The organism is Halomonas garicola (genome assembly GCF_055382465.1).
Genome location: NZ_AP043931.1, coordinates 1,523,505 through 1,751,599, shown reverse-complemented (window position 1 = coordinate 1,751,599; position 228,095 = coordinate 1,523,505). Strand labels below are relative to the sequence as shown.

General features: G+C 62.2%; 201 protein-coding genes, 7 tRNA genes and 6 pseudogenes (2 of these 214 cut by a window edge). 114 read left to right on the top strand and 100 right to left on the bottom strand.

All coding sequences use genetic code 11. From position 1 onward, the window contains the following. On the bottom strand, window positions 1–241 hold the beginning of the coding sequence (gene ppa, locus ACZ46Y_RS08520) for an inorganic diphosphatase (RefSeq protein ID WP_311956350.1). The gene continues 290 nt to the left of window position 1, outside the view; 241 of the gene's 531 nt are visible here — the first part of the coding sequence; the start codon lies at window positions 239–241; the stop codon falls past the left edge of the window. A gap of 284 nt (window positions 242–525) precedes the next feature. On the opposite strand from ppa, the gene ACZ46Y_RS08515 reads away from it, so the two are divergent. Next, on the top strand, window positions 526–2,241 hold the full coding sequence (locus ACZ46Y_RS08515; RefSeq protein ID WP_311956351.1) for a protein kinase domain-containing protein: 1,716 nt from the start codon (window positions 526–528) through the stop codon (window positions 2,239–2,241). 487 nt (window positions 2,242–2,728) lie between these two features. Here ACZ46Y_RS08515 and ACZ46Y_RS08510 read toward each other — a convergent pair whose 3' ends face one another. After that, on the bottom strand, window positions 2,729–3,988 hold the full coding sequence (locus tag ACZ46Y_RS08510) for a 6-phosphofructokinase (RefSeq protein WP_311956352.1): 1,260 nt from the start codon (window positions 3,986–3,988) through the stop codon (window positions 2,729–2,731). 126 nt (window positions 3,989–4,114) lie between these two features. Continuing rightward, window positions 4,115–4,789, bottom strand: a complete 675-nt coding sequence (gene rnt, locus ACZ46Y_RS08505) for a ribonuclease T (RefSeq protein WP_311956353.1) — start codon at window positions 4,787–4,789, stop codon at window positions 4,115–4,117. A gap of 246 nt (window positions 4,790–5,035) precedes the next feature. Here rnt and ACZ46Y_RS08500 point away from each other — a divergent pair, with 246 nt between their 5' ends. Both ACZ46Y_RS08500 and ACZ46Y_RS08495 read left to right on the top strand, forming a co-directional pair. Then, window positions 5,036–6,256, top strand: coding sequence for an argininosuccinate synthase (locus tag ACZ46Y_RS08500; RefSeq protein ID WP_311956354.1), 1,221 nt, complete (start codon window positions 5,036–5,038; stop codon window positions 6,254–6,256). Between the two features lie 69 nt (window positions 6,257–6,325). Continuing rightward, on the top strand, window positions 6,326–6,679 hold the full coding sequence (locus ACZ46Y_RS08495; protein WP_311956355.1) for an HlyU family transcriptional regulator: 354 nt from the start codon (window positions 6,326–6,328) through the stop codon (window positions 6,677–6,679). On the opposite strand, the gene ACZ46Y_RS08490 is transcribed toward ACZ46Y_RS08495, so the two are convergent. From ACZ46Y_RS08490 to ACZ46Y_RS08470, 5 genes are all read right to left on the bottom strand, one after another. Continuing rightward, window positions 6,673–9,426, bottom strand: coding sequence for a sensor histidine kinase (locus ACZ46Y_RS08490; RefSeq protein ID WP_311956356.1), 2,754 nt, complete (start codon window positions 9,424–9,426; stop codon window positions 6,673–6,675). The two genes, ACZ46Y_RS08495 and ACZ46Y_RS08490, sit on opposite strands and share 7 nt — an antisense overlap. 3 nt (window positions 9,427–9,429) lie before the next feature. Further along, window positions 9,430–9,657 (bottom strand): hypothetical protein, encoded by a 228-nt coding sequence (locus ACZ46Y_RS08485; RefSeq protein ID WP_311956357.1) that lies wholly within the window; start codon window positions 9,655–9,657, stop codon window positions 9,430–9,432. Next, the gene (locus ACZ46Y_RS08480; protein ID WP_311956358.1) at window positions 9,654–11,762 is read right to left on the bottom strand and encodes a 3'-5' exonuclease; all 2,109 of its coding nucleotides are present in this window, start codon (window positions 11,760–11,762) and stop codon (window positions 9,654–9,656) included. Before ACZ46Y_RS08480 ends, ACZ46Y_RS08485 begins: the two co-directional genes overlap by 4 nt. Further along, window positions 11,749–12,132 (bottom strand): response regulator transcription factor, encoded by a 384-nt coding sequence (locus tag ACZ46Y_RS08475; RefSeq protein ID WP_311956359.1) that lies wholly within the window; start codon window positions 12,130–12,132, stop codon window positions 11,749–11,751. Before ACZ46Y_RS08475 ends, ACZ46Y_RS08480 begins: the two co-directional genes overlap by 14 nt. 174 nt (window positions 12,133–12,306) lie before the next feature. Beyond that, the gene (locus ACZ46Y_RS08470; protein WP_311956360.1) at window positions 12,307–13,005 is read right to left on the bottom strand and encodes an SDR family NAD(P)-dependent oxidoreductase; all 699 of its coding nucleotides are present in this window, start codon (window positions 13,003–13,005) and stop codon (window positions 12,307–12,309) included. Window positions 13,006–13,183: 178 nt separating this feature from the next. Between ACZ46Y_RS08470 and ACZ46Y_RS08465 the strand changes: the two genes are divergently transcribed. Then, window positions 13,184–13,363 carry a hypothetical protein gene (locus ACZ46Y_RS08465; RefSeq protein ID WP_311956361.1) on the top strand — a complete coding sequence of 60 codons (180 nt, stop codon included), beginning with the start codon at window positions 13,184–13,186 and terminating at the stop codon, window positions 13,361–13,363. Between the two features lie 13 nt (window positions 13,364–13,376). Beyond that, window positions 13,377–14,879, top strand: coding sequence for a sodium:solute symporter family protein (locus ACZ46Y_RS08460; protein ID WP_311956362.1), 1,503 nt, complete (start codon window positions 13,377–13,379; stop codon window positions 14,877–14,879). Window positions 14,880–14,904: 25 nt separating this feature from the next. Here the strand turns inward: ACZ46Y_RS08460 and nth are convergent, their stop codons facing one another. From nth to ACZ46Y_RS08430, 6 genes are all read right to left on the bottom strand, one after another. Next, window positions 14,905–15,540: an endonuclease III gene (gene nth, locus ACZ46Y_RS08455; protein ID WP_311956363.1), complete on the bottom strand. Its 636-nt coding sequence runs from the start codon at window positions 15,538–15,540 to the stop codon at window positions 14,905–14,907. Next, window positions 15,537–16,391, bottom strand: a complete 855-nt coding sequence (locus tag ACZ46Y_RS08450) for an RnfABCDGE type electron transport complex subunit B (protein WP_311956364.1) — start codon at window positions 16,389–16,391, stop codon at window positions 15,537–15,539. The genes nth and ACZ46Y_RS08450 overlap by 4 nt, the downstream gene beginning before the upstream one ends. A gap of 11 nt (window positions 16,392–16,402) precedes the next feature. Continuing rightward, complete coding sequence (metG, locus tag ACZ46Y_RS08445; RefSeq protein ID WP_311956365.1) at window positions 16,403–18,439, bottom strand: methionine--tRNA ligase; 2,037 nt, start codon at window positions 18,437–18,439, stop codon at window positions 16,403–16,405. Window positions 18,440–18,518: 79 nt separating this feature from the next. Then, complete coding sequence (locus tag ACZ46Y_RS08440) at window positions 18,519–18,800, bottom strand: hypothetical protein (RefSeq protein ID WP_311956366.1); 282 nt, start codon at window positions 18,798–18,800, stop codon at window positions 18,519–18,521. A gap of 257 nt (window positions 18,801–19,057) precedes the next feature. Next, window positions 19,058–20,233 carry a 1-acyl-sn-glycerol-3-phosphate acyltransferase gene (locus tag ACZ46Y_RS08435; protein WP_311956367.1) on the bottom strand — a complete coding sequence of 392 codons (1,176 nt, stop codon included), beginning with the start codon at window positions 20,231–20,233 and terminating at the stop codon, window positions 19,058–19,060. Between the two features lie 49 nt (window positions 20,234–20,282). Then, window positions 20,283–21,209, bottom strand: coding sequence for a recombination-associated protein RdgC (locus tag ACZ46Y_RS08430; protein ID WP_311956368.1), 927 nt, complete (start codon window positions 21,207–21,209; stop codon window positions 20,283–20,285). Between the two features lie 466 nt (window positions 21,210–21,675). Here ACZ46Y_RS08430 and ACZ46Y_RS08425 point away from each other — a divergent pair, with 466 nt between their 5' ends. From ACZ46Y_RS08425 to ACZ46Y_RS08385, 9 genes are all read left to right on the top strand, one after another. Beyond that, window positions 21,676–22,122, top strand: a complete 447-nt coding sequence (locus ACZ46Y_RS08425) for an acyl-CoA thioesterase (protein ID WP_311956369.1) — start codon at window positions 21,676–21,678, stop codon at window positions 22,120–22,122. 142 nt (window positions 22,123–22,264) lie between these two features. After that, window positions 22,265–24,991, top strand: coding sequence for a DNA gyrase subunit A (gene gyrA, locus ACZ46Y_RS08420; RefSeq protein ID WP_311956370.1), 2,727 nt, complete (start codon window positions 22,265–22,267; stop codon window positions 24,989–24,991). After that, on the top strand, window positions 24,975–26,078 hold the full coding sequence (gene serC, locus ACZ46Y_RS08415) for a 3-phosphoserine/phosphohydroxythreonine transaminase (protein WP_311956371.1): 1,104 nt from the start codon (window positions 24,975–24,977) through the stop codon (window positions 26,076–26,078). Before gyrA ends, serC begins: the two co-directional genes overlap by 17 nt. 7 nt (window positions 26,079–26,085) lie before the next feature. Beyond that, a complete protein-coding gene (gene pheA, locus ACZ46Y_RS08410) occupies window positions 26,086–27,180 on the top strand; it encodes a prephenate dehydratase (protein WP_311956372.1) in 1,095 nt (364 codons plus the stop codon). Then, window positions 27,177–29,513, top strand: a complete 2,337-nt coding sequence (locus tag ACZ46Y_RS08405) for a bifunctional prephenate dehydrogenase/3-phosphoshikimate 1-carboxyvinyltransferase (protein ID WP_311956373.1) — start codon at window positions 27,177–27,179, stop codon at window positions 29,511–29,513. The genes pheA and ACZ46Y_RS08405 overlap by 4 nt, the downstream gene beginning before the upstream one ends. Then, complete coding sequence (gene cmk, locus ACZ46Y_RS08400; RefSeq protein WP_311956374.1) at window positions 29,503–30,201, top strand: (d)CMP kinase; 699 nt, start codon at window positions 29,503–29,505, stop codon at window positions 30,199–30,201. The genes ACZ46Y_RS08405 and cmk overlap by 11 nt, the downstream gene beginning before the upstream one ends. Before the next feature lie 184 nt (window positions 30,202–30,385). Next, the gene (gene rpsA / locus ACZ46Y_RS08395; RefSeq protein ID WP_311956375.1) at window positions 30,386–32,065 is read left to right on the top strand and encodes a 30S ribosomal protein S1; all 1,680 of its coding nucleotides are present in this window, start codon (window positions 30,386–30,388) and stop codon (window positions 32,063–32,065) included. Window positions 32,066–32,589: 524 nt separating this feature from the next. Next, a complete protein-coding gene (locus ACZ46Y_RS08390) occupies window positions 32,590–32,955 on the top strand; it encodes a histone-like nucleoid-structuring protein, MvaT/MvaU family (protein WP_311956376.1) in 366 nt (121 codons plus the stop codon). 610 nt (window positions 32,956–33,565) lie between these two features. Then, window positions 33,566–33,886, top strand: coding sequence for a hypothetical protein (locus ACZ46Y_RS08385; RefSeq protein WP_311956377.1), 321 nt, complete (start codon window positions 33,566–33,568; stop codon window positions 33,884–33,886). On the opposite strand, the gene ACZ46Y_RS08380 is transcribed toward ACZ46Y_RS08385, so the two are convergent. Genes ACZ46Y_RS08380 through pilB form a run of 6 tightly spaced genes read right to left on the bottom strand, consistent with a single transcriptional unit; the run spans window position 33,877 to window position 39,558 of the window. Beyond that, complete coding sequence (locus ACZ46Y_RS08380) at window positions 33,877–34,767, bottom strand: DNA replication terminus site-binding protein (RefSeq protein ID WP_311956378.1); 891 nt, start codon at window positions 34,765–34,767, stop codon at window positions 33,877–33,879. The genes ACZ46Y_RS08385 and ACZ46Y_RS08380 overlap by 10 nt on opposite strands. Before the next feature lie 36 nt (window positions 34,768–34,803). Beyond that, window positions 34,804–35,055 carry a DNA gyrase inhibitor YacG gene (gene yacG, locus ACZ46Y_RS08375; protein ID WP_311956379.1) on the bottom strand — a complete coding sequence of 84 codons (252 nt, stop codon included), beginning with the start codon at window positions 35,053–35,055 and terminating at the stop codon, window positions 34,804–34,806. 52 nt (window positions 35,056–35,107) lie between these two features. Further along, on the bottom strand, window positions 35,108–35,710 hold the full coding sequence (gene coaE, locus ACZ46Y_RS08370; protein WP_311956380.1) for a dephospho-CoA kinase: 603 nt from the start codon (window positions 35,708–35,710) through the stop codon (window positions 35,108–35,110). Then, window positions 35,707–36,540: a prepilin peptidase gene (locus ACZ46Y_RS08365; RefSeq protein WP_311956381.1), complete on the bottom strand. Its 834-nt coding sequence runs from the start codon at window positions 36,538–36,540 to the stop codon at window positions 35,707–35,709. The genes coaE and ACZ46Y_RS08365 overlap by 4 nt, the downstream gene beginning before the upstream one ends. Before the next feature lie 42 nt (window positions 36,541–36,582). Next, complete coding sequence (locus ACZ46Y_RS08360; protein WP_311956382.1) at window positions 36,583–37,809, bottom strand: type II secretion system F family protein; 1,227 nt, start codon at window positions 37,807–37,809, stop codon at window positions 36,583–36,585. Between the two features lie 6 nt (window positions 37,810–37,815). Next, the gene (gene pilB / locus ACZ46Y_RS08355; protein ID WP_311956383.1) at window positions 37,816–39,558 is read right to left on the bottom strand and encodes a type IV-A pilus assembly ATPase PilB; all 1,743 of its coding nucleotides are present in this window, start codon (window positions 39,556–39,558) and stop codon (window positions 37,816–37,818) included. Window positions 39,559–39,787: 229 nt separating this feature from the next. Between pilB and ACZ46Y_RS08350 the strand changes: the two genes are divergently transcribed. The 5 genes from ACZ46Y_RS08350 to ACZ46Y_RS08330 all read left to right on the top strand — a co-directional run bounded on the left by ACZ46Y_RS08350 (window position 39,788) and on the right by ACZ46Y_RS08330 (window position 45,212). Beyond that, window positions 39,788–40,276 (top strand): pilin, encoded by a 489-nt coding sequence (locus tag ACZ46Y_RS08350; protein WP_311956384.1) that lies wholly within the window; start codon window positions 39,788–39,790, stop codon window positions 40,274–40,276. Between the two features lie 187 nt (window positions 40,277–40,463). Further along, a tRNA-Pro gene (locus ACZ46Y_RS08345) sits at window positions 40,464–40,540 on the top strand. A gap of 1,669 nt (window positions 40,541–42,209) precedes the next feature. Further along, entirely contained in the window at window positions 42,210–42,737 is a 528-nt protein-coding gene (locus tag ACZ46Y_RS08340; protein ID WP_311957158.1) for a hypothetical protein, read from the top strand. 13 nt (window positions 42,738–42,750) lie between these two features. Next, window positions 42,751–44,268, top strand: coding sequence for a molybdopterin-dependent oxidoreductase (locus ACZ46Y_RS08335; protein ID WP_311957156.1), 1,518 nt, complete (start codon window positions 42,751–42,753; stop codon window positions 44,266–44,268). Window positions 44,269–44,300: 32 nt separating this feature from the next. Continuing rightward, entirely contained in the window at window positions 44,301–45,212 is a 912-nt protein-coding gene (locus ACZ46Y_RS08330) for a hypothetical protein (RefSeq protein ID WP_311957154.1), read from the top strand. A 59-nt stretch (window positions 45,213–45,271) separates the two neighbouring features. On the opposite strand, the gene ACZ46Y_RS08325 is transcribed toward ACZ46Y_RS08330, so the two are convergent. From ACZ46Y_RS08325 to frdA, 9 genes are all read right to left on the bottom strand, one after another. Continuing rightward, a complete protein-coding gene (locus ACZ46Y_RS08325) occupies window positions 45,272–46,225 on the bottom strand; it encodes a 1,4-dihydroxy-2-naphthoate polyprenyltransferase (protein WP_311957151.1) in 954 nt (317 codons plus the stop codon). 1 nt (window position 46,226) lies between these two features. Next, window positions 46,227–47,675 (bottom strand): efflux transporter outer membrane subunit, encoded by a 1,449-nt coding sequence (locus tag ACZ46Y_RS08320; RefSeq protein ID WP_311957147.1) that lies wholly within the window; start codon window positions 47,673–47,675, stop codon window positions 46,227–46,229. Beyond that, the gene (locus ACZ46Y_RS08315; RefSeq protein WP_311957145.1) at window positions 47,672–50,782 is read right to left on the bottom strand and encodes an efflux RND transporter permease subunit; all 3,111 of its coding nucleotides are present in this window, start codon (window positions 50,780–50,782) and stop codon (window positions 47,672–47,674) included. The genes ACZ46Y_RS08320 and ACZ46Y_RS08315 overlap by 4 nt, the downstream gene beginning before the upstream one ends. A gap of 3 nt (window positions 50,783–50,785) precedes the next feature. Continuing rightward, window positions 50,786–51,976, bottom strand: coding sequence for an efflux RND transporter periplasmic adaptor subunit (locus tag ACZ46Y_RS08310; protein ID WP_311957143.1), 1,191 nt, complete (start codon window positions 51,974–51,976; stop codon window positions 50,786–50,788). Window positions 51,977–52,241: 265 nt separating this feature from the next. Then, window positions 52,242–53,789 (bottom strand): BCCT family transporter, encoded by a 1,548-nt coding sequence (locus ACZ46Y_RS08305; protein WP_311957141.1) that lies wholly within the window; start codon window positions 53,787–53,789, stop codon window positions 52,242–52,244. A gap of 229 nt (window positions 53,790–54,018) precedes the next feature. Beyond that, window positions 54,019–54,396, bottom strand: a complete 378-nt coding sequence (gene frdD / locus ACZ46Y_RS08300; protein WP_311957138.1) for a fumarate reductase subunit FrdD — start codon at window positions 54,394–54,396, stop codon at window positions 54,019–54,021. Beyond that, window positions 54,396–54,794, bottom strand: coding sequence for a fumarate reductase subunit C (locus ACZ46Y_RS08295; RefSeq protein ID WP_311957136.1), 399 nt, complete (start codon window positions 54,792–54,794; stop codon window positions 54,396–54,398). Before ACZ46Y_RS08295 ends, frdD begins: the two co-directional genes overlap by 1 nt. A gap of 23 nt (window positions 54,795–54,817) precedes the next feature. Then, window positions 54,818–55,537, bottom strand: a complete 720-nt coding sequence (locus ACZ46Y_RS08290; RefSeq protein ID WP_311957133.1) for a succinate dehydrogenase/fumarate reductase iron-sulfur subunit — start codon at window positions 55,535–55,537, stop codon at window positions 54,818–54,820. A 2-nt stretch (window positions 55,538–55,539) separates the two neighbouring features. Further along, window positions 55,540–57,318: a fumarate reductase (quinol) flavoprotein subunit gene (frdA, locus tag ACZ46Y_RS08285; RefSeq protein WP_311957131.1), complete on the bottom strand. Its 1,779-nt coding sequence runs from the start codon at window positions 57,316–57,318 to the stop codon at window positions 55,540–55,542. A 241-nt stretch (window positions 57,319–57,559) separates the two neighbouring features. On the opposite strand from frdA, the gene ACZ46Y_RS08280 reads away from it, so the two are divergent. Both ACZ46Y_RS08280 and ACZ46Y_RS08275 read left to right on the top strand, forming a co-directional pair. Beyond that, entirely contained in the window at window positions 57,560–58,981 is a 1,422-nt protein-coding gene (locus tag ACZ46Y_RS08280; RefSeq protein ID WP_311957128.1) for an anaerobic C4-dicarboxylate transporter, read from the top strand. A 26-nt stretch (window positions 58,982–59,007) separates the two neighbouring features. Next, window positions 59,008–60,879: an aspartate ammonia-lyase gene (locus ACZ46Y_RS08275; RefSeq protein ID WP_446497138.1), complete on the top strand. Its 1,872-nt coding sequence runs from the start codon at window positions 59,008–59,010 to the stop codon at window positions 60,877–60,879. Window positions 60,880–60,938: 59 nt separating this feature from the next. Here ACZ46Y_RS08275 and ACZ46Y_RS08270 read toward each other — a convergent pair whose 3' ends face one another. From ACZ46Y_RS08270 to ACZ46Y_RS08245, 6 genes are all read right to left on the bottom strand, one after another. Further along, window positions 60,939–61,550: an ABC-type transport auxiliary lipoprotein family protein gene (locus ACZ46Y_RS08270; protein WP_311957125.1), complete on the bottom strand. Its 612-nt coding sequence runs from the start codon at window positions 61,548–61,550 to the stop codon at window positions 60,939–60,941. Continuing rightward, window positions 61,547–62,485, bottom strand: a complete 939-nt coding sequence (locus tag ACZ46Y_RS08265) for an MlaD family protein (RefSeq protein ID WP_311957123.1) — start codon at window positions 62,483–62,485, stop codon at window positions 61,547–61,549. Before ACZ46Y_RS08265 ends, ACZ46Y_RS08270 begins: the two co-directional genes overlap by 4 nt. Window positions 62,486–62,487: 2 nt before the next feature. Continuing rightward, window positions 62,488–63,297 (bottom strand): ABC transporter ATP-binding protein, encoded by an 810-nt coding sequence (locus ACZ46Y_RS08260; RefSeq protein WP_376717596.1) that lies wholly within the window; start codon window positions 63,295–63,297, stop codon window positions 62,488–62,490. Continuing rightward, a complete protein-coding gene (locus ACZ46Y_RS08255) occupies window positions 63,291–64,403 on the bottom strand; it encodes an ABC transporter permease (protein ID WP_311957119.1) in 1,113 nt (370 codons plus the stop codon). Before ACZ46Y_RS08255 ends, ACZ46Y_RS08260 begins: the two co-directional genes overlap by 7 nt. Window positions 64,404–64,828: 425 nt before the next feature. Further along, window positions 64,829–65,155 (bottom strand): antitoxin Xre/MbcA/ParS toxin-binding domain-containing protein, encoded by a 327-nt coding sequence (locus tag ACZ46Y_RS08250; RefSeq protein ID WP_376717595.1) that lies wholly within the window; start codon window positions 65,153–65,155, stop codon window positions 64,829–64,831. A gap of 24 nt (window positions 65,156–65,179) precedes the next feature. Beyond that, the gene (locus ACZ46Y_RS08245) at window positions 65,180–66,067 is read right to left on the bottom strand and encodes a 5'-methylthioadenosine/S-adenosylhomocysteine nucleosidase (RefSeq protein WP_311957117.1); all 888 of its coding nucleotides are present in this window, start codon (window positions 66,065–66,067) and stop codon (window positions 65,180–65,182) included. Between the two features lie 232 nt (window positions 66,068–66,299). Between ACZ46Y_RS08245 and ACZ46Y_RS08240 the strand changes: the two are divergent. From ACZ46Y_RS08240 to ACZ46Y_RS08230, 3 genes and pseudogenes are all read left to right on the top strand, one after another. Beyond that, window positions 66,300–67,049: pseudogene (locus ACZ46Y_RS08240) on the top strand (IS30 family transposase); the annotation flags it as partial. A 111-nt stretch (window positions 67,050–67,160) separates the two neighbouring features. After that, the gene (locus tag ACZ46Y_RS08235; RefSeq protein ID WP_311882096.1) at window positions 67,161–68,357 is read left to right on the top strand and encodes an IS4 family transposase; all 1,197 of its coding nucleotides are present in this window, start codon (window positions 67,161–67,163) and stop codon (window positions 68,355–68,357) included. Then, window positions 68,345–68,659: pseudogene (locus ACZ46Y_RS08230) on the top strand (IS30 family transposase); the annotation flags it as partial. The gene ACZ46Y_RS08235 and the pseudogene ACZ46Y_RS08230, both read left to right, overlap by 13 nt. 225 nt (window positions 68,660–68,884) lie before the next feature. On the opposite strand, the gene ACZ46Y_RS08225 reads toward ACZ46Y_RS08230, so the two are convergent. From ACZ46Y_RS08225 to ACZ46Y_RS08195, 7 genes are all read right to left on the bottom strand, one after another. Continuing rightward, window positions 68,885–69,838, bottom strand: coding sequence for a thioesterase family protein (locus ACZ46Y_RS08225; RefSeq protein ID WP_311957460.1), 954 nt, complete (start codon window positions 69,836–69,838; stop codon window positions 68,885–68,887). Further along, window positions 69,825–71,513, bottom strand: coding sequence for an AMP-binding protein (locus tag ACZ46Y_RS08220; protein ID WP_311957461.1), 1,689 nt, complete (start codon window positions 71,511–71,513; stop codon window positions 69,825–69,827). The genes ACZ46Y_RS08225 and ACZ46Y_RS08220 overlap by 14 nt, the downstream gene beginning before the upstream one ends. Window positions 71,514–71,545: 32 nt before the next feature. Then, window positions 71,546–72,475 (bottom strand): hydroxymethylglutaryl-CoA lyase, encoded by a 930-nt coding sequence (locus tag ACZ46Y_RS08215; protein WP_311957463.1) that lies wholly within the window; start codon window positions 72,473–72,475, stop codon window positions 71,546–71,548. Further along, on the bottom strand, window positions 72,475–74,478 hold the full coding sequence (locus ACZ46Y_RS08210) for an acetyl/propionyl/methylcrotonyl-CoA carboxylase subunit alpha (protein WP_311957466.1): 2,004 nt from the start codon (window positions 74,476–74,478) through the stop codon (window positions 72,475–72,477). Before ACZ46Y_RS08210 ends, ACZ46Y_RS08215 begins: the two co-directional genes overlap by 1 nt. Beyond that, window positions 74,478–75,302, bottom strand: coding sequence for an enoyl-CoA hydratase-related protein (locus ACZ46Y_RS08205; protein WP_311957469.1), 825 nt, complete (start codon window positions 75,300–75,302; stop codon window positions 74,478–74,480). The genes ACZ46Y_RS08210 and ACZ46Y_RS08205 overlap by 1 nt, the downstream gene beginning before the upstream one ends. A gap of 15 nt (window positions 75,303–75,317) precedes the next feature. Further along, window positions 75,318–76,925, bottom strand: coding sequence for a carboxyl transferase domain-containing protein (locus tag ACZ46Y_RS08200; RefSeq protein WP_311957471.1), 1,608 nt, complete (start codon window positions 76,923–76,925; stop codon window positions 75,318–75,320). Between the two features lie 161 nt (window positions 76,926–77,086). Beyond that, window positions 77,087–78,253, bottom strand: coding sequence for an isovaleryl-CoA dehydrogenase (locus tag ACZ46Y_RS08195; protein WP_311957472.1), 1,167 nt, complete (start codon window positions 78,251–78,253; stop codon window positions 77,087–77,089). Window positions 78,254–79,168: 915 nt separating this feature from the next. Between ACZ46Y_RS08195 and ACZ46Y_RS08190 the strand changes: the two genes are divergently transcribed. From ACZ46Y_RS08190 to ACZ46Y_RS08170, 5 genes are all read left to right on the top strand, one after another. Then, window positions 79,169–79,585, top strand: a complete 417-nt coding sequence (locus ACZ46Y_RS08190) for a PaaI family thioesterase (protein ID WP_311957473.1) — start codon at window positions 79,169–79,171, stop codon at window positions 79,583–79,585. A 370-nt stretch (window positions 79,586–79,955) separates the two neighbouring features. After that, window positions 79,956–80,708, top strand: a complete 753-nt coding sequence (locus tag ACZ46Y_RS08185; protein ID WP_311957475.1) for an electron transfer flavoprotein subunit beta/FixA family protein — start codon at window positions 79,956–79,958, stop codon at window positions 80,706–80,708. Continuing rightward, on the top strand, window positions 80,705–81,631 hold the full coding sequence (locus tag ACZ46Y_RS08180; protein ID WP_311957477.1) for an electron transfer flavoprotein subunit alpha/FixB family protein: 927 nt from the start codon (window positions 80,705–80,707) through the stop codon (window positions 81,629–81,631). Before ACZ46Y_RS08185 ends, ACZ46Y_RS08180 begins: the two co-directional genes overlap by 4 nt. Before the next feature lie 86 nt (window positions 81,632–81,717). Next, window positions 81,718–83,391: an electron transfer flavoprotein-ubiquinone oxidoreductase gene (locus ACZ46Y_RS08175; RefSeq protein WP_311957479.1), complete on the top strand. Its 1,674-nt coding sequence runs from the start codon at window positions 81,718–81,720 to the stop codon at window positions 83,389–83,391. Window positions 83,392–83,696: 305 nt separating this feature from the next. Further along, the gene (locus ACZ46Y_RS08170; protein WP_311957481.1) at window positions 83,697–84,107 is read left to right on the top strand and encodes a MerR family transcriptional regulator; all 411 of its coding nucleotides are present in this window, start codon (window positions 83,697–83,699) and stop codon (window positions 84,105–84,107) included. Window positions 84,108–84,517: 410 nt separating this feature from the next. Here ACZ46Y_RS08170 and ACZ46Y_RS08165 read toward each other — a convergent pair whose 3' ends face one another. The 9 genes and pseudogenes from ACZ46Y_RS08165 to ACZ46Y_RS08125 all read right to left on the bottom strand — a co-directional run bounded on the left by ACZ46Y_RS08165 (window position 84,518) and on the right by ACZ46Y_RS08125 (window position 91,344). After that, a complete protein-coding gene (locus ACZ46Y_RS08165) occupies window positions 84,518–84,856 on the bottom strand; it encodes an integrase core domain-containing protein (protein ID WP_464380091.1) in 339 nt (112 codons plus the stop codon). Between the two features lie 13 nt (window positions 84,857–84,869). Further along, the gene (locus tag ACZ46Y_RS08160; RefSeq protein ID WP_464380032.1) at window positions 84,870–85,748 is read right to left on the bottom strand and encodes a transposase; all 879 of its coding nucleotides are present in this window, start codon (window positions 85,746–85,748) and stop codon (window positions 84,870–84,872) included. Continuing rightward, on the bottom strand, window positions 85,715–85,948 hold the full coding sequence (locus ACZ46Y_RS08155) for a hypothetical protein (RefSeq protein WP_464380031.1): 234 nt from the start codon (window positions 85,946–85,948) through the stop codon (window positions 85,715–85,717). Before ACZ46Y_RS08155 ends, ACZ46Y_RS08160 begins: the two co-directional genes overlap by 34 nt. A gap of 238 nt (window positions 85,949–86,186) precedes the next feature. After that, window positions 86,187–86,507 (bottom strand): annotated as a pseudogene (locus tag ACZ46Y_RS08150) (transposase); the annotation flags it as partial. A gap of 401 nt (window positions 86,508–86,908) precedes the next feature. Continuing rightward, window positions 86,909–87,409 (bottom strand): transposase, encoded by a 501-nt coding sequence (locus ACZ46Y_RS08145; protein ID WP_040242112.1) that lies wholly within the window; start codon window positions 87,407–87,409, stop codon window positions 86,909–86,911. 148 nt (window positions 87,410–87,557) lie between these two features. After that, complete coding sequence (locus ACZ46Y_RS08140; protein WP_311957568.1) at window positions 87,558–88,304, bottom strand: metallophosphoesterase; 747 nt, start codon at window positions 88,302–88,304, stop codon at window positions 87,558–87,560. 431 nt (window positions 88,305–88,735) lie between these two features. Further along, window positions 88,736–89,674 (bottom strand): metal ABC transporter solute-binding protein, Zn/Mn family, encoded by a 939-nt coding sequence (locus tag ACZ46Y_RS08135; RefSeq protein ID WP_311957570.1) that lies wholly within the window; start codon window positions 89,672–89,674, stop codon window positions 88,736–88,738. Then, window positions 89,671–90,606 (bottom strand): metal ABC transporter permease, encoded by a 936-nt coding sequence (locus ACZ46Y_RS08130; RefSeq protein ID WP_311957573.1) that lies wholly within the window; start codon window positions 90,604–90,606, stop codon window positions 89,671–89,673. The genes ACZ46Y_RS08135 and ACZ46Y_RS08130 overlap by 4 nt, the downstream gene beginning before the upstream one ends. 15 nt (window positions 90,607–90,621) lie before the next feature. Then, window positions 90,622–91,344 carry a metal ABC transporter ATP-binding protein gene (locus ACZ46Y_RS08125; RefSeq protein ID WP_311957580.1) on the bottom strand — a complete coding sequence of 241 codons (723 nt, stop codon included), beginning with the start codon at window positions 91,342–91,344 and terminating at the stop codon, window positions 90,622–90,624. A 486-nt stretch (window positions 91,345–91,830) separates the two neighbouring features. Between ACZ46Y_RS08125 and ACZ46Y_RS08120 the strand changes: the two genes are divergently transcribed. The 7 genes and pseudogenes from ACZ46Y_RS08120 to ACZ46Y_RS08090 all read left to right on the top strand — a co-directional run. After that, complete coding sequence (locus ACZ46Y_RS08120) at window positions 91,831–93,210, top strand: sigma-54 interaction domain-containing protein (protein WP_311957585.1); 1,380 nt, start codon at window positions 91,831–91,833, stop codon at window positions 93,208–93,210. Window positions 93,211–93,479: 269 nt separating this feature from the next. Further along, entirely contained in the window at window positions 93,480–94,100 is a 621-nt protein-coding gene (locus tag ACZ46Y_RS08115; RefSeq protein WP_311957587.1) for a hemerythrin domain-containing protein, read from the top strand. Between the two features lie 62 nt (window positions 94,101–94,162). Beyond that, entirely contained in the window at window positions 94,163–96,988 is a 2,826-nt protein-coding gene (gene acnA / locus ACZ46Y_RS08110; protein WP_311957588.1) for an aconitate hydratase, read from the top strand. Further along, window positions 96,982–97,821, top strand: coding sequence for a succinate dehydrogenase iron-sulfur subunit (locus ACZ46Y_RS08105; RefSeq protein ID WP_311957589.1), 840 nt, complete (start codon window positions 96,982–96,984; stop codon window positions 97,819–97,821). The genes acnA and ACZ46Y_RS08105 overlap by 7 nt, the downstream gene beginning before the upstream one ends. Window positions 97,822–97,866: 45 nt before the next feature. Next, the gene (sdhC, locus tag ACZ46Y_RS08100) at window positions 97,867–98,256 is read left to right on the top strand and encodes a succinate dehydrogenase, cytochrome b556 subunit (protein WP_311957590.1); all 390 of its coding nucleotides are present in this window, start codon (window positions 97,867–97,869) and stop codon (window positions 98,254–98,256) included. 5 nt (window positions 98,257–98,261) lie between these two features. Further along, complete coding sequence (gene sdhD, locus ACZ46Y_RS08095; protein ID WP_311957591.1) at window positions 98,262–98,660, top strand: succinate dehydrogenase, hydrophobic membrane anchor protein; 399 nt, start codon at window positions 98,262–98,264, stop codon at window positions 98,658–98,660. 748 nt (window positions 98,661–99,408) lie between these two features. Continuing rightward, window positions 99,409–99,867: pseudogene (locus ACZ46Y_RS08090) on the top strand (IS5 family transposase); the annotation flags it as partial. A gap of 15 nt (window positions 99,868–99,882) precedes the next feature. Here ACZ46Y_RS08090 and ACZ46Y_RS08085 read toward each other — a convergent pair. Together ACZ46Y_RS08085 and ACZ46Y_RS08080 are read right to left on the bottom strand one after the other, a co-directional pair. Continuing rightward, window positions 99,883–100,995 carry an IS3 family transposase gene (locus ACZ46Y_RS08085; RefSeq protein WP_464380030.1) on the bottom strand — a complete coding sequence of 371 codons (1,113 nt, stop codon included), beginning with the start codon at window positions 100,993–100,995 and terminating at the stop codon, window positions 99,883–99,885. A 16-nt stretch (window positions 100,996–101,011) separates the two neighbouring features. Continuing rightward, window positions 101,012–101,395: a transposase gene (locus tag ACZ46Y_RS08080; protein ID WP_311953057.1), complete on the bottom strand. Its 384-nt coding sequence runs from the start codon at window positions 101,393–101,395 to the stop codon at window positions 101,012–101,014. 103 nt (window positions 101,396–101,498) lie between these two features. On the opposite strand from ACZ46Y_RS08080, the pseudogene ACZ46Y_RS08075 reads away from it, so the two are divergent. Continuing rightward, a pseudogene (locus ACZ46Y_RS08075) lies at window positions 101,499–101,765 on the top strand (transposase); the annotation flags it as partial. 102 nt (window positions 101,766–101,867) lie between these two features. Here ACZ46Y_RS08075 and ACZ46Y_RS08070 read toward each other — a convergent pair. Further along, complete coding sequence (locus ACZ46Y_RS08070; protein ID WP_110651700.1) at window positions 101,868–102,182, bottom strand: ArsR/SmtB family transcription factor; 315 nt, start codon at window positions 102,180–102,182, stop codon at window positions 101,868–101,870. 111 nt (window positions 102,183–102,293) lie between these two features. Here ACZ46Y_RS08070 and ACZ46Y_RS08065 point away from each other — a divergent pair, with 111 nt between their 5' ends. Further along, complete coding sequence (locus tag ACZ46Y_RS08065) at window positions 102,294–103,325, top strand: permease (RefSeq protein WP_311953054.1); 1,032 nt, start codon at window positions 102,294–102,296, stop codon at window positions 103,323–103,325. 12 nt (window positions 103,326–103,337) lie between these two features. After that, window positions 103,338–104,615, top strand: coding sequence for an ISL3 family transposase (locus ACZ46Y_RS08060; protein WP_311953051.1), 1,278 nt, complete (start codon window positions 103,338–103,340; stop codon window positions 104,613–104,615). 42 nt (window positions 104,616–104,657) lie between these two features. Here the strand turns inward: ACZ46Y_RS08060 and ACZ46Y_RS08055 are convergent, their stop codons facing one another. From ACZ46Y_RS08055 to dctP, 4 genes are read right to left on the bottom strand one after another with little or no spacing between them, the layout of a single operon-like run. Next, the gene (locus tag ACZ46Y_RS08055) at window positions 104,658–105,431 is read right to left on the bottom strand and encodes a M15 family metallopeptidase (protein ID WP_311953037.1); all 774 of its coding nucleotides are present in this window, start codon (window positions 105,429–105,431) and stop codon (window positions 104,658–104,660) included. 4 nt (window positions 105,432–105,435) lie between these two features. Continuing rightward, on the bottom strand, window positions 105,436–106,713 hold the full coding sequence (locus ACZ46Y_RS08050; protein WP_311953034.1) for a TRAP transporter large permease: 1,278 nt from the start codon (window positions 106,711–106,713) through the stop codon (window positions 105,436–105,438). Next, a complete protein-coding gene (locus ACZ46Y_RS08045; RefSeq protein WP_311953032.1) occupies window positions 106,710–107,234 on the bottom strand; it encodes a TRAP transporter small permease in 525 nt (174 codons plus the stop codon). Before ACZ46Y_RS08045 ends, ACZ46Y_RS08050 begins: the two co-directional genes overlap by 4 nt. Then, window positions 107,231–108,265: a TRAP transporter substrate-binding protein DctP gene (gene dctP, locus ACZ46Y_RS08040; RefSeq protein WP_376717568.1), complete on the bottom strand. Its 1,035-nt coding sequence runs from the start codon at window positions 108,263–108,265 to the stop codon at window positions 107,231–107,233. The genes ACZ46Y_RS08045 and dctP overlap by 4 nt, the downstream gene beginning before the upstream one ends. 356 nt (window positions 108,266–108,621) lie before the next feature. Between dctP and ACZ46Y_RS08035 the strand changes: the two genes are divergently transcribed. After that, window positions 108,622–110,052 carry a sodium/glutamate symporter gene (locus ACZ46Y_RS08035; RefSeq protein ID WP_311953029.1) on the top strand — a complete coding sequence of 477 codons (1,431 nt, stop codon included), beginning with the start codon at window positions 108,622–108,624 and terminating at the stop codon, window positions 110,050–110,052. Between the two features lie 19 nt (window positions 110,053–110,071). Here the strand turns inward: ACZ46Y_RS08035 and ppnN are convergent, their stop codons facing one another. Further along, entirely contained in the window at window positions 110,072–111,454 is a 1,383-nt protein-coding gene (gene ppnN / locus ACZ46Y_RS08030; RefSeq protein ID WP_311953026.1) for a nucleotide 5'-monophosphate nucleosidase PpnN, read from the bottom strand. A gap of 137 nt (window positions 111,455–111,591) precedes the next feature. Between ppnN and ACZ46Y_RS08025 the strand changes: the two genes are divergently transcribed. Then, window positions 111,592–112,470 (top strand): LysR family transcriptional regulator, encoded by an 879-nt coding sequence (locus ACZ46Y_RS08025; RefSeq protein ID WP_311953023.1) that lies wholly within the window; start codon window positions 111,592–111,594, stop codon window positions 112,468–112,470. Between the two features lie 49 nt (window positions 112,471–112,519). Here the strand turns inward: ACZ46Y_RS08025 and gcvP are convergent, their stop codons facing one another. Together gcvP and gcvH are read right to left on the bottom strand one after the other, a co-directional pair. Continuing rightward, a complete protein-coding gene (gene gcvP / locus ACZ46Y_RS08020; protein ID WP_311953021.1) occupies window positions 112,520–115,483 on the bottom strand; it encodes an aminomethyl-transferring glycine dehydrogenase in 2,964 nt (987 codons plus the stop codon). A gap of 139 nt (window positions 115,484–115,622) precedes the next feature. After that, window positions 115,623–116,009 (bottom strand): glycine cleavage system protein GcvH, encoded by a 387-nt coding sequence (gene gcvH, locus ACZ46Y_RS08015; RefSeq protein ID WP_311953018.1) that lies wholly within the window; start codon window positions 116,007–116,009, stop codon window positions 115,623–115,625. A 373-nt stretch (window positions 116,010–116,382) separates the two neighbouring features. Between gcvH and ACZ46Y_RS08010 the strand changes: the two genes are divergently transcribed. Both ACZ46Y_RS08010 and gcvT read left to right on the top strand, forming a co-directional pair. Further along, the gene (locus ACZ46Y_RS08010) at window positions 116,383–117,789 is read left to right on the top strand and encodes an alanine/glycine:cation symporter family protein (RefSeq protein WP_311953014.1); all 1,407 of its coding nucleotides are present in this window, start codon (window positions 116,383–116,385) and stop codon (window positions 117,787–117,789) included. A 255-nt stretch (window positions 117,790–118,044) separates the two neighbouring features. Next, a complete protein-coding gene (gene gcvT / locus ACZ46Y_RS08005) occupies window positions 118,045–119,157 on the top strand; it encodes a glycine cleavage system aminomethyltransferase GcvT (protein ID WP_311953009.1) in 1,113 nt (370 codons plus the stop codon). A gap of 10 nt (window positions 119,158–119,167) precedes the next feature. On the opposite strand, the gene ACZ46Y_RS08000 is transcribed toward gcvT, so the two are convergent. Genes ACZ46Y_RS08000 through ACZ46Y_RS07990 form a run of 3 tightly spaced genes read right to left on the bottom strand, consistent with a single transcriptional unit; the run spans window position 119,168 to window position 121,177 of the window. Then, window positions 119,168–120,085 (bottom strand): LysM peptidoglycan-binding domain-containing protein, encoded by a 918-nt coding sequence (locus tag ACZ46Y_RS08000; protein ID WP_311953005.1) that lies wholly within the window; start codon window positions 120,083–120,085, stop codon window positions 119,168–119,170. After that, on the bottom strand, window positions 120,022–120,900 hold the full coding sequence (locus tag ACZ46Y_RS07995; RefSeq protein WP_311953002.1) for an acyltransferase: 879 nt from the start codon (window positions 120,898–120,900) through the stop codon (window positions 120,022–120,024). The genes ACZ46Y_RS08000 and ACZ46Y_RS07995 overlap by 64 nt, the downstream gene beginning before the upstream one ends. A gap of 13 nt (window positions 120,901–120,913) precedes the next feature. Beyond that, a complete protein-coding gene (locus ACZ46Y_RS07990) occupies window positions 120,914–121,177 on the bottom strand; it encodes a GrxA family glutaredoxin (protein WP_311952999.1) in 264 nt (87 codons plus the stop codon). A gap of 210 nt (window positions 121,178–121,387) precedes the next feature. On the opposite strand from ACZ46Y_RS07990, the gene hybE reads away from it, so the two are divergent. After that, complete coding sequence (gene hybE / locus ACZ46Y_RS07985; RefSeq protein ID WP_311952996.1) at window positions 121,388–121,834, top strand: [NiFe]-hydrogenase assembly chaperone HybE; 447 nt, start codon at window positions 121,388–121,390, stop codon at window positions 121,832–121,834. On the opposite strand, the gene ACZ46Y_RS07980 is transcribed toward hybE, so the two are convergent. Genes ACZ46Y_RS07980 through ACZ46Y_RS07970 form a run of 3 tightly spaced genes read right to left on the bottom strand, consistent with a single transcriptional unit; the run spans window position 121,831 to window position 124,150 of the window. Next, a complete protein-coding gene (locus ACZ46Y_RS07980) occupies window positions 121,831–122,370 on the bottom strand; it encodes a response regulator transcription factor (protein WP_311952992.1) in 540 nt (179 codons plus the stop codon). The two genes, hybE and ACZ46Y_RS07980, sit on opposite strands and share 4 nt — an antisense overlap. A gap of 29 nt (window positions 122,371–122,399) precedes the next feature. After that, the gene (locus ACZ46Y_RS07975) at window positions 122,400–123,671 is read right to left on the bottom strand and encodes an ATP-binding protein (protein WP_311952980.1); all 1,272 of its coding nucleotides are present in this window, start codon (window positions 123,669–123,671) and stop codon (window positions 122,400–122,402) included. Window positions 123,672–123,676: 5 nt separating this feature from the next. Then, window positions 123,677–124,150: a hypothetical protein gene (locus tag ACZ46Y_RS07970; RefSeq protein ID WP_311952976.1), complete on the bottom strand. Its 474-nt coding sequence runs from the start codon at window positions 124,148–124,150 to the stop codon at window positions 123,677–123,679. A gap of 125 nt (window positions 124,151–124,275) precedes the next feature. Between ACZ46Y_RS07970 and pyrC the strand changes: the two genes are divergently transcribed. Next, window positions 124,276–125,316, top strand: coding sequence for a dihydroorotase (gene pyrC, locus ACZ46Y_RS07965; protein WP_311952974.1), 1,041 nt, complete (start codon window positions 124,276–124,278; stop codon window positions 125,314–125,316). A gap of 4 nt (window positions 125,317–125,320) precedes the next feature. On the opposite strand, the gene mtnN is transcribed toward pyrC, so the two are convergent. Both mtnN and folD read right to left on the bottom strand, forming a co-directional pair. Further along, the gene (mtnN, locus tag ACZ46Y_RS07960) at window positions 125,321–126,028 is read right to left on the bottom strand and encodes a 5'-methylthioadenosine/S-adenosylhomocysteine nucleosidase (RefSeq protein WP_311952972.1); all 708 of its coding nucleotides are present in this window, start codon (window positions 126,026–126,028) and stop codon (window positions 125,321–125,323) included. A 65-nt stretch (window positions 126,029–126,093) separates the two neighbouring features. Beyond that, a complete protein-coding gene (gene folD / locus ACZ46Y_RS07955) occupies window positions 126,094–126,960 on the bottom strand; it encodes a bifunctional methylenetetrahydrofolate dehydrogenase/methenyltetrahydrofolate cyclohydrolase FolD (protein WP_311952969.1) in 867 nt (288 codons plus the stop codon). Window positions 126,961–127,208: 248 nt separating this feature from the next. Here folD and ACZ46Y_RS07950 point away from each other — a divergent pair. From ACZ46Y_RS07950 to ACZ46Y_RS07915, 8 genes are all read left to right on the top strand, one after another. Then, window positions 127,209–127,285, top strand: a tRNA-Pro gene (locus tag ACZ46Y_RS07950). Window positions 127,286–127,417: 132 nt separating this feature from the next. After that, window positions 127,418–127,494, top strand: a tRNA-Arg gene (locus tag ACZ46Y_RS07945). 85 nt (window positions 127,495–127,579) lie between these two features. Next, window positions 127,580–127,654 (top strand) — tRNA-His (locus ACZ46Y_RS07940). A gap of 68 nt (window positions 127,655–127,722) precedes the next feature. After that, window positions 127,723–127,797: transfer RNA gene (locus tag ACZ46Y_RS07935), tRNA-His, on the top strand. Window positions 127,798–128,157: 360 nt separating this feature from the next. Continuing rightward, a complete protein-coding gene (locus tag ACZ46Y_RS07930) occupies window positions 128,158–129,399 on the top strand; it encodes an NAD(P)/FAD-dependent oxidoreductase (protein WP_311952966.1) in 1,242 nt (413 codons plus the stop codon). A gap of 202 nt (window positions 129,400–129,601) precedes the next feature. After that, a complete protein-coding gene (locus ACZ46Y_RS07925) occupies window positions 129,602–131,194 on the top strand; it encodes a peptide chain release factor 3 (protein WP_311952963.1) in 1,593 nt (530 codons plus the stop codon). 172 nt (window positions 131,195–131,366) lie between these two features. Further along, window positions 131,367–132,140 (top strand): TatD family hydrolase, encoded by a 774-nt coding sequence (locus ACZ46Y_RS07920; protein WP_311952960.1) that lies wholly within the window; start codon window positions 131,367–131,369, stop codon window positions 132,138–132,140. 36 nt (window positions 132,141–132,176) lie between these two features. Next, window positions 132,177–132,668: a hypothetical protein gene (locus tag ACZ46Y_RS07915; RefSeq protein WP_311952955.1), complete on the top strand. Its 492-nt coding sequence runs from the start codon at window positions 132,177–132,179 to the stop codon at window positions 132,666–132,668. Between the two features lie 3 nt (window positions 132,669–132,671). On the opposite strand, the gene ygfZ is transcribed toward ACZ46Y_RS07915, so the two are convergent. Next, the gene (gene ygfZ / locus ACZ46Y_RS07910) at window positions 132,672–133,691 is read right to left on the bottom strand and encodes a CAF17-like 4Fe-4S cluster assembly/insertion protein YgfZ (RefSeq protein ID WP_311952952.1); all 1,020 of its coding nucleotides are present in this window, start codon (window positions 133,689–133,691) and stop codon (window positions 132,672–132,674) included. Window positions 133,692–133,849: 158 nt separating this feature from the next. Here ygfZ and ACZ46Y_RS07905 point away from each other — a divergent pair, with 158 nt between their 5' ends. From ACZ46Y_RS07905 to ACZ46Y_RS07880, 6 genes are all read left to right on the top strand, one after another. Next, window positions 133,850–134,047 carry a hypothetical protein gene (locus ACZ46Y_RS07905; protein WP_311952949.1) on the top strand — a complete coding sequence of 66 codons (198 nt, stop codon included), beginning with the start codon at window positions 133,850–133,852 and terminating at the stop codon, window positions 134,045–134,047. 22 nt (window positions 134,048–134,069) lie between these two features. Beyond that, on the top strand, window positions 134,070–136,094 hold the full coding sequence (uvrB, locus tag ACZ46Y_RS07900) for an excinuclease ABC subunit UvrB (protein WP_311952947.1): 2,025 nt from the start codon (window positions 134,070–134,072) through the stop codon (window positions 136,092–136,094). 1 nt (window position 136,095) lies between these two features. After that, window positions 136,096–136,920 (top strand): endonuclease VIII, encoded by an 825-nt coding sequence (gene nei, locus ACZ46Y_RS07895; protein WP_311952944.1) that lies wholly within the window; start codon window positions 136,096–136,098, stop codon window positions 136,918–136,920. Between the two features lie 204 nt (window positions 136,921–137,124). Beyond that, window positions 137,125–138,633, top strand: coding sequence for a fumarate hydratase (locus ACZ46Y_RS07890; RefSeq protein WP_311943905.1), 1,509 nt, complete (start codon window positions 137,125–137,127; stop codon window positions 138,631–138,633). A 124-nt stretch (window positions 138,634–138,757) separates the two neighbouring features. Continuing rightward, window positions 138,758–140,176, top strand: coding sequence for a cardiolipin synthase (gene cls / locus ACZ46Y_RS07885; protein ID WP_311943903.1), 1,419 nt, complete (start codon window positions 138,758–138,760; stop codon window positions 140,174–140,176). Window positions 140,177–140,321: 145 nt separating this feature from the next. Beyond that, the gene (locus ACZ46Y_RS07880; RefSeq protein ID WP_311943900.1) at window positions 140,322–141,239 is read left to right on the top strand and encodes a LysR substrate-binding domain-containing protein; all 918 of its coding nucleotides are present in this window, start codon (window positions 140,322–140,324) and stop codon (window positions 141,237–141,239) included. Window positions 141,240–141,417: 178 nt separating this feature from the next. Here ACZ46Y_RS07880 and ACZ46Y_RS07875 read toward each other — a convergent pair whose 3' ends face one another. After that, window positions 141,418–142,512, bottom strand: coding sequence for a bifunctional nicotinamide-nucleotide adenylyltransferase/Nudix hydroxylase (locus ACZ46Y_RS07875; RefSeq protein ID WP_311943897.1), 1,095 nt, complete (start codon window positions 142,510–142,512; stop codon window positions 141,418–141,420). Window positions 142,513–142,701: 189 nt separating this feature from the next. Here ACZ46Y_RS07875 and ACZ46Y_RS07870 point away from each other — a divergent pair, with 189 nt between their 5' ends. Together ACZ46Y_RS07870 and ACZ46Y_RS07865 are read left to right on the top strand one after the other, a co-directional pair. After that, window positions 142,702–143,604 (top strand): YihY/virulence factor BrkB family protein, encoded by a 903-nt coding sequence (locus tag ACZ46Y_RS07870; protein ID WP_311943895.1) that lies wholly within the window; start codon window positions 142,702–142,704, stop codon window positions 143,602–143,604. A 34-nt stretch (window positions 143,605–143,638) separates the two neighbouring features. Continuing rightward, a complete protein-coding gene (locus ACZ46Y_RS07865) occupies window positions 143,639–143,920 on the top strand; it encodes an acylphosphatase (protein WP_311943893.1) in 282 nt (93 codons plus the stop codon). Between the two features lie 8 nt (window positions 143,921–143,928). Here the strand turns inward: ACZ46Y_RS07865 and ACZ46Y_RS07860 are convergent, their stop codons facing one another. Continuing rightward, window positions 143,929–144,870 carry a D-2-hydroxyacid dehydrogenase gene (locus ACZ46Y_RS07860; protein ID WP_311952940.1) on the bottom strand — a complete coding sequence of 314 codons (942 nt, stop codon included), beginning with the start codon at window positions 144,868–144,870 and terminating at the stop codon, window positions 143,929–143,931. 207 nt (window positions 144,871–145,077) lie between these two features. Here ACZ46Y_RS07860 and aspS point away from each other — a divergent pair, with 207 nt between their 5' ends. The 12 genes from aspS (at window position 145,078) to ACZ46Y_RS07800 (ending at window position 155,777) form a co-directional block, all read left to right on the top strand. Then, window positions 145,078–146,862 carry an aspartate--tRNA ligase gene (gene aspS / locus ACZ46Y_RS07855; protein ID WP_311943888.1) on the top strand — a complete coding sequence of 595 codons (1,785 nt, stop codon included), beginning with the start codon at window positions 145,078–145,080 and terminating at the stop codon, window positions 146,860–146,862. 78 nt (window positions 146,863–146,940) lie between these two features. Then, window positions 146,941–147,489, top strand: a complete 549-nt coding sequence (gene ruvC / locus ACZ46Y_RS07850; protein ID WP_376717154.1) for a crossover junction endodeoxyribonuclease RuvC — start codon at window positions 146,941–146,943, stop codon at window positions 147,487–147,489. Between the two features lie 131 nt (window positions 147,490–147,620). Further along, window positions 147,621–148,220 carry a Holliday junction branch migration protein RuvA gene (ruvA, locus tag ACZ46Y_RS07845; protein ID WP_311943884.1) on the top strand — a complete coding sequence of 200 codons (600 nt, stop codon included), beginning with the start codon at window positions 147,621–147,623 and terminating at the stop codon, window positions 148,218–148,220. A gap of 46 nt (window positions 148,221–148,266) precedes the next feature. Then, window positions 148,267–149,304 (top strand): Holliday junction branch migration DNA helicase RuvB, encoded by a 1,038-nt coding sequence (gene ruvB / locus ACZ46Y_RS07840; RefSeq protein ID WP_311952936.1) that lies wholly within the window; start codon window positions 148,267–148,269, stop codon window positions 149,302–149,304. After that, entirely contained in the window at window positions 149,301–149,720 is a 420-nt protein-coding gene (ybgC, locus tag ACZ46Y_RS07835) for a tol-pal system-associated acyl-CoA thioesterase (protein WP_311952932.1), read from the top strand. Before ruvB ends, ybgC begins: the two co-directional genes overlap by 4 nt. 133 nt (window positions 149,721–149,853) lie before the next feature. Further along, complete coding sequence (gene tolQ / locus ACZ46Y_RS07830; protein WP_311952930.1) at window positions 149,854–150,546, top strand: protein TolQ; 693 nt, start codon at window positions 149,854–149,856, stop codon at window positions 150,544–150,546. Window positions 150,547–150,573: 27 nt separating this feature from the next. After that, a complete protein-coding gene (tolR, locus tag ACZ46Y_RS07825; RefSeq protein ID WP_311952928.1) occupies window positions 150,574–151,011 on the top strand; it encodes a protein TolR in 438 nt (145 codons plus the stop codon). Then, window positions 151,004–152,131 (top strand): cell envelope integrity protein TolA, encoded by a 1,128-nt coding sequence (gene tolA, locus ACZ46Y_RS07820; protein ID WP_311952926.1) that lies wholly within the window; start codon window positions 151,004–151,006, stop codon window positions 152,129–152,131. Before tolR ends, tolA begins: the two co-directional genes overlap by 8 nt. After that, window positions 152,131–153,447, top strand: a complete 1,317-nt coding sequence (tolB, locus tag ACZ46Y_RS07815) for a Tol-Pal system beta propeller repeat protein TolB (protein ID WP_311952918.1) — start codon at window positions 152,131–152,133, stop codon at window positions 153,445–153,447. The genes tolA and tolB overlap by 1 nt, the downstream gene beginning before the upstream one ends. Window positions 153,448–153,476: 29 nt before the next feature. After that, window positions 153,477–154,058: a peptidoglycan-associated lipoprotein Pal gene (pal, locus tag ACZ46Y_RS07810; protein WP_311952916.1), complete on the top strand. Its 582-nt coding sequence runs from the start codon at window positions 153,477–153,479 to the stop codon at window positions 154,056–154,058. Window positions 154,059–154,100: 42 nt separating this feature from the next. Continuing rightward, a complete protein-coding gene (gene ybgF, locus ACZ46Y_RS07805; RefSeq protein WP_311952913.1) occupies window positions 154,101–154,988 on the top strand; it encodes a tol-pal system protein YbgF in 888 nt (295 codons plus the stop codon). Window positions 154,989–155,015: 27 nt separating this feature from the next. Further along, window positions 155,016–155,777, top strand: a complete 762-nt coding sequence (locus ACZ46Y_RS07800) for a YciK family oxidoreductase (RefSeq protein ID WP_311952911.1) — start codon at window positions 155,016–155,018, stop codon at window positions 155,775–155,777. On the opposite strand, the gene ACZ46Y_RS07795 is transcribed toward ACZ46Y_RS07800, so the two are convergent. Continuing rightward, window positions 155,737–156,453 (bottom strand): HAD-IA family hydrolase, encoded by a 717-nt coding sequence (locus tag ACZ46Y_RS07795; protein ID WP_311952909.1) that lies wholly within the window; start codon window positions 156,451–156,453, stop codon window positions 155,737–155,739. The genes ACZ46Y_RS07800 and ACZ46Y_RS07795 overlap by 41 nt on opposite strands. Next, the gene (ubiG, locus tag ACZ46Y_RS07790; protein ID WP_311952907.1) at window positions 156,450–157,184 is read right to left on the bottom strand and encodes a bifunctional 2-polyprenyl-6-hydroxyphenol methylase/3-demethylubiquinol 3-O-methyltransferase UbiG; all 735 of its coding nucleotides are present in this window, start codon (window positions 157,182–157,184) and stop codon (window positions 156,450–156,452) included. Before ubiG ends, ACZ46Y_RS07795 begins: the two co-directional genes overlap by 4 nt. Before the next feature lie 96 nt (window positions 157,185–157,280). On the opposite strand from ubiG, the gene galU reads away from it, so the two are divergent. The 6 genes from galU (at window position 157,281) to msrA (ending at window position 167,086) form a co-directional block, all read left to right on the top strand. Then, window positions 157,281–158,177, top strand: coding sequence for a UTP--glucose-1-phosphate uridylyltransferase GalU (galU, locus tag ACZ46Y_RS07785; protein ID WP_311952904.1), 897 nt, complete (start codon window positions 157,281–157,283; stop codon window positions 158,175–158,177). Between the two features lie 57 nt (window positions 158,178–158,234). Then, a complete protein-coding gene (locus ACZ46Y_RS07780; RefSeq protein ID WP_311952901.1) occupies window positions 158,235–159,557 on the top strand; it encodes a nucleotide sugar dehydrogenase in 1,323 nt (440 codons plus the stop codon). Window positions 159,558–159,591: 34 nt separating this feature from the next. Further along, entirely contained in the window at window positions 159,592–160,365 is a 774-nt protein-coding gene (locus tag ACZ46Y_RS07775) for a hypothetical protein (protein ID WP_311952898.1), read from the top strand. Between the two features lie 39 nt (window positions 160,366–160,404). After that, window positions 160,405–162,282, top strand: coding sequence for an autotransporter assembly complex protein TamA (tamA, locus tag ACZ46Y_RS07770; protein ID WP_311952896.1), 1,878 nt, complete (start codon window positions 160,405–160,407; stop codon window positions 162,280–162,282). A gap of 9 nt (window positions 162,283–162,291) precedes the next feature. Beyond that, window positions 162,292–166,410 carry an autotransporter assembly complex protein TamB gene (gene tamB / locus ACZ46Y_RS07765; RefSeq protein WP_311952894.1) on the top strand — a complete coding sequence of 1,373 codons (4,119 nt, stop codon included), beginning with the start codon at window positions 162,292–162,294 and terminating at the stop codon, window positions 166,408–166,410. Between the two features lie 64 nt (window positions 166,411–166,474). Then, window positions 166,475–167,086 (top strand): peptide-methionine (S)-S-oxide reductase MsrA, encoded by a 612-nt coding sequence (gene msrA / locus ACZ46Y_RS07760; RefSeq protein WP_311952891.1) that lies wholly within the window; start codon window positions 166,475–166,477, stop codon window positions 167,084–167,086. A 15-nt stretch (window positions 167,087–167,101) separates the two neighbouring features. Here msrA and can read toward each other — a convergent pair whose 3' ends face one another. Continuing rightward, complete coding sequence (gene can, locus ACZ46Y_RS07755) at window positions 167,102–167,749, bottom strand: carbonate dehydratase (protein ID WP_311952889.1); 648 nt, start codon at window positions 167,747–167,749, stop codon at window positions 167,102–167,104. 192 nt (window positions 167,750–167,941) lie between these two features. Between can and gorA the strand changes: the two genes are divergently transcribed. The 4 genes from gorA to ACZ46Y_RS07735 all read left to right on the top strand — a co-directional run bounded on the left by gorA (window position 167,942) and on the right by ACZ46Y_RS07735 (window position 172,003). Beyond that, window positions 167,942–169,324: a glutathione-disulfide reductase gene (gene gorA / locus ACZ46Y_RS07750; protein ID WP_311952887.1), complete on the top strand. Its 1,383-nt coding sequence runs from the start codon at window positions 167,942–167,944 to the stop codon at window positions 169,322–169,324. 136 nt (window positions 169,325–169,460) lie between these two features. Beyond that, window positions 169,461–170,045, top strand: a complete 585-nt coding sequence (ectA, locus tag ACZ46Y_RS07745) for a diaminobutyrate acetyltransferase (protein WP_311952885.1) — start codon at window positions 169,461–169,463, stop codon at window positions 170,043–170,045. Between the two features lie 164 nt (window positions 170,046–170,209). Then, window positions 170,210–171,478: a diaminobutyrate--2-oxoglutarate transaminase gene (gene ectB, locus ACZ46Y_RS07740; protein ID WP_311952883.1), complete on the top strand. Its 1,269-nt coding sequence runs from the start codon at window positions 170,210–170,212 to the stop codon at window positions 171,476–171,478. 132 nt (window positions 171,479–171,610) lie between these two features. Then, a complete protein-coding gene (locus ACZ46Y_RS07735; protein ID WP_311952880.1) occupies window positions 171,611–172,003 on the top strand; it encodes an ectoine synthase in 393 nt (130 codons plus the stop codon). Between the two features lie 234 nt (window positions 172,004–172,237). On the opposite strand, the gene ACZ46Y_RS07730 is transcribed toward ACZ46Y_RS07735, so the two are convergent. Beyond that, complete coding sequence (locus ACZ46Y_RS07730) at window positions 172,238–174,280, bottom strand: CocE/NonD family hydrolase (RefSeq protein WP_311952877.1); 2,043 nt, start codon at window positions 174,278–174,280, stop codon at window positions 172,238–172,240. A 46-nt stretch (window positions 174,281–174,326) separates the two neighbouring features. Beyond that, entirely contained in the window at window positions 174,327–175,652 is a 1,326-nt protein-coding gene (locus ACZ46Y_RS07725) for an ATP-grasp domain-containing protein (RefSeq protein WP_311952873.1), read from the bottom strand. 286 nt (window positions 175,653–175,938) lie between these two features. On the opposite strand from ACZ46Y_RS07725, the gene ACZ46Y_RS07720 reads away from it, so the two are divergent. Genes ACZ46Y_RS07720 through yidD form a run of 6 tightly spaced genes read left to right on the top strand, consistent with a single transcriptional unit; the run spans window position 175,939 to window position 180,522 of the window. Beyond that, window positions 175,939–176,688: an ATP-dependent zinc protease family protein gene (locus tag ACZ46Y_RS07720; RefSeq protein WP_446497133.1), complete on the top strand. Its 750-nt coding sequence runs from the start codon at window positions 175,939–175,941 to the stop codon at window positions 176,686–176,688. A gap of 50 nt (window positions 176,689–176,738) precedes the next feature. Further along, on the top strand, window positions 176,739–178,262 hold the full coding sequence (locus ACZ46Y_RS07715; protein ID WP_311952863.1) for a UUP1 family membrane protein: 1,524 nt from the start codon (window positions 176,739–176,741) through the stop codon (window positions 178,260–178,262). Beyond that, complete coding sequence (locus ACZ46Y_RS07710; protein WP_311952860.1) at window positions 178,259–179,251, top strand: alpha-L-glutamate ligase-like protein; 993 nt, start codon at window positions 178,259–178,261, stop codon at window positions 179,249–179,251. The genes ACZ46Y_RS07715 and ACZ46Y_RS07710 overlap by 4 nt, the downstream gene beginning before the upstream one ends. Window positions 179,252–179,274: 23 nt before the next feature. Beyond that, a complete protein-coding gene (locus ACZ46Y_RS07705) occupies window positions 179,275–179,742 on the top strand; it encodes a Fur family transcriptional regulator (protein ID WP_311952856.1) in 468 nt (155 codons plus the stop codon). Between the two features lie 7 nt (window positions 179,743–179,749). Further along, entirely contained in the window at window positions 179,750–180,217 is a 468-nt protein-coding gene (hisI, locus tag ACZ46Y_RS07700; protein ID WP_311952852.1) for a phosphoribosyl-AMP cyclohydrolase, read from the top strand. Then, complete coding sequence (yidD, locus tag ACZ46Y_RS07695; protein WP_311952848.1) at window positions 180,214–180,522, top strand: membrane protein insertion efficiency factor YidD; 309 nt, start codon at window positions 180,214–180,216, stop codon at window positions 180,520–180,522. The genes hisI and yidD overlap by 4 nt, the downstream gene beginning before the upstream one ends. Before the next feature lie 5 nt (window positions 180,523–180,527). Here the strand turns inward: yidD and ACZ46Y_RS07690 are convergent, their stop codons facing one another. Further along, on the bottom strand, window positions 180,528–181,166 hold the full coding sequence (locus tag ACZ46Y_RS07690; RefSeq protein ID WP_311952843.1) for a DUF938 domain-containing protein: 639 nt from the start codon (window positions 181,164–181,166) through the stop codon (window positions 180,528–180,530). Between the two features lie 101 nt (window positions 181,167–181,267). On the opposite strand from ACZ46Y_RS07690, the gene hutC reads away from it, so the two are divergent. After that, window positions 181,268–181,978: a histidine utilization repressor gene (hutC, locus tag ACZ46Y_RS07685; RefSeq protein ID WP_311952840.1), complete on the top strand. Its 711-nt coding sequence runs from the start codon at window positions 181,268–181,270 to the stop codon at window positions 181,976–181,978. Window positions 181,979–182,014: 36 nt separating this feature from the next. Here the strand turns inward: hutC and ACZ46Y_RS07680 are convergent, their stop codons facing one another. After that, a complete protein-coding gene (locus tag ACZ46Y_RS07680) occupies window positions 182,015–183,283 on the bottom strand; it encodes a YjiH family protein (RefSeq protein WP_311952838.1) in 1,269 nt (422 codons plus the stop codon). Between the two features lie 330 nt (window positions 183,284–183,613). On the opposite strand from ACZ46Y_RS07680, the gene hutI reads away from it, so the two are divergent. From hutI to ACZ46Y_RS07650, 6 genes and pseudogenes are all read left to right on the top strand, one after another. Then, a complete protein-coding gene (gene hutI, locus ACZ46Y_RS07675; protein WP_311952833.1) occupies window positions 183,614–184,843 on the top strand; it encodes an imidazolonepropionase in 1,230 nt (409 codons plus the stop codon). Continuing rightward, window positions 184,833–185,777 (top strand): formimidoylglutamase, encoded by a 945-nt coding sequence (hutG, locus tag ACZ46Y_RS07670; RefSeq protein ID WP_311952829.1) that lies wholly within the window; start codon window positions 184,833–184,835, stop codon window positions 185,775–185,777. The genes hutI and hutG overlap by 11 nt, the downstream gene beginning before the upstream one ends. A gap of 38 nt (window positions 185,778–185,815) precedes the next feature. Next, entirely contained in the window at window positions 185,816–187,507 is a 1,692-nt protein-coding gene (gene hutU, locus ACZ46Y_RS07665; RefSeq protein WP_311952826.1) for a urocanate hydratase, read from the top strand. Next, a complete protein-coding gene (hutH, locus tag ACZ46Y_RS07660) occupies window positions 187,507–189,039 on the top strand; it encodes a histidine ammonia-lyase (protein WP_311952821.1) in 1,533 nt (510 codons plus the stop codon). Before hutU ends, hutH begins: the two co-directional genes overlap by 1 nt. Before the next feature lie 226 nt (window positions 189,040–189,265). Further along, the gene (locus tag ACZ46Y_RS07655; protein ID WP_311952817.1) at window positions 189,266–190,726 is read left to right on the top strand and encodes a Na+/H+ antiporter family protein; all 1,461 of its coding nucleotides are present in this window, start codon (window positions 189,266–189,268) and stop codon (window positions 190,724–190,726) included. Between the two features lie 281 nt (window positions 190,727–191,007). Next, window positions 191,008–192,347 (top strand): annotated as a pseudogene (locus tag ACZ46Y_RS07650) (Na+/H+ antiporter family protein). 91 nt (window positions 192,348–192,438) lie between these two features. Here ACZ46Y_RS07650 and ACZ46Y_RS07645 read toward each other — a convergent pair. Together ACZ46Y_RS07645 and ACZ46Y_RS07640 are read right to left on the bottom strand one after the other, a co-directional pair. Continuing rightward, a complete protein-coding gene (locus tag ACZ46Y_RS07645; protein WP_311952812.1) occupies window positions 192,439–192,855 on the bottom strand; it encodes a SufE family protein in 417 nt (138 codons plus the stop codon). 45 nt (window positions 192,856–192,900) lie between these two features. Beyond that, the gene (locus ACZ46Y_RS07640; protein WP_311952808.1) at window positions 192,901–194,124 is read right to left on the bottom strand and encodes a tyrosine-type recombinase/integrase; all 1,224 of its coding nucleotides are present in this window, start codon (window positions 194,122–194,124) and stop codon (window positions 192,901–192,903) included. A 232-nt stretch (window positions 194,125–194,356) separates the two neighbouring features. Here ACZ46Y_RS07640 and ACZ46Y_RS07635 point away from each other — a divergent pair, with 232 nt between their 5' ends. Continuing rightward, complete coding sequence (locus ACZ46Y_RS07635; RefSeq protein WP_311952805.1) at window positions 194,357–195,403, top strand: DNA-binding protein; 1,047 nt, start codon at window positions 194,357–194,359, stop codon at window positions 195,401–195,403. 144 nt (window positions 195,404–195,547) lie between these two features. On the opposite strand, the gene nfuA is transcribed toward ACZ46Y_RS07635, so the two are convergent. Further along, window positions 195,548–196,192, bottom strand: a complete 645-nt coding sequence (nfuA, locus tag ACZ46Y_RS07630) for a Fe-S biogenesis protein NfuA (RefSeq protein WP_311952803.1) — start codon at window positions 196,190–196,192, stop codon at window positions 195,548–195,550. Between the two features lie 236 nt (window positions 196,193–196,428). Between nfuA and metH the strand changes: the two genes are divergently transcribed. Both metH and ACZ46Y_RS07620 read left to right on the top strand, forming a co-directional pair. Further along, window positions 196,429–200,124 (top strand): methionine synthase, encoded by a 3,696-nt coding sequence (gene metH / locus ACZ46Y_RS07625; protein ID WP_311952800.1) that lies wholly within the window; start codon window positions 196,429–196,431, stop codon window positions 200,122–200,124. 36 nt (window positions 200,125–200,160) lie between these two features. Then, window positions 200,161–201,462, top strand: a complete 1,302-nt coding sequence (locus ACZ46Y_RS07620; RefSeq protein ID WP_376717569.1) for an MATE family efflux transporter — start codon at window positions 200,161–200,163, stop codon at window positions 201,460–201,462. On the opposite strand, the gene smrA is transcribed toward ACZ46Y_RS07620, so the two are convergent. Next, window positions 201,459–202,049 (bottom strand): DNA endonuclease SmrA, encoded by a 591-nt coding sequence (gene smrA / locus ACZ46Y_RS07615; RefSeq protein ID WP_311952779.1) that lies wholly within the window; start codon window positions 202,047–202,049, stop codon window positions 201,459–201,461. The genes ACZ46Y_RS07620 and smrA overlap by 4 nt on opposite strands. Window positions 202,050–202,073: 24 nt before the next feature. Here smrA and ACZ46Y_RS07610 point away from each other — a divergent pair, with 24 nt between their 5' ends. The 4 genes from ACZ46Y_RS07610 to ACZ46Y_RS07595 all read left to right on the top strand — a co-directional run bounded on the left by ACZ46Y_RS07610 (window position 202,074) and on the right by ACZ46Y_RS07595 (window position 204,356). Further along, window positions 202,074–202,631 (top strand): gamma-glutamylcyclotransferase family protein, encoded by a 558-nt coding sequence (locus ACZ46Y_RS07610; protein ID WP_311952775.1) that lies wholly within the window; start codon window positions 202,074–202,076, stop codon window positions 202,629–202,631. Between the two features lie 21 nt (window positions 202,632–202,652). Then, the gene (gene wrbA / locus ACZ46Y_RS07605) at window positions 202,653–203,273 is read left to right on the top strand and encodes an NAD(P)H:quinone oxidoreductase (RefSeq protein ID WP_311952772.1); all 621 of its coding nucleotides are present in this window, start codon (window positions 202,653–202,655) and stop codon (window positions 203,271–203,273) included. Next, window positions 203,273–203,677, top strand: a complete 405-nt coding sequence (locus ACZ46Y_RS07600) for a DUF2069 domain-containing protein (RefSeq protein ID WP_311946983.1) — start codon at window positions 203,273–203,275, stop codon at window positions 203,675–203,677. Before wrbA ends, ACZ46Y_RS07600 begins: the two co-directional genes overlap by 1 nt. 208 nt (window positions 203,678–203,885) lie before the next feature. Beyond that, window positions 203,886–204,356 carry a c-type cytochrome gene (locus ACZ46Y_RS07595; RefSeq protein WP_311952769.1) on the top strand — a complete coding sequence of 157 codons (471 nt, stop codon included), beginning with the start codon at window positions 203,886–203,888 and terminating at the stop codon, window positions 204,354–204,356. A 101-nt stretch (window positions 204,357–204,457) separates the two neighbouring features. Here ACZ46Y_RS07595 and ACZ46Y_RS07590 read toward each other — a convergent pair whose 3' ends face one another. Continuing rightward, window positions 204,458–205,141, bottom strand: a complete 684-nt coding sequence (locus tag ACZ46Y_RS07590; RefSeq protein WP_311946979.1) for a cytochrome b/b6 domain-containing protein — start codon at window positions 205,139–205,141, stop codon at window positions 204,458–204,460. Between the two features lie 230 nt (window positions 205,142–205,371). Here ACZ46Y_RS07590 and ACZ46Y_RS07585 point away from each other — a divergent pair, with 230 nt between their 5' ends. Genes ACZ46Y_RS07585 through pdxH form a run of 3 tightly spaced genes read left to right on the top strand, consistent with a single transcriptional unit; the run spans window position 205,372 to window position 207,098 of the window. Further along, window positions 205,372–206,061: an AzlC family ABC transporter permease gene (locus tag ACZ46Y_RS07585; protein ID WP_311952765.1), complete on the top strand. Its 690-nt coding sequence runs from the start codon at window positions 205,372–205,374 to the stop codon at window positions 206,059–206,061. Continuing rightward, window positions 206,051–206,401, top strand: coding sequence for a branched-chain amino acid transporter permease (locus ACZ46Y_RS07580; protein WP_311952762.1), 351 nt, complete (start codon window positions 206,051–206,053; stop codon window positions 206,399–206,401). Before ACZ46Y_RS07585 ends, ACZ46Y_RS07580 begins: the two co-directional genes overlap by 11 nt. A gap of 52 nt (window positions 206,402–206,453) precedes the next feature. Next, window positions 206,454–207,098 (top strand): pyridoxamine 5'-phosphate oxidase, encoded by a 645-nt coding sequence (gene pdxH, locus ACZ46Y_RS07575; RefSeq protein WP_311952759.1) that lies wholly within the window; start codon window positions 206,454–206,456, stop codon window positions 207,096–207,098. A gap of 21 nt (window positions 207,099–207,119) precedes the next feature. Here the strand turns inward: pdxH and ACZ46Y_RS07570 are convergent, their stop codons facing one another. After that, window positions 207,120–209,864, bottom strand: coding sequence for a bifunctional acetate--CoA ligase family protein/GNAT family N-acetyltransferase (locus ACZ46Y_RS07570; protein ID WP_311952756.1), 2,745 nt, complete (start codon window positions 209,862–209,864; stop codon window positions 207,120–207,122). 101 nt (window positions 209,865–209,965) lie between these two features. Here ACZ46Y_RS07570 and ACZ46Y_RS07565 point away from each other — a divergent pair, with 101 nt between their 5' ends. Next, the gene (locus ACZ46Y_RS07565; RefSeq protein ID WP_311952754.1) at window positions 209,966–210,907 is read left to right on the top strand and encodes a histone deacetylase family protein; all 942 of its coding nucleotides are present in this window, start codon (window positions 209,966–209,968) and stop codon (window positions 210,905–210,907) included. A gap of 32 nt (window positions 210,908–210,939) precedes the next feature. Here ACZ46Y_RS07565 and ACZ46Y_RS07560 read toward each other — a convergent pair whose 3' ends face one another. The 8 genes from ACZ46Y_RS07560 to ACZ46Y_RS07525 form a co-directional block, all read right to left on the bottom strand. Next, window positions 210,940–211,293, bottom strand: a complete 354-nt coding sequence (locus ACZ46Y_RS07560; RefSeq protein WP_311952752.1) for a TusE/DsrC/DsvC family sulfur relay protein — start codon at window positions 211,291–211,293, stop codon at window positions 210,940–210,942. Between the two features lie 2 nt (window positions 211,294–211,295). Beyond that, window positions 211,296–211,592, bottom strand: coding sequence for a sulfurtransferase complex subunit TusB (tusB, locus tag ACZ46Y_RS07555; protein WP_311952750.1), 297 nt, complete (start codon window positions 211,590–211,592; stop codon window positions 211,296–211,298). 39 nt (window positions 211,593–211,631) lie between these two features. Then, window positions 211,632–211,991, bottom strand: coding sequence for a sulfurtransferase complex subunit TusC (gene tusC / locus ACZ46Y_RS07550; protein WP_311952747.1), 360 nt, complete (start codon window positions 211,989–211,991; stop codon window positions 211,632–211,634). Window positions 211,992–212,040: 49 nt separating this feature from the next. Next, window positions 212,041–212,433, bottom strand: a complete 393-nt coding sequence (gene tusD / locus ACZ46Y_RS07545) for a sulfurtransferase complex subunit TusD (RefSeq protein WP_311952744.1) — start codon at window positions 212,431–212,433, stop codon at window positions 212,041–212,043. A 90-nt stretch (window positions 212,434–212,523) separates the two neighbouring features. After that, window positions 212,524–213,204: a Bax inhibitor-1/YccA family protein gene (locus ACZ46Y_RS07540; protein ID WP_311952741.1), complete on the bottom strand. Its 681-nt coding sequence runs from the start codon at window positions 213,202–213,204 to the stop codon at window positions 212,524–212,526. 262 nt (window positions 213,205–213,466) lie between these two features. Beyond that, window positions 213,467–213,557: transfer RNA gene (locus ACZ46Y_RS07535), tRNA-Ser, on the bottom strand. 147 nt (window positions 213,558–213,704) lie between these two features. Continuing rightward, window positions 213,705–213,795 (bottom strand) — tRNA-Ser (locus ACZ46Y_RS07530). A gap of 46 nt (window positions 213,796–213,841) precedes the next feature. After that, window positions 213,842–215,548 (bottom strand): potassium/proton antiporter, encoded by a 1,707-nt coding sequence (locus ACZ46Y_RS07525; RefSeq protein WP_311952738.1) that lies wholly within the window; start codon window positions 215,546–215,548, stop codon window positions 213,842–213,844. A 131-nt stretch (window positions 215,549–215,679) separates the two neighbouring features. On the opposite strand from ACZ46Y_RS07525, the gene ACZ46Y_RS07520 reads away from it, so the two are divergent. Then, window positions 215,680–216,807 carry an ABC transporter substrate-binding protein gene (locus ACZ46Y_RS07520; protein WP_311952735.1) on the top strand — a complete coding sequence of 376 codons (1,128 nt, stop codon included), beginning with the start codon at window positions 215,680–215,682 and terminating at the stop codon, window positions 216,805–216,807. A 64-nt stretch (window positions 216,808–216,871) separates the two neighbouring features. Here ACZ46Y_RS07520 and ACZ46Y_RS07515 read toward each other — a convergent pair whose 3' ends face one another. Both ACZ46Y_RS07515 and ACZ46Y_RS07510 read right to left on the bottom strand, forming a co-directional pair. Next, window positions 216,872–217,687, bottom strand: a complete 816-nt coding sequence (locus ACZ46Y_RS07515) for an alpha/beta fold hydrolase (RefSeq protein ID WP_311952732.1) — start codon at window positions 217,685–217,687, stop codon at window positions 216,872–216,874. Window positions 217,688–217,736: 49 nt separating this feature from the next. Then, window positions 217,737–218,405, bottom strand: coding sequence for a 7-cyano-7-deazaguanine/7-aminomethyl-7-deazaguanine transporter (locus ACZ46Y_RS07510; RefSeq protein ID WP_311952729.1), 669 nt, complete (start codon window positions 218,403–218,405; stop codon window positions 217,737–217,739). 237 nt (window positions 218,406–218,642) lie between these two features. Here ACZ46Y_RS07510 and ACZ46Y_RS07505 point away from each other — a divergent pair, with 237 nt between their 5' ends. Then, window positions 218,643–218,960, top strand: coding sequence for an ArsR/SmtB family transcription factor (locus ACZ46Y_RS07505; RefSeq protein ID WP_311952725.1), 318 nt, complete (start codon window positions 218,643–218,645; stop codon window positions 218,958–218,960). Between the two features lie 10 nt (window positions 218,961–218,970). On the opposite strand, the gene sohB is transcribed toward ACZ46Y_RS07505, so the two are convergent. Then, window positions 218,971–220,047, bottom strand: a complete 1,077-nt coding sequence (gene sohB, locus ACZ46Y_RS07500; protein WP_311952722.1) for a protease SohB — start codon at window positions 220,045–220,047, stop codon at window positions 218,971–218,973. A 137-nt stretch (window positions 220,048–220,184) separates the two neighbouring features. Between sohB and ACZ46Y_RS07495 the strand changes: the two genes are divergently transcribed. Continuing rightward, window positions 220,185–220,499 carry an SCP2 sterol-binding domain-containing protein gene (locus ACZ46Y_RS07495; protein WP_311952720.1) on the top strand — a complete coding sequence of 105 codons (315 nt, stop codon included), beginning with the start codon at window positions 220,185–220,187 and terminating at the stop codon, window positions 220,497–220,499. 24 nt (window positions 220,500–220,523) lie between these two features. Here the strand turns inward: ACZ46Y_RS07495 and nudC are convergent, their stop codons facing one another. The 4 genes from nudC to ACZ46Y_RS07475 are packed head-to-tail and all read right to left on the bottom strand — an operon-like array spanning window position 220,524 to window position 223,401. Continuing rightward, on the bottom strand, window positions 220,524–221,312 hold the full coding sequence (gene nudC / locus ACZ46Y_RS07490; RefSeq protein WP_311952717.1) for an NAD(+) diphosphatase: 789 nt from the start codon (window positions 221,310–221,312) through the stop codon (window positions 220,524–220,526). Beyond that, window positions 221,299–222,045: a DNA polymerase III subunit epsilon gene (gene dnaQ, locus ACZ46Y_RS07485; RefSeq protein WP_311952714.1), complete on the bottom strand. Its 747-nt coding sequence runs from the start codon at window positions 222,043–222,045 to the stop codon at window positions 221,299–221,301. Before dnaQ ends, nudC begins: the two co-directional genes overlap by 14 nt. 49 nt (window positions 222,046–222,094) lie before the next feature. Further along, window positions 222,095–222,553: a ribonuclease HI gene (gene rnhA / locus ACZ46Y_RS07480; protein WP_311952711.1), complete on the bottom strand. Its 459-nt coding sequence runs from the start codon at window positions 222,551–222,553 to the stop codon at window positions 222,095–222,097. Beyond that, the gene (locus ACZ46Y_RS07475; RefSeq protein WP_311952708.1) at window positions 222,550–223,401 is read right to left on the bottom strand and encodes a methyltransferase domain-containing protein; all 852 of its coding nucleotides are present in this window, start codon (window positions 223,399–223,401) and stop codon (window positions 222,550–222,552) included. Before ACZ46Y_RS07475 ends, rnhA begins: the two co-directional genes overlap by 4 nt. A 64-nt stretch (window positions 223,402–223,465) precedes the next feature. Here ACZ46Y_RS07475 and gloB point away from each other — a divergent pair, with 64 nt between their 5' ends. The 4 genes from gloB to ACZ46Y_RS07455 all read left to right on the top strand — a co-directional run. Next, the gene (gene gloB / locus ACZ46Y_RS07470; RefSeq protein WP_311952705.1) at window positions 223,466–224,233 is read left to right on the top strand and encodes a hydroxyacylglutathione hydrolase; all 768 of its coding nucleotides are present in this window, start codon (window positions 223,466–223,468) and stop codon (window positions 224,231–224,233) included. Window positions 224,234–224,291: 58 nt separating this feature from the next. Further along, window positions 224,292–225,500 (top strand): transglycosylase SLT domain-containing protein, encoded by a 1,209-nt coding sequence (locus tag ACZ46Y_RS07465; RefSeq protein WP_311952700.1) that lies wholly within the window; start codon window positions 224,292–224,294, stop codon window positions 225,498–225,500. Between the two features lie 67 nt (window positions 225,501–225,567). Further along, on the top strand, window positions 225,568–227,436 hold the full coding sequence (locus tag ACZ46Y_RS07460) for an extracellular solute-binding protein (RefSeq protein WP_311952698.1): 1,869 nt from the start codon (window positions 225,568–225,570) through the stop codon (window positions 227,434–227,436). 171 nt (window positions 227,437–227,607) lie between these two features. Continuing rightward, on the top strand, window positions 227,608–228,095 hold the beginning of the coding sequence (locus ACZ46Y_RS07455; protein WP_311952695.1) for a microcin C ABC transporter permease YejB. The gene runs 586 nt beyond the window's last position; only the first 488 of its 1,074 coding nucleotides appear in the window; its start codon is at window positions 227,608–227,610; its stop codon lies off the right edge, out of view.

Genomic DNA, 228,095 nt, shown 5'->3' with positions numbered 1-228,095 from the left:
CCACCGGGTGCGGCGTGACCACCAGGGCATCGAGGGCGTCGCCGTCGTCGGCCAGGGTACGCGGGACGTAACCGTAGTTGGCCGGGTAGAACATCGGCGTGGCCAGGAAGCGGTCAACCATCAGCGCGCCCATGTCTTCGTCGATCTCGTATTTGACCGGCGTGTGATTGGCCGGGACCTCAATGGCCACGTAGATGTCGTTGGGCAGCGCCTTGCCGGCGGGAATGTTGTCAAAGTTCATCGTGGGCTCCTTGGGGCATGTACGTGTTGCAAATCGTCAGGGCAGGGTAGGGCAGGACAGCACAGCTGATGCCGGACATGCTGGAGCCGGATTATACGAACAAGGCGAAAGGATTACCAATGCGATAAAAAACGCCCTGGGCCGACTTGGCAAGCGCCCGCCGTATGCAATAAGTCGCATGGTGGGGCGCGGCGTGCGGCGTGTATGATTTCCGCCTGTTTACGCTTACCGCACAGGGCTTTGCCGGCCACAGCGGAGTCGGGAAGACAAAGCCGGGAGGAAACGTGGCACACGCACAGTTGCTTATCAGTTACGGCCAGGCGCTGGTGGCGCCCGCCCCGCGTCACCCGCGCAGCTCGATGGCGGTATATCTGCCGGAAAGGCCGCTGATGCACGCCAAGGGCGGCTGTGCGGTGATCGGCGACTCGGTATCGTCCGGCGCTCATGCAAGCCAGGCGGCAGACCTTGGCGTGCGGGCCTTCGTCGCGGATTACTTTTCCACGCCCGACCACTGGACCGTCAAAACCTCGGCCACTCGGGTGCTCCACGCGCTGAACGGCTGGTGCCACGGCCAGAGCCGCCAGTCGGAGGCCGAAAGCTTCGTCGCCTCCCTGTCGGCGCTGGTGTTCCGACGGCAAAGTGCCCACCTGTTTCACATTGGCGATACCCTGGTGTTTCGCCTGCGCGGCGCGGAGTTCGAGCAGCTCAGCGCCGAGCATGTGACCGCCCTGGGCGGCTATCGCTATCCGTCCCGGGCGCTGGGCATGGATAACAGCGTAGACATCGACTACGCCCGGTTTCCGCTCAAGCAGGGCGATATTTTCCTCTTCACCACCCGGGCGGCGGTGGGGACGCTGCTGCCCTCTGACTACGTGCGGCTGATACGCAAGGATGCAAGCGACCTTAACGCCGCCTGCGACCGTCTGGTGGCCGAGGCCACTGCCCGGGCCCGGGAGCGCGGCTACGCCGTGGCCCCGTTCTGCTTTCAGCTGGCGCGCATCGACGAGCTGCCCGAAGGGCAAAGCGACGACCCCGGCCAGCTGTACGGCGACCTGCCGATCCCGCCGGAGCTTTCGCCGGGGGATCGGCTGGACGGGCTGGAAGTCACCGAGGTACTGGCGCGCACCGCCCAGTCCCGGGTGTATCGCGTGCAGGACGTGCACACCGGGGCCGAGATCGTGATGAAGGCGCCAAGCCCCGAGCTTTCCCTGCGCAACGCCTACCTGGAGCACTTTCTGCTGCAGCAGTGGGTGGTAGAGCGGGTGTCGTCGCCGTTTGTGGTGCGGGTGGTTGAGCCCTCGCGGCCGCGCCACTATCTGTACTATCTGCTGTCGAGCATACGCGGCGAGACCCTGCGCGAGTGGGCCGAGTGCCACCCCCAGGCAACGCTTGCCCAGCGGCTGGAAATGGCCGGCCAGCTGGGCCATGCGATACAGGCGCTCCACCACCGCGGAGTGCTGCACCAGCAGATCAACCCGGACAACGTGCTGGTCGACGAGCACGGCAAGGTGGTGCTCACCGACTTCAGCGCCTGCCACTTGCGCGATACCGATGGCCACCGCCAGTCCGGCGAAATCCTCCGGCCCATCGGCTTTACCCCGCACACCGCGCCGGAATATGCCCTGGGCGATACCGTCGGTCAGCGCAGCGACCAGTACGGCTACGCCTCTACGGTCTACTGGCTGCTGTGCGGCCAGCTGCCGTATCGGCTGACGCCGGACCGGCTGTGTAACCATACTGATCTGGAAGCGCTCAGCTACCGCAGCGCGCGCAGCGCCAATCCCGAGATCACCCCGGCGCTGGACGATACCCTGCGCCGGGCTCTGGATCCCCAGCGCGCGCTGCGTTTTCGCCGCCTCTCGGAGCTGGTGCACGCGCTACAAATACGCCGCCACCTGTCCCCCCCGGACGCCGCCCAGCGCGCCGACGCCCGGCGCTTCTGGCAGGGCGTAGCGGGTATTCTGCTGTTGCTGCTGGTGCTGTCCTGGATACTGCGGTAGGGGCTGCCGCGATGATGGGGGAAGACTTCTATTCCTCTACCGTCATCGCGAGGAGCGCAGCGACGTGGCGATCTCGTATGTGCGGTGGCGCTTTTCCCCTCTCCTGTCATCGCGAGGAGCGCAGCGACGTGGCGATCTCGTATGTGCGGTGGCGCTTTTCCCCTCTCCTGTCATCGCGAGGAGCGCAGCGACGTGGCGATCTCGTATGTGCGGTGGCGCTTTTTCCCTCTCCTGTCATCGCGAGGAGCGCAGCGACGTGGCGATCTCCTGCCGTGCCGGTAGCAACAAACCCCGAGATTGCTTCGCTGCACTCGCAACGACATAGAGGGAATGTGCGGGAAGCGTGGCACTGACTCTCGCTACTCGTCACCGCGAGCGAAGCGTGGCGGTCTCCTTACTGCGCCGTTAGCAAGTAAACCCGAGATTGCTTCGCTGCGTTTACACTCGCCCTTTGGGTGCTCGCAACGACGTAAGAAGTGAAGCGTTCTTACAGCGTAAACTCCGGCAAACGCTTTTCCACTTTCGCAAGCTTGGGCTTGGCGACCACGGGCAGGCCGTTGTCAAACGGGGGGAAGTCCTCGCCCTGGATCAGCGGCGAGAGATACTCCCGGCAGGCCTGGGTGATGCCAAAGCCGTTCTCGCTGATGAAGTCCCGGGGCATGAAGGTTTCCCGGTTGGCCACCTCGGAGAGCGGTGCGAAAATCACGTCCCACTGGTAGGGCGCCTGGGCGGTGCGGCGGATCGCCGGCATCATCGCGTTCTTGCCCGCCAGCGCCAGCGTGACCGCCTCGCGGCCCACGGCGTAGGCCTGCTCGACGTCGGTTTTGGACGCCAGGTGGCGGGCGGCGCGCTGGAGGTAGTCGGCCACGGCCCAGTGGTACTTGTAGCCCAGGTCCTGCTTGACCATGCCCGCTACCGTCGGCGCCACGCCGCCGAGCTGGCGATGGCCGAAGGCGTCGGTGTTGCCGGCATCGGCAAGGAAGGTGCCGTCTGCGTAGCGTGCGCCTTCGGAAACCACCATCACGCAGTAGCCGTATTCCTTGACGCAGTCGTCGATCCTGGCCATCACCGCTTCGCGGTCAAAGGCGATCTCGGGGAAGATGATCACGTGGGGCGGCTCGCCTTCGCCCTGGCCGGCAAGCCCGCCGGCGGCGGCGATCCAGCCGGCGTGGCGGCCCATGACCTCGAGCACGAACACCTTGGTCGAGGTGGCGCACATTGAGGCAATATCCAGCGACGCTTCAAGGGTCGAGGTGGCGATGTACTTGGCCACGCTGCCAAAGCCCGGCGAGCAGTCGGTGATCGGCAGGTCGTTGTCCACGGTCTTGGGCACGTGGATGGCGGTGAGCGGGTAGCCCATCTTCTCGGAGAGCTGGGACATCTTGAGGCAGGTATCGGCGCTGTCGCCGCCGCCGTTATAGAAGAAGTAGCGGATGTCGTGGGCCTTGAACACCTCGATCAGCCGCTCGTACTGGGCGCGGTGGGTGTCGATGTCCTTGAGCTTGTAGCGGCAGGAGCCAAACGCGCCGCCCGGGGTGTGGCGCAGCGCGGCAATGGTCGCGTCGCTTTCCTGGCTGACGTCGATCAGGTCTTCGGTCAGCGCGCCGATGATGCCGTTACGTCCGGCGTAGACCTTGCCGATGTGCTCCGGCGCTTCGCGGCAGGCTTCGATCACGCCGCAGGCGCTGGCGTTGATGACGGCGGTGACGCCTCCGGACTGGGCATAAAAAGCGTTGTGCTGGGCCATGGAAACGATGTGACTCCTGAAGCGGGACGAAAAAACGCCGGGGGCGGCAAGGCGCCCCGGGGATAGCGACATTAACGGGGGCGGATTTTAGCGCAAAGCGCCGGTGGCTGCATCCGCCCGGCGGGCTCAGTCGGCGCTGTCTTTGTCCATCGCCTGTTCCTGCTGGGCCAGCCGCCAGCCGCCCAGGTCCTTGTAGCGGTTGACCATGGCGCAGAATAGCTCAGCGGTGCGCTCGGTGTCGTAGCGCGCCGAGTGCGCGGCCTTGCTGTCAAATTCGATGCCCGCCGCGCGGCAGGCCCGGGCGAGCACCGTCTGGCCGTAGACCAGCCCGGCAAGCGAGGCGGTATCAAAGCTCGAAAAGGGGTGGAAGGGGTTGCGCTTGATGCCGCAGCGGTTGACCGCGGCGTTCAAAAAGCCGTGGTCGAAGGCAGCGTTGTGGCCCACCAGAATCGCCCGAGTGCAGCCGTGCGACTTGATCGACTTGCGGATCGGGCGAAAAATCTCGCCCAGCGCCTCGCTCTCTTCCATGGCCACCTGCTGGCGCAGCGGGTCGTCGAGCCGGATGCCGGTAAAGTCCAGCGCCGCCTGCTCCACGTTGGCCCCGGTAAAGGGGCGAATGTGATGGGCGTAGGTGGCATCGGGCAAAAGGTTGCCGTCCGCATCCATGGTGAGCGTTACCGCCGCGATTTCCAGCAGCGCATCGCCAGCGGCGTCAAAGCCGCCGGTTTCCAGGTCGACCACGACCGGCAAATAACTGCGAAAACGCCGGGACATCAAATCGCGAGCAATGGCCTCGCTCATGCAGCACTCCTGATTGGCAGATGGGTAGCGGTTGAATAGAAGGGGTGAGTAGCAAATGACACGGGCCGCAAACCGGTGGCGGTGGCGGATCGAAACAGGCCGATTCTAGCAGCTTTTACCCGGCGCTTTATACGCAGCGCCTTATGCGGTATTCGTTGGCGGCCCGGGGCGCTATACTTGGCGTTTGTTTTCATCCGCCGCCGGTGCCCCCGGGCGTCGGCGGGACCTTTCAACGAGGAGCAGAGTATGTCCGATGTCAACAAGGTAGTGCTGGCCTATTCCGGCGGCCTGGACACGTCCGTTATCGTCAAATGGCTGCAGGAAACCTACGGCTGCGAGGTGGTCACCTTTACCGCTGATATCGGCCAGGGCGAAGAAGTTGAGCCGGCCCGGGAAAAGGCCAAAGCGCTTGGGATCAAGGAAATCTACATCGAAGACCTGCGCGAAGAGTTCGTTCGCGACTACGTCTACCCCATGTTTCGCGCCAACACCGTCTACGAAGGCGAGTATCTGCTCGGCACCTCCATCGCCCGCCCGCTGATCGCCAAGCGGCTGGTCGAGATCGCCAACGAGACCGGCGCCGACGCCATTTCCCACGGCGCCACGGGCAAGGGCAACGATCAGGTGCGCTTTGAGCTTGGCGCCTACGCCCTGAAGCCCGGCGTTCAGGTCATCGCCCCCTGGCGCGAGTGGGATCTGAACTCTCGCGAGAAGCTCATGGCCTACTGCGAAGAGCATCAAATTCCGGTGGATTTCTCCGGCCAGAAGAAAAAGTCGCCGTACTCCATGGACGCCAACCTTTTGCACATCTCCTACGAGGGCGGCATTCTTGAAGACCCCTGGGCCGAGGCCGAGGAAGACATGTGGCGCTGGAGCGTGTCCCCCGAGGCGGCGCCGGACACCCCGACCTACATCGAGCTGACCTATGATCAGGGTGACATCGTCGCTATCGACGGCGAGTCGCTGCGTCCCCACGAAGTGCTGTCCAGGCTCAACAAGCTCGGCGGCGACAACGGCATCGGCCGGCTCGATATCGTCGAGAACCGCTACGTGGGCATGAAGTCCCGGGGCTGCTACGAAACTCCCGGCGGCACCATCATGCTAAGCGCCCACCGCGCCATGGAGTCGCTGACCCTGGACCGCGAAGAGGCGCACATGAAAGACCAGCTGATGCCCAAGTACGCCGAAGTGGTCTACAACGGCTACTGGTGGAGCCCGGAGCGCCGCATGCTTCAGGCGGCCATCGACGAAACCCAGGGCAACGTCTCCGGCGTGGTGCGCATGAAGCTCTACAAGGGCAGCGCCACCGTGGTGGGCCGCAAGTCCGACGACTCGCTGTTCGACGAGTCCATTGCTACCTTTGAAGACGACGCTGGCGCCTACGACCAGAAAGACGCCGAAGGCTTTATCAAGCTCAACGCCCTGCGCCTGCGCATCGCCGCCGGCAAGGGCCGCAAGCAGGACTAAGCCGCGCCCGCCGGAACCCGGCGATGCCATGACGAGCGCTGCCTGAAGCTGAGCAGGCGGGAGAAAACCATGCTGAAAAAACTGTTTTCCGGCCTGTTCGGAAGCGCCGGGCACGCCGAGCAGGATCGCGGCCCGGCGCCCGCCGCGCCGGTGGAGTACCGGGGCTACCGCATTATTTCCCGGCCCGGGGTCGAGGACGGCCGCTTTCGCGTCAGCGGCGTGATCCAGCTGCCCCGGGAGGAGGGCGAGGTGCTCGAGCACCGCTTCGAGCGCTCCGACGTGCTGCCCGACCGCGAGGCCTGCGATGCCATGATGGTGAGCAAGGCGCAGCGCTTTATCGACGAAACCGGCGAGGCCATGTTCGGCACCGACCCTCGCCGTGACCCTCGCCACGACGCCGGCGACGACGCCGACGATCAGTGAGCGTCGGGCGCCTCGGGTAGCGCCTCGTCGGCGGCGCCGGGCAGCTCCAGGGTCAGGCAGGCGCCGCCCAGCTGCCGGCTTTCGTTGGCCCACAGCCGGCCGCCCAGATGGGCAATGATCCCCCGACTGATGGCGAGCCCCAGCCCGCTGCCCCGGGGCCGGCCAAGCTCGCCGCCGTCGCGCTCAAGCTGGTGGAACTTGTCGAACACCCGCTCGCGCTCCCCGAGGCTGATGCCCGGGCCGTTGTCTTCCACGCTCAGGCGGAAGCGGTCCTTGTGCGGCGCCAGGCGGATCAGCACCCGAGGAGCGCTGCCGTCGGCAAACTTGCCGGCGTTATCCAACAGGTTGATGATCACCTGCTCCAGCCGGTCGGCATCCCCGGTAACCATGGCCGGGCCGCCGTCCAGCTCCACCGTCAGCGCGATGCCCTGTTCGCGGTGCAGATGGGCGACGGCGTCCACGCTGCGCCGGGCGAGCAGGGCGAGGTCGAGCCGTTCGGGGTTCAGCGTCAGCCGCCCGCTTTCCAGCCGGGCAAGATCGAGGATTTCTTCTATCAGGCGCGACAGCCGCTGGCTTTCGTGGACGATAACGCCGAGAAAGTGGCGGCGCTTGTCGGCGTCCATGGCGTCCCCGTCGTTGAGGATTTCGGCGAAGGCGCGGATCGAGGTCAGCGGGGTGCGCAGCTCGTGGCTGACCATGGCGATGAACTCGTCCTTCAGTCGGTCGAGCTCGCGCAGGCGGGCGTTGGCCCGGCGCAGAGCGGCGCTGGCGCGTTCGAGCTCGGCGGACTTCTGCTCCAGCCGGCGGTTGTACTCCAGCGCCTGGGAGGTGGTGTCGAGAATGCTGAGAATGGACGCCATATCCAGCGCTTCGCCGCGCACCACGGAGTTGATCAGCACCCGGGCCGAGGCGTTGCCAAGCGAGCCGGCCAGCGCCTGCTCGGCGCGGGTGATCAGCCGGTGCGAGGCTTCCCGGTCGTCGCCGGCGTGGCCGTCGCTTTCGTCGGCAAACACCCGGCGGATGGCGGCTTCGCCCAGGTAGCGACGCAGCAGCCCGCCAAGCTCGCCCTGGGTGGTTTGCCCCTGCCACAGCGAGGCGCTCGGCAGGTTGGGGTGCAGCGCCTCGGTAAACAGCGCCGCCTGGGTCTGCTCAAGCGCCGTGGGCCGGGTAAAGAGCGATACGCCGACGTAGAGCCCGACGTTGGCCAGCAGGCTCCAGAGTAGCCCGTGGCTGTAAATGTCCCAGCCGTCCAGGCCAAAGAGCGCGTAGGGGTTGAGCCAGCCAAGGCCCCAGGGACCCTGTTCGATCAGCGCGATGTCGATCCAGCCGGACTGGGCAAAGCCCGGCAGCAGCAGGGTATAGCCCCAGAGAAAAAAGCCGGCCACCAGCCCCCAAAGCGCCCCCGCCCGGGTGGCGCCGCGCCAATAAAGGCCGATCAGCAGCGCGGGGGCGAACTGCGCCGCCCCCACAAAGGAGACGAGCCCAATGGTCACCAGGGTGTAGGCGTCGCCGATCAGCGCGTGATAGACGTAGCCCAGCAGCAAAATCAGCACGATCGCCACCCGGCGAATGCCCAGCAGCCAGGCGGCAAGCCGGCCCGTGCCGCTCAGGTGCAGCCGGCCAAAGCGCAGCAGCAAAGGCATGATCAGCTGGTTGCTGACCATGGTCGACAGCGCAATGGTCTCGACGATCATCATCCCCGTGGCCGCGGAAAGCCCGCCGATGAACACCAGCAGCGGCAGCGCCTCGGCGCCCGTCGACAGCGGCAGAGTGAGCACGAAGCTGTCCGGGTCGGCGCCGTCGCCGCCCAGCAGCAGCCCCGCGAGGGCGATGGGCACCACGAACAGGTTGATCAGCAAAAGGTACAGCGGAAACACCCAGCTGGCGCGGTCGATGTGGGTTTCGTCGACGTTTTCCACCACCAGCACCTGAAACTGCCGCGGCAGGGTGAGAAACGCCAGCACCGCAAGGATCAGCACGCCCACCCAGCCGGTGGCGCCCCCGGGCACCTGCTCAAGCCCCAGCACTCGGGAGAGATCCGGCGTATCGGCCACCTGGCCGAGCAGGTCCATCGGGCCGTTGAACATCACAAACACCACGAAGATGCCCACGGCGAGAAACGCCACCAGTTTGACCAGCGACTCCAGCGCGATGGCCGCGACCATGCCTTCGTGGCGCTCGCTGGCGTCCAGGTGGCGGGTGCCGAAAAGGATGATGAATACCGCCAGCACCAGCGCCACCCAGAAGGACTTGTCGGCCCAGAAGTGCGCCTCCTCCACGGCCAGGTCCGCAGACCCGGGGTAGTTGATCAGCACCGCGTGGCTGACGGTAATGGCCTTGAGCTGCAGAGCGATGTAGGGGGTGCTGCTGATCAGCGCCATCAGCGCGACCACGGCCCCGAGCCTGGCGCTCTTGCCGTAGCGGGCGCTGATGAAGTCGGCAATCGAGGTGATCCGCTGGCGGGCGGCGATGCGCACCATCTTGCGGATGACAAAGGGCGCGGCGAGCATGGCAAGCGTCGGCCCCAGGTAAATCAGCAAAAAGTGCGGCCCCTGGGCCGAAGCGCGGCCGACGCTGCCGTAAAACGTCCAGGCGGTGCAGTACACCGCGATGGATAGCGCATACACCGTGGGCGAGCCGATGGCCGAGCGGCCGGTCTCGGCGCGCCGGTCGCCCCAGGCGGCCACCACAAACAGCACCGCCAGGTAGCCGAAGGCCACGGCGAGGATGAGAATGTCGTTGCGCACGGCCTAGCGCCGGCCTTTGGCGGGCGCCCTGCGGCTTTCCTGCAGCCAGGCGGCGAGGCCGATCACAAACGCCCAGGCGACAAACAGGTAGAGGAGCAGCCAGATGCCGGTGGCCGAGGGCAGTCGGTCGATGACCAGCAGCAGCGGCGGGCAGAACAGCACCGCGGCGGTCACGATCAGCGCAGTCAGGCGCTCGCTGCGGCGCGAACGATGGCGTAGCGGGGTGGTCATGGCGCGGTGGCATCCTCCGTGTCGATGGCGTTGGCCTGCAGGACCAGAAGCGCTTCCAGGGTGTCGATGCCGCGGGCTTCCAGGCGCGGCAGCAGAGAAAGCCACAGCGCCGCGGTGACCCGGGCATCGCCCAGCGCGGTGTGGCGAGTGCCGGGGGGAAAGGCGATGGCGTAGCGCGCGGCCAGGCTGTCCAGGTCGTGGCCGTCCAGGGCCTCGTCCAGCGCCCTTGAGATCAGCAGGGTATCCAGCACCGGCATGGTGAACTCGACGCCCCGGTGGCTGATGGCGAGCATGTCGAAAGAGGCGTTGTGCGCCAGCAGCACGGCGTCGCCGAGGTAGTCGCGAAAGCCGGTGAGCACTTCATCCAGGGGTGGGGCGTCGCTGACGTCGGCGTCGGTGATGCCGTGGATGGCGGTGCTTTCCGGAGAAATCGGCCGGCCGGGGTTGACCCGCTGGGCGAAGGTTTCGTCGGCCAGCACCCGGGCGTTGACGATGCGGCACGCCCCCAGGCTGACCACGGTATCGCCCTGGCGCAGGGCCAGGCCGGTGGTTTCGGTATCGAAGGCGACGATTTCCAGGCTGCGCAGGGCAAGGCCGGCCCGAGGCTCGTCCGGCGAGGGCAGCCCGGCAATGCCGAAGTCGTGAAACTCCGGGCGCGGCGGCACCGCTCGGGGCGGCGGGCCGACTCGGGCGACGGCGGGCAGCGGCAGGCGCAGGCGGGCGCGCTTGCCGTCGTCGTCGGCCAGGCTCCAGACCTCGCTGGCGTGCTGGCGCAGCACTTCGGCGGCGGTGGGCGCCAGCGGCAGGGAGTCCAGCGGCAGGCGCTGCCAGCGGGCAAGTTCACCGTCGGGGATGGCCCGGCCGTACCAGGTCAGGTCGAGATACACCTGCTTGTTGCCCAGGGTGATTTCGCCTTCGAAGCGCTCGCCGTCAAGGCCGCCGGTTTCCGGGCCGCCGGCAGGTTGGCGAGATGCAAGATGCCGGTGGGTTTCAAGATAGTGCAGCAGCGAGTCGATCAGCGCGATCAGCGCCGGGGCGTCGCCCTTGAACCAGGATGGCATGCCCAGCGGCGTGATCAGCCGGCGCTCAGGGTCGAGGCGCTCGTCCAGCGCCTGCCAGAAGTCGTTGGACCAGATGGGCGAGAGCTGCTCCCCTTCGCGTTGCATGTCATCGACGAGATGGCCCAGCCGGGCGATGCTTTCGCCCAGCGCCGGGCCGTCTTCGTCGATGGCCCCGGCCAGCCGCTGGCGCAGGGGGCTTTCGGCGGTGCCCAGGGCCTTGAGCGCGTCGGCGGCGCCGGTAAGGCTTGCCGCCCGGCGGCGCAGGTCGCCAAGCCCGGCGGCAAGCTCGGCGCGCACGCCCATTTCGGTGCGCCAGGCGTGGGTGGCGTCCTGCAGGGTGACCAGACTTTCGCCGTCGCTTTGCACCACCCGGCGCAGGGCGGCCTTGAGCCAGCGCTCGCCGCAGGGGATCAGCAGCTCCCTTGGCGTGCCGTCGTCGGGCAGCCGGTCGAGGGTGCTTTGCAGGCTCGCCGCCGGCAGCAGCGCGTCCAGCCGCTTGCCAAGCCCCGGCGCCGGGTCGCCGTCGAAAAAGCGCTCGGCGGCGGCGTTGAACAGCAGAATACGACGGTGGCGGTCGCACAGCAGCAGCGGCGTGTGCAGGGTTTGCAGCAGCGCTTCCAGCCGCTGGCGGGTGCCCGCGGCCTCCCGAGCGCCTTCGTCCCGGGCGCCGGCCAGGCGCGCGCGATCGGCGCGCCAGCCTTCCCGCACCCGGGCAAGGTCCGGCCCCAGCCCGGTCAGCCAGCCTTCGGGCGGGCGCTCGTCGTGGGCGTCGGGGCTTGCCACCAGCCGCGCCAGCTGGGCCTGGAGGTGGCGCAGCGGGGTGAACAGCATGCGCTCGAGCGCGAGCCCCAGCAGCAGGATGGTCGCCCCGCCGGAGAAACACCCCAGCCACAGCGCGGCGCGCTCCCAGCCGCCCACGCCCAGCCGGCTGTCCAGCCAGGCGGCGAACAGCGTGCCGCCGGCGAGGCTGACGCCGCTGAGCAGAAGCCACAGGCCCACCAGCCGCTGGCGCTTGGGCAGCCCGCGGCGCTTACGGCGCGTCATGGTTGGCCTCGGCCAGCAGCGCGGTGACCTTATCGACCAGCGCCCGGGTGGAAAACGGCTTGGTAACGTAGTCGTCGGCGCCCAGCGCCATGCCCTTTTCGCGCTCGACCTCGCGGCCGTGGGCGGTGAGCATGATGATCGGAAGCTTGCGGGTGGCGTCGTCGGCGCGCAGCCTTTCGAGCACGTCAAACCCGCTGATGCCGGGCAGGCTGATATCGAGCAGCAAAAGGTCCGGCGGGCCAGCGTCGATGTGGGCAAGCGCGCCTTCGCCGTCCTCGGCGGTGAGTACCTCAAAGCCCGCCTGCTGCATTAAAAACTCGAGCGAAAGCACGATGTTGGGTTCGTCGTCCACCACCAGTACCCGAGACATGGCGTTCTCCTGCGGCGTTCTTGTGTTGTTGTAAGGCCAGCGTGGCTGTAAGGCCAGTGTGGCTTAAGTTCCCGTGCTTACCGCAGTCTAGGCACCCGGGGCGCTAGCGGCCAAGGCGACCTTGGCCGAATACCGGGGAGGAAAAAATGAAGAGGGTGTTTACCAATATCAGGCTTACCAGGCCTCGCCAAAGGGCCGCAGATCGAGCTCGAAGGTCCAGGCGGAGCGCTGCTGCCGGGTAAGGAACCAGACACTATCGGCGATGGCATCCGCATTGAGAAAGAAGGTGTCGGGCTTGTCCGGCATCGCTTCCCGGGTGCGCGGCAGATCGATCACCCCGTCGATCACCACATAGGCGACGTGGATATTCTCGGGGCCGAGCTGGCGCGCCAGAGACTGCGTCAGGCTGCGCTGGGCCGCCTTGGCCGAGGCGAAGGGCGCGGTGCCGGCGCGCCCGCGCAGCGCAGCCGAGGCGCCGGTGACGACCAGACTCGCCTGATCGTGCTCGCGCAGCTGATCCAGTACCGCCTGGGTGGCCGCCAGCAGCCCATAGCAGTTGACCCGCCAGGTCGTCTCGAACTCATCCAGCGTCGTTTCGTCGGCGCGCTTGAATACGCCGGCGCCAGCGTTGTAGAGCAGTACCGAGACAGGGCCGAGCTCCTCGCGAATGCGGGCGAAGACCTCACTTGCTCGAACGCCATCGGTGGCGTCGTATTGGTAGGCATGGGTACCGGCGATGTCCTTCTCCCACTCCTTGAGCCTGTCGATATCCCGGGACAGCATGGCGACCTGGTAACCTTCCCGGGCGAAACGGCGTGTCAGTGCCAGGCCGTTGCCCGGACCGATACCGATAATGGCGCAGACTTGATTCATGGCCTTTCTCCCTTGACAAGACGTAGGGCAATCTGCACTGAGTGTAGGTGGCGCTCGGGCCGGGGGTCGAGGGGCTTGATTTCCGCCCGGCGCTGCAGCGCGATGGCAACCTCGTCATGGATGGCCTCTCGTCATGATACTCTCGCAGCAGAGTAAAAGGGACGACAGGAGAGCGCGAATGCCGAGAAGCAAATGGATATGGGGAGTGTGGAGCCTGGTGCTTTTAAGCTACCTGATTCCCTATACTCTGCTGACCCGGGTCCAGGCCTGGTACGGAAGCTTTCTCTTCTGGACCCTCGTCGGCCTGGCGGTGATCGCCCTCAACGTCGTTATCACCAAAGACTTCAAAGGAAAATAACAAGAGGTAATGGATGACCGCATCCCTTATCTGGTGGTCGGTGGCGATCTATCTGATTATCGCCACCCTGATCGCCTGGCTGTCTCGGCAGAAGAAGCCTGCGGCGCGGATGTCGGGGTATTTTCTGGGCAATCGTCAGATGAGCGGCCTGGTGTCCGCGCTCAGCTACAGCGCCACCACCTACAGCGCCTTCATGATGGTCGGTCTGGCGGGGCTTACCTACGCCGGCGGTGTCGGCGCCCTGGGCTTCGAGATCATCTATTTCGCCGGGGTGTCGCTGGTGGCGGTTTTCGGGCCCCGATTCTGGGCCCTGGGCAAACGCTTCGGCTTCGTCACCCCCGGCGAAATGCTCGGTTACCGCTATGCCAACAGGCGCGTCGCCATGGTCATCGCCGTCTCGAACTGTATCTTCCTGATCCCCTACGCCGCGGTACAGCTCACCGGCGTCGGCTATCTGCTGCAGGGCACCACGGATGGCGCCATTTCCTATAACGTCGGCATACTCCTGGCCACGGCCATCGCCATCCTGTTTTCCTATATCGCGGGAATTCGCTCGGTGATGTGGACCGATTCCCTGCAGGCCATCATGATGATGCTGGCCTCAACCCTGGTGGTCTTCCTGGTGGTTCAGGGGCTTGGCGGCTTCCCGGCGCTGTTCGACAGGCTGGCCGCGGAACAGCCGCAAGCCCTGACGGTGCCCGGGAGCGGCCTGTTCAGCCTGACCACCTTTCTGGGGCTGACCCTTCCCTGGTTCTTCTTCAGCCTCTCCAACCCCCAGGTCAGCCAGCGGCTGTTCATGCCCGCCTCTCTCGGGGCGATGCGGCGCATGCTGCTGGGATTTCTGATTTTCGGCTTTATCTATACGCTTGTCTCGGTGCTCTGGGGCTTCTCGGCACTGGTCGCCTTTCCCGGGCTCGAGAATGCGGACCTGGCCGCGCCGAGGCTGCTTGGCTCCGACTACGTGCCGCACTGGCTTGGCGTGATCGTGCTGATCGCCATTATGGCCGCCGCTGTCTCAACCATCGATTCGATCATGCTGACCCTGTCTTCCATGCTTTCCCGGGATCTGTATGCCAATCTCAAGCCGGGCGTCAGCGAACGCCGGCAGCTGCGGGTGGGCAAGATCGTGGTTCCGCTGATTGCCCTGCTGGCGCTGGGCTTTGCGCAGCTGCAGCTGGATCTCATCGCGGTGCTCTCCGTGGCCGCCTCCTCCGGCCTGGTTGCCGTGGTTCCGGCGATGATCGGCGCTTTTTACTGGAAAGGCGGCACCGGCGCCGGCGCCCTGGCCAGCGTGATCGGTACGACGCTGTTCGTGCTGGCGCTCTATGCCACCGGCAACGCCCTGCTGGGGCTGCCCGCCGGCATCTGGGGAATTATCGTGGCAAGCGTGCTGTTTGTGGGCATTAGCCTGATGACGAAAGCGCCGGGGGAAAGGGCGGAAGAATGTCAGGCAGCCATGGACGAGGTGCTTGAAAAGCCGGTAGGTCGCGCCGCGCGGAGCGACGAAGACGGTTGATGTCCTCTTCCCGAAGGTCGGCGCGTTACGGCTCGGTTTTATCGGGGAAGTCGCAGAGGTCTTCGATGAGACAGCTGCCGCAGCGGGGCTTGCGCGCGATGCAGGTATAGCGGCCGTGCAAAATCAGCCAGTGGTGGGCGTCGCGCTTGAACTCGCGCGGCACGTGGCGCAAAAGCTTCTGCTCGACCTCCACCACGTTCTTGCCCGGGGCAATCCCGGTGCGGTTGGAGACGCGGAAGATGTGCGTGTCCACAGCGATGGTAGGCATGCCGAACGCCGTGTTGAGGATGACGTTGGCGGTCTTGCGCCCGACGCCGGGCAGCGCTTCCAGCGCCTGGCGGGTGCGGGGTACCTCGCCTGCGTGCTTGTCCACCAGCAGACGGCAGGTTTTCATCAGGTTCTCGGCCTTGGTGTTGTAAAGACCGATGGTCCTGATGTGCGCCTTCAGGCCGTCGATGCCCAGCGCGATGATCGCTTCCGGCGTATTGGCCGCCGGAAACAGCCGCGCGGTGGCCTTGTTGACGCCCACGTCGGTGGCTTGGGCGGACAGCAGCACCGCGGTTAAAAGCTCGAACGGCGTGGCCCAGTTGAGCTCGGTTTGCGGATGCGGGTTTTCCGCCCGCAGCCGGGCAAAGATCTCGTAGCGCTTCTGCGCGTTCATGGCTTGTTCCCTTCTTCTGGCACCGTCCTTTCTTTTGGCACTGTCCTTTCTTTTGGCTTAATCCCTTCTTCGCCGGCGGCGTTTTCCAGCGCTGCCTGCGCCTCGGCAAGCAGGCGCTGGGCCTCGGGCAGCTGTTCCCGGGCGGTGGCTTCGGCCTCTAAGTCCCGGCGGCGCAGCGCGCTTTCCAGCTGCTGCTCCACGCGCCTGAGCGCCTGTTCGGCGGCCCGGGCGGCGAGCTTTTTCTGGCGCAGCGCCGCAGCTTGAGACGCTTGGCCATCGGCAGCCGGGGCCTGACGCTTTTGCAGCCGCCGCCGGCGCCGCTCCTGACGTTTTTGCCGGGCGTCGCGCTCAAGACGCGCCTGGCGCGCCCGGTGGCGGTCGCGGCCAAGGGCGGCGCGGCGCTCGAGGTAGGCGTTTTGCTCCGCTTCGCTCTCCGCGGCCTGCCAGGCCGGGTGGGCGATCATGTCGATGCAGTCCACCGGGCAGGGGGCGACGCACAGCTCGCAGCCGGTGCATTCGTCGGTAATCACCGTGTGCATGCGCTTGGCCGCGCCGAGAATGGCGTCCACCGGGCAGGCGTCGATGCATTTGGTGCAGCCAATGCACTCGTCTTCGCGGATCACCGCGGCAAGCGGCGGCTGGGCCGGTTCGGCAAGCGTTTGCGGCGGCTGGCCGGTAAGCTCGACCAGCTGCTCAAGGGTCGCCTCGCCGCCCGGCGGGCAGCGGTTGACCGGCTCGCCCTCGGCGATGGCTTCGGCGTAGGGCAAGCAGCCGTCAAAGCCGCACTTGCCGCACTGGGTCTGCGGCAGCAGCGCATCGACGGCTTTGATCAGCGAGGCGTTGCGACTCATGGAGCGGCCGCTCAGGTAACGCGCTGGCCGGGCTCGGCGCCGTCGTCCGGCGAGAGCAGATAGATGCCCGCGTCGTTGGCCGACGCCAGCACCATGCCTTCGGACACCCCGAAGCGCATCTTGCGCGGCGCGAGGTTGGCGACCATGATCGTCAGCCGGCCCTCCAGCGCCTCCGGGGCGTAGGACGAGCGGATGCCGGAGAAGACGTTGCGGGTCTCGCCGCCGAGATCCAGGGTCAGCTGCAGGAGCTTATCGGCGCCCTTGACGTAGTTGGCGCTGGCAATCCGGGCAATGCGTAAATCGACTTTGCTGAAGTCGTCAAAGCTGATTTCCTCGGCGATGGGGTCGTCCACCAGCGGGCCTTTGGGGGCGTCCTTGAGCTTTTGCTCCGCGGCGAGGTCTTCCTTTGACGCTTCGAGCATGGCATCGATGCTTGAGCGCTCGATGCGCGTCATCAGCGGCTTGAATTTGTTGATATCGTGGTTGGCCAGCACCTCGTGGCGGCTCGCCCAGTCCAGGGTGTCGAGGTTGAGGAAGACGCGCGCCTCGCCGGCCATGGCCGGCACCACCGGGGCGAGATAGACCATTAGCTGGCGGAAGAGGTTGATACCCACCGAGCAGATGTCGAGTACTTCCTGGTCGCGGCCGTGCTGCTTGGCCAGCACCCAGGGCTCGGCCTCGGCGATGTAGGTGTTGGCTTCATCAGCAAGCTCCATGATCCGGCGCATGGCGCGGCCGAACTCGCGGTTTTCATAGTGCTCGGCGATGTCGTCGCCGGCGGCGATAAAGCGCGACACCATGGCAGGCTCGGCGCAGTGCGACGACAGCGTGGCGCCGCCGATCTTCTTGACGAAGCCCGCGCAGCGGCTGGCAATGTTGACTACCTTGCCGACGAGGTCGGAATTCACCCGGGCGGCGAAGTCGTCCAGGTTCAAGTCGAGATCGTCGATGCCCGAGGTCAGCTTGGCGGCGAAGTAGTAGCGCAGGTATTCCGGGTTGAGATGGTCGGCATAGGTCGCCGCCTTGACGAAGGTGCCCCGGGACTTGGACATCTTGGCGCCGTCCACGGTGACAAAGCCGTGGCAGTTCACCGCCGTGGGCGTGCGCAAGCCCGCGCCGTGGAGCATCGCCGGCCAGAACAGCGCGTGGAAGTAGACGATATCCTTGCCGATGAAGTGGTAGACCTCGGCGTCGGAATCCGGCTGCCAGTAGGCGTCGAAGTCCAGCCCCTTGCGGTCGCAGAGGTTCTTGAAGCTCGCCAGGTAGCCGATGGGCGCGTCCAGCCAGACGTAGAAATACTTGCCCGGGGCGTCGGGAATCTCGAAGCCGAAGTAGGGCGCGTCCCGGGAGATGTCCCACTCGTTGAAGCCGTCCTCGAACCACTCCATCAGCTTGTTGCGGATCTGCGGCTGGACGCGGTCGTCGTTGATCCAGCGCTGCATGAAATCGGCAAAGTCCGGCAGTTTGAAGAAGTAGTGGGTGGAGGTTCTGACCTCCGGCGTGGCGCCGGAGACCGCCGATACCGGATCGATCAGCTCCGCCGGGGTATAGGTCGCGCCGCAGGCCTCGCAGTTGTCGCCGTACTGGCCATCGGTCCTGCACTTGGGGCAGGTGCCCTTGATGAAGCGGTCGGCGAGAAACAGCCCGCGCTCGGGGTCATACATCTGCTCGATGTCCCGGGTGGCGATGTGGCCGGCGTCGCGCAGGCGGGTATAGATCAGCTCGCTGAAGTGGCGGTTTTCTGCCGAGTGGGTGGTGTAGTAGTTGTCGAACGCCACGCCGAACCGGGCAAAGTCTTCCTGGTGCTCCCGGGAGACGCGCTCGATAAGCGCCTCCGGGGTAATGCCTTCCTGCTCGGCGCGCAGCATGATGGCGGTGCCGTGGGCGTCGTCGGCGCAGACGTAGTGGCACTGCTGGCCGCGGCTTTTCTGGAAGCGCACCCAGATGTCGGTCTGGATGTACTCGAGCAGATGGCCCAGATGAATGGCGCCGTTGGCATAGGGGAGCGCGCTGGTGACCAGGATCTTGCGCGTGGCGGTGTTAGGCATGGTGGATGAGACTTCCGTTAACGTCGGGCTTGGGGTAAGCGGGCTTGGGGGAAAATAAGGGGCGCGTGCCGAGGCCGGCTCAGTAGAGCGCCTGTTCCTCGAGGATCACTTCGCGCAGCAGCGCGAGAAACAGCTTGTCGGCCTCGGAGTGCTCGTCGGGATCTTCCGGAATATGGATGCTCGTGGTGTCGGTGATCTCGTTGGCGATACGCACCATGCTGTCGGCGTTGCCGCCGTTATCGAGTTCCTGGCGCGCCACGGTCAGCGACTGCTCGAGAATCTTGGGATCCTGCAGCAGCTTGCGGATAAACCCCTGCAGCTCGTTGATAATGCGCGTTTTCTGAATTTCTGAAGCAGACATGAGAACTCTCCTCGATACGCCTTGCCGGGAAACGCCCGGGCGCCCGCCCGGTAACGCGATGACGATAGCATTTTTTCCCCCGCTACGCAGTGCGCAGCGGCAGGATAGAACTATCCCCGGTGGCTATGTCCAGAGGAGCCGGGAACAGGTCGCGAGGGGGTTCTACGCCAGGGATGGCGTAGGTAGCGTCCTGGGAGGGATTCATCGCGCCCTCGCCGACCTGTTGCCGGCTCCACCCGGGTGATTGAGGTCAGGGCCTACGTCGCCAGCCGGCCGGCCTTGTGCTTGACCGGATTGGCGTACTGGGCAAGCCAGTAGGGGCGCAGGGCCTCGGGTACCGCGGCCAGGCGCTTGTCAAAGCGCTCGCGGTCCCTGGCGGTGATCGCCCTGCGCGGCACCAGCTCAGGCGCGTCACCCAGCGCCTCGAGGGCCAGGTAGTGGGTGGGGAACAGCCGATAGCCGCCGATCACCTGGCGGTCGATCTCGGCGGCGACCTCCTCGGCGCTGCCGGCGTCGGCGCCCAGTGGCGTGCCGAAGTGCAGCTGTACCCGGCCCTTGTTGCCGGTAATGCCGGCGACGATGGACTGGATATCCTCAAACTCGGTCTTGTCGTAGCCGCCCCGAGTGTCCAGATCAAAAAGCTCCTGGGCTTTCTGTACGTCGCAGGGGTCGAGCTCGTAGCTGATCGACACCGGCACAATGCGCAGCTCGCGGATCGCCTCGCCGGTGCCGGCCTGCTTGTCGGCGCCGCGCCTGGCCATGGTCAGCATCTTGATGATCGCCGGGCCGGTAAGGTCGATGCCGTTTTTCGCCCGGCCTTCGCGCTGGGCCATCCAGATCGAATGATTGTCCTCGGTGATGGAGTGGCGGATGTATGCCGAAAGGTTCTGGTAGCCGGCGAGCATGGCGCGCTTGCCCCGGGCGCTGCGCGGCACGATGAAGCTCTTGTTAAGCCGCATCAGGTCGGTGACGTAGGGCTTTTTCAGCAGGTTATCGCCGATGGCGATGCGCACCGTATCGCGCCCGGCCTGATAGAGCGCGTAGTTGACGAACGCCGGGTCCAGCGAAATATCCCGGTGGTTGCCAATGAACAGGTAGGCCGTCTCCGGGTCGAGTCGGTCAAGCCCCGAGACCTCGAAGGCGTCGGTGCTCTGGCGGATCATGCGATCCATGTAGCCGGCGATGCGCTGCTGAAAGGCGCGCACTCCCCGCACTCCCCGTACCTCGCGCTTGATCGCCCGGCGTGCCAGCAGCCGCGCCAGCGGCGGGGCAAGCCGGGCCAGGCGCGGCAGGCGAAACTGCGTCAGCGCGTTGAGCAGCTCGTTGTCGTGCGCCAGGCGCCTGAGCACGGCTTCTACCTCGGCGTCGGTATAGGGGCGAATGCCCGCCCAGGGGTCGGAAGCGGCGGGGGGGCTTGCGTTGTCGTGTGTCATGGGGTCCGTTCCGTCGGCAGTGCAAATGGGGCAGCCATGGATTGGCGTGTCAGACAGCGTCGCCGGTCCGAGCTTCGCCGCCCAGCCATTCCAGCAGGCGTTCCGCGTCCTCGGCAAGCGCCTGAGCCATGAGGATGAAATCGGTTTCCAGCCGGGCCAGGGCGTCGTCGCCGTCGTCGGCGTGGTCGGCCTCCTCGATCAGGGCGTCGCCAAAGCGCAGCGACTTCAGCGCCAGCTCGTCGGTGAGCACGAACTGCAGCCGGCCGTCGATGCCCAGCGCCAGCTTGCTGGCCTGGCGGCCGCTTTCCAGCAGCTGCTGGATGTCGTCGCCGTCAAGATCGACCTGGCGGGCGCGCAGCACGCCGTCGTCGCCCTTGGCCTTGAGCTCCACCTGGTCGCCCAGCACCATGTCCGCCGGGCGGCTGCCCGGGTCGCCAAGCCACTCGGTCATGGCGCGGATGGGCAGCGTCTGCGCGGTGAGCGGGGTGACTTTCAGGCTGCCCAGCGTTTCGCGCAGCAGGTCGAGAATCTCGTCGGCCCGGGCCCGGGAAGCGGCGTTGATGCCTAAAAGCCCCCGGCGGGTGTCCCACCAGAGGTCGATCTTCTGCCGGCGGATAAAGGCCTGGGGCAGCAGCGCCTCGGTGACCTCTTCCTTGAGCGCGGTCTTTTCCTTGCGCGTAACCTTGCGGCCTTCGGCCTGTTCGATGTCGGCCACGCGCTCGTCGACGTCCTCGCGAACCACCGCCGCCGGCAGCAGGCGCTCCTGGCGCAGCGCCGAGAGCAGCCGGTGGCCCTGGGTTTCGTGAACGTACTGGCCGCCACCGGCGCGGCCGGCCGGCGGTGTCCAGCCTAGCCGCCGGGCGTCGGCGCTGCCAAGCGCCACGGCGGCGTGGTCGGCCAGGACGTTGTCAAAAGTGGCGTGATCAATCTCGGGGGCGCCGTGCAGGCGGTAGAGCAGCAGGTTTTTAAACCACATGTCGCCCGTCCTTGTGAGAACTGCGGAAGAGAAAAGGCGCACATTATGGCGAAAGCGTCTGCTTCCTGCCAGCATGTCCGGACATGCGCGACTCGCGAGGATACAGTAGAGGGATGTGCACCTACCCCTGTGTCATGGCGAATATTCCCCTGTGTCATAGCGAGCGAAGCGAAGCTATCTCGGGTTTTCTCGCTGCTGGCACAGCAGGAGATTGCCACGTCGCTACGCTCCTCGCGATGACGGTAGCGGGAGGCGCGCCTTTTCCCCTGTGTCATAGCGAATGTTCCCCTGTGTCATAGCGAGCGAAGCGAAGCTATCTCGGATTTTCTCGCTGCTGGCACAGCAGGAGATCGCCACGTCGCTACGCTCCTCGCGATGACAGTAAGCCTGTCAGCCATAGCCCTGGGGCACTGGACCGCCGCCGGCGCTACGCCGGCATGCCTTAATTCAACAAGGAGGCTCCCTCATGAGCGATTTATTATCGCGTACCTGCCTGCGGGTACGCGGGTATCATCTGGACGGCTACGGCCACGTCAACAACGCCCGTTATCTGGAGTTCATGGAAGAGGGCCGCTGGGCGTTCTTTGATCTCCACCCCGAGCTGATTGCCGGGCTGCACGAAAACGGCCTGGGCTTTGCCGTGGTCAACCTCAATATCGACTACCGCGCCGCGGCGGTGCTGGGTGACGATCTCGACGTGCTCACCGGCATCGTCAGCGTGGGCGAGCGCAGCGCCAAGTGCCATCACCGCATTGTGCGCCGGGGCGACGGCGCCCTGGTGGCCCGGGCGGACCTGACCTTTGTGCTGCTGGATCTGGCCGCCGGCCAGGCCGCCGCCATCGACGGCGCAGTGCGCGACACGCTCAATGTCCTGGTCGTACCGCCGGAGGCGTTTGTCGTCGATATGCAGTAGCCGCCGCTGCGGCAGGAGGGCGCAAGCGGCTGCCCATGAGGCGCCGGCAATGGTATGATAGCGCGATATTTGCGCGCCGTTGTCCGGTGTTCGCGCTTACCACTCTACGCAGTGCCAATGCAGTGCAAAGGATCTGACTTTCATGGGTGACACCGCCAGAGATATTCTGCCCGTTAACATTGAAGACGAGCTCAAGCAGTCGTACCTCGACTATGCCATGAGCGTCATTATCGGCCGCGCGTTGCCCGACGTGCGCGACGGACTCAAGCCCGTGCATCGCCGCGTGCTGTTCGCCATGCACGAGCTGGGTAACGACTGGAATAAAGCGTACAAGAAATCGGCGCGCGTGGTCGGCGACGTTATCGGTAAGTACCATCCCCACGGCGACAGCGCGGTGTACGACACCATCGTGCGCATGGCCCAGGATTTCTCCATGCGCCACGTGCTGGTGGACGGCCAGGGCAACTTCGGCTCCATCGACGGCGACAACGCCGCCGCCATGCGCTACACCGAGGTACGCATGGCGAGACTCTCCCACGAGCTTCTGGCCGATCTGGAAAAGGACACCGTCGACTGGGTCGACAACTACGACGGCACCGAACGCATCCCCGACGTGCTGCCGACCCGAGTGCCCAACCTGCTGATCAACGGCTCCTCGGGCATCGCCGTGGGCATGGCGACCAACATCCCGCCGCACAACATGAACGAAGTCATCGACGCCTGCCTGGCGCTGATCGACGACTACACCCTGTCCATCGACGAGCTGATGGACTACGTGCCGGGGCCGGACTTCCCCACCGGCGGCATCATCAACGGCCGCGCGGGCATTCTCGACGCCTACCGCACCGGCCGCGGGCGGGTTTACGTGCGCGCGCGCCACACTATCGAGCACGACGACAAGACCGGCCGCGACCACATCATCGTTACCGAGCTCCCTTACCAGGTGAACAAGGCCCGGCTGATCGAGAAAATCGCCGAGCTGGTCAAGGACAAGCGCATCGAGGGCATTGCCGAGCTTCGCGACGAGTCCGACAAGGACGGCCTGCGGGTGGTGATCGAGGTCAAGCGCGGCGAGTCCGGCGAGGTGCTGGTCAACAACCTCTTCGCCCAGACCCAGCTGCAAAACGTCTTCGGCATCAACATGGTGGCGCTGGAAAACGGCCAGCCCTACACGCTCAACCTGAAAGAGCTGCTGGAAGCCTTCGTCCGCCACCGTCGGGAAGTGGTCACCCGGCGCACGCTGTTCGAGCTGAAAAAGGCCCGGGAGCGTGGCCACATTCTCGAAGGCCTGACCGTCGCCATTTCCAACATCGACGACGTCATCGAGCTGATCAAGGCCTCGCCCAACGCCGCCACCGCCCGGGAAAAGCTGCTCGACGCTACCTGGCAGCCGGGGCAGGTCACCGACATGCTGGAGCGCGCCGGGGCCACCTCGTGCAAGCCCGAGGACTTCGACGAGGGCTACGGCTTAAACCCCTCGGCCACGGCCTACCGGCTCGCGCCGGCCCAGGCCCAGGCGATTCTCGAGCTGCGCCTGCACCGCCTGACCGGCCTTGAGACCGAAAAGCTGCTCAACGAATACCTGACGATTCTTGAGCGCATCGCCGAGCTTTCCGAAATTCTCGCCTCGCCGGACCGGCTCATGGAAGTCATCCGCGAAGAGCTCGTCGCCGTGCGCGACCAGTACGGCAACCCCCGCCGCACCGATATCCAGGCAAGCCACCTGGACCTGTCCATCGAGGATCTGATCGCCGAGGAAGACATGGTGGTCACGGTGTCGCGCTCGGGTTACGCCAAGACCCAGCCGCTTTCCGACTACCATGCCCAGCGCCGCGGCGGCCGGGGCAAGTCCGCCACGGCGATGAAGGACGAAGACGTCATCGAGCATCTGCTGGTGGCCTCGACCCACGACACCGTGCTGCTGTTCTCCAACCGCGGCAAGGTCTACTGGCTCAAGGTCTACGAAATGCCCAACGCCAGCCGCGGCTCCCGGGGCAAGCCGCTGGTCAACATGCTGCCGCTGGACGAGGGCGAGTCGATCAACGCCATCATGCCGGTGCGCGACTACGACCCCGACCACTACATCTTCTTCGCCACCGCCAGGGGTACGGTCAAGCGCACCAGTCTCGAGCAGTTCTCCCGGCCGAGAAGCGTCGGCCTGATCGCCATCGAGCTTGAGGAAGACGACCGCCTGGTGGGCGCCAAGATTACCTCGGGCTCCGATCACGCCATGCTGCTGTCGTCCAACGGCAAAGCCATCCGCTTTGAAGAAAGCGACGTCCGCGCCATGGGCCGCACCGCCCGGGGCGTGCGCGGCATGCGCCTGCAGGGCGGCGCCGAGGTCATTAGCCTGATTATTCCCCAGCACCAGCAGATCGACGCCGAAGACGAGGGCGCCGCCGCCGCAGGCGAAGAGGCGCCGTCGCCGATCTACATCCTCACCGCCAGCGAAAACGGCTACGGCAAGCGCACCCTGCTGGGCGAGTTCCCCCTGCGCGGGCGCGGCGGCCAGGGCGTGATCGCCATGCAGACCAGCGAGCGCAACGGCGCGCTGGTGGCCGGCATGCAGGTCTACGACAGCGACGAAATGATGCTGATCACCGACCGCGGCACCCTGGTGCGCACCCACGTCGACGAGGTCTCCACCACCTCGCGCAACACCCAGGGCGTGATGCTCATCCGCCTGGGCAAGCAAGAGCACCTGGTGAAGACCGTGCGCGTGGACGAGCCCGACGAGGATGAAGAAAACGAGGAAGCCGATAGCGCAGAAACCGCGGAGAGCGACGCGGATCAGGCGACAGATGAGGTGACAGACAGCACGACGCAACAGGGATCAGAGGAGGAAGGTAGCGATGACCCGTCAGTATAACTTTTGTGCGGGGCCAGCGGCGCTGCCCACGCCGGTGCTAGAGCGCGCCCGGGACGAAATGCTTGACTACCGCGGGCTTGGCCTTTCCGTCATGGAGATGAGCCACAGAAGCGCTGACTTCGTTGCCATCGCCGAGCGCGCCGAGGCCGATCTGCGCGAGCTATTGAAGGTGCCGGATAACTACCGGGTGCTGTTCTTCCAGGGCGGGGCGACGCTGCAGGCTTCCATGCTGCCCATGAACCTGCTGGGCAACGGCAGGCGCGCCAACTTCATCCAGACCGGTATCTGGAGCACCAAGGCGCTGGCGGAAGCGCAGAATCTGGGCGTGGCCTGGCACGTGGCGGCCAACACCGAGGTCGAGGGCAACGTCGCCGTGCCGCGCCCGGAGTCGCTGGATCTCAGCGACGACGCCGCCTACCTGCACTACGCCGCCAACGAAACCATCGGCGGGCTGGCGTTCGACTACGTGCCCCGGGGGCGCCGGCCCGACGGCGCCGAGGTGCCGGTGGTCTGCGACATGTCGTCGAGCATCCTTTCAGGGCCCCTTGACGTCTCCCAGTTCGGCATCGTCTACGCCGGCGCGCAGAAAAACATCGGCCCGGCGGGGCTGACGCTGGTGATCGTGCGCGACGACCTGCTCGACCAGGCCCAGGCGGCGATGCCGGGGCTCTTTAGCTACAGCGCCATGGCCAAGGCCGGCTCGATGATCAACACGCCGCCCACCTACGCCTGGTACCTGGCCGGACTGGTGTTCGAGTGGCTCAAAGACGACGTCGGCGGCCTCGAGGCGATGAGCGCGATCAACCAGCGCAAGGCCAACAAGCTCTACGCCGCCATCGACCAAAGCGAGTTTTACGCCAACCCCATCGCGCCGCTCAACCGTTCGCGGATGAACGTGCCCTTTACCCTGGCGGACGCCCGGCTGGACGGCGAATTTCTCAAGGAAGCCGACGCCGCCGGGCTTTTGAACCTCAAGGGCCACCGCAGCGTGGGCGGCATGCGCGCCAGCCTCTACAACGCGGTGCCCGAAACCGCCGTGGATGCGCTCACCGCGTTCATGGCCGATTTTGAACAACGAAAAGGCTAATACCACCATGTCTTCTGATGCGGCAGCCACCCTGGACGCGTTGCGCGAGCGCATCGACCAGCTGGACAACGATATCCTCCACCTGATCAGCGAGCGCGCCCGCTGCGCCCAGGAAGTCGCCGAGGTCAAGCTCGACGAAGACCCCGGCACGCTGTTCTACCGCCCCGAGCGCGAGGCCCAGGTGCTGCGCCGGATCATGGCCATGAACAAGGGCCCGCTGTCCGACGAGGAAATGGCGCGGCTGTTCCGCGAAGTGATGTCCGCCTGCCTGGCGCTGGAGCAGCCGGTGAAGGTCGCCTACCTCGGGCCCGAGGGCACCTTTACCCAGCAGGCGGCGCTCAAGCACTTCGGCGAAAGCGCGGTCAGCCTGCCCATGGCCGCCATCGACGAGGTTTTCCGCGAGGTGGAAGCCGGCGCGGTGAACTACGGCGTGGTGCCGGTGGAAAACTCTACCGAAGGCGTGGTCAACCACACCCTGGATACCTTCCTTGAGTCCTCGATCCGCATCAGCGGCGAGGTGGTGCTGCGCATTCACCACCACCTGCTGGTGGGCGAGAACACCCGGCGCGACAAGATCTCGCGGATCTACTCGCACCCGCAGTCGTTCGCCCAGTGCCGCAAGTGGCTCGACGCCCACTATCCCCACGCCGAGCGCGTGGCCGTGGCCTCCAACGCCGAGGCCTCAAGGCTGGTCAAGACCGAGTGGCACAGCGCGGCCATCGCCGGCGACATGGCCGGCAAGCTCTACGGCCTCGAGGTCATCGCCGACAAGGTCGAGGACCGCCCGGACAACTCCACGCGCTTTTTGATTATCGGCAGCCGCGACGCGCCGTTTTCCGGCAGCGACAAGACCTCGCTGGTGGTCGCCATGCGCAACCAGCCCGGCGCGCTCCACGACCTGCTGGAGCCGTTCCACCGCCACCGCATCGACATGACCCGGCTGGAAACCCGGCCCTCGCGCAGCGGCGTGTGGAACTACGTCTTCTTCATCGACTTCGTCGGCCACCACGACGAGCCCCACATCGCCGCGATGCTCGACGAAGTCCGCCTGCGCGCCGCCGACCTCAAGGTGCTCGGCTCCTACCCCCAGGGCGTGCTGTGACCGAGGGCGCGACGACAGAACGTGCGACAGGGCGCGCGGCCGCCGAGCCCGCCCTGCTGATTGTCGGGCTGGGGCTGATCGGCGGCTCCCTGGCCGCCGGGCTACGGGCGTCGGGCTTTGCCGGGCGCATCACCGCCTGCGACCCCGACGCCGGAGAAATACAGCGCGGCATCGCGATGGGCCTGATCGACGCCGGCGGCACAAGCCTTGACGAGCTGGCGCCGGCGGCGGACGTCATCGTGCTCGCCGTGCCGGTGCTCGCTATGGAGGGCGTGCTGGGCGAGCTTGCCGCGCTTAGCCCTGGGCTGGAAGGGCAGACGGTGACCGATGTGGGCAGCACCAAGGCTACCGTGCGCGACGCCGCCCGCCGGGTGTTCGGCGGAATGCCGCCGACCCTGGTGCTGGGCCACCCCATCGCCGGCTCGGAAAAAAGCGGCGTGGCCGCGGCGACGCCTGAGCTATACGCCGGGCACAACGTCATCCTCACCCCCGAGGCCCACACCGACGCCGGGGCGCTGGCCGTAGTGCGCGGGCTGTGGCAGGCCTGCGGCGCCAACGTGCTGGAAATGGACGTCGAGCGCCACGACGCCGTGCTCGCGCAAACCAGCCATCTGCCGCACCTGCTGGCGTTTTCGCTGGTGGACACGCTCGCCCGCCAGGACGCCCGGCTGGATATCTTTCGCTACGCCGCCGGCGGCTTTCGCGACTTTACCCGCATCGCCGGCAGCGACCCGGTGATGTGGCGGGATATTTTTGTCGCCAACCGCGACGCCGTGCTCGCCTCGCTGGACGACTTCGAGGCCGGGCTTGGCCGCCTGCGCGCCGCGGTAGAGGCCGGCGACGGCGACGCCATGCTCGCCGCCTTCGGTCGCGCCAGCCACGCGCGCCACTATTTTGAATCCCTGCTGAACAAAACCAGCTATCAGACGGAATATGCCATGCAATCACAGAGTCAGGTGACGTACCGGGTGCGTCCGGGCGGCGGCGCCCGGGGGCGCGTGCGCGTGCCCGGCGACAAGTCGATTTCCCACCGCTCGATCATGCTCGGCGCCCTTGCCGACGGCGCGACCACCGTGAGCGGTTTTCTCGAAGGCGAAGACAGCCTCGCCACGCTGCAGGCGTTTCGCGAGATGGGCGTGGCCATCGAAGGCCCCAATCAGGGCCGGGTGGTCATCCACGGCGTGGGCATTAACGGCCTCAAGGCGCCCTCGGGGCCCATCTACGTGGGCAACTCGGGCACCGCCATGCGCCTCTTTGCCGGGCTTCTCGCCGGGCAATCGTTCTCAAGCGAGCTTGCCGGCGACGACTCGCTGGCCAAGCGCCCGATGAACCGTGTGGCCGACCCGCTGCGCGACATGGGAGCGACCATCGACACCGCCGAGGGCGGCCGCCCGCCGCTGAAGATTCACGGCGGCCAGGCGCTTACCGGCATGTATTACGACATGCCGGTGGCGAGCGCCCAGGTCAAGTCCTGCCTGCTGCTCGCCGGCCTCTACGCCGAGGGCGAAACCCGGGTGCGCGAGCCCGCCCCCACTCGGGATCACACCGAGCGCATGCTCGGCGGCTTTGGCTACCCGGTCGAGCGCGACGGCGACACCTGCTGGCTCGAGGGCGGCAAGCGTCTGACCGCAAGCCCCATCGACGTACCCGCGGACATTTCCTCGGCGGCGTTTTTCATGGTCGCCGCGGCGATTACCCCGGGGAGCGACCTCACCCTTGAGCACGTGGGAACGAACCCCACCCGCACCGGGGTGATCAACGTCCTCAAGCTGATGGGCGCGGACCTTGAGCTTGCCAACCAGCGCGAAGTGGGCGGCGAGCCAGTGGCCGACGTGCGCGTGCGCTACGCCCCGCTCAAGGGCATCGACATCCCGGTCGAGCAGGTGCCGCTGGCCATCGACGAGTTCCCCGCGCTGTTCATCGCCGCCGCCAACGCCGCCGGCACCACCCGGCTGCGCGATGCTGCCGAGCTGCGGGTGAAGGAGTCCGACCGCCTTGCCGCCATGGCCGAAGGCCTTGCAACGATTGGCGTGGACCATACGCTGTATGAGGACGGCATCGACATTGTCGGCAACGGAAACGTGGATAACGGCGGGGCGGAGGCCCCGAGCTACGGCGGCGGGCGCATCGACAGCCTCGGCGATCACCGCATCGCCATGGCCTTCGCCGTGGCCGCGCTGCGCTCAGGCAGTGAGATCGTCATCGACAACTGCGCCAACGTCGCCACCTCCTTTCCCGACTTCACCGAGCTTGCCAACCGCATTGGCCTGGTCATTGAAATCATGACTCAGGAAACCACAGGCCCGGAAACGGAGAGCAACAATGAGCGCTGACGACATCATGACTCCGGTGCTGACCATCGACGGCCCCGGCGGCGCCGGCAAGGGCACGGTCAGCAGCCTGGTCGCCGAGCGCCAGGGCTGGCACCTGCTGGACAGCGGCGCGCTGTACCGCCTGACCGCGTACGCCGCCGGCAAGCACGGCGTTGCCCTTGACGACGAAGCCGGCCTGGCCCGGGTGGCCGAAACCCTCGACGTCGCCTTCCCGGTAGAGGGCGGCACGGTGCAGACGCTGCTCGAAGGCGAGGACGTCAGCCGCGCCATCCGCACCGAGCAGGCCGGCGAGCGCGCCTCCCGGGTGGCGGCGGTGCCCGCGGTACGCGAAGCGCTGCTCAAGCGCCAGCGCGACTTCGGCAAGCCCCCGGGGCTGGTGGCCGACGGCCGCGACATGGGCACGGTGGTGTTTCCCGACGCCGGGCTCAAGATATTTCTCACCGCCTCGGCTTCCGAACGCGCCCGGCGACGCTACGCACAGTTGCAGCAAGCCGGCGTGGATGCTAATCTTTCGAGTCTTTTGCAGGAGATTCAGGCACGCGATGCACGCGACACGCAGCGCAGCGTGGCTCCGCTCAAGCCGGCAGACGATGCCGTAACCCTTGACACCACGCGCCTGAGTATACCGGAAGTGGTTGAACAGCTGACCGAACTGCTGGCCCAGCGGGGCATGGCGTCCGGCGCTTGATTCTCCCTTGCGGCGCTTTTGCTGCGGCGTCACGGCATGATCGGGCGATCTTTCACACTGCCAGCCCGGTGATGTCTAACCAGCGTTAACGTCCGCAAAAGCAGAGTGACATTAGGCCCGTACTTGCTGGTGGTACGGAGAAGGCACATCGTGCCTCAAACAACGTTGATCACGTAGGAACACCATGAGCGAAAGCTTTGCTGAACTGTTTGAACAGTCTCTTAACGACATCAATATGGAGCCCGGCGCCATCGTCGCGGCTCAGGTTGTCGATATTGACGGTGACTGGGTTACCGTCAACGCCGGCCTGAAATCCGAAGGCCAGATCCCCGCGTCGCAATTCCTCGACGAAAACGGCGAGCTCGCCATTGCCGTCGGTGATGACGTGCACGTCGCCCTGGAAGCCGTGGAAGACGGTTTCGGCGCTACCCGCCTGTCCCGCGAGAAGGCCAAGCGCGCCGAAGCGTGGAAGGTGCTGGAAGCCGCCTTCGAGAAAGACGAAATCGTCAAGGGCGTGATCAACGGCAAGGTCAAGGGCGGTTTCACCGTCGACGTCGACACCATCCGTGCCTTCCTGCCCGGCTCGCTGGTTGACGTACGCCCGGTGCGCGACACCACGCACCTGGAAAACAAAGAGCTTGACTTCAAGGTCATCAAGCTCGACCCCAAGCGCAACAACGTCGTGGTCTCGCGCCGCGCGGTGCTTGAGGCTGAAAACAGCGCCGAGCGCGAAGCGCTGCTCGCCACGCTCCAGGAAGGCCAGCAGATCAAGGGTATCGTCAAGAACCTGACCGACTACGGCGCCTTCGTCGACCTCGGCGGCGTCGACGGCCTGCTGCACATCACCGACATGGCCTGGAAGCGCATCAAGCATCCGTCCGAAATCGTCAACGTGGGCGACGAGATCAACGTCAAGGTGCTCAAGTTTGACCGCGAGCGCAATCGCGTTTCGCTGGGTCTCAAGCAGCTGGGCGAAGATCCGTGGGTCAACATCAAGGATCGTTACCCGGAAGGCACCAAGGTGCACGCCACCGTCACCAACCTCACCGACTACGGCTGCTTTGCCGAGCTGGAAGAGGGCGTCGAAGGGCTGGTTCACGTCTCCGAAATGGACTGGACCAACAAGAACATCCACCCCTCCAAGGTCGTGCAGGTGGGTGACGACGTCGACGTCATGGTGCTCGATATCGACGAAGAGCGTCGTCGTATCTCCCTGGGTATCAAGCAGTGCACGGCCAACCCCTGGGAAACCTTCAACGCCGAGCACAACAAGGGCGACCGCGTTGCCGGTACCATCAAGTCGATCACCGACTTCGGTATCTTCATCGGCCTGGAAGGCGGCATCGACGGCCTGGTACACCTGTCCGACATTTCCTGGACCGAACCCGGCGAAGAAGCCGTGCGCCAGTTCAAGAAAGGCGACGAAGCCGAAGCCGTTATCCTCTCCATCGATCCCGAGCGCGAGCGCATTTCGCTTGGCATCAAGCAGATGGATACCGACCCGGTTGCCGAGTTCCTATCGGTCAACGACAAGGGCACCGTGGTCACCGGCCGCGTGGTCGAGGTTGACGCCAAGGAAGCCCAGGTTGAGCTGGCTACCGACGTCGTCGCCGTGCTCAAGGCCTCTGAAATCAGCGCCGACCGCGTGGAAGACGCGCGCAACGTGCTGAATGAAGGCGACAGCGTCGATGCGCGCATCGTCAGCGTCGATCGCAAGAGCCGCCAGATCAACCTCTCGATCAAGGCCAAGGATCAGGACGACACGCGCCAGAACATGAAGAAGCTGCGCGACGATCAGGAAGGCGGTAGCGGCGGTGCCACTACCATCGGCGAGCTGATCAAGCAGCAGATGGGTCAGGACTAAGCCTCCGCCCCTTCTTGTTCAGGACGCTGGTTCTAGAGGTCACTGATATCTGCCAACGCCGCCCTTCGGGGCGGCGTTTTTTGTACTTTTCTGCCTTTTCTCTTTTGCCTTTTTCTATCCTTTTCCTTCTTGTCTCTTTGTTACGCCTTTCTTGTCTCTCTTTTGCCTGAGCTATCTAGCCCGGGCGAACTCATCGCACGCAGGCGTTATGCAATAGCGTTATTCCGTATGCCGTCTGGGTACGATTGCAGGGTTTGTTGCTTGAATTCAGGGGTTCAAAGCTTGCCCAGCGGTATGCTTTCACCAAGTTAACTCGATATATTGGCCCGATAGGCCAGACTGTCTTTATTTATGCTTGCGAGTTTGCTCTGTTGCAGTAATAATATGCGGCACCGGTAAAAGTCCGCTGCCGCCCCGGTACTTGTTGTCGAGGTTTTTTGGGGCAGGTAACCCGAGAGACATTATCGGGAGCATATATTCGGGAAGCGGTAAGCGCTACTTCCACATTGGCTAATGGAATCAAGATGTCACTACTCAATCAATACGTTCAGAAAGAACAGCAGCTCAAGCAGCTTCAGGAAGAGATGGAACGCCTGGAAGGCGATCAGCGTCTGCAAAGCGAGCTTGAGTTCAAGGCCAAGCTCGAAAGCCTGATGGAGGAGTTCTCCAAACGCCCGGCAGACGTCATCGCGCTGCTGAGCCCCGAGCAGGCCAGCAAGCCGGCGACTACCACCACCGGCCGCCGCAAGCGCCGTCTGAAGGTCTATGAAAACCCCCACACCGGCGGCGTGATCAAGACCCGCGGCGGCAACCACAAGGAGCTGCGCGCCTGGAAAAGCGAGTACGGCGACAAGACCGTCGAGTCCTGGGTTGTACGCACCGAAGACTAAGGTATTCCGGACAGACATAATCAGGGCCATCGCGCTGGATATGTCCGAGAAAGCCGGAAACAGGTCGAAGAAGGGTTCTACGCCATGGATGGCGTAGGGTAGCGTCCAGGGATGGATTCATAGCGCCCTTCGCAGACCTGTTGCCGGCTCAGTATTATCTACGATAGCCGGCCAGACATGGTAAACACGCTTACCTGTGTCCGGGCATCACACGCCCTTGCCGGCATTCAACGCCGGCCTTTCACGAAGCTATGTTCAAGTGCTACGGCAACGTTCAAGCGCTCATTGATGGCTAGACGATTGCTCTCGCTGCGACGCTGAATAAACCGCGCGTTGACGCTGGCGATGCGTATAGTCTTCAGCTCTGTCTTTAGATCTGCCTTTAGCGCTATCTTCAGCCCCGCCTTCAATGCCGTTTTTCGAGTCGATGTTGGCAGGCGGCGTGCCAATAGGCTTTTCAGAAGACTTTCAATACGGTTTTCATAAGCGGCTTTTAGAAACGACTTGCAAAACGTTTTTCCATTCAGACGGTCATATCGATACTCTACGACGGCTTAACCCTGGCCGGTCTTTCACACAGGGCGCAACACAAGGTGAAAATGGAACGATAATGAAACATCGCAACGCGGCTAAGCCATACAACGGACGGGAAAAGCTCAAGCAGTTCAAGGAGCTTGACGATGCGTTCGCCAGGGCGCTGCAGGAGCTGGATGACCCGAATTCCCGGCTGGACATACCCACCGGCCCGCCGGTGCGCTCCGCCGAGACGCTAGCGCAGGAAGAAGACGCCCAGGCCCGGGAGCAGGCGTTCGGCCAGCGCCTGGAGGCGCTGATGAAGGAGTACGGCATGAACCACGCCGTACTTGCCGAGCTGATCGGCACGCTGCTCAAGTGCGGCGTCTGGGCCGACAGGCCCAAGGCTCAGCGGTAGCGGTAGACCCGCAGGCTGGGCAAAAACGGCTCGTGTTCGAGCTTTTCATCCCGGCGCCGGGCCCGGGTGCGCTTTTCCGGCGGGGCGGCGGGCGGCTGGTTCGTGTGCGGCAGCCGCCCCTCGGGGGCGGGTATAAAGATCGGCATGGCGACGTTCAGCGCCCGCCGGGTGTGGCCGTCGGGTGCTGTCCGGGTAAAGACGGGCTCGGTAAAAAACAGATTGGCGCGCATCAGCGGCGCCTGGGGCTGCACCTGGGCGAGCGGCTCGGCGGAGGGAATACCCGCCAGCCGGCGCAGCTGAATGCGCACGTGGGCGGCGTCGCTGTCCAGGGCCAAGAGCTTTTGCTCCGCCTCCTGCACGCTCAGCCGCTTGATCGAGCGCCCGCTGCTGTACCAGGCAAAGCGCACCCGGGACACCGGCGCCTCGGCCACCGGCAGGTGGCGCCAGCACTGCTTCAGGTGCAGCCGCGCCAGGCCATTGCGCTCGAGCACCTCTTCCACCCGGGGGTGGCGCCGGGGCAGGCGCTCCCGGCCCTCGCTCAAAAGCCCCGGCGCCTGCTGCTTGATCGCCTGCAGGCACTCGCTGAAGGCGCTTTTGGCGGCGTTGGCCCGGGTCACCGCCGCGATCAGCGCCTCGTCGGCGGCGATCAGCCCCACATAGTTACGCGTCTGCCGGCCGTCCTGGCCCGGCGTATGCCACATGTCAAACAGTGCCTCTTCCAGCCAGCCGGCGTCCGCGGCGGGGGCGTTCAGCGCCCAGATCCCCGGGGCGCTTTGCTGCACCTGCTGTTTGACCGCCTCCAGCGCGGCCAGCACGTCGTCAAAGGCGCTGTCCAGCCGGTGCAGCAGCTGGTAATCCACCGGAGGTGATGAGCCGGGCATGGCGTGTCCTCTCAAGAAACGGGCGGCAGGTGAGCGTCAGGACAGCGGCGCGTCGCGGTCGGCGTCGCGCAGCAGCGCGTCGATATCGGCTTCGTCCATGGCGTCTTCGCCGCCGATGCGGTGGGTCTCGTCGGCCCAGGCGCCCAGGTCCAGAAGCTGGCAGCGGCGGCTGCAAAAGGGCCGGTAGGCGCTCTCCGGCGCCCAGACCACGCGCTTGCCGCACTGGGGGCAGGGTAGCTCGACGGCGGAGGCGCCGGCGGATGACGAAGGGGGCGTGTTGCCAGACATAGAAGACTCCTGAATTAGCCGTACGTAGGGGAGCGGGCCGCGCCCAAGCGCCTCAGGCCCGGGCCAGCAGGCGATAGCAAGCGTCCAGCGCGCCGGCCTGGGCGCGCATGAAGGCTCTGTCGCCGCCATTATCGACCACATCGCAGCCCCGGGAAAGCCGCTGCCGGCGCGAAAGCTGCGCGGCCATGATCGCCTCGACCTGCTCGGGGCTGACGCCGTCCCGGGCCAGGGTGCGCGCCCGCTGGGTGGCCTCGGGCACATCGACCACCAGGCAGCGCTCGATCAGCGCGTCCTGGCCGGACTCGAACAATAGCGGCGAGACCAGCAAAACGTAGGGCGCGGGGCCGGCTTCCAGGCGCTTTAGGTGCTCGACCAGGCGTTCGCGCACCCGGGGGTGGGTTTCTTCCTCGAGCCACTTGCGCTCGGCGGGGTCGGCAAATATCCGCTCGCGAAGCGCGGCGCGGTCGAGGCTGCCGTCGGCTTTCAGCACGCCGCGCCCGTGGCGCTCGGCAATGGCGGCAAGGGCCGGCTCCCCCGGGGCGACGATTTCCCGGGCGACGTCGTCGGCGTCTACCCAGGCCGCGCCGAGCTCGGCAAACGCCAGGGCCACGGTCGACTTCCCCGAGCCGATGCCCCCGGTCAGCCCGATGATCATATGACTAGCCTCAGGTAGGTGGCCATCAGCTCGTTACCCGCGAGCAGGCCGGCCCAGCCCGCCATGGCGAGAAAGGGGCCGAAGGGCATGGGCATGCCCCGGCGTTTGGGGCTCGCCTGCAGTGCCAGGCCCACCAGCGCGCCAAACCCGGCGGAGAGCACCAGAATCAGCGGCAGAAAGCTCCACCCCAGCCAGGCGCCCAGGGCGGCGAGCAGCTTGAAGTCGCCGTAGCCCATGCCTTCCTTGCCGGTGGCGAGCTTGAACAGCCAGTAAAAGCTCCACAGCGCCAGATACCCGGCCATGGCGCCGATCACCGCCGGGGCCAGCATGGCCGGCTGAAACGCCAGCTGGTACAAAAGCCCGGCCCATAAAAGCGGCAGCGTCAGCGCGTCGGGCAAAAGCTGGGTGCGCAGGTCAATCACCGCCATGGCGAGAAGCAAAAGGCAGGCGGCGAGGATAAAGCCCGCCTGCCAGCTAACGCCGAAAAGGGCGGCCACGGCGACGGTCAGCACCCCGCCGGCGAGCTCCACCAGCGGGTACTGCACGCTGATGCGCGCCTCGCAGGCCGCACAGCGCCCGCGCCGCTTGAGCCAGCCCGCCAGCGGAATATTGTCGTGCCAGCGGATGGGCGCCTCGCAGGCCGGGCACACCGAGCCCGGTGTCGCCAGGTTGAAGCGCGGCGGAGTTTCCTCGGGCAGCTCGAGCGCCGCCCGGGCTTCGGCCCGCCAGCCGCGCATCAGCATCACCGGCAGCCGGGCGATGACCACGTTGAGAAAGCTGCCCAGGCACAGGCCGAGCAGGGCGGCCAGCAGTAAAACGGGAATTGCCATGCGGATCCTTGAAAGCGTTCTTTGAAAGCGTTCTTTGAAAGGCTAAAGCGCCGAGCCCAGCGTAATAATGGGCATGTACATGGCGATGACCACGCCGCCGACCAGCACCCCCAGCACGACGATGATAAACGGCTCCATGAGCGAGGTCAGCGCCTCCACCCGGTTGCTCACCTGCTCTTCGTAGTGGTCCGCCACGCGGTTGAGCATGGCGTCCAGCGCGCCGGACTCCTCGCCGATGCTGACCATCTGCACCACCTGGGTGGGGAACATGTTGGTCATGCGGATGGCAAAGTTGAGCGGCCGGCCGGTGGTGACGTCGTCCCGGGCCCGGAGCACGGCCGCCTCGTAAACGCGGTTGCCCGTGGCCCCGGCGGAGATGGCAAGCCCCTCGGTGAGCGGAATGCCCGAGGTAAAGGTGGTGGCCAGGGTGCGCGAGAAGCGCGCCACCGCCGACATGTTGAGGATGCCGCCGATCACCGGCAGCCGTAAAAGCCAGGCGTCCGTGCGGTAGGCAAGCGACTCCGAGCGCTTGTGCAGGTAGCGAAACGCCACCGCCGCCAGCGCCAGCACCCCCAGCGCGCGCAGCCAGTACTGCTGCACCAGCGCCGAGAGGTGCATGGTCACCTGGGTGATGGCGGGAAGCTCGGCGTCAAAGCTCTGGAACATGCTCTCGAACTGCGGCACCACCTTGACCAGCAGCATGATGGTCACCCCGATGCCCACCAGCAATACCGCCGCCGGGTACCACATGGCCTTTTTCACCCGGCCCTTGAGCGACTCCACCTGCTCCTTGTGCGCGGCGATGCGCGACAGCACCTCGTCCATGGCGCCGGACTGCTCGCCGACGTGGACCAGATTGACGAACAATCGGTCGAAGTGCTCCGGGTGGCGGGCCAGGGTGTCCGAAAAGCTCGCCCCCGCCGTTACCTCAGCGGTGATCTGGCGCACCAGTTTTACCGTGGCCGGCTTCTCGGTGCTCTCGCGGACCACCTGCAGGGCCTGGAGCAGCGGAATGCCGGCGCGGATCATGGTCGCCATCTGGCGGGCGAACAGGGTGATGTCCGAAGGCTTCACCCGGCCCGGGCCGCCGAACTTCTTCTTGATCCGCTTGGCGCTGATCTCCTGGCGGCGCAGCTCGGCGCTGACCTCGGGCCGGCTGGCGCTCACCGTGTGGCCGCGCACCCGGCGCCCGGAGGCATCAATGCCCGTCCACTTCCAGCGGTACAGGGTGTCGGCCTCCGCGGGGCGCCGGCGGGGGGCGTATGCCATGGTCGCTTACTCCTTGGTGACCCGGTTGAGTTCCTCGAGGCTGGTGATACCTTCCAGCACTTTGTCGACGCCGCTGTGGTAGAGGCTTGAGTAGCCTTCCTCCCGGGCGAGGGCGTCGATCTCCATGGCGTTGGCGTTGCGCATGATCAGCCCGCGCATGGTTTCGGTGACCGGGACGACCTCGTAGACGCCGACCCGGCCCTTGTACCCCTGGGTGCATTTCTTGCAGCCCACCGCGCGGTAGAGCGTGGCGCCTGCCGTGTCGGCCTCGGCAAGGCCCATGGACGCCCGCGCCTCCGGGGGCACGTCCGCGGGCATTTTACAGGCCGGGCACAGCTTGCGCACCAGCCGCTGGGCGATGATCAGGCTTACGGCACTTGCAATGTTGAACGCCGAGACCCCGATGTTTGACAGCCGCGTGAGGGTTTCCGCCGCCGAGTTGGTGTGCAGGGTCGAGAGCACCAGGTGGCCGGTCTGCGAGGCCTTCACGGCGATTTCCGCGGTTTCCAGGTCGCGGATCTCGCCCACCATCACCACGTCCGGGTCCTGGCGCAGAAACGCCCGCAGGGCGCTGGCAAAGTCCAGCCCGATGCGCGGCTTGACGTTGACCTGATTGACCCCGGACAGGCGGATTTCCACCGGGTCTTCGGCGGTGCAGATGTTGCGCTGGACCTGGTTGAGAATGTTGAGCCCGGTGTAAAGCGTCACCGTTTTGCCGCTGCCCGTGGGGCCGGTAACAAGGATCATGCCCTGGGGCTTGGCCAGCGCCTTTTCGTACTGGCGGCGCTGCGCCGCGCTTACGCCCAGCTCGTCGATGCCCATCTGCGCGGCGGCCGAGTCGAGCAGGCGCAGCACCAGTTTCTCGCCGTAGATGGTGGGCAGCGAGTTGACGCGAAAGTCCAGCGAGCGGGTGCGCGACAGCCGCAGGCGGATGTTGCCGTCCTGGGGCAGGCGGCGCTCGGAGACGTCGAGGCGCGCCATGACCTTCAGCCGCGCGGCGATACGGTCGCGCATGGAAAACGGCGGCCGCGCCACTTCAGAGAGCATGCCGTCCACCCGGAAGCGCACCCGGTACAGGTGCTCGTAGGGCTCGAAGTGGATGTCCGAGGCGTCGGAGTTCACCGCGTCGAGGAGTATCTTGTTGACGAACTTGATGATCGGCGCGTCGTCGGCGTCGTCGCTGAAGTCTGGCTGGTACTCGTTGTCCGCGGTTTCCAGCGACGAAATGGCGTCGTCGATCTGGCCCATGCTTTCGAGCATGCTGCGCTCGTTCTGGGCGATGTAGCGCTGCAGCGTGGGCGCCAGCTGGTCCACCGGTGCCAGCACCCCCTCGACCCGCAGCCCGGTGGCAAACTGCAGCTCGTCGAGCTGGGTGAGCGTGGCGGGGTAGGGGATGGCCACGGTGAGGATCTGGCCGCGCCGGACCAGCGGCAGTACCTGCAGCTCGCGGAGTATTCGCGCCGGGTATTCCTGGGCCGGGGGCAGGGCCTCGGGGTTGACGGCGTCAAGGTCGAGCACCGGTAGCCCGTATTCCCGGCCGGCCACCACCGCGGCCTGGGCCGGCGCCACCAGGCCCGCTTCGACCACGTAGCGCAGAAGCTCGGTTTGCTGCTCCACGGCTTCGGTTTCGGCCAGCGCCGTGCGGGTTTCGCTCAAAAGCCCGTGGCGCACCAGCCGCTCGGCAATGCCGCGCAGCCCGCCCCGGGAGGCGGCGTGGCTCAGCATGGACTCGTAATAGGGTTGGCTCATGCGTGACTCGGCTGGTTGCTGGATGGGTGGCGGGTCGCGGTGCGCCTACTTGTACCACACTCGGCCCGCCGCCGGCATCCGCGCGCGCCGGCAGCAAGCGGAGAAAAATAGCGGGAAGAAAGGTATAAAAAAGTTGCGCCTTCGCCGAGCGTAATATAGTGTAACGAAGTGTACAGAGAAGAAACGAAACGCCTGCGCCGCGGGCACCCCAGGAGCCAAGGAGTTTCCCATGCAAAACCTTCCCACTTCGCAAGCCCGCAACCTCAAGCAGGGCGGTTTTACCCTGATCGAGCTGATGATCGTGGTCGCCATCATCGGCGTGCTGGCGGCGATTGCAATTCCGCAGTACCAGAACTACGTCGCCCGCTCCCAGGCCAGCGAAGCGCTGACGATTACTTCCGGCGTGCGTGCCGATATTGCCGAATACTATGCGCTTAATGGCAAAATGCCGGACAGTGCTTCTAAACTTAAAGCTGCTGCTGGTGAAGCTGCGAGCAATAATGACTTGGACATCTCCGGCCGCTATGTAGAGAAAGTGCGCTACAGCGATAAAAAAATTAAAGCAACGTTTGCAGATGAAAGTGCCCTCAAGGGCGCCATAATGTATGTTGCGCCTGCAGCTGACAATCTCGCCAATGGCTGGGAATGCTCTTGGGCTTCGGGCGGTTCGTTTACGGATGGTAAAGACAGCTGGCTGCCTTCCGGCTGCAAAGAATAAAAGGTAACGCGGCCTGCAGCCGCTGATGGATAACAGGGGCCTTCGGGCCCTTTTTTCGTTCCGGCCGTTACGGCGCATGCCCGGCCAGGCGCCTGAAACGAAAGCGCAAAAAGGGCTTTTCATCGCCGGCCAAACGCGCTAGTATACGCCTCGTCCTGAGGCCAAGGCCCGGGCGAGCATAAAGTGCCGGAGCGTGGCGCAGCTTGGTAGCGCGTTGCAATGGGGTTGCAAAGGTCGCAGGTTCGAATCCTGTCGCTCCGACCAGAAATATCAATAAAAACCGCCGCTTGGGAACATCCCCCGAGCGGCGGTTTTTTGTTGGGCCGGCTGTGGCATGGCAAGCTCATTACGTCGTTGCGAGCGCTTCCCCCTGGGTCATGGCGAGCACTTCACTTCCTGCGTCGTTGCGAGCGCAGCGAAGCAATCTCGGTTTTTCTCGCCAACGGCACAGCACGAGATCGCCACGTCGCTACGCTCCTCGCGACGACGGTAGTGGGAATAATGCACGCGCTTTCTTGGGTCATGGCGAGCACTTCACTTCCTGCGTCGTTGCGAGCGCAGCGAAGCAATCTCGGTTTTTCTCGCCAACGGCACAGCACGAGATCGCCACGTCGCTACGCTCCTCGCGACGACGGTAGTGGGAATAATGCACGCGCTTTCTTGGGTCATGGCGAGCACTTCACTTCCTGCGTCGTTGCGAGCGCAGCGAAGCAATCTCGGTTTTTCTCGCCAACGGCACAGCACGAGATCGCCACGTCGCTACGCTCCTCGCGACGACGGTAGTGGGAATAATGCACGCGCTTTCTTGGGTCATGGCGAGCACTTCACTTCCTGCGTCGTTGCGAGCGCAGCGAAGCAATCTCGGTTTTTCTCGCCAACGGCACGGCACGAGATCGCCACGTCGCTCCGCTCCTCGCGATGACGGTAGTGGGAGCAGCGCCACCGCCCGTACGAGATCGCCACGTCGCTTACGCTCCTCGCGACGACGGTAGTGGGAAAGTGCACACGCTCCCTTGGGCCAAGGCGAGCACTTCACTTCCTGCGTCGTTGCGAGCGCAGCGAAGCAATCTCGGTTTTTCTCGCCAACGGCACAGCACGAGATCGCCACGTCGCTCCGCTCCTCGCGATGATGATAGTGGGAAAGTGCACACGCTCCCTTGGGCTAAGGCGAGCACTTCACTTCCTGCGTCGTTGCGAGCGCAGCGAAGCAATCTCGGTTTTTCTCGCCAACGGCACGGCACGAGATCGCCACGTCGCTCCGCTCCTCGCGACGACGGTAGTGGGAAAGTGCACACGCTCCCTTGGGCCAAGGCGAGCACTTCACTTCCTGCGTCGTTGCGAGCGCAGCGAAGCAATCTCGGTTTTTCTCGCCAACGGCACAGCACGAGATCGCCACGTCGCTCCGCTCCTCGCGACGACAGTAGTGGGAAAGTGCACACGCTCCCTTGGGCCAAGGCGAGCACTTCACCTTCCTGCGTCGTTGCGAGCGCAGCGAAGCAATCTCGGTTTTTCTCGCCAACGGCACGGCACGAGATCGCCACGTCGCTTACGCTCCTCGCGACGACGGTAGTGGGAGCAGCGCCAACGGCACGGCACGAGATCGCCACGTCGCTTACGCTCCTCGCGACGACAGTAGTGGGGAAGTGCACGCGCTCCCTTGGGCCAAGGCGAGCACCCAAAGGGCGGGTGTAAAGGCAGCTCGCGCTGCGCGACGGTATCCCCATCTCACTGGCCATGGGTACCTGGAGTCAAACTCCGGCAGGTTATGGGCCTCTTGCAAGCCTTTCAGCCGTACCTGCGTTACTATTTGATGGATGAAGGTCGCTATATATAGCGATGAAGAGCTGGCCGGGCGCAATAGCGTCAATAGATATCTGACGGTGCCGAACAGCGGCCGGCGATTAATCATCTTCGATGGAGGCAGTACATCGTAATGGAAGACGAAAACTCTCCGGCTCTGCGTGCCGGTGTGGATTTTCGCGGCAGCAAAAACGCGACTCAGCGAGTCTTGAAGCACGCCAAGCCGGGTAAGAATCGCGCTCCGCTGTTGCGCTACGTTCGTATCAATCTCCCGCGGACCACCCGGCTGCTGTTGATTGCCATGGTGGCCGTCATCGGCGGTGCGTCGGCGGCTTCCGCGCTATTGAGCCACGAGCCGTTTTTCTTCGCGACGCCAATTCTGTGGGCTGTTGTCGGGGCGTCAGCCGTGTTCGTCGCCGTGGGTTTGCTGACCTCTGCCCGCCTCTGGAACCGGGGGCTTGCGATCGCGCTGGCTTCCCTGCTGGTCTATCTTGGCGGTCTTTTGGGCAGTGCGCCGTATGTCTGGAACGGGGCCAGCGTCGCTGCCGCCGCGATCTGGAATCTGACGCTTTTTGCCTCTACAGGCTACATCGTGCTTTTTGCGGCGCTGCGCTACGGAATGATCGTCGCCGCTCCCGACAATCAACGTTTCATGGACTGACAAGGGCTTCGCAATGGATCTCGGATTTCCGTGGTGGCTTCGGGTAGAGCACTTCCTCAATATCATTTTTATTTCATTTCTGGTGCGTTCGGGCCTCGAGATTCTGGGTTCCTACCCCAAGCTTTATCGCTCGCAGCACAGCGTGCCCGGCTCATCCTGGGCTCAGTTTACGATTCGGGAGGAGTCTAAGCACAAGTACTACACGGTGGGCGAAGAGTACAACGACTATTCCCCGCGCATTTCTCTCCCCGGGCGTGGCCTGCTGGGGCTGGGGCGGTATTGGCACTTCATCACGGTGACGGGGTTTGTTAGCTGCTGGTTCACCTATTTCGTGCTGCTGCTGGCGACAGGCCAGTGGCGGCGCTACGTTCCCACCAGCTGGGACACTTTTGCCCAAGCGGGTCAGGATATGCTGGCCTATCTCGCCTTTACCATGCCCCACGCCGTCGACGGGGCGGTGTTCAATGCCCTGCAGCAGCTGTCCTACGGGTTCGTGATACTGATACTGACGCCGCTGGTCATTCTGACCGGTGCCTTTCAGTCGCCGGCCATCGCCAACTCTTTCTCTGTTATCACCCGTGCGCTGGGCGGCCGCCAGGTGATTCGTAGCGTCCACTTTTTCTGCCTTGTGGGGTATCTGGCATTCTTCGCCATACACGTGCCGCTGGTCTTTCTTCACGGCTACCTGCACGAGACGTCCAAGATGGTGCTGGGGCACTCCAACGATCCTGTGTTGGGCGGCGCTATTTTTACCCTCGGCCTCGCCCTTGTGGTCACCCTGCACGTGGTCGCCACGCGGTGGTCGTTGGCGGACGGCCGCGCCGTTGAGAGGTTGCACAACGTGATTGTGCGGCCGTGGTCGAACCTGCTGTATAAGCTGCCCGCGCGCATGCACTACGATCGCTCGAATATCACCGGCAGGGACGTGGGGCTTGCTAACGCCACCCATCACTTCCGTGGCAGCGGGCGCCCGCCGGAAACCGAAGAATACCTGGCGCTGATGGCCAACGGCTACGAGGACGACTATGTGCTCGAAATCGGTGGCTACGTTGAGCGCCCGCTGACGCTGACGATTGCCGAGCTGCGCGAGCTTGCTGCGGGCCACTCTCAGACGACGCTTCACCACTGCGTGCAGGGCTTCACTTCGATTGGGCGCTGGCGCGGCATTGCCATGGCGGACCTGCTGGATATGGTAGGGCCCTTGCCCGGCGCGACTGACGTCGTGTACATCAGCTTCCAGAACATGGGCCGCGATGACGCCCTGTACGAGGGGGGCACCTACTACGAGTCCACGCCGATGGTGGAGGCGCGGATGCCCCAGACGATGGTTGCCTTTGAGCTCAACGAGGAAGGCGAGATTCCGGCCAAGAACGGCGCCCCGGTGCGGCTGCGCCTGGAAACCTCGACCGGGTTTCGCAGCCTCAAGTGGCTGGAACGTATTGAGGTGGTCAACCGCTACGGTATTATCCTTGAGGGCCGCGGTGGCTACTTCGAGGACACGGACTTCTTCGACCGCAACCAGCTAATCTGACCGTTCGCGAGAGAAGAAAAGGAAGTCGCACTATGGTTCTGAAAAACAGTACGGTTCTGAAAAAAACACGCCCATGCACCCAGGCCGAGCTCGATGCTTATATGGCCGCGCGGCCCAGGCCGGTGCGCAACACCTTTGAAGGTATGTACCCGCTACACGAGGACCTTGAACTGTCGGACGAGCAGGTTCAGATCGTGCTGGACTACCTGCAGGAGGTGAATTTCCATCTGCCCGGCGCCGCGGCGCATGAGTTTCTGGTGGTCCGCTGGGCGCGCTACAGCGGGTTTCAGTTCATGCAGGAACCCCTGGAAGCCTATGCCGTCGGGCTGCGCTGCACGCATCCCGGCATGGAAGACCAGCACACCTTCATTCGTATGTCCTGGGGCCAGCTGATGGGGGACCCCGAGGCCGTCCGTCTGCCGGTCAACGAACCGGTGCTGGCGAGCGATACGATGACGCTGGCCCGCTATCGCGATACGCGTACCGGGCCTTCGCGAACGGGCGTTGACGCCTATGGCGCCGGGTCCGGTGGCTCTGTAGCTGAGCCGGTGCCGGGCGCCGACTTCGACCTGAAGCTGCTGAACGGAGCGCTCAACGACGTGCTGGAGCAGCAGCGTACCGGCAAGGGGCGCGAGATAAACTCATGGTGGAACCCGGCGCTTGATTGGGGCGTTGCGCTGGCCGGGCGCTACCCGCGGCTGAAGTACTTCGAATCCAGGGGACGCCTCGATGAGAACACCCTGGCGGCGTTGCACGCCTTCGAGGCGCGGGCAGCCCGGGCGGAGGCAGCGTTACAGGAACTCGGCCTGGCCACTCCTGCGTCCGTGGCCGCGTCTGCGCTTAGGCAGGCGGATAAAGCGGAGAGTGGCACATTTTTCCGCCGTCATCGTATCCGCGACCCGCAGTCGCTCACCGAATCAGAGCTCGACGACCCCGAAGGCTGAAACGCCGAGATGAAACGCCGAGATGAAACGCCGAGATGAAAAGGCGCGTACGCCCAGCTTTATAAAAATGCCGGCAGTGCCAGGCCGAGCGCGAACAAAAAAGAGTGCGCTGCGAGCAGCTTTGCGACCTGGGCAAGCGCGGGATCAAGCGCCGCGCCGTCGGTCCTTTGCAGGATCGTGCGGATAATGGGGAAGGCGTAAGGCAGGGTGAGTAGCGGCGCGAGAACGAATGGGCCGTAGCCCAGGTACCAGAACAGGACCGGGATGGTGTAGGCAATCCCCGTCATGACTAAAAACTCGATCCGACTCCACCGATAGCCAATCAAGACCGCAAGCGAGTATTTGCCTGCCGCCCGGTCGGTTTCGCGATCGCGCATGTTATTGACGACGAGAATATTGGTCGCAAGCGCGGCGGCGGGAAGGCTTGCCAGAATGGCGGTGACCGGCAGCGTGTCAGAGGGCAGCCAGAGCGGGAAAGCGGGCACAAAAGAGGCCGCCTGTACGTAGTAGGTGCCGGTGACGGCGACGATGCCGAAGAAAATGAAGACGAAAAGGTCGCCGAGGCCATAGGAACCGAAGGGGTATGGGCCGCCCGCATAGAGTACCCCGGAGGCGATGCTTACTACTCCGATGACGATAATAGGGACGCCGCCTATCGCGACCAGGTAGCTACCGACCAGCACGGCCAGGGTGAACGTAGCGACCATGGCGCTCCGGACATCGGCCGGCTTGATGAGGCCGGACTGGGTCACTCGCGTAAAACCCTGGCGGTTTTCCGTGTCGACGCCGGACCGGGCGTCGTAGTAGTCGTTAGCGAAGTTTGTGCCGATCTGAATGAGCAGCGCGCCGAGTAGTGCGACAAGCGCCGGCAGCATGGCAAACACGTTCATGTAGACAGCCAGCCCCGTTCCCACGAATACCGGCGCGGCGGCCGCCGGCAGCGTATGGGGGCGCGCGGCAATCAGCCAGGCGCTTCGACGGGGTAGTTGCGGTTGTCCCTGGCCTGAAGACAACTCAGGAATCCGTCAAGGTCGCCGACGGCGACTCTTCGGCCAGCGATTGCCAGCCACCGCCCAGCGCTTTGTAGAGCCGGATCAGATTAGTGGTGATCTCGGCGTTGCTGGCGGCCAGCGCATCCTGGGCGGCCAGCTGCTCACGGTCGGCATCGAGCACTTCGATAAAGTCAGCGACACCGGCGTCATAGCGCGAGCGAGCAAGCGTCGCGGCGCGCGTTGCGGATTTCGCCGCGCTCTGCAGCGAGGCGTAGCGAATCTGCTCGTTGGCGTAAGCAGTGACCGCGTTATCGACATCCTCAAGCGCACCTAGTACGGCCGACTTCCAGCTAATGTAGGCCTGCTCCTGGACCTCGGACTGGGCCTCGATGCGGTTGCGTACCTGGCCACCGGAGAACAGCGGCCAGCTGACGACGGAACCAATGCCGAAGGTGCGGCTGGCTGACTCGAACAGGCTGCCGCCACTCAGCGCTTCCAGCCCTACCGAGCCATTCAAGCGAAGCTTAGGATAGAGCTCAGCAGTAGCCACACCCACCCGGGCTGTTTCGGCGGCTAGCATTCGCTCGGCGCGGCGGATATCGGGACGACGACGCAGTAGATCGGCGGGTACGCCGATGGCGACTTCTAACTGCGGGTTCGGGACTGACTTGGCTTGTGTGAAGACATCATCGAGCGCGCCCGGTTTTTCACCCAGTAGCATGGCCAGGCGATTGCGTGCGCGCTCGAGACGGGTTGCCAGCTGTGGAATGCTGCTGCGCGTCGTCTCCACGTTGCTGCGCGCACGCTCCAGGTCGATATCTTGTACCAGACCCGCGGCGTGGCGCGATTCGATCAAGTCGAAGGTCTCGCTCTGGCTTTCCAGGTTATCGCGAGCGATACGTAGGCGCTCCTGGAAGCTGCGCGCCTCGACGTAGTTTAACGCCACCTCGGCGAGCACGGACACTAAAATGTCACGCCGCGACTCGGCCGCTGCGTCAACGTCGGCCTCGGCCGCTTCCACTGAGCGGGCAACGCGGCCGAACAGGTCCAGCTCCCACCCGGCATCGAAGCCGGCGGAGTAAAGCTCGGTGGTCAAATCGTCGCTGCCGGAGACGTTCTCGCTGGAACGCGAGCGTTGAGCCCCGCCGCTGGCGTCCAGGGTGGGGAACCGGTCGCCTTCGGCAACGTTACGCAGGGCGCGGACCTGACGCAGCCGTGAGGCGGCGGCGCGCAGATCCAGATTGCTTGTTACCGCCTGGTCGATCAGCTGGTTCAGAGCCGGATCGTCCAGCGTCGTCCACCAGCGCGAAAGCTCAGTGGGCTGACCCGCCGTCAGCCCGGCGTCGCGGCGCAGCTGGTTGAATTCGGCATCAGTCTCGGCCTGTGGGGCCTTATAATCGGGACCGACCGCGCAGCCAGTGAGCACGACTGCACAGGGAACCAGCGCAAGGATCAAACGGCGAACCATCATGAAGCCTCCGAATGGCGGCCGCGCTCGCGCCCGCGTTGGATCAGGGTATAAAAGCCCGGTACTAGCAGAGTGCCAATCACCGTAGCTGCCGCCATGCCAAAGAATACGACGACGCCCACCGAGTGCCTGGCGCCGGCGCCAGCGCCGGTGGCAACGAGCAGCGGGAAGATGCCGAGCATGAACGACAGCGCCGTCATCATCACTGCCCGGAAGCGCAGCCGTGCCGCGGTAGCGGCAGCAGCGACGATCGACAGGCCTTCTTCCTCGCGCTGGGTGCGCGCAAACTCCACAATCAGTATCGCCTGCTTGGTCGATAGGCCGGCAAGCATGATGAGTCCGATCTGTGCATACAGCCCGAGACTGGTACCGGCCAGCAGGATGCCCGATAGCGCCCCGACCAGGGTAATTGGCACGATCAATAGTACCGCGACCGGGATAGCCCAGCTTTCATACTGGGCCACCAGGAACAGGAACACGAACAGTAGTGACAAGGCCAGAATCGGCGCCACGCTGCCGCTGGTTTTTTCCTGGTAGGACGCACCAGACCATTCGAAGCCATAGCCTTCCGGCAAAAATTCTGCAGCCAGCTCCTCCATTGCCTCCAGCGCCTGACCGGTACTGTAGCCCGGGGCCGGCGAGCCGTTGAGAGTCGCCGATAGGAACTGGTTGTAGCGATCCAGGCTTTCTGGGCCGAGCTCGGCCTCGACGTCGCCAAGCGCCGCTACCGGAACCATGTCGCCGCCGCGGCTGCGCACATACAGCTGGCTAATGTTATCGGGTTCGGCGCGACTGGTCGCCTCTGCCTGCATGACCACTTTATATAGCTGGCCGCTGAGGTTGAAGTCGTTGATGATCTGCGAACCGAGCTGAGCCTGAAGGGTGGTGAAAATCTCATTGATTGGCACGTCGAGCAGGTGCGCCTGATCACGATTGACGTTCAGGCGTATCTGCGGCACGTCCGGTGAGTAGGACGTGAATACGCGCGCCAGACGCGGATCCTGATTGGCCCGTTGGACCAGGCCTCTCGCCGTCTGTGCCAGCGCTGTCGGGCCGTGGCCGGCGTAATCCTGAAGCGTGAATTCGAATCCGCCACCCACGCCCAACCCCGGAATGGCCGGGGGCGCGAACACCGTGACGGTGGCTCCGGCGATATCGGCCAGGCGCTGCGAAACGCGCTCGGTCAGCGCTGCCGCCGACAGGCTCGCATCGCCGCGCTCATCCCAGGGATTGAGCTGCACAATGGCCATGGCGACGTTGGGGCCGTCGCTGCCGAGCAGCGAGGCGCCGCGGATAGAGATGATATCAGCCACGCCCTCCATCTCGCTGACCCGCGAGTCCACCTCGCGCATGATGCGGTCGGTGCGCTCAAGCGACGCCGCATCGGGCAGCTGGATCTGCACAAACAGTGCCCCCTGGTCTTCGTCAGGTAGAAAGCCCGTGGGCGCGCTTACAAACAGCACGGCCACCAGTCCGCCGGTAGCGGCCAGCACGCCCAGCGTGGCCCAGCCGTAGCGCGCAAAGAAGCCGGCAGCGTGGACATAGCCGCGGGTCAGCCGCTCAAACCCTGCGTTGAACCAGCGGAACCCTCGGCTCGGAGTCGCCTCTGTCCTGGGTTGGAGCAGCACCGCGCATAGTGCAGGGCTAAGCGTTAGCGCGACCACCGAGGAGATCGCCACTGAAATAGAGATAGTTAGGGCGAACTGCTGGTAGAGCTGACCGGCGATTCCCGGCATGAAAGTCACCGGCACGAACACCGCCAGCAGCACCAGCGTGGAGGCCACTACCGCGCCGGTCACTTCGCGCATGGTGGTGAGTGCCGCCTTCTGTGGCAACATGCCATCATCCATATGGCGCTGGACGTTTTCCAGCACGAGAATGGCGTCGTCCACCACCACCCCGATCGCCAGTATCAGCGCGAACAGGGTAATGGTATTGATCGAGAAGCCAATCAGCAGCAGCACCGCAAAGCTGCCGATCAGCGATACCGGAATCGCCAGCGCCGGTATCAACGTTGCCCGCAGGTTCTGCAGGAACACAAAGACGACGGCGATCACCAGCACAAGAGCAATCACCAGCGTGACGATCAGCTCCTGAAGGCTGACCGTAATAAAGTCTGTGGTGTCGAACGCCAGCTCATAGTCCATCCCCTCGGGGAAGCGCTTGGCGACCTCGGCCATTTCCTCTTCGGCGCCTTGTCCCACGTCCAGGGCATTGGCCTCGGGCTGTTGGAAGACGGCCATCAGAATCGCCGGCTGGCCGGAAAAGCGGCCGAAAGAGCTGTAGGACTGGGCGCCGAGCTCTACATCGGCCACGTCGCTGATACGCAGAATGCCGCCATCGGTGGTCGTGCGCAGGGCAATATTGCCAAACCCTTCGGGGTCATCAAGGCGACCCTGGGCGCGCACCGTGTACTGGTACTGCTGGCTGTCTGCCGCCGGTGGCGCCCCGACCTGGCCAGCCGCTGCCTGAACGTTCTGACTGCGAATGGCCCCGGCAATATCATTGGGCACTACCCCCAGGTCGGCCATGCGATCCGGCTGCATCCAGATGCGCATGCCGTAATCCTGGGCGCCGAAGATAAAGACGTCGCCGACCCCCGGCACCCGCGATAAACTATCCACCACGTTGGTGCTGGCGTAGTTGGAGAGAAACAGCGCGTCATGGGATTCGTCCGGCGAGTACAGCGCATAGATCTGCAGGATGGAGACCGATGCCTTGAACACCGACAGGCCCTGATCGGCCACGGCCTGGGGAAGCTGGGCCTGAACCAGCGAAACACGGTTTTGGACATCAACCGCGGCGATATCCGGATCCGTGCCCAGCTCGAAGGTGATGTTGAGCTCGTAGCGGCCGTTGCTGCTGGTCGACGACATATAGCTCATGCCGTCAACACCGTTGACCACGTCTTCGATCACCGTGGCTACGGTGGATTCCACCACGTCTGCGCTGGCACCGGGGTAGGTGGCCATGACTCGAACCCCGGGCGGTGTGATCTGCGGATACTGCTTGACGGGCAAACCGGTGAGCGCCAGTAGTCCGGCCAGCACAATCACCAGGGAGACGACAATCGCGAAACGCGGCCGATGAATGAAGAAACGACTGAACACGGCCTAATCTCCCGACTCATCGGTCAGGCCGGCACGGGGATTCCCCGGTTCGGCGGTGACAGTCATTCCGGGACGCACCTTCTGTAGCCCCTGGAAAATCACATTTTCCCCGGCACGCAGCCCCGATTCCACAACCCAATCGACCTTGCGGCGGTCGCCAAGCTTGACTTGACGACGCTCGACCTCGCCATCACCGTCGACCACCAAGACCTGGTAGCCTTCTTTATCCTGCTGAACCGCGGCCTGGGGGATGACCAGACGTTTTTGCGGCTCGCTATCGGATATCAGCGCCGTCACGAATTGCCCGGGGCGCAGCACGCCCTCCGGATTATCCACTACCGCGCGCATGGCTAGCGTGCCGGTTGATCGGTCGACTTCGCTTGCTACATAGTCCAGCCGGCCTCCCTGCTCGTACAGGCTGCCGTCCGACAGGCGCATGCGAAGGCGATAGTCATCAATATCTGCCTGGTCGTCATCCGCCTCGCGCCGCCGCTGGATAAAGCGTGTGGTTTCGCGCTCGCTGACGGTAAAGTCGACGTAGATGGGGTCCAGCTGCACGATCGTGACGAGCACACCGCTGTCTGGTCCAATCAGGTTGCCAACATCGACTTGGGCCTCGCTGATACGGCCGGCGATGGGCGCATGGATCTCGGTATAACCCAATTGCAGCTCGGCCGAATGCTGTCGGGCGCGGGCCTGCTCCAGCCGGGCTTTGGCGGTCTGCACGTCGTTGCGCGCCGTTTCCATATCCGAGGCTGCCACGCCACCGCTGGCCACCGACTTCAGACGATTGAGGTACTGATTGGCCTTGTCATGACTGGCCTTGGCTTCGGCCGCGCTAGCGGCCGCTGCGGCCGCTTCGGCCTCGTATTGATCCGGCTCAATCTCGAATAATAGCTGACCCTCTTCGACGTGTTCTCCTGCTGTGAAATTACGCGTCACCAGCGGGCCGGAAACGCGCGCACGCAGCTCCACCCGATGTACGGCACGGGTACGTGCCACCTTGGACTCGCCAGCGCTTATCGAACGCTCGACCACCGGCGCTACCAGCACGGCAGGCGGCGACGCCTCGGTGTCGTCAGAGGTTTGTTCGGCATCTGAGCAGGCAGCAAGCACGAAGCCCATCAGCATCAGGCTGGCAAGATTGAGCAGCTTGGTGAAAGACGTAAATACAGGTCTGGCAGAGGTTCGCATCGTGACTTGGCCCCCAAGGCGCGGTGTATGGCTGGGTTCTTCGCATTCCGCGCTTTGGCGGCAGTGGTAGCCCTAGCGAGGAGAAGGAGTATAGTGCAGCCGCCTACTTACATACAAGAATGTATGCCCGGCTACTGCTGCGAATGCTCAGTCGCTTATCAGCTGGGGCATGCCCAGGATGGCACCGACGATCTATCCGGACTTTGACTTTCATGAAGTGGCTCCGGTGTGGCGGAGCCACCAGTCGGTGTGCAGGCAAATAGCATTATTCAGCCTCTTGGGCAGAAGGCCCGGACTGCACGTCGGCGTTCGCTTCCGTACCGGCATCCTGGGGGCGTACGTAAGGGCGACGCAGGGCGATGCTCAGCGCCGGGATGAACGTCAGCAGCAGCAGGCCGAACGGCAGGCCGCTGGCAATGGCCGCCGACTGGAGGGTGTCCAACCCGCCGGCGCGCAGCAGAAAGGCGGTGACCAGCCCAACCGCCGCGACCCAAAAGAAGCGCTGTCGCCAGCTGGGGGCGTTGCCGTTTGACGTTAGCGTTGACACCACCAGGGCGCCGGAGTCGGCTGAGGTGACGAAAAATATCAGCACGACCAGTACGGCCACCCCCGTGGTGAAGGTGCTCAGCGGCAGGTAGTCGAGCAAGCGATAGAGGCTTTCGTCAGGGGCAACGGTAACGGTATTGGCAAACCCGGCATTCTCGAACAGCTCCAGAAACAGCGCGTTGCTGCCAAACACCGTCATCCACAGAAAGTTGAAAAGGGTCGGGACAAAGAGGACGCCAAGCAGGTATTCACGGATGGTCCGGCCCCGAGAGACCTGGGCGATGAACATGCCGACAAAGGGAGACCAGGAGATCCACCAGCTCCAGTAGAAAATGGTCCATTGCGACTGCCAGTGGGTACCGCTATAGGTCTCGTTCCAGGTGGATAGCTTGGGCAAGTCGTTGATATAGCCGCCCAGATGCTCACCCAGCGCCTTGAAAATAAACAGCGGCTCGCCGGCAAATAACACAAACAGCATCAGGCTGGCCGCGACGACCAGGTTCAGTTTGCTGAGTAGACGGACGCCGTTGCCCAGCCCGCTGAGCACGCTGACCATGGCCAGCGTACACACCACGCCGATAACGCCAAGGTTGAGCCCCAGGCTGGCGTCCAACCCGGTTAGCTCGGCGATGCCGGCACTGGCCTGGCTGGCGCCAAGCCCCAATGAGGTGGTAATACCAAAAATAGTGCCAATCACGGCTGCCATATTCGCCACCCAGCCCAGGCGGCGTGCCCAGGCAGCGGGCAGGAGTTCGCGTAGCGGCGCCTCAAAGCTGAGCTTGTGACCGGCGTTATAATGGAAGAAGGCCAGCGTCAGCCCTACGAGGGCGTAGATGCCCCAAGGGTGCAGCCCCCAGTGAAGAAACGTCATCTCCATGGAAAACTGGGCGGTAGTGGCATCGCTGCTTAAATAAGGACGGAACGAGGCGTAATGCTGCAACGGTTCGGAAACGCTGTAGAACAAAAGCCCGATGCCCATGCCCGCGGCAAACAGCATGCCAAACCAGTCAAGGCGGCTGAACTCGGGGCGTGCGTCGGGCCCGCCCAGGCGAATCCGGGCCAGCGGCGTAAACAATAGGTACAAGGCAAACAGCAGCACGGCGTTTATGATGAAAATAAGAAGCCAGCCGGTAGAGCCCGCCATGATGCCCTGTAGGCGTGAGAACAGCGTGGCTGCCGTGTCCCCCTGCCAGCCAACAAAGATCAGCAGCAGGGCAATGATGGTGGCCGAGACGATAAATAGGCTCATTTTCTTGAGCGATGGCATGGTGTCGGGCTTCCGTAACGTCATCGTGTTGTGCGCAAGGGTCGGCTGTTTTTAGAGAATGGAAATCCTGGCGCGGCAGAAGTGGCGTATTATATCAGAGAATTAGTATGTATTGTTACGTTTGGTGCTTAACGTTAGATGTATGTCCCAAAAAAGATGAAGCCAGAAAGGGGGGCGGGATAACCCAAGGCCTTCCGCCCGCAGCGCATAGCACTGCGGGCGGAAAGTGTTAGATATTGCTGGAAAGTATTCCCAGCAGCACCAGTAAAAGCGCAAGCAAGCTGAACAAGGTCGCAATGCTATAGGCGATGGTCTTGTTCGTTTTGTCACTGCCCAGCTTCAGATCATGCAGACCGTGACGAATACGGTGCATCGCATGATACAGCGGGAGGCAGATGACAGCGCCAACGAACATCAGGCCGAAAAAGCTGAACAGCATCGCGCGGCTGCGCTCGAAATCAAACGTTTCTGTTGGCAACACTCCCAGGGGAAATAGCAGGGCAATAAACAGAATGGCGGCTGGAACGAATACCGCAAAACAGACACCACCGGCGCTGAATAAGGCCCACCAGACAGGCTCGGCACTTTTCTTGATGCGATGTTCCATTACATGCTCCTTCCGATGAATACCCAGGCAAATAATACCGTTACCAGCAGTACGGCAAGCCACTGCCCCAGGACGATCCATTTCGCTGGCAATAATCGTTCCTTTACGCGAAGCGGCATAACTCGTGGGAAAAGCGTGAAAAATGTGGCGGCGTGGAAAAGGCTGGCAATGAAAGCCAGTAGATTAATCGCGATGACAACGGGATTTTGCATGAACTGTTGCCATCCTTGCCAGCTATCAGCCCCTTGCAAGAGGCAGTATATCCCGGCGAGTAAGCAAGCAATGAAAAAAACCAGCGGCAGGACCGTAGCTTCGCGGGCCATATAGGTCATGAAGTAACGGTGCTTTAACCACCAGGTGCGTTTAAGTTCGGGAAAATGTCCTGTTGATTTGTCCATGAAAGCCTCCTGCAGTTGAATAGCTAGCCTTTGAATAAATTGATCAAGAGATCTTTGGCCGATTCGACTTTGCCCTGGTTTATGGCCGCCGCTGGGTCAACATTTTTCGGACACACTTCTGAACAGTAACCGACGAAAGTGCAGGACCAAACGCCTTCGTCACGATTCATTTGTGTCAGGCGTTGCTTTTTACCCTGGTCGCGGTTATCCAGGTTATAACGCTGTGCCAGCGTCAGCGCTGCCGGCCCCAGGAAGCCGGGGTTAAGGCCAAACTGCGGGCACGCAGAGTAGCAAAGCCCACAGTTGATACAGTCGGAAAACTGCGCGTATTTGGCCATTTGCTCCGGGGTTTGATTATGGGGCTCTGCGCTTTCTTCCGACTCATTGATCAAATAAGGCTGAACGGCGGTCAGGTGCTCAAGAAACAGATCCATATCGATAATGAGGTCTTTCATTATGGGGAAGTGCGCCAAGGGTTCTATCTTGACGGTTTCCGGATATTCCCTCAAAAAGCTTTTGCAGCCCAGCTTTGGCACCCCGTTAACCATTACGCCACAAGAGCCGCAAATAGCCATGCGACATGACCAGCGATAGCTCAAGCTGGCATCTTGCTCGTCCTTGATATAGTTCAAGGCCTCAAGGATAGAGGTGCTGTCGTCATAGGGAACGTCGAAGTCCTGCCAGAATGGCGCCTCGCTCTGCTCGGGGAGATAACGTTGAATACTAAGCCGTTTGGTCGTCATTGCTATGCTCCTTTGCCCGCATCGCCATAAGCGCGCACCGCTGGCGCCGAGAAGCGAGTATCTACCTCTTGCCAGCGCAGCTCTGCAGGGGCGTCGGTTTTGAAGAACACCAGGCTGTGCTGCAAAAAGTTGATGTCGTCACGCTGTTGAAGGCCTTCGTCGAGGCGCTGATGGGCGCCGCGGGATTCCCGACGGTGTAAGGCGGCCAGACAGGTCGCCTCCGCAATATCCAACCCAAAGCCCAACTCGATGCACAGCAGCAATTCGGTGTTGTAAGCTTTGCTTCGGTCATTCAGCTGAATATCGTGATACCGTGACTTGAGCTCACGGATAGTGTTCAAGGCACCTTGCATGCGCTCCTCATCACGATAAACGCCGCAGCCATCCTCCATGGCCTGAACCATTTCGCGCTTCAGTTCAACCCGGTCTTCCGTGCCGCTGGCCTCACGTAGCCGGTCGATGTGTTGCCGCTTGGCTTGAAACTGCCGTTGAAGCGACTCGAGGTCGGCGAAGTGGGTAGTGGCTGCCCGCTGGCTTGCCTGTTCGCCTGCCAGGCGGCCAAAGACCAGCAGCTCCGTCAGTGAGTTCGATCCCAGCCGGTTAGCACCGTGCAGCCCCACGGAGGCGCACTCCCCGGCGGCATACAGCCCCTTCAGACGAGACTCACAGTTGGCATCTGTCTCAATGCCACCCATGGTGTAATGTACCGCCGGGCGAATCGGAATGGGCTCGTTGACCGGGTCAATATTGATATAGGACTTGGCCAGATCACAAATGAAGGGAAGGCGCTCATATAGGTAATCCTTACCCAGATGGCGCAGGTCGAGATAGACCACGTCGCTGTCAGCGAAGCGTCCGGTACGTCCTGCCTTTTGCTCCTGCCAGAACGCTTGGGACAGCTTATCGCGTGGCCCGAGCTCCATGTATTTGTTCTTCGGCTCCCCCAGCGGCGTTTCCGGTCCCAGCCCGTAATCTTGCAGATAACGGTAGCCGTCCTTATTCAAGAGTAGGCCACCCTCTCCGCGGCACGCTTCGGTAATCAGAATGCCCGTACCCGGAAGACCGGTAGGATGGTACTGTACGAACTCCATATCGCGTAGGGCCACACCGCTACGGTAGGCCATGGCCATGCCGTCCCCGGTCACGATGCCGGCGTTGGTATTGAACTGAAACAGGCGCCCGGCGCCACCGGTTGCCATGATCACCGATTTCGCGCGCAGCAAAATCAATTCGCCCGTGGCGACCTGTAGGGCAATAACGCCGGCAACAGCGCCGTCGACTGTTGCGACGTCAAGTACGAAATATTCGTCAAGACGTTCAATTTCGGGATATTTCAACGACGTCTGAAACAGGGTGTGCAAGATGTGAAAGCCGGTTTTGTCCGTTGCAAACCAGGTACGAGCCGTTTTCATGCCGCCAAAGCGACGCACCTGCACGGTACCATCCGCTTTACGGCTCCAGGGGCATCCCCAGCGTTCCAGCTGCACTAATTCCTGGTGGGCGTGACGGACGAAGTAATCGACAACCCCCTGTTCAGCAAGCCAGTCGCTTCCCGAGACAGTGTCTTCAAAGTGAGCTTCTAACGTATCTTCATCGCTGGTAACGGCAGCGGCGCCACCTTCCGCCGCGACCGTATGAGAACGCATGGGATATACCTTTGACAGCATCACGATGCGCTGCCGTTCCCCCTTGTTTCTGCCACTTTCTGCAGCGGCAATCGCGGCGCGTAATCCTGCACCGCCGCCTCCTACGATCACGATATCAACGTCTTGATGTTGCATAGCGGCTCTCGTCGGTTATTCGGTGATTCAGTCAGGCATGCGAACACTCTCATACCCGTCTATTAGAAATATTTGCATATAAAATAATTTCTTTCATTCCAAATAGAAATAAACTGGATAAATATTGATCTGGATCAATTTAAACTAATTAAATAGTGGATACGGTAGCAATAGGTAAAATATTTGAGCAAAAAATGTAGACCGGTTAATCGACAACCCATGGAGGCGTGACGATTACACTATGGACTGGATATTTCTCCTTGAACTTCTCACTGTGCTGGCCGTTATTGCACTGGGCGCCCGCAAGGGAGGCATCGCTCTTGGTATGTGGGGTGGCGTGGGCCTGCTTATCCTGACGGTGGTGTTCCGCGAGCAGCCTGCCGCACCACCAATTAACGTAATGCTGATTATCCTGGCGGTGATCAGTGCGGCAGCGGTAATGGAAGCCGCCGGCGGAATCAACTGGCTGGTAAACGTTGCCGAACGAATCATTCGCCGATACCCCAAGCACATCACCATCGTGGCACCGCTGGTTTCCTATTTGTTCACCTTCGGTGCCGGTACCGGTCATATTTTCTATCCGTTGCTTCCGGTCATCCATGACGTCGCTCACGGTAGCGGGATCCGGCCCGAGCGCCCGATTGCGGTCTCGACCATTGCTTCACAGCAGGCGATCACCGCCAGCCCGGTTTCCGCAGCGATGGCGGCCATCATCGTGATACTGGAATCCGAGGGCATGACGCTGGCGACGATTATGGCGATTTCTGTGCCCGCCACAGTGATGGGGATCGTATTGGCGGCGCTGATTTCCTACCGCCGCGGGAAGGAACTGTCAGAGGATCCGGTGTTTCAGCAGCGAGTCAGCGAGGGACTGGTAGAACCGATTCCCGAAGGACCCAGCGATACACAGGCTTCACAGGTTGCCGGATCTGAGAAGAGCCTTGTGACAGCCAATACCGCTACCTCGGACACTGCGGTGACTGATAAAGAGCCTGCCGAGTCTGTTCGGCCGTGGAAAGGCCGTGTTAGTGCGTTGATTTTCCTGCTGGGCGTAGCCTCCATCGTTGTACTGGGCTTCTTTGAGGGCCTGAGGCCAGCCTTTCCCGATACCAGCGGTGAACTGGTGCCGCTATCCATGTCTTTGACAATCCAGATCACGATGCTGGCCGTGGCAGCGATCATCCTGATGATCTGTCGGGTAGACGTTGAGGCTGTCCCGCGGGCTGCCACCGCTCGGTCCGGTCTGGTGGCACTTGTGGGTATTTTTGGGCTTGCCTGGCTCGGTCAGACGCTTATCGATGCCAATCAGGAAACCGTGGTGGGCGGACTTGGCAACATGGTAACTGCTGCCCCCTGGACCTTCGCCATCGGCTTGTTTTTTGCCTCGGTGCTGTTATTCAGCCAGGCCGCTACTACTCGGGCCTTACTGCCCCTGGGGCTGGCGCTAGGTATCGGTGGTCCCCAGCTGGTTGCCATGTGGCCGGCCGTTAACGGTTACTTTTTCCTCCCTACCTACGGAACGATCCTTGCTGCCATCAGTTTTGATCGCAGTGGTACTACCGGGATCGGCAAGTTCGTGCTTAACCACTCCTTCATGCTCCCCGGGCTGGTCGCCACTATTGGCACCGTCATTATCGGGTTGCTCATTTCCCAGGTCTTTTGACCATCGCGATTATTAGGAGAAGCGAGATGAACGTTAATGAAGTGTCCACTCAGGATCTTACTTCAGGGACTCAAATCGGTGATGCTGATCAACATATCGTTGATATGTTGCGCGAATATGGTGATGTCCAAACATTCTCCAGTGGTGACTGGATCAGCCAGGAGGGAGTGCCCCGGGAATGGTTCGGGGTCCTGCTTCAGGGCGAGTTGGAATTGCTGCACGGTCGCTATGCCGACATACGGCGTGTAGGGCTGCTGGGGCCAGGGGCCATGGTCTTTGAAGGCTTTCTCATGGGCGACCCCAACCCGCATCGGCTCTCTACTCGGGCGATGGCCGCTGGCCAGCTTTTGGTGCTGGATGCCGCCGCCAAGGAACGCCTACAGCAAGGGCAACCGGATTTTTGGCATGAGCTTATTCTACGCGTGGCAACACGCCTGCGTGCGCGGCTACGTGGCACCACGACCCGAATGGTCGAACATCGTGAGCCCGAATTTGCGATTGGCACGACCCGGGTAGAACACGACTCCCTGGGAGAGCGAGAGATTCCCGCCGATGCCTATTACGGCGTTCAGACGCTGCGAGCCATGGAGAACTTTCCCATCTCCGGGCATCACCTGGATGACTACGGTAATCTTTGTATCGGCCTGGCCATGGTTAAAAAGGCGGCCGCGCAAACCAACCAGGAGCTGGGTGTACTCGAGGCCGATAAGGCGAAGGCCATCGCGACGGCGTGTGATGAGATTATCGGGGGAAAACTGCGGCGACACTTTGTGCTGGATATGATTCAAGGTGGTGCCGGCACCTCAACGAACATGAACGCCAACGAGGTTATTGCCAATCGCGCCCTTGAGTTATTGGGCCATCAGCGTGGTGACTATACCCACTTGCACCCGCTGGACCACGTTAACCTGTCTCAGTCCACCAACGACGCTTATCCCACGTCGGTAAAAGTTGCCGTACTGCTCACCGTTCAGCAGACGCTGAACTCATTGGATGAGCTATCCAGCGCCTTGCGGATAAAGGCCGACGAGTTTGCCGACGTGCTGAAGATGGGGCGTACAGAAAACCAGGACGCCATCCCGATGACGTTAGGCCAGGAGTTTGGGGCGTACGCCGGGATGGTGGCATCTGCTCGCCGCGCGCTTTCGCATGCAACCCTGGAGATGCACGAGATCAACTTGGGCGCTACGGCCATCGGCACCGGACTGAACAGCCCGGCCGGATACGCGCCGCTGGTGGCCGAGAAACTCGCCGTTATCTCCGAGTTGCCCTTGACGCTTGCAAACGATCTTGTAGAGGCTACTCAGGACTCGGGAGCGTTTGCCTGCCTATCCGGCGCCATGAAGCGGGTAGCGGTGCAAGTCTCCAAAATCTGCAATGACCTCCGGTGGCTGTCCAGTGGTCCTCGGGCCGGGCTCAATGAGATTAATCTCCCACCTATGCAGCCGGGCTCTTCCATCATGCCGGGTAAGGTCAATCCCGTGGTACCGGAGATGGTCAACCAGGTTTGCTACCAGGTGATCGGTTTTGATGCGACGATCGGTATCGCCGCGGAAGCCAGCGAGCTTGAGTTAAACATGGCTGAGCCGGTCATGGCCTATGATCTGCTGCAAGGGTTAACTATTCTGAATAACGCCATGATCGTACTTAACAATCGGTGCGTGAAGGACATTACCGCCAATCGGGAAGTCTGCCAGAACTATGTGCAGCGCTCGATCGGCCTTGTCACTGCGCTGAATCCCGTACTTGGGTATGAACGCTCATCGCAAGTGGCCAAGGAAGCGTTGGACACCGGTGGCAGTGTCTATGATCTGGTCCTCGAAAAGGGGTGGCTGAGCCAGACCCAGCTCGATGAGCTTCTAGAGCCAGAGCATATGACCAGTCCCATGCAACCCTGAGTTTAATAAGCCACTGTCAGTTGGCCTCTTGGCCGCAGCTTCGATAGAGCGGGCAGCAGTCAATCATCTGTGTTGGCAAGGGTCCAGTCGACCAGCTGGATTGCAAGCTCGTCAGCGGCCAAGCCGAAAGCGTCGACTACCGACTCAAGTTGAGGAGAATCGCTTTGCTGACGGACGTCGAAACGCCGACTGGCGACCACGTTGCGGTTGCTTTCGTCGAGCAGCTGCACGTCTAGGCGGATGACTGCCTGCGGAGCCTGGTCACCGTTGTACTCGCTTTGGAAGGCGCCGAGATCGCTGCTTAGAGTGAGGTCGCTCTGGACTCGACTGCCTTCTCCTACCACTGTTGCCAGGCGCCCGTCCTGGCGAAAGGCCTCGATGAGACGATCGCGCAACAGCACCGGCGCATCGTCATTCCACCGTGTTCCGGCGTAGACGCTTATTTCCTGGCGATTGGGACGTACCAGAATGCGTGGGCTGGCGAGTAATCGGGCGGCGCGAGGCGTTTCCAGGCGCAGTGTCATGTCAAGCGAAGGCTCAGAAGAGGCAGGTTGCGTTGTGGCGGGTAGCAAGAAGGTACGCTGTGGCGTTTGATCGGGTAGTAGGCTGCAGGCCGACGAGGTTATTAATACGGCAAGGAGTAGAATGCCGAGGCGTACGCGCAAGATCATGGTGTGAACTCCTGGATCGGGTCGCGGCCAAGTAGGAAATCAGCCGGGCTTTCTTCGAGGCGACGTGTAATGCGGTTCAGCTGGCTCAGCGTACTACGTAGCTCGAACATGGCGGGAGCAAGTTCGCCAATGCCTTGCAGGCCCTGGGATAGCGATTCTTCATGTGTGGCGGTGAGCGTTGATAGACGCTCGGTGGTAGTGGCCAGGTCGCGCATGGCTTGGTGTGCAGCTTGCATGATGGGCTGTCCCTGCTCTTCCAGTAATCCGTGGGTAGATTCGCTTAGACGTGCGAAACTCGCCAGGCTCTTTTCAGCCTGTACGCTGGCACGGTGGACTTGGGTCAGCGTCTTGTCGATGGTGCCGCGTTCGTCGACTAGTGACTGCGAAGCGATATCAACGTTGCTCAAAATACGCGTCACGTGTTCGGCATTTTCTTCGGACAGTAGACGGTTCGCCTTTTCCAACAGAGTGTCTACCTGGGTGAAGAGCTCTTCGCTATTAGAGAGCAGCGAGTTTAGCGGGGAAGGTTTGGCCTCGATTAGCGGTGGATGCTCACGGTCGCCTTTTAGGCGGGGACTTTGCGGGGTCCCGCCACGTAATTGTATATTCATGCTACCGGTAATGTTGGCTAGAGCAAGGCTCGCATTGGTGTCTTGCTTGATGGGAATGTCGCTGTAGATACGTACCAACGCGCGTACATGTCGTGGGTCCTCGGGGTCGAGGCTTAATCTGACAACATCGCCGACCTCGATTCCGCTATATTGGACTTTGTTGCCTTCAGAAAGCCCGCTGACGGCCCGGCTGAAACCAACCTCGTAATAGGAGTAATCGTGTTCGACGCTGGTCTTGCCAAGCCACAGGGCAAACAGTAGAGCGCCACCGAGGGTGATTATCGTGAATAGTCCGATCAGCACGTGGTGAGCGCGGGGTTCCATGGTCAGCTTTCCTCGGTAGTGGGGGGAATATGGCGGGCAGCACGTCCCCGTGAGCCCTGAAAGTAGTCGCGAATCCAGTCGTCATCGAGCGTCGAGACTACGTCGAGCCGGCCGGCGGCCAAGACCTTACGGCGTGCCAGCACAGCGACCCGGTCGCAAGTCGCATAAAGGGTATCCAGGTCGTGGGTGACCAAAAAAACGCTGAGCCCAAGGGCGTCGCGAAGGGTCAGAATTAGACGGTCGAAGGCCTCTGCACCGATGGGATCAAGACCGGCGGTGGGTTCGTCGAGAAATAAAACCTCGGGATCCAACGCCAGAGCGCGAGCCAGGGCGGCACGCTTGACCATTCCGCCGGAGAGCTCGGCGGGATAGTTGGCGGCCGCCTGAGCGGGGAGGCCAGCCAGTGCCAGTTTAACCTGCGCTAGCATCTCTGCATCGTCCCGGGCAAGGCCGGCATGTTCGATCAGCGGCAGAGCCACGTTCTCTGCGAGTGTTAGAGAGGTAAAAAGTGCGCCTCGCTGAAAGAGCACCCCGAAACGCCTCTCCACTCGCGAGCGGTCCTGTGAAGTAAGCTGTTGTAGGTCCTTGCCAAACACCGTGATGGCACCAGCGTTAGGGCGCAATAGGCCAATGATACTACGCATTAACACCGATTTGCCGCTGCCCGAGCCGCCTACTACTCCGAGTATTTCGCCTTGCCGCAAGTCTAGGTCAAGGTCTTCGTGGACGACGTGGCTACCAAAGCGGTTTTCCAATCCGCGTACCCGAATCAGCGGTGATTTTATCTGAGCTTCTGTGGCCTGATTCACCAGCCCATCTCCATAAAGAAAAGCGCGGCGGCGGCATCAAGCAGAATAACCATGAAGATCGACTGTACCACGCTGGATGTGGTGTGCTCGCCTACCGACTGAGCGCTGCCGCTGACTTTAAAGCCTTCTTGGCAGCCGATTAAGGCGACCACAAAGGCGAATAATGGGGCTTTGCTTAAGCCAATCACAAAGTGTTTAAGCGGGATGTCACGTTGCAAAATAGCGAGAAACTGGGTCAGTGAGATATCCAGGGCCAGGAGGCAGACCAAGGCACCACCGATCAGCCCGCATAGCATGCCGACAAAGGTGAGTATTGGCATAGTGACCATTGTTGCCAACACCCGGGGGAGCACCAGCAATTCCATCGGGTTAAGCCCTTGGACGCGGATAGCATCGAGTTCTTCGTGAGCTTTCATGGCGCCGAGCTGGGCGGTGAAGGCGCTGGCGGTGCGGCCAGCAACCAGTATGGCGGCCAGTAACACACCAAATTCGCGCAGAAAAGCAAAGGCGACCAGGTTCACTGTATAGATTGTGGCGCCGAAGTCGCGCAGCACAGTGGCGCCCAAAAAAGCCATGACGGCGCCTACCAGGAAAGTCAGCAGGGCGACGATGGGCAGGGCATTGAGACCCGTTTGATGGATCTGTGCCACTAAAGACGTCAGGCGCCAACGGCGCGGCCGCCAGATACCGGTAGCAAGCGTTGCCAGAGCCTGGCCCATGAAGCCCATAAGCTGGCATTGCTGGTGCCAAAATTTTTCGACACGTCGGCCGGTTTCGGCCAGGAAGTCTTTCACGGGCCGGGTAGGGCGGGGCTGAGGAGGGGGGCTTTGTGCCATGGCATCGGCCACGGTATGCAGTAGAGCCCGGCGTTCAGCTGGCAGCGCGGGGGCCCAGTCATCAATGGCCGCGAGCCGCTCGGGGCTAATGAGTTTTGCCAGCAAAGCGGCGCCGGCCGTGTCAAGAGCCCCAAGCTGCGAAAGGTCCAGCGACGGAGGAATTTTCGTCTGTTGCTCAACCTCGCGCCTCAGTCGGGAAAAATGTGCCAGCGTCCAGTCGCCAACAAGGTGTAGGCAGCCATCTGACGGCAAAAGTTGCCCGGGTTGTGTCATACTTCCTCCTTGCCAAGCCATGTGGTCTCTGCTGGCGGAGACCACATGGCTGTTTGAAGATTTGAACGGCGGGAATCCGAAGCCGGGTACGGATTGGTCTATTAAAGCAGTGGACCAGACCGTGATCCCAAGCTAGGAAGAAGCTGGAGCTCGGGCGCCCGGTGGACGAGGCTAAAGGAGGCGGCTGACATAAAAGTTATCGGTTCCTAGCCTTGCGTCATCGTAAACGTTTCGCAATAAACAATCGCTGGTGACATGCCTGTAGCTTCCGTGGTGTGGGTCGTCCCCGAAATACTGGGCCCCAAATCTTGAGCGAATGGAGTCATGAGTGATCTTACCCAGCATTGGTGAACTGGCCGCCGATTGATGACCGTGGCCGGCATTTTCTGCCGCGCGCGGCGGTTGGGCGGAAAGCCGTCGGATTGTTAAAAGCCATGCCTACCGGTTCCTCTGCACATCCAGATAAGCCCGCACCATGTCATGTACAGCCCCACCATACCCCGCTCGTCGATGATCTGCACGGGAGTCGCCCCGTTAAAGGCTCTATTCGGTTGGGTCATCCACCCGTACACCAGCTCGCGGTTGTGAGGGAACAGCAAGCGAAGGGACTTGTGTATGTCCAGGAGTACGCTCGCCCGCTTCAACTTATCCCTTTCATGGGTGAGAGTCTTTTGCTTGTCTTTGGCAAGACCCAGCAGGCTGAGCTGTTCATCAGTAGTGATTTGCCAGTAGGCAAATAGGTTTATCAACATTTCATGGGTTAAGGAAATAAAAGCTCACTTGTTATTTAGTGTTGAAATGTATTCTCGAACTACTTTGTAAACATATTTCTGATTCGCAATTGCTGTATCTGCATTATAAGCGCCTTGGTTTGTTTTATTGTTCGATAAAATGCGAATCGCCAGGAATGGCACTTCGTATGCTTTTGCAATCATTGCAGCCGATGCCGATTCCATTTCCTCGACTGATGTGCCGTAATTTTCATGGAGCCAATTGATGCGATCTATTTCATTATTCCATAGATCAGCTGAACCAATTGTTCCTTTAACTACTTTCCCTTTTTTGTGGTTATTTTTTTCTTGGTTAGCTATGGCCAAAAGCTCTGGGTCTGCTTCATAATAGCGAGCCTTTTCAGCATTTGGGTCTTCACCGGCACTCCCTTCAGAAGCCATAATGTCCATAGGCTTCCAGTTTTTCGCTTCAATACCTTCTCCCTCCGCACGGTCCCCTGTTTTCATGGAACCGATATTAACCGTTCGCTCACCTAAGACAATGTCAAAAACATTGAGAGCCGGGTCATGTCCGCCAGATGTGCCTTGGTTGATAATGGCAGAAGGTTTATATTTATTTATCGCAACGGCAGTTGCTGCTGCCGTATTCTCCATGCCTTTTCCTGTTTTTGAAACAATGACCGGATAATCATCTACTGTGCCTATATAAAATATAAAGGTTGATCCTGATTTTTCTACTTTAACATTCTCCAAGCGACCAGCGAATTCTTTGGCCTCAATTGGCATGGGGGCCTGGACCAATATTGGATGCTTCATTTCGTCTTTTTTCTCGAACTCATCTGCCGAAATTTCTTCTGCCAATGCTACCAAAGATGCTATAGAAATTATGGGTGCCAAAACGCTATTGATAATAGTTATTTTGATTTTTTTCATTTTATTTATCCCTTAGATATATGCTGCATTCGCGATGTTTGATCACAGCGAAAGATTTAAGATAAGCGTAGTGAGCTAACGTTCGGCTCTGTTGAGCCAGAATATACATGCCGACTGTAATTGCCAAGTAAAGTCTGACGGTTCCCCACGAATTTGTGCCATTCGCCGCATATGCCTTCTTATCTGCAGATACTGAGAGTAACACCCGCCTATGTTGCTATGGTGTTGCCCCATGTCATACGTCGAACTCAGCATTGAAGAACGCGCCACCATCCAGGTTAGCCGTGCCCAGGGCATGAGCCAGAGGCACATTGCCTGGATTCTTGAGCGCGCTCCTTCTACTATTTCTCGTGAAGTGCGCCGCAACCTGACTGGCCAGCGTGCGTACTGTGCCCGGCAGGCTCAGCAGCAACGCCAAAGACGGCGTGCGCCATGTCGTCCAAAGCGCAAGCTGATACCCGGCACCGAGCGCTTTGAACTGGTGGCCCATATGCTCCGTCGACGGTTGTCTCCCGAGCAGATTAGCGGCAAGCTCAAGGCCATGGACATACCCGACCTGCGCGATGCTTACGTCTGCCGCGAAACGATCTACAACGCCATTTATGCCTTGCCCGTTGGCCAGCTTCGCAAGGAGCTGATCCACTGCCTGCGGCAGGGTAAATCCACGCGCAAGCCTCGCCGTGGCGAAGTGGATCGGCGGGGCCAGATCTCTGACATGGTCAGTATTCACCTGCGTCCTCCCGAGGTCGACACGCGTGAAATGCCCGGCCACTGGGAAGGTGACCTGATCAAGGGCAAAAACAACGGCTCCGCCGTTGGCACGCTGGTTGAACTGAGCAGCGGCTATCTACTGCTGGCGAAAATGCGTGACGCATCGGCTACGTCAGCGGTTGAAGGCTTCAGTGCGGCGCTAAACCAGATGCCTCTGGCGGCCCGCAAGACGATGACATACGACCAGGGCCGGGAAATGGCGCGTCATGCCTGAGGAATCCCCATGAAATGGGTAATAAAATCAGCATGATAGGATTGAAAAAGCCTGCATGAGTCATGCATGTTGTGAGTTACGACACACAACAACATGCGAAGGAGACCCATGCAGGCCCCTCGATTCTTGCATAACTTGCTGACGTCTTCACTCTCCGTGATCCATGCCAAGCGGCTACAGACCGTCCTCGATACCGTTGGCGCTCTGCTGGGCGAGCGACGTCTGGGATTAACGGCCATTGGCCGTGCGTTGCCGAGCTCGACGGATGCCAAGCACGCCATCAAACGAGTCGATCGACTATTAGGCAACCCTCACCTTCATCAGGAACGACCGCTGTTCTATTGGCTCATGGCCTCGCTGCTGATCGGCCATACAACGCGCCCACTGATTCTGGTGGACTGGTCGCCGATTGATGACCGCGGCAGGCATTTCCTGCTGCGTGCGGCGGTGCCCTTCGCCGGGCGATCGCTGCCCATCTTCGAGAAGGTTCATCACAAGGAAGGATGCCCATACTGTGAAGCCTATCTGCTGGATGCGCTGGCAAGGATCCTGCCCGACAAGGCCACGCCGATCCTGGTGACCGATGCCGGCTTTCGTAACCCGTGGTTTCGGGCCGTTGAAGCGCGCGGCTGGTATATCGTTGGACGGGTCCGTCAGCCCGCCCGTTACCAGGCGTCAGGCGAAGCATGGCAACCCGTGAAGACCCTGTTTCAACACGCGACATCGGAACCGCAGGCGTGGGGCTCCGTCCGGATCGCCGAAAACCATCCGTTCCGCGCTCAGATGGTGCTCTATTATCGACCGCCACGGGGACGTAAGCATCGCAATAAACAAGGCCGGATCTCTCGGGACGGCGGCAGCCGGACGATCGCCCGGCGTCAGCAGGAGCCCTGGGTGCTGGTCAGCAATCTGCCGGACCGCTCAACGCTGGCGAATAAAGTGGTAACGATCTACCGACAGCGCATGCAGATTGAGGAAGGGTTCCGCGATGTCAAAAGTCCCTTGTTCGGGCTGGGCTTCGGCATGCATCAGTCTCGCCAGGGCAAGCGCATCGAGGTCCTGCTGCTGATCGCCATGTTGGCGAACGTGGCCATGATGGTGGCCGGCCTGGATGTCCGAGCCCGGGGGCAACAGCGGCGCTATCAGAGCAACAGTATCCGGCACCGGAGCGTGCTTTCCGTGTGGCGCCTGGGCTTGGAATGTCTTCGTCGTCATCAACCCGACGCCGTGCCTTGGCCTGCTTGGACAACCCTCCGAGCACGACTTCGCGAGGAAGTCAGGGAGCAGAGCCTATGCGGCGAGTAGCAACATATTCGTGGGGATTCGTCAGGCGTCATGCCGAGATCACGCAGCGCTCCGGCGTCGCGATTTACTTCTGTGACCCGCATAGTCCCTGGCAGCGAGGAGCCAATGAAAATATCAATGGCTTGATCCGGCAGTACCTACCGAAGGGAACGGATCTGTCGGTATACAGCCAGGAAGAGCTCGACGCCATTGCCTTCGAGCTAAACATGCGTCCGCGAAAACGTTTTGATTTTAAATGTCCGATTGAAGTGATGAGCGAGGTGATGGCCAAACATCACGAGCGTTCATCAACTACTCAATGAAGGTGTTGCGTTCAGAATCTGCATCCACCCTGTAACATAGATTCACGCGCTATATTCGGACGTATAATTAGTCTATCTCACAGAAGGCTTTACACTATCAAGAGCTGCTAGCGGCGATGAAGGAAGGGCAGGAGCAGCGGCCTGAGTTATTTACGAAACGGATAGTCAATGCATATTGCATCCGGCATATACACTAGAGTTTGGCTTAAGTCGAATAAGTTGAGTTTATATATATTTATTAATTCTACGTATGGTCAGCGTCTGCTCACTTCGGCCAAACATGCCGAACTCATCGTACAATATCGAGCTGGTCAAGCCAATACCATCAACTCCATATTCCTGGGTGGCATTAATCCCTAGCCAGCGGCCCTGAGGTAGTCGTAATAAATTAATATTCAAGTCAACATTCGGAAATATCCAATCGTCGGCTGTAATTCGGTTAGCCACCCCATTAGCCGTATCGACCATTCCCATTATATGCACAAAGGAAGAAGTTTCCTTTCCTTCAATCATATTCAAATCGTTTTTCAACCAAATAATTTCTTGATCTTCTTGCTTATCGATTTTAAATATTATGCTCTCAATAAATCCGCCACCCCATTGCTGCATTCCGTTCCAGCCTTGCATTTTATCAGGGTGAGCAGTGACCGTATTTACCGAGCTGGATATTTCTTGGGTATTACTGATCTTCATGCGCCAACATGTCGCTATGATGCAGGTCCTACCCTCGGCCTCCATGCGGGACTCAATCAATTCTATAGTTCGGCCCGGCCGTATAATTCGAGTTTGAATGGTAAATGGAGAAAACCAGATGACCCCCCATATATCGAGATGAATGCGTCCAATTCGTAAATCACTACGAGGTAGAAATTTCTCTATCTCGGCACATATCACACCGGTGGCAGGGGCCATGTGCTGCTCATGTGCGTTCCATGCACCTTGTGCAGCATGGTTAGGCGCATAGTGGGCGGTAACTACATTCTCAGCGTCCATAGTGTTATCGATGAGACGATAATAAGCTGACATGTATTTTCCTTTATTCAGTGTGAGTTTACGATAATTAAGAGATGGCCCGATAAAAGGCAAGAAAGAAAAGACAGTAGTTAATGATGGTGCCGTGCCCCAGAATTTTGAGGCACGGCTGTTTAGATAAAGAAATTGATGGCTATTTTGAATCATCCATTTCTTCAATGGAAACTTGGCGCATCTTGAACTTCTGTATTTTTCCGGTTGCGGTCATCGGAAACTCGTCCACGAATTTGTAGTGCCGGGGAATCTTGAAGTGAGAAATTTGGCCTTGGCAGAATGCTATCAGGTCGTCGGCATCCACCGGATCAGCATCGGAACGCAGCTGAACCCACGCGACCAGCTCTTCACCGTAAGTTGTGTCGGGAATGCCGGTCACTTGAACTTCGTTGATAGAAGGGTGGGTATAAAGGAATTCTTCCACCTCTTTCGGGTAGATGTTTTCACCGCCCCGAATAACCATATCCTTGATGCGCCCAACCACTTGAATGTAGCCTTCGTCATCCATGATGGCCAGATCCCCTGTGTGCATCCAACCGGCGGAATCGATGGCTTCGCGTGTTTTTTCTTCGTTATTCCAATATTTGAGCATCACGCTGTAGCCGCGTGTACACAGCTCGCCGGTTTCCCCCCGGGGAAGTACATTGCCAGTCAGCACATCGACCACCATGCTTTCTAGGTGCGGCTGGGTGCGACCTACCGTAGTGACCTGTTTGTCAAAAGGATCAAGAGAGCTGGTTTGCGTCGAGACCGGGCTGGTTTCGGTCATGCCGTAGGCGATTTGCACGTCTTTTATATTCATCTGCTCGTTGACTTTCTTCATGACTTCGGCAGGGCAGATGGAGCCGGCCATGATGCCCGTGCGCAGGCTGGACAAGTCGCAGTCGTGAATGGCTGGGTCGGCCAACTCGGCAATGAACATGGTGGGTACCCCGTACAGGACAGTAGCTTTTTCCTGATGCACGGCGTCCAGCACTGCCTTGGGGTCAAACCCCTCTTCTGGATAAATCATGGTAGAGCCATGAGTAATACATCCCAGATTGCCCATGACCATGCCGAAGCAATGATATAGTGGAACTGGAATAACCATTCGGTCTTTTTCGTTCAACCGCTGGCTTTCACCGACAAAAAATCCGTTATTGAGAATATTGTGGTGGGACAACGTAGCCCCTTTGGGATTGCCGGTAGTGCCGGATGTAAACTGAATATTGATGGGGTCATCGAACTGGAGCTGGCTTTGTACTTTGTCCAGTTCTTCCTGAGAAGTGTCCCGGGAAAAGCCGATAAATTGATCCCAGCTCCACATGCCGGCGTGTTGTTCTGTGTCCATATTGATGACGGCACGCAAGTCAGCAAGTCGCTGTGACTTAACCCTACCCGGCGTGCCGGTATGCAACTCAGGAGTAACTTCATAGAGCGTCTGGCGGTAGTTGTTGGATTTAAACTTGTCGGCCGTTACCAGCACGCTGATGCCCGCCAGGTTCATGGCATATTCCAGCTCATGTGCGCCGTAGGCTGGATTAATGTTGACTAGAATAGCGCCAATTTTGGCTGTGGCAAACTGCGTCAGCGTCCATTCATAGCGGTTGGGTGACCAGATACCAACGCGGTCACCGTGCTGGACGCCAATAGCTAAAAAAGCCCTGGCGGCTTCATTGACTTTGGTTACGAACTCTTTGTAAGTCCAGCGAATACCTTGGTGCAGGCATATCAGGGCTTCGTTATCAGGGAACTGACTTGCGGTGCGATCAAGCATTTCACCGATGGTCATGCCCAGTAATGGAGTGGTAGACGTGCCGCTGGTATAGCTTGGGAGAGCCTGATTCATTGTCTTGCCTCCGATTGTTGTTGTCGGTGTAACTATACTTCTTGACCAGTGGCGGCCCCTGATGGAACAGTAAGCGCTTGACCGACTTTCGAACCGTTGGGGCGTTCAAGCTGCTGGCTGATCCATTCACCGGTGGCGATTAGGGGCTCCAAGTTGACGCCGGTACGAATGCCCAGACCTTCAAGAAGGTAGAGTACGTCTTCGGTAGCGACGTTACCCGATGCACCCCGGGCATACGGGCAGCCACCCAGACCGGCGACTGAGGCATCAATCACGCCGATACCTTCTTCCAGTACAGCAAAGAGGTTAGCGAGTGCCTGGCCATAAGTATCGTGAAAATGTGCCGCGAGGCGCTCTGTAGGCACCTGTGTGGTGACGGCTTCTAGCATGCGCTTGGCTTTTAGCGGTGTTCCTGTGCCAATGGTGTCGCCCAAGGAAATTTCATGGCAGCCCATGTTGGCGAGTTCGCCGGCGACATACGCTACCTGCTGCGGGGCAATATCACCCTCGTAGGGGCAGCCCAGTACGGTGGAAACATAGCCGCGCACCGGGATGTTGTGTTCCTGGGCAGCCTCCATGACCGGCTGGAAGCGCCTCAAGCTATCGGCGATAGAGCAGTTGATGTTTTTCAAGCTGAAGGATTCAGATGCAGCTGCAAATACTGCCACTTCGTCCACACCCGCTGCCAGCGCATTCTCGAAACCTTTCATGTTGGGCGTTAGCGCTGCATAACGCACACCAGGCTGACGTTGGATGCTTGCCATCACATCGGCGGCGTCTGCCATTTGTGGCACCCATTTGGGCGAGACAAAACTGGCGGATTCAATGTGGCTGAGGCCGCAATGGGCCAGGCGATTGATCAATTCGGTTTTGATATCTGTGGCAACCAAAGAGCCAGGCTCATTTTGTAGGCCATCCCGGGGGCTCATTTCCACCAGCCTTACCTGTTTCGGCAGTGCCATTAGCTTGCCTCCTCGGAGTTTTGTTCAGAGGCCTCAACGACAATCAGTTCCGCGCTTTCAGCCACCTGTTCTCCTTCGACGCAGAAAATCTCGCTGACCACACCGTCTGCCGGCGCCTTGATGGTATGCTCCATTTTCATGGCTTCCATGACGATCAGCGTCTGGCCTGCGCAGACCGCATCGCCCACATCGGCTTGCACCGTCACAATGGTGCCGTTCATGGGGGCATTGAGGCCGCCTTCGGGGGCTAAGTCGTCAAGGACATAGTTTTCTCGATAGCGGGTGCAATGGAAGCTTTCACCGCCGTGGAACAGCACCAGGTGATCGTGATGCAGGTTGCCGTAGACGTTGATCCGATGGTCATTAATGGTGGCCTGAAGGTAGTCGTCTACCAGGTTGGCGTATAGATCATAAACCGCGTCACCCACGGACACCTGGTAATGGTTGGCACGTACCCGCACCGTCAGGTCGTATAGGGTGTCGTTGGCTTCGAGCTGTAACGGTCGGGCATGTTCGGTGTTCATGCGCCAGCTATCAGAGCGGTTGAAGGGTGACCAGGGGTCAGGGCCGTTGCCATTGCCGGCCTTAGGCGTCTCCATGATGAAACCGGTAGCCAGCACCAAAGCTGTGTGTGTGCCGAACTCTGATTCGGCAAAAAGCTTGTCGCGATGAGCGTCAATAAAACCGGTTGTCAGATCAGCATCGCGAAAGGGTTGGCTATCGGTCAGCGCGTGGATAAAGCGGATATTGGTGGCTACCCCAGCGATGCGGTAATGCTCCAGCGCCTGGACCATGCGGTTAATGGCTCGATTGCGACTTTTGTCCCAAACAATCAACTTGGCAATCATTGGGTCGTAGTGAATACTGATGTCATCACCTTCGACAACCCCGGTATCGACTCGCACATGGGCACTTTCATTGGGCGTGCGTAGATAGCGCAGGTTGCCGGTGGCAGGTAGGAAGTCGTGGTCGGGGTCTTCAGCATAGATGCGGGCTTCCAGAGCATGGCCGTGAATTTTTATCTGCGGCTGATCCAGCGGTAAGGGATCACCCCAGGCCACTTGCAGCTGCCACTCCACCAGGTCCTCACCGGTCACCATTTCGGTAACCGGATGCTCTACTTGCAGGCGCGTGTTCATTTCCATAAAGAAGAAGGAGCCGTCGACATCGTAAAGAAACTCTACAGTGCCCGCGCCCACATAGTTAATCGCCTGCGCCGCTTTCACCGCTGCTTCACCCATGGCTCTGTGGGTTTCTTCGCTCAGCCCCGGCGCAGGGGCTTCTTCCAGAACTTTCTGATGGCGACGCTGAACCGAGCAATCGCGCTCAGCCAAATACACGCCACGGCCGCTCTGATCACAGAACACCTGGATTTCAATGTGACGAGGCTGAGTTAGGTAGCGCTCGATCAACATATCTGAGTTGCTGAACGCATTCGTTGCTTCGCGTTTGGCAGCGTCGAGCGCTGAATCAAACTCGTCTATGTCTTCCACCACGCGCATGCCTTTGCCGCCACCGCCGGCCACCGCTTTCAGCAGCAATGGAAAACCGCATTTTTCGGCTTCTGAGCGTAGGGTGCCTGGCGTTTGATCGTCGCCGTGGTAACCGGGTACTAGAGGCACACCGGCTTTTTCCATAATGACCTTGGCGGCGGATTTGGAGCCCATCGACGCAATAGCAGAAGAGGGCGGCCCGATGAATACGAGGTTGTTAGCCTCACATGCCGCGGCGAATTCAGCATTTTCGGAAACAAAACCATAGCCTGGATGGATGGCCTCGGCGCCGCTTCGCTCAGCGATTTCGATGAGCTTATCCGTACGCAGATAGCTGTCGGCCGCCGGTGCAGGACCAATATGGAAGGCTTCATCGGCCAGATTGACGTGGTGGGCGTTGACATCGGCATCAGAGTAGACCGCTACGCAGCGGATCCCCATACGGCGAGCTGTCCGGATAATGCGGCAGGCAATTTCGCCCCGGTTGGCAATCAGGATCTTATGAAACATTAGGAGGTCTCCGGCATCCAGTAGGCATGGCGTTTATCAAGAAAAGCGCTGAGCCCTTCCTGACCTTCTACGCCGACGCGGATATCAGCGATGCGCTGGGCAGTATCTTCGAGAACGGCGTCATCGATAGGCTTGTGACTAACGGCTAGCACAAGATCCTTGGCAGCCTGCATGGCACCCGGGCCATTTTGAGCCAGCTGTTGCAGCATTGTTTCGCAGCAGCTATCCATGGCGTCGATATCGTCACAGACGATGTGTACTAACCCCAGTTTTTCTGCTTCCCGGGCGTTAATGACTTCCGCCGACAAGGCGTAGCGCCGAGCCTGACGCTCGCCAATAGCGCGTACTACATAAGGGCTGATAACTGCGGGAATCAGGCCGAGTTTGACTTCACTCAGGCAAAAGCGGGTCTTTTCGTTGGCGATGACAATATCGCAGCAGGCGGCGATACCGACGGCACCGCCGTAGGCGGCGCCCTGAACCAGGCCGATAACCGGCTGACGAATTTGGTTCAGTGTCTGCATTAGGCGGGCAAGCTGACGCGCGTCATCGAGGTTTTCCTGGTGACTGTTGTCGGCCATGCGCCGCATCCAGTCAAGATCGGCACCTGCCGAGAAGTGCTTGCCGGCTGAGCGTATGATGACTACCGAAGTGTTGCTGTCGGCATCAACGTCAGCCAGGACATCGAGCAGTTGGCCAATAATCACATCGTCAAAGGCGTTGCGCTTTTCCGGCCGGTTGAGCACGATTTCGCTGACACCGTGAGCGTGGCGCCGAAGTGCCACCGCTGTTTGCGCTGCGGGTGCTGTGTGGTTCTCTGTCATGGTGATTCTCCGCGATTACATCCGGAATACGCCAAAGCGGGTGGAGTTGGCCGGCCGATTAAGGGTGGTAGAAAGGCTAAGTGCGAGTACTTCACGGGTCTGGGCAGGGTCGATAACGCCATCATCCCAAAGGCGGGCACTGGCGTAATAAGGATGGCCTTGATGCTCATACTTGTCGGCAATTGGCTTCTTGAATGCGGCTTCGTCGGCGTCACTCCATTCCTGTCCCTTCTGCTCCATTCTGTCACGGCGAACCTGAGCCAGTACGCCGGCCGCCTGCTCGCCGCCCATGACCGAGATGCGGGCATTGGGCCACATCCACAGAAAGTCGGGGCTGTAAGCGCGACCGCACATACCGTAGTTACCGGCGCCGTAGCTGCCACCTATCAACACGGTAATTTTGGGAACGTTGGCGCAGGCAACCGCCATCACCATTTTCGCCCCGTGTTTGGCAATACCTTCAGCTTCGTATTTTTGGCCTACCATGAAGCCGGTGATGTTCTGTAAAAACACCAGTGGAATATTGCGCTGGCAGCAAAGCTCGATAAAATGTGCGCCTTTTTGCGCTGACTCACTGAACAGGATGCCGTTATTGGCGATGATGCCCACCGGATAGCCGTGTATGTGAGCGAAGCCGGTCACCAGGGTCTGGCCGTAATAGCGTTTGAATTCATCAAACGCTGAGTCGTCTACTGTGCGTGCAATCACATCGCGGACGTCGAACTGTTTGCGCAGATCGGTACCCACGATGCCATAGACTTCTTCAGGGTCGTAACGGGGTGCCAGGGGCTGGCGAACTTCGACGTCAACGGGTTTGCGGCGGTTAAGGTGAGAAATGCAACGCCGGGCCGTTTCCAGAGCATGGCTATCGTTTTCAGCGTAATGGTCGGCAACGCCGGAGGTTTTGCAGTGCACATCGGCACCGCCCAGCTCTTCGGCTGTGACCTCTTCACCGGTGGCTGCTTTGACCAGTGGGGGGCCGGCCAGAAAGATAGTGCCCTGATTGCGGACGATAATAGACTCGTCGGCCATCGCCGGCACGTAGGCGCCTCCAGCGGTGCAAAGACCCATGACGACGGCGATTTGAGGGATGTCATTGGCAGACATCCGAGCTTGGTTGTAGAAAATACGTCCGAAGTGATCTCGGTCGGCGAAGACTCCATCTTGATGGGGCAAGTTAGCGCCGCCGGAGTCTACGAGATAGATGCAGGGTAAGTGGTTGGCCAGCGCAATTTCTTGTGCGCGCAGATGTTTTTTGACGGTCAATGGATAGTAAGTGCCGCCTTTTACCGTTGCGTCGTTGGCAATAATCATGCATTCACTGCCGGAGACTTGCCCCACACCGGCGATGATACCGGCTGCCGGTACGTCTTCGTCGTAGACGTTGTAGGCCGTCAGCTGACCTATTTCGAGAAACGCTGAGCCTTCGTCGAGCAGGCGGTTGATGCGCTCACGCGGCAAGAGTTTGCCGCGGTCTGTATGGCGTTTTTGATAGGCTGGGCCACCTCCTTGATGAATGCTGGACACTTTGTCCTGCAGGTCTGCCACGGCCTCTGCCATCGCCGCCTGCCGAGTCTGGAAGTCTTCCGACCTCGGATTTATTCTGCTTTGAAGTATCGTCATGGCCTACCCGTCCGTGCATTGAGGCTGGGGCGGCGTATGTAGGAAACGCCAGACGCCCAAATCCCCATTTTTCTTGGTGTGTTTACCCGCCTCTGGCTAACCAGGGTTACCCAGGCTTGCCGTGCAAAAAAGTTGGCTGTTAAGCACTGGTGTTTCAGGAATCAATTGTTCTTAAACAACTCCCGGCCGATCAGCATACGGCGGATTTCGGATGTGCCGGCACCGATTTCATACAGTTTGGCATCACGTAGTAGACGACCGGCGGGAAACTCGTTGGTATAGCCGTTTCCGCCCAGTAGCTGGATGGCATCCAGCGCCAGTTTGGTGGCCATTTCAGCCGAATAGAGGATGGCACCGGCGGCGTCCTTACGGGTGGTTTCACCGCGGTCAGCAGACTGAGACACCATATATACATAGGATTTGGCGGTATTCATGTAGGTGTACATGTCTGCCACTTTTCCTTGAACTAGCTCGAACTCGCCGATGGCCTGACCAAACTGTTGGCGTTCGCGAATGTAGGGCACAACAAGATCCATGGCGGCCTGCATGATCCCTAGTGGCCCTCCCGAGAGAACCAAGCGCTCATAGTCAAGGCCGCTCATGAGCACCCGGGCACCGTTGCCGACACCGCCCAGCACATTTTCCTTGGGTACCTTGCAGTCCTGAAATATTAGCTCGCAGGTGTTAGAGCCACGCATGCCCAGCTTGTCGAGTTTTTGGTTCCGACTGAAGCCGGCGTAGTCTCGCTCGACGATAAAGGCAGTGATGCCTTTTGACCCGGCATCTTTATCGGTTTTGGCATAGATGACGTAGACGTTAGCTTCGGGGCCATTAGTGATCCACATCTTGTTGCCATTGAGCACGTAATGATCACCGGCGTCTTTGGCGCTGAGCTTCATGGAGACAACGTCGGAGCCGGCGTTGGGCTCGGACATAGCTAAAGCGCCAACATGCTCGCCGCTGACGAGCTTGGGTAGATAGGCCTGCTTTTGCTCTTCGGTGCCGTTGCGGTGAATTTGGTTAACGCAGAGGTTTGAGTGGGCGCCATAGGAAAGCCCGACGGAGGCAGAGGCGCGGCTGATCTCCTCAACGGCGACAACGTGTTCCATATAGCCCATACCCGAGCCACCGTAGGCTTCATCCACAGTAATGCCCAGCAGGCCCATGTCGCCGAGTTTTTCCCACAGGTCGGCGGGAAATTCGTTGGTGCGGTCGATTTCCTCGGCGCGCGGGGCGATCTCGGTGGCGGCAAACTTATTAACCTGCTCACGCAGTATGTCAAGTGTCTCGCCAAGGCCGAAATTAAGCTCCGAATACGGTGTTTTCATGTTTTCTCACTTTTTGGTTTAGCGGGGGAAGGTCATGGCCGCGGCAAAGCCATTTGCCAAGCGCACCACCAGCTGTTATTTGCTAGGCCTTTTCTGTGCGTTATCAAGTGCTTCCAGGCAGTAGGTCTATGTTGGTTCGCGTTCCAGCTTAAGCCAACACATTTGATGGCCTTCCCTGTGGTGTACGTTGACGTAAACGTAATAATGTTGCCAGCGGTTTTCAACCCAATCATCGACTAACGTATTACAGAGGCCCTGTGGTGAGAGCATCAATGCTTCTTTACCAGGCTGGTATGCCCTGAGCTTGTTCTACCTTGGTCTTGCTACCATGCCATTACCTTCACGTAAAGGTAATGGCATGATACAAAATATCATATCCATTCAGTGGTAGGGATATCGGGAATACACCATGGGCCTACCTCAGAATGCCGGGATACATCACGGCTTTAGCTCTGCCGCCCGAAAGGTGGCTAGCCTCGACGGAAAGCTAGGGGGCGAACGTAATGCCTTTCATCATCTGACCGGTGATATGGCGATCCGCCACGGCGATGGCAATGTGATCGTCCCGACGACCTCATCGCCAAGAACGGCTATCAGGTTAGCCTGGCCGATGTGGGGAAACCCATTGCTGAAGCGTGTTGTGTTGCCGAGTCCAGCATGTTGGTCAAGCCCGACAGAAGGCATGGTAATGCTATCAAGCCACGGTGGGGGCAAATCGGGCCAGCAGCCGGCAAATAGGCCGAATCTGCAGGGTGAGCTACATTCAACGCGGTGACGGCTATGGTTATCACCTGACACCATCCAACAATCTGAAAGGAGGAGCGGGGCAGGCGATGGCGTGATCCAGGTCGCCCGGTGGGGCGACGCGCTATCTCTCCCGGCACTAGACTTACCGGGTATCCCGCGCAAAACCTGATGAAAGTTACATTTGCAGAACTTGATCAATTTCTTCAGGAGCAATTTCCCCAGGGAGCGGCGTTTGGCCAGTTACAAGCGCTGGGCGATGGCTGGGCCGAGATGGGCCTGGAGGTTGAAGATAGGCACCTTCGTCCTGGCGGAACCGTTTCCGGCCCAGTAACAATGGGGTTGGTGGATGTTACGCTCTACGCGGCTCTGCTAAGTCAGATTGGCCTGGTTCCAATGGCAGTGACTACCAACCTTAACGTCAATTTTCTTCGCAAGCCGGTAGCCCATGCGCCAATCTCGGCGCGAGGCACTATGCTCAAAGTTGGGCGCACGATGGCGGTGGGGGAGGTGTTTGTCTATTCCAAAGGAGTAGAAGAGCCTATGGCGCATTCAACGGTGACCTACTCAATTCCGTCAAAAATTTAAAAACTAGATTGACGTGAACGTAAGGGTGAACTTACTCTATGGATGTCCATATGGTTAACGATAACAAAGGTAGTTTAGCCCATGAGTGTCTCGCCTATAGTCAAAATTCGATGCCTTGTGCAAATGGTCATCAATTTTATTGCGGTTCACAGCGTGAGCCTTAAGGCTCATAAAGAGCACTCACTGAGTTCAGCGTCGATTGCCCTAAAACGAATGGTTAGCTATTTACTTTGTTTCTCAGGAAGACGGATCAGCTATTATGCCATTCAGCCGCTTAGTGGCCGGTAAGAATTTAATGTGGAGTAATAATTTCTATTCTATCTAGTGGCCTTTAATCGCTACTATTAAATTATAAAACTAGGATGCCTCTATGAAAATACTCGTCGCGATCAAACGCGTCATTGACTATAACGTCAAGATTCGCGTTAAGCCGGACCAGTCAGACGTTGACCTTACTAACGTCAAGATGGCCATGAATCCTTTCTGCGAGATTGCCGTGGAAGAGGCCGTGCGTCTCAAGGAAAAAGGCATTGCCAGTGAGGTGGTGGCGGTGACCGTGGGGCCTAAAGCGGCTCAGGAACAGCTGCGGACCTCATTGGCGCTGGGTGCCGATCGGGGCATCCACGTCCAAGCCGATGAGCGCGTGGAATCACTGGGAGCTGCCAAGGCATTGGCCAAGGTCGTCGAAGAAGAGCAGCCGGAGCTGATACTTCTTGGGAAGCAGGCCATCGATACCGACAACAACCAGACGGGACAAATGCTGGCGGCGCTGACCGGACGCCCTCAGGGCACCTTTGCGTCCGAGATTACCGTGGAAGACGGCAAGCTGCAGGTGACCCGCGAAATTGACGGCGGCCTGCAGACGCTTGAGCTGACGCTGCCCGCGGTGGTGACCGCCGACCTGCGGTTGAACGAGCCGCGCTACGCCAAGCTGCCGGATGTGATGAAAGCCAAGAAGAAACCGCTCGACGTCAAAACCCCGGAGGAGCTGGGCATCGACGTGGCCAGCAAGCTGGCACTGATCAAGGTTGAACCACCGGCCGAACGTAAAGGTGGCATCAGGGTGAGCTCAGTTGATGAGCTTGTGGACAAACTCCAGAACGAAGCCAAGGTGATTTCATGAGTATTCTGGTTTTGGCCGACCATCAGGACGGTGAGCTGGACGGTGTGACCGCCCACGTCGTCGCCGCCGCCCAGGCGATCGGCGGCGATATTGAGCTACTGGTGGCCGGCGATAACGTCGACGCCGTGGCAGAGGCGGCCGCCAAACTCGACGGTGTGAGCAAGGTGCGCGTGGCCGATAGCCGTGTGTTTGCCCACCAGCTGGCCGAGCCGCTGAGCGAACTGCTGGCCATGCTGGCCGATGACTATAGCCACGTATTGGCGGCGGCTTCGACGAACGGCAAAAACGCGCTGCCGCGGGTTGCCGCCTTGAAAGACGTGGCACAGATATCTGATATCATTGCCGTGGAATCCGCCGACACCTTCAAGCGTCCGATCTATGCGGGTAACGCCATCGCGACCGTGCAGAGCAGCGATGCCCTGAAGATTATCACGGTGCGTGCTACCGGCTTTGAGCCGGTGGCCGAAGGCGGCAGCGCCAGCATTGAGGTAGTCGAACAGAGTATCGACAACAGTATATCGGCCTTCGTCAAAGAGTCGCTGGCGGAAAGCGATCGTCCCGAACTGGGTGCTGCACGAGCGGTCGTTTCCGGCGGGCGCGGCATGGGCAGTGCTGATAACTTCAAGCTGCTTGACGGCATCGCCGACAAGCTCGGCGCGGCGATCGGTGCTTCCCGAGCCGCGGTAGATTCCGGCTTTGTGCCCAACGACATGCAGGTGGGGCAAACCGGCAAGATCGTTGCGCCCGATCTGTACGTCGCGGTAGGGATTTCCGGCGCCATTCAGCACCTGGCGGGGATGAAAGACGCCAAGGTAATCGTGGCGATCAACAAGGATGAGGACGCGCCGATTTTTCAGGTAGCGGATTACGGCCTGGTGGCAGATCTGTTTGAGGCCGTGCCGGAGCTTGAGCAAAAGCTTTAATCGCCCCTCGCCTTTTAACTTTTCAGAGTGCCGGCAGTTGGGTGTCGTATATCCTCACTGTCGGCCATTTTCCTTGTGGGTGCTCTATGACAGCGGAAACCGAACGCGACTCCATGGATTTTGATGTGGTCATCGTTGGCGCCGGCGCCTCGGGGCTGGCGGCGGCCTGCCGATTAATGCAGCAGGCCAACAGCGCGGAGCGCGAACTCAGCGTGTGCGTGGTGGAAAAAGGCTCTGAGGTAGGGGCGCATATTCTCTCCGGCGCGGTGTTCGAAACGCGCGCGCTGGACGAGCTGTTTCCCGACTGGAAAGCGCGCGGCGCGCCGCTGACGACGCCTGCTACGCGCGATGAGCTATACCTGCTGAAAGACGCCGACAAGGCCCAGAAGCTGCCCAATGCCCTGGTGCCCAGGGCCATGCACAACACCGGCGGCGACCAGACCCGCTACGTCACCAGCGCCGGCAATCTGTGCCGCTGGCTCGGCGAGCAGGCCGAAGCGCTGGGCGTTGATATCTTCCCCGGCTTTGCCGCCCAGGACATCATTGAGGATGAGCAAGGTGCCGTACGCGGCATTATCACCGGCGATATGGGCGTCGACGCCGACGGCGAGCCCAAGGATGGCTACATGCCGGGGATGGAGCTGCGCGCCCGGTACACGCTGTTTGCCGAAGGCTCGCACGGTCACCTGGGCAAGCGTCTGATCCAGCGCTTTGCCCTGGACGAAGGGCGAGACCCGCAGCATTACGGCCTTGGCCTCAAGGAGCTGTGGGACATTCCGGCAGACAAGCACGAACCCGGCCTGATACTGCACGGCTCGGGCTGGCCGCTGGACAAGCACGCCCACGGCGGCTGGTTCCTTTACCACGGCGAGGATAATCAGGTCATGGTAGGGCTGATCATGGACCTGTCCTATCAAAACCCCTGGCTGTCGCCGTTTGACGAGTTCCAGCGCATGAAGCACCACCCGGTGCTGGCCAAGCACCTGGAAGGCGGCAAGCGCGTCGCCTACGGCGCACGCTCCATCACCAAGGGCGGTTTCAACTGCCTGCCCAAGATGACCTTCCCCGGCGGTCTGCTGATCGGCTGCGATGCCGGCACGCTGAACTTTGCCAAGATCAAGGGCCTGCACACGGCGATGAAATCCGGCATGGTCGCCGCTGAAACCGTATTCGACGCCCTTGCCAACGAAAGCGAAGGCGGGGAAGAACTGTCCGCTTTCACGGAGAAGTGGGAGCAGAGCTGGGCCTACGCCGAGCTCAAGGAAAGCGCAAGCTTCGGCCCCGCCCTCCACAAGTACGGCACCCTGGTCGGCGGCGCCTACAACTTTGTCGACCAGCTGCTCGGCGGCGGCAAGCTGCCCAACCTCCACGATACAACGCCGGACCATGCCGCGCTCAAGCCGGCGGCCGAGTGCGAAAAAATCGAGTATCCCAGGCCCGACGGCAAACTCTCCTTTGACAAGCTCTCCTCGGTCTACCTGTCCAACACCAACCACGAAGAGAACCAGCCCTGCCACCTCAAGCTCTCGGACCCGGCAATACCCATCCGCGACAACCTGCCCAAATACGCCGAGCCGGCAGTCCGCTACTGTCCCGCCGGGGTCTACGAAGTGGTCGAAGACGATGACGGCCAGCCGCAGTTTCGGATCAATTTCCAGAACTGCGTGCACTGCAAGACCTGCGACATCAAGGACCCGGCGCAGAACATTACCTGGGTGACCCCGGAAGGCGGGGGTGGGCCGAACTATCCTAATATGTGATTAACCTAAGGTAGAGTGAGTGTAGCTTTCTTTACTCCCTATGTCCGTATATTGTAATAATTCAGCAATATTTTAGCTAAGCTAAGAGGGTTTCTCTATTTTTAAAAAATGAAGTGTAGGAGTCGCTATTAAAGTTGGTGTTAATAAAATTGAATAGTTAGTGGCTTAAGTTCTTGCGTAAGAAAGAGAGTGACCAGGCGATGTCCAATAATTAAACATTATAAATATTCCGTTACTCTGAGTAGATAGTGTTTATATTTTGTGTCAATGTGGTCTTTATTCAGGTGGGGTGAGAGGAGTTATTAATGGCGACAAAAAAAACATACAGCATTGGTGATTTGGCTCAGGAGTTTGATGTAACGACACGTAGCGTACGCTTTTACGAAAATCAAGGACTTCTTTATCCCACTCGCCGGGGCCAGACAAGAATTTTCAGTTCCAAGGACCGCGTGCGACTAAAACTAATTTTGCGTGGAAAGCGTATGGGCCTATCTTTGGCAGAAACCAAAGAGCTATTTGACCTGTGGGACGAAACCACAAGCGGCAGTGAAAAACAGTTATTATTGATGTTGAAAACTATCAAACGTCGTCGTGCGGTTCTTGAGCAGCAGAAAGAAGATATAGCTATGATGGAAATGGAGTTGAACACCGCGGAGAACCGTTGTCTGGAAGCACTTAAAAAAGTTTCTTCAACGCTTCGTTCGGATTTGACTTAAATCTTGAGAAGCCTTCGGTAAATAAGCAATGAAATGATAGCCTATGATTATAAGGTCTTGCATAAGTTGGCATGTTGTAAGTTGCCAAAAATAAAATATGCCAAAGGCGACCCACGCAGGCCTTTGATTTGTGCACAATACGTTCTGCGCATCACTCCACCGTGGTCCATGTCAAGCGCTTGGCAGGCACTGATTGGCGTGGTGAGGGAATCGTGCTGAGGAGGGGTGCCGCCTGGGATGACTGCCTTCGGGCGTGTTCTGTCGGGCCAGCGGCGCTCAAACACACCAATAATCGGCCCAATTGGCTGCTGAGTTCATCTGCATCAAAAGCGAACGTTGTTCTATTGGCTTGTTGTCACTCGGTTGCGGAGTCTGTCAACATAGTTGCCATATAAAATGACTTCGGCTCTTTAAAATCCTGCGGCCTGTGGTACTGGGTCCCGTTCGGGATTCAGGTGCACTACATCCGGCAGGCTGAGTTTCCGGATCTCACCTGACCACCGCTCCGGGTGGCGCTGCTTCGCGGCTTCAAAAACCTCTCGGCGCTGCGTCAGAATGCCTTTGGCCTCGCCGTTGTGACGCTGGCTCGGCGTGACGTAGCGCAGGGCGCTGTGCCGGTGCTCATGGTTGTACCACTCGGTGAATTGCTGGACCCAGTCTTGTGCCTCGGCCAGCGTGGCGAAGCCGTCGGCGGGGAATCCCGGCCGGTACTTCAGTGTCTTGAAGGCCGACTCGGCGAAGGCGTTGATGCTCCTATATCTGTCAAGTCGCGTATTCAGCTACTTTGGGGCCATACCGTAGGAGACGATAAACCTCACGAATGATGTAACGCTTGAGGCACCTGACAATGTCACGTTTCGTCTTGCCTTCTGCGGTCCTTCGCGCAACGTACACCTTAGTTGGCTCGTGGCCTCGCATTCGCACAATCGCCGCGCGATAGATGGCAGCATTGAGCTGTCTGTGTCCACCCCTGTTGATTCTATATCGGCCTGATGTCATGCCTGATGAGGCGGGAATAGGGCTAATGCCGGCCAGCTTTGCCAATGCCGCCTCGGATTTGATCCTTTCAGGATTATCTCCCACAACAATCAGTATTTCTGCTGCCGTGTGAGTGCTGATGCCATACGACTCGACCAGCTGCGGTACGGCTTCTTGGACAAGGTCATAGATCATTTTATTCAATGCACCGGCTTCCTCATCCAGAGAAATCCAGCGCCGAGACAGGGAACGAAGCGTATGTTTAATGCTATCTGTCGTATTCTCCAACAAGCTGGGACGTAGCCTGGAAAATTTGTGTGCAAGCGCCAATGGCGTTTTCGCTTCAGCGCTAGCCCGGACATCGTCTGGTGCATGAACCAGCATGGCCTTCAGGGTCACCATGGCCGCTGTACGGGCTTTGACGGCCGTATCATAAGCCACCTTCAGCTGCCGAACCATTTCAGCAGTGCCATCGGTCACCTTGGGTATAGCGGTTGCCGTTCTGGACAGAACAGCACGGGCGGCATTCTCGGCGTCTAGGGTATCGGATTTTCCATTCAGCCGCCTGAGACGGCGATTGGGGCGACTCACCTCGATGACCAACGTGTCATGCCGGCGAATGAAGGAAGTCAGAGCGGCGCCGTAGGAACCGGTGCCTTCCACACCAAAGGCCAGGATTCGACCAAAAGAGCGTGCCAGGCCAGCAGCTTTTCAAAGCCGTCACGGTCCGCCGTAACTGAAAGCGTTGATCGTAGGCCAGCGGTTGTATCTACAACGGCAGCAACATGGATATGCTTATGCGTATCCACCCCAACGACGATATGGCCGGAAGGTGCGATATCAGGTAACTGTAAAGCCGTCATGTCAGCCTCTGAGTATGTCGAGTTATGGTCTCCAGAATCGGCCAAGTGGACAGGACTGTCATGAGAGTATATGCCTTCAGGCTCCTATTAAGTCACAGCTTCGCCATACTGGATCAGGTGCCCGGTCCGGAGCTGACAGATCAACGCCAAGGCATGCAACGGCCAATCATTGCAAGAGTCAAGCCACCAAGACCAGGTCTTCCGGATCGATTATGAATCCGACGTATAAAGACTGACAGTCGTTGCTAACCCTTGGCCGGCTGTACGACGGGGTGATGCCCAGATCGTAGAGCTTCTCCAGGAAGGTCGCCGCCTTCATCGGACTGCCGTTATCGGAATGCAAAATCAAGGGTTTATGAGGGTCTGTCAGATGCTCTCGCCAGCAGGCTTTCTGGATCAGTTCGGCGGCCAGTTCGCCGGTTTCCGTTTCGTAGACCTCGTGCCCGACGATCTTGCGGCTGAAGATGTCCATGATCAGGTACAGGTACCACCAAGTACCGCGTGCAGGGCCCGGTAACCAGCTGATATCCCAGCACCAAAGCCGGTTTGGCGCCGTGGCCTGGTGCGTGGTCGGCGGTCGCTTGCGCTGTGGGGCCTGCTGTCGGCCCCGATGGTGTTGCTGGTCATATTCATGAAGCACTCGGTACATCGTCGACTCAGAGGCCAGGTAGCGGCCCTTGTCCGCCTGATCGGCCACGATGAAGGCGGGAGGGCGGCTCCGATACTCCGGGGCGTTGCACAGCGCCACAACAGCCTCTCGTTCCTCGGGCGACAGCTTGTTGGCCGGCTCCGGGCGGTCGGCGTCGGGGCGGCGATCCGCCGTCACTTCGCCTTCCGCAACCCAGCGGTAATAGGTTCGCACATTGATGCCCATCACCTGACAGGCCTTGGCCAGCCGAGCACCGTCACGCTGGGCGTCTTGCACCAGAGTCACGATACGCTGGCGATCCGGGAGGCTGGTCAGTCGTCCTCGTCGTTGGTCGTGCCCCAGATCGCCTCGGCTTTTTTTGACAGGGCCAATAGCGCCGCCGTCTCGGCCAGGGCCTTGTCCTTGCGGTGCAGCTCGCGCTCCAGCTTACGGAGTCGCTTCTGCTCCGCCTTACGCGCCTGTCGAAGCTGCTTGGCCTGCGCTGCCGCATCATCGTTGGCGTTCATGCAGGCATCCCGCCAGGCCTCCACCTGCTCGGGGTAGAGCCCGCGCTCGCGGCAGTAGGCGCTGACTTCCGCCTCGTTCATCGGAGCTGTCTCCAGGACGATCTGGAACTTCTCCTGGCTGGTCCACTGATCGGGTTGGGTGGAACGTGATGGCAAAACCTGTCCTCGTGCTCTGGCCTGTTTCCGCCAATTGTAGAGGGTTGTCGCGGTGATGCCTTCCTGCTCGGCTAATTCCGGGATGGTCATGCTCATGGGCGGTGCCATCTTCTTGAGGATGGCTTCCTTACGCTCTGCTGGGTAACGCATGTTGATCACCTCTCAATCCGTTTGGGTGACAACTACGCTGGCAGATAGGGGTTGAGTGGCCACATCACGCGCTCGCTGATCCTGGTGGACTGGTCGCCGATGGTGAGCTATGTCTTCTCAGCGGACGGGGAGTATCAGACTTCGATAACTAAATCGGGTATAAATAGGGGGGATCAAATTCGTTAGGGTAACCACCGGGATTCGCGATTATCCGGGTGCCTGCTATGTTCATATCCACTGGTTCATGAACATGACCGTGAATCCATAGTGCCATCTTTCCCATTAGTGTGGGTAGATTAGAAGCAAAAGCAGGCGATAAAGTGTCGCCCCTATAGCATGGTGGAATACACTGTGATAAGGGTGCATGATGGCTAATCACTACCCGTGGGCCACTGAATGGATGAGCCAGTTCTTGCTCCAGCCAAGCAAGAGATTCTTTATGCAGTTGCCGACTTTTCAAGGGAGTGAGTGTGCTATCTACTGGATGCTCAATAATGTTAAAATCTGGTAATAAGGATAGGGCTTTTTCTTCGATCAGCAGTGGATAATTATCAGGCAAGCCTGCATATAAATCAAAATCAGTCCAAAATGTAGTGCCATAAAAGCGTACACCATTAAGTGTTATTGCTTGATCATCAAGGAAGTATATGCCCAATCGCTGTGCTTCTATGGCCAGGTCTTGGCGTAGTGTTGGCATGCAGCTGTGATAGAATTCGTGGTTACCAGGTACATAGATAACCGGTATTTCAGTAAAACGCTCAGCGGCCCAATTGAGCCCCTCAGTTTTGCGTGAAATATCGCCGGCGAGGATCACCGCATCGCAGGCCACATCTGGTAGCTCCGGCCTTTCGTCAAAGCATTCAAGATGAAGATCCGATAGTATCCTAAGTCGCATGTTTACCTCTTGCTTGTCAAGTTTCCTATGATTGATCATACTTTTGGTAAATATCTCAGGCTATGGCTCTTTGACATTTTATGTGGATTTGGCCTGATCGGACAGCCGCCCCACGGGACTGCCGATTAGAGAAGGCATCGCGATGAAATTGATCTTGTTCCGGTAGCCACGATCACGTAATCGAGCTACTTGGAACAAACCGTTCATGCCTGCCAGGCGAGCGTTGGTCGGGCTAGGTGTATGGTCCCAGGAAGTAGTGGACGAGATCATACACCTTGGTCATGGCGAGCTCTTCACTTCCTGCGTCGTTGCGAGCGCAGCGAAGCAATCTTGGTTTTCTCGCCAACGGCACAGCACGAGTTCGCCACGTCGTTTACCCCCGTTTTCTGGGTATTTTGCTCCTCGCGATGGCGATGGCGGGCTGCACGGCGCTATTCGCCGGAAGAAAGACCGTCGACGATGGTTACCAGGTTGTACTCCAGATACTCCACATAGCTATCGGCCTCGCCGATATCATCGGAGATCAGCGTTCCTGACACCTCGACGCCGGTGGCATCGGCCACGGTGTTCATCGGCCGCTTGTCCACGTTGTATTCATAGAACAGGGACGGCGGGTTATGCGTTTCCACGAACTTGATAGCCCGCTTGATCTGGGCCGGCGTACCTTCCTCGTTGCCGTCTATCTCCCAGATGAAACCATCCTTTAGGTCATAGTCCTCGGCCACGTACTGGAAGGATCTCTCGCCGGTGAACAGCACACGGTTTTCTTCCGGCAGCGCCTGGATCTCGCTCTGGTAGGCCTGATCAAGCGATTTCAGCTCGTCCAGCAGGGCGTCGGCGTTCGCCTTGTAGTCTTCCGCGTGATCCGGATCGACCTTGATCAGGGCGTCGCGGACGTTCTGCGTCATGATGAGGCCGGCCTTGGGGCTGGTGAAGGCCTGGGGGCTGACCAGGCCCTTGTTTTTCTCAACCTTTCCGAGCTTCTTTTGCTCGATCCCGTCCGAGATCGTGAATACGGTATCCGGATCCTTGTCGACCGAGCGCAGCAGTTTCTTGACCCAGTTATACCGGGCCGTGTCACCCTGAATACCCTCCAGGTTCCAGCCGAAATAGAAAACGGCATCGGCATCGGCCGTCTTCTTGGTATCCATGGGCGAGGGGTCCCATTCGTGCGGATCATTACCGGACTTGATGATGTTATAGGCATCTACGCGCTCCCCTCCGACCTGTTCCACGATATCGGAGACGATGGTGAAGCTGCCGACAGCCTGAACCTTGCCATCATCGGCGCTGGCATGGCCCACGAACGCAGTAAGCGTGAGAGACAGCAGACTCATGTGGAAATAGCGTATGGGTTGGCGAAAACTCACGGTGATTGATCTCCATGATTGATGAGTTTGGCGGCGGCATGTTGCGTCGATGGCCGAGTCTGCGATGCCCGCGTCTGTGACGACCGCATCAGCTTTCCGACAGCCAGCCACAGGACGCCTCTGCCGGGCGCAAGGAAAAAGACAAGAACAAAGAGGGTGAAGGCGGCAAGCACGATGACGGCACCGGACTGGAGGTCGTAAGAGAAGCTGTAATACAGCCCCACCAGGGTGGAGATGACGCCGAACGTCGCTGATAACAGCATCATGATGCTGAGCCGGTTGGTCAGCAGATAGGCCGTTGAAGCCGGCATGATCAGCAGCGAGACAACCAGAATAACGCCAACCGTCTGCATTGAGGCCACGGTCACCAGGGTCAGCAGCACCATGAGGGCATAATGGATAAGCCCGGTCGGCAGGCCGTAGGCAGCCGCCATGATGGGATCAAAGGTCGATACCACCAGCTCCTTGTAGAACAAAAGCAGGGTCAACAGCACCACAGTCCCGATGCCCAGCGTCAGCCACATGTCGCTGCTCTGAACGGAGGTGAGGCTGCCGAACATCAGGTTGTCGAGTTTGAGGCCGCTCTTGGCGTGGCGGATAAGGAGTACCCCAAGCGCCAGAAAAGCTGTGAAGACAATGCCGATGGAGGAGTCCAGCTTGATACGACTGTTTTGCTTGACGTAGCCGATCCCCAGGGCAGCCAGGGTGCCGGCGGCCACGGCGCCATAGAAGATGTTGATCGACAGGATGAAGGAAATGGCAACGCCGGGGACGATGGCATGCGATACGGCATCGCCCATGAGCGCTAATCCCCGGAGTACGATGAAGCAGCCGAGCACGCCACAGATCACCCCGACCATGATCGAGGCGAACAGGCCCTTGCGCACGAAATCGTATTGGATGATGTCGTTGATGAATTCCAGAACGGTCATTCGGGCGCTCCTGTATCAGCTGGCATTGAGGAAGGGTAGCTGGCTTTCGTAAGCCTGGAACAGCTGATCCGGCTCGATAACTTCTTCGGCCGTGCCGTAGGCAAGCAGCTTCTTGTTGAGCAGAATCAAATCATCGAAGTACTCGGCAGCCCGGGACAGGTCGTGATGCACAATCAGCACCGTCTTGCCTTCATCGCGGAGTCTTTTCAGCACCTCAATGATGGTGGCCTCGCTACCCACGTCGATGCCGACAAAGGGCTCATCCAGCAGGAAGAGGTCGGCCTGCTGGGCCAGCGCCCGCGCCAGAAAGACCCGCTGCTGCTGCCCCCCGGACAGGGCACCGATCTGCCTTTTCGCGTATGGCTTTAAGCCAACCTCCTCCAGGCAGGCGGCGGCCAGGGCCTTCTCCTTGCGGCCGGGCCAGCGGAAATAGCCCAGCCTGGGATAGGTGCCGAGCAGGACGGTATTGACCACGTTGATGGGAAAATCCCAGTCGACGCCCGTGTGCTGGGGGACATAGGCGATCCGCTTTCTGACCTTCCTCACCGGTTTATCAAATATGCGGATATGGCCTTGATCACGCGGGATAAGCCCCATAATCGACTTGATGAAGGTGGACTTGCCGGACCCGTTGGGGCCAATGACGCCGACCAGGCGCCCCTTGCCGGTACTCAGCGTTATGCCATCCAGCGCCTTGTAATTGCCGTATGAGACCGTGAGGTCTTGTATGGATATCATGTGTCAAACCTTTCCGTTCCGGCCTTCTGTTGCCGGGCAAGACAGCGCTTTCACCAGGCTCCGGACTGTCGCCAGAGCGTTCCGCACTCAAAGCACGCATGGCGACAGTGAGCAAGCAGCTTGATGTAAGATAGTTAGCTAAGGCTAAATTTTATGTGCTGAGACAAGTACCCGTCAAGGCGAGCCCAGCGTGGCCATCTCGGGTTTCGCCAGCATAGGCCAGCCTCGCTCCACGACGGTTGTTCCGTCCCCGTGCCTTGGCGAAAACACTTCGTCTTTCAGGTTGTTGCCCGCCCCGTCTAAACGAAGGGCGCGCGAACCATGCCATCTCTGCCAATATCATGGTAAGGCCCGAACAACAGGCGTGAGCCACATACCCGGCAGCAGCAACTGACGCCGGCGATATGGCACGGAGAGCGATCCGGCGACAGTTCCAGCCAGGGCCTTGCTGAACCGCCGCCGATAATAAAGGTGAGGTGAGTCGCAATGGAACTGAAGCAGCGTTGCTGGCTGGTGGCCGAGGCGCCGGAGAAGGTCGGGCCGCTGGTGACCCGGCTCGAGGCGCTCGGCTGGACGGTGAACCGGCCGCAGGCGCCGTTCACCGGCCGTTGCCTTGAGGATGACGAGGCGTGCCTTGTCGGCCTGGTCCAACTCGACGGCATGACGGGGGACCGGCTGTGCCAGCTGGAGTCGCTGATCCTGCACAGCCGCTGTCTGTGGTTTGCCATCCTGCCGGACGATGCCCTGGAGGATGCCGACAGGCGCAGCCTGGTGGCGACGCTCTGCCACGGCTTCATCGAGCCGGCCGTCGACGGCGCGGAGCTCGGCTACCTGATGAGGCGCGCGGCGGCGCTGGCACGGCTTCAGCGGCAGGACCTGGCGTTTCATCGCCGCGCGGCCGCCCTGTCGGCCGACATCGCGGAATACGAGATGGTCGGCACGGCGCCGGCCATGCGGACGCTGTTCCAGACGATCCGCAAGGTGGCGGCGGTGGAGGCCCCGGTGCTGATCAGCGGTGAGTCGGGCACGGGCAAGGAGCTGACCGCCGTGGCGATCCACGAGCGCTCGCCTCGCGCGTCCGGCGTTTTCCATGCCATCAACTGCGGCGCGCTACCGGATCAGCTGATTCAATCGGAGCTCTTCGGCCATGAGAAGGGCTCCTTTACCGGCGCCGCTCAGCGCAAGATCGGCCGTATCGAGGCGGCCGACGCCGGGACGCTGTTTCTCGACGAGATAGGCGACCTGCCGCTGGAGCAGCAGGTCAACCTGCTGCGCTTTCTCGAGACCCGCCGGATCCAGCGGGTGGGAGGGCTGAGCGAGATCGCCGTCGATGTGCGCATCCTGGCGGCGACCCACGTCAACCTCGAGGAGGCAGTCCGGGAGGGGCGGTTCCGTGAGGATCTTTACCACCGTCTGAACGTGCTGCAGGTCAAGGTGCCGGCTCTGCGGGATCATCCGGAGGATATCGAGATCCTCGCCCGCTATTTCTTCGAGCGTTTCATCCGCGAAAAGCCCGACCGCCTGAAGGGGTTTTCTCGCGACGCCCTGCAGGCCATGCGCGACTACCCCTGGCCGGGGAATATCCGGGAGCTGATCAACCGCGTGCGTCGGGCAATGGTCATGTGCGACGACCGCCTCATTCAGCCCGAGGATCTGGGCATCGAGCGGCGCCAGGGCCCGGCCTCCGGCCTGTTCCTCTGCCAGGCCCGGGGCGAGGCGGAGCGGGACGCGCTGATCGCCGCGCTGGAGCGCAACGCGCACAGGGTTCAGGCGGCGGCCCGGGAGCTGGGCGTTTCGCGGGTCACGATCTATCGTCTGATGGAAAAACACGGCCTGGCCCGCCCCATGAACGAGGCGCCGGCGTGATGGGGCTCTTGACCTACCCTTGAGGGCTCGCGGTGAGGTCTGGCGGGAAACGCGCACATGCCCACTATGTTGTTGCGAGCGCAGCGAAGCCGGCTCGTTTTTTCCGTGCCACAGCACGTACGACACCGCCCGTATTCACTCCGGCGTTGGACAGCTCAGAGTAACGGCGTCTAGGCTTGACACAAGGCCAGCTGAATGTTGAGCAGTAGACCTTGAGGCTTTCAAGGTCTCCCACGCGAGCTGACCCTTGATATTTCAAGGAGGTTGCCATGAGTACGGCCCTTTTCGAGCGGCTGTATGCTGACCACGAGCGCTATGAAGCGCTGCTGTGTATTCTCGATCGCCAGCTTCACGTCGCCGCCTGCCAGGAAGTGCCCGACTACCGGCTTCTGGAACGTATCTTTCGCTACTTGAATCGCCAGCCCGAGGAGTGGCATCACAGGGCGGAAGATCAGCTGTTCCAGTGGCTCGCCGAGCAGCAGCCCGAAAGCCAGGACCTTTTTTCGGTGCTGACCGAAGAACACCGTCGGTTCGAGGTCTACGGACGCGAGCTTGAGACCAAGACGCAGCGCCTCGCCGATAATGGCCCCGGTGCAGAAATGGATAACAATACGTTCAACCTGGCCCGCGCCTTTAGCGAACTCTATCACCACCATATATACACGGAAGACCATCGCATCTTTCCCCGGATTGAAGCGGCCTTTCACACCGAGTCGCTCAAGGAGCGGGTGCCGCTTCCGCCTGCGACAAACGCTGAGGACAGCCCCGAGTTCCAGCAGCTTTTTCACCAGATCGCCGACGAACGAAAAGGCCTGGAGCTTGGCCATGGCCGGCAGGCCATTTACTGCCCGCTATGCGGTGCCGAGCCCGTCGATGAGGCATCCCGCTGAAACAACCACGCCTCTAGTCGAATAACGCGGCGTAGAGCTGGACGCCGCTTGGGGAGTTTTCCATGACGCTTGATAGCTTCAATAGCCGCGACCATCTTACCGTCGATGATCAAACGTACATCGTTTATCGGCTCGACCGGATAGCCGGCGCAAAGCGGCTACCTTATAGCCTCAAAGTTCTGCTGGAGAATCTGCTGCGCAACGAGGACGGCGAAAGCGTGACCGCCGACCAGATCCGCGCGCTGGCCGAATGGCAGCCGCAGAGCGTGCAGCCACAGGAAATTCAGTACACGCCGGCGCGGGTATTGATGCAGGATTTTACCGGCGTGCCCTGTATCGTCGACCTGGTCGGCATGCGCGATGCCATTGACGAGCTGGGCGGCGATGCCCGCCGCATCAACCCGCTGATTCCCACGGACCTGGTCATCGACCACTCGGTAATCGTCGACGTTTTCGGGCGGCCCGATGCGTTTCTGACCAACTCCGCAAACGAGTTCGAGCGTAACGCCGAGCGCTACCAGCTGCTGCGCTGGGGGGCTCAGGCGTTTCGCGACTTCAAGGTGGTGCCGCCGGATACCGGCATCTGCCACCAGGTCAACCTGGAGTATCTGGCGCGTGCGGTCTTTACCCGCGAGACCGATGACGGCGTGCTGGCCTATCCCGATACGCTCGTCGGCACCGACTCGCATACGCCCATGATCAACGGCCTGGGCGTGCTTGGCTGGGGCGTGGGCGGCATCGAGGCCGAGGCGGCGATGCTCGGCCAGCCGATCAGCCTGCTGATGCCGGAAGTGGTGGGTTTCAAGCTTACCGGCGAGCTGCCGCCCGGCACGACGGCCACCGATTTGGTGCTGACCGTCGCCGAACTGCTGCGCGCGACCGGCGTGGTCGGCAAGTTCGTCGAGTTTTACGGCCCCGGCGTGGCCAACGTGCCGCTGGCCAACCGCGCGACCATCGGCAACATGAGCCCGGAATACGGCTCGACCTGCGCGATTTTCCCCATCGACGACGAAACCCTGGCCTATCTGCGCCTGACCGGGCGCGACGAGCACCAGATTCGGCTGGTCGAGACCTATGCCAAAGAGCAGGGGCTATGGCACGACCCGGACCATGAGCCCGAGTTTTCGCAGACCGTCGAACTCGATCTGGGGACGGTCGAGCCCTCCATCGCCGGTCCCAAACGGCCGCAGGACCGCGTGCCGCTGCGTCTGGCGCCCCAGGCCGTCGGCGCTCTGCTCGCCGGGCATTCGCAAGCCGAGGCGTTGCAGGTCGGTCTGGATGCGGCCTCGGCGGACTCGTTTCCAGCAAGCGACCCTATAGCGATTGAACGCAGCGATCCGTCCGACGCGCCGCGGCCCATGGCTGACGAAGGCGGCACCTGCGACTGGCCACGCGAGCCGGTCTCGATCACCCTGGATGACGGCAGTGAATGCGAAATCGACAACGGCGCGGTGGTCATCGCCGCGATAACGTCCTGCACCAACACGTCAAACCCGTCGGTGATGATCGGCGCCGCTCTGTTGGCCAGGAACGCGGTCGAGAAGGGGCTGGTGAGCAAACCCTGGGTCAAGACCTCGCTGGCCCCCGGCTCTCGAGTGGTCACCGACTATCTCGAACGCGCGGGGCTGACGCCGTACCTTGAGGCGCTGGGTTTTCATCTGGTCGGCTACGGCTGCACCACCTGTATCGGCAACTCAGGGCCGCTCATCCCCGAAGTCAGCCGGGCGGTCAACGACAACAACCTTACGGTCTGCTCGATGCTGTCGGGAAACCGCAACTTCGAGGGCCGTATCCACCCCGAGTGCAAGATGAACTTTCTGGCTTCGCCGCCGCTGGTGGTCGCCTACGCCCTGGCCGGCAGCCTACACATCAACCTCACGCGCGAGCCGCTGGGTAATGGCGCCGACGGCCAGCCGGTTTACCTGAGCGATATCTGGCCGGAGCCTCGGGAAGTCGAGCACACCATCACCGAGAACCTGCACGCCGACATGTTCACCAAGGGCTATTCCGACGTTTACGCTGGCGACGAGCGCTGGCAGAACATGGCCATTGCCGAAGGCGATACGTTTGAATGGCAGCCGGCATCCACCTATGTGCGCAAGCCGCCGTTTTTCGACGGCATGAATCATGCGCCCGAACCGCTGGCCGATATCAGCGGGGCGCGGGTGCTGGCCAAACTCGGCGACTCGGTGACCACCGACCATATCAGCCCGGCGGGCGCCATTTCGCCGGACTCGCCGGCCGGCCGCTATCTGGCCGAGCACGGCGTCGAGCGCAAGGACTTCAACTCCTACGGCGCGCGCCGCGGCAACCACGAAGTGATGATTCGCGGCACTTTTGCCAATATCCGCCTGCGCAACCTGCTGGCGCCCGGCACCGAAGGCGGCGTCACCCGCGACTTCACCCGGGACGCCGCGCCGGTGACCAGCATCTACGCGGCCGCCGAAAACTACGCCGCCGCCGGTACGCCGCTGGTCATCCTCGCCGGCAAGGAGTACGGCTCGGGCTCCTCCCGGGACTGGGCGGCCAAGGGCACGGCGCTGCTCGGCGTGCGTGCGGTCATCGCCAGCTCCTACGAGCGTATCCACCGCTCCAACCTGATCGGCATGGGGGTGCTGCCGCTGCAGTTCCCCGACGGTGAGAGCGCCGAGTCGCTGGGCCTTACCGGCGAGGAAACCTTTGCCGTTGAAGGCCTTGCCGGCGCCGAAGAGCCGGCCCGTGAGCTGCGCGTGACGGCGACCCACCCCGAAGACCAGACGCAAACCTTTGATGCCACGGTGCGCATCGACACCCCGGCCGAGGCCGGCTACTACCGGCACGGCGGCATTCTGCCGTACGTACTGCGCCAGCTGCTTGATGCCGAACAGGACAGGAGGCCGTCATGCTGATTGCATCGTCCGACGAGCAGCCCCGCCGTAAGCTGCTCAAGCGTTTTCCCGTCCCTTATAACGCCCAGGTGCCCAAGGAATTCCGCATTCAGCCGGGCAAGTCCTGGCCGGTGCCCGACGGGGCCAAGCGTATCAAGCGGCTGAATATCTACCGCTATAACCCGGAGACCGGGGAGCCTCCGCGTATCGATACCTTCGCCATCGACCGGGACAAATGCGGTCCGATGCTGCTGGATGCCCTGATCAAGATCAAGGACGAGATCGATCCCACGCTGACGTTTCGCCGCTCCTGCCGGGAAGGGGTGTGCGGCTCCTGCGCGATGAACATCGACGGCACCAACTGGCTGGCCTGTATTCGCGATCTCGACGAGATTGACGACCCGGCCACTGTCTACCCGCTGAACAACCTGGATATCGTACGCGATCTGGTCGGCGACCAGACCCATGCCTTTGCCCAGTACGCCGCGGTGCAGCCGTGGCTTGAAGCCGAGCCGCCGGCGGACGGCAAGGAGCATTTGCAAACCCCCGAGCAGCGCCGGGAGCTGGACGGCTACTACGAATGTATTTTGTGCTTTTGCTGCACGTCCGGATGCCCGAGCCACTGGTGGAACGGCGACCGTTTTCTCGGCCCGGCGGTGCTGCTGCAGGCGTGGCGCTTTATCGCCGACAGCCGTGACGAGGCCACCGGTAAACGTCTAGACGAGCTTGAAGACCCGTTCCGTCTTTACCGTTGCCACACCATTCTCAACTGTACGCGTACCTGCCCCAAGGGTCTCAACCCGGGCAAGGCGATTGCCGAAATTAAGCACAAGATGATTACCCGGCAAAGCTGAAGAAAAACGTCGAATGGCAAGGTTGGCCATTTAGGGAGGCGAGTCATGGATAACGCACCGCGGCCGCGGTCACCGCACGTTCAGGTCTACCGCCCGCAGCTCACTTCGGTGCTGTCGTTTGGCCACCGGCTGAGCGGGATCTTTCTCAGCCTGGGGGCCGTGCTGCTGGTGGCGTGGCTGCTGGCGGCCGTTACCGGCTCGGCCAGCTTTGGCTATCTCAATGCCGGGCTGGGATCGCTTCCGGGCCTGGCGCTGCTGTTTGTCTGGACGCTGGCGCTGTTTTTCCATCTGTGCAACGGCATCCGCCACCTGTTCTGGGATGCGGTGATCGGCTTTGAGCTGAGAACGATTTACCTGACGGGGTGGATCGTGGTGTTCGCCAGTATCGGACTGACGCTGGTGACCTGGGCTCTGGCCCTCTGGCAAATGGGGTAATCAGGATGGCAAACGACGAAAACCATATAGCCGTGCAGCGGGCCCGCGGGCTGGGGTCGGCCAGAGCCGGCGTCAGCGCCTGGCGCTGGCAGCGAGTCACGGCGGTGGCCCTGGTGCCGCTGGTGATATGGAGCCTGGCTTCGCTGATCGCGGTGGCCGGGGGTGGGCGCGAAGCCGTTGTCGGCTGGCTGGCGCAGCCGGCCGCAGCGATTCCCGCGATCCTGCTGCTCATCGCGCTGTTCTGGCATACGGCGCTGGGCCTGACGGTGGTGGCCGAGGACTATCTGCATCACGGCGGCGTCAGGATGATAGCGGTAGCGCTGATACAGCTTGGCTGCCTGGTACTTGCCGTTGCCGGTGTCGCCGCGGTGATTATGGCCATCGCGACCGGCGCCTCGGGATAGGCTGAGGATAGGCCGGCAAGATAGCTCGGTGCGGTAAAGGCCCCCAGTGGCATGGCGAACGCCCCCTCGGTCATGGCGACGACGGTAGCGGGGAAAGCGCACGCGCTCCCTTGGGTCATGACGAGCACTTCACTTCCCGCGTCGTTGCGAGCGCAGCGAAGCAATCTCGGTTTTTCTTTACCGAGCCACCGCACATACGAGATCGCCACGTCGCTGCGCTCCTCGCGATGACAGCGCTGGGTCATGGCGAGCGAAGCGTGGCCATCTCGGGGTTTCCTGTTAGCGGCACAGTAAAGAGATCGCCACGTCGCTGCGCTCCTCGCGATGACAGCGCTGGGTCATGGCGAGCGAAGCGTGGCCATCTCGGGGTTTCCTGTTAGCGGCACAGTAAAGAGATCGCCACGTCGCTTGCGCTCCTCGCGACGACCGTAGAGGGAAAAGCGCTACCGCACGTACGAGGTTGCCACATCGGTTACATTCGTTTTTTGGGTGCTAGGCTCCTCGCACTGACAGTATCGAAAGTCGGTATTTTATTTTATTTTCAATGGCTTAAGCTATTTTTATAGGGTATCCGGAATTTCTGGTTGATAAAATGCCAAAGATGTAAGGAAGAAAATCTTTCTCAGCGGACTATCTGATTGATCCTCTTCAGCCTAGGGTCTGTTGACGTTTCATGGCAGGGGTATTGGCAGGATAGGGGCAAGCTCGCAGAATAAAGGTTCCTACGCCAACAAACTGCAAGCCTGCCATGCCCCGACAAATGCTCACGGATGAACACTGGTCGAAGCTGAAACTTATCCTGCTTCAACAAGGTATTTATGACAAGGCCGACTTGCGTACCACGGTGGAAGGCATCCTTTATCGGATGCGCACTGGCTGCCCGTGGCGAGACCTACCAGAGGTGTTTGGCCTTTGGAACACGGTCTACAAGCGTTTCAACGCCTGGTCAGCGAGTGGAAAGCTGATGAGGATTTTCAGCTCTCTGGTGGAAGATCCTGATGTTGAGTGGCTGTTCATTGATGGCTCCTACGTCAAGGCTCACCAAGACAGCACTGGAGCTGCCACGGAAGACGCAGAAGCCATTGGCAAAAGTCGTGCAGGCAATACCAGCAAGATCCACTTGGCCGTGGATGCTTATGGGTTGCCGATCGCCTTCAGAATAACCGGGGGTGAAGTGCACGACAGCACGGAAGCCCAGGCATTGATTGACGGTCGGAACCTGTCAACCTGATTCGGACAGATCGTTAAAAATTAACGTCGATTTTGCAGCGGTATGGCTCGCCGCCGACAGTGTCGGGAAGTTCACTACGCTGTACGGCGCTGGGTCGTCATCATCGGGCTGCACCGGATTGATCGAGACACTGGCCGGCGGCATCGCCACCGTCGGGCGTCCTTGGCTAAATCGCTCGGGGTGCGCCTCAAAGCGCTCATCCAGGGCACGCTGGCGTACCTGCGCAATGGTTTGATAACGCCCAGTGAAGACCTGTTCTGGCGTGAAGCCGGCCAGCCCGCTGTGATGGTGCTGCAGGTTGTACCAATCGACATAGGCGCTGTACCACTGCCGGGCGTGCGCGATGCTCTCGAATCGTCCCGGGTAGTCCGGCTGGTACTTGCTGGTCTTGAACTGGCTTTCGCTGAAGGGGTTGTCATTACTGACCCGTGGCCGGCTATGGCTGCACGTCACCCCCAACTCTCCCATGAGGTCCAGGTAGCTGTGCGCGATCATCGGCGAACCCCGGTCCTGGTGGAGCGTCAGCGCTCCATGCGGAATGCCGTAGCGGTCGACCGCTTCCTGAAAGAGCTGCTGGGCCAATGCGGCATTCTCCTTGTGAGAGACCATCCAGGCCACGATGAGGCGGCTGTACAGGTCCAGTACGACGTAGAGGTTGAGATAGACACCACGGCGCTGGGTCGGCAATTTGCTCACATCCCACGTCCAGGCCTCGTTGGCGGCGCATGCCGTGATTCGCGGTATGGCATGGTGCTGAGGCGCACGTTGCGGGCGACGGTCACCGCTCTCCTTGGCTTCACGCAGTTGCCGGTACCAGGTGCTGAGCGAGCCGAGATAGATCCCTTGCTGCAGCAGGTCGTGGTAGATCTCATAGACCGGCTGATCCCGGTAGGCCTCACTATGCGCGATCTCGAGCATTTTTGCTCGCTCCTCGGCCGATAGGGCTCTGGGCTGCGGACAATGCCGACGCGACGTAGATGCCTCTGTGGCGGGCTCGTGGCGCCGTTTTCGCCAGGCATACACCGTGCTGCGGTTGATGCCCAGTGCTCGGCAAGCCATGGCCAACGGGAGATGCGCCGGGCGTTCTTCGAGCACCGTGATCATGGTTCGCTCCCATTGTTCATGCGATCGAGCATCGATAACGCTTTTTTTGGAGCGAGAGGCAGTCTTCGGCGGTCGAGAGCTTCTGCTGAAGACGGGCGTTTTCACGCTCCAGTGCCTCGATACGCTTCTGCTCCGGGGTCTTGCTCGGGGGCGGCCCCGGGGCGGTCTTGTGAAGCTTCTCCACGCCGTTCTCGGCGAGTTCCTTGCGCCATGCGGTCAACTGGCTGCTGTACAGCTTTTCTCGGCGCAACAGTTCTCCGAGCTCGCCATGCCGGCAGGCATCAGCTTCCGCCAGGATGCGCAGCTTGTACTCCGTCGAGAACTGGCGACGTGTGCGCTTCTCCAGCTTGGGATTCGGCGTGACCTGGTGATCGGGCAGCTCGGTTGGCGGTTTAGGCATGATATGGGCTCCTGAACCTCGGGCTCTGAAATCGAGTTTAACTCACTGAGCCGGTGTATGGATTCAGGTTGACACACAGGGCGGTTTGCCGGCAGGTGACGCGCTGGTGGCTGACAAAGGCTATGACAGTGAACGTATCCGTGAGCAGGTCGAAGCCAAAGGAATGGCTGCCGTCATTCCACGCAGGCGTAACTCGAAAAAAGGAAATGCCAATCTGGACAGAGGGTTATATCGCTACCGGCATCTGGTTGAGAATGCCTTTGCTCGATTGAAACCGTATCGCGCCATTGCGACGCGCTACGATAAGCTCAAACGAAATTACGAAAGCATGGTGGCCTTGGCATGCGGCTTTTTATGGCTACCAATGTGAAACGTCAACAGGCCCTACTCTGCTGCCAATTTTCTGTTTCCACCTTCGCCTGAATCTTCATAGCGATGCTGACTAGGGAGGGCAGCGAGAGCTGGGCAAGCGTCAAAGCGGTTCTGGATCATGCGCAATCCGGACACCTGCACAACATTCCTCTTGTAAGAAACCGATCAAATTCTCTAGGTGCCCATACTCGGGTATACAGACAATCGTGCGGCTGTGTTTCTCCTGCCGGATCAGCCCTACCTTGGCCATGCGCGCAAGGTGATGTGATAGCGTCGAAGCAGGAATACCCAGCCCCTTCTGGATATCTCCGACCGAAGCCCCATCATGGCCAGCTTTGACCAGAAAGCGGAACACGGACAGTCGGTGACTATTCCCTAGCTCAGCTAAGCTGGCTGCAACCTTTTCGTGATCCATAGCACACTCCAATAATTCGATATTTCTAGAATTGTAGTTTACAGGTCGAGTAAACGCAATTAGACTGTGTGCATCATTTCGATAAAACTAGAAATATAGGAGTAATATTGAATGTCACCTCAACTGCAAGACGCTCTAAGCATGTTCGCCTTTCTCGCTATCGAGCTATCGGTTTTATTCATTGGCATTAGCTTGCTGGTCGGAGTTCTTCAACGTCACATCCCACCATCCAAGGTGGAAACGTTACTGACTTCCAGTGGGAAGCGAGGCTATTTTCTTGCTGCTGGTTTAGGAGCTATAACGCCCTTCTGTAGTTGCTCGACAATCCCCATGTTGAAAGGGTTGATTCGGGCACGGGCCGGGTTTGGGCCGATGATGGTGTTTCTTTTCTCATCTCCGCTGCTGAATCCTATCGTCGTCGGCCTGCTGGTTGCCACGTTTGGATGGACACTTACTGCTATTTATGTGCTCGCCGCTTTGGTAGTCGCTGTAGGTGCCGGATGGCTGCTTCACACGCTTGGCTTCGAGCGTTATGTGCGCCGGACTGCAACACAAGAGAACGGTGAATGTAGTTCATCAGCAAGTCCGTGCGGTGCTACACCGACCGCATCGAATTGCGGTACTAACAGCTGCGACACCACTCCGAAGACGGCTTCTTGCGGCGCTGATGAGAAGACAGTCTCTACGTCCAGCGGATGCTGTGACATTCAATCTCCTGTCACGGTTAAGAAAAAAGGGAAGTACAGTGGTGTGTGGTGGGAAGCCTGGTCGGACTTTGTCGATGTTTTGCCTTACCTGCTTATCGGTATTGCGATTGGCAGCGTGATCTATGGCTTCATGCCCACTGATTTATTGGAGCAGTATGCAGGCCCACATAACCCCTTCGCCATTCCGGTTGCCGCTGTCATCGGCGTGCCGTTGTATATTCGCGCTGAAGCCGTCATACCACTGGCAGCGGCTCTGATGGCCAAAGGCGTGGGTGCCGGGGCGGTGCTAGCGTTGATCATCGGCAGTGCCGGAGCCAGCCTGACTGAGCTCATTCTGTTGCGCTCTTTGTTCACGCTGAAGCTTTTAGCGGCGTTTTTAGCAGTCATCTTTGCTATGGCGATGATTGCCGGTTACGCCACCTACCTGTTTTTTTGATTAAGGCGGGAGATGATTAATTCGTTAAGCCTTCCTGGGTACCAGTTGGTGGATTCTAAGGAGCAGAATGACGACATACATTTTCGGCTTGAGGCACCTACACCAATAGCCTGCGAGGGGTGCGGCGTGCAGGGTGAATTCGTACGGTTCGGCAAGCGTGATGTTCCCTATCGTGACCTGCCCATCCACGGCAAGCGGATCACCCTCTGGGTAGTTCGTCGCCGGTACACCTGCCGGGCCTGCAAGACCACCTTCAGGCCCCAGCTACCGGAGATGGTGGATGGCTTCCGCATGACGCTGCGGTTGCATGAGTACGTGGAGAAGGAAGCCTTCAATCACCCCTACGCCTACGTGGCTGATACCACGGGCCTGGACGAGAAGACGGTACGTGACATTTTCAACGCCCGCGCCGAATTCCTGGGGCGCTGGCACAGCTTCGAGACGCCTCGCATTCTCGGCATTGACGAGTTGTACCTTAACAAGCGCTACCGCTGTATCCTGACCAACATTGAGGAGAGAACCCTGCTAGACCTGCTGGCCAGTCGCCGTCAGGACGTGGTGACCAACTACTTGATGAAGCTGAAAGACCGGCAGAAGGTCGAGATCGTCAGCATGGACATGTGGAACCCCTACCGGACTGCGGTCAAGACGGTGCTGCCACAGACCCGCATCGTGGTCGATAAGTTCCATGTGGTGCGCATGGCCAATGATGCCTTGGAGAAGGTACGCAAGGGTCTCAGAAAGGAGCTGAAACCTTCCCAGAGCCGAACCCTCAAGGGAGACCGGAAAATCCTGCTGAAACGCGCTCACGAAGTCTCAGACCGAGAGCGACTGATCATGGAGACCTGGACAGGCTCATTTCCGAAACTGCTGGCCGCCTACGAGCATAAGGAACGCTTCTACGGCATCTGGAACGCCACCACACGGCCCCAGGCAGAAGCCGCTCTGGACGAGTGGATAGCCATCATTCCGAAGGGCCAGAAGGAAGTCTGGAGCGATCTGGTCAGGGCTGTGGGCAACTGGCGCGAAGAGATCATGACCTACTTCGAGACGGACATGCCCGTCACCAACGCTTACACGGAGTCCATCAACCGACTGGCCAAGGATAAGAACCGTGAAGGGCGTGGTTACTCCTTTGAGGTGATGCGGGCACGAATGCTCTACACCACGAAGCACAAGAAGAAGGCCCCGACAGCAAAGGTCTCTCCGTTCTACAAGAAAACCATCGGTTACGGACTGCCGGACTTCGCAGAGGAACTCAACTACGGAGTCGATCTATCAACCATCTGAGGGTGGTATCAAGTTGGTGGGATGTATGTGCCCCATCAACCATTAAATCCGTATACCCTTTTTATACTGCTCTTGCCGCAGCGATTGTCGCCAGCGGCTTTCGATGTTTTCAAGCTCTGCCGGGCCGTATACGGCTCGATTCTCACCGCGGTAGTGGGCCCATAGCTGGTCGCCGTAGTCAAAATGCCACCATTCGCTGGGCAGGTTAGTGAAGCCCCGGGCGCGCATGGCGTGGTACAGCAAACGGCGGTTATCCCGAGCCTGGGAGGGCGGCTGGCTTTCCAGCGCTGCGGCGTGGGAGGCGGGCACGGCTTCGTCAAAACGCGTGCCCATGTCCAGCGGCAGGCCGTCAGCGTCGCACAGGGTAACGTCCACCGCGCCGCCGGTCAGGTGGGGGCTTGGCGCCTCAGGCGAGGTGCTGGGCAGCGAGACGAATTCCCGGGTGCGCTTGACCAGCTCCTGTTCGTCGATGCTCGGGTAGGCGTCGCGAATGGCTTCGGACAGCGTTTCGAACAGGTATTGCTGCACTCGCCAGGGCCGCCAGCCATCGAACACCAGCAGCGTCAGCTCTTTGGGCAACGAACGGGCTACGGCCAGCAGGCGACGATACACGCCTTCGCGCAGGTAGCACTCGTTGACCGCCCCGGGAACGCCCATCCGCGCGTAGGCGGGGAATACCCGGACCGGCGGTGGCGCCAGGCTGACGGGCACCAGCCGCTCGGAAGAGCCGGTGATCGGGATCTGGGTCAGCGTCGCCCAGTCGGGCTCGCTCATCGAGGGAATAGGCGTTGTTTGCCAGGTGGCGGGTTCGGTCATGACGTTATCCAAGATGGGCGGGCAGCCACAGGGCCAGCGAGGGGAGCAGGATCAGCGCTATCAGCACGACAACGGCGGTGGCGACAAAGGGCCAGATGGTACGAAAAAGCGCGGTGATCTCAAGCTTGCTCACGGCGGCCGCGACAAACACACAGGCTCCCATGGGCGGGGTTATTAGCGCGATGGTGATGTTCAGGGTAATGATAATCCCCAGATGAACCATATCGATACCGGCGAGCTCGGCAATGGGAACGAAGATCGGCGTGAGCAGCATCAGCGCGGAGACTTCTTCCATGAACATGCCGGTAATGAAGGTGATCAGGCTCAGCAGTAGCAGAATGATCACCGGGCTATCGCTATAGGGCGTGAGCAGCTCGACGAGCTGGCTGGGTACCTGGGCGTAGGACAGCAGCCAGCTAACCGTGCTGGAGGCGGCCATGATGACAAAGATGGCCGCGGTCAGCTTGGTGGTGTCGACTATCGCCTTCCATAGCCCTGCAGGGCTCAGATTACCGGCAACCACGCCGAAAAGCGCTACGTAAAGCGCGGTGAGGGCGCCGGATTCCGTCGGCGTGACCAAGCCCATGACGATGCCGGTCACAATGATAAAGGGCGCAATCAGCGCCGGCAGCGCCCTCAGAAATGCGCCCGTCAGCTCGCCTCGGCTGGGCCAGCTGACGCGCTTGGGCAGCCGGATACGCCAGGCATAGCCGGCGTTCATGGCCATGAACGCAACGCCCAGCAGCAGGCCGGGAATCACGCCGGCAAGAAAAAGATCCCCCACCGACGTATTGGTCAGCGAGGCGTAGAGGATCATGAAGATGCTGGGCGGAATGATGGGGCCGATCAGCGAGCTGCCGGCAGTCAGCCCGGCAGCAAAGGCGGTGGAGTAGCCTTCCTTGCGCATTGCCGGCACCAGCAGCGAGCCCAGCGCCGAGGTGTCGGCCACCGCCGAGCCGTTGACGCCGGCAAAGAACACGCTGGAGACCACGTTGACGTGGCCGATGCCGCCGCGCAAATGGCCGACGAGCAGCCGCGCCAGGGCCATTAACCGGTCGGTCAGTTGGCTTGCGTTCATCAGGTTGCCGGCGAGGATAAAAAGCGGAATGGCCATCAGCGAGAAGGCGTTGATACCGCCGAAAAACTGCTGCGGCATCATCCGCGGAATCATGCTCGGGTCAACAAAGAGAAAGCCGACCCCGGCAGTGGCCAGAAGCGACACGAACAGCGGCAGCCCGAGCAGCACGTGGACCAGGAACACTGCCAGCATGGTCAGCGTCATGGCGCATTCTCCGGGCCGGGGCTGTCCGCGGTGTTGTGCTCCTCGTGGGGAGTTGGCAGCGGCCTGGGGCCGTGGCTGGCGGTGAGGAGAGCCAGCAGGGCAAAGCCCACGGGCAGCGCCATGGCCGGTACGGTGCGGCTGATGCCGAGCCCCTGGCTGGTGAACATCGCTACCGACAGGGCGTAGCGATAGCCGAGCCAGGCGCCGGCCAGGGCGATGGCCAGAGTCAGCAGCCACTGGTACCAGGACAGCAGCCGGCCCAGTCTGCGCGGCAACAGCCGCTCGATGAGCGCCACGCGCATGTGGGTACCTTCAATCCATACCGCTCCCATGGCCAGCATGACCGTGCCAATAATCAGGTAGCGGCCCAGCTCGTCGGTCCAGATCGGCGCGCCGCCGGCGACGTAGCGCGTGAATACGCCGTACAGAATGGCCGCCAGGTTGACGGCCAGCATGCTGCTGGCAAGCCATAGGGAATATTGTCGAATCAGCGCGGCCGGCCTGCGCAGCAAACGAGTCATTGGGTGTTGCTGTCGTCGCCATCGTCAAAGCCTGCATCCTGCAGTGCCATGTCGATGTAGGAGGGCTCAATGTCCTGCTTTTTAAGCCAGTCAAGATAGGCGGGCTGGCCGAGCTCGCGGAAGGCAGCCAGCTGTTCGTCGTCGGGGCGGATCACCTCCATGCCGTTGTCGGCGAGATAGGCAATGCGTTCCTCTACCTTGCTTTCGTTGTAGTCGCGGGCTTTGTCCTTGGCTTCCTCTACGGCTTCCAGGAAGCTATGGCGCAGCGCTTCGTCCCAGCAATCGATCATGGCGGCGTTACCCACCAGGAATTGGTCGGAGTACTGGATGTTGGCGAGCGTCAGGTAGTCCTGCACCTCGTTGAGGCTGCCGAGGATGATGTACATCGGCGGGTTCATCTGGCCATCAGCGACGCCGGTCTTCAGCCCCATGTAGGTATCTGTCCAGGGAATCGGCGTGCCGGAAGCGCCAAAAGCCTCATAGAGCGCCACCTGGCTTGGGTCCATGGCGCGAAAGCGCAGACCCTCGAAGTCGTCCGGCGAGGCGATCGGACGTTTGTTGTTGGTAAACGCCAAAAAGCCGCCTTCTTCGACCACCGCGAGCAGTTCCAGTCCGGTACGCTCGCGCAGGTCCTCTTCTACCTGCTGCCAGTACTCCCCTTCGTCGAAAAAGGTGCGCGCGTCCTCGAAGTCATCGAACAGGAACGGAATGGCGCTGACAAAAATTTCCGGCACCACCGGCGACATGCCGGCAAAGGAGGCAACGTTCAGCGAGGGGCTATTCATCGTCTGCTCCATGCGCTCCTGCTCCTCACCCAGCATGCTGTTGGGGTAGAGCTTCAGCTCGATTTCGCCGTCGGTCTTTTCCTTGACCAGGGTCTGCAGGTTAGCAGCAAACGCATGCACGGCGTTCTTGTCCGGGTCGGGCGCCCCGTTATAGCTCAGGTTGACGGTAGTCGCGGCCTGGGCGGTGGTCAGTAGCGGGCTCAGCAGCATGGCTGCCACCAGGGGCTTGAGGCAAGACGCTTTCATGGGGTAACTCCTGAGGCCGTTATCGTTATTGGATCAGGCAAAGCGGTGAGCGGGACTCTCTTTACTGTAGGCAACCACTGCATCGCGTATATGAGACGTTCGTTGCATATAGGTGGTGCGGCTATGGCGAAAGGGGACGGCGACAGCCGAGCCACAGCGCGCCATTATTAGGCTGCAAGAGGCTGAAAGCGTTGCCATCTTCAATTATCCGGGGCGAAGGACACCGTCAGCGTGGTATTGTGCCCTCCGCTCGGCTTGATAGGAAAAGCGAGCCGTGATTCTGCTAAAGTCGCGATTACCATAGCGCCGGCATCAGCGCGCCACGGCCGGCGGTTTCCAACGTGGAGGGAGAGACGATGAGCGCCGAACAGGTTGGTTTTTCTCTGCTCATGCTGGCGGTGCTGCTGTACGTCGGCAAATGGGTACGCATGCACTGGCGGCCGGCGCAGCAGCTGTTTCTGCCGGCCTCTATACTGGCCGGCGTTGTGGGTCTGCTGCTCGGCCCCGACGTGCTCGGCGCGCTGGCGCGTCTGATCGGCGGTGAGGGGGCGCCGCTTGCCCAGGGCGTGATTCCGGAAACCATGCTCGACACCTGGAGCAAGCTGCCGGGCCTTCTGATCAACGTGGTGTTTGCCACGCTGCTGCTCGGCGTACCGCTGCCCCGCTGGAAGCGGGTATGGAACCTGGCGGGCCCGCAGCTGGCGTTTGGCGTCACCCTGGGCGCCGGCCAGTACGTGATCGGCATCCTGATCACGGCGCTGATCCTGGCGCCGTTCTTTGGCGTGCCGCTGATGGCCGGCGCGCTGATCGAGATCGGCTTTGAAGGCGGCCACGGCACCGCCGCCGGCCTGCAGGAGACCTTCGGCGAGCTGGGCTTTGCCGACGGCGCCGACCTGGCCGTGGGTATGGCCACGGTCGGGGTGATTTCCGGCATCGTGTTTGGCATCGTTCTCATCAACTGGGGCGTACGCCGGGGCAAGAGTGCGGTGCTCGACCAGAGCGTGGGCAGCATCCCTCACGATCAGCGCCGCGGCCTGGTCGCCCATGAAAACCGCCCGGTGTCGGCGGGGAGCATGACCGTGCGCGCCGAGTCCATCGAGCCGCTGACGCTGCATTTCGCCTTTATCGCCATGGCGATCCTTGTCGGCCTGGGTATCCTTGAGGCCATGGCATGGGTTGAAAGCGTGACCTGGGGCGCCGGCGACGACGGCGTCCAATTGCTGGGCGCGGTGCCGCTGTTCCCGCTGGCGATGATCGGCGGGCTTATCGTCCAGCAGCTCCTCACCCGCTTTGACAAGAATAACCTGCTCGACCGCGATCTCATGCTGCGTATCCAGGGCTTTGCGCTGGATATACTCATCGCTGCGGCGATCGCCAGCCTGTCGCTGACCGTGATCGCCGATAATTTCGTGGCCTTCCTGCTGCTGGGCGTGGCCGGTGTTGCCTGGAACATCAGCTTGTTTCTGTGGCTGGCGCCGCGCGTCATCCCCAAATACTGGTTCGAGCGCGGCATCGGCGATATCGGCCAGTCCATGGGCGTGACCGCGACCGGCCTGATCCTGATGAAGATCGCCGACCCGGATAACAGAACGCCGGCCTACGAGGCCTTCGGCTATAAGCAGATGGTATTCGAGCCGTTCTTCGGCGGCGGCTTGATCACCGGTCTTGCGCTGCCCATCATCTACAACTTCGGCCCCTGGCCGCTGTTCGCCGCCATGCTCGCGCTGGTGGTGCTGGGCCTTGCCTCCGGCCTGTTCTACTTCGGGCGGCTGAAGCACGACGACTAGATCACATTACTGACTCAGCCTACTTCAGCACGTAGCAGGGCGTGTAGGGCTGGCCGTCGAGCTTCATGCGGCCCTGGGCGACAAAGGAGGTGAGTAGGGCGTCGAGCTTTTCCATGAGTTCGGGCTCGGCGGAAAGCTCGAAAGGGCCGTGGGCGGCAATGGCGCGGATGCCCTCTTCTTTGACGTTGCCCGCGACGATGCCGGAAAACGCCCGGCGTAAACTGGCGGCAAGCTCGTGGGTGGGCTGCTGGCGGTGAAGCGCCAGGTCTTTCATGGCGGCGTGGGTGGGCTCGAAAGGGGCCTGGAAGTTGCGCGCCACTTTCAGCCGCCAGTTGTAGTGAAAAGCGTCCTGATGGTGGCGGCGGAACTCGGTGATATCGTCGATTCCCTGACGCATCTGCCGGGCGACGTCGGCCGGGCTGCCGGTGAAGATGTGGTAGTGGCGACGCACGTCTTCGCCCAGGGTGTACACCAGAAACTCGTCGATGGTGTTGAAGTAGTCCGCCGAGCTTGCCGGCCCGGTGAGAATCAGCGGGTAGGGGGTATCGGCGTTGTCCGGGTGGAGCAGAATGCCCAGCAGGTAGAGGATCTCCTCGGCGGTACCCACCCCGCCGGGGAAGACGATAATGCCGTGGCCCAGGCGCACAAAGGCTTCCAGGCGCTTTTCGATATCCGGCATTACCACCAGCTCGTTGACGATGGGGTTGGGCGCCTCGGCGGCGATGATGCCGGGCTCGGAAATGCCCAGGTAGCGGCTGTCGCTGCGGCGCTGCTTGGCGTGGGCGAGGTTGGCGCCTTTCATCGGACCTTTCATGGCGCCGGGGCCGCAGCCGGTGCAGATGTCCAGGTCGCGCAGGCCCAGCTGGTAGCCGACGTCCTTGGTGTAATCGTATTCTTCCCGGGAGATGGAATGCCCGCCCCAGCAGACCACCAGACTAGGGTCGCGGTTGGGCTGGAAGGCGCCGGCCTTGCGCAGGATGTGGAAGACGGCGTTGGTGGTGCCTTCGGCGGTGGAAAGGTCGAAGCGGTTGTGCTGCTGTATCTCGTTGTAGACGTAGACGATATCGCGGATCACCGCCGATAGATGCTCGCGGATGCCGCGGATCATGCGGCCGTCAACGAAGGCCTCGGCCGGGGCGTGGGTGAGCTTCAGGCGGATGCCGCGGTCCTGCTGCATCACCTCGATGTCGAAGTCCTTGTAGGCTTCGAGCAGGGCGATGCTGTCGTCGGTGGGCATGCCGCTGTTGAGCACGGCCAGCGAACAGCGGCGCAAGAGGTCGTGCAGCCCGGTTTTCGAGGTGCGCTTCAGCCGGTTGACTTCGTGTTGGGAAAGCACCTCAAGGCTGCCTTCCGGCGAGATGATGCTGGTGATCGTCGGGCGTTGGCTGGGGGCGTGGGTCATCGTGGGAGGCTGTCCGTGCTGACGTAAATGAATGCGCCATAATAGCATGCTGACCCCGCCGTTACAGGGCGGCGTGCCGGCGTGCGCTCGGGATGTGCTGTGCTAAGATGGGCGCTATTTGGGCAAGCCGGACCGTTATGTTCAACGCGCATTATTTCCGCACCTACATCACGCTGGTGGAGACCGGGAGCTTCACGCGGACGGCCAAGCGGCTGGAAATGACCCAGCCCGGGGTCAGCCAGCACATTCGCAAGCTGGAAGACTACCTGAAAAAGCCCCTGCTCGAGCGCCACGGCCGGCGCTTTATCCTCACCGAGCAGGGGCGGCGCACCTACGACTACGCGCTGAAGCTGTTTGCCGAGCACGAGCAGTTTCGCCACGGCCTGGACGACGACTCTCTGGACAGCGGCGAGTGCCGCCTTGCCTCGCCGGGAAGCGTGGGGCTGATGCTTTATCCCTATATTCTCGGCCAGCAGCAGATGCACTCCAACCTGACGGTGAACTACAGCTTTGCCTTTAACCACGAGATCGTCGCCGATCTGATCAGCGGCCGCCACGACGTAGGCATCGTCACCGAGGCGGTGAAGAGCCCCGACCTTGAGTGCACCCTGTGGCACCGGGAGCCGCTGTGCCTGGTAGTGCCGGCGGACTTTGCCGGCAGCACGCTGTCCGATCTCATGGGCATCGGCTTTATCAACTACTACGACGGCATCAACCAGGCAACGGCGCTTTTGCGCAAGAACTACCCCGAGGCGTTTCGCTCGATGACGCACTTTCGCCACCAGGGTTTTACCAACGAGGTGAGCATGGTGCTCGACGCCGTGGCCCGGGGGCTTGGGTTTACCGTGGTGTCGCGGCTGGTGCTGGAAACCTCGCCCTGGCAGCGCCAGGTAAAGGAGCTCGGCCTCGAGCACTCGGTCGACGAGCTATTGTATCGGGTGCATCGCCGCGACGCTGCGCTGCCCCGGCGCTATACCAAGCTGCTCGACGGCTTCAGAGAGCAGCGGCTGGGATAAGCCGGAAAAAAAACGCCCCGCCAGCATCTAGCCGGCGGGGCGTTTTGGGTCAGTCGCGATACTCGTCGATGGGCGGGCAGGAGCAGATCAGCTGGCGGTCGCCCAGCACGTTGTCCACCCGGTTGACGGCGGGCCAGTACTTGGCCGCCTTGACCGCTTCGGTGGGGAAGGCGGCCAGCGCCCGGGAGTAGGGGTGATCCCAGCCGTCATCGGCGAGGTCGGCCATGGTGTGCGGGGCGTGTACCAGGGGGTTGTTGTCCAGCGGCCATTCGCCGCTTTCGACCCGTCCGATTTCTTCGCGGATGGCGATCATGGCGTCGCAGAAGCGGTCGATCTCGTAGCGCGACTCGGACTCCGTGGGTTCGATCATCAGCGTGCCGGGCACCGGGAAGGACATGGTTGGGGCGTGGAAGCCGTAGTCCATCAGGCGCTTGGCCACGTCCTCCTCGCTGATGCCGGAGGCGGCTTTCAGCGGGCGCACGTCAACGATGCACTCGTGGGCCACGGTGCCGTTCTCGCCGCGGTAGAGGACCGGGAAGTGGTCTTCCAGCCGCTTGGCGATGTAGTTGGCGTTGAGGATGGCAAGCTCGGTGGCTTCGCGCAGCCCGCGCGCGCCCATCATCTTGATGTAGGCCCAGGAGATCGGCAGGATCGAGGCGCTGCCGAACGCCGCGGCGGCCACGGCGGTGCTTGCCGGGTCCACGCCGTCAATGGGCGTGACGCAGTGGTTGGCGACATAGGGCGCCAGGTGCGACTTGACGCCGATGGGCCCCATGCCCGGGCCGCCGCCGCCGTGGGGAATGCAGAACGTCTTGTGCAGGTTTAAGTGCGAGACGTCGCCGCCGAAGTCGCCGGGGCGGGAAATGCCGACCTGGGCGTTCATGTTGGCGCCGTCGACGTACACCTGGCCGCCGTTCATGTGGACGACGTCGCACACCGCGCGGACGTGGGTTTCAAACACGCCATGGGTCGACGGATAGGTGAGCATCACCGCGGACAGGCGTTCGCTGTGCTCTTCGGCCTTGGCGGTAAGGTCGTCAAGATCGACGTTGCCTTCGGCGTCGCACTCGGTGACCACCACCTTCATGCCGAGCATCGCCGCCGAGGCGGGGTTGGTGCCGTGGGCGGAGCTGGGGATCAGGCAGACGTCGCGGTGCGCCTGGCCCTGGGCGGCCTGGTAGCGGCGGATGGCCAGCAGTCCGGCGTATTCGCCCTGGGCGCCGGAGTTGGGCTGCATGGAGATGTGATCGTAGCCGGTGATCTCTTCGAGAAACGCCGCCAGCTCGTCGATCATCTGCTGGTAGCCGGTGACCTGCTCCCGGGGGGCGAAGGGGTGCAGGTGGGCAAACGCCGGCCAGGAGATGGGCAGCATCTCGCTGGTGGCGTTGAGCTTCATGGTGCACGAGCCCAGCGGAATCATTGCGTGGGTGAGCGACAGATCCTTGTTTTCCAGCCGCTTGAGGTAGCGCAGCATTTCGGTTTCGCTGCGGTAGCGGCGGAAGGTCGGATGGGTGAGGAAATCGCTTTCGCGCCGGCAGGCGGCGGGAATGGCGCCCTTGCCGGCCTCGATATCGGCGGCGACGGCCTCGTCCAGGGCGCTGATCGAAAGGTCGTGATCGTCACCCAGGATGACGTCCCACAGCAGGGCGACGTCCCGGGCGGTGGAGGTTTCGTCCAGGCTGACGCCGATATCGCCGCCGCCGTTTCCTCCAGCACTGTCCTTGGCAAAGTAGCGCAGGTTGACCCCGGCGCTCAGCGCCCGGCCGTGAACGCTTCCGGCATCCACGCCGGTGAGGCGCAGGGTGTCGAAAAAGCTGTCGTGGGCAAGCGTCACGCCCGCCTGCTTAAGGCCCCGGGCGAGAATCGACGTCAGCCGGTGGACGCGGCCGGCGATTTTCTCAAGGCCTTCGGCGCCGTGATAGACGGCGTAGAAGCCGGCAATGTTGGCAAGCAGCGCCTGGGCGGTGCAGATGTTGGAGGTCGCTTTCTCCCGGCGGATGTGCTGCTCCCGAGTCTGCATGGCCATGCGCAGGGCGGTTTCGCCGCGGCTGTCCTTCGAGACGCCGATGATGCGTCCGGGAATGGAGCGCTTGAGCTTGTCGGTGGTGGCAAAAAACGCCGCGTGGGGGCCGCCAAAGCCCATGGGCACGCCGAAGCGCTGGGCGCTGCCGAGCACGATGTCCGCGCCCAGCGCGCCGGGCTCCTTGAGCAGCACCAGGCTTAGCAGATCGGCGGCCACGCAGGTCATGGTACCGCGCGCGGCGGCGGCCTCGAGCAGCGGGGCGATGTCGCGGACTTCGCCGCCGTTGCCGGGGTACTGCAGCAGAGCGCCGAAGACGTCGTGGTCGGCGACGGTGTCCGCCGGGGCGACGATCAGCTCGAAGCCGAAGCAGTCGGCCCGGGTCCTGAGCACGTCAAGAGTCTGCGGGAAGACGTCATCGGCGACGAAAAAGGCGTTGGACTTGTTCTTCTTGTTGGCGCGTTTGCACAGCGCCATGCCTTCGGCGGCGGCGGTGGCCTCATCCAGCAGCGACGCGTTGGCAAGCGCCATGCCGGTAAGGTCCATGACCGTCTGCTGAAAGTTCAGCAGGCCTTCGAGCCGGCCCTGGGAAATTTCCGGCTGGTAGGGAGTGTAGGCAGTGTACCAGCCGGGGTTTTCCAGCACGTTGCGCTGGATAACCGCGGGCAGGTGGGTGCCGTAGTACCCCTGGCCGATGAAGTTGCGCGCTACGCGGTTCTGGTCGGCGAGCCCGGCGAGGTAGTCCAGGGCCTCGACTTCGCTGCGCGGGTCTTCCATGTCCAGCTCGCGGCCCAGGCGAATGTCGCTTGGCACCGTCTTGTCGATCAGCGCGGCCATGTTGGGCAGGCCAAGGGCGTCGAGCATGGCGCTGGCGTCCTCGGCATCGGGGCCGTTGTGCCGCTGGATAAAGGCGTCGTGGTCGGCCAGTTGCGCCAGGCGGGGGGCCGCCTGGGAGCGCTGTGAATCAGGCCGCGATGCAGAAAACTCGGACATAGGGCATGTTTCCAGAGAAGAGTTCCAGAGAAGGATTCCAGACAAAAAAGAAAAGCCAGACAGGAAGGCGTGCCCGCGCGGTGGCAGGCACGTAGGTACGGGCTGGGCAAGCGTAAAGGCTTTGCCGGTCGTACGGACGCTAGGCGTCGGCTTCGATGCTTGCCTGATAGGCGTCGGCGTCCATCAGGCCTTCGATATCGCCGTCGAGACGGACCTTCATGATCCAGCCGTCCTCGTAGGGCGACTCGTTGACGCTTTCCGGGGCGTCTTCGAGGTCTTCGTTGACCTCGACCACCTCGCCGCTGATCGGCGCGTAAAGGTCGGAGGCGGCCTTGACCGACTCGATCACGCCGAACTCGTCGCCCTTGGCCAGGGTCTGGCCGACTTCGGGCAGCTCGACGAAGACGACGTCGCCAAGGGATTCCTGGGCGTGGTCGGAAATGCCCACGGTGACGGTACCGTCGCCGTTGTCCTGCACCCATTCGTGGCTTTCGGCGTAGTGGATATTAGCGGGAACCTGGCTCATCTGATTTCCTGTTTTTCGTCGTGGGAGTGGTGGTGAGAGTCGTCGTTGGAAACGTCGCGCAGCGTGCGGCTAACAGTGACGCCCATGTTACCGCGTTTGCCGGTGGAAACAAATTGCCGGCAGCCCCTGTAAAAAGGGGAGGTGCTAGCTCGGAATTAGCGGCAATTCCGGCCCATGCGACATAGGTCGAATAGGCGGTAATTCAAGCCGTTATCGTGCATAACAGGACGTGACAACGCCGGCGTAGACACTCAGAATAAGCGCGCGTCGGCGGCGCTTGCCGCCCGTATTTCAACGCCAAATGCTCGTCAATAAAGCCAAAGCCGCCCGGGGCGACCCGGGCGGCGTGCCATCGGGCACTAAGGAGAACAAAATGGAAACGTTGAACAGCCTGTTCCAGGCGATAAACGGGGTCGTATGGGGGCCCTTGATGCTGCTTTTGCTGCTGGGGGTGGGGCTTTACCTCCAGGCGGGGCTCAAGCTGATGCCCATCCGCAAGCTGGGAACCGGCCTTAAGCTGTTGTGGCAGGGGCGGGACGCAAAGTCCACGCCCGGTGGCCGCCAGAAGTCCGAAGACGACGGCGAGATTTCGCCGTTCAACGCGCTGATGACGTCGCTCTCGGCGACCATCGGCACGGGTAACATCGCCGGGGTGGCCACGGCCATCGCGTTGGGCGGCCCCGGGGCGGTGTTCTGGATGTGGATTACCGCGCTGGTGGGCATGGCAACCAAGTTTGCCGAGGCGGTGCTGGCGGTGCGTTTTCGCGAAACCGACAGCACCGGCTACCACGTCGGCGGGCCGATGTTCTACATCAAGAACGGCCTGGGGCGGAAATGGCTATGGCTGGGCGGCGCCTTTGCCTTCTTCGGCGCGGTGGCGGCGTTCGGCATCGGTAACACCGTTCAGTCCAACTCCGTGGCCGACGCCATGAACTCTACCTTTGGCATTCCCGCCTGGCTCACCGGCCTTGTGATCATGGGGCTTTCCGGGGCGGTGATCCTCGGCGGCATCAAGCGGATCGCCAAGGTGGCGGGCAAGCTGGTGCCGATCATGGGGATTGCCTACATCGTCGGCGGTATCGTGGTGCTGGTGATCAACGCCGACCAGCTGCTGGGCACTCTGGGCATGATTTTCTACTACGCCTTCAACCCTCACGCGGCGGTGGGCGGCTTTGCCGGCGCGGCGGTGACCATGGCGATCCGTTTCGGCGTCGCTCGGGGCGTGTTCTCCAACGAGGCGGGGCTGGGTAGCGCACCCATTGCCCACGCCGCGGCCAAGACCAAAAACCCCGTGCGCCAGGGCCTGATCGCGATGCTCGGCACCTTCATCGACACCATCGTAGTGTGCACCATCACCGCGCTGGTGATCCTCACCGCCTCGGTGTGGGAGACCGGCGAAGAGGGCGCCTCGCTCACCGCGATGTCGTTCGATGCCGCTCTGCCGGGCATGGGCAACGAGATCGTTTCCATTGTGCTGGCGGTATTTGCCTTTACCACGATTCTGGGCTGGGCGTTTTACGGCGAGAAGTGCTGCCAGTTCCTGTTCGGCGCGCGCTCGATCCCACTGTACCGGGTGGTCTTTGTGCTGGCCATTCCGCTGGGAGCGGTAGCCAACCTGGGCCTTATCTGGCTGATGGCGGATACCTTCAACGCCATGATGGCGATTCCCAACCTGATCGCGCTGGCGCTGTTGTCGCCGGTGGTGTTCAAGCTGGCGAAAGCCTACTTCAGCGGGGAAGACATAAAGCCCGGTGAAGAGCTGGATCACGACCGCTCGTAATGCCGCGCTATGTCCAGCGGAGCCGGGGACAGGTCGAAGAGGGGGTTCTACGCCACGGATGGCGTAGGGTAGCGTCCAGGGACGGATTTATAGCGCCCCTCGGAGACCTGTTGACGGCTCAACCTGGGTTGGTACGTCAACCAAGGCGCGTGGCAATGTTATGCTGGACGCAGCCTGACGCCGGGGAGCCATCCGAGGGTGGCTCCCCGGCTTTTTTATGCATTACGTTTAACCCCTGCCAGATGAGGAAGCCGCATGAATAATCCCAAACACACGCCGCTGTATGACCTGCACTGCGAGCTGGGGGCGAAAATGGTGCCCTTTGCCGGCTATGAAATGCCGGTGCAGTACCCGCTGGGCGTCAAAAAGGAGCACGAGCACACCCGGGCCCGCTGCGGCCTGTTCGACGTGTCGCACATGGGCCAGTTTACCGTGGCCGGCGACGACGTTGCCGAGGCGCTGGAAACCCTGATGCCGGCGAACCTGGTCGACCTTAAGCCCGGCGCCCAGCGCTACGGCATTTTTACCGGCACCGAGGGCGGCATTCTCGACGATCTGATGCTGGTCAACGCCCGCGATCATTTCTATCTGGTGGTCAACGCCGCGTGCAAGGACCAGGATCTGGCCCACCTGCGCGCCACCCTGGGCGAGACCCACACCATCGAAAGTCTCGACCGCGGCCTGCTGGCGCTCCAGGGCCCCGACGCCAACGCCGTCATGGCGCGGCTGTGCCCGGCGGCCTGCGAGCTGGTGTTCATGCAGCACGCGCGCTTTGATATCGACGGCGAAGACGTGTGGATCAGCCGCTGCGGCTACACCGGCGAAGACGGCTTTGAGCTTTCCATGCGCGCAGAGGCCACCGAGGCCATTGCCCGGCGCCTGCTGGCGGAGCCCGAAGTCGAGGCCATCGGCCTTGGCGCCCGGGATTCGCTGCGTCTGGAAGCCGGCCTGTGCCTCTACGGCCACGATATGACCGCGGAGACCACGCCGGTAGAGGCCGGCCTGATCTGGGCGGTGAGCAAGCCCCGCCGCCACGGCGGCGAGCGCCCGGCCGGCTTTCCCGGGGCGGACGTGATTCTGCATCAGGTGGACGCCAAGGATCACGAACGCAAGCGCGTGGGCCTGGTCGCCGAGGGCAAGGCCCCGGTGCGCGAGGGCGCGGTGCTGGTCGACGACGATGAACGGGAAATCGGCGTGGTGACCTCCGGCGGCTTCGGTCCCAGCGTGGGCAAGCCGGTAGCCATGGGCTACGTCAAGCGCGACTTTGAGGCGCCGGATACCCGGGTGTTTGCCCTGGTGCGCGGCAAAAAGCGCGCCATGACCGTCACCAAAATGCCGTTCGTGGCGCCGGGGCACTATCGTGGCTAACGGTTAACGGCTATTTCAGCAGGCGGCCGGGGTCCATGGGCTTGCCGTTGCGGCGCATGTCGAACAGCAGCACCGGGCCCTGGCCGTCGTCGCCGTCGGCCAGGCGACACAGCGCATCGCCGGCCTTGACCGAGTCGCCGGTATTGACGCTTGGCGTATCGCACAGCGCATAGACGCTCTGCAGATTGTTGGCGTGATGGACGATAACCACCTGATCGAGCTGGCGCATGGTGTCGGCAAAGCTGACCTCGCCTTCGGCCACGGCCTTGGCCGTCTTGCCCTGGCGGGCGGCGAGCAGCATGGGCTGCAGCCGGCCGCGGTCATCCTTGCCGTAGGGGCGCATGACGCGGTAGTCGTCGAGCGGCCAGGGCCAGGTACCGGCGGAGGCGGGCAGGTCCGGCGTGCTGGCGGCCGGCTTGGCCGACGCCGTGGCACTCGAAGCCGGGCGGGCCGGGGCACCGCCGCCGCTGAGCGGCACCTGGATCAGCTGGCCCACGCGCAGCGCGCTGGCCGAGGCGTCGGCGTTGGCCGCCTGGATACGGCCCGCCCGAGTGCCAAAGTGCTGAGCAATGCCGCTGTAGGTGTCGCCCTTGCGGATGCGGTAGCGGTAGGGGCCACCGGAGGGCGCGCGCTCTTGGCGGCCGGGCACCAGAATACGCTGGCCAACCGCCAGGTGGCGGGCGCGCACGCCGGGGTTGAAGCGCTTCAGGCGCACCAGCGGTACCTCGGCACGCCGGGCAAGCTTACCCAGGGTGTCGCCGCGCTGGATGCTCACCCACTCGCCGCCGCTGCCGGCGTCGCCGCCATCCGTTGGGCTTCCGGCGCAGCCGGCCAGCAGCCAGAGCAGCAGCGCAAGCGTGATGATCAGGCCCGGCGTTCGGCGGCGTCCAGCCAGCGGTCCTTGTCTTGCCAGAGTGCGTTGATCCATGAGTGGAAGCGTTCCTTTTGCTGCGGGTCGGCGTGGTAGGGCACGCGGTGCATCCATGCCGGTATGTCGAGCCGGCGGGCGGACAGCGTAATGGGCCCTTCCCGGCCGCACAAGAAGCGCCAGAAGCTCGGGTCGGGATCGGCGTAGTGGATGGTGACGTCTACCATGCCGTCCAGGCGGTCGCCGAGCAGGCTTAGCACCTGGGCGACGCCGCCGGCCTTGGGCTTGAGCAGGTGGCGATACGGACTGCCCCGGGCGTCGCGCTTGGCCGGGGTGAAGCGGGTGCCTTCGACAAAGTTGAAGATGGTGATGGGGCGGTGGCGGGCGCGCCGGCACATGCGCTCGGTGGCGCGGCGGTCAATGTCGGCAAGCCGCGGGTTTTGCGCCATCTGCTCCCGGGTGTAGCGGCGCATGAAGGGAAACTCCAGCGCCCAGAACGCCAGCCCCACCACGGGGATCCAGATCAGCTGGGCCTTGAGGAAAAAACGCGGCATGGGCACCCGGCGGTGAAGCACCGCGAGCAGCATGAAGATGTCGGTCCAGCTGCGGTGGTTGGAGATCACCAGCCACCACCTGTCCGGGCTTAGACCCTCGGGCACTCGGGTATCAAGGGTCGGCCTGAGCCAGCGGCGCATCCACCAGAGGTTGAAGCCGATCCAGTTGAGCGCGATGGCGTTGAGGCCGTTGAGCACCGCCGGCTGCCACCGTCGGGGTGACACTACTTTGACAAGCGTCAGCGCCGTTAGCGGCAGCGTCCAGAACAGCGTGTTGCCGGCCAGCAGCAGGACGCTGACCAGCCCGGTGATCGTCGGCATTGGCGCTGGTCTCTCAGGCGCTGAGCGCGGGGTGGCGGCTGACGAACGCCTGAAACTCGCTGAAGCCGCCGATGTGCTCCTGGTCGACGAAGACCTGCGGCACCGTGTGCACCGGCTTGCCGGCGGTCTTGGCGATGTCTTCCTTGGTCACGCCCTCAGAGGGCATATCGACGTAGCGCACGCCGTCGATGCGCCCGCTTTCTTCCAGGCGTTCGGCGAGCATTCTGGCCTGTACGCAGAAGGGGCAGGACATGCGGCCGTAAATCACTACGAACATAAAAGGTCTCCTCTTGGATAAACGATAAACAGAGTGTTTCGCCACCGCCCATTGTGGCGCGCCGGCGGCCGGTATGGCCAATAGCGCGCCGCTACGCGGCCCATCAAGTCGCGTTATGATGGCAGCCGTTTTCCTCAACCGTTGTCCTCAACCGTTGTCTTCAACCATTACCTTCAACCGTTGTTTTTCAGCCTCGCAGGGAGCAAAGCTATGCAGACCGCAACGCCGAGCGGCGACGACTACGCCATGCTGGCCGCCGTGGCCCGTGAATACCGCGACGTACACCTGGTGGCGCTCAAAAAGCTTGCGCACTACAACCCGCACCTGGGCGTGGACGCGCTGTGCTTTCAGCGCTTGACCTCTGACGAAGGCGAGGCGCTGTTGGTGGGCGCGCTGATTACCCCCTGCTCGCTGTGGCTGGTGGCGCTATGGCCCGACGAACACGCCGACGCCGCGGCGGATGAATACCTGCTGGCGCTGCCTTCCGGCAGCTATCGGCTGCACCGCCACGCCTTTGGCATCCGGACCTGGTACCAGCGGCGCATTCTCGACGACTTAAGCGAGCTTGGCAGCATGCAGGAGGCCGCAAGGCTCGCCCAGCAGCTCATGACCCGACTGTTCGAGCCGCCCGCGCCGCCGTCAGACGATGAGGCCTAGCGGCGCACCGGGCGCTTTTGCAGCTTGCGCTGCAGCGTGCGCCGGTGCATGCCCAGGGCGCGAGCGGTGGCGGAGATGTTGCCATCGTGTTCCTGGAGCACCTTCTGGATGTGTTCCCAGGTAATGCGGTTGACCGAAGGCGGGTTGTCGGCCACTTCGGTGTCCGGGTCGCCCTGCTGCTGTTCGAAGGCGCTGAGCACGTCGTCGGCGTCGGCGGGCTTGCACAGGTAGTTGACCGCACCAAGCTTGATGGCCTCCACTGCCGTTGCAATGCTCGAATAGCCGGTGAGTACGACGACGCGGCACTGGGGGATCGTTGCCAGCAGGTCGGGCAGCAGCTTGAGCCCGGAGCTTTGCTCGAGCTTGAGATCCAGCGTCGCCATGGTCGGCTTGTGCTCCACGGCGAGCGCCAGCGCTTCGTCGGCGTCGTGGGCGACGCTGACCTCGAAGCCGCGCCGGCCCAGCGCCCGGCTGAGCACGTGGCAGAACATTTCGTCATCGTCGATGATGAGCAGGCGTTGTGCAGACGTTGGCATAAAGTCCTCGACAGATGTTTTTACCGGCGTCAGGCCGCGGGCGGCTTGCTGCGGGGCAGCGTCACCTCGGTCAGCGTGCCGCCGTCGGGATGATTATACAGGCTGACGCCGCCGCCGAAGCGGTTGATGGTGGCGTGGGTCAAAAACAGCCCGATGCCCATGCCCTTGCTCTTGGTGGAAACAAAGGTCTCGCCCAGCTGGTCGGCAATGGCCAGCTCCACGCCGGGGCCGTGGTCGCGAATGTCGATCACTACGCTGTCGTCCTGCCAGTCCAGGCTGATGGTGACGGCCTCGGGGTTGGCGTCGGCGGCGTTGTTGAGCAGGTTGGTCAGCGCCTGATCCAGGGTGGCATCCACCGCAAGCCAGGGGCGCCCCCGACGCTCGGCAACGTTAAGCCGGTGGCTGACGTCCGGGCGCAGCACCAGCCAGCGCTGCACCACGCCGTCAAGCCATTGGGCGGCGTCGCACACCTCGGGCTCGGCCATGCGCCGGCGATCGGCGCTTTCTACCAGGTGCTGCAGGCGCGACTTGCACAGGCCGACCTGCTGGCGCAGCAGAGCGATGTCTTCGCGCAGCGGCGTCCCGGCCTCGGCGTCGGCTTCCATTTCGTTGAGCAGAATTGCCATGGTGGAAAGCGGCGTGCCCAGCTCGTGGGCGGTGCCGGCGGCCTGGGTGGCCACGGCCAGCACCTGCTCATTGCGCAGGGCGGCCTCCCGGGTGCGCGACAGCGCGCGGTCCCGGCGGCGCAGGGCGTGGGCCATCTTGTAGATGAAAAACGTCACCAGCCCCGCCGACAGCCCGAAGTTCAGCCACATGCCGAGAATATGCAGGCTCAGCGTGGTGTTGCCGATCATGTGCAGCTGGGGAATGGCGTGATAGTAGAACAGCAGAAAGCTGTAGCCGCCCATGGCGCAGGCGGCGATGACCCAGGTGTGCCACCAGGGCAGGGTGGCGGCGGCAATGGTTACCGGCACCAGGTAATAGGTGATAAACGGATTGGTGGCGCCGCCGGTAAAGTAGAACAGCAGCGTCAGCCCGGCGATGTCCGCCAGCAGGTGGAGCAGGTATTCGGTGTGCTCGACGTCCCGGGGGCGGCCCAGCCGCCACCAGGTGGCAATATTCAGCGCGCCCATGGCGATGACCACGCCGACCACCGCGGGCACGGTCATGTTGAAGCCGAGCAGCTCCACGCCGACCACGATGGCGAGCAAAAAGCCCGTCCAGGTAATGCCGCGCACGATGGTCAGGCGCACCAGGTTGCGGTTGGGCGTGGATAGCGGCAGGGGAAGTTCGGCGGGCATAGCGGTTAACTCGCGCTAGGGTCGTGGTGACTGTCAGCGGCCTCGTTTTTAGCGCTGTGTTTTCTGGCCCGTTTGCGCTTCACGTCGTGGATGACGTATTTGATGAACAGCGTCAGCAAAAAGGTCAGCCAGCCGGCGCTGGCGAGTACGTTGACCAGCAGCATCTTCGGCGGCAGCCAGGTATCGCCGAGCACGGCGTCAATTATCAGGTGGAAGGCCATGGCCAGAAGCAGCGGCAGCACCAGCAGGTGCATCCACATGTCCGTGCGCCGCTTGCGTACCCGGAAGCGGCGCAGCAAAAAGCGCAGCGGCCGGTGAACCCAGCTGAACAGCATCACGGTGCCGGCCAGCAGCACGGCGGCCAGGATCGGCTCGTTTCTGCCCAGCCAGGCCGACAGCGAAATCGACCAGCCCAGGCCCAGCCACATCAGGCCCTCAAGCCCGGCGACGACGTCCGCTGCGCGACGCACTTTTTGCATAAGTCATTTCCCAAGACCCGAACGGCTGCCCATGATACGCCACATTTCGCCCGAATGCCGATGGGTTATACTGCGGCCGGCGATGTCGCCAACGCTGGATCATTCACTGCCCGAGAGGAAAGCCTGTGGACGCCATTACCCTGACCCGCCCGGACGACTGGCACCTGCACCTGCGCGACGGCGCCGCCCTTGAGGCCACCGTGGGCCATAGCGCCGCGCAGATGGGCCGAGCGATCATCATGCCCAACCTGACGCCGCCGGTGACGACCACGGCCGACGCCCTGGCCTACCGCGAGCGCATTCTTGCCGCGCTGCCGGCAGGGGCGGCGCTCGACCCGCTGATGACGCTGTACCTGACCGACACCACGCCGCCGGAAGAGGTCGAGCGCGCCCGTCAAAGCGGGATGGTCAAGGCGGTGAAGCTCTACCCGGCCGGGGCGACCACCAACTCGGCGTCCGGGGTGACCGATCTTGCCCGCTGCGACGATACCGTGGCGGCGCTGGCGGAGTCCGGCATGCCGCTGCTGGTTCATGGCGAGGTGACCGACCAAGGGGTAGATATTTTCGATCGCGAGGCCGAGTTTCTCGAGCGCGTACTCAAGCCGCTGCTTGAGCGCCACCCCGCGCTCAAGGTGGTCTGCGAGCATATCACCACCGCCCAGGCGGCGGACTTCGTGCTAGACGCCGGCGATAACGTCGCCGCGACCGTGACGCCCCAGCACCTGCTGCTCAACCGCAACGACATGCTGGTGGGCGGCATTCGCCCGCACTATTACTGCCTGCCGATCCTCAAGCGCGAGCGCCACCGTCGGGCGCTGCTGAAAGCGGTTACCTCGGGCAGTCGGAAGTTTTTCCTGGGGACCGACAGCGCCCCCCACGCCCAGGACGACAAGGAATCTGCCTGCGGCTGTGCCGGGGTGTTCAGCGCGCCGGCGGCGGTGGAGCTCTACGCCGCGGCGTTTGCCGAGGCCGATGCGCTGGACAGGCTGGAAGCCTTCGCCAGCCACAACGGCGCCGACTTCTACGGTCTTGAGCGCAACGCCGATACGGTCATCCTTGAGCGGCGCGACTGGCAGCTGCCGAAAAGCTACGCCTACGCCGACGGCCGGCACATTGTGCCGATGAAGGCCGGCGAGACCCTGGGCTGGAAGCTGGTCACCGGCTAGCGCCTCAGGCGCCGGCCAGCTGGCGTAGCATCTGGTCGACCATGCGCGACGAGCGCCGGGCGGCCAGCTCGAGAAACTCCTCGAACGAGAGGTGGTTGTCGCCGGCGCCGGGCAGGTCGGAAAGCGCCCGCACCACCACAAACGGGCAGCCAAACAGGTGGCAGGCCTGGGCGATGGCGGCGGCCTCCATGTCCGCGGCGAGCATGGCGGGAAACGCCGCCCGGGTGGCGCTGACGCGCTCGGGGTCGGCCATGAAGCTGTCGCCGGTAGCAATCATGCCTTCGCGCACGCGCATTTCACCGAGCGCCTCTACCGCGCTGCGGGCGGTCTGGCGCAGGCTCTCGTCGGCGGCAAAGGCGGCGGGCATGCCCGGCACCTGGCCGAGCTCGTAGCCGAAGGCGGTGGCGTCGACGTCGTGGTGGCGCACCTCGTCGGAGACGATGACGTCGCCGATGTGCAGGTCGTCGGCAAAGCCGCCGGCGGAGCCGGTGTTGATGATGGCGCGGGGGCGGTGGCGTTCGAGCAGGGTAGCGGTGCTCACCGCGGCGTTCACCTTGCCGATGCCCGACTGCAGTATGACCACCTCGACGCCGTGGCGGCGGCCGGTATGAAACACGCCGCCGGCGTGCTCGTGGCGCTGGTGGGATTCCAGCTGGCCGGCAAGAATGCTGACTTCCTGCGCCATGGCGCCAATAATACCGATAGGCTGCAAAGCGGTACCTCCTGGGTTAGCGATCACTGGGTTAGGACTCAAGAAAAACGGGAAGCGAGGATGGCTCAGGCCGCGCCGGAAGGGGCGTGGTGCTCGGCGGCTTCCAGGGTGTTTTCCAAAAGCGTGGCCACGGTCATGGGGCCGACGCCGCCGGGCACCGGGGTGATGTGGCTGGCAAGGGAGGAGGCGGTATCAAACTCGATGTCGCCGGCCAGCTTGCCGTTTTCCTGACGGCTGATGCCCACGTCGATGACGATGGCGCCGGGCTTGGTCCATTCGCCCTTGACCAGCCCCGGCTTGCCCACCGCAACGACCAGCACGTCAGCGCGGCGCACGTGCTCTTCCAGGTTGTGCGTGAAGCGGTGGCACACCGTGGTAGTGCAACCGGCAAGCATCAGCTCGAGCGCCATGGGCCGGCCGACGATGTTGGACGCGCCGACCACCGTGGCGTCCAGTCCGCGTACTGCCAGGCCGCTTTTTTCCAGCAGCGTGATGATGCCCTTGGGCGTGCAGGGGCGCAGCGCGGGGATGCGCTGGGCCAGGCGGCCGAGGTTGTACGGATGGAAACCGTCGACGTCCTTGTGCGGCAGAATGCGCTCGAGAATCGGCCGAGCGTTGAGGTGCTCGGGGAGCGGCAGCTGAACCAGGATGCCGTCGACTCGGGGGTCGTCGTTCAGCCGATCGACCAGGTCTTCCAGCGCCTGCTGGCTAGTATCGGCGGGAAGCTCATGCTGAAAGGAGACAATGCCGGCCTGTTCGCAGGCGCGGTGCTTGCTGTTGACGTAAATCCGCGAGGCCGGATCGCCGCCAACCAGCACCACCGCAAGCCCGGGAGCCCGGGCGCCGGCGTCAAACCGGGCCTGGACTTTTTCCGCCACCCGTTGGCGTACGTCAGCGGCAATGGCTTTGCCATCGATCAGTTGAGCGGTCATCAATGCGGTCCTTGTGGTGTGAGTCGCGTTGTGCAATAACGTCGGATGAATAGCGCCGCGCGGCGTCGCTGTGGCCGTGATTTTCGCATGCGGGGGCGGGAAGGCAAAGCGTCGGTCGATGGCGTGACCGATCAGGCGCTATCAGGAGTTGACTTTGAGAAACAAAACAGTAGTATATGCCTCGCTTGAGACGGGCCGTAAGGCAGTGTCTTGCTTTCTAGGCTTCGGCCCTGAAGGCAGCGTCGGTTCGGGATGTAGCGCAGCCTGGTAGCGCGCCTGCTTTGGGAGCAGGATGTCGGGGGTTCGAATCCCTCCATCCCGACCATATCGACAAGACATCGGCCGGCCGTTGACGGCTTGTTTACCCGGGCTTGTGTCCGGTGCTCGACGGGGTTGAGGCTCGATGCAGGCGGGCAGTTTTGCTCCGGCAAACGGTTTGCTTTGGCAAACAGACAGCGCGCTCATAGCTCAACCGGATAGAGCAACGGCCTTCTAAGCCGTAGGTTGCAGGTTCAATTCCTGCTGGGCGCGCCAATTCATGCGCCGCCAACCAGACGCGGTAAACAAGAGTCATATGACTCACGTCAAACGTGTATTGGCAGTTTTTGCTTTGACAGCGGTGGGTGTAGCTCAGTGGTAGAGCCCCGGATTGTGGCTCCGGTGGTCGTGGGTTCGATCCCCATCATCCACCCCAGCAAGGCAAATCAGCCAGGAAGCGCCCTACAAGCAGCGCTCCCGGCGCGCTTGAGCAAAACGGTTATGGTGGGTGTAGCTCAGTGGTAGAGCCCCGGATTGTGGCTCCGGTGGTCGTGGGTTCGATCCCCATCATCCACCCCATTAACCGTCTGCAATGTTGTGTATCTCCTCCCTTCTCCGCTTGTTTTGTCTCCCGCTCCACTTATACTTCTTGGTTGCCTTTCCGCTATCCGTGCCCTGATCGTTTTGCGTGGGTCGTTTTTGTGTGGGCAAGCCGCCGGACGCTCTGCCGCATGGCGTTTTGCCTAGTCTTTTCTCCTCGATGCCGCTTTTTCGCAGCTTTTTCTTTTGTATTAGTGCTTTAAATTAGAGCTTATGTCTGTGTTAAAGCGCTGTATTTGGTGATATTTTTGACCTCTATCCGCGCAGCGTTTTTGCGCGGCCAGCCGCAACGATATCGCCGTCGTCCCATGCCGGGCGCCGGCATCAAGGAGTAGGAAAATGGCGCGTCGAACCCTGGTACTGGGCGCAGGAATGGTAGGGGTCAGTATTGCCTGGCACCTGGCAAAGCGCGGCCGCGACGTCGTGCTGATCGACCGCCGCGAGCCGGGGCGCGAAACCTCGTTTGGCAACGCCGGTATCATCCAGCGCGAGGCCGTGCGGCCCTATGCGTTTCCTCGCGATATGAAAACGCTGCTTGGCGTGCTGCCCAACCAGCGGGTGGATATCCGCTACCGGCCCGTGGGCATGCTGCACGCGGCGACGCCGCTGCTGCGCTATTGGCACAATTCGGGGCCTTCTGCCTACCGGCATATCGTGCCCGAGTACGCCGCGCTGATCATGCGCTGCCTGGAGACCCATACGCCGATGATCGAAGCCGCCGGCGCCGAAAAGCTGATCCGCAAGGACGGCTTTCTCGAGCTGTTGCGCAGCCGACGCCACTTTACCCAGCGCCAGGCCGAGGCCGAAGACAACTACCGGCGCTTTGGCGTACGCTATGAGGTACTCGACCGTGAGGCCCTTGCCGCCAAGGAACCCGACCTGAGCGACGATATTATCGGGGCGATTCACTGGCTTAATTCCTGGACGGCAACCGACCCCGGCGAGCTGGTCGCCGCCTACGCTCGGGCCTTCGAGGCCGAGGGCGGGCAGTGCCTGCAGGACGAGATTACCGATGTGGCCCAGACCCAGGACGGCTGGCGCGTGACCACGGCGACGCAGACCCTGGACGCTGACGACCTGGTCGTAGCGCTGGGCCCCTGGGCCGGACGCTGGCTGAAGCCGCTGGGCTACCATTTTCCGACGTTTGTGAAGCGCGGCTACCATATGCACTACGACGAGTCGCAGCGGGGCCGGCTGCGCCACTGGGTCATGGACGCCGATGTGGGCTACCTGCTGGCGCCGATGAAAGCCGGCGTGCGCTTGACCACCGGCGCCGAGCTTGACGACCTGGACGCGCCGCCCCATCTGAATCAGCTGGCGGCGGCGGAGAAGGTGGCGCGGACCCTGGTGCCGCTGGGCAAGCGCCGGGATGCCGAAGTGTGGAAGGGCGCGCGCCCCTGCCTGCCGGACATGAAGCCGATCATCGGCCCGGCGCCGCGTCATGACGGGTTGTGGCTGGCCTTCGGCCACGGCCACCAGGGCTTTACCTTAGGCCCACTCACCGGCGAACTGCTGGGCGCGATGATGGACGGCGAGCCCACAAGCATTGATATGCGCCCTTACCGCGCCGACCGCTTTTGATCGGCCGGCGGGCGCGCAGCATCACAACGCCGGCAGAAAGCCGGCGTTTTGCCATATGCCTTGTTTCATCGGCTCGCATCATGCGCTTGCCTATCCCTGCCGTGGCCGGGGCGGGTATAATCCGTGCCAACGCTATTTCTGCTCGGCGACGCGGGTCGCGCCCGGCGAATGAAGCCCGAGCCCACACGATTTGCGAGGCACGATGAGTCAAGCCCAACAAGTCGCGCAGGAGGCGCAGCTGCGCCGCACCTTCGCGATCATTTCCCACCCCGACGCGGGTAAAACCACCATTACCGAGAAAATGCTGCTGTTCGGCAACGCCATCCAGATGGCGGGCTCGGTGAAGAGCAAGCGCAACGATCGCAGCGCCACTTCCGACTGGATGAAGATGGAGCAGGAGCGCGGCATCTCGGTGACTACCTCGGTGATGCAGTTTCCCTACGGCGGCCGGGTGGTCAACCTGCTGGATACCCCGGGCCACGAAGACTTTTCCGAAGACACCTACCGCACGCTCACCGCGGTAGACTCGGCGCTGATGGTGATCGACGCGGCCAAGGGCGTTGAGGCCCGGACCGTCAAGCTGATGGAGGTCTGCCGGCTGCGCACCACGCCGATTTTGACCTTCATCAACAAGATGGACCGCGACACCCGGGACCCCATCGAGGTGATGGACGAGGTGGAAACCGTGCTCAATATCCAGTGCGCGCCGATGACCTGGCCCATTGGCATGGGGCGCTATTTCAAGGGCGTTTACCACCTGTATAACGACGTTATCCATCTCTATACCCAAGGGCAGGGCCAGCGCATTCCCGAAGACAGGCGCATCGAGGGGCTGGACAGCCCCGAGGTGGACGAGGTGTTGGGCGAAGACCTGGCCGAAGAGCTGCGCATGGAGGTGGAGCTGGTACGCGGCGCGTCCCACGAGTTCGACCTGGAGGCCTACCGCCGCGGTGAGCTGACCCCGGTGTACTTCGGCACCGCCATGGGCAACTTCGGCGTGCGCGAAATGCTCGACGGCTTTGTTGAGTACGCCCCGGCGCCGCAGCCCCGGGAGACCGACGTGCGCGAGGTCGCCGCCGACGACGAACGCTTTACCGGCTTCGTGTTCAAGATCCAGGCCAACATGGACCCCAAGCACCGCGACCGCATCGCCTTTTTGCGGGTGTGCTCGGGCAAGTACGACAAGAACATGAAGATGCGCCACGTGCGCATCGGCAAGGACGTCAAGATCGCCGACGCCTTGACCTTCATGGCATCGGACCGGGCCCACGTCGAGGAAGCCTGGCCGGGGGATATCATTGGCCTGCACAACCACGGCACCATCCAGATCGGCGATACCTTTACCCAGGGCGAGGACATGCGCTTTACCGGCATTCCGCACTTTGCCCCGGAGCTGTTCAAGCGCGTGCGCCTGAAGGACCCGCTGAAAATGAAAGCGCTGCAAAAGGGCCTGCAGCAGCTCTCCGAAGAAGGCGCGACCCAGGTATTCATGCCGCTGGATAACAACGACCTGATCCTTGGTGCGGTGGGCACGCTGCAGTTTGACGTGGTCGCCCACCGGCTGAAGGAAGAGTACAAGGTCGACTGTGTCTACGAGGGGATCAACGTGCATACCGCGCGGTGGATCTACTGCGACGATGCCAAGAAGCTTGACGAGTTCAAGCGCAAGGCTAGCACCAACCTGGCCATCGACGGCGGCGGCTATCTGACCTACATCGCCCCCACCCGGGTGAACCTGCAGATGACCGAAGAGCGCTGGCCCGACGTGCGCTTCCGGCCCACCCGGGAGCACTAACTCATTGGATACACGCTGGAGCTTGTCTGGCGATAGGCCTGCGAGGAGGCGCTGTAAACCCATCCCTGGGCGCTACTTTTGCCATCCATGGCAAAAAATCTCCTCTTCGGCCTATCCCCGACGCTCCAGGATCGGTAGGACCGTTTGATGCCTTTGTGAATAGGTTGTTTCCATGCTGATTGACGCCCACTGCCATCTGGACTTTGCCGACTTCGACGCCGACCGGGGGGCGGTGTTTGACCGCGCTCGGGCGGCGGGGGTGCGCCACTTTGTGGTGCCGGGAACCACCCGCGATGCCTGGCCCGACGTGCTGGCGCTGGGCAAGCGCGTAGACGTTAGCCTGTGTCTTGGGCTGCACCCGTATTTCATGGACGCCCACCGGCTGGAAGACGACGCCGACGTCAAAGCGCTGGAGACTTTGCTTGACGCGCATCCGGACGTGGTGGCGGTGGGCGAGTGCGGCATCGACGCCCGCTTTGCAAAAACGCTTGAGGCCCAGTGGGCGCTATTTGACGCCCAGCTGCGCCTGGCCAAACGCCGCGAGCTGCCCGTAGTGATTCACTGCGTTCACGCCAATGACGACGTCGCCAAGCGGCTGCGTCAGCTGGCGCTGCCCCAGGGCGGGCTGATTCACGCCTTCGCCGGCTCGCCGGAGCAGGCCCAGCGCTTTCTCGAGCTGGGCTTTACCCTGGGCCTGGGCGGGGCGCTGACCTATCTGCGGGCAAAAAAGCTCCACCGCGTCGTCCAAAGTCTGCCGGCAACCGGCTTCGTGCTGGAAACCGACAGCCCCGATATGCCGCTTTGTGGTAAGCAAGGCGAGCGCAACGAGCCCGCTAACGTCGCCCGGGTGTGCCAACACGTCGCCGAGCTGCGTGATGAAGAAGCGGCGGCCGTAGCCGCGCAGTCCACGGCCAACGCCCGAGCGCTGTTTGGGCTGGCGCTTTAAGCCGGCGGCATCGCTTACTGTTTTCAAGGAGTCCCCGTGCTGTCCAAACAGATCACTGCCGTTGCCCTGCGCCTGATGGCGCTGTGGCTGCTGGTCAAGCTGATACTCAGCCTGCCAACGTATGCCATGATGCTGGGGGCCGCGGGAACCGTGCCCGAAGACAGCGCGCCGGCGCTGCTTTTGCTGCTCATCGGCGTTTTTTTGCTGGTGGGGTTGCTGGCCGCCTGGCTGATCCATCGAGCCGCGAACGCAGCGCTGGCCCGAGTGGAGCAGGCGGCACCCGACGCTACGGCAGCGCTGGGACCGCAGGATCAAAAGCTGCTGTTTCAGCTGCTCGGGCTCTATTTTCTGATTGCCGCGCTCGCCGGGCTGCCCGATGCGCTGGCGTTTTTACCCTACTGGCCACAGGCTTCATGGCAGTCGTTCCTGCGCCCGGCGGGGCTGCTCTTTCAGCTGGGAATGGGCCTGTGGCTGGCCGCCGGTGCTTCCTTCTGGTGCAGGCTGTTTCATAGGCTTCGTGGCCACTAGCGGCTAGGCGCTAGCCGCCGAAGCTTGTTCCTTCGCCAGATCTTCCGGATCCACGCGTTCGATGGCGTAGGGTAGATCGGTAAGTGTGAGCGTCGTACCCTCGATATCCAGCGCCGGATTCTTTTCCAGCGGCCGGGTATTGAGTACGGCGAGCACCGCCGTCTGGCCGTTATCGGCAGCGGCGCTGGCAACGACTTCGCCGATGTTCTTGCCGTCTTCATCGCCGTCGTTCGTGGCGGTAACGCCGGTACCGTTGGCCGGCGGCGTGGCGGCGTCCAGGTAGCCCAGGCTCAGGCGCTTTTTCACCTGGCCGCGAAAGTGCGCCCGGGCGACGACTTCCTGGCCGGTATAGCAGCCCTTCTTGAAGCTGATGCCGCCCAGCGCCTCCCAGTTGACCATCTGCGGCAGGTAGCTGTCCTGCTGCTCGGCGTCAAGCCACACCAGCCCCCGGCGCACGTCGGCCAGCGGCCAGCGCGCGGTGTCGCCTTGGCAGCTGAGCTTTTCCGCCTCGGCGGCGGGCAGGATGAATAGCCAGCGCCAGGTATCGTTGCCGGCGTCGCTTTCTTCCGGATAGCAAACGGCGATGGCAGCGTCATTGGCGGCCTGGCTTTGCTGCCAGGCCGATGTCGGCAGCGTAAGGTCAAAGGTGTCGGCCAGGGTCTCGGCGTCGCTGCGGCTGGCGCCCAGCAGTACGGCGTCGGCGGCGTCAAGACTGACCTTGTAGAACGGCGCGAATTTTTTCAGGTGTGCCATCAAAGGCTCTACCAGCGAGGCGTGCACGATCAGGCGGTAGTGGTTCTCTGCCATACGCGCGAGCTGACCGTTGGCCAGCATGCGGCCCTTGGGGGTGCAAAAGCAGGTAAGCGCAGCAAAGCGGCCGTCGGCCAGGTTGACCTGGGCGCTGGTCTGCCCCTGCAGGAAGCCTTCGGCATCGTCGCCCTGGATGTCCAAAGCCGCCAGGTGCTCGAGGGGCGCCGTGGCGGAAAGCGTGACGGGGGAGTCGGGGGAAGCGTGCGTTGTCATGTCATGTCCTCGCGTTGAACGCTTGAAAACTGCCCCCGAGCCTACCATGTATCCCGGCAGCGGCTTAATGGTAGATGCCCGGCGTGTGCTACACTCGCCGAGGCTGCACTGAAGCTATATGTTTTTATTTTTTGTATAATATTTGAATAGGAAAGGGCATGGCGCAGCACACACTGACGTTCAAGGGCGTGGCCAATACCGACCAGGTCAACCGGATCACCACGGCGCTAATGACGCTCGACGGCGTGGACAGCGCCGAAGTCGGGCGCCACGGCGCCGAAGTGGAAGGGCGCGCCCGGCGTGAGGCGCTGATCCGCGCGGTCGAGGCGCTCAACCTGGGTATCAGGGTATCGTAAGCACCGCCTTTCAGGAGACGACATGAGTAAAGCGTTCCGCCTGCAGTCGAAGTTTTCCCCCGCGGGCGATCAGCCAAGCGCCATCCAGGGGCTGGTCAACGGCCTGGAGTCGGGGCTGGCCCACCAGACGCTGCTCGGCGTGACCGGGTCGGGCAAGACCTTCACCATGGCCAACGTCGTCGAGACGCTGCAGCGTCCGACCATCGTCATGGCGCCCAACAAGACGCTGGCGGCCCAGCTGTACGGCGAGTTCAAGGCATTTTTCCCCGATAACGCCATTGAGTATTTTGTCTCCTACTACGACTACTACCAGCCCGAGGCCTACGTGCCGTCCTCGGACACCTTCATCGAGAAGGACGCCTCGATCAACGATCACATTGAGCAGATGCGTTTGTCGGCGACCAAGGCGCTGCTGGAGCGCCGGGACGCGCTGATCGTGGTCTCGGTCTCGGCGATCTACGGTCTGGGCGATCCCGATCAGTACCTGAAGATGCGTCTGCACTTCAACCGCGGCGAGGAGATCGACCAGCGCGCCTTTCTGCGCCGCCTGGCCGAGCTGCAGTACACCCGCAACGACGTGGACTTTACCCGGGGCACCTACCGCGTGCGCGGCGACGTCATCGACATCTTCCCCGCCGACGCCGAGGACGAAGCGGTGCGGGTGGAGCTGTTCGACGACGAGATTGACACCATCCGCTTGTTCGACCCGCTCACCGGCGACGTGCGCGGCCAGGTGCCGCGGATGACGATCTATCCCAAATCGCATTACGTCACCCCCCGGGAAACCATCCTCGAGGCCATCGAGTCGATCAAGGAGGAGCTTGCCGAACGGCTCAAGCGCCTGCGTCAGGAAGAGCGGCTGGTAGAGGCCCAGCGCCTCGAGCAGCGCACCCTCTACGACATCGAAATGATGCTGGAGCTGGGCTACTGCAACGGCATCGAGAACTACTCGCGCTATCTTTCCGGGCGCAACCCCGGCGAGGCGCCGCCGACGTTTTTCGACTACCTGCCCGACGATGCGCTGGTGTTCATCGACGAATCCCACGTCAGCGTGCCCCAGGTGGGCGGCATGTACAAAGGCGACCGCTCGCGCAAGGAAACCCTGGTGGAATACGGCTTCCGCCTGCCGTCGGCGCTGGATAACCGGCCGATGAAGTTCGAGGAGTGGGAAGCGGTGTGCCCCCAGACGGTGTTCGTCTCGGCCACGCCCGGCCCTTACGAGGCCGAGCACGCCGGCCAGGTGGTGGAGCAGGTGGTGCGGCCCACCGGGCTGCTGGACCCCGAAGTGGAGGTGCGTGCGGCGAGCACCCAGGTGGACGACCTGCTGTCGGAGATTCGCCGGCGCACCGCGGAAAGCGAGCGGGTGCTGGTCACCGTGCTGACCAAGCGCATGGCCGAAGATTTGACCGAGTATCTTGACGATCACGATGTCCGCGTGCGCTACCTGCACTCCGACATCGACACCGTGGAGCGGGTGGAAATCATCCGCGACCTGCGGCTGGGCAAATTCGACGTGCTGGTGGGTATCAACCTGCTGCGCGAGGGGTTGGATATTCCCGAAGTCTCGCTGGTGGCGATCCTCGACGCCGACAAGGAAGGCTTCCTGCGCAACGAGCGCTCGCTGATCCAGACCGTCGGCCGGGCGGCGCGTAACGCCCAGGGCAAGGCGATTCTCTACGGCGATCGGGTCACGGCCTCCATGCAGCGCACCATCGATGAAACCGAGCGCCGCCGCGCCAAGCAGATGGCCCATAACGAGGCCCACGATATTACTCCGACCACGGTGTCGCGCTCGGTGGCCGATATTCTTGAAGCCGGTCAGGCGCCCGGGGCGAAGAAGGCCAACCGCCGGGGCAGCGAGCGCAAGGTAGCCGAGCCCGCGTCCCTTTACGATCCCGCGGGTATGAGCCCCGCAGAGCTGACCAAAGCTATCGGCAAGGTAGAAGACGCGATGTTCGAGGCGGCGCACAGCCTGGAGTTCGAGCAGGCCGGCAAGCTTCGCGACCAGCTCCACGTGCTCAAGGAAAAACAGCTGGAGATAAGCTGACATGCCCGAAGGGCCGGAAATCCGCCGCGCCGCGGATCTTGTACAACAGCAGCTGGCAGGCGGGCCCGTCGACGAGGCCTGGTTCGCCTTTGCTGACCTCAAGCCCCACGCCGAGACGCTCATTGGCCGGCGGGTCGAGCGCGTCGAGACCCGGGGCAAAGCCATGCTCACGCGCTTTGACGACGGCCGGGTGCTGTATTCCCACAACCAGCTGTACGGCCTGTGGAAGCTGCACCCGGCGGGGGCGCCGCCCGACACCGGGCGCTCGCTTCGCGTCAGGCTTGAAGTCGGCGATCGCGCGGCCAGTCTCTACAGCGCTTCGGACGTGAGCATGTGGCGCGACGCCACCATTGAGAAACATCCGTTTCTTGCCCGGCTGGGGCCGGATCTGCTCAGCGAGGCGGTCACCGTTAAGGACATTGCCGAGCGCCTGGCGAGCAAGCGCTTTGCCCGCCGAGGCCTGGGCGGGATGCTGCTGGACCAGAGCTTTGTCGCGGGGCTTGGCAACTATCTGCGCAGCGAGATCCTGTTTTTTGCCGGGCTGCACTACAGGCTTCGTCCCCAGGATCTGGGTGACGACGAACGCCAGCGGCTGGCGCGGTACATCCTTGAGCTAACCTGGCAAACCTACCGCAGCGCCGGCACTACCAACGCGCCGGAGTGGGTAGTAAAAGCCAAAGCCCAAGGGGAAGCCCAGCGCCAGCAGCGCTTTGCCGCTTTTGAGCGCGAGGGATTCGGCTGCCACCGCTGCGCCACCCCCATCGAGCGGGTCTCGGTGGGCTCCCGGCGGCTGTATTTTTGCCCGCGGTGCCAGCCGTCGCCCTGATTGCGCTGGCGCGGCAAGGGCTTTTCGTCGTAAAAATATTTATACCGTTATATTGCTTTCAGCTCTTAATCTTTTCACTCCGATCGCTCCTCGCTGCAGGGCAGGGTGGCGATGCGCTATAATGGCGCAGCGCCGGGGTGCTGGGTCTGATATCGCCCGCTTTACCGCCGGCCGTCACCCCGCTATACCAGGAGCCGTTTCTCCATGACCGCGATTGCCCAGGACGACGTGATACAGAGCGTCGCCGATGCGCTGCAGTACATTTCCTACTATCACCCCAAAGACTTCATCGACGCCATGGCGCAAGCCTACGAGCGCGAGGAGAACCCGGCGGCGAAAGATGCCATCGCCCAGATCCTGATCAATTCGCGCATGTGTGCCTTTGGCCATCGCCCGATCTGCCAGGACACCGGCATCGTCACGGTCTTTGTTCTCGTGGGCATGAACGTCCGCTTTGCCGACGCCAGCATGAGCCTTGACGACATGGTCAACGAAGGCGTGCGGCGAGCCTATAAACTGCCCGATAACGTGCTGCGCGCCTCGGTATTGGCCGACCCCGACGGCAAGCGGGAAAACACCCGGGACAACACCCCGGCGATCATTCATCACCACCTGGTGCCCGGCGACAGCGTCGAGATCCACGTCGCGGCCAAGGGCGGCGGCAGCGAAGCCAAGTCGAAATTCGCCATGCTGAACCCTTCGGACAGCGTCGCCGACTGGGTGCTGGAGCAGCTGCCCAAAATGGGCGCCGGCTGGTGCCCGCCGGGCATGCTGGGCATCGGCATCGGCGGCACCGCCGAAAAGGCCATGATGCTGGCCAAGGAGGCGCTGCTGGACCCCATCGATATCCAGGCGCTTCGCGAGCGGGGCGCGCAAAACCGCAGCGAAGAGCTGCGCCTGGAGCTTTTCGACAAGGTCAACCAGAGCGGCATCGGTGCCCAAGGGCTGGGCGGGCTGACCACGGTGCTGGATATCAAGGTCAAGGACTATCCCACCCACGCGGCCAACAAGCCGGTGGCGATCATTCCCAACTGCGCGGCCACGCGCCACGCGCACTTTACCCTGGACGGCTCGGGCCCGGCGGTGCTGCCCGCGCCCAGGCTCGAAGACTGGCCGGAAATCACCCGGGAAGCCGGGGATAACGTCAAGCGCGTCGACCTGGACAGCATCACCCCGGACGACGTCAAGGACTGGGCGCCCGGCGATACGCTGCTGCTCAGCGGCAAGCTGCTCACCGGCCGTGACGCCGCCCACAAGCGTATGCTCGACATGCTGGCCAAGGGCGAGACGCTGCCGGTGGATCTGAAAGGGCGGTTCATCTACTACGTCGGCCCGGTGGACCCGGTGGGCGACGAAGTGGTGGGGCCGGCAGGGCCGACCACCGCCACGCGCATGGACAAATTCACCCGCACCCTGCTGGAAGACACCGGTCTTCTGGGTATGGTGGGCAAGGCCGAGCGCGGCGAGGCGGCGATCGAGGCCATTCGCGACAACCAGGCCGTGTACCTGATGGCGGTGGGCGGCTCAGCTTACCTGGTGGCCCAGGCGATCAAGCATTCCCGGGTAGTGGGCTTTGAGGATCTAGGGATGGAGGCCATCTACGAATTCGAGGTGGAGGACATGCCCGTCACCGTGGCCGTCGATACCCAGGGCACGTCGATCCACCAGACCGGTCCGGCAAAATGGAAAGCGATCATCGCCGAAAAGGCGTAGTAGAAGGCGTAGTAAAAAGCATAGTGTAGTATAGTGCCGCTATGCCACGGTGTCGCGGCAAAAGCCCCGCCAAGCGGGGCTTTTTACTGCCTCGCGGCATCGTTTTCTTGTTGATGGAGCCTTTATGACGTCTTCGCTATTGGGTCTGGCCATTGCGCTAAGCTATGTGTTGGGCATTATCTCGGCGGTCATGGCGCTGATGTCGAGCCGTACCTCCCAGGGGGCAGTGGCGTGGATCATTTCCATTTTGACGTTTCCCTACGTTGCCGTGCCGGCCTATTGGATGTTTGGCCGACCGCGCTTCTACGGCTACGTATCGGCTCGGGGGGCCCGGGACAGCGTGCTGCGCCAGGTGCTATCGCGCTATCGCGACAACGTCACGCCGCACCTGGCCGAGCCCGGCAGCGCCGAAATCCAGGCGGTAGAAAAGCTTGCCATGATGCCCCTGACCCGGGGGAATCAGGCCGACCTGCTGATTGACGGCAAGGCCACTTTCGATAGCCTTTGCGCCGGGCTTGACCGCGCCCGGAAATATATCCTGATGCAGTTTTTCATCGTTCGCGACGATGAGCTGGGGCGACGGGTGCAGCGGCATTTGATCCGGGCGGTGGAGCGTGGCGTTCGGGTGTACTTTCTCTACGACGGCATTGGCAGCCACTCGCTGAATGAGGGCTACCTGCGCGACCTGGCTGAGGCCGGCGTGGCGGTCAGCGCGTTTCGCTCCTCCCGGGGAGTGCGCCATCGCTTCCAGCTCAACTTCCGCAACCACCGCAAGATTACCGTGGTTGACGGCCAGCAGGGCTGGGTCGGCGGGCTGAACGTGGGCGTGGAATATCTTGGGCAAAGCCAGCGCCACGGCGCCTGGCGCGATACCCACCTGGCCCTGGAAGGGCCCAGCGTGCTGGGGCTGCAGGAGGCGTTCTGGGAAGACTGGCACTGGGCCACCGAAGAGGTGATCGAACTGGAGTGGCAGCCGGAAGCGGCCGGAACGGCCGACCACCGGGTGGTGATTGTGCCTTCGGGCCCGGCCGACCAGCAGGATACCGCAAGCCTGCTGGTGCAGAACCTGATCCATAGCGCCCGGGAGCGGCTGTGGGTAACCAGCCCGTACTTCGTGCCCGATCAGGGCGTGCAGGACGCGCTGCGGCTGGCCGCCATGCGCGGGGTCGACGTGCGGGTGATGATGCCCGAGCGGCCGGACCACTTGCTGGTGTACCTGTCGGCGCTAGCCTTTCTGCCCGACATGCTGCGGGCCGGGATAAAAATATACCGTTATCTTCCAGGCTTTCTCCACCAAAAAGTCATTCTTGTCGATGACAGCGCGGCAAGTGTGGGGACCGTGAATTTGGATAATCGCTCGTTTCGGCTCAATTTTGAAATCACCGCCTTTATTCCCAGCGCCAACTTTGCCGCGGACGTTGATGCCATGCTGCGCGAAGACTTCAGCCGCTGCCGCGAAGTCAGCCTTGACGAGCTGCGCCAGCAGCCAATGTGGAAAAAAGTGATCTCCCGAGCGGCCTATTTAACATCGCCTATCCAGTAGCCGGCGTGGCAAAATAGCGCCGCTGTGACAGACCTTTGTGACAGACCTTTGTGACAGAACTTTGTGACAGAGCTTGTTGCCGGTAGCAGCTGATGCCAGCGATCGGCAGCTATCGGAAAAACTGTCGGGGCAAAAGGAGACGCAGGTGAACCTGGAAACGAAGTGGCTGGAAGATTTTGTCGCCCTGGCCAATACGCGCAGTTTTTCGGCATCGGCGCGCCAGCGCCACGTGACCCAGCCGGCGTTCAGCCGGCGCATTCGCGCGCTTGAGCACGCCGTTGGGGTGACCCTTGTCGATCGCTCCACCACGCCCATCGGCCTGACCTCGGAAGGGCAGCTATTTTTGCTGACGGCGCGCCACCTGGTGGAGCAGCTCAACGAGTCGCTGGGGCATTTGCGCGGGCTTTCCATCGCCAACGAAGCGTTGGACATCGTGGCGGCCCATTCCCTGGCGCTGAGCTTTTTTCCGCCGTGGATATCTCTCCTGCAAAAGGGTCTGGGCGAGCTGCCCACGCGCCTGGTGGCGATGAACGTGGGCGAAGCCATCCATGTGCTGCGCGAAGGCAACTGCGACCTGATGCTCGCCTACTACGACCCCTTTGCCACCATGCAGCTGGATCAGGCCGTGTTTCCGTCGTTCTCCGTCGGCGAGGTCAAGATGCTGCCGGTGACGCTGCCCGACAGCAGCGGGGCGCCGCGCCATTCGCTGGCGGATGACGGGCCGATACCGTACCTGACCTACACCCAGGGGGCGTTTCTGGGGCGCAGCGTGCGTATGCTGCTGAAAAACGATCCGCTGCGCCTGCGGCTGCGCACCGTCTATGAAACGGCCATGGCCGAAGGGCTAAAAGGCATGGTGATGCAGGGTTTCGGGATGGCCTGGATTCCCGACTTTTGCATTCGCGAAGAGCTTAGGGACGGCTACCTGGTGCGCGCCGGCGATGAGACCTGGGATATTCCGCTGGAAATCCGTCTATACCGCTGCTCGCTGGTGCACAAGCCCGGCGTGGAAAAGCTCTGGCGGCAGATGATGGAGCTGCCGAGAGATTTCCTTCAAGCCTGATACGGATACAGGTAGAGCGATTGATATTGCCCCGCCGAGCCAGGAATAGGTCAAAGAGAGGGTTCTACGCCATGGATGGCGTAGGTAGCGTATAGGGACGGATTCACAGCGCCCTCTCGACGACCTGTTCCTGGCTCAAACAAAGTGGTTGAACTACTAACTGCCATCCCCTGCGGTGTCAGACACCGCTGCCAAAATCGGCGGGCAGGCCAAGAAAATTTTGGATGATGAAGAAGTGGTCTTCAAAGAGGCTCTCGGGCTCCAGGTCGGCAAGGGCCACCCAGCGGGCGTGATCGCCCCCCTTCACCGGTTTCAGCCGCGGCAGCTGCTGATCCGGCCGCAGAGCAAAGTAGAAGGCTTCGGCCAGGGTGCGCCCGCGCCAGCTGCGGTGAGGCTCATCGAACAGCTGCTGGCCGCGCAGCGAGCCCTTTAGCACGGGCTCGGGCACCTTGAGGCGAATGCGCTCGCGCAGCTCGCGCAGGCAGGCGTCCAAAAGCCGCTCGTTGGGGCTGATAAAGCCGCCGGGCAGCGCATACAGACCTTTACCCGGCGCTGCGGTGCGGCGCGCCAGCAGAATATGGCCCGACTGCACCACCACGGCGTTTACGGTAACGAAAATCGGCGGATAGGGGGCATCGGCCCAGGCTTTGCGGTACTGATCCAGCAGGCGCTGCTCTTCGATCAGCTGCTGGTAGGGCGCTGTCTGGCAAAAGGCTTTGATGCGCTCCACCACGCCCGGCGGCAGCTCATGGAAAGCACCGGTGCTCAGGTAGTCGGCGCTGGACTCCGGGGCGCGGAAGACACGCTCGCGGATGTGGCTTGCCGAGATGCCTTCCACCAGCGGCACGCTGACCGACTCCCACTGGGGGAACAGCGACAGATAGTAGCTGGACTGGCCGCGACTCGCGCCGATCAGCCCGATGCGCGGCAGGCGCGCGTTGGCCGCGACGGTAAGATCGCGCACGCGGCTTTGCACGTCGCGCACCCAGACGTCGTCGTTATACAGCGCGTCCAGCAGCGGGCTGATTTCCAGCCGCTGGTTGTCGGCGTCGTCAAAGCCCGAGCGCAGCATGGTCTGGCGTTCGTCGAATCGCCAGGGGTTGCGCAGCGAGCGCGCCTGCCAGGCGGAGCCCACCAGCACGATCACCTGGCGGGCGCGCTTCAGCGCTTCGCGGATCACCGCGAGATGCCCCAGGTGCGGGGGCTGAAAGCGGCCGATGAACACCAGGCAGTCAAAGTCAAAGCGAGTCGCGACCGTGCGACCTTGAGGCATGTCGGTTTCCTTTCTGGTTGAGGCGCGGGGCAGCCCGGGACCGACCATTATGGCAGCCGGCGTCCTGCATGTAATCTGGCGACTCGGCGAAACGCCGCCGGGTCAGGTATGCTGAAAACGCCCGCATGAATCACAACTCAGGCGCACCATAGCCAACCAGAGCGCACCACCACAACGGGAAGACAAATAATGAAAAGCACGCTTCTATTCTGGTTCAGAGTGTTGCAGGACGCTGTCAGCGTATGGCTTGAGCGTAACGCCTTCAGCTATGCCGGGTCGCTGGCGTTTTATACGCTGTTTTCCCTGGCGCCGACGGTGATTATCGCGGTGACCGTCATCGGCGTGGTCCTGGGCGCCGACGCCGCCCAGGGGCAGATTGTGGCCAGGCTTCAGGGCACGCTTGGCCCCGAGGTGGCGGCGGCGATCCAGCAGGCCGTGGCCCAGTCGCGTATCGAAGAAGCCGGCATCCTGCCCACGCTATTAGGTATCGGCACCTTGATGGTGGGGGCAACGACGGTGTTTGCCCAGATGCAGTTTTCCCTGAATACCATCTGGGGCGTTACCGCCAAGCCGACGTCAAACAGCCTGCTGGTGTTTTTAAAAAATCGCCTGCTGTCGCTGACGGTCGTGCTGTCCATCGGCTTTATCCTGCTGGTGTCGCTGGCGTTGGGCGTTATCGTGCGTACCATGCTGCACGCGGCCAACAACCTGTTTCCGTATGCCGCATTGCTGACCCAGGGCGCCGAGGCGCTGGTATCGCTGGTCGTGGTGGTGCTGCTGTTCGCTACCATCTTCAAGGTGCTGCCCGACGTGGTGCTGAGGTGGAAAGATGTGCTTATCGGCGCGGCGGTGACCGCGGTTCTATTTACCCTCGGACGCAGCGTCATTGCGATGTATTTGGCGTATACCGCCACGGCGTCCACCTACGGCGCGGCGGGGTCGGTGGTGATGATTCTACTCTGGGTATATTACTCTTCACTTATTCTTTTGTTTGGCGCGGCGTTTACCCGCTCGCTGCTGCTGCGCCGGGGGCATTCGCTGATACCGCGCAACAGTGCCGTGCTGGTCAAGCGTGAGCTGGTTCAGAACTGACCCCGCGGCTTCAAGGCAAAAAAGGAGGGCTGCCATGACGCAGTGTTACAGAGCAATGGTGACCGGTAAGGTGCAGGGCGTGAGCTTTCGCCAGGCCGCTCGGGAACAGGCGCTGCGGCGCCAGATTACCGGCCACGCGGTGAACCTGGCCGACGGCCGCGTCGAGGTGGTGATGTACGGCCGCCGCCAGGCGCTTGCCGAGCTGTGCGAGTGGCTATGGCAGGGCCCGACCGCGGCCCATGTGACCCACGTCGGGCTTGAGCCCCTGGAAGTGCCGGCCGAGGGGCATGCGCCGGCGGATTTTACCACGCGCTGAGTGCTGGCTCAGCGCCGGTCGCGCCACTCGGCGAGGTTATCGGCGGTCAGCGCCACGATTTTCTGCCGCGCCTCGGGGGTAATCCAGGCGGTATGAGGGGTGACGATCAGGTTCAGCGGCTTGTCAAGCGCCTCGAGCAGAGCATGGCCGTCCCGGGGCGGCTCCTGCGGCAGGGTGTCAACGCCCAGGCCCCCGAGCCGGGCGTCGCGCAGCGCTTCAAGAGCCGCGTGCTCGTCGATGATGCCGCCCCGAGCGCAGTTGATCAGCAATAGCGAAGGCTTGGCCCGCTGTAGGGCGTCGCGGCCGATCAGGTGGCGGGTGTCGTCGGTCAGCGGGCAGTGCAGGCTGAGCACGTCGGCCTCGGGCAGCAGCGCCTCAAGGGCCGGGCGACGGTCGTCGGCTTCGTTGCCCGGGCGGGCGCAAAAGCTTACGCGCATGCCGAAGGCGTCGGCGAGGCCGGCCACGGCGCTGCCCAGCTCGCCCTGGCCAACGATGACCAGATGTTTGCCGGTAAGTTCGAGCGTCGGATGGTGCTGCAGGCAGAAAAAGTCGCTTTGCTGCCACTGGCCGTCGGCGACGTCGCGCTGATAGCGGGGCAGCCGGTTGGCCAGCGCCAGCATCAGCATCATGACGTGCTGGGAGACGCTGCCGGTACCGTAGCCGGCCACGTTTTTCACCGCGATGCCCCGGGCGCTGGCGGCGTCCAGGGCGATGTTGTTGAGGCCGGTGGCCAGCACGCAGATCAGCTTGAGCCGGGGCAGGGCGTTAAGCGTCTCGGCGTCGAGTACGACCTTGTTGACGATGGCAACGTCGGCGCCTGAGAGCCTGTCGCCGGCGTTTTGGGCATTGCTTTGGTCATACACGGTCAGGCGGTCGACCCGGTCGCGCAGCGGCGTCAGGTCCACGGACTCGCCCAGGCTTTGTGCGTCCAGCAGGACGGCGTGAGTCATGGTATTTCTCCCCTGAAATGGGGCCCCGGGCGTTTTATGCCGGCGGCCTTGCTCGCCAAGGGTAACAAAAGGGTATAATGACCGCCTTGAAAACAAGCGCTGAACTGCTTGCCGACTGCCCGGCAGGCAAGCGTGAAGCGCGCTTGCGCCTGGCCGGTGTCCGGTGCCACACAGGTTTATTTGCCACGTAACACAACAGGATTTGACATGCGCAGCCATTATTGCGGCCAGCTGAACGAAACATTGGTGGATCAAACGGTGACCGTTTGCGGGTGGGTACATCGTCGCCGTGACCACGGCGGCGTGATTTTCCTCGATATGCGCGATCGCGACGGCATTGCCCAGTTCGTGGTCGACCCCGATACCGCTGAGGCGTTTGCCAATGCCGATCGTTCGCGTAGCGAATACGTGCTGCGTATTACCGGAAAGGTGCGCCTGCGCCCCCAGGGGACGCAAAACCCGGAAATGCCCACCGGCATGATCGAGGTGCTGGCCAGGGAAGTCGAGGTGCTCAACACCGCCGCTACGCCGCCGTTCCAGCTCGACGAGCACGGCAAGGTAGGCGAAGAAGTGCGTTTGAAGCACCGCTATATCGATCTGCGCCGGCCGGACATGATCGAAAAGCTGCGTCTGCGCTCGCGGATTTCCCACAGCGTGCGGGCGTTTCTCGAGCAGGAAGGCTTCCTCGACATTGAAACCCCGATGCTCACCCGGGCCACGCCCGAAGGCGCCCGGGACTACCTGGTACCCAGCCGCACGCACCCGGGCGAGTTCTTTGCGCTGCCCCAGTCGCCCCAGCTATTCAAGCAGCTGCTGATGATCTCGGGCTTCGATCGCTACTACCAGATCGCCAAGTGCTTCCGCGACGAGGACCTGCGCGCCGACCGCCAGCCGGAGTTTACCCAGATCGATATCGAGGCCTCCTTCGTCGAGGAGCGCGATATCATGGCGATCACCGAGTCCATGATTCGCCAGCTGTTTACCGAGGTGCTTGACGTCTCGCTGCCCGAGTTTCCGCGCATGACCTGGCACGACGCCATGCGCCGCTTCGGCTCGGACAAGCCCGACCTGCGCATCCCGCTAGAGCTCACCGACGTTGACGACCTGATGAAAGACGTCGACTTCAAGGTGTTCTCCGGGCCGGCCAACGCCGACGACGGCCGCGTCGCCGCGCTCAAGGTGCCCGGCGGCGCGTCGCTTTCGCGCAAGGTCATCGACGAGTACACCGATTTCGTCGGCATCTACGGCGCCAAGGGCCTGGCGTGGATCAAGGTCAACGATCGCGCCAAGGGCATCGACGGGCTGCAGTCGCCCATCGTCAAGTTCATGGGCGGCATCATCGAAGACCTGCTCGAACGCCTGGAGGCAAAAGACGGCGACATCATCTTCTTCGGCGCCGACAAGGCCGACATCGTCAACGAAGCCATCGGCGCGCTGCGCGTGCGCCTGGGCGGTGACCTTAAGCTTTACACCCGGGAATGGGCGCCGCTGTGGGTGGTCGATTTCCCCATGTTCGAAACCGACGGCAGCGGCCGCCTGACGCCGCTGCACCACCCCTTCACCGCGCCGGCCTGCACCCCGGACGAGTTCAAGGCCGATCCGGCCAACGCGCTGTCCCGGGCCTACGACATGGTGCTCAACGGCACCGAGCTTGGCGGCGGCTCCATCCGTATCCACGACCAGCAGATGCAAAGCACGGTGCTGGAGATTCTTGGCATCGGCGAAGACGAGGCTCAGGAAAAGTTCGGCTTTCTGCTCGACGCCCTGCAGTACGGCGCGCCGCCCCACGGCGGGTTGGCCTTCGGCCTCGACCGCCTGGTGATGCTGATGACCGGCGCCAACACCATCCGCGAAGTCATCGCCTTCCCCAAAACCCAGAGCGCGGCCTGCCTGATGACCGACGCCCCGGGCGAGGTCACCGCCGAGCAGCTCAAGGACTTGAACATCCGCCTGCGGCAGAAAGCCCAAAAGGCGGCCGACGCCGGCGAATAAACCGCGCCGGATGGCGTAAGCCAACTGCCTGCACCGGCGCCTTCGGGCGTCGGTGTTTTTGTCTTGGGAGGCATGATCATGAGCCAGGCAAGCCTGATGGTCACGCGCATTCTCGGCGTGGATCCCGGCTCGCGGATTACCGGCTACGGCGTGATTGACGTGGTGCAGGGCAAGCCGCGCTATGTGGCCAGCGGCTGCATTCGCACCGGCGACGGCGAGCTTGCGCAGCGCCTGGCGCGGATTTATGCCGGCCTGGCCGAAGTGGCGGGCGAGTATCGCCCGAACGGCGCCGCCATCGAGCGGGTGTTTCTGGCCAAGAACCCGGATTCGGCGCTGAAGCTTGGCCAGGCCCGAGGGGCGGCGCTGGTCTGCATGGCCAACCATGGCCTGGCAGTGGCCGAGTACGCCGCTCGCCAGGTCAAGCAGGCGGTGACCGGCCAGGGCGGAGCCGACAAGGCCCAGGTGCAGCACATGGTCGCCGCCGTGCTGCGCCTGTCCGCCACCCCTCAGGAAGACGCCGCCGATGCGCTGGCCATCGCCCTGACCCATAGCTACGCGCAGAGCGGGCCGCTGCCCGGCGCCGGTGCCCGGCGCGGCCGCCGCGCCGGCGGGCGCTGGCGGCTCTAGGTGCGAGGCCTGGCCGGCAGACACTGGTCAGACGTACAGAGGGGCATTATAGTAAGGTTCGTTCGCTGTGCCCGGCCCGTAAAGGGGCCGCTGGCAGGCGGCAGGCAGACTGGCGATAACAGGATTCCTCCATGATCGGACGTTTGACCGGGCAGCTGCAGGAAAAAAAGCCGCCCTGGCTATTGCTTGACGTGAGCGGCGTTGGCTACGAAATTGAAGCGTCGATGACAACGCTGGTAGCGCTACCCGCGGTGGGCGACACCGCCATGCTTTATACGCACCTGACCGTGCGCGACGATGCCCACCTGCTTTACGGCTTTGTCCGCGAACGCGAGCGGGCGCTGTTTCGCGCGCTGATCAAGGTCAACGGCGTGGGCCCCAAGCTTGCGCTGGCGATACTCTCGGGGATGGACGAAGACGCCTTCATGCGCTGCGTTCACGATGACGACACCAAGGCGCTGACCAAGCTGCCCGGCGTGGGCAAGAAAACGGCCGAACGCTTGATCATCGAAATGCGCGACCGCTTTCCCGAGTGGCAGCAGGGCGAGTCGCCGCTGCCGCTGGAAGCCGCCGCCGCGCCCGCCCGGGACAACATCGCCGAGGCCGAGGCGGCGCTTACCAGCCTTGGCTACAAGCCCACGGAGGCGGCGAAAATGCTCGCCGACCTGGACCGCGGCGAGACCACCGAAGCGCTGATCAAGGCGGCGCTGACCCGGCGGATGGGCCGCTAGTCTGAGTCGCTGCCAGGGCTGAAATCTTCATGAAAAGAGCGTCTTTATGATCGAGCATGACCGGCTGATTGCTGCCGAACCGGAGCAGGGCGAAGTCAGAATCGACTATGCTATCCGCCCCAAGCGTCTTGTCGACTACATCGGCCAGCCCCGGGTGCGCGAACAGCTGGAAATTTTCATCGGCGCGGCCCGCCTGCGCGAGGAAAGCCTGGACCATACGCTGGTATTTGGCCCGCCGGGGCTGGGCAAGACCACCCTTGCCAACATTATCGCCGCGGAGATGGGCGTGGGGCTCAAGTCGACGTCGGGGCCGGTGCTGGAACGTGCCGGCGACCTGGCGGCGATACTTACCAATCTCGAGCCCGGCGACGTGCTCTTCATCGACGAAATCCATCGCCTTTCGCCGGTGGTTGAAGAAGTGCTGTACCCGGCCATGGAAGACTTCCAACTGGATATCATGATCGGCGAGGGGCCGGCGGCGCGCTCGATCAAGCTCGACCTGCCGCGCTTTACCCTGGTCGGCGCCACTACCCGGGCCGGGCTTTTGACCTCGCCGCTGCGCGACCGCTTCGGCATCGTTCAGCGCCTGGAGTTTTATGACCTGGAGGAGCTTGCCACCATCGTCACGCGCTCGGCAGGGCTGCTGGAGGTGGCGGCAAGCAACGACGGTGCGGCCGAAATTGCCCGGCGCTCCCGGGGCACGCCGCGCATCGCCAACCGGCTTCTGCGCCGGGTGCGCGACTACGCAGACATCAAGGGCGATGGGCATATTGACGTCACCATGGCCGATGCCGCGCTCAACATGCTCAACGTCGATCACCACGGTCTTGACCACATGGATCGCCGGCTGCTGCTGGCGATGATAGACAAGTTCGACGGTGGCCCGGTGGGGGTGGATTCGCTTGCGGCGGCTATCGGCGAGGAGCGCGACACCATCGAAGACGTTATTGAACCCTACCTGATCCAGCAGGGGCTGATGATGCGTACGCCGCGGGGGCGAGTCGTCACCCGCCAGGCCTGGTCGCACTTCAGCCGCGTACCCCACGAAAACGCCGCGGAAGCGGCGGGGGAGATACGCCCGTGAGCCAGGCTACCGCCCCCGCCGATAGCTTTACCCTGCCGGTGCGCGTCTACATCGAGGACACCGACGCCGGCGGCATCGTCTATTACGTCAACTATCTGAAGTTCATGGAGCGCGCCCGCAGCGAGTGGCTGCGCGAGCGCGGTTTTACCCAGGCCTCCCTGCTGGCCGAGCAAATTCAGCTGGTGGTCTACCGGCTGGACTGCCACTATGCCCGCCCGGCAAGGCTTGACGATGCCCTGGCGGTTACCGCCAGAGTGGTAGCGCAGAGCCGCTGCCGCATGACGTTTGCCCAGGAAGTCTGGCATGACGGCACGCGGCTGTGCGACGCCAACGTCGAGATTGCCTGCCTGGATGCGCGCCGGCTGCGCCCCCGGGCCTGGCCCGAGGCCCTTGCCGGGATTGCGCAAGCAACATGAAAATAGCCTGGATACAGGCGTTTTTGTCGGCGCCAACGTTTAAACTCGTGACGTTTTGCCTGGATGATCGGCCCGTCGCCGGACCAAACGGACACCGTATTCAACACCCCCTGGAACTGGAAAGAGGACGACCGTGAACGAAACGACCCTGTCCATCCCCCACCTGATTGCCAACGCAAGCCTGGTGGTGCAGCTCGTCATGCTGCTGCTGATTGCGGCATCGCTCGCTTCCTGGGTGGTGATCTTCCAGCGTAGCTTTGCCCTGCGCCGCGCGGCCAAGGCCCATGAAACCTTCGAAAACACCTTCTGGTCCGGCGTGGATCTCAACGAGCTGTACGGCGAGATTCCCGCCGACGACGCCCGCCAGGGCGGCGAACACATCTTCCAGGCCGGGTTTCGCGAGTTTCATCGCCTGGCACCCAAGACCTCCCGCGCCGACACCGTCCTTGAAGGCGTGCAGCGCAGCATGCGCGTCGCCTGGTCCCGGGAAGAAGAGCGCCTGAATCGCCACCTGGTCTTTCTTGCCACGGTAGCCTCGGCAAGCCCCTATGTCGGCTTGTTCGGCACCGTGTGGGGCATCATGGGCTCGTTTCAGTCGCTGTCCATGTCCCAGCAGGCGACTCTTGCCACCGTTGCACCCTGGATCGCCGAGGCGCTGATCGCCACCGCCATGGGCCTTCTGGCAGCGATTCCAGCAGTGATCTTCTATAACCGTCTGGCAAGCCAGGCAACGACCTTGCTCGGCCGCTATGAAGACTTTGCCGAAGAGTTTTACGCCATACTGCATCGCAATCTGCAAGGGCGCGGTGACGCCTCCGCCCGTTAAACCCGCCCGTTAAAGAGGGGGCCTTCCATGCAGGGACCTTTTAACCGCAGCGGCCAGCGCCGCCCGATGGCGGAAATCAACGTGGTACCGTTCATCGACGTGATGCTGGTACTGCTGGTCATCTTCATGATTACCGCACCGATGCTCAATCAGGGGGTTGACGTCGAGCTGCCCCGGGCCACCGCCGAGCCCATCGATACAGAGGACGACACCGAGCCGGTGATTGTCTCGGTCGACAAGGCCGGCGATTATTACATTACCCTGGGGGAAGACAGCACCGCGGTGGCCCCGGACGAGCTTTCCAAGCGGGTCACCGCGATTGTTCAGCGCCGCCCGGATACGCCGGTCATGGTGCGCGGCGACCGCCACGTCGCCTACGGCCAGGTGGTGACGCTGATGACGACGCTGCAGCGCGCAGGCGTTGCCAATGTGGGCTTGATCTCCGAGCCGGGCAGCGATGAGTAAACGCCCCGCGGAAAGCTATTTCTGGCCGACGGTGCTGGCCGTTGCCCTGCACCTGGCGGTGGTGCTGTTCAGCCTGGTGAAGTTTCCCTGGGGGGAAGAGGAGCCGCCGTCCTCATCGGTGGTGCAGGCCACCCTGGTGAGCACCGAAACCCGCACGGATCAGGCCCAGCAGGTGGATGAGCAGCAGGCCGCCGCCGGCGCCCCAAAGCCCGAGCCAAGGCCTGAACCCGCGCCCAACCCCGAGCCGGAGCCCGAGGACGAAGCCCCGGACGAGCTGGAGCAGGCGGTCGTGGACCAGGCCGAGGAGATGGCCGACGCGCGCGAGCAGCAGGCGCTGGAGGAGGCCCGCGAGAAGGAGCAGGCCGAGGCCGAGCGCCGCGCGGAAAAGGCGCGCCGGGAAGAGCAGGAGGCCGCCGAGCGCAAGGAGGAGCGCGCCCGCCAGCGGGCCGAGGAAGAGGCCCGGCGCGCGCGCGAAGCCGAAGAGCAGCGCAAGAAAGAAGCCGCGGAAAAGGCCGCAGCGGAAAAAGCGGCCAGGGAAAAGGCCGAAAAGGAGCGCGCCGCGGAAGAAAAACGTAAGCAGGAAGAAGCCGAGCAAAAACGCGCCGAGGAAGCCCAGCGGAAAAAGGAAGCCGAAGAGCAGCGCAAGAAAGAAGAGGCCGAGGCAGAAGCGCGGCGCGAGCGCGAAGCGGAGGAGAAGCGCCAGCAGGAAGAGGCCCGCAAAAAGCGCGAGGCGGAACAAAAGCGCCAGCGGGAAGAGGCCGAAGCCGCGCTGCAGCGTAAAATCGAGGGCCAGCAGGAAGCGGCCGCCAAGGCCAAGCAGGCCCAGGAAGCGGCCAACAGCTTTATTGCCATCGTGCGCAGCGCGGTGGAGCAGGCCTGGCGCATTCCGCCCCGGGCAGGCGACAGCATGAGCGCGAAACTGAACGTGCGTCTGGGGCCCTCGGGCGAGGTGCTGGCGGTGACCGTTGCCACCTCGAGCGGCGACGGCGGCTTCGATAACTCTGCCGTTCAGGCCGTGGAAGCCGCCGCACCGTTTACCGAGCTGCTTGACTTACCCTCGGCGCAGCAGTCTGAATTACGTCAGTTCAACCTACGTTTCACACCGGGAGAGATTCGCTGATGACAACGCCAGGAAGTACCCCCTTGCGCCGCTCATTGTACGCGGTTCACGCCGCGCTACTGCTTGCCCTTGTGCTGTTCAGCACGACGGCGAGCGCCAACCTGACCATCGAGATCACCCGGGGCAGCGACAGCGCCCTGCCCATCGGCGTGGTGCCGTTTGACGGCGCCGAGGGCATGTCGGAAGACGTGGCCCAGATCGTCCAGGATGACCTTGAGCGCAGCGGCTATTTTGACCCCCTTGAACGCGGCGCCATGTTTGCCCGGCCGCACCGCGCCGACGACGTCGCCTTTGGCGAGTGGCGCTCGCTGGACGTGCGCTACCTGCTGGTCGGGCGCGGCGAAAAAACCGCCAACGGCTATGAAATTGGCTACGACCTGCTGGACGTCAGCGGCGGCCGCCCGGTGCTCCAGGAGCGGATCACCGCGGGCGGCAACCAGCTGCGCGGTGCGGCGCACCGCATCAGCGACGCGGTATTTGAAGCCATCACCGATATTCCCGGGGCGTTTTCCACCCGTATTGCCTACGTCACCTCCCGCGGCGTGGGCGACAACATCGACTACGGGCTTTACGTAGCCGACGCCGACGGCCACAACAGCCAGGAGGTGCTGACCTCGGACGAGCCGATTCTTTCGCCGGCCTGGTCACCGGACGGCGAAAAGCTGGCCTACGTGTCGTTTGAAGGCGAACGCCCGGCCATTTACGTGCAGCAGATGGCAAGCGGTAATCGCATCCAGCTCACCGACTTTGAAGGCATCAACGGCGCGCCGGCCTGGTCACCGGACGGGCGCAAGCTGGCTATGTCGCTGTCCAAGGACGGCCAGCCGGAAATCTACGTGATGAACCTGGCCGACCGCTCGCTCAACCGTCTGACGCAGAATTCGAGCATCGACACCGAGCCCGACTGGGCGCCGGACGGCCGCAGCCTGCTGTTTACCTCGGACCGCAGCGGTGGCCCCCAGCTGTATCGCTACCGCCTTGGCAGCGGCGAAGCCGAGCGGCTGACGTTTACCGGCAAGTACAACGCCCGCGGCCGGTTCGGCCCGGACGGCGAGCAGATCCTTATGGTGCATCGCTCCCAGGACGGCTATCAGATCGCCCGCCAGGAGCTGGAATCCGGTCGCCTGGTGGTTCTCAGTGAAACCACTCACGACGAGTCGCCCAGTGTTGCGCCCAACGGCACCATGATACTCTTTGCTACCCAGCAGGGCGGGCAGGGCGTATTGAGCGCGGTGTCCGCCGACGGTCGCTCCTCGTTCCGCCTGCCGGCGGCCCGCGGAGACGTGCGTGAACCCGCATGGTCACCGTTTTTATAACCTGATCCCCCAGCCAATGGAGTGACACCATGTTCCCATCTACCCCGACTTTCTTATCTCGGCGGTACGCACCGCTGGTCCGCACCTTTGCCGTCGCGCTTTCCCTTGCGGTCATGGCCGGCTGTTCCAGCACCGGCGGCACCCAGACAGGTGAGTCTTACGGCGACGGCACCCGCGGCGACGGTACGGCCGGCGGCGCCAGCACCGCGGGCACCGGCAGCGGCGGCCAGTACGGCTCGGGCACCGGCACCAGCGGTACCGGCCAGCAGGCCGACTCGCGTATTCCCGAGGTGCGCACGATCTACTTCGACTTTGACCGCGACACCATCAAGGACGAGTACGAGTCCGTGGTCATGGCCCATGCCCGCTACCTGCGCGCCAACGGCAATGCCAACGTGGTGCTGAAGGGCCATACCGACGAGCGCGGCACCCGGGAATATAATCTGGCGCTGGGCGAGCGGCGGGCCAACGCGGTGAAGCGCTTTTTGCGCGTGCAGGACGTGTCAAGCTCCCAGATCAGCGTCGTGAGCTACGGCGAAGAGCGCCCGGCCACGCGTGGCTCGAACGAGTCGGCGTATTCCGAGAACCGTCGTGTCGAATTCAGCTACTGAGTTGCCGCCGCGCCATAGCGCGCATTGAGCACGGGAGCCACCATGACATCTAGTTGGGTAACGGCCGAACCCGCCATCGCCAGATGGCGCGGCGCGGCGCTGAAAAGTCTCTGCTACCTGGCGCTTGCCGGCGCCCTGGGGCCGGGGCAGGCCCTGGCGCAGGGGCCTTCTGTGGATGATTTGTCCGGCTCGCCGGACGGGTTTTATGATCAGACCGAAACGCGCTCGTCGGGCAGCCTGGTGCTGTTTAATCAGGTTCAGGAGCACCAGCGCGAGCTGAAAGAGCTGCGTGGCGACGTCGAAGAGCTGCGCCACGAGCTCAAGCAGCTGCGCCGCCAGTCGCAAAAGCGCTATCTTGACCTTGACGAGCGGCTGGCCAACGCGGCCAGTGCTTCAACGGCCGCGCCGGCGAGCGGCGAAGACGAGGCGGCAGACGCAGACGATGAGCCAACCGCAAGCGATAGGGCCAAGGCGGAAAGCAACGCCGAGGCGCTGTCCGACTCCGCCGGCGCTGAGTCTGCCGGCGCCGAACAGGCAGCCGGTCAGGCAGACAACAAGGAGGCCCAAAAAGCGTATCAGCAGGCCTTCGCTCACGTTCAAGCCCGGGAGTTTGACGAAGCGACCGCCGCCTTCAAGCAGTTCGTCAGCGACTATCCGGACACCCGGCTGACGCCCAACGGCTATTACTGGCTGGGCGAGCTGTACGCGGCGGGGGATAACCTCGACGCGGCGGATCAGGCTTTTACCCGGGTCATCGAAGAGCATGCCGACAGCAGCAAGGTGCCCGACGCCATGTATAAGCTGGGGCTGATGAAGGCCCGGCAGGGCGACAGCGAGCGCAGCCGCGAGCTGCTCGAAAAACTCAGGGACGACTACCCCCAAAGCAGCGCCGCCGGGCTCGCCGGCGATTTCCTGCGCCAGTCGCAATGACGGAAGGCATTGACCCCGAGGATTACCATGCTTTGCAAAATCGATTATCAGCCCGCAGCTGACCTGCTGCAGGGGCGCACCATCCTGGTCACCGGCGCCGGAGACGGCATCGGCCGAGCCGCCGCGCTTGCCTATGCTCGCCACGGGGCAACGGTCATTTTACTGGGGCGCACCATCGCCAAGCTGGAAAGCACCTACGACGCCATCGAGCAGGCCGGCGGCCCCCAGCCGGCGATTTTTCCGCTGAACCTGGAAGGCGCCACCCACGCCGACTATCTGGATATGGCGGAAACCCTGCACCAGGAGTTCGGCCGCCTGGACGGCGTACTGCACAATGCCGGGCTGCTCGGGCGTATCACGCCTTTCGAGCAGTACAATCCCGAGCTCTGGGAGCAAGTCATGCAGGTCAACGTCACCGGGCCTGTGTGGATGACCCAGGCGCTGCTGCCGCTGCTCAAGGAGTCCGCCGACGCCTCGGTGGTGTTTACCTCGTCCGGGGTGGGCCGCAAGGGGCGGGCCTACTGGGGCGCCTATGCGGTGTCCAAGTTCGCCACCGAAGGTTTCGTCGAAGTGCTGGCCGACGAAGTGGAGAACCAGCACGCCATCCGCGTCAATACGCTGAACCCGGGAGCCACGCGGACCCAGATGCGGCGCACGGCGTTTCCCGGCGAGGATCCGGAGGCGCTGCGCACCGCCGAGGACATCATGCCCACCTACCTGTGGCTGATGGGGCCGGACAGCCAGGGCGTCAACGGCGAGAAGATCGACGCTCAGCCGCCGCGCCAGTAGCCGACGCGCCCTGGCCGGCGCTCAGCGCCTTCACCAGGGCCGCGCAGTCGTCAAACCAGACGTCGGCCGGCCACTGGCGGTAATCTTCCTCTTCGGCGATATAGCCGTAGCCCACGGCCACCGCGGTCATGCCCGCGGCCTTGGCCGCCTGCATATCGCGCACGTGATCGCCGACGTACCAGCAGGCCTTCGAGGCCGTATCCAGCCGTTTGGCCGCTTCCCACAGCGGCTCGGGGGCAGGTTTTTTCGTCGGCAGATCGTCGGCGCACAGCAGTACGCCCGGGCGCAAACCGAGCGTCTCGATGAGCGGAGCGGCGTAGCGGCGGGGCTTGTTGGTGACGATGCCCCAGGGGCGCTTCTCGCGATGCCAGCCGTCGAGCCAGGTATCCAGCGGGGCGAACACCCGGCTGTGGGTGGCAAGGGCCTGCTCGTAGGCGTCGAGCAGAATCACCCGGGCGGCGCTATGATCCGGGTGTTCAGCCTCGAGCCCCAGCGCCAGGGTGACCAGGGCGCTGCCGCCGTTGGAGACCTGGCCGCGAATCACCTCGAACGGCAGCGGCAAAAGGCCGTGATGGCGGCGCAGGGCGTTGGTCGCGGCGGCCAGGTCTGGGGCGGTGTCGACCAGGGTGCCGTCAAGGTCGAACAGCACGGCCTCGGGGGCAGCCATGGGCGTCATGCGTCCTCCTGCTTGCGGCAGGCCATCATATAGTTGACCGATACGTCCCGGGGCGCCAGGCGGTAGCGGCGCGTCAGCGGATTGTAGGTCAGGCCGGTCTGTTCGCTGACGTCAAGCCGGTGGCGGCGGCACCAGGCGGCCATTTCCGACGGGCGGATAAACTTGGCGTAGTCGTGGGTGCCCCGGGGCAGCAGGCCAAGAATGTACTCGGCGCCGACAATCGCCAGCGCCCGGGCCTTGGGCGTGCGGTTCAGGGTGGAGAAGAACACCGTGCCGCCGGGGCGCACCAGCCGCGAACAGGCCTCGACGATTGATGCCGGGTCGGGGACGTGTTCGAGCATTTCCATGCAGGTGACGACGTCAAACTCGCCCGGCTGCTCGTCGGCCAGGGTTTCCACGGCCACGTTGCGGTAGCGAACGTCGACGCTGTGCTCGGCTGCGTGGCGCCGCGCCGCCTCGAGGGGGGCTTCGCCTAAGTCGATGCCGGTGACCTCGGCGCCGCGGTGGGCCATGGACTCGCTCAGAATGCCGCCGCCGCAGCCCACGTCCAGCACGCGCTTGCCGGCAAGCCCGGCCCGGGCATCGATAAAATCCAGCCGCAGCGGGTTGATATCGTGCAGCGGCTTGAACTCGCCGTCGCGGTCCCACCAGCGCTCGGCCAGCGCTTCAAACTTGGCCACTTCCGCGGCATCCACGTTGCCGCGGGGGGTATCCTGGGCGTTGGCATGCATGTATCGGCTCCTTGGGGACAGTGTGTCGTGTATGATGGCCATTCTAACCACTCTCGGTTCGTAAAGCATGAACGATAAGCATCAATAAGGACCGCTATGATTCGCAAGGCTGTACTTCCCGTTGCCGGATTCGGCACCCGCTGCCTTCCCGCCTCCAAGGCGATCCCCAAGGAAATGATTACCGTGGTCGACCGCCCGGTGATCCAGTACGTGGTCGAGGAGGCGGTAGCGGCGGGCATTCGCGACATCGTGCTGGTGACCAGCGCCAGCAAGGGTGCGATTGAAAACCACTTTGATACCCAGGCCGAACTGGAGGCCAGCCTTGAGGCCAAGGGCAAGCAGGCGCTGCTGGAAAGCATTCGCGATATCGTCCCGGACGACGTCAATATCATCAGCGTGCGCCAGGGTGAACCCCTGGGGCTGGGCCATGCGGTGCTTTGCGCCCGCCCGGTAATCGGCGACGACGAGCCCTTTGCCGTGCTGCTGCCGGACGTGCTGGTGGACTCAGCCGAGGGCCAGGCCCACGGTGCCAGCGATTTACGCGGCATGCTGGCGGCGTTTGAGCTCACCCGGAAAGCCCAGCTGATGGTAGAAGAGGTCGACTGGGCGGACGTCGAGCGCTACGGCATCGTTTCGCCAAGCGACGCTGCCCCCGCACCGGGCGAGGCGGCAGCGCTTGCCGGCATGGTGGAGAAACCCGCCCGGGACAAGGCGCCGTCCAACCTGGCGGTGATCGGTCGCTACGCGCTCTCCGGGGCTATTTTCTCGCTGCTCGCCGAGACGCCGCCCGGAGCGGGTAACGAAATCCAGCTCACCGATGCTATCGAGGCGCTGCGCGTTCGCCAGGGCGTTCAGGCCTACCGCATGCAGGGCTTGACCTACGATTGCGGCCAGCCGCTGGGCTACCTGGAAGCGACCCTGGCCTTTGGCCGGCGCCACCCGACGCTGGGCGAGGACTTTCGCGCGCTGCTGTCGCGCTACCGGGGGAAGTAAGTTGGGCAAAGTAAAGTGAGGGAAGCACGATGAGGGAAGTATGATGAGGAAAGCAAGATGAAGGTTCTGGTTTACGGCAGCGAGCTGAGCGCCGCCACCGCCGCCGCCGCGCTTGCCTGGGTGGGGCACGAGGTAAGCTGGCTGCCCCACGCGGGCCAGCCCTGGCGGATGCTGCGCGAGGCCGACTGGCTGCGCCGGGAGCCGCAGCTGTTCGAGCAGATCGAGCATAGCCGGGCCGACGGCCACCTGACGCTGGTGGACAGCGCCGAGTCGGTCGCCGACATCGATGCGCTTTGGCTCGGGCTATCGTCGTCCCAGCGGGACGACGCCGCCACGCTTCTGCGCCACCCGGCCGTAGGGCGCAAGGCGCGTCTGGTGCTGGTCAACAACTCGACGTTTCCCGTGGGCGAAACCGAGCACCTTGAGCGCTGCCTGGGCGACCCCCATATCGGGGTCGCCTTGCCCGACATGCTCGAGGAAGGGCGCGCCTGGACTACCTTTACCCGGCCCACGCGCTGGCTGCTGGGCTGCGACGATGCCGATGGCGAACGCCAGGTGCGCGAACTGCTGCGCGCCTTCAACCGGCGCAGCGAGGTGTTTCAGTGCATGCCGTGCCGGGACGCGGAGCTGACCAAGCTGGCGATCAACGGCATGCTGGCCACCCGCATCAGCTACATGAACGAGATCGCCGGCCTTGCCGATACGCTGGACGTCGACGTGGAGCACGTGCGCCAGGGCATGGGTGCGGACACCCGCATCGGCTTTGAGTATCTTTACCCCGGCTGCGGCTTTGGCGGGCCGAGCTTTTCCCGGGATCTCATGCGCCTGGCCGATGCCCAGCTGTCCAGCGGCCGCGCCTCGGCGCTGCTGGACCGGGTAATGGACATCAACGAGCAGAAAAAAGAGACGCTGTTTCGCAAGCTCTGGGCGCACTTTAGCGGCGAGCTGCAGGGCAAAACGGTGGCGATCTGGGGTGCTGCCTTCAAGCCCGGCACCGTGCGTATTGATCACGCCCCGGTGCTGACGCTGCTCGAAGCGCTGTGGGCCCAGGGCGTGCATGTAAAGCTGCACGATCCCGCCGCCATACCGGCGCTTATCGATACCGTCGGCGAGCGCGATGACCTGACGACCTTCAGCGACGATCCGTACCGCGCCTGCGAAGGCGCCGACGCGCTGATGCTGGTGACCGAATGGAAAACCTACTGGAATCCGGATTGGGAACGGCTGGCCGGCACGTTACGCGCTAAGCTGATACTCGACGGGCGCAATATTTATGATCCCGACTTTGTGGCAAGCTGTGGGCTATGCTACCGGGGCATCGGCCGCCGCGCAGACCCGGCTCCCCCCGGGGCCTGGGGGTCGTCACCGCAGGAAGCGTAAGCGCCGGGGGATACCAGGAGCGCAAGGAGAGTTCATGTCAGAGAACGCCGCATCTTCGCGTATTGTTCCCGACGCCGGCCAGAGCCTGGGGCCGGCGCGTCGCCGCCCGCCGCCCCGGCCGCGCCTGTGGCCGCTGTGGCTGTTGATCGTACTGCTGGTGGCTGCCATGGCCGCGCTGGCTGCCGGCGCCTGGTTCGAGCGTGAACGGCTGCTGGACGAGCTTTCCCAGGTCAAGGGCGAGGTCTCCAACGTCCACGCGCGGCTGGCCTCGGGGGACGGCGAGGTACAGGACAGGATCACGCTGCTCCAGGCGCAGCTGAGGACGCTGTTCCAGGAGCAGGATCAGCTGTCGGTACGCTTCAACGGCATGCGCGAAGAGCTACTGGACCTGGTGCCGGCAAGCGAGGATATTGTCTCGGCCGAGGCCATCGAGTCGCTGTTGGTGCAGGTCAGGGAACAAGAGCAGGCGGCAAGCCTGCGTGACGATCGCCTGGCCGCCCTCGGCGCCTCGCTCGAGTCGCTCGAAAGCGCCGCCGAAAGCGAACACGAGCAGCTCGACGACGACATCGTCCACCTGGAATCCACCATCGCCAGCCGCCTTGAGCGCCAGGCGCAAGCCTACGATGAACGCCTGACCGCGCTCAGCGAGTCGGTGGCGGCGCTGGCCGACGATATAGCCGCGCTCGACCAGGGGCGCGACGGCGGCCGGGAAACGCTGGACAAGCGGCTCAACGCTCTGGAAAGCGACATACGCCAGCTACGCCAGTCCCAGCTGGCGTTCAGTGCCCAGCTGGAAATGCTGCGCTAATTGATACGGCTACGCTTTCGACGGAGCACAAGACACGTAATGGAAAAATACTCCCGAAGCCCCGGCGCCGGCCGGCTTGCGCGCTATGCGATGGTGCCGCTTCTGTGCGCCGCGCCGCTGGCATTTGGCCTGAGCGCGACGATCAAAGGCGTTGACGGCGAGCTGGATGAAGACCTCAAGGCCAACGTCGAGGCGTATCTGGAAAACGTCGACGGCGAGGCCTATACCAGGGCGCGCCTGGCCGGCGAGGTCAAGCGGCGCAGCGGCGAAGCCATGCGCGTCTACGGCTATTACGAGCCCGAGATCAACGTCACCGTTGACGAGCCGAAAGGCAAGCAGGTCGTCAGTATCGCCATCAAGCCCGGCGAGCGGGTGAGCATTGAAACCCTGTCGATTACGCTTGAGGGCGATGCCAAAAACGATCCGCCGTTTCAGGAAGCGATCGACGACTTTCCGCTGAAGGAGGGCGACCCGCTGCTCCACGCCCCTTGGGACAAGCTGCGCGGCAGCCTTTCGGCCTCGGCGCTCGAGCGCGGCTATTTCGACTGGCACTTTGCCCAGCGGCGCATGGGAGTGCGCCCCTATAAGCAGAGCGCACGGCTGTATCTGGATTTTGACAGCGGGCCGCGCTACCGCTTCGGCGACGTCGTCGTCAGCGGCAGCCATATCGAGCCCGAACGGCTTGAGTCCATGCGCACCTTCGAACCCGGCAAGCCCTATCTGGCGCGCTCGATTGCCGAGTACAACCAGCGGCTGGCCGAGACCGGGTGGTTTGGCTCAGTGATGGTACGCCCAAGGCTTGACAGCGCCCGGGAACTTGCCATGGCGCCGTCGGACGGCTCGCAAAGCTGGTGGCACCGCGCCACCGCGACCCAGCCGCAGACCGCGTGGCTTGAGCGCGACGCCCTGGGCAGCGCCATGCGCGTGCATCGCCACAATAATACCCGGCTACCGGTGGACGTGGTGGTGACGCCCGCCGAGCGCCACCAGTTCGAGGTCGGCGTGGGTTACGCCACCGACGTAGGGCCGCGCACGCACTTCTCCTGGAACCAGCCCTGGGTCAACCGCTACGGCCACAGCCTCGACCACGACCTCTATCTTTCCGGCCCCGAGCAGCGCTTTTCCGGCACCTACAACGTACCCCTGGAGGATCCGCTGCGCGACAGCTACCGCCTGCAGTACGGGGTCAGAAACCTCGACGACGGCGATACCCACTCCCTGGAAAGCACGGTGGAGCTGGCCCGGCGCTGGAAGTTTGACAACGACTGGGTGCAGTCGGTCTACGTGCGCACCACCTACGAAGACTTTACCCAGGGCGGCGAGAGCGAAAAAGTCTGGATCTATTACCCCGGCATTCAGTGGTCGCGCACCCGCACCCGGGAGCAGCGCTTTCCCGTTTGGGGCGACCGCCAGCAGCTCTCGCTGGAGTATTCGGATACCGCCTGGGGCTCGGATGCGCAGTTCTTCCGCGCCACCGGCGATAGCGAGTGGATCCGCATGCTGGGCGAAAAAAACCGCTTTGTCGGCGGGGTGAGCGTAGGCGCTATCGAAACCGACGATTTCAGCAAGATTCCGCCGTCGCTGCGCTTTTTTGCCGGCGGCGACAACAGCGTGCGCGGCTATTCCTATGAAAGCCTGTCGCCGCGCAACGCCAAGGGCAAGCGCCGCGGCGGCCAGCAGATGTTCACCGCCAGCGCCGAGTACCAGCGTAACGTTACCGGCAACTGGTGGGGTGCTGCCTTCGTTGACACCGGCGATGCCTTTGACAGCTGGGGACCCGCCGATCTGAAAACCGGCGCCGGTCTGGGCGTGCGCTGGGTCTCGCCCGTGGGCCCCATCCGCTTCGACGTCGCCCACCCGTTTGACGATGATGACAGCGACTTTCGGATTCATTTCTCCATCGGACCGGAATTCTAGGAGGCGCGCGTGCCTGATACTCGACCCCCGTCGGCCGGGCGCCGCCGGATGAGCGGCCGGCAGCGCGCCGGTCAGACCGCCTGGGCGCTGGTGCGCCTGCTGTTCTGGCTGCCGCTATGGCTTGTGGCCCTGCTGCTGCTGGTTCTGGGGCTTGCCCTTGCGCCTTTCGGCACCGGCTTTCTGCTGTCCCAGGCGGAGAAACACGAGCTGATCCGCGTTGAGCACCACGAAGGCGGGCTGCTGGACGAATTTCGCCTGCAAGGCTTTGCCATGGACGCGCTCGGCGTGCATGCCCGGGTGGACGAGTTCGAGCTTGCCTGGGCCGACGACTGCCTGCTGTCGGGCCGGCTGTGCCTGGACATCCTGCGCGTGGTAGGCGCCGATATTCGCCTGGATCCGTCAGAGAAGGAGGCTCCTGCGTCCGAGCCCGAGGACGACGCCCCGGCCGGGGAGATCATCCTGCCGTTTCCCGTGGAGCTGCGCCGGCTTGTGCTGGACGACGTCAGCGTCCAGCTGGGCAACGGCACCCGCCTTGGCTGGGCGCATTTTGACAGTGCCCTGACCGCCGAGGGCGGCCAGATCGAGGTGGCGCCGTCCAGGCTGCAAAAGCCGCGCCTGTACCTGCCGCCAAGCCCCGGGGTGCGCCTGACCCAAAGCGTGGACACGCCGCTTTATGCCGAAGGCATCGACGCCGCCATTGCGGTGCAAACGCTGCCCGAGGCGCCGACGGAAGCCGCCGATGCGTCTGTCCCTCTGGACGAAGCCCTCGCCGCGCGAAAGCCCCTGGAGCTGCCCGCGATCAGGCTGCCGGTCAACGTCAACCTTGAGCTACTCGAAGTCGAGGACTTCGTGGTCAGCGGCGTGACCGACTATACCGTCAACGAGCTGCGCCTGGGGTTCGAAGGCGACGGCGATCGGATCACCCTGACCCGGTTCAACCTGGTCACGCCGGACGCCAGCGCTCGGCTTGACGCCAACACCACCCTGAGCAATGCCTATCCGCTATCGGCCAGGCTTCACCTGGTGCTGTTTTTGCCCGAGCTCATGCCCGAGCTCAGCGGCGAAGAGCTGACGCTTGAGCTTTCCGGCGCGCTCGACGATCTGCACGCCGAGCTCAACGCCAGCGGTACGGTGAACGCGCGCCTTAGCGCCAGCGCCGATCTTCTGGCTCCGGCGATTCCGTTCGAGCTGCGCCTGCAAAGCGAAGCGCTGCAGTGGCCGCTGCCGCCTAGAGATGCCGCCGCGCTTGCCGAGAGCACGGCGGTGAATGCCGGGGCGGCGGTAGAAGCGGCGCCCGCACCCGCCCCCGAGCCGCCGGCAAAGGCGGAGGAAGACGTCCGCCCGTATCACCTGCGCGCGCTGGATCTCGCCGCCAGCGGCAGTCTGGAAGGCTATCGAGCGACGCTCAGCTTTCAGGCCGAAGGGCCAGAGGTGCCTAAAACCGACGTGGCGCTCGCCGGCAGCGGCGATATCACCCGCTTTGCCTGGGATTCACTCGACGTCGACACCGGTGACGGCCGGCTGAGCAGCCAGGGGCAGGTGGAGTGGCAGGCGCCGTTTCGCGTCGATGCCACGCTTGCGCTGGACGACTTTGATCCCCACCGCTTTGTCGACGCGCTGGAAGGCCGGCTGAGCGGCAACGCCGAGTTCAGCCTGCGCCAGCTCGACGACCAGTGGGCGGTTGACGTGCCGAGGCTGAACATCGACGGCACGCTCCAGGGCTATCCGCTGATGCTTGACGCCGCGCTCGAGGCCAACAGCAACCTGAACCTGAATATCCGCCGGCTCGACTTCGCCCAGGGCGACAACCGCCTGAACGCTCGCGGCCGGGTCAGCGAGAGCGATATCGACCTCGACGCCGATATCGACCTGCGCGAGCTGGACAGCATTTCCGCGGAGCTTGGCGGTACTCTGACCGGCGACATCACCGCCCGGGGGAGTTTCACCGCGCCCGAGGTCACCGCCAAGCTGAACGGCGACGCGCTGCGCTTTGCCGACAACACCCTGCGGCGGCTGCGCCTTGACGCCGACGTGCGCGGCATTGACGATCCCGCGCTCGACGTGGGGCTGGAGCTTGCCGGCGTTGATGCCGGCGGGCAGGCCCTCGAAAGCGTGATGCTCGACCTTGACGGCAAGCTGTCTCGGCACCGGCTCACGCTCGAGGCCCGGGGCGGAGCGGACAACGATACCCTGAGCCGGGCGCGACTGGCCTTGTCCGGCGGCCTTGATCAGGCGCGTAGCCGTTACCAGGGCACGCTCTCGACGCTGGAGGCCGATTCAAGCGCCGGGGACGTGCGCCTGGAATCGCCGGTGGATATCCGTTACGCCCTGAGCCGCGGCGAGCTTGAGCTCACGCCGTTCTGCCTGCGCCGGGAGCAGGGCGGCGTGGTGTGCTCACAAAAGCCGCTGACGGCCTCCGCGCAGCAGGGCGAAGCGTCGCTTTCCCTGCGCGAAGTGCCCATGGACGCCGCCGAGCCGTTTCTGCCCGAGGGCTGGCAGCTTGACGGCGATACCACCGCGGACTTGACCGCCTCGTGGTCGGCGGGCGGAGCCCGCTGGCAGGCCGACGGCCAGCTGGCAAGTCGGCTATCGATCACCGCGCTCAACGACTACGGCCAGCCGGTGGAGCTTCCGCAGCTCAGCCTGGACGCCGACCTGGACGCCGATACCGCCCGGGCGGGCGCCGATATTACGCTGTCGCTTGCCGAGGCCGGAGACGCCCGGCTGCAGGTGGCCGTGGACGATCCGCTGGGCGCCGGCACTCTCGACGGCGCGCTGACGATCAACGGGGTCACGCTGGAGCCGTATCGGCCGCTGGTGGTAGGGATGGACGAGCTTGCCGGGACGCTGCACGGCCAGGTCAACATCGGCGGCTCCACGCGGCAGCCCGATTTGCAGGGCGCGCTTGAGCTAACCGGCATCAACGCCTCCGGGCCGGATATCCCCGTCTCCGTGCCCGACGGCGAAGTGAACGTCTCGTTCAACGGCGAGCGCGGCAGCATCGACGGCTTCCTCAACGCCGAGCGCGGCCGGCTGGATATTGACGGCGACGCCGTATGGCCGAGCGGCGATGCCTGGCGGGTTAGCGTTAACCTCAACGCCGCCTCGCCGCTGCTGGTGACGCTGCCGGCGTTTGGCCGCCTGGAGGCCTCGCCGGATATCCGCATCCGCGCCACGCCCGAGCAGCTGCAGGTGCGCGGCGACGTCAGCGTGCCCTGGGCCCGGCTGGAAGTCGGCGAAATCCCCCGTTCGGCCACGGCCCCAAGCGCCGACGAAGTCATCATTACCGAGCGCGAGGACAAGGAAGCCGAGCGTGCAGCCCGGCAGCGTCGCCGCAACCCCGACGCGCCCAGCGCCGCCGACGAGCTGGAAAGCGCCGGTATGGCTATGGACGTGCACCTGACCGTTACCCTGGGCGGCGATATGGAGATCTCCGCCTACGGGCTGGAGTCCGGCCTTGCCGGTTCGCTGGAGGTGCGCCAGGACAGCGGCGGGCTGCAGCTCTTTGGCGACGTCAACCTGGAAGACGGCCGCTTCAAGGCGTTCGGCCAGGACCTGCTGATCCGCCGGGGTAAAATCTACTTCAGCGGCCCGCCGGGGCTGCCGTCGCTGGATTTCGAAGCGATTCGCAACCCCGAGGTGACCGAAGACGATGTGATCGCCGGGGTGCGGGTGACAGGGATTGCCGCCGAGCCCAATATCGCCATCTTCTCGGAGCCGGCCATGGACGAAACCCGGGCGCTGTCGTACCTGCTGCGCGGCCGCGCGCCGGATGCCTCCGGTGGCGGCCTGGACAGCGCCCTGACCACCGCGCTGATCGGCATGTCGCTTGGCCGCGCCGGCGGCGCGGTGGGCTCGGTGGGCGAAGCCTTCGGCATCGAGGATTTGACCCTTGATACCACCGGTGCCGGGGACGACAGCCAGGTGGCGGTTAGCGGTCAGCTGAGCGACAGGCTGCGGGTCAGCTATGGCGTGGGTATTTTCTCGCCCATTGCCGAGCTCACGCTGCGCTACACCCTGTGGCGGGATCTGTACCTGCAGGCGGTGTCCGGCACCAGCCAGGCGGTGGATCTGATCTACCAGTTCAGCCGCAAGGGCAATCCTCGGGTGCTTGAGGACGACAATTGAACATCGGCGCCCGAGCAGGAGTCAGACGTGAGAGTAAGCCTTTAGAAGACGGAGGAAAGACAGTATGACGCTATTTTCCGGCGCGCTTACCGGGCGCGAAACGCCGATCAGCACCAGCGAAACCCACGCCGTCAGCGGCGCGCCGCTGCACCCGCCGTTCCCCGAAGGGCACGGAGTCATCGTGGTGGGCATGGGTTGTTTCTGGGGCGTAGAGCAGCTTTTCTGGGAGCTGCCCGGGGTGTTCGTCACGGCGGCGGGCTATGCCGGGGGGCAGACGCCCAACCCGACCTACGAAGAAACCTGCACCGGACGCACCGGCCACGCCGAAACGGTGCAGGTGGTGTATGACCCCGCGGTCTTCGGTATCGGGACGCTGCTCAAAACGTTCTGGGAAAACCACGATCCGACCCAGGGCAACCGCCAGGGCAACGACATCGGCCCCCATTATCGCTCGCTCATTCTGACGACCACCGAGGCCCAGCGGGCCGCGGCCGAGCAGAGCGCCGCGGCGTTTCAGGCCTCCCTTGAGCAGGCGGGGCGCGGCGACGTAACCACCGAGATCCGCCCGCTGGAGTACTTTTACTACGCCGAGGGCTATCACCAGCAGTATCTGGCGAAAAACCCGGGCGGCTACTGCGGCCTGAAAGGCACCGGCGTCAGCTGCCCGGTGGCGTAGCGGGTAGCGGCCGGCTCAGTCGCTCGGCGCCAGGCGATCGATGCGGTAGAGGGTCTCTACCTGATCGAGCCCGGAGACGGTGCAGTTGAGGTTTTTCACTCGGCCGTCGCTGAGCCCGTAAACCCAGCCGTGAACCGCCACTTCCTCGCCGCGCTGCCAGGCGCGCTGGAGGATCTTGGTGCGGCACAGGCTGTTGACCTGGGCCTTGACGTTGAGCTCGCACATGCGATCCACCTGTTCGCTCATCGGCAGGTGGTCGAGGGAGTCGCGGTGGCGGTTATAAAGCTCGCGCACCGAGTGCAGCCAGTAATCCACCATGCCGCACTCGCCGCCCTCGATAGCGGCCTTGATGCCGCCGCAGCCGTAGTGGCCGACGATGAGGATGTGCTTGACGTTGAGCACGTCCACGGCGTACTGGACCACGGAAAGCGCGTTCATGTCGGTGTGGTTGAGCAGGTTGGCCACGTTGCGGTGGACAAACACTTCCCCCGGCGGCAGGGCGATGATCTGGTTGGCCGGTACGCGGCTGTCCGAACAGCCGATCCACATGTAATCGGGATTTTGCTGGCGGGACAGGCGGGCAAAGTAATCGGGGTCTTCCTCGCAGATGTGCTCGGCCCATTCGCGGTTGTTGTCCAGAAGGTGGTTCAACGAGTCTGGCATGAGAATCTCGGCTAATAGTCTCGGTAGGTAGCAAAAATGATAGAACGGCAGCAGAGGGCGGGCCTGGCGCCCGGAATACCCCGTGACGTTCCCGGCATACGCTGCTAGCGTAGCGGCAGCATAAACGCCGGTACGGTCGCTGGTGTCGACCAGCAGAAAGTATCGACAAGTGCCATCGCACAGGAGCATATAATGGCAGACGCAGCATCCTATGAGTATGATCTTTTTGTTATCGGCGCCGGCTCCGGCGGCGTGCGCGCCGCGCGCATGGCCGCGGCGGAAGGGGCGAGCGTAGGTATCGCCGAAGACCGCTACCTGGGCGGTACCTGTGTCAACGTTGGCTGCGTGCCCAAAAAACTGTATTCCTACGCCGCGAACTTCCACGACAGCTTCGACGATGCGGCGGGCTTTGGCTGGGAGCTCGATACGCCGGCGCGCTTTGATTGGCCCACCCTGCGGGAGAACAAGAAAGGCGAGATCAAGCGGCTGAACGGCATCTATCAGCGCCTGCTGGAAAACGCCGGCGTGGCCCTGTTCAACGCCCGGGCCACGGTAGTCGATGCGCATACGGTCATGCTGGTCAGCGATCAGGGCGAGCAGCGCGTGACCGCGGCGAAGATCCTCGTAGCGACCGGCGGCTGGCCCTGGGTGCCGGACTTCCCCGGCTGCGAATACGTCGTCGATTCCAATCAGGTCTTTGATCTGGACACCTTTCCCGAGCGCTTCCTGGTGCTGGGCGGGGGCTATATCGCCGTGGAGTTTGCCAGTATTTTCAGCGGGCTTGGCAGCGACACGCACCTGATCTACCGGCGGGATTTGTTTCTACGCGGTTTTGACCACGAAGTGCGCGAATTCACCCGGGACGAAATGCAGCGTAAGGACGTCCAGCTGCACTTCAACGTCAATATCGTTCAGATCGAGAAGGGCAGCGGCGGCTACCGCGTGACGCTCACCGACGGCGAGGTGCTCGAGGTAGACACGGTGCTTGCCGCCACCGGCCGCCACGCCAATATCGAGGGGCTGGGGCTCGATACCCTGGGCATTACCCCCGACGCCCAGGGCAAGGTGCCGGTCAACGAGCGGTTTGAAACCGCCGTGCCCTCGATTCTGGCCCTGGGCGACTTGATCGATACGCCGGAGCTTACGCCGGTGGCGCTGGCGGAGGCTATGCAGCTGGTGGATATTCACTTCAAGAGCGAAACGCCGCCGCCGCTGGACTACTCGACCATTCCCACGGCGGTATTCTGCCATCCCAATATCGCCACCGTGGGCCTTTCGGAAGAGGCGGCGCGAGACGCCAACGACAATATTCGCGTGTATTCCACGGATTTCAGGGCCATGAAGCACACGCTCTCGGGGAGCGGCGAGCGCACGCTGATGAAACTGGTGGTCGACGATGCCAGCGACGTGGTCGTCGGGGCCCACATGGTGGGCGAGGATGCCGGCGAGCTGATCCAGGGCATCGCCATCGCCGTGGGCGCCGGCCTGACCAAGGCCGACTTCGATCGCACCGTGGGCATTCATCCCACCAGCGCCGAAGAGTTTGTCACGCTGCGTACGCTGAGCCGTCGCTGAGACGGCAGGGCGATAAAACGTCGCGGCAAGCTATAAAATAAAATTATGGAAAAGGTCGTGGTGAATAATAGCGCTTTTGAACTCACCACAAGCGACTGTTATCATTGACTCGACATCGCAACAGCGAAGTAACTACATGAATAAACCAATACAGCCCTTTACGCCCTCCGCCGATCTTGTGAAGCCCACCGTTGCCGATGCCGTGGTGGGCCGGGCGGAAATGCCGCTGTTTATCCGCAAGCCCAACGCGGCAGACGGCTGGGGGATTTATGAGCTGATCAAGTCCTGCCCGCCGCTGGATGTTAACTCCGGCTATGCCTACCTTTTGCTTGCTACTCAATTTCGTGATACCTGTGCAGTAGCGACCAATGAAGAAGGTGAGGTAGTGGGCTTCGTTTCCGGTTACGTCAAGGATAACGCCCCGGACACGTTCTTTCTCTGGCAGGTTGCCGTTGGCGAAAAGGCCCGGGGAACGGGCTTGGCTCGCCGTCTGGTAGAGGCCATCATGACGCGTCCGGAGCTTGAAGACGTACATCACCTCGAAACCACTATCACCCCGGATAACATGGCATCCTGGGGGCTGTTCCGTCGCTTGGCAGCACGCTGGCAGACGCCGCTGAACAGTCGTGAATACTTTTCGACCGAGCAGTTGGGAGGCGAGCACGATCCGGAAAACCTTGTACGCATCGGTCCTTTCCAAACGGATGCCATTCAGACATGACCCCGTTCAACCTGTCGGGTCGGGCGCTTTTGGCCTGATCCCGGGGCGGTGGGGCTTGTCGGCAGTGGCAGCCGCTAACTCTGTTTTGCATAACTCGTTTTGCATAACCCGTTTTGCATCATCCTGTTTATTGTCCGGAACACGATCCAAAAAGGAGATCGCTCATGCAGACCCAGACGTTTGAACGCATGGAATCGAATGTTCGCACCTATTCACGCTCTTTCCCGGTGGTTTTCAGCAAGGCCCAGGGCGCACGCCTGACCGATGAAAACGGCCGCGAATACATCGACTTTCTGGCCGGGGCAGGCACGCTCAACTACGGCCACAACAACCCGGACCTGAAAAAGGCGCTGGTGGACTATCTAGCCACCGACGGCGTCGTGCACGGCCTCGATATGTGGACGTCGGCCAAGCGCGACTACTTTGAAGCCCTCGAGGAGCTGATCCTCAAGCCGCGCAATCTGGACTACAAGATCCAGCTGCCGGGGCCCACCGGCACCAACGCGACGGAAGCGGCCATTCGTCTGGCGCGCAAGGTCAAGCAGCGTCACAACATTGTGGCGTTCACCAACGGCTTCCACGGCGTCACCATGGGCGCGCTGGCTCCCACGGGTAACCGCAAATTCCGCGAAAATACCGGCGGCGTACCCACGGTAGGCGGAAGCTTCGTGCCGTACGACGGCTACATGGGCGACGCCATCGACACGCTGGACTACTTTGAGAAGCTGCTCGGCGACAAGTCCGGCGGCCTCGACCTGCCGGCGGCGGCCATTGTCGAGACCGTACAGGGCGAGGGCGGTATCAACGTTTCCGGCCTCGAGTGGCTCAAGCGCCTCGAAGGCATTTGCCACGATAATGACATCCTGCTGATCATCGACGACATCCAGGCCGGCTGCGGCCGTACCGGCAAGTTCTTCAGCTTTGAGCACGCAGGCGTAGTGCCCGACATGGTTCTCAACTCCAAGTCGCTGTCAGGCTTTGGCCTGCCGTTCTCCCACGTTCTCATGCGCCCGGAGCTCGACCAGTGGGAGCCCGGCCAGTACAACGGTACCTTCCGCGGCTTCAACCTGGCCATGATCACCGCAGCGGCGGCGATCAAGCAGTACTGGTCCGACGACACCCTGGAAAAGGACGTGCAGCGCAAGGGCAAGATCGTCGAAGAGCGCTTCCAGAAGCTGGCCTCCCAGCTGACCGACGCCGGCATGCCGGCGAGCGAGCGCGGTCGTGGCCTGATGCGCGGTATCGACGTGGAGTCCGGTGACATTGCCGACAAGATCTCCGGCAAGGCGTTCGAGCACGGCTTGATCATCGAAACCAGCGGCCAGGATGGCGAAGTGGTCAAGTGCCTGTGCCCCCTGACCATTACCGACGAAGAGCTGGAGAAAGGCCTTTCCATCCTCGAAACCGCGGTGAAAGAGGTGATCGGCAGCTAACGCTGCTATTATTCATTTGCCTGTTAATTTTCACGAGGTGGCGATTAACAGCGCAATGACTTTCCAGGCACACCTAGTCTCAACATTCTGCCAGCGGCCCGGTAGCGGGCCGTTTTTTTTGGAGCTCATCTTATGATCGTTCGCAATCTTGAAGAAGCCCGCAAGACAGACCGCAAGGTAACCGCGGCAAACGGCAACTGGGACAGCACGCGCCTGTCGCTGGCCGACGACGGCGGTCACTGCTCGTTTCATATCACGCGCATTTTCGAGGGCACCGAAACCCATATCCACTACAAGCATCACTTCGAGGCCGTGTACTGCATGGAAGGCGAAGGCGAGGTGGAAACCCTGGCCGACGGCAAGATCTGGCCGATCAAGCCGGGCGATATCTATATCCTCGACCAGCACGACGAGCACCTGCTGCGCGCTTCCAAGACCATGCACCTGGCCTGTGTGTTCACACCGGGGCTGACGGGCAACGAGAATCACCGCGAAGACGGCTCTTACGCGCCGGCCGGCGAATAATTATCGCCAACGCTGCCTGACGGTAGGCGCCGGCCGTTGTCTGCCGGCAACCGAAAGCCTCGCTTCGGCGGGGCTTTCGTGTATCCGATATTAGAAGACGGCGCGCTTGGTCATGGCATGGTAGGTGCCATAAGTTCGCATAATATATATTATGTTAAATACTGCACCATAAGTCCGCGGAGTGACCGCGCTGCAGTGTCTTTCATACGTCCCCAGGCTTCTCGCCCATACCGCTTAAACCAGATCTCGCGGGATCTGTTCATCCCAGATCTTGGAAAAGATACGATTCTCCCCTTCGTAGGCGTCCAGCGTCGCATGCAGATGAAAATTTTCGGCGTCGGCCGTCATCAGTGTGCGTGTCACGGTCCGCACTTTCCAGTCGCCACGCTGGAAGGTGCGCTGCCATTCGGTCCAGCCGCTCAGGCTGTCGTAGTGGTCATAGGAATAGCGATAGCGCTCGACTACCTGGGCGGCGACGGTGAGGTCGATATCGTCCAGGCGATAGCTGCCCTCATCGTTGATGACCTCGAGAAAGTTATTGTCGCTGGCCAGGTCGCGAATCACTCGCCATTCTTCCTGGCTTGGCCGGGTGAGAGTCCGCGCTAGCGGCGGCGCCCCTTCGGGTTCGCCGAAGGCGTGCAGTGATGCCTCCTCACTGGGCTGCGGTTGGCGACAAGGGAGCCGCAAATAGCTGGCAGCGGGGTTGATCGTCAGCTTGACCGGCTTCGGTGACGGCCAGGCCAGGGGCCAGTAACTGGTGGATAGCGACAGACGAATGGCATGCCCCGCGGCAAACTGCTGGGCGATGTGCTTGAGTTTGATGCGTACGCGGTAGCGCTTGCCCGGCGTCAGCGGTTCGGGAAACTCATCGCTGTCACGATGTGTCAGGTTAAGCAGTCCGTAGGAGACCCGGGTTGCCTTGTCATCCATGGCGATATTGGATAGACGCAGCGCCACCATGGCGACCGGCTGATCGGCTTCGATATCGAGCTCGACCTCGGGCTGGCCGCAAATCTCGATGGCCTCTTTCAACCGTAACGTCTGGAAAATAAGCGAACCGCCGTCCTCGTCACGCTGGTCATGGGGCAGATCCGGCGGCGCATTGTAGGAGCACCACTTGCCGGCATACAGGCCCACGGAGAGCGGCGAGCTAATCGCTAACAGCGCTTCATCGGCGGGTGCCAGGGGCGGCGAGTCAGGCGACTCGGGCTCGAGACCATGGCCATCGGTCAGGCGCAGCGTGTGCGTCGCGATACGCGGCGATGGCCAGGTCGGCTCGCTCACCCAGCGACCCGGGCGCGTGTCGTAGCGTGCCGAGGGCGGCACCGAGTCCTGCATCCAGACCCGCAGCATCGGCTCGTCCATGATGCCGGTCTCCTCGCCCTTCAGCCACTTGTCCCACCAGCGCAATGACTCCTGTAAAAAACCGATAGCCGGCCCGGGCACGCCCAGGTGCGGGTACTTGTGCGCCCAGGGACCCACCAGCCCCTTGCGCGGCACGTCAAGCCCGGCGAGCAGATGAAATACGGCGTTGCAGTAACCATCGGCCCATCCGCTGATGGCATACACCGGGCACTGAATGCGCGAGAAGTCCTCGCACACTGAACCATGCTTCCAGTACGCGTCGCGGCGCTGATGCTCGAGCCATTTGATCAGCCACAAACCGCTGCCTTCGAGACGCTCGAGCCACATGTCGCGCCAGCGCTCGCCCACCAGCGCCGGGTCCGGCGGAGAGGCGTTGCCATCGAACATAGTCGACGCCCAGGACAGGTTGTCGCCGAGCAGGCAGCCGCCCATATGGTGAATGTCGTCAGCGTAACGATCATCCGTGGAACACAGGGTAATCACCGCTTTTAGCTCCGGCGGCTGCAGCGCGGCGATCTGCAAACCGTTGAAGCCTCCCCAGGAGATGCCCACCATGCCGACATTGCCGGTACACCAGGGTTGCTCGCCCAGCCAGCGCAGAATCTCGACGCCATCTTCTTGTTCTTGCGGCAAGTATTCGTCCGTCAGCACCCCATCCGACTCGCCGCTGCCGCGAAGGTCCACGCGCACCCCGGCATAGCCGTGGCCCGCCCAGTAAGGGTGCATCTGAGCATCGCGCAGCGCCGTGTGGTCGCGCTTGCTGTAAGGCAGGTATTCGAGAATCGCCGGCACCGGATGGCGTTCCGCATCCACCGGCCGCCAGATGCGTACGCCCAGACGGCAGCCATCCGCCAGGGTGATCCAGGTTTCTTCCTCTTGAATTTGGCGAGGAAAGTCGCTGACGATATGCATAAGCGGATGTCTCCCGGGTGCTGGTTTTCGGTGAAGCGTTTCTTGGTCAGTGTTGCGTAAAGCGCTTTTCCTGTTCCACGATGTCTGCGAACTCGAAGTGCAGCCGGTCGGCCAGGCGCCGATAGTTGTCCTCGAGCGTCTCGTCGCTATCTGCCCCCATCCAGATATAGGCCAGGGCAAAGCTGTAGCTATCCTGCTCCAGCACCGTGGAGAGTTGCACACCGACCTCGACCTGCAACGCGATAAGGGTCCCCGGGTATTCTTCCTGCAAGGCCGCGATTTCCGCCTCGCTGGGCACCCGGGTCACCACGGCATCGACGAAGAACACCCGGTAGAAGAATTTCCCTGCCACGGCGAACTCGCCATGGCGCGATGGCATATCGGGCAGTTTGCCCAAGACAAGGTCGACAGTAACCTGCTGGTTACTGATCCCATCGACCTTCTCAAACAGATCGCAGTGCGACTGGGAGATGCGGGCATTGATTTCCAGCAGCCAGATGCAGTTCTGCACCTCATCCCAGAAATACTCGATATTGAAGGCGGCATTGTCGTAGCCGATATGGGGCATGATGGTAGCGGTCAGCTCGCGCATCTTGTCCTGGATGGACGCCGGCAGGCGCGAGGGGTAGCGGTAACAGAAGAAGCTCAAGACTCGGGGATAGCGAATCGAATCGACGATGCCGTAGGGGACAACCTTGCCCTGGTAGACATAGCCCTCGACGGTACACTGCCAGCCCCCAATGATCTCCTCGGCCATGCAATGTCCGCCATCGACGTCGCGCACTGCCCGGGGTAGGTTGGCCTGGTCGAGCACATAGTTGAATGGCCCGGAAATCAGACCGATATTGTCGCGCAGGCGCTTCACCGCGGCGGTGAAGTCTTCGGGTTTGTCGATGCGAAAGCCCAGCCGCGAGCCGGAGGATTTGATCGGCTTGACGAAAAAGGGATAGCACAGCCCCTCCTCGCCGATATGCGACAGCGCCCTGTCATCGAAGGGATCGAAAGCGGTAAAGCGCGGGATGTAGTTGCCGATCACCTCGCGCTGGGCCAGGCGGCTCCAATACTTGTGCTCGCATTTGAGTAGGCTTTCGAGGCTGGTGGAGCGGGTCCCGAAGCGCTCGCATAAGAGCGGCAGCATGGTCGAGACAGGAAAATCCATATACCCCGCGATAGCATCGACGGACCCGTCAAATGACCGCAGCTGAGCCTCTGCCCGGTTGAGCATGTCCTCGATGGGGAAAAAATCCGTCTCGTAGACCTCCTCGGGTGCGATGACGCCGTGAAAGCGATAGTTCCTGGCGCCCCGCAGCTGCTCAAGGCGCTCACGGTTGAAGGTATTAAGCCCCACGACGAAGATGTTACGCTGTTCCATGGTCCCCCCCCTGACGCCCTTTTGCGTAAAGTGCTTGCCGTCAATGGCGAGACAAAACGGCATGTCTCCGCCGAATACCTCAGAAGCCGCTGTATATAAAGCGTAGACCCTTATTCAAGACGGGTGTAGTCGCTGAGCGAAACGATGTGCCCTCTGTCTGCACCGATGGACAACTCCACCGCATTGTCTTTATCATTCCCTTTCTCTACGGCTTCAGGATACGTTCACTATGCGTTACGGTTTTGTTGGGCTAGCGATGTTCTCGCTCGTGCTGGTCGGTTGTTCCATGACACCACACGAAACATCCTCGCCTGCTCCGCTGACCGAACCGGACTTCCGGATGCGCATGGGTGAGCTGGAAAGCCGTATTGCCCGCCAGTGCGATACCTCCGCCATGCGGCAGGATCAGCTTGACTCGCGCCAGGAAATGACCGCCGACGTGCGCGAGCTCGGCGGCCTTCTGCGCCGCCTGCGCGGCGACGTGGCGGCGCTGCAGGCCCGCCAGGAAAGCGAGCCTCAGGTAATCCGCAAGGCCTGCGAAGCCGACAGCCTGCTGAGCACCAAGACGCTGGTGGGCCGCAGCGAATGGGTCGGCCTGCCCAAGCTTGAGACGTATCTCAAGGCGCGCATTGATTCCGGCGCCAAGACGTCGTCGCTTTCAGTCCGGGAAATTACCGACTTTGAGCGCGACGGTGACGACTGGGTGCGCTTCAAGCTGTCGTTGAAAGACGATGACGAAGTGGTCGAAGCGCGCCGCGACGAGTGGGTCGAAGCGCCGGTTGAGCGCCGGGTGCGTATCATCCAGGCCACCGGCGAAGCCTCGCGTCCGGTGATTTCGCTGCTCATGACGCTGGGCCCAATCCGCCAGAAGGTGGAATTCACTCTCAACGACCGCTCCCACCTGGACTATCCGGTGCTGCTGGGACGACGGTTCCTGCTGGATATTGCACTGGTCGACGTCGCCCAGCGCTATGTCCACGAGCGCCCTTCCTATGAAACGCCCGACGACGATGACGACGTTGACGACGACGAGTAACGCCCGGCGCCCCTCCCTGCCGCCGCTTTTGCCCCATAAGGATTTTTTGCATGTCACGGCTACCGTTTTACCTGATCGTCGGGTTTTTGCTGATTGTCGGCATTGCCATGACGGCCCATCGCCATCTGCAGTTCGAGATCCCCTGGCTGCCCGGCGAGCAGCGCCAGGTCTGGGAAGTGGAAGCGGTGGTGACCTACAACGCCGACGACGGCCCGGTAGCGGTGAATTTCGCCCTGCCCTCGCAGCAGCAAGGATTTCGCGTGCTGACCGAAAACACGGCGTCTTCGGGCTACGGCCTGGCCTATGCCGCCGACGAGCAGGGCCGGCGCGCCGAGTGGACAACGCGCGATGCCGAGGGCGAGCAGCAGCTGTATTATTCGGTGCAGCTGCTGGTGGCGCCCGAGTCGAGAGCCAAGGGGCCGCCGCCGCCGGAGCTTTCGTCCGCCACTACCTGGGAGCGCCCTTACGATACCGCGGCAAGCCAGGTGATCGAGCGCGCCTGGGCGCGCAGCGCCGATAACGCCACCTTTGCCCGGGAGCTGATGCGTGACATCAGCGGCGAGCAGCAGGGAGAAAACGCCCGCCTGCTGCTGACCCAGTTCGACGCTACCGAGCTGATCGTGCGTCTTTTAAACCAGGCCGACGTCAAGGCACGGGTGGTCAGCGGGCTTGAACTCGAGGACGGACGCCGTCGGCAGACTCTGAGCAGTTGGATACAGGTCTATAGCGACGACGAAAAGCAATGGTGGCTGTTCAATCCGGTGACCGGCGAGCAGGGCAAGCCGGAGAACCTGCTGCTGTGGGAAATTGGCGGTCAGGCGGTGCTTGAACTGCAGGGCGGAAGCGATTCGCGCGTGACCTTCTCCATGCTGACCCACTCCCAGCCGGCCGCCGCCGCGGTGCGCAACCATCATTCCGACGACACCCTGCTGAACTTCTCGATTCACAGCTTGCCGCTGGGAGAGCAGGCGCTTTTTCAGACCATTCTGCTGTTACCCATTGGCGCGCTGGTGGTCGTATTCCTGCGCGTGCTGGTGGGTATCAAGACCTCGGGGACCTTCATGCCGGTGCTGATTGCCCTGGCCTTTATCCAGACGTCGCTGCTCACCGGCCTGCTGGGTTTTCTGCTGGTCGTCGCTGTGGGGCTGGTGATACGTAACTATTTATCATATTTGAATCTGTTGCTGGTCGCCCGAGTGTCGGCGGTGATTATTACCGTTATTGCGATCATTTCGATATTCTCGGTGATTGCCTACCGCATGGGGCTCAACGCCGGCCTGACCATTACCTTCTTCCCCATGATTATCCTTTCCTGGACCATCGAGCGGATGTCGATCCTCTGGGAGGAAGAAGGCCCCAAAGAGGTGCTGATTCAGGGCGGCGGCAGCCTGATGACCGCGGTAATCGTCTATCTGGCCATGAACAACCCCTTAGTGCGCCACATTACCTTTAACTTTCTGGGCGTACAGCTGATTCTGATGGCACTGATACTGCTGCTGGGTAACTACACCGGCTATCGGCTGCTCGAGCTGCGCCGCTTCAAGCCCATTACCGATGACGAGTCCGGGTTATGAGCTGGCTAAAGGACTGGACCCGCCCTTCGCGCCTGAAAGCGAAGGGCATTATCGGCATGAACCGGCGCAATATTTACTATATCGGCCGCTATAACGACCGCCGGCTGTATCCGCTGGTGGACGACAAGCTGCAGACCAAGTTGCTGGCCCAGACTTATCACATCACCACGCCGGCGCTGATCGGCACGGTGACCACGCAGTTTGGGATCAAGCGTATTGGTACCATGCTCAAGGGGCATCCGGGGTTTGTGATCAAGCCGGCCAAGGGCAGCGGCGGCAAGGGTATCCTGGTCGTGGACAAGTCCGACCACGACGGCTATTTCAAGCCCAGCGGGGCGGAGCTTTCGCTGACCGATATCGAACGGCACGTATCCAATATCCTCTCCGGGCTCTACTCCCTCGGTGGCTCACCGGACGTGGCCGTGGTCGAAACGCTGATCAACTTTGAAGATAGCCTGATGGCCTATACCTATGAAGGCGTGCCGGATATCCGCGTCATCGTGTTCAAGGGCTATCCGGTCATGGCGATGATGCGGCTTTCCACCGCCGCCTCGGACGGCAAGGCCAACCTGCACCAGGGCGCGGTTGGCGTGGGCATCGATATCGCCAGCGGCCACGCGCTGCGCGGCGTGCAGTTCGACCGCCCCTGCCAGCGCCATCCGGATACCGGGCAAGGCCTGGCGAGTCTGATTGTCCCCCAGTGGGATACTCTGCTCAATCTGGCGGCGAACTGCTACGAAATGACCGGCCTTGGCTACCTGGGGACCGATATGGTACTTGACCGCGAGCACGGGCCGATGCTTCTGGAGCTTAATGCCCGCCCCGGGCTTGCCATTCAGATGACCAACGGTGAAGGGCTGCGCCGCCGCCTCGACCTGGTCGAAAGCCAGCCCGACAACGTGCCATCTGCCGAGCGCGTGGCCTTCGCCCAGCGGCATTTTGCTCGGCGAAGCGAGCTTGTCGAGCCTGCCGAACTGATTGATGCGTAGCCGTTTTTTCCGCTGAGCCGCCTATGAATCAGCTACACACCCTGCTGCAGCAAGCCGATGCCCGCTGCCGGGCCCGCGGCGCGCGCTTTACTCCGATACGCCGGCGCGTGTTCGAGCTGATTGCGCGCAATAGCGGTGGCCTGAAAGCCTATGACCTGCTTGAGCAGCTGTCGGCCGAGCATGCCGCTGCGCGCCCGCCGACCGTTTATCGCGCGCTTGAATTCTTGATTCAGCAGGGGCTTGCCCACCGCATCGAGTCGCAAAATGCCTACGTGGCCTGCGCCTGCCCCGAGCATGCTCACGGGTTTCAGCTGTTGATCTGCCGGGCCTGCGGGCACGTGGAAGAAATCCACTTTGACGATATCAGCCGGCAGCTGGCACGCCGCGCCGGCCGCGAGGGGTTTCGGGTAGAGCACCAGACCATCGAGCTGATCGGGCTGTGCGCGCCCTGCCTGGCGTCACCCCGCCCCCCTGCGTCCCGCCCGGAGTGAGTCCACCATGTCAGACATTGCACGCGAGCCCATGAGCACGTTGTTCAAACGCCTGGAAAGCGCCCTCCCCGACGATACCCTGCCCGCCGCCGCTGACGTTTTGCGCGCGGTGCGCTTTAACGCCGACGGGCTGATTCCTGCCATCGCCCAGCAGCACGACAGCGGCGAGGTGCTGATGATGGCGTGGATGAACCGCGAGGCGCTGGAGGAAACCCTGCGCACCGGGCGCGTATGCTATTTCTCCCGCTCCCGGGGCAAGCTCTGGCGCAAGGGCGAGTCCTCCGGCCAGCAGCAGCGGCTCAGGGCCGCTTTCCTTGACTGCGACGGCGACACCCTGCTGGTGCAGGTCGAGCAAACCGGGGCCGCTTGCCACAGCGGCCGGCGCAGCTGTTTTTATCTTGACGTCACCGCGCAGCCGCAAATTACGCGCGCCCCGCTGGTCGACCCGGCACGCCTTTACGGGGGCAAGGCGTGATACGCCTGCTGCAACGCTGCCTGACGGCGGTATTGGTTGGGCTGGTGCGAGTGTATCAGTGGGTGATAAGCCCGGTGCTGGGGCCGCGCTGTCGTTTCTGGCCCAGCTGCAGCGCCTATACGGTAGAAGCACTGCAGGTGCACGGCCCGTTAAAAGGCGGCGCCATGGCGGTCAAACGTATGGGCCGCTGCCACCCGGGCAGCGATGGTGGGATTGACCCGGTACCCGGCGGCCCCAGCGAAACCCTCTGCCGGGAAGACCCCGAGCTTGACGATAATTTCCGCCCGCGTAACCCCGATGAGTAGCGCGCCTAGCCGGCACGGCGACGAAAGATCACGCTGAGGTTATTGGCCGGCATTTCCACGACGTCTGCAAGCACCAGGCCGTTGGCCGCCGCCTCCGCCTCGACGCTTTCCAGGTCACGTACGCCCCAGGCCGGATTCCGCGCCTGCAGATTCTGATCGAACGCCTCGTTGCTGGCCGCCGTATGCCGGCCGCCGCGCCGATAGGGGCCGTAAAGAAACAGCACGCCGCTATTCGTGAGGTGCTCGCCGGCCCGGCGCATCAGCGCCGACGTTACGTTCCAGGGCGAGATATGGATCAGGTTGAGGGCGACAACGGCGTCGAACGCGGTGCCCTGCCACTGTTCAGGCCAGCGGGCGGTGACGTCCAGCGCTACCGGCGCCAACAGGTTGGCGCCCCGCCCTTCTTGGCTCTCGTAACCGCGCCAGGCCGCAATGGAGGCAAGCGCTTCGTCGGCCGTGTCGCTTGGCTGCCACTGCCAGCCGGGCATGGCACGGGCAAAATAGACGCCGTGCTCGCCGCTGCCGCTGGCAAGCTCCAGCACCCGGGCCCGAGGCGGCAAATGCTCGCGCAGCACCGCCAGAATCGGGTCGCGGTTGCGCGCCGTAGAAGCACTTGTTAACCGCTTATCATCAGCTGCTGACATCTTCTGACTCGTTTATCATCATGGCAGGGGCTTCAAGGATGCCCTTCTTTAACCCAGTAGGTAAACTGACGCGATCCAACTGCAAGGAATGCCAAGACGTCATGGGCAAAACGCTTCCTCTCTACCTCCAGATTCAACAGCATCTGCTGGAGAAGATCCAGAGCGGCAACTGGGCAGCAGAGCACCAAATTCCTCCCGAAGAGCAGTTGGCACGCGATTTCGGCGTCAGCCGCATGACGGCTAACAAGGCCATTCATGATCTAGTCCAGCAGGGTTATCTGGTTCGTCAGGCGGGAGTCGGCACTTTTGTGACTGATCACAAGGCCGAGTCTTCGCTGGTCGAAGTACACAATATCGCCGACGAAGTGCGTAACCGCGGTCACGAATACAGCTGCGACGTGCTGATTGTCGAAGCGAAAAGCGCCGATGATGAGGTATCTCTGCGGCTGGGGGTGCGGCTGAGCACACGAGTGTTTCACACCCTGATTCTGCATTATGAAAACGGGATTCCCATTCAGCTTGAGGATCGCTATGTAAATCCGCGCCATGCGCCACGCTATCTGGAGACTGATTTTCACCAGCAGACCCCCAATGAAGTTCTGGTAGAAGCCTGTCCGATCACCGACGTGGAGCACGTAGTCGAGGCAATGCTGGTGGATCCGGAAACAGCTGCTCTGCTAGATATTGATGCCCAACAACCCTGTTTGCAGTTAATACGACGCACCTGGTCGGGTGAGCAGCTGATCAGCTATGCGCGCCTGACTCATCCCGGTGATCGTTACAAGCTACGCTCTTCATTGCATACTTCGTGAACCTTCGTAAGCATTGGACAGGTCCCGCCTGCGCTGCTAGCCGATGGCGTTTACTATCATGGCTGTCGGCACGGCCAGCAGCAGGCTGAGTGCCACCCTGATAAACCAGACGATGACGATACGGCCGACGCTGAGTGGAATACGCGTCGACACGATGCAGGGAATCGACGCCGAAAAGAACAGTACGCCCGACACCGAGATGACGCCGGCAGCAAAGCGCGCCACGAAGCCGGCATCGCCCATCAGCAGCGCGGGCAAAAACATTTCGGCAAGCCCGGCCGCCGACGCCTGGGCCAGCTGGCGTGCTTCCTCCAGACCCCAGATTGCGACGAACGGATAGAACAGCCAGCCCACCCAGTCGAAAAACGGCGTGTATTTGGCCACCAGCAGGCCGGCAAGCCCTACCGACATGATCGACGGCAGAATGCTGATGGCCATCAGCAGCCCTTCCTTGAAGTTCAGCGCCACGCTTGCTGAAAGCGTAGGTGCCTTGGCGGCCACCGGCTCACCGTCTTCGCTTGTGTCATCCATTGTTGCCAGCGGCGGCAGGCGCACTGTGATTGCCGTGACCGCGAAGGTAATGAGCAAGGTCAGCCAGAAATAAGTATTCCACACGCTCATCAGGTCGAGGGTTTTGGCGACAATAATCATGAAGGTCGCCGATACCGTCGAGAAACCGGTCGCGATGATCGCCGCTTCGCGGGCCGAGTAGTGTCCGGCAATGTAGACCCGATTGGTGATCAACAGGCCAATAGAGTAGCTGCCGACAAAGGAGGCGACCGCATCGATGGCGCTGCGCCCCGGGGTGCGCCAGATTGGCCGCATTACCGGCTGCACCAGAACGCCGATCAGCTCAAGCAGGCCAAAGCTGACCAGCAGCGCGAGAAAGACAGCGCCGATCGGTACGATCAGCCCTACCGGTATGACCAGCTTGTCAAACAGAAACGGCAACATGTCCGGGGTATGCAGAAAGTCCGGTCCCCAGCCTGTCAGCGCCATCCCGGCGACCGGGATGCCGATCAGTTTGAGTACGGTGAATACGCCGCTGGTCAGGCTTTCACGCCAAGTGCCGCTGAGCAACGGGTAAAACCCGCCGGCGATAATCATGGCCATGGCATACAGGCCGCTACCCTCGCCAAGCAGCGAACGCGCACCGGTAACCATATGATCCAGTGCAATGGTGGTATGCCCGCTGAGGGTTATCGGCACGAAGAAGATGAAAATACCCAGTAGGCTGGGCAGCAGCAGTTTGATAACGGTAATGCGCGAGTAGCGTCGTGGCTGTGAAGTGTCAGAGGGTGACATTGGCTGGCTCCGCAGTGAGCAGTACAGGGGCAGGTATAGATAACGGAAGCGGACTTCTCTCCCTGTTTGTATATACACAAAATAGCACTATCTCTGACCCTTTTGCGTCATCCATAAAGTTAGACTTTAGTCTATTTACGAATATTTTTAGTTCTCTAAAATTCGAAAAAAACCGTTAACATTCAACAACATAATAAAAATAATGCGCTGTCTTATCCACTTTTTTTACTAAAACCAGTATCCGATATTGGCATGCGCTGCGTAAGTCAGCTAGCTTGTATTGTATATACATAATCAAGCTAAATTCAGTAAACCAGAGGATGCTCAGCCATGGTCAGCAGTGATAGAAGTCGCCGCGTCTGGCGAGATGCCACCGTTTTTGATGGCGAGCGGACCCTTGAGGGCCTCCATGCCGTGATTGTCGAGGGCGATACCATTGCCGATGTGCTGCCCATGGCCAGCGCCGATACCGCCCTGCTCGATAACGGCGAGGATATGGGGTCAGGCGGTGTCATCACGCCGGGGCTGATTGACTGCCACACCCACCTGGTGTTTGGCGGCAAGCGTGCCGAGGAGTTCGAAGCACGCCTGGAGGGCGTGAGTTACGAAGAGATTGCACGCCGCGGCGGCGGCATTCTCAGCACCGTCAACGCGACCCGTCAGGCAAGTGAGGAAGAACTGGTGGCAAGCGCCCTGCCGCGCCTGGATGCGCTGATCGCCGACGGCGTCACCACGATAGAGATCAAGTCGGGCTACGGGTTGGACGTCGAGCACGAAATGAAAATGCTGCGCGCAGCGCGGCAGCTGGGTGAGCTGCGCCCGATACGCGTTGTCACCACCCTGCTCGGCGCCCACGCCCTGCCGCCGGAGTTCAAGGACAGCAGCGACGGCTATATCGATCTGGTATGCAACGAGATGATTCCGATGGCCGTCGCCGAAGGCCTGGCCGATGCGGTCGACGTGTTCTGCGAAAAAATCGCTTTCTCGGTGGCACAGTGCGAGCGCGTCTTCGAGGCCGCCAACGCCCATGGCCTGCCGATCAAGGCCCACGCGGAACAGCTTTCCAATCTCGGCGGCAGCGCCGCCGCCGCACGACACGGCGCGCTGTCGGCGGATCACATCGAATATCTCGACGAGGCCGGCATCGAGGCCATGCGCGTGGCCGGTACGCTCGCCGTCATCCTACCCGGCGCCTTTCATACTCTGTGCGAGACTCAAGCGCCGCCCATCGACGCCCTGCGCCGTGCCGGCGTACCAATGGCCGTCGCCACCGATGCCAACCCCGGCACCTCGCCGCTATTTCAAGCCACGCTGATGCTCAATCTGGCCTGTACGCTGTTTCGTATGACGCCAAGTGAGGCGCTAGCCGGCATGACCGCGCACGGCGGCCAGGCGTTGGGGCTTAACGATCTGGGCCGTATTGCTCCCGGAAAGCCGGCCGACCTGTGCCGCTGGAACATCGAAACGCCGGCCGAGCTGGCCTATGCCGTCCAGCCCGGCCGGTTGGCCCAGCGCCTCTATCGCGGGGAGCTGACAGAGGGGCTATCCAATGAGCGCTGAGATCGATATGAAAATCTGGCAGGGTCGCACCGACCCCGAGCCCAACAGCGAGCGCTGGCATCAGCGCGTCCAGCCGCTAACCGAGAACGCGGCAGCAGGCTGCGCTCTGCTTGGCTTTGCCAGCGACGCCGGTGTCGCGCGCAACCAGGGCCGCGTCGGCGCTGCCAAGGGCCCTGCCGCGCTCCGCCGCGCCCTGGCCCCCCAGGCCTGGCATCGTCAGGGGCCGGCCTATGACGCCGGCGATGTGATCTGCGACGGCGATGCCCTGGAGCAGGCCCAGCAGCAGCTTGGCGAGCGCCTTGCTTCACTGCTTGATGCCGGCCACCTGCCGGTGGTGCTGGGCGGCGGCCATGCGATTGCCTTTGGCAGCTGGCAGGGGCTGACGTGCCATCTGGAAAACCAGGGCAACGAGGCGCCCAAAGTCGGCATCATTAACCTGGATGCCCATTTCGATCTGCGCGACCCACAGCACGTGCGCTCCTCCGGCACGCCCTTTGCTCAAATTGCCGAGCAGTGCGAACAGCGCGGCTGGCCGTTTGACTATGCCTGCCTGGGCGTTAGCCGGGCCAGCAATACTCGGGCGCTGTTCGAGCGCGCCCGCGAGCTCAAGGTGCTGGTGCGCGAGGATCGTGAGTTTGTGCCCACGGCCATTGAGACGCTGATACAGGATATCGAACGCTTCATCGTCTCCTGCGACCACCTCTATCTGACCATCGATCTCGACGTTTTTCCGGCCTGCGAGGCGCCCGGCGTCAGTGCTCCTGCCGCCCGCGGGGTTTCGTTTGCTTTGCTTGAGCCGCTAATCGAAACAATCCGCGATAGCGGCAAGCTACGTCTGGCCGATTTGGCTGAGCTCAATCCCGATTACGACATCGATAACCGTACCGCCAAGCTGGCGGCGCGATTGGTCCATCTGCTGACACTGAACGGCTGATTTCACTACAGCGACTGACAACACAAGGAAACCGATAGATGAGCATCCAGGACAAGCGCCACGACCCCAGCCGCAAAATTGCCGCCCCTACCGGTACCGAGCTCAGCTGCAAGAGCTGGCTGACCGAGGCGCCCATGCGCATGCTGATGAACAACCTGCACCCGGATGTGGCCGAGCGCCCCGAAGACCTGGTGGTGTATGGCGGTATCGGCCGCGCCGCCCGGGACTGGGAGTGCTACGATAAGATCATCGAGACCCTGCAACGTTTGGAAGACAATCAAACTCTGTTGATCCAGTCCGGCAAGCCGGTGGGCGTGTTCGAGACCCACAAGGATGCCCCGCGGGTGCTGATCGCTAACTCCAACCTGGTACCGGCCTGGGCCAACTGGGAGCACTTCAACGAACTGGATCGCAAGGGGCTAATGATGTACGGCCAGATGACCGCCGGTTCGTGGATCTACATCGCCTCCCAGGGCATCGTCCAGGGCACCTACGAAACCTTCGTCGAGGCGGGCCGCCAGCACTATGATGGCGAGCTCAAGGGCCGCTGGATTCTCACCGCCGGCCTCGGCGGCATGGGCGGCGCGCAGCCGCTAGCAGCCAGCATGGCCGGCGCCTGCTCGCTGAACGTCGAGTGCCGGCAGTCGGGCATCGATTTTCGCCTGCGCACCCGCTATCTGGATGAGCAGGCCGAGGATCTCGACGACGCTCTCAAGCGCATCGAGAAATACACGCAGGAAGGCAAGGCCGTTTCCATCGGCCTGTGCGCCAACGCCGCCGATGTGCTGCCGGAGCTGGTCAAGCGCGACGTGCGCCCGGATATGGTCACCGACCAGACCAGCGCCCACGATCCGCTGCACGGCTATCTGCCCTCCGGCTGGACCTGGGACGACTATGTCGCGCGTGGCAAGACCGAACCCGAAGCGGTGGTCAAGGCCGCCAAGCAGTCCATGGCGGTGCATGTACGCGCCATGCTCGACTTTCAGAAAATGGGCGTGCCGACTTTCGACTACGGTAACAACATCCGTCAGATGGCTCAGGAAGAAGGCGTCGAGAACGCCTTCGACTTCCCGGGCTTCGTGCCGGCCTATATCCGCCCACTGTTCTGTCAGGGCGTCGGCCCCTTCCGCTGGGCGGCGCTATCCGGCGACCCGGAGGACATCTACAAGACCGATCAGAAGGTCAAGGAGCTGATTCCCGACGATCCGCACCTGCATAACTGGCTCGACATGGCCAAGGAGCGTATTTCTTTTCAGGGACTGCCGGCGCGTATCTGCTGGGTCGGTCTTAAGGATCGCGCGCGTCTCGGCCAGGCCTTCAACGAAATGGTCAAAAACGGCGAGCTCAAGGCCCCCGTCGTCATCGGCCGCGACCACCTGGACTCCGGCTCGGTAGCCAGTCCCAACCGCGAGACCGAGGCGATGCGAGACGGGACGGACGCGGTTTCTGACTGGCCGCTGCTCAACGCTCTGCTCAATGCCGCCGGCGGCGCCACCTGGGTGTCGCTGCACCACGGTGGCGGTGTGGGCATGGGCTACTCCCAGCACGCCGGTGTGGTGATTGTCTGCGACGGCACCGACGACGCCCATGCGCGACTCGGCCGAGTATTGCGCAACGACCCGGGCACCGGTGTCATGCGCCACGCCGATGCGGGCTACGACATCGCTATCGAGTCCGCCAAGGAGAACGGCCTCGACCTGCCGATGATCAACGCACAGGAGAACAAGTGATGAATCATCTGGAAATCACTCCCGGCAAGATGACTCTGGCGCAGATGCGCCAGATGTTCGAGGCGCCTGTCCGGGTTAGTCTGCCGGACAGCGCCAATGCAGCCATCCAGCGCAGCGTGGATCGTGTCAATCAAGTCGTGAAAGAAGGCCGCACGGTGTACGGCATCAACACCGGCTTCGGCCTGCTGGCCCAGACCCGCATCGCCGACGACGAGCTGGAGGATCTGCAGCGTTCGCTGGTGCTGTCCCATTCTACCGGCGTCGGTGCGCCCATCGATGATGCCCTGGTGCGGCTGATCATGGTGCTCAAGGTCAACGCCCTGGCGCGGGGTTTCTCGGGCATTCGCCGCGAGGTGCTGGACGCGCTGATTGCTTTGATCAATGCCGGAGTGTATCCGCGCATTCCACTCAAGGGCTCTGCCGGTGCTTCGGGTGACCTGGCGCCGCTGGCGCACATGAGCGCCCTGCTGTTGGGCGTAGGAGAGGCGCGCCATCAGGGAAAGTGGCTTCCCGCGGCCAAGGCGCTGGAAGTTGCAGGCCTGACACCGCTGCGCCTGGCGCCCAAGGAGGGACTGGCGCTGCTCAACGGCACCCAGGTATCTACCGCCTATGCCCTCAAGGGCCTGTTCGAAGCCGAGGACTTGTTCAGCGCCGCCACGGTGAGTGGCTCGCTGACCGTCGAGGCGACGCTGGGCTCGCGTGCCCCTTTTGACCCACGCATCCATGAGGCTCGCGGCCAGCGCGGCCAGATCGACGCTGCCGCGGCCTATCGCCACCTGCTCGGTGAGAGCAGCGAGTTCAGTGCTTCACATATCGACTGCGACCGGGTGCAGGACCCCTACTCGCTGCGCTGTCAGCCTCAGGTGATGGGTGCGGTACTAACACAGATTCGCCAGGTCGCCGAGGTGCTGGAAGTCGAGGCCAACGCGGTATCGGACAACCCGCTGGTGTTTGCTGTGGAAGGCGACATCATCTCTGCCGGCAACTTCCATGCTGAGCCGGTAGCCATGGCCGCCGACAACCTGGCGCTGGCCATCGCCGAAATCGGTGCGCTGGCCGAGCGGCGTATTTCCTTGATGATGGACAAGCACATGTCGCAGCTGCCGCCGTTCCTGGTAGAAAAAGGCGGCGTCAACTCCGGTTTCATGATCGCTCAGGTTACCGCTGCGACGCTGGCTAGCGAGAATAAGGCGCTGTCTCATCCTCACAGCGTTGATAGCCTGCCAACCTCGGCCAACCAGGAAGACCATGTTTCCATGGCGCCGGCCGCGGGCAAACGTCTATGGGAAATGGCCGACAACGTGCGTGGCATTGTGGCCGTCGAATGGCTGGCCGCCTGTCAGGGCCTCGACATGCGCCGCGGTCTATCTACCTCACCGAAGCTGGAGCAGGCTCGCCAAACGCTGCGCGAGCGCGTTACCCATTACGATCAGGATCGCTTCTTCGCTCCGGATATCGAAGCGGCCACCGAACTTTTGCTCAAACGCACCCTGAACGGTTTGATGCCTAACTCACTCTTGCCTAGTCGCTGAGGAAATACTAGTGCCCTTTTTCTTTTGATACCATGATGCCAGCCTTTTTACACTTTGCTATCTCGCTGGGTGCCTTTGGCTGGGTCGCGGCTGCCATGATCTAACAAAACAAAAAAGGCAGCACCAAAAATCGGATAAACTACAGAAACTCGTTAATCATATTATAGCCCGCGACCGAATCGTAAACGACACAATAAAATAGATCTGATAAAAGGGGCCAGTTATTATGCCGTTGCCACAAACTCTAAATCAGGAAGAAAGAAAAGACTTGCTTTTAAAGCGAAGAGCGATTCCTGGTATTCTTATGTTCAGCATGATTTATTTAATTGCATTTGCGATTGGTTACCATATAAATGCTGTAATTCTGACGATCGCATTGATGATCACGCTATGTTTATTGCAGGTGCCAGTTGCTATATCGCTGATCACAGCCGCCTTACTCGGTGGCTTACATAGCGGGATGGACATGACTAGCGCGATCGCCGCTTTCAACGATAACCTATTGATTGGCGCGCAGGTGGGACTCACCTATGTAATGATCGGTGCCTTTGCTGTCGCAGTTGCACGTAGCGGTCTACTGGATATACTCGCTCACAAAATTGCTTCACGACTTGATCTTAGAGAAGGTGCTACTAACAAGGGAGTGAAGTGGATTATCTTCTTGACCTTTATCACTGCCTCCGCAATGTCACAGAACCTGGTGCCCGTACATATCGCGTTTATTCCCATCCTGATCCCGCCGCTGCTAGGAGTGATGAATAGGCTCCAAGTCGATCGGCGTGCCGTGGCCTGTGTCCTTGCCTGCTCAATCAGTGCTAGTTACTTATTGCTACCTACCGGTTTCGGGGCGATCTATTTGAATGAAATTCTGTTGGCGAACGTTAATGACGTCGGTCAAGCCTATGACCTCACGGCGACAGCCAGCATGGTACCTAAAGCTATGTTCCTACCGGTGATGGGGATTTTAGTCGGTATGCTTGTCGCCGTTTTCTACACTTATCGAAAGCCAAGGGATTATCAGACCGTCCCACTGACAGACCTTCATGTGGAACAGTCACCGCAAACGCTAAAAATCACACAGCTCGTTACCACGCTTTTAGCGCTTGCGGTGGCCTTGATCTGTCAGCTGAAATTCGATTCTCTCATGGTAGGTGCCATGATAGGATTTATTATCCTCAGCTTCACTGGCATCTTCCGCTGGAATGAGCAGGACGATGTCTTCACCGAAGGACTTCGTATGATGGCCCAGATTGCTGTCATCATCACTATTGCCTCCGGCTTCTCCGGTGTGCTGAGCGCAACAGACGAGATTGCCCCATTGGTCTCCGCTACGGCCGACATGGTCGGTGGCAATATGGCGCTTGGCGCTGCGCTAATGTTGATTGTCGGCTTATTTATTACTATAGGGTTTGGTGACTCCTTTGCCAGCGTGCCTATTCTTGCACCAATTTATATACCATTGGCCATCACTCTGGGTTTTTCCCCAATGGCTACAATAGCTCTACTGGGGGCTGCCGCCGCGCTTGGCGATGCAGGCTCTCCTGCTTCCACCATCACGCTTGGCGCCACTGCAGGGCTCAATGCCGATGGGCAGCATAACCATATTAATGACAGCGTTATCCCTACTTTTTCTCATGCTAATTTTGGCATGCTACTATTTGCCTGGATAGCGGCAATGCTGCTATAAACCATTCGATTTAACGCTATAGGGTTGCATACTTTTGCCACAGCGCCACTATTCTTCAAATAAATGTTACGATTATTCATAATAGGTTAATGTCAATAAATTACTTCGCAAACATCCCAACGTATAGGGAGGTAAATTTAACGGGATATAGCAGGAATAAAATCATACCCAATAAAGGGTGTCAAAATAACCACTTCTGCCACTGCGCCAATAGCGTTATCTGATTGCTACCAACGATTATATACCGTTCCCAATACAACAAGAAATCGGAGAATTAAACCATGAACTCTATTGTCATAGCCGTGGTCATCATGATGGGCCTGAGCCTGTCGCGGGTGCCGGTCATCATGGCCCTTATTATCGCCACCTTTGTCGGCGGCATTGCCGCTGGGATGGATACCACGGAAATACTGTCCACCTTTGAAGGCGGTCTGGGGAATGGCGCCAACATCGCGCTCTCCTACGCGCTGCTGGGGGCGTTTGCAGTCGCCCATCGCGTTCCGGGATAACTCATTTGTTATCGGAAAAGATTATTCACCTCCTTGGCGCTAAAGATAGTGCCACCAATATGCTGTTTGCCCAGGTCGTGCTTTACGGCATGCTGCTGCTCTGTGCCAGCGTGGCCGAAACATTAATCCCTGTGCATATAGCCTTTATACCGATTCTGGTACCGCCGCTTCTGGAAGTGATGGACCGTCTGAAACTGGATCAGCGCGCTGCCGCCTGTGCGCTAACTTGCGGGCTGATCCTAGCCTATATGCTATTTCCGATAGGCTTCGGATCGGTATATCAGCGCAATGTTCTGGGCGAAAATATCAACCTGGCAGGAGAGGCGTCAGATTTCGCCATTTCGCTAAACTCTATCCCGCTGGCTATGCTCATTCCCTCAATTGGCATGTTTTTAGGTTTGGTAATAGCGGTCTTTATTACGTATCGCAAGCCTCGGGAGTACCAGACAAGGGCCATCGCCGACACTGACCAGAAACCCCAGAAGGTCGAGCTCAAAATGAGCCAGATCGGCCTCAGCCTGGTTGCCATTGTGGCCGCATTGGTGGCACAGCTCATGCTGGGTTCAATGCTGCTGGCGGGCCTGATCGGCTTTGCCATTTTGAGCCTTTCCGGTTTTTTCCGTTGGAATGAAGTCGATGACGTTTTCGTGATCGGCTTACGCATGATGGCGCTGATTGGCTTCATTATGGTCACCGCCCAGGGATTTGCAGCAGTGATGGTAGCAACGGGTGAAGTCTCCAGTCTGGTAGAAAGCTCAACTGCACTGATTGGCGATAACCAGGCTCTAGCAGCGATCGTAATGTTACTTGTCGGGCTATTGATTACCATGGGTATCGGATCGTCTTTTTCGACAGTGCCGATTATCGCTGTGATCTATGTACCGCTGTGTATTGCTTACGGTTTTTCGCCGCTAGCGACGGTCGCCTTGATCGGTACTGCGGGTGCTTTGGGCGATGCCGGCTCGCCAGCATCCGACTCTACTCTGGGGCCAACCGCCGGTCTCAATGCCGATGAGCAGCACGACCATATCTGGGATACCGTGGTGCCCACCTTCCTGCACTTCAATCTGCCCTTGCTGGCAGCGGGGTGGCTGGCCGCCATGGTGCTCTAGCAGTGGACAATATAAGCGGCCGAACCTGTTGCTCGGCCGCCTCAACTTGTGAGATGCCTTTTCATCAAACCGCCCCGACGCTCAAGCGTTGTCAGCTGGCAGCTTCTTTTTCCGCCACCTGAAAGATCCGCTGCAGCATGGCGTGAAGGCCGTTGCTGCGCGTGGGCGAAAGGTGCTTGTCCAGCCCCAGGTCGGCAAGAAAATGCGGCTCCGCCGCGCGGATTTCTGCCGGGCTGCGCTCGCTGTAAATGCGCAGCAGTACCGCAATCAGCCCCGACACAATGGCCGCATCCGAGGTGGCGTAAAAGGTGAGCTGGCCGTCCTGCTTTTCGTGGTTCATCCAGACGTTGGACTGGCAGCCCTTGATCTTGTACTCCTCGATTTTCCACGTCTCGGGGAAAGCCGGCAGCTGTTTGCCCATGTCAATAATGTACTGGTAGCGGTCCATCCAGTTGTCAAACAACTCGAACTCTTCGACGAGCTCTTGCTGAGCTTCTTCGGCGCTCATGGCGAGTCCTTTTTCGTCAGGTGAATATATCGGCATTATAACGCGTTAACGCACCGGTGAAACGCCGGGAGCGCCTTCATCCGGTGCCGGCGTCAGGCGGTGGCGCTGCTGCTCGGCGTGCCAGCGCGCATCCTCGGTGTGCAGATAGCGCGAGGTGGTGTCCAGCCGGGAGTGGCGGGCGCTTTCGGCGAGATAGTGCAGCCCGATACCGGCCTGAGCCTGGTGGGTGATGGACGTATGGCGTAGCCAGTGCGGCGTCGCCCGGCGCAGGGTTTCCACCGTCGCGGCCGAGCCGCCCTCGTTTGCCAGCGCCTCGGTACCCTGGGTAAACGCCCGGCGGATCAGTCGGTATAGCTGGTTATCGCCAACGGCACGCTGGCCGTCCAGCGCGCGGATCAGCGGCGTGTCTTCGGCGTGCGCCGGCAGCGCTGAAAGCCCCAGCGCGCCGCGCCACTGCTTGAGGCAAGCAATAAAGTCGTCCGGCACCGGCACCTCGGCAAGCTTGCCGCCCTTTCCTACCACTCGCCACCAGAGGCGCCCTTCCCGGGTAAAAAAATCTTCCATCCGCGCCGCCGCCATTTCGGCAATGCGGGGGGCCAGCAGATAGGCAAAGCCAAAGACAAAGCGCAGCCGTTCGTGTTCAAAGCGCGCCCGCGGCGCAGCGTCGGCCGCCGGCGGCCGGCTCAGCCACTGCCAGAACCAGTCCCACAACTCCTTTTCCAGATAGCGCTCGATGCGCCCGCCCTGATTGTTCAGCCGGCGGGATTTATCGCGCATCAGCCGGAACGGGTTATGTGCCACCCAGCCGGCTTCAACCAGCCAGCCGTAAAGCCCCTGCAAAATTACCAGCGCCTGGCGACGGCTGGCGGGAGATAGCGCGCCGCGAAACGGCCGCCAGTCAGGATGCCCTTCGGGCCGCGTAGCCCCTCTCCAGCTCGCCGGCGGGTCGGCCAAAAACGCCTCGAAGCGGCGCAGCGCTTCGCGGTCAACGTCTCCAAGGCCAGTGCCCTTCTCGTCAAGCCACAGCAGCAGGCGCCGGGCTTCCCGCCGGTAGGCCCGCCAAGTCTGCGGCGTGTCCCGGTATTCCGCGAGCCACTGGGCCACGGCCTCGGCGTCGTTTGAGGCGCGAATCAGCGGGCCGCCGCTGCCCTCTTGTTTGCCTACCCGTTTACTTTTCTGCGCCGGCGCCAATACGGCCGGCGGCGCTGAAGGGTCGATGAAGCGATCGCTGGAGAGCGCATTATCCAGCTTGGTGCGCGTATCCGTCATGGCGGCGGCTGGCCCTTAGTGAAAGGTGGAAGGCTCAGTCTGGCGCTACGCGTTTAAAAATTCAAGATAAGGCGGGTAATCTTGAATTTATTGCTCAAAATGTAAATAAAATTACGTAATATGTATTATGTAATAATTGCTTTTTGCCGGCGCGAGATCGACAATGGGCTTCGTAAATAGATGGCCTTTTAACAGCAGCGCCACGGCCAACGACAACCAGGGAGGGCGAGAGATGGCACGCACCGGTATCCAGTACGCCGACGTGCGCCGGGCGATTGATGAGCTGATCGCCCGGGGCGATAACCCGAGCGTGCAGCGCATTCGCGAGGTGCTCGGCACCGGCAGCTTCACTACCATCAGCGAGCACTTCCGCTACTGGCGCGATGAGCGTGAGAAAAACCGCGACGCGCCTCCACCCCGGGAGATTCCCGAAGCCGTTGTGACGCTGGCAACGGACATGTGGCGCCAGGCACAGGACGTCGCCAACGAGGGCCTGGCCCACTATCGAGAGGAAGCCAATCGCGAAGTGGAGGCGGCTCGTGATGAGGCACAGAAGGCCCGGCAGGAAGCCGACAACGCGGCCCAGCGGGAAAGCGCCCTGGCCGAGCACCTTCGCCACCGCGAAGCACACATTGAAGGGCTGGGCACACAGCTCGCCGAAAGCCGCGCGCAGCAGAAGCAGCTGCAGTCGCGCAGCGACAGCGCAGAGCAGGCGTGCCGGGCGCTGAGAGAAGAAAGCGCCGAACAGGAAGCAAAGCTTGAGCAGCAGGCCCGGGCGCATAGCGATGAGGCCAGGCAGCAGCGCGAGGCGTTCGACCGCCAGCTCGCCGAGGAGCAGCAGCGCAACGAGGCGACCGAAGGCAAGCTGCTTGCCCTGCTGGATGGCGTACGCCAGGAACGCGCCGACGACGACAAGGCGCATCAAAAGCGTGTGCGGCAGCTTGAGGTCCGTCTGGAAAAGGCCGGTGAGGAGAACGACCGAGTGGGCAGGGAGTTAAAGGCAGTTCGGGAAGCCGAAACCCAGTGGCAGCATAGCCATGGGCAGCTGGAAGAGGCACTCCAGGGCCAGCAACAAGCCGCAGAAGAGGCCCACCGCGAGCGGGAGCGCCTGCAAGAGCGGCTGAACCAAGCGGAGCGCGCCCTGGAGCAGGAGCGCGAGCGCTACCGACACGAATGCGATTGGCAGGCGTCGCTGAGCCAGCGCCTCCAGGCGCTGCAAGAGCAGGTGGCTACCCTGCCCGCCGTCGTGCCCGACGAGTCTGATGCAAAGAAACGATAAGCGCTTTATGCAAAAAGCCCCGCTGAAAAGCGGGGCTTGGAGCTAAGCATATCGAGACTAAGCTTACTGGGGCTAAGCTTAATGGGGCTAAGCTTAGTGGGACTCAGCCTACCGAGCTAGCGCTCGATATGGCCAGGCCTCAAGTTAGTAGTAAGCGTTGGTGGTATCGGAGTGGTCGGTGACGTCGCGGATACCGCCCATTTCGGGAATGCGCTCAAGCAGGGTGCGCTCGACGCCGTGTTTGAGCGTGATGTCCACGGCCGCACACCCCTGACAGCCGCCGCCGAAGGACAGCACGGCCACGTTGTCGTCGGTCAGCTCGACCAGGCGAACCTCGCCGCCGTGGGCGGCAAGCCCCGGGTTGATCTCGCTGTAGAGCACGTAGTTGACGCGGTCTGCCAGGGGGCTGTCGGCGTTGACCTTGGGCATCTTGGCGTTGGGCGCCTTGATGGTCAGCTGGCCACCCATGCGGTCGGCGTTGAAGTCGACCACCGCCTCTTCCAGAAAGTTGACGCTGTTCTTTTCCAGAAACACGCGGAGCTTTTCCAGCTCCAGCGCCACGTCGTCGGGCTCTTCTTCGCCCGGGCGGCAGTAGGCCAGGCAGGTCTCGGCGTAGGGCGTGCCTGGCTGGGTAATGAAGATGCGCACGGCGATGCCTTCGACGTTCTGCTTTTCCAGCAGTTCGGCGAGGTACTCCTGGGCGCTCGGCGTAATCTCGATGCCCTGCTTGGCTTCTTCAGCGACGTCCTGCCGAGTCTGCGAATCTTGTACTTCAGCGGTCGTGGTCATGGGACTTGTCTCCTACGGTGGCAGCGTACTGCGCACGGCGAACAATATTCGCCTCAATGATAAGCAAAACCGGGCGCCGACACAATCCTGAGTGTTTTACTCGGCTTTGACGGCAAGCTGCGCGCAAGAGGATACTTTGGTATCATACGCGCCCGCCCGTCGTGCCCGCTCACCTGCCGATGGCGCAACAAGACAACCTGTTTTCTTTACGGTGACGCTGGAGATTTCCCTTCGCTATGGCTGCTAGTGCTTTGACTGCGACCCTTGAAGAGCGCCTTGCTCAACGCATCCTGATTCTTGACGGCGGCATGGGCACCATGCTGCAAAACGCGCAGCTAAGCGAGGCGGAGTTTCGCGGCGAACGCTTCAGCGACTGGCCGAGCGATCTAAAGGGCAACAACGACCTGCTGGTGTTGACCTGTCCGGACGTCGTGACGCGCATCCATCGCGACTACCTTGAAGCCGGCGCCGACATCATCGAGACCAACACCTTCAACAGCACCCGGCTCTCCCAGTCCGACTACGGCATGGAAGACCTGGTTAGCGAGATCAACTTCGAGGCGGCCCGCCTGGCCCGGAGCGCGTGCGACGCCGTGGCCAGTGAGACCGGCACGCCGCGCTACGTCGCCGGGGTGCTCGGCCCCACGTCGCGCACCGCCTCGCTCTCCCCGGACGTCAACGATCCGTCCAAGCGCAACGTCACCTTTGACTCGCTGCGCGAAAACTATCTGGAGGCCGCCACGGCGCTGGTCGAGGGCGGCGCCGACCTGATTCTGATCGAGACGATTTTCGACACGCTCAACGCCAAGGCGGCCATCTACGCGCTGGAGGAAATGTTCGAGGCCCGGGGCGAGCGCACCCCGGTGATGATCTCGGGCACCATTACCGACGCTTCCGGGCGCACCCTCTCCGGCCAGACCACCGAGGCGTTCTGGAACTCCGTGCGCCACGCCAACCCGTTTTCCGTCGGCCTCAACTGCGCCCTGGGGGCCAGCGAGCTGCGCCCCTACCTGGCCGAGCTTGCCGACAAGGCCGATACCTTCGTCTCCGCCCACCCCAACGCCGGGCTTCCCAACGAGTTTGGCGAATACGACCAGTCCGCAGAGGAAATGTCGTCGATCGTCGCCGAGTTTGCCCAGAGCGGGCTGGTCAACATCATCGGCGGCTGCTGCGGCTCAGCGCCCGAACACATCCGCATGATTGCCGAGGCCGTGGCCGACATGCCGCCGCGCGAGATCCCCAAGCGCCCCGCTGCCTGCCGCCTGTCGGGCCTCGAGCCGTTCAACATCGCCGCCGACTCGCTGTTCGTCAACGTCGGCGAGCGCACCAACGTCACCGGCTCCGCGCGCTTCAAGCGGCTGATCAAGGAAGAGGACTACACCACCGCCCTGGAGGTGGCCCTTGAGCAGGTCGAAAACGGCGCTCAGGTCATCGACATCAACATGGACGAAGGGATGCTCGAATCCCAGGATGCCATGGTGCGCTTTCTCAACCTGATCGCCGGCGAGCCCGACATTGCCCGGGTGCCGATCATGATCGACTCGTCCAAATGGGAAATCATCGAAGCGGGTCTTGCGTGCATTCAGGGCAAAGCGATTGTTAACTCCATCTCGCTCAAGGAAGGCGAAGCGGACTTTCGCGAGCAGGCCACCAAGTGCCGGCGCTTTGGCGCGGCGGTTGTCATCATGGCCTTCGATGAAGACGGCCAGGCGGATACCTTCGCCCGCAAGACCGAGATTTGCGCGCGGGCCTATCGCCTGCTGGTCGACGACATCGGCTTCCCTGCCGAAGACATCATCTTCGACCCCAACATCTTCGCCATCGCCACCGGCATCGAAGAGCACAACAACTACGGCGTGGACTTCATCCAGGCCACGGAGTGGATCCGCGACAACCTGCCCCACGCCATGGTCTCCGGCGGGGTGTCCAACGTGTCGTTCTCGTTTCGCGGCAACAACGCCGTGCGCGAGGCCATTCACTCGGTATTTCTCTACCACGCGGTGCGCGCGGGTCTGACCATGGGTATCGTCAACGCCGGCCAGCTGGGCGTGTACGACGATTTGGACGCCGAGCTCCGCGACGCCGTGGAAGACGTGGTCCTCAATCGCCGCGAGGATGCCACCGAGCGCCTGCTGGATCTTGCCGAAAGCTATAAGAACGCAGCCGCTGGCGGCCCCAAAAAGGAAGACCTCGAGTGGCGCGAGTACGACGTCGCCAAGCGCATCGAGCACGCGCTGGTCAAGGGCATTACCAGCCATATCGTCGACGATACCGAAGAGGCCCGCCAGCAGTTCGACCGCCCCATCGAGGTTATCGAAGGCCCGCTGATGGACGGCATGAACGTGGTCGGCGATCTGTTCGGCGCGGGCAAGATGTTTCTGCCCCAGGTGGTCAAGTCCGCCCGGGTGATGAAGCAGGCCGTAGGCCATCTGCTGCCCTACATCGAGGCGGAAAAGGACGAGAACACCCAGTCCAAGGGCAAGATCGTGATGGCCACGGTGAAAGGCGACGTTCACGATATCGGCAAGAACATCGTCGGCGTGGTGCTGCAGTGCAACAACTACGAGGTGATTGATCTTGGCGTGATGGTCCCGGCGGCGAAGATCTTGCAAACCGCCATCGACGAAAACGCCGACATGATCGGACTGTCCGGGCTGATCACGCCGTCCCTGGACGAGATGGTCAGCGTGGCCAAGGAAATGCAGCGCCAGGAGTTTGATCTGCCGCTGCTCATCGGCGGCGCCACCACGTCCAAGGCGCACACGGCGGTGAAAGTCGACCCGCAGTATCAGAACCCGGTGATTTACGTCACCGACGCCTCCCGGGCGGTGGGCGTGGCCAGCCGCCTGCTGGCCGACAACCTGAAAGAGGCCTACGTCGCCGAAATCAGCGCCGACTACGACAAGGTGCGCGAGCGCAACGCCAAGCGCCGCCCCAAGGCCGCCGATCTCACCTACGAGCAGGCGCGCAAGCGTCGCTTTCGCACCGACTGGGACGCCTATACCCCGCCGGCCCCCCACACCCAGGGCGTGATTGCCTTCGACGATTACGACCTGGAAGCGATTGTCGACTTCATCGACTGGACGCCGTTTTTCATGAGCTGGCAGCTCACCGGCAAGTATCCGAAGATTCTGGATGACGAGGTCGTCGGCGAAGCGGCGCGCAGTTTGTTTGACGATGCCCAGGCCATGCTCAAAAAGATGGTCGACGAAAAGCGCATTCGGGCGCGCGGCGTTATCGGCCTGTGGCCGGCCAACAGCGTGGATGACGACGAGATCGAAATCTATCGCGACGAATCCCGCGGCGACGTGGTCGAGCGGCTTTTTCATATCCGCCAGCAAACCACCAAGGGGCGCGACGGCCTGTGCTATAGCCTGGCCGACTTTGTCGCCCCGAAAGATACCGGCAACCCCGACTGGATCGGCGGCTTTGCCGTAACCACCGGCCACGGCGTGGAAGAACTCGGTCAGAGCTACAAGGACGCCGGCGACGACTACAACGCCATTATGGTGCAGGCGCTTACCGACCGCATGGCCGAAGCCTTTGCCGAGCTGCTCCACGAGCGCGTGCGCCGGGAGTACTGGGGCTATGTGCCGGAAGAGACCCTGGATAACACCGCGCTGATCGCCGAAAAATACCAGGGGATTCGCCCGGCGCCGGGCTACCCCGCCTGCCCGGATCACACCGAGAAAATCAAGCTGTTCGAGCTGTTGAATGCCACGCAGCACACCGGCCTTGAGCTAACCGAGAACTTCGCCATGTGGCCCGCGGCGGCCGTGGCCGGTTGGTATTTTTCCCACCCGCAGTCGAAGTATTTTGCCACCGGCAAGATCACCCGAGACCAGGTCGAAGTGCTGGCCGCGCGTAAAAATCGCCCCCTGGACGACATGGAGCGCTGGCTGGCGCCGGTGCTCTCCTACGACCCGGAATAAGCGGTGACGCTTCTGCCCCCGCGCCGGCGCCGGGTCATGCGCCTGGCGCTGCCGGTGATGCTGGGCATGCTGTCGCAAAGCGTGCTCAACCTGATCGACGCGGCCATGGTCGGCTCGCTCGGCGAGGTGGCGCTGGCCGGTGTGGGCGTCGGCGGCTACGCCATGTTCATGATGACCGCGCTGGTATTCGGGCTGTCGTCCGCGGTGCAGTCGCAAACCGCCCGGCGGCTCGGTGAAGAGGCCGCCGCCCCGGCCGGGCCGCTCAACGGCGGGCTGATGTTGGCGATCCTCATCGCCGCCCCCATCAGCCTGCTGGCCTGGTGGCAGGCGCCCGCGCTGATCGGGCTGATTACCCCGGCGCCCGACGTTCAGGCGGTGGGGGCTAGCTACTTTCGCTGGCGCGTCGCCGCCCTGCTGGCGGTGGCCATGACCCTGTGCCTGCGCGGCTACTGGAACGGCCGCCAGCAAACCGGCATGTATCTGCGCATCATTCTTTGCGTCCACGCCTTTAACGTGCTGGCAAGCCTGGGGCTGATCTTTGGCCTGGCGGGCCTTCCCGCCATGGGCGCAGAGGGCGCCGGGGCCGGCTCGGCGCTGTCGCTGTGCCTGGGGCTGGTGCTTTGGGTCGGAGTGAGTCTCAAGGGCGCGCGGGCGCACGGGTTTCTCACCCGCCTGCCGACGCCGCGCGCCGTCGGACGCCTGGCCGCGCTGGTCTGGCCGCACTCGCTGCAGCAGCTGTGCTTTGCCGCCGGCTACGCGGTGCTGTTCTGGATGCTAAGCCGGGTAGGCACCCAGAGCGTGGCCGTGGGGCATATCCTGATCAACCTTTCCCTGCTGCTGGTGCTGCCCGGCGTGGGCGTGGGCGTGGCCGCCATGAGCCTGGTCGGTGACGCGCTGGGCCGTGACGCCCGCGGCGATGCCCACCGCTGGGGGCTGGACGCGCTCAGGCTTGCCTGGCTGTTGCTCGCCACGCTTGCGCTACCCATGCTGGCTTTCCCCCGGCTGATACTCGGGCTGTTTTTGCACGATGCCGCGCTGATCGAGCTGGGTGCCCTGCCGCTGCGGCTGACCGGGGCGATGATCGTGCTGGATGCCGCCGCCCTGGTACTGGCCCAGGCGCTAATGGGCGCCGGCGCCCAGCGTACGGTGATGACGCTTACGCTTTCCATGCAGTGGCTGGTGTTTTTGCCCGTGGCCTGGGCCGTCGGCGTCGCCGGCGGCTACGGGCTGTTGGGCATCTGGCTTACCCAGCTTGGCTATCGGGTGCTCAATTCCCTGGGGTTTCTGTGGGTATGGCAGCGTCGCCGCTGGGCGATACCGGCGGCTGAGCCCGCCTAGCCGCGGCGTTTCTGCTGGCGTTCGCGGTTGTTGGCCTTGGCGCGCTGGCTTTTACGCAGCATCACCCAGGTTGCTCCCAGCCCGCCGTCGGCCTGCTGGGCCGAGACGTAAGCCTGTACCTGGTCAAACTGAGTCAGCCACTTGGCCAGATACGAGCGCAGCACGTTGGCCGGGCTGTCGATTTCCCGCCCGCGGCCGTGCACAATCAGCACCGAGCGCAGGTCGTTATGGTAGGCGTCTTCCATGAAGGCAAACAGCCTCTGCCGGCACTTGGCCAGCGGCAGACGCAGCAGGTGCAGCTGGGCCTGCACCGGGTAGCCGCCGTGCTTGAGCTTGTCAGCCACGCCCCGCTGGATGCCGTCGCGGCGAAATGCCATGGGGTCGGCGGGCGGCAGCAGGTCGACGAAATCATCCGAGAGAAAGTTATGCTCGCCGATGTTTTCTTCGGCGGCGGCGCGACGGGCCTGCCCGCCATCGGCTGACGCCGGCGGTGCTTTACCCGGGTCGGCGCGATTGTCGCGCTTGAGCGGGGCCACGTCGCCGACCACCGCGGCAAAATCCGTCTGGTCACGCAGTGACTGATTCATCTTCCTACCTCCGGCTGACGGCACATGACGTTATTCAGCTTATCCCGGGCAAGCGTATCAAAACCTTCACAGCGGCTTAAGCGTGCGATAAAAACCGGCCTCGGACTTGCCGGCCTTTTGCTGCTGGCCGCGGCGACCTGGTGGTGGTTTATCTGGCTGAGCCCCTGGGGCTATGACCGCCCGGCTCATCTTGCCCCGGTGGCGCCGGGCTCGCACCAGGTTTTTGTTTACGGCACCCTGCGCTATGCGCCGGTGCGCTACCTGGTCATGGGCTCGGCCGGCAGTACCGATGACGCTACCCTGGTCGACTACCGCCGCTGCGGGTTGAACATCGCCCCGGCTCCGGGCGGGCGCGTCGCCGGCCAGGTGTTCAGCGTGTCTGCCGCCGAGCTTTCCCGCCTGGACCGCTACGAGCGGCTCGGCAGGCGCTACGCTCGCCTTGCGGTCACGCTTGCCAACGACACGCGGGCCTGGGTCTACCGCCGGCTCGACGCCAGCGCTGCCGGGCAAACGCCCATCGGCTGTCCGGGCTCTGATACCATGGGCGCCGATACCTCATTCCTTAACGCACACCGCGACTGACGCTCACCAGGGAGCCCGTTAATGAGTGCCGAACTGCCGTATATTCTTGTGTTGTACTATTCCCGCTCCGGAGCGACGGTCACCATGGCGCGCCAGATCGTCAAGGGCATCGAAAGCGTTCCCGGTATTGAAGCGCGTCTGCGCACGGTGCCGCCGGTATCGCCGGTGTCCGAGGCAGTGGCGCCGGAAATTCCCGAGGAGGGCGCGGTTTACGTCGACCACGATGACCTCCGCCACGCCAGCGGCCTGGCGCTGGGTAGCCCCACCCGCTTTGGCAACATGGCCTCACCGCTCAAGTATTTTCTTGATACCACCAGCGGGCTCTGGCTCAACGGGGCGATGGTCGACAAACCCGCCTGTGCCTTTACCTCAACCGCTAGCCTTCACGGCGGGCAGGAAACCACGCTGATTTCCATGCTGCTGCCGCTTTTGCACCACGGCATGGTCTATGCGGGGATTCCGTACAGCGAAACGGCGCTGCTCGAAACCCAGGGCGGCGGCACGCCCTACGGCGCCAGCCACGTGGCCGGCGCGCGCGGCGACCGCCCGGTGGACGACCACGAGCGCGAGCTCTGCGTAGCACTCGGCAGGCGCATTGCCCGTTTGGGGCTTGCGCTGCATGCCATGCGGGAGGCCGAATAATGCGTCAGTGGCTGGAAGAGCTGGAGCGTCGGCGGGGCCTGGCTACCCTCACCCGGCATTCACGTCGCCTGGTCGTGGCAAGCTTTGCCCTGCTGCTGATGCTGATGGTGTATCGCGGCCTGCTGATTCAGGGCGACGCCGACTTCAACTGGCGCCCTATCGTCGCGTTTGTGCTGCCGCTGGTGCTGTTTTTGCCCTCGATTCTCGGCAGGCGGCCGCGCGGGCACGCCTGGCTTGCGTTTGTCAGCCTGCTGTATTTCATGCAGGGCGTCATGGTCGCTACGCTACCCGGACAGCACCTTCGCGGCGTGCTCGAAGCCGGGGTGGCGCTGGCGCTGTTTACCGGCTGCATGGGCTACGCGCGGTTTCGCAGCCGGCTGCTGCGCGAACGTGACGCCAGCTGAGCAGGCACCGGCCCTTCACGCCCGACAAAGGCGCCCGTGTTTTACATCTTCAAGTGATAAGCTTATTAGGCTAAGGTGATGGGACGTTACCGCGTAACGCCATGTGTCAAAGGCATATTGAGCACAAAGAGAATCCGGCCGTCATGACGATGCCGTCATGACGATGCCGTGATGACGATGCTGTGATAACGACAAGGGAGAAGTTTTGATGCGTATCATGAAAACCGGCCTGAGTGCCGCAGTCTGTGCCGCGCTGCTAACCGCAAGCGTTACCGCCAGCGCCGCCGAGCCTGAAGATGCTATTCATTATCGCCAGTCGGCGCTAGGGGTCATGGGCTGGCATTTCGGCCCGATTGCGGACATGGCCAAGGGCGATATCGAGTATGACGGCGACGAGTTCGCGCGTCGGGCACAGAACGTCGCCAACCTGGCAAGCATGCCCTGGGAAGGCTTTGTTGACGGCAGCTATCAGGACGACGGCCACGGCGTGGACACCGATGCGCTGGCAAAGATTGCCGATAACCCGGATGATTTTGAGCAAAAGCAGCAGGATCTGATCGACGAGTCGCAGAAGCTGGCGACGGTCGCCGAGGACAAGGACTTTCAGACGTCGCGCGCCCAGCTGTCGAAAGTCGGCAAGACCTGCAAGAACTGCCACGACGACTACCGCGCCGAGTAAGCCGGCAGGAGTCCAAATAGATCAGCTTGCCTGACCGCAGGCAGCGTATCCAGACGGGAAGCTACGGCTTCCCGTTTTTGTGTCCGCTGCCCTGGCGCGCGCTACCAGTACCACCAGGTCAGGCTGACACCCGCGGCACAGGCAATGGCCAGCAGGCCAAGCCACAGCGGACGCGGCGTCAGTGGGGAGGCGCTCGGGTCGGCGTCCATCGGCGGGCCGGGCAAGCGCTTGTTGCCGGTAAACATGGCCCCCACCAGCCTCTCGCCCAGCAGCCGATGAAAGACGATGGCACCAATATGCAGGCCGATCAGGACCAGCAGCAGCGTGCTGTTGTAGCGGTGCAGGGTAAGCAGCGTTTTGCTGATGTCGGCCCCCAGCGCGCCGTAGAGCGGCGCCTCAAAGAAGATATCGTCGCTTAAAAAAAGCCCGCTGGCGCCCTGGAACGTTAGCGACAGCAGCATGACAAGCACCATCCACCCGCCAATCGGATTATGCCCGGCGTAGGGCTTGGGGCGGCGCTTTAAAAGGCTCCAGGCATAGCCAAGCGAAATGCGCGGCGAGCGCAGGAAGGTGGTAAAGCGGGCAAAGAAGCTGCCGAAAAACCCCCACAGCCAGCGGAAGGTTAAAAGGCCGAGCGTGACGTAGCCGGCCTTGGCGTGAACCGCGGCGGGGAACAGAAACGGTTCGCCTGCGGTTTTCATGGTGTAAAATGACACCAGCACGGAAATCACCAGCGCCCAATGAAAAAGCCGCACATAGACGTCCCAGACACGAATACGCTGCATCGCTCCACTCCCGTTTAAGCCCGCCCTATATTGATATAACAGTTTCGCATTTATTCAGGCTTTCTCATAGAATACGGCGTGGTTATTGGCCGTGGCTCGGTGCCGCAGCAGCGCGGCTAACGACTTCGGCTGCAAACAGAGTGATTGGCGACAGGCCGATAAAAACAGGCCAGCAGCTCGGAGTCAGTAAGTCCAACCAGTAAACCCAGGGCTACCAAGGAGGCAGAGGCGTGAACAGCCAAACGTGGCGCGACGCCGGCAAGCAGACGCTGCCGGTCATGTTCGGATATTTGCCGCTGGGAGCCGCGTTCGGCATCGTGGCCATCGAGGTAGGCATTCCCTGGTATGCGGCGGCGGCGATGTCGATCATCATTTATGCCGGGGCCGGCCAGTTTCTGGCGACCACGTTACTGGCCGCCGGTGCCGGGCTGACCGAAGTCGCCGTGGCGACCATGATGCTCAACTCGCGCCACGTGTTTTACGGCCTGTCGCTATTAAAGCGCTTTCAGGGCGCCGGCTGGCGCAAGCCCTACATGATTTTTGCCCTGACCGACGAAACCTATTCGCTGCTGACCAGCCAGCAGGCCTATACTCATGCGCTGGGGTTTCGGGTCAGCCTGCTCAATCATCTCTGGTGGTTCTCCGGTACCCTGATCGGCATTGCCGTGGGCAGCGCGCAGCTGTTCAATAGCCAGGGGATCGAGTTTGCCCTGACCGCCCTGTTTATCGTGCTGACGCTTGAGCAGGCCAGGCGGCTGAAGCAGGCGCTACCCTTCGCCATCGCGCTGGCTACCGGTCTTGGTGCCGTGCTGCTGCTGCCGGACCGGCATTTGCTGCTGGGGGCGATCGGCAGCGCCAGTTTATTGCTGCTGGCGCATTATCGTCACGACCAGCGCCGGGAGAAACGCCATGCTCACTGATCCGCTATGGCAGCTGATCATGGTCTGCGCACTGGCCACCTTCGCCACCCGTGTGCTGCCCTTCGTGGCGCTGTCGCGCCAGGCTGATCATCCTTTGATCCTGCACCTCGGGCGCTACCTGCCGCCGGCGGTTATGCTGATTCTGGTGATCTACGCGCTGCGCGACTTTACCCCGCTGGCATCCGACTGGCAGCTCAACATGGGGGACAACGGCCTGCCGCTGATAGTGGCCTCGCTGCTGGTGGCGGGGCTTCACCTGTGGCGCCGCAACGCCCTGCTTTCGATCGTGCTGGGCACCGCTAGCTATATGCTCATGGTCCAGCTGAGCTGGGCGGGTTGAGCTTTGTTTTTATAGCAGCCAACATGGCTCCTACATTCAAGAGAGAAAACCCATGACACGCAACATAGCCGATATCAGGCGTGACTATGAAGGCGGTCGTCTCGACGAGTCGCAAACGCCCGACGACCCGTTTGCGCTATTTGACGAATGGCTGACCCTCGCGCTGGAAAAGGAAGGCGAGGACGGTAACGTCATGACGCTTGCCACCACCGACAACCAGGGGCGCCCCCACGGGCGGATCGTGCTGCTCAAGGGCTTTGACGATGCCGGCATGGTCTTTTATACCAACTATCACAGCCACAAGGGCAGCGAGCTTAGCAACGTCCCCTTTGCCGCGCTGACTTTCTGGTGGCCCTCGCTTTCCCGTCAGGTGCGCATTGAAGGCAGCGTCGACCCGGTCGGCAGTGACGAGTCTGACGCCTACTTCCACGGCCGCCCGCGCAACAGCCAGCTGAGTACCTGGATTGCCACCCAGAGCGTTGTAATTCCCGACCGCAACTGGATCGAGGAGCGTCAGCAGCGTTTTGAGCGGGCCTACGACGGCCAGGAAATCCCCCGGCCCATCCACTGGGGCGGATACCGCGTGGTGCCCGACATGATCGAATTCTGGCAGGGCCAGCCCAGCCGGCTGCATGACCGTATCCGCTACGAGCGCCGCGACAGCGAAAGCTGGCAGCAGTTTCGCCTGGCGCCCTAACGGCAAGCGGCGCATCGACCGTCAGCTCGAGGTTTCCAGCCGGTGGCGCTGCCACTCGTTTTCCGGCTCGTTCAGGCGTAGCGTGGCCTCGACCACCTGCTCTTCCATGTCAAAGCGGCACTTGAACCCCAGGTGCCTCATCAGCGCGCGCATGGGGTGGTTATCCATCATGATGGTGCCGGTCATCTCGATGATACCGATGTGACGGCAATAGCTGATCATCTTGTGCATCAGCAGGCTGCCGATGCCGAGCCCCTGGAGATCGTCGCGGATGATAATGGAAAACTCCGTGCGCAGATTGTCGGGATCGTTCCATACCCGCACCACACCCAGCATCTGGCGCTCCCCCGCTTCGGGCCGGTGCTCGGCGATAAACGCCATCTGGCGATCGTAGTTGATGTGGGACAGGATCGATAAATCCCGCTGGGACAGGTCCGCCTTGTTGTGAAAGTAGCGAAAGCGGATGCTCTGCTCGGAGAGCTTGCGGTGAAAGGCGCTGATCAGCGGCGCGTCTTCGGCGCGAACCGGACGCACCTCGACCGGCCAACCGTTGTTCAGCGTCGTCCATTCCCGCAGCTCTTCGGGGTACGGCATGATGGCAAAGCGGGCCGGCTTGCCCAGGTCCATGGCAAAGTCTACTGCCACCATGCCGTCGCGGTTGAGCAGCAGCGGATTCAGCTCAAGCCCCTGCAGTTCCACCAGGTCCGTTGCCATTTGCGAGAGCTTGACCAGCAGCTCGCACAGCCGCTCGATGTCGCGCTCCGGCGCGGCCGAATGCTCGCGTATCAGCGAGGCCACGTGAGTGCGCCCCACCATGTCAGCGGACAGGCTCATGTTTAGCGGCGGTAACGCCACCTGCCGGTCGGCCAGCACGTTGACCTTGTACCCCCCGATACCGAAGACAATCAGCGGACCGAAGACAGGGTCCCGGGTAATGCCGGCGCACACCTGCATGGAATGCTTGCCCCGCTGCATGGGCTGCAGGCAGTACTCGCGAATGGCGTAGTCGGGAAATTTCTCGCGCACCTTGTCGCCGAGGCGCGTGAGGCCGTCGGCGACCTGCTCCGGGGTTTGCAGGTCCTGAAGCAGGCCGGCGGAAAGCTTGTGCGGATGTCGGCGATAGCGAAACGGCCGGCAGTTGCCCTCGTGAACAATTTTCAGCGCTTTGGGCCCGGCAATCCGGCCGGCCTTTTCCAACGCCTCTTCCGCCGTATGTAGATACAGGCTGGGCGCTGCCGGTATCCCGTAGGCTTCCAGCACCTGGGCCGTTTCGCCGTGGGTCAGCGACTTCCGGCCTTCGGCCCGGGCTGCCTGGATCAGCGCGTGGCAGCGGGCGCGTATTTCGGCGCTGGTGGCAAACGGCAGGCTCGGCGGGGTCTCCTGCAGCAGCGTCTGTACGCGCTGGTAGTCCACCATGTGCATGAACGCCTTGACCGCCTTTTCCGGGGAAATATAGGTGGGAATGCCGGCTTGATTACAGGCCAGGCGAGCGGCCTGGGCTTCCTTAAGGCCCATCCAGCTGGTCAGCAGGTTGCGCCGAACCTTGGGCCGCTGGTCAATCAGGGCATCGGCCGTCTCTCGGGAAGGTGCCAGGCGAGTCGCGGCGTGAACCAGCAGCACGGCATCGACCCCGGGGTCGGCGCTGACGATGGCTAGCGCTTCGACCAGGCGCGACGGCGTGGCGTTGCCGCTGAGATCCACCGGGTTTTCCCCGGGCTTGCTGATGTCAAGGCCCTGCTGCTCGAGGGCCTGGCGGGTATCGTCGCTGAACATGGCCAGCTTGCCCCCGGCACTGACCAGTTTGTCGATCGCCAGCATGGCCGGCCCCAGGCCGTTGGACACCACCGCCAGCCGGTCGCCCTTCAGCGGCCGCATGCGCGAGAGCGTCTCCAGCGCGTCGAGCAGCTCGTCGGAGTCGTCGACGCGCACCACGCCCGCGCGGGAGAAAGCCGCGTCGAAGATGGTATCGCGGTGGGCAACGCCCGGCGTGACCAGCGGCTTGTTAAGCTCTGACTCCGGCGTGCGCCCGCTCTTGATGGCCACCACCAGGCGGTTGCGCGAGGCATCCCGCAGCGCGGTCATGAAATGCTGGGCATCGCGGACGTGCTCAAGGTGCAGAAGGATCGCCTGCGCCGGCGAATACTGATTGATGTAGTCCAGCACGTCGGGGAGCAGCACGTCGACGCTGTTGCCAACGGTGACCACGTGAGAGAAGCCCACGTCGCGCCCGGCCGCCCAGTCGATCATGGCGTTGGCCAGCATGCCCGACTGGCCCAGGTAGGCGACCCGCCCCGCCTTGACCGGCTGGCTGGCGTAGGAGGCGTTCAGCTTTTTGCCGGGGACGATAACGCCCATGCATTCTGGCCCCAGCAGGCGAATGCCCGATGCCCGGGCGGCTTTGAGCATGCGCGCCTTGAGCGAGCCGTGGTAATGGGTGTCACGGTCCAGATGGGCGCCGCCGGAGAGCACCAGCGCCGCCTTGACGCCAAGCTCCCCCAGCTCGTCGATCAGCGCCGGCACCCCTTCGATGACGGTACAGATGACCGCCATGTCGGGAATGGCCGGCAGGTCGTGCACCCGCGACACGCAGGGAGCACCGAACACGTCGGCATAGCCGCGCCGGTTGACCGCCCAGAGCTTGCCCCAGAAGCCGCCTTCCTGAACGTTGCGCAGCACCAGCCCGCCCAGGGATTCGGGCTTTTCCGACGCGCCGATAACGGCAAGCGATGCCGGCTGTAAAAAATGATGCAGAAATTTCGTGCTCATTTGGGTACTCCCCCGGGAAATAGCGCCGTTACGACCTATGGGCACTATGACACATCCCGGCTTTTTGCTTAAGCTGTCCAGAACCACAGCGGAGCGCCGACATGATCACTGCCTATATCACGCATCCTCATTGTGCCCTGCACCACATGGGGCCGGAGCATCCCGAATCGCCCCAGCGTCTGGAAGCGATAAGCGCGCGCCTGGCGCTTGCCGGACTGCTGCAGCAGACCATGCAGTCCGAAGCCAAAGAAGCCAGCCGGGAAGACCTGGCAAGGGTACACCCTAGCCAACACTTGCAGGCGCTCAAGAACGTGGTGCCCCATCAGGATATTGTCATGCTCAATGACGATACGCTGATGAACCCCGAGAGTCTGAAGGCGGCGGCGATGGCCGCCGGGGCCGCGCTGCGGGGTGTGGATCAGGTGTATCGCCATCAGGCGGATAACGTTTTCTGCGCGGTCCGCCCGCCGGGCCATCACGCTGAGGCAGCGGCGACCATGGGCTTTTGTTTTTATAATAACGTCGCCGTGGCGGCGGCCTATGCGCGCAAACGGTACTCGGCGCGGCGCATTGCCATCCTCGATTTCGACGTGCACCAGTGCAACGGCACCATCGATATTTTCAAAGAGGATCCGAACGTGCTGATATGCACTAGCTTCCAGGCGCCCTTCTATCCCTGGCGCTATATGGAAGACGACTACCACAACGTGGTGAATACGCCCCTTGAGGCAGGCGCAAACGGGGAGACGTTTCGCCAGGCCATCGAAGACCAGTGGCTGCCGGCGCTGCACGCCTTCAAACCCGACCTGGTGCTACTATCGTCGGGGTTCGACGCCCACCGCAACGATTCCATGTCGGATCTCGAACTGAGCGATGGGGACTTTTACTGGATAACGCGGCTGGCGATGGAAATGGCCACGCTGTATGCGGACGGCCGGCTGGTGTCGGTGCTGGAAGGCGGCTACCACCTGGAGTCGCTGGCAAGCGCTACCGAGGCCCATCTCAAGGCGCTGCTGGGGCTGCCCTTTGCCGATACCGCCTGAGCCGTCGCCAGGCGTGTTTTAACGGTTAGCGCTCAAAGGCAGTGGGTCGGCTTGGGCAACCCGGCAATGCGGGCGGCGCGCTTGGCCGGGCTGCCGGGAAAAAGCGACATCACATAAATTGAGTGCCCCTTCTCCTCGCCCAGCTGCTGCTTTACCGCCTTGATCCAGGCGCGCATGGCCGGCGCCATTTCAAAGCGGGCGTAAAAATTGCGCAGCACCCAGATAAGCTCCCAATGGGCCTTCGTTAGCGTAATGCCGTCCTCTTCGGCCAGGGCTTCTGCCACGCTTTCCGTCCAGTCACCCATGTTGACGAGATAACTTTCGGGATCGAGTGGGATTTTTTTGTTTTCACATTCAAGATAACGGTATATTTTTGCTTCGACCATACTTAGTACCAGCTAACAGTTTGCCGTGCCCTGGCGGTCAACGCGACGAAGGCTTCCATGCTGACCGTTTCAATGTTTCGTTCGTGTGCCCGGCTGCCAAGCCCCCGGGCGGCAAGGTCGTCCTCGAGCGCGTAAAGACGTCCGACGTCAAGCCGGTGGCCTTCCCAGCCGGCATCGAGCACAGCATAAACGCCGTCTTCGATCAGCAGCAGCGCATCTTCCGCCGCCATGGCCGCGAGCGCCTGGGCGCTTGCCTGGCCGTCGCCCGGGGGGCAGTTAAGGATATGCAGTATCATCATCGGCCCTGTGTCATCGCTACTGGGGAAAAATCTGAGCAGTCAAAACGTCAGAACCTGCCCGGCCTCATGAAACAGCGCCTGCACGGCGTCGGCGTCGAGCAGCTGCGTATTGGCGACCAAGTCACCCTCGGTAAGTCCGCGGGCGGTGGCGTCTGCGGCGGGCAGGTAAAGCGTATCGATATCGTACATTTCCAGCATATCGATAATCGGCAGCGTGGCCTTCTGGCCCGGGGCTCCGGGCGTTTGCCCGGGCAGCAGCGCAAAGAGGCCCTGCCCCATGAACAGCGGCACTACCGGCTTGCCAAACGCTGCCCCGACCAGCAGCGCATCCAGGCTTTCGCGCAGCCTGACGCCCTGGTAAGGCGCGCTGCGTATCACAACAAGTAGCGTATCATCCATGGCGCGTGGTCACTTCACAGAAGGGATAGGTAACAAGCTGACAGAAGTCTCAGGCGGCAAAGGTGATGACCCGGTCGCAGCGCTGCTGGATATCAAGCAGCTGCCCAAGCCCGGTCAGCGCAAAGGGCGAGGCGACGCTGTATTCACCGTGGCCGTGCCGCGCGGCCTCCTCGGCGTTAATCAGGCCGCGGCGCAGCGCCGCGGCGATACAGACGTCGAGCTTTACGCCATGCTCTCGATTCAGCTCGCACCAGAGCCTGTGCAAATTCGCCTCGTCCTGGGGCGGCGTCATCAGAAAAGAGGCGTTGTGCACCCCGTCCCGGTAAAAGAACACGCTGTCCAGCGTGTGCTCCCCGTCCAGCAGCGCACGGGCGAAGCGTAGCGCCGAATGCGGCGCCTGACTGCTATAGGGCGCGCCCATGACCAACAGCGCGTATTTCATGCGTCACCTCCATCGTCCTAAAACAACGCAGGCCCTGGCATCAGAAAAGCTGACGCACAAGGCCCGGCTGGCTTGGGTATAGCAGAGTGCTTAATCGCTGCTCATGATGCCCAGCAGGGAAAGCAGGCTGATAAAGAGATTGTAGATGGACACGTACAGCGTAATGGTCGCGAGAATATAGTTGGTCTCGCCGGCGCGGTGCACCATTTCGCTGGTCTGGTAGAGGATCGCCGCCGAGGAAAACAGCACGAAGCCCGCCGATACCATCAGCGACAGCGCCTGAATCTGGAAAACCAGCCCCGCCACCATGGCAAGGATCAGCACGATGGCACCGGCCATCAGGAAGTTGCTTAAAAAGCTGAAGTCCTTCTTGGTCACTAGCGCCACTGCCGACAGACCAAAGAAGGTCAGCCCGGTCATGGCAAGCGCCGTCATGATCAGCTCGGCGCCGTTGGGCAGGGTCAGGTAGGCCGAGAGAATAGGACCGAGGGTAAAGCCCATGAAACCGGTAAAAGCAAAGGTCGCCAAAAGCCCGGTGGCGGAGTTGGCCGTCTTGTGGACGAGAAACATCAGCCCGTAGGCGCCGATGAAAAACACCAGGATATTGATCCGCTCGATACCCATGGCCATTGCGGCACCTGCGGTTGCCGCAGAAAACAGCAGCGTCATGGCCAGAAGCGCGTAGGTATTACGCAGCACCTTGCTGGCACCAAGATCGCTTACGCCCTGTGTCGACTGCGATCTGGAAAGGCGTGATTCGTTGTAAGCCATGTAAACATGCTCCGTTGGTCGTTTACTCAACAATCGACAAGCATGCCGCCCACAGGTTCCATACGCAAGCCTGAAAAGCCTCTGTCGCTACATGCGCATTCAACGCGGGCAGGTTTTTGCGCTCTGCCTATCCGCAACCGTCTTCCCAGAACGTCTCGAAACGCCACCGCCGTCGGCACCGGGACACACCGCCCCACGGCCAGGCCAAGGACCGTATAAAACAAAAAAAGCGCCCGCAGGCGCTTGATTTGCAATGAGTTTTTGGCGGAGGGACAGGGATTCGAACCCTGGGTAGGCTACAAACCTACGCCGGTTTTCAAGACCGGTGCAATCAACCGCTCTGCCATCCCTCCGACGTGGGGCGCATCTTACCAGCCTGCCGTTGGAAGTCAATGCTTTTCGTCGAGCCCAGGGTCCGCCCCCGGGGATAACGTCGCCTTCCATTTTGCTGATCGTCCAGCGAAAAAAAGCGCCCGCAGGCGCTTGATTTACAATGTTTTTGGCGGAGGGACAGGGATTCGAACCCTGGGTAGGCTACTCACCTACGCCGGTTTTCGAGACCGGTGCAATCAACCACTCTGCCATCCCTCCAACACGGGGGCGAATTTTACCGGTTTTCCGCTGGAAATCAATGCGTTTAGTAAAGCCGGAGGCCCACCCGAGTGATGAGGTTGCCGTTCATTTCGCTGACCACCCACTGGATGCCGTGCCAGTCCACGTCGTCGCCTACCACCGGGTGCCCGCCGACCCGCAGCGCCATGAAATCGGCCAGCGTCATGTCGGGAGTACCTGACCCCAGAGTGAGGCCGTACGCTTCGGCAATGTCCTTCATTCGCGCGCTGGCATCCAGGGTAAAGGCCCCAAAGAAGGCCCGCTCCTGCTTGAAGCGCGCGTCGCCGTTGAACAAGCGGTTAAGCGCCACGATGTCCTCTTCCCGCCCGATCACGCAGAGGACGTCGCCGATCTTCAACCGTGTATTGCCCTTCGGGTGGAGCATGGCATGTTGACGAAACAGCGCGGAAATCAACGCACCGGAGGGAAACCGCAGCAGGCGGATGGGAACGTCGTCGAGATCAAGGTTTTCCACTTCATACACAAACATCTCGAAGTCGTTTTCCGGCAGAATGCCCAAGGGTCCCCGGCGATTGGGCGTGGCGCCGTCGGGCACCTCGAGCTTGAGCCAGCGCGCCACCCAGGCAAGCGAGCCGCCCTGGACCAGCAGCGACATGAGCACCACGGCAAAGGCCACGTTGAAGTACAGCGAGGCATTTTCCACCCCGCCAATCAGCGGAAAAATGGCCAGCACAATGGGCACCGCCCCGCGCAGCCCGACCCAGGCAATAAACAATACCTCCCGGGTGCGAAACTTGAAAAACGGCTTGATGATGGCAAACACGGCAATGGGGCGGGCGACAAAGATCAGCGCCAGCGCCACCAGGGAGGCGGGCAGTGCTACGTCCCACAGCTGGCTTGGCGTCACCAGCAGCCCCAGCACCAGAAACAGGCCAATCTGGCTTAGCCAGGCCAGACCGTCATGCACCGGGAGGATAGAGCTGAGATGGCGCCCGGGCTGATTGCCAATCATCAGCCCGGCCAGATAGATGGCGAGAAAACCGCTGCCCCCGAGCACGCTGGTCAACCCGAAGACGCTGAAACCCAGCGCCAGCGCCAGCATGGAATAAAGCCCCGGGGCCAGGTCCATGAAGCGCAGCAGCTTGGCGCTGAGCCAGCCCCCACCGATCCCCACGGCAAGCCCGATGCCGAACTGAGTAACGAAAAAAAGCGCCGTTTCACCGACGCCGCCGATGTCCCCGCGCAGCACTTCGATGAGCATCAGCGTCAGAAAGATCGCCATCGGGTCGTTGGTACCCGACTCGATCTCAAGCGTAGCGCCCACCCGCTCGTTGAGGTTGACGCCGTGCCCCCTGAGCATGGAAAACACCGCAGCGGCATCGGTCGAGCCGACGATGGCGCCCACCAGCAGCCCCTGGATCAGCGTCAGGTCAAAAATCAGCATGGCAATCGCGCCGACAATGGCGCTGGTCACCAGCACGCCGAAGGTCGCCAGCAGCAGCGCCGGCTTGAAGGCCACGCGGAAGGTTTTCAACCGCGTGCGCAAACCGCCGTCGAGCAGGATCATGGCCAGCGCCAGATGACCGATGATGAAGGCCATGGAATAGTTGTCGAACTCGATCCCAAGGATGCCTTCTTCGCCGGCCAGCATGCCGAGGCCAAGGAAGATCAACAAAAGCGGCAGGCCGAAAAGCGATGACAGGCGGCTGGCCAGAATACTCAGCGTCATCAGGCCGCCGCCCAGTAAAAAGAAGGTATATATTGCGTCCATGTCTCCCCGTCTCGACCGCGTGATCCGGGCCATTATGCCATGCCGGGCACGGCTTTACCGTGACAATCTATGCCCCAAGCGCATCACACGACGCTAGCCAGGCCGTTTATCATGCGGATACACTTCGCTTCATGACATCGACAACATCTTCCCGGTTACGTTGCCTCCCCGGCACAGGATCCTGCCTGCTGGCGCTGCTGTGGCTGGTCAGCGTCGGCCTCTGGGCGCAGGACGGCTCCGCGGATGACGACGCCCTGACGCTGGACGGCGACGTAACGTTGCCCGACAACCTCTGGCCGCCGGCCAACATCGTGATCCCTGCCCCCAGCATCGCCGTGGCGACGCCCGAGCCGCTTCCGCCGCCGCCGATGGAATCGCTGACCATCATGCTCGACTGGTTTTTAAGCCCCCAGCACGCGCCGCTGCTGGCAGCCAAGGCGCGGGAGCTTTATCAGGCGCAGGGGCTTGACGTCACGCTCAAGCCGCCGGCCGACCCCTCCCTGCCCGCCAAGCTGCTGGCCGCCGGCGAAGTCGACGCGGCCCTGGCCCGTCAGCCGCTCCTGCATCTGCGCGATCACGACGATGACCGTCTGATACGTATTGCTACGCTGATGGCAACGCCGCTCAACGCGGTCATCGTCACCGGCAACTCCCAGCCGGATGACATCGACGCGCTGGCCACTCTGCCCTACGGCTATGCCACCCGGGAAGGCGCCGAGCTTATCGTGCCGCTGCTGGTTCCCGGCAGCGTGCGCCAGACCGATGGCTACAGCGCCCCGCTCAACGTGCACTACGGCAGCGAGCGCCACCTTCAGGAAAGCAACATTCAGGTCATGGCCGACGGTTTTTACCACTCGCTGCCCGCACAGCTGGCAACCGACGGCATCAATGCCAGCGTCATTCCCTATACCGAGCTGGGGCTGCCGGTCCACGACGGGCTGATTCTAATGGTTAACGCCAAGACGCTGAAAGAGCGCAAAGACACCTGGCAACGCCTGACCATCGCTCTGGAAAACGCCGCCCGCTGGATTGCCGACGACCCCGCACGCGCCTGGAAAACGCTGATTGAGGCCTACCCGGTGCTGGATAATAGCGTCAACAAAGCCGCCTGGCCTTCGATTGTGCGGCGCATGGCGCTGCGCCCGGCGGCGGTGGATACAAGACGCTACCGACGTATGGAAACGTTTTTGCAGGAGCGCGGCATCACCGACATGCGCCTGCCCACCCGCGCGTTAGCCGTGGACCCCCATACGCTATAGACCGCTGCGTGCCGGCCGTGCGGGCTAAGGACATTGCGGCCTTGAGATCGGCACCGCGACTGACTCACTCACCGTGCGGATGCGCAGCCAGAAACGTCGCCACCGCCTGCTGAAAGGCCTCGGGCTGATCGGCGTGCAGCCAGTGACCGGCTTTTTTGAGCGTGACGACGCGTGCTCTGGGCAGCACCTCGCGAAGCGTTGGCAGCATGTCGTCCTGCACGTAGTCCGACTCCGCCCCACGCAGCACCATGGCCGGGCCGTCGAAGGGGCTCTCCCCGGCCGGCGGCGCGATGATATCGGGATAGCCCGCGATAATACGGTCCAGGTCTATCCGCAGCGTCATCTCGCCGTCGCCGCGCTGAAGGTTGGTGGCCAGAAAAAGCCGGATGGGGCGCGAATCGATATACCGCGCCAGCAGCGCATCGGCCTTCCGGCGATCCGTCGGATGCCCCTGCTCAAGCTCGCGCATGGCGGCAAAAATGTCGTCGTGGCCGTGGTCGTAGGCGACCGGGGCGATATCTGCCACGATCAGGGAGGCCACCCGCTGGGGCCGCCGACGTGCCAGAGTCATGGCAACCTTGCCGCCCATGGAGTGGCCCAGCACGTGCACCCGCTCAAGGCCGAGCCTGTCCAGCACCGCCAGCACGTCGTCGCTCATCGCCGCATAGTCCATGCCGTCGGCATGGGGCGAGCGGCCGTGGTTGCGCAAGTCCACCGCGATCACCCGGCGCGCGCCCCGCCAGTCGCGGATATGCGAGCGCCAGTTATCGGCGCTGCCCAGCAGGCCATGAACAATGACCAGCGGCAGCTCGCCGCTGTCATCCGCCCCGCTATCAATGCAGTAAAGCTCAACGGGGGAAGGCTCGGCCGCAGACGGCATAGTGGCTCCTTGTGATGATGGTCAGGCTGCGCTTTATACCAAAGCGGATTCAGGCGGTGCTGGGAGTGGCATCGGCGGTCTCCGTCCAGGCCACCATTTTACGCGTCAGCCAGGCCAGCAGCACGCCGTAAAGCGGCAGGAACAGCACCATGCTGATTCCCAGCTTGATGACGTAGTCCACCAGGGCGATCTCCAGCCAGTTGGCCGCCATGAAAGCATCGGGGCTTTGATAAAAAGCGGTGAAGAAAAACGTCAGGGTATCGGCAAAGTTGCCCACTACCGTGGAGAACACCGGGGCCACCCACCACACCATCCGACGCAGGCGGTTGAAGACATGGACGTCGAGGGTTTGCCCCACCACATAAGCCATAAAGCTTGCCAGCGCGATACGCGCAACGAAGGTATCCCACTCGGTAAGGGCGGCCAGGCCGGCATACTCCCCCCGGGGAAATACCACCGAGACCACGTAGGACACGATCAGCGCCGGGAGCATCACTCGCCGCACAATGGTTCTGGCAGGCTCTTTACCAAACAGCCGCACGGTGAGGTCCGTTGCTAGAAAGATGAACGGAAAGCTGAACGCGCCCCAGGTGGTATTCAGGCCGAACAGCGTAAACGGCAGCTGCACCAGATAGTTGCTGGCGGCAATGATCGAAATGTGGAAGGTCACCAAAAGAAACAGGCAACGGCGGTGCTGAAGATCAGGCAGGACAAACATCGGCTGGCAGGCATCCTTTTTACTGAGTGAAAACGAAGGGGTGAGGGAACCCTCCTGCCCGTACGGGCGGCGGCCGTCATTATACCCAACGGCCAGAGGAAGAAAAGCCGGGCGCGCCGGCCGTTGAAGAAACGCTGCCGTACCGTTGAATCACCATTGGGAAAATTAAGCTAATGTACGGAAACGTAAATCAAGATCTTTTCACGGACGCCAGGAGCGATATGCCAGGAGCCAATCATGCCTAGCTTTCCCCGCGCCGCTATGCACCTGCTGGATGATAACGGTGACGCCATCGAGACCAGCGCACGGATACTCAAGGCCATGGCCAACGCCAAGCGACTGCACATTCTGTGCCTGCTCGCCGAAGGCGAACTGTCGGTTACCCAGCTCAACCAGCAGCTGGCGCTGAGCCAGTCCGCGCTATCCCAGCACCTGGCCATTCTTCGCCAGCAGTCGCTGGTGACCACGCGGCGGGAATCCCAGACGATCCACTACTCCCTGGCAAGCGATGCCGTCAAGGCCGTTATCCAGGCGCTGGCCGACCCCAGCGGCTAGCCGCCGGCCCTCAATGCCGGTGCCAGCGCGTCGCGCTCAGGGCGCCCAGCCCCCTGACGACGGCGCTTTCGGCCCCTCGGGCAAGCGCAATGCCCAGCCGATCGCTCAGTCGCCGGGGCGCTTCCAGCCAGACGCTGATCACCCGGGCGTCGGCCATGCGCTCGACCAGGTAGGCTTCGCTGGTTTGCACGCTATCCACCAGCTCGCGCTTGAGCGCCTCGCTGCCGTACCAGATCTCGCCGGTAGCGAGCGCTTCGATGTCGACTGCGGGGCGGTGGCCGGCCACATAGTCCTTGAACAGGCGGTGGGTGTTCTCCAGGTCCTCGATAAACTTGGCGCGCCCTTCTTCGGTGTTTTCGCCCAGCATCGTCAGGGTGCGCTTGTGTTTCCCCGCGGTGAGCAGCTCGACGTCCACGTCGTGCCGCTTGAGCAGACGGTGCACGTTGGGCACCTGGGCGACCACGCCGATAGAGCCGATCACGGCAAAGGGCGCAGCCTTGATATGCCCGGCGCTGCACGCCATCAGATAGCCGCCGCTGGCCGCCACTTTATCGATGCACACCGTGGTGGTAAGCCCTGCCGCCGTCAGCCGCTCGAGCTCTGCCGCGGCCAGGCCGTAGGCGTGCACAAGCCCGCCGCCGGACTCTAACCGCACGACAACGTCATCCTCTTTTCCCGCTACGCGGATCACCGCCGACACTTCCTCGGCAAAGTGCTCGGTGGCCGACGCCTGAAGATCGCCGTGAAAATCAAGCACCCAGACTCGAGGCCCGGCGCCCTCCCCGGTCTTGCCTTCGGGCGCCGCCGAGCCGGGCAGATCATCCGCCTTGGCCGCCGCTTTTTTCCTGCGCCCGGGGCGAAGCGCGCGCAGCAGCCGACTACGCCGCTTTCTAGGGGCCCGTCCGGCCTGGTCAAGGTGGCGATGACGCTTGTCACGCTGCTCGTTGAGCACCTCGGTATGCAACGTCAGCTCGTCGTCGCCGTCGCTTTTCCCCCGTCTGAACAGCAGCGCCGCCAGCGTACCCAGGCCAATGACGATAATCGCCTGGATAAGAAAGGTGACGATATTGATGATCCACTCGCCCACTGAGTCTCTCCTCGTTGTGACGCATTTTGTTGCTAGTCGATTTTTTGCTAATAAACCGGGCGACCGCGCTTTAGCGCACGCGCGACCATTGGTGTTAGGCTATTTGACGAACATTCGCCAACCGTAGAGTATCGCCGATGGCCTCCCCCACGCCGCTCGAGAAACTGCACGCCCGCTTTGACCCCGAGGCTGCCCGGGACATGCACGAAATTTTCCAGTTTCACTTCACGGACCTGGGCGACTATCACCTCTGCGTGGACGACGGGGCACTGGCCGTGGAAGACGGCGAGCACGACGACCCGTCAGTGAGCCTGAGCCTGTCAAGCGATACCCTGAGGCGCCTGATGCGCGGCGAGATCAGCGGCATGACCGCGCTCATGAGCGGCCAGCTCAAGGCCACGGGCAACGTCATGCTGGCCACCCGTCTAAGCGCGCTGTTTCCCGGCGACTGACTCCCGGGAACTGGACGACACGCCCTACTCCCGCCACCGGGTCAGGTGCGCCTCGATCAGCTCCCGGGCGATGGAGTAAGGCGCCGGCAGGCCCGGCAGCCGGCGCGGGGTAAACCAGGCCGCGTCGCTGATTTCGTTTTCGTCGATGCGGATACGCCGGGTGGTGGCCTCGGCAAAAAAGCCCATCATCAGCGAATGCGGAAACGGCCACGCCTGGCTGCGGTAATAGCGCAGCTGATCGATATGTACGCCGACCTCTTCATACACCTCGCGGTGGACCGCCTCTTCGGCGGACTCGCCGGGCTCGATGAAGCCGGCCAGGGTCGAATACTGCCCCGGCCGAAAACGCGGGCTGCGCCCCAACAGCATGTTCTCCCCGGACGTCACCAGGGTAATGATGCACGGCGAGATGCGCGGATAGTTACGGTGGCCGCAGCTGTCGCAGTGCATGGCAAACTCGGCGGAAAGCCGGGTAGCTCTCGCCCCGCAGCGGCCGCAAAAGCGGTGATTCTGCAGCCAGGCACCCACCTGCAGCGCCGTGGACAGCAGGCTGAACCAGCGGTTGGACACCAGCGCCAGCCATTCCCGGCCGCTCGGCCAGCTGTCCCTGGGCCCTGAGGCGAAGGCCAGCGCCACCGGCTCATCCTCCCAGTAGCACAGCGGCTGCATGGTCTCATCCCAGCGCTGCCAGGGCTGCAGCGGGATTTCCGCGCTTTCTCCGCCGCCGTCTCCCGGCGCCGGCGCCACCCGGTTATTCGCCATCACGATCACTCGGCCGGCGCCGGCGCCGTCCGGTATCTCACGTCTGAGCATTATCGCCCCCGGCATTGTCCCAGCGCAGCCCGTGGGCGGCGCATTTGGCGCGGTGGGCGTCTTCTTCTTCCGCGCTGGGGGCAATCACGCGCAGCTGCCCCGGCGTCAGCGACAGCCGGCGTATGGCAAGGCCGCCCTGGGCGTTGGCCGCGTGGCTGTCGGCGGCGGCAGCCGGTTCGGCATCCAGCGTCAGCGCCGTCTGCCCGCCAGTCATCGCCAGATACACGTCGGCGAGTATCTCTGAGTCAAGCAGCGCGCCGTGGAGCACGCGGTGGGCGTTGGCGATATCGTAGCGCTTGCACAGCGCATCGAGGGTGTTGCGCTGCCCCGGATGCATCTTGCGCGCCATGGTCAGCGTATCGAGAATCCCGCAGTGCTCGGCTACCGGCCCCAGAATCGGCGTCTGGCGCTGCTCGTTCAGCGCGCGCGTCTCGTGGTCGATAAAGCCGACGTCAAAGGGCGCGTTGTGGATGACCAGCTCGGCGCCCTCGATGAACGCCCAGAACGCGTCGGCAATCTCGGCAAATACCGGCTCGTTGGCGACTTTTTCGTTGTCGATGCCGTGTATCGCCACGACCTCGGCGTCAATGTGGCACTCGGGATTGATGTACTGGTGGTAAGTACGGCCGGTCAAACGCCGGTTGACCATTTCCACCGCGCCGATTTCTACCAGCCGGTGCCCCTGTTTGGGGTCGATGCCGGTGGTTTCGGTATCCAGGACGACCTGGCGCATATTACCTCTCCTGCAAATCAACTAGCCTGCGAACCCACTAGCCTGCCGTTCAAGTGTTCTCGTCGATGGCCTGGTTGGCCAGGGCATCGGCACGCTCGTTGCCGGGATGGCCGCTATGCCCTTTAACCCAGTGCCACTGCACCCGGTGGCGCTGAGTTTCGGCGTGCAGCGTCTGCCACAGCTCGGCGTTTTTCACCGGCTTTTTGGCCGCGGTTTGCCAGCCGCGCTTCAGCCAGTTATGGATCCACTGGGTGATGCCCTGCCGAACGTACTGGGAGTCGGTCCACAGCGACACCTCGCAGGCCGTGTTGAGGGTGCGCAGCGCGCTAATCGCGGCCATCAGCTCCATGCGATTATTGGTGGTATGGGCTTCAAAGCCGTAGCGCGTGGTCTCATGGTCACCGCTTTGCAGCACAAAGCCCCAGCCGCCCACGCCGGGGTTGCCCCGGCAGGCGCCGTCAGTATACACCGTCACGCGCGGCAGCCGCGCGTTATCCTGTTCGCTCAACGCTTGTATTCCTCGTGCTGTGGGTGGTTCTTGACGCCGGCGTCTGGCGCCCGGGCGTCGTCGGACCGGCCGGCACGCGGGGAGCGCTGCCCCGATGCCGCCTGGCCCCGGGTGACGCCCATCGGCCCCGCCGCTGCGGGCGGCTGCAGGCCAAAGCGAAGGCGCTGAACGGGGGCCTGGCGGCGCCGACGACGGGCGCGGATCATATAGCTGGTACCCAGCGGCACGTTATACCGCCGCCCCAGCGTTTCCCGGCGCTCGTGGCAAACGCCCCCTCTACCCGGGCCAAAACCGCAATAGTCTACGCCTTCGATTTCAAAATCGACAAATGCCAGCCAGTCGCGCAGCCTGCGAGGTGTATACCAACTCCCGTTGCCCGGGTAGTGCCGGCGCTTTTTGCCCAGCCGATAGGCAAGCGTTGCCAGGCCCAGCGGCTGAAAGCCGAAAATCACCAGCAGGCCGCTGTCCCGGGTCACCCGGGCCGCTTCCACCAGGGCCTGGTGGGCATCGGGGCAGTGTTCGAGGAAGTGATGCAGCAGGGTAAGATCCAGGCACTCATCGGGCAGCGCCAGCGCCCGGGGCGGGCAGATCAGCGTGGCATCGCTTTCGGCTTCGGCACGAGCCGGCGCCCACTGCATTGCATGCGCCGGGCCCGCAGCGGGCATTCGCGACAGCAGCGAAGCACCCAGGGAAAGCTCCAGCCCATGCCGGTCGCGGCGCGGTTCGAGCACCGGCCCCAGGCAGGCGGCTTGCGCCGTCGCCAGCGCCCGGCCTCGTCCGGAGGCCCAGTAGCGCCGGCTCAGAGCCAGCCGCTCACGCCACTCGGCCTGTGCCTGCGAAGTTGACATAAACAGCGCTCCCCTCCAAAGTATCGGCGTTTTTCATGTCCCATGACAGGAAGGATCTCGCCCCATGCTGAGCGTGACACCGATACCCGCCTTTAGCGACAATTATATTTGGCTCCTGCGACAAGATGCGAGCCAGAAGGTTTGCGTGGTGGATCCCGGTGACGCCGCTCCGGTGATAGACGTGCTGGAGCGCGAAGCGCTGGAGCTGGAAACGGTGCTGATCACCCATCACCACCACGATCATACCGGCGGGCTCGAGGAGCTGATCAAGCGCTACTCGCCCAGGGTGATCGGTCCGGACAACCCAACCATTGCCGGCATTACCCAAACAGTCGGCGAAGGCGATGAAGTCCGCGTCATGGGGCGCCTTTTCGAGGTCATGGCCACCCCCGGCCACACCCTGGATCATATCAGCTTTTTCACGCCGGGCATTCCGTCGCTTTTGTTCTGCGGCGACACGCTCTTCTGCGCCGGCAGCGGGCGACTGTTTGAAGGGACGCCGGAGCAGCTTTATCAATCGCTTCAGCGGTTTGCCGCGCTGCCCGAAGAAACCCTGGTGTTTGCCGCCCACGAGTATACCCAAGCCAACCTGACCTTTGCCCGTAAGGCCGACCCCGACAACGACGAGGTTGCCTCTGCGCTGGAGGATTGCCGCCGAGCGCGCGAGGCCGAACGGCCGACGCTTCCCAGCACGATCGGCCGCGAATTGAACATTAACCCCTATTTGCGTGTCCATACCGCCAGCGTGCGCAAGGCCGCGGCTGCCCAGGGCGCCGACGATAGCGACCTTGCCACCTTTACCACGCTTCGCGAATGGAAAAACCGCTTCTAGCTTCTGCCGGTTTGTCGGCAGGTGGCAAAGCGGCTGTTTAACGGACTTTTTACACGCTATGACCTACCACACTTTGCGCCAACGCTTCATGCTGAGCGCCGGCAGTACCCTTATCGTCAGTTTACTGATCGCTGCCACCGTCGAAAACGCTTCGGCCATGCCCCGGCATCCCGAAGGCAACGCCGCCCCGCCGCTGCTGTCTACCGACACGCCGTCTACCGCGACCCCCGCGGCCGCTGATCCGGCTCCGCTCGATCTCTTCTGGGAAGCGCTGGATGCCCGGCCGCAAAACGCCTGGACGCGCCTTCGCGACAGCTTCGCCTGGGATATTGATGCGCTGCCGCCCAAGGCCCGGGCGCGCGTGGACAAGTGGATTGCCCGTTATCGCCAGAGCCCGGAAAACATCGCCAGCATCACCCGCGAAGCCAAGCCCTGGCTTGCCTGGATCACCCAGCAGGTAGAAGAGCGTGGCCTGCCGGGGGAAATCGCCCTGCTGCCTTTTGTCGAAAGCTCGTTTAACCCCGCCGCGCGCAGCTATCGGGGCGCCGCCGGGCTCTGGCAGTTCATGCCCCGCACCGGTGACGCCCTGGGGCTTTTGCGCAACGGCCGCTACGACGGCCGGCTGGACGTGACCGCCTCAACCCAGGCTGCCCTTGGCTATATCGAATCCCAGGCCCAGCGCTGGTACGGCGGCGATATCGCCCTTTCCCTGGCGGCCTATAACGCCGGGGCAGGCACGGTCAACAAGGCGCGGCGTCGGGCGCAGCGCCAGGGCCGAGGCAACGACTACTGGTCGCTGAGCCTTCCCGGCGAGACCATGCAGTACCTGCCCAAGCTCTACGCCATCGCCGAGATCATCGGCCACCCCAACCGCTACGGCGTCAACCTGCCGGATATCAACGCGGCGCCGGCCTTTGCCAAGGTGGAGCTTGACCGCTCGATGACGCTTGCCAACCTGTCGCGCCGCCTGGGCGTCAGCGCTTCGCAGCTGGCAAGACTAAACCCCGGCGCGCTGCGGGGCTCCATCAATCCCGACCACGGCGCCACGCTGCTGGTCCCAAGCGACGCTGACCGCCAGACGCTGGCCGCCATCAGCGACGCCAACCCTGCCTCCGGGCAAGCCACCCACCGGGTTGAAAGCGGCGATAGCCTCACAACCATTGCCATGCGTTATGATGTCAGCCCTAATGAGCTCATCCGCTGGAACGCCATCGAGCGCTCCAGCACGCTGCGCCCGGGCCAGCTCTTGACGCTTTCGGAGGGCTAGGCGCAACTGACCGGCGGCGTGACGCCTGTGGTAAAGGCGTCACGTCTTGCAGGGGAGGCAGGCCGCCATGCACCAAAGAACGCCATCACTTCGCCGCCGGCTTGCCTCTATGGGCCTGTGCCTGACGCTGTGCCTTTCGGCGACGTCTGCGCTGTCGGCACCCGACACGACGGCAGACAGCGTCGCCACGGTTGCCGCCATGTCACTTTACGGCACGCCCGAGCTCGACGAAGGCTTCACTCACTTCCCCCACGTCAATCCCGACGCCCCCAGGGGCGGCACCATGGTGCGCACCGCCGTGGGAAGCAGCTTCGACTCCACCAACCCCTTTATCGTCCGCGGCACCCCGGCAAGCAACGTCAGTCTGATTTACGACACTCTGATGGAAACCAACCCCGGGGAGCCGTTCAGCCTTTACGGCCTGGTGGCCAGCGGCGCAAGAATTGCCCCCGACCGCTCCTGGATCGAGTTTGACCTGCGCCGGGAGGCGCGCTTTCAGGACGGCGAGCCGCTCACCGCCGACGACGTGGTGTTCAGCCTGAATATCCTGCGCGAAGAGGGTAACCCTTTTTACCGCAGCTACTACGCAGGCGTCGATGAGGCCGTCGCGCAGTCTCCCCATCGGGTGCGCTTTACTCTCAGCGACACCGACTCCCGGGAGCTGCCGCTAATCGTTGCCCAGATGCCCATCCTGCCTCGGCACTACTGGGCCGAGCGCGACTTCACCAAGCCCACCCTTGCCGCCCATCCGGGCTCCGGCCCCTACCGCATTGCCGAGGTCGACCCGGGCCGCCGCATCGTCTACGCCCGGGACCCGGACTACTGGGCAAAAGACCTTCCGGTCAACGTCGGCCGGCACAACATCGGCCGGCTGGTGTTTGACTACTATCGCGACCGGGATATCGCCTGGGAAGCGTTCAAGGCCGGGCTCACCGACTACCGCACCGACGCCCGGGCGGCCACCTGGGCCATTGGCTACGACTTTTCCGCCTATGAGGAAGGGCTGGTCAAGCGCTTAACCGTACCCGACGTCAACCCGTCGCGCATGCAGGCGTTCGTGTTCAACCTGCGCAAGGATAAATTTGCCGACCCCAAAGTGCGCGAGGCGCTGAGCCTGACCTTTGACTTCCCCTGGCTCAACACCAATATTTTTTACGATACCTATCGGCGCACCCAAAGCTTTTTCCAGAACTCACCCATGCAGGCCGAAGGGCTGCCCTCAGACGACGAGCTCGCCCTGCTCGAGCCGTTTCGCGAGGCGCTGGTCGAGTCCCACGGCTCGGCTAACCTGTTTGACCAGCCGCTGCCCGTGGAGCAGCCCGACGCGCTTCGCGCCCGGCTGAAAAAGGCGCTGGGGCTATTGCGTGAGGCCGGCTATACGGTGGAAAACGGCACGCTTACCGATGAAGATGGCAAAGCGCTGCGCCTGGAAGTCTTGCTCTACGACTCGGGCCTTGAGCGAGTGGTGCAGCCGATGCTTCGCAACATGGCGCGTCTTGGCGTGCAGACCTCGATCCGCATCGTGGATATCAGCCAGTACCTGAACCGGCTGCGAAGCTTTGACTTTGACATGGTGATCAGCCAGTTTCCCCAGTCCAACAACCCCGGCAACGAGCAGCGCGATTTCTGGACCAGCGCCGTGGCCAATCGCCCTCAGAGCCGCAACGTCATGGGACTTCAAAGCGAGGCGGTGGATGCGCTGGTGGAAGAACTGATTACCGCCGACAGCCGCGAAGAGCTGAATACCGTGACCCACGCGCTGGACCGGGTGCTACGCTGGGGCTTTTACGTGATCCCCCACTATCATTCCGGTGAAACCCGCATCGCCGTGTGGGACAAGTTCGGCTACCCCGAGCCGTTTCCCGAGTACGGCATGGATCTGGACGCCTGGTGGATCGACCCCGAGCGCGCGGCCAAGCTGGAACAGCGGCGCTAACGTCGTCCCACCGAGCGCAAACCGGAGCCGGAGACAGGTCCGCGAGAGGGTTCTACGCCAGGGATGGCGTAGGTAGCGTCCAGGGAAGGATTTACAGCGCCCTCTCGCGCGTCCTGTCTGCGGCGGCGCTAACGCTAATTGCTGGAAAGGACGGTCTAAAAGGAGCTGCCCGTGGCCCGCTATACCCTGCGCCGACTGCTGCTGATGATTCCCACCCTGGTGGGTATTTTGCTGCTGAACTTCGTGATCGTTCAGGCTGCCCCCGGCGGCCCTATCGACCAGATGCTGGCGCGCTTTGAAGGCGGCGATGCCATGGCCAGCACCCGGCTGGATACCGGCGGCGCAGATATCCAGGTAAGCGACGAGTCTCGGGGCGCGCGGGGTATCGACGAGCGCTTCATCCAGCAGCTCGAAGAGCAGTTCGGCTTCGACAAGCCCGCCCACGAGCGCTTTCTAGGCATGCTCGCCGACTACGCCACTTTCGACTTCGGCACCAGCTTCTTCCGAGACCGGCCAGTGATCGATCTCATGATCGAACGGCTGCCGGTGTCGATTTCGCTGGGGTTGTGGAGCACGCTTTTGGTGTATCTGGTGTCGATCCCGCTGGGGATTCGCAAGGCGCTGCGCCACGGATCAACGTTTGACGTCTACTCCTCGGG

Coding starts and splice junctions, on each gene's coding strand:
- ppnN (WP_311953026.1), bottom strand. CDS start 111,454: ATGACCCACGCCCCCAGCCAACGCCCGACGATCACCAGCATCATCTCG.
- frdD (WP_311957138.1), bottom strand. CDS start 54,396: ATGGAACATCGCATCAAGAAAAGTGCCGAGCCTGTCTGGTGGGCCTTA.
- ACZ46Y_RS08215 (WP_311957463.1), bottom strand. CDS start 72,475: ATGGCACTGCCGAAACAGGTAAGGCTGGTGGAAATGAGCCCCCGGGAT.
- ACZ46Y_RS08190 (WP_311957473.1), top strand. CDS start 79,169: ATGAAAGTTACATTTGCAGAACTTGATCAATTTCTTCAGGAGCAATTT.
- ACZ46Y_RS08225 (WP_311957460.1), bottom strand. CDS start 69,838: ATGATTCAAAATAGCCATCAATTTCTTTATCTAAACAGCCGTGCCTCA.
- ACZ46Y_RS07475 (WP_311952708.1), bottom strand. CDS start 223,401: ATGTCAACTTCGCAGGCACAGGCCGAGTGGCGTGAGCGGCTGGCTCTG.
- ACZ46Y_RS08200 (WP_311957471.1), bottom strand. CDS start 76,925: ATGACGATACTTCAAAGCAGAATAAATCCGAGGTCGGAAGACTTCCAG.
- ACZ46Y_RS08465 (WP_311956361.1), top strand. CDS start 13,184: ATGCCGAGAAGCAAATGGATATGGGGAGTGTGGAGCCTGGTGCTTTTA.
- can (WP_311952889.1), bottom strand. CDS start 167,749: ATGCCAGACTCGTTGAACCACCTTCTGGACAACAACCGCGAATGGGCC.
- ACZ46Y_RS07860 (WP_311952940.1), bottom strand. CDS start 144,870: ATGACTCACGCCGTCCTGCTGGACGCACAAAGCCTGGGCGAGTCCGTG.
- ACZ46Y_RS08385 (WP_311956377.1), top strand. CDS start 33,566: ATGAAACATCGCAACGCGGCTAAGCCATACAACGGACGGGAAAAGCTC.
- frdA (WP_311957131.1), bottom strand. CDS start 57,318: ATGCAACATCAAGACGTTGATATCGTGATCGTAGGAGGCGGCGGTGCA.
- gcvH (WP_311953018.1), bottom strand. CDS start 116,009: ATGAGCCAGGTTCCCGCTAATATCCACTACGCCGAAAGCCACGAATGG.
- ACZ46Y_RS07800 (WP_311952911.1), top strand. CDS start 155,016: ATGCTTTGCAAAATCGATTATCAGCCCGCAGCTGACCTGCTGCAGGGG.
- ruvB (WP_311952936.1), top strand. CDS start 148,267: ATGATCGAGCATGACCGGCTGATTGCTGCCGAACCGGAGCAGGGCGAA.
- sdhD (WP_311957591.1), top strand. CDS start 98,262: ATGGCAAACGACGAAAACCATATAGCCGTGCAGCGGGCCCGCGGGCTG.
- ACZ46Y_RS08360 (WP_311956382.1), bottom strand. CDS start 37,809: ATGGCATACGCCCCCCGCCGGCGCCCCGCGGAGGCCGACACCCTGTAC.
- ACZ46Y_RS08430 (WP_311956368.1), bottom strand. CDS start 21,209: ATGTGGTTTAAAAACCTGCTGCTCTACCGCCTGCACGGCGCCCCCGAG.
- ACZ46Y_RS08485 (WP_311956357.1), bottom strand. CDS start 9,657: ATGACCACCCCGCTACGCCATCGTTCGCGCCGCAGCGAGCGCCTGACT.
- gloB (WP_311952705.1), top strand. CDS start 223,466: ATGCTGAGCGTGACACCGATACCCGCCTTTAGCGACAATTATATTTGG.
- ACZ46Y_RS07995 (WP_311953002.1), bottom strand. CDS start 120,900: ATGCCGACGATCACCGGGCTGGTCAGCGTCCTGCTGCTGGCCGGCAAC.
- ACZ46Y_RS07620 (WP_376717569.1), top strand. CDS start 200,161: ATGCGCCTGGCGCTGCCGGTGATGCTGGGCATGCTGTCGCAAAGCGTG.
- ACZ46Y_RS08050 (WP_311953034.1), bottom strand. CDS start 106,713: ATGACGCTGACCATGCTGGCAGTGTTCCTGGTCCACGTGCTGCTCGGG.
- gyrA (WP_311956370.1), top strand. CDS start 22,265: ATGGGTGACACCGCCAGAGATATTCTGCCCGTTAACATTGAAGACGAG.
- gcvT (WP_311953009.1), top strand. CDS start 118,045: ATGAATAATCCCAAACACACGCCGCTGTATGACCTGCACTGCGAGCTG.
- dnaQ (WP_311952714.1), bottom strand. CDS start 222,045: ATGCGCCAGGTCGTCCTGGATACCGAAACCACCGGCATCGACCCCAAA.
- ACZ46Y_RS08440 (WP_311956366.1), bottom strand. CDS start 18,800: ATGTCTGCTTCAGAAATTCAGAAAACGCGCATTATCAACGAGCTGCAG.
- ACZ46Y_RS08435 (WP_311956367.1), bottom strand. CDS start 20,233: ATGACACACGACAACGCAAGCCCCCCCGCCGCTTCCGACCCCTGGGCG.
- gorA (WP_311952887.1), top strand. CDS start 167,942: ATGGCAGACGCAGCATCCTATGAGTATGATCTTTTTGTTATCGGCGCC.
- metG (WP_311956365.1), bottom strand. CDS start 18,439: ATGCCTAACACCGCCACGCGCAAGATCCTGGTCACCAGCGCGCTCCCC.
- nudC (WP_311952717.1), bottom strand. CDS start 221,312: ATGCTCAGACGTGAGATACCGGACGGCGCCGGCGCCGGCCGAGTGATC.
- rnt (WP_311956353.1), bottom strand. CDS start 4,789: ATGAGCGAGGCCATTGCTCGCGATTTGATGTCCCGGCGTTTTCGCAGT.
- ACZ46Y_RS07610 (WP_311952775.1), top strand. CDS start 202,074: ATGACGTTATTCAGCTTATCCCGGGCAAGCGTATCAAAACCTTCACAG.
- hybE (WP_311952996.1), top strand. CDS start 121,388: ATGCAGACCGCAACGCCGAGCGGCGACGACTACGCCATGCTGGCCGCC.
- hutH (WP_311952821.1), top strand. CDS start 187,507: ATGAATCATCTGGAAATCACTCCCGGCAAGATGACTCTGGCGCAGATG.
- ACZ46Y_RS08080 (WP_311953057.1), bottom strand. CDS start 101,395: ATGCCTAAACCGCCAACCGAGCTGCCCGATCACCAGGTCACGCCGAAT.
- ACZ46Y_RS08045 (WP_311953032.1), bottom strand. CDS start 107,234: ATGACTCGTTTGCTGCGCAGGCCGGCCGCGCTGATTCGACAATATTCC.
- ACZ46Y_RS08155 (WP_464380031.1), bottom strand. CDS start 85,948: ATGACGGCTTTACAGTTACCTGATATCGCACCTTCCGGCCATATCGTC.
- ACZ46Y_RS08055 (WP_311953037.1), bottom strand. CDS start 105,431: ATGACCGAACCCGCCACCTGGCAAACAACGCCTATTCCCTCGATGAGC.
- ACZ46Y_RS08140 (WP_311957568.1), bottom strand. CDS start 88,304: ATGCGACTTAGGATACTATCGGATCTTCATCTTGAATGCTTTGACGAA.
- wrbA (WP_311952772.1), top strand. CDS start 202,653: ATGAGTGCCGAACTGCCGTATATTCTTGTGTTGTACTATTCCCGCTCC.
- sdhC (WP_311957590.1), top strand. CDS start 97,867: ATGGATAACGCACCGCGGCCGCGGTCACCGCACGTTCAGGTCTACCGC.
- ACZ46Y_RS07460 (WP_311952698.1), top strand. CDS start 225,568: ATGCACCAAAGAACGCCATCACTTCGCCGCCGGCTTGCCTCTATGGGC.
- ACZ46Y_RS08265 (WP_311957123.1), bottom strand. CDS start 62,485: ATGGAACCCCGCGCTCACCACGTGCTGATCGGACTATTCACGATAATC.
- msrA (WP_311952891.1), top strand. CDS start 166,475: ATGACGCTATTTTCCGGCGCGCTTACCGGGCGCGAAACGCCGATCAGC.
- nfuA (WP_311952803.1), bottom strand. CDS start 196,192: ATGACCACGACCGCTGAAGTACAAGATTCGCAGACTCGGCAGGACGTC.
- ACZ46Y_RS08470 (WP_311956360.1), bottom strand. CDS start 13,005: ATGAATCAAGTCTGCGCCATTATCGGTATCGGTCCGGGCAACGGCCTG.
- ACZ46Y_RS08145 (WP_040242112.1), bottom strand. CDS start 87,409: ATGCGTTACCCAGCAGAGCGTAAGGAAGCCATCCTCAAGAAGATGGCA.
- pdxH (WP_311952759.1), top strand. CDS start 206,454: ATGACACGCAACATAGCCGATATCAGGCGTGACTATGAAGGCGGTCGT.
- ACZ46Y_RS08010 (WP_311953014.1), top strand. CDS start 116,383: ATGGAAACGTTGAACAGCCTGTTCCAGGCGATAAACGGGGTCGTATGG.
- ACZ46Y_RS07560 (WP_311952752.1), bottom strand. CDS start 211,293: ATGGTCGAAGCAAAAATATACCGTTATCTTGAATGTGAAAACAAAAAA.
- ectB (WP_311952883.1), top strand. CDS start 170,210: ATGCAGACCCAGACGTTTGAACGCATGGAATCGAATGTTCGCACCTAT.
- ACZ46Y_RS08220 (WP_311957461.1), bottom strand. CDS start 71,513: ATGAATCAGGCTCTCCCAAGCTATACCAGCGGCACGTCTACCACTCCA.
- pal (WP_311952916.1), top strand. CDS start 153,477: ATGTTCCCATCTACCCCGACTTTCTTATCTCGGCGGTACGCACCGCTG.
- rpsA (WP_311956375.1), top strand. CDS start 30,386: ATGAGCGAAAGCTTTGCTGAACTGTTTGAACAGTCTCTTAACGACATC.
- ACZ46Y_RS08210 (WP_311957466.1), bottom strand. CDS start 74,478: ATGTTTCATAAGATCCTGATTGCCAACCGGGGCGAAATTGCCTGCCGC.
- pheA (WP_311956372.1), top strand. CDS start 26,086: ATGTCTTCTGATGCGGCAGCCACCCTGGACGCGTTGCGCGAGCGCATC.
- ACZ46Y_RS07875 (WP_311943897.1), bottom strand. CDS start 142,512: ATGCCTCAAGGTCGCACGGTCGCGACTCGCTTTGACTTTGACTGCCTG.
- ACZ46Y_RS07635 (WP_311952805.1), top strand. CDS start 194,357: ATGGCACGCACCGGTATCCAGTACGCCGACGTGCGCCGGGCGATTGAT.
- folD (WP_311952969.1), bottom strand. CDS start 126,960: ATGACCGCTCAACTGATCGATGGCAAAGCCATTGCCGCTGACGTACGC.
- hutG (WP_311952829.1), top strand. CDS start 184,833: ATGAGCGCTGAGATCGATATGAAAATCTGGCAGGGTCGCACCGACCCC.
- ACZ46Y_RS07920 (WP_311952960.1), top strand. CDS start 131,367: ATGCTGATTGACGCCCACTGCCATCTGGACTTTGCCGACTTCGACGCC.
- ACZ46Y_RS08450 (WP_311956364.1), bottom strand. CDS start 16,391: ATGAGTCGCAACGCCTCGCTGATCAAAGCCGTCGATGCGCTGCTGCCG.
- ACZ46Y_RS08305 (WP_311957141.1), bottom strand. CDS start 53,789: ATGCCATCGCTCAAGAAAATGAGCCTATTTATCGTCTCGGCCACCATC.
- ACZ46Y_RS07905 (WP_311952949.1), top strand. CDS start 133,850: ATGGCGCAGCACACACTGACGTTCAAGGGCGTGGCCAATACCGACCAG.
- ACZ46Y_RS07570 (WP_311952756.1), bottom strand. CDS start 209,864: ATGAGCACGAAATTTCTGCATCATTTTTTACAGCCGGCATCGCTTGCC.
- ACZ46Y_RS07795 (WP_311952909.1), bottom strand. CDS start 156,453: ATGACGCCCATGGCTGCCCCCGAGGCCGTGCTGTTCGACCTTGACGGC.
- tamA (WP_311952896.1), top strand. CDS start 160,405: ATGGAAAAATACTCCCGAAGCCCCGGCGCCGGCCGGCTTGCGCGCTAT.
- ACZ46Y_RS08195 (WP_311957472.1), bottom strand. CDS start 78,253: ATGAAAACACCGTATTCGGAGCTTAATTTCGGCCTTGGCGAGACACTT.
- ACZ46Y_RS08480 (WP_311956358.1), bottom strand. CDS start 11,762: ATGACGCGCCGTAAGCGCCGCGGGCTGCCCAAGCGCCAGCGGCTGGTG.
- ygfZ (WP_311952952.1), bottom strand. CDS start 133,691: ATGACAACGCACGCTTCCCCCGACTCCCCCGTCACGCTTTCCGCCACG.
- tolA (WP_311952926.1), top strand. CDS start 151,004: ATGAGTAAACGCCCCGCGGAAAGCTATTTCTGGCCGACGGTGCTGGCC.
- ACZ46Y_RS08475 (WP_311956359.1), bottom strand. CDS start 12,132: ATGTCTCGGGTACTGGTGGTGGACGACGAACCCAACATCGTGCTTTCG.
- coaE (WP_311956380.1), bottom strand. CDS start 35,710: ATGATCATCGGGCTGACCGGGGGCATCGGCTCGGGGAAGTCGACCGTG.
- acnA (WP_311957588.1), top strand. CDS start 94,163: ATGACGCTTGATAGCTTCAATAGCCGCGACCATCTTACCGTCGATGAT.
- ACZ46Y_RS07970 (WP_311952976.1), bottom strand. CDS start 124,150: ATGCAAAAAGTGCGTCGCGCAGCGGACGTCGTCGCCGGGCTTGAGGGC.
- ACZ46Y_RS08250 (WP_376717595.1), bottom strand. CDS start 65,155: ATGTTGATAAACCTATTTGCCTACTGGCAAATCACTACTGATGAACAG.
- ACZ46Y_RS07515 (WP_311952732.1), bottom strand. CDS start 217,687: ATGCCGTCTGCGGCCGAGCCTTCCCCCGTTGAGCTTTACTGCATTGAT.
- ACZ46Y_RS07890 (WP_311943905.1), top strand. CDS start 137,125: ATGACCGCGATTGCCCAGGACGACGTGATACAGAGCGTCGCCGATGCG.
- dctP (WP_376717568.1), bottom strand. CDS start 108,265: ATGAAAGCGTCTTGCCTCAAGCCCCTGGTGGCAGCCATGCTGCTGAGC.
- ACZ46Y_RS08060 (WP_311953051.1), top strand. CDS start 103,338: ATGATTAATTCGTTAAGCCTTCCTGGGTACCAGTTGGTGGATTCTAAG.
- ACZ46Y_RS08390 (WP_311956376.1), top strand. CDS start 32,590: ATGTCACTACTCAATCAATACGTTCAGAAAGAACAGCAGCTCAAGCAG.
- ACZ46Y_RS08320 (WP_311957147.1), bottom strand. CDS start 47,675: ATGATGGTTCGCCGTTTGATCCTTGCGCTGGTTCCCTGTGCAGTCGTG.
- ACZ46Y_RS07465 (WP_311952700.1), top strand. CDS start 224,292: ATGACCTACCACACTTTGCGCCAACGCTTCATGCTGAGCGCCGGCAGT.
- hutC (WP_311952840.1), top strand. CDS start 181,268: ATGGGCAAAACGCTTCCTCTCTACCTCCAGATTCAACAGCATCTGCTG.
- ACZ46Y_RS08310 (WP_311957143.1), bottom strand. CDS start 51,976: ATGCGAACCTCTGCCAGACCTGTATTTACGTCTTTCACCAAGCTGCTC.
- pilB (WP_311956383.1), bottom strand. CDS start 39,558: ATGAGCCAACCCTATTACGAGTCCATGCTGAGCCACGCCGCCTCCCGG.
- ACZ46Y_RS08235 (WP_311882096.1), top strand. CDS start 67,161: ATGCAGGCCCCTCGATTCTTGCATAACTTGCTGACGTCTTCACTCTCC.
- nth (WP_311956363.1), bottom strand. CDS start 15,540: ATGAACGCGCAGAAGCGCTACGAGATCTTTGCCCGGCTGCGGGCGGAA.
- ACZ46Y_RS08335 (WP_311957156.1), top strand. CDS start 42,751: ATGGATCTCGGATTTCCGTGGTGGCTTCGGGTAGAGCACTTCCTCAAT.
- ACZ46Y_RS08500 (WP_311956354.1), top strand. CDS start 5,036: ATGTCCGATGTCAACAAGGTAGTGCTGGCCTATTCCGGCGGCCTGGAC.
- ruvC (WP_376717154.1), top strand. CDS start 146,941: ATGAGCCAGGCAAGCCTGATGGTCACGCGCATTCTCGGCGTGGATCCC.
- ACZ46Y_RS08025 (WP_311953023.1), top strand. CDS start 111,592: ATGTTCAACGCGCATTATTTCCGCACCTACATCACGCTGGTGGAGACC.
- ACZ46Y_RS08175 (WP_311957479.1), top strand. CDS start 81,718: ATGACAGCGGAAACCGAACGCGACTCCATGGATTTTGATGTGGTCATC.
- ACZ46Y_RS08180 (WP_311957477.1), top strand. CDS start 80,705: ATGAGTATTCTGGTTTTGGCCGACCATCAGGACGGTGAGCTGGACGGT.
- ACZ46Y_RS08065 (WP_311953054.1), top strand. CDS start 102,294: ATGTCACCTCAACTGCAAGACGCTCTAAGCATGTTCGCCTTTCTCGCT.
- nei (WP_311952944.1), top strand. CDS start 136,096: ATGCCCGAAGGGCCGGAAATCCGCCGCGCCGCGGATCTTGTACAACAG.
- ACZ46Y_RS08290 (WP_311957133.1), bottom strand. CDS start 55,537: ATGACGACCAAACGGCTTAGTATTCAACGTTATCTCCCCGAGCAGAGC.
- hutI (WP_311952833.1), top strand. CDS start 183,614: ATGGTCAGCAGTGATAGAAGTCGCCGCGTCTGGCGAGATGCCACCGTT.
- ybgF (WP_311952913.1), top strand. CDS start 154,101: ATGACATCTAGTTGGGTAACGGCCGAACCCGCCATCGCCAGATGGCGC.
- uvrB (WP_311952947.1), top strand. CDS start 134,070: ATGAGTAAAGCGTTCCGCCTGCAGTCGAAGTTTTCCCCCGCGGGCGAT.
- cmk (WP_311956374.1), top strand. CDS start 29,503: ATGAGCGCTGACGACATCATGACTCCGGTGCTGACCATCGACGGCCCC.
- ACZ46Y_RS07580 (WP_311952762.1), top strand. CDS start 206,051: ATGCTCACTGATCCGCTATGGCAGCTGATCATGGTCTGCGCACTGGCC.
- ACZ46Y_RS07510 (WP_311952729.1), bottom strand. CDS start 218,405: ATGTTTGTCCTGCCTGATCTTCAGCACCGCCGTTGCCTGTTTCTTTTG.
- ACZ46Y_RS08330 (WP_311957154.1), top strand. CDS start 44,301: ATGGTTCTGAAAAACAGTACGGTTCTGAAAAAAACACGCCCATGCACC.
- ACZ46Y_RS07590 (WP_311946979.1), bottom strand. CDS start 205,141: ATGCAGCGTATTCGTGTCTGGGACGTCTATGTGCGGCTTTTTCATTGG.
- ACZ46Y_RS08035 (WP_311953029.1), top strand. CDS start 108,622: ATGAGCGCCGAACAGGTTGGTTTTTCTCTGCTCATGCTGGCGGTGCTG.
- ACZ46Y_RS08460 (WP_311956362.1), top strand. CDS start 13,377: ATGACCGCATCCCTTATCTGGTGGTCGGTGGCGATCTATCTGATTATC.
- ACZ46Y_RS08425 (WP_311956369.1), top strand. CDS start 21,676: ATGAGCGATTTATTATCGCGTACCTGCCTGCGGGTACGCGGGTATCAT.
- ACZ46Y_RS08205 (WP_311957469.1), bottom strand. CDS start 75,302: ATGACAGAGAACCACACAGCACCCGCAGCGCAAACAGCGGTGGCACTT.
- ruvA (WP_311943884.1), top strand. CDS start 147,621: ATGATCGGACGTTTGACCGGGCAGCTGCAGGAAAAAAAGCCGCCCTGG.
- ACZ46Y_RS07540 (WP_311952741.1), bottom strand. CDS start 213,204: ATGGCTTACAACGAATCACGCCTTTCCAGATCGCAGTCGACACAGGGC.
- ACZ46Y_RS08120 (WP_311957585.1), top strand. CDS start 91,831: ATGGAACTGAAGCAGCGTTGCTGGCTGGTGGCCGAGGCGCCGGAGAAG.
- ACZ46Y_RS08255 (WP_311957119.1), bottom strand. CDS start 64,403: ATGACACAACCCGGGCAACTTTTGCCGTCAGATGGCTGCCTACACCTT.
- ACZ46Y_RS08125 (WP_311957580.1), bottom strand. CDS start 91,344: ATGATATCCATACAAGACCTCACGGTCTCATACGGCAATTACAAGGCG.
- ACZ46Y_RS08245 (WP_311957117.1), bottom strand. CDS start 66,067: ATGAAAAAAATCAAAATAACTATTATCAATAGCGTTTTGGCACCCATA.
- tusD (WP_311952744.1), bottom strand. CDS start 212,433: ATGAAATACGCGCTGTTGGTCATGGGCGCGCCCTATAGCAGTCAGGCG.
- tolR (WP_311952928.1), top strand. CDS start 150,574: ATGCAGGGACCTTTTAACCGCAGCGGCCAGCGCCGCCCGATGGCGGAA.
- gcvP (WP_311953021.1), bottom strand. CDS start 115,483: ATGTCCGAGTTTTCTGCATCGCGGCCTGATTCACAGCGCTCCCAGGCG.
- ACZ46Y_RS08185 (WP_311957475.1), top strand. CDS start 79,956: ATGAAAATACTCGTCGCGATCAAACGCGTCATTGACTATAACGTCAAG.
- galU (WP_311952904.1), top strand. CDS start 157,281: ATGATTCGCAAGGCTGTACTTCCCGTTGCCGGATTCGGCACCCGCTGC.
- aspS (WP_311943888.1), top strand. CDS start 145,078: ATGCGCAGCCATTATTGCGGCCAGCTGAACGAAACATTGGTGGATCAA.
- ACZ46Y_RS07710 (WP_311952860.1), top strand. CDS start 178,259: ATGAGCTGGCTAAAGGACTGGACCCGCCCTTCGCGCCTGAAAGCGAAG.
- ACZ46Y_RS07690 (WP_311952843.1), bottom strand. CDS start 181,166: ATGTCAGCAGCTGATGATAAGCGGTTAACAAGTGCTTCTACGGCGCGC.
- ACZ46Y_RS08000 (WP_311953005.1), bottom strand. CDS start 120,085: ATGGATCAACGCACTCTGGCAAGACAAGGACCGCTGGCTGGACGCCGC.
- tusC (WP_311952747.1), bottom strand. CDS start 211,991: ATGGATGATACGCTACTTGTTGTGATACGCAGCGCGCCTTACCAGGGC.
- ACZ46Y_RS08510 (WP_311956352.1), bottom strand. CDS start 3,988: ATGGCCCAGCACAACGCTTTTTATGCCCAGTCCGGAGGCGTCACCGCC.
- ubiG (WP_311952907.1), bottom strand. CDS start 157,184: ATGCATGCCAACGCCCAGGATACCCCCCGCGGCAACGTGGATGCCGCG.
- ACZ46Y_RS08495 (WP_311956355.1), top strand. CDS start 6,326: ATGCTGAAAAAACTGTTTTCCGGCCTGTTCGGAAGCGCCGGGCACGCC.
- ACZ46Y_RS08380 (WP_311956378.1), bottom strand. CDS start 34,767: ATGCCCGGCTCATCACCTCCGGTGGATTACCAGCTGCTGCACCGGCTG.
- ACZ46Y_RS07565 (WP_311952754.1), top strand. CDS start 209,966: ATGATCACTGCCTATATCACGCATCCTCATTGTGCCCTGCACCACATG.
- ACZ46Y_RS08070 (WP_110651700.1), bottom strand. CDS start 102,182: ATGGATCACGAAAAGGTTGCAGCCAGCTTAGCTGAGCTAGGGAATAGT.
- ACZ46Y_RS08275 (WP_446497138.1), top strand. CDS start 59,008: ATGAACGTTAATGAAGTGTCCACTCAGGATCTTACTTCAGGGACTCAA.
- ACZ46Y_RS07495 (WP_311952720.1), top strand. CDS start 220,185: ATGGCCTCCCCCACGCCGCTCGAGAAACTGCACGCCCGCTTTGACCCC.
- ACZ46Y_RS07645 (WP_311952812.1), bottom strand. CDS start 192,855: ATGAGCGCCGAAGAAGCTCAGCAAGAGCTCGTCGAAGAGTTCGAGTTG.
- ACZ46Y_RS07775 (WP_311952898.1), top strand. CDS start 159,592: ATGTCAGAGAACGCCGCATCTTCGCGTATTGTTCCCGACGCCGGCCAG.
- ACZ46Y_RS07595 (WP_311952769.1), top strand. CDS start 203,886: ATGCGTATCATGAAAACCGGCCTGAGTGCCGCAGTCTGTGCCGCGCTG.
- ACZ46Y_RS07720 (WP_446497133.1), top strand. CDS start 175,939: ATGACACCACACGAAACATCCTCGCCTGCTCCGCTGACCGAACCGGAC.
- ACZ46Y_RS08340 (WP_311957158.1), top strand. CDS start 42,210: ATGGAAGACGAAAACTCTCCGGCTCTGCGTGCCGGTGTGGATTTTCGC.
- ACZ46Y_RS07725 (WP_311952873.1), bottom strand. CDS start 175,652: ATGGAACAGCGTAACATCTTCGTCGTGGGGCTTAATACCTTCAACCGT.
- ACZ46Y_RS07730 (WP_311952877.1), bottom strand. CDS start 174,280: ATGCATATCGTCAGCGACTTTCCTCGCCAAATTCAAGAGGAAGAAACC.
- ACZ46Y_RS07640 (WP_311952808.1), bottom strand. CDS start 194,124: ATGACGGATACGCGCACCAAGCTGGATAATGCGCTCTCCAGCGATCGC.
- ACZ46Y_RS07680 (WP_311952838.1), bottom strand. CDS start 183,283: ATGTCACCCTCTGACACTTCACAGCCACGACGCTACTCGCGCATTACC.
- hisI (WP_311952852.1), top strand. CDS start 179,750: ATGTCAGACATTGCACGCGAGCCCATGAGCACGTTGTTCAAACGCCTG.
- ACZ46Y_RS07990 (WP_311952999.1), bottom strand. CDS start 121,177: ATGTTCGTAGTGATTTACGGCCGCATGTCCTGCCCCTTCTGCGTACAG.
- serC (WP_311956371.1), top strand. CDS start 24,975: ATGACCCGTCAGTATAACTTTTGTGCGGGGCCAGCGGCGCTGCCCACG.
- ACZ46Y_RS07780 (WP_311952901.1), top strand. CDS start 158,235: ATGAAGGTTCTGGTTTACGGCAGCGAGCTGAGCGCCGCCACCGCCGCC.
- ACZ46Y_RS08270 (WP_311957125.1), bottom strand. CDS start 61,550: ATGATCTTGCGCGTACGCCTCGGCATTCTACTCCTTGCCGTATTAATA.
- ACZ46Y_RS07505 (WP_311952725.1), top strand. CDS start 218,643: ATGCCTAGCTTTCCCCGCGCCGCTATGCACCTGCTGGATGATAACGGT.
- ACZ46Y_RS07520 (WP_311952735.1), top strand. CDS start 215,680: ATGACATCGACAACATCTTCCCGGTTACGTTGCCTCCCCGGCACAGGA.
- cls (WP_311943903.1), top strand. CDS start 138,758: ATGACGTCTTCGCTATTGGGTCTGGCCATTGCGCTAAGCTATGTGTTG.
- ACZ46Y_RS08280 (WP_311957128.1), top strand. CDS start 57,560: ATGGACTGGATATTTCTCCTTGAACTTCTCACTGTGCTGGCCGTTATT.
- ACZ46Y_RS08115 (WP_311957587.1), top strand. CDS start 93,480: ATGAGTACGGCCCTTTTCGAGCGGCTGTATGCTGACCACGAGCGCTAT.
- ACZ46Y_RS07980 (WP_311952992.1), bottom strand. CDS start 122,370: ATGCCAACGTCTGCACAACGCCTGCTCATCATCGACGATGACGAAATG.
- tolB (WP_311952918.1), top strand. CDS start 152,131: ATGACAACGCCAGGAAGTACCCCCTTGCGCCGCTCATTGTACGCGGTT.
- metH (WP_311952800.1), top strand. CDS start 196,429: ATGGCTGCTAGTGCTTTGACTGCGACCCTTGAAGAGCGCCTTGCTCAA.
- ACZ46Y_RS07655 (WP_311952817.1), top strand. CDS start 189,266: ATGCCGTTGCCACAAACTCTAAATCAGGAAGAAAGAAAAGACTTGCTT.
- ACZ46Y_RS08170 (WP_311957481.1), top strand. CDS start 83,697: ATGGCGACAAAAAAAACATACAGCATTGGTGATTTGGCTCAGGAGTTT.
- ACZ46Y_RS08105 (WP_311957589.1), top strand. CDS start 96,982: ATGCTGATTGCATCGTCCGACGAGCAGCCCCGCCGTAAGCTGCTCAAG.
- ACZ46Y_RS07600 (WP_311946983.1), top strand. CDS start 203,273: ATGCGTCAGTGGCTGGAAGAGCTGGAGCGTCGGCGGGGCCTGGCTACC.
- ACZ46Y_RS08365 (WP_311956381.1), bottom strand. CDS start 36,540: ATGGCAATTCCCGTTTTACTGCTGGCCGCCCTGCTCGGCCTGTGCCTG.
- ACZ46Y_RS07870 (WP_311943895.1), top strand. CDS start 142,702: ATGAAAAGCACGCTTCTATTCTGGTTCAGAGTGTTGCAGGACGCTGTC.
- smrA (WP_311952779.1), bottom strand. CDS start 202,049: ATGAATCAGTCACTGCGTGACCAGACGGATTTTGCCGCGGTGGTCGGC.
- ACZ46Y_RS07930 (WP_311952966.1), top strand. CDS start 128,158: ATGGCGCGTCGAACCCTGGTACTGGGCGCAGGAATGGTAGGGGTCAGT.
- ACZ46Y_RS07525 (WP_311952738.1), bottom strand. CDS start 215,548: ATGGACGCAATATATACCTTCTTTTTACTGGGCGGCGGCCTGATGACG.
- ACZ46Y_RS08295 (WP_311957136.1), bottom strand. CDS start 54,794: ATGGACAAATCAACAGGACATTTTCCCGAACTTAAACGCACCTGGTGG.
- ACZ46Y_RS08130 (WP_311957573.1), bottom strand. CDS start 90,606: ATGACCGTTCTGGAATTCATCAACGACATCATCCAATACGATTTCGTG.
- ACZ46Y_RS07865 (WP_311943893.1), top strand. CDS start 143,639: ATGACGCAGTGTTACAGAGCAATGGTGACCGGTAAGGTGCAGGGCGTG.
- ACZ46Y_RS07705 (WP_311952856.1), top strand. CDS start 179,275: ATGAATCAGCTACACACCCTGCTGCAGCAAGCCGATGCCCGCTGCCGG.
- yacG (WP_311956379.1), bottom strand. CDS start 35,055: ATGTCTGGCAACACGCCCCCTTCGTCATCCGCCGGCGCCTCCGCCGTC.
- ectA (WP_311952885.1), top strand. CDS start 169,461: ATGAATAAACCAATACAGCCCTTTACGCCCTCCGCCGATCTTGTGAAG.
- ACZ46Y_RS07925 (WP_311952963.1), top strand. CDS start 129,602: ATGAGTCAAGCCCAACAAGTCGCGCAGGAGGCGCAGCTGCGCCGCACC.
- ACZ46Y_RS07975 (WP_311952980.1), bottom strand. CDS start 123,671: ATGCCCGCCGAACTTCCCCTGCCGCTATCCACGCCCAACCGCAACCTG.
- hutU (WP_311952826.1), top strand. CDS start 185,816: ATGAGCATCCAGGACAAGCGCCACGACCCCAGCCGCAAAATTGCCGCC.
- tusB (WP_311952750.1), bottom strand. CDS start 211,592: ATGATGATACTGCATATCCTTAACTGCCCCCCGGGCGACGGCCAGGCA.
- ACZ46Y_RS08085 (WP_464380030.1), bottom strand. CDS start 100,995: ATGATCACGGTGCTCGAAGAACGCCCGGCGCATCTCCCGTTGGCCATG.
- ACZ46Y_RS08350 (WP_311956384.1), top strand. CDS start 39,788: ATGCAAAACCTTCCCACTTCGCAAGCCCGCAACCTCAAGCAGGGCGGT.
- ACZ46Y_RS07735 (WP_311952880.1), top strand. CDS start 171,611: ATGATCGTTCGCAATCTTGAAGAAGCCCGCAAGACAGACCGCAAGGTA.
- ACZ46Y_RS07715 (WP_311952863.1), top strand. CDS start 176,739: ATGTCACGGCTACCGTTTTACCTGATCGTCGGGTTTTTGCTGATTGTC.